This is a genomic window from Wolbachia endosymbiont (group A) of Norellia spinipes, from assembly GCF_964273535.1.
In genome coordinates this window covers 461,372-692,057 of the sequence record NZ_OZ187006.1, presented here as the reverse complement: position 1 = coordinate 692,057, position 230,686 = coordinate 461,372, and the positions used below count along the sequence as shown (strand labels likewise).

Below are 230,686 nucleotides of genomic sequence, written 5' to 3'. Positions count from 1 at the left end.
TATTAAATAAGACGTTACTTAAGTTTATGCTAGATTCTCCGCTAACTTTGACAGCCATTCTTATATTTTTCATTTTTACGTTGTCATTCTTTTTTATAAGAAAGATATTTGGGTCAACAAACAAGAAGATAATAAAATCCTTTAGGAAAATTGTTCAGCAAATAAATGCATTAGAAACAGAAATGCAGAGCTTATCTGATGAGGAGCTTGCTGGTAAAACTCAAGAATTCAAACAGGAATTGAAAAATGGGAAAACGTTAAATGATCTTCTCGTACCTGCATTTGCAGTTGTGCGTGAAGCCTCTCGCAGGTTTCTTAACATGAGGCACTTTGATGTTCAGTTGATTGGTGGAATGGTGCTCCATAACGGCATGATATCAGAAATGAAAACAGGAGAGGGAAAGACACTCGTTGCAACTTTAGCTGCATACCTTAATTCTTTAGAAGGGAAAGGCGTGCACGTCGTAACTGTTAACGACTACCTTGCGAAACGAGACACAGAGTGGATGAGCAAATTATATAATTCTCTTGGGGTTTCTGTTGCGTTTATCACGAATAACTTGACAGACGAAGAGAGAAAAGAGGCTTACAGTGCAGATATCGTGTATTCCACAAATAACGAGCTTGCCTTTGATTACCTGCGAGACAATATGAAATTTTCTCAAGAAGATATGGTTCAGAGAGGCTTTCACTACGGAATAGTTGATGAAGTAGACTCAATACTCATTGATGAAGCTCGCACTCCGCTTATTATTTCTGGCCAGATTGAGGAAAACAATCAGATATATAAGCATATCAATAAAATAGTAACCAAATTAGTTGACTCTGATTATGAGGTGGATGAAAAGGGTAGGGCAGTGTTCCTTACTGAAGATGGTATTTCACGAGTGGAAGAACTACTCAGGTCATACAATCTCATTCCTGAAAATTCCTCGCTCTATGATACTGACAGCATGATAATGACTCATTATATAGACCAAGCATTACGTGCACATAAGCTGTTTACTGCTGATAAAGATTATATAGTAAAGGATGGCAAGGTAGTGATTATTGATGAATTTACTGGGCGTATGATGGAGGGCAGGAGATATTCCGATGGTCTTCATCAGGCACTTGAAGCGAAGGAAAATCTTGAAATTCAGCATGAAAACCAAACTTTAGCATCGGTCACATTTCAGAATTACTTTCGTATGTACAATAAACTTTCCGGAATGACTGGAACAGCAGCAACAGAGGCAGAAGAGTTTCGTGATATATACAGACTAAATGTAGTAAAAATTCCAACCAATGTACCTGTAAAAAGAGTTGATATTGATGATGAAATTTATGGCACAGGAAAAGAAAAATTTAATGCTGTGTTGAAGTTTATAGAAGAATGCCACAAATGCCTTCAACCGGTCCTTGTTGGCACGGTAAGCATCGAAAACTCTGAGAAGCTTTCTGCGCTTTTGCAAAGCCATTCTCTTAAGCATTCAGTATTGAATGCTCGTTATCATGAACAAGAGGCGTACATAATAGCACAAGCTGGAGTGCCAGGTAGTATCACTATAGCAACTAACATGGCAGGACGTGGAACTGATATTCAACTCGGTGGAAACGCTGAAATGATTGCAAAGGTAGAGCTAAAGAAGATAAAAAATGCTGATGAAAGAGAAAAAAAATACCAAGAAATAGTCGAAAGAGTAAAAAAAGATAAGGAAATTGCTATAAAAGCTGGTGGTTTATGCGTGGTTGGAACCGAAAGACATGAAAGCAGGAGAATAGATGATCAATTACGCGGCCGTTCTGGTCGTCAGGGGGATCCTGGACTTTCTAAGTTCTTTTTATCGCTTGAAGATGACCTAATGAGAATATTTGGTTCTGATAGAATGAGAAGCTTTTTACAAAAAGTAGGGTTAAAGAATAACGAAGCTATTCATCATCCATGGATCAATAAGGCACTTGAGAAGGCGCAGAAGAAAGTTGAAGCTAGAAACTATGATGTGCGGAAGTCTTTGCTTAAGTTTGATGACGTAATCAACAACCAACGTAAAGTTATTTTTAAGCAGAGAAACAATATCTTAGGCAACGAAATTAATGATTTACTTGAAGTATATAGCGAAGTAAATGAGAGCATAGTAGAAGGTATAATCCAAAGTGGCTATTATGAGGATTATATTGAAGATATAGTCAAAGAATTCCATACAAAGTATGGAATAACGCTTGATAAAGAAGATTTAGCAAAGTTTTTAAACAAACAAGAAGCTTTGAATTATATAAATGATAAGATACAAGAATTTTTTACTGAGAAAGAAAAATATTTCAACAGTCAGCACACTACAGATTTGTGGAATACGATCGTGAAGCAAATGATGATAATGACACTTGATCATTTATGGAGGGAACACCTTTCAACTTTAGAAAGCTTAAGACAAAGCATAAGCTTACGTGCCATGGGGCAGAAAGATCCACTGAATGAATTTAAACGCGAAGCTTTCTTGATGTTTGAGTCAATGCTTGAAAAATGGAAGGAACTCACCATTCATCGCTTAGCACACTTTAAGTTGGCAGACAACCAAGAGATAGGCAATAGGTTACATTCTGCTAGAAATAGCAGACTTTCCAAAGTCTCAAGAAACGACAAATGTCCTTGCAACTCCGGAAAGAAATACAAGCACTGCCACGGCGCGGTTACTGTGGTAAATTAGTAACTATGGTTGTACAGTTTGTTTATTTCCATCAACATTACTGCAGCTAACCTCACTTAGCTTACTGTTTAATGAATGCTCTGATGACTTATACGCAACCCCATAGGAAATTCCACCAACGATCAGTGCAGATGCCACAGTAATTCCAACTATTGCTAGTGCAGATAATGCAGTAGCGTAAACGAGTCCTAATGGAACTACAACAGCAGATATAACAACCCCAACGGCTCCTGCTTTTGTAGCTTTAGGCCTATGTATACATGATGGGTCTGCACCATAATTTAGCAGAAGTTTTGCCATTTCTGGATATTTACTATGCCAAGCACAACTCAAAGGGGTATATCTATTTTTATTTTGTAGATTGATATTAGCTCCATTTTTTAGTAGAAGTTTCACTGTCTTTATATGCCCGTGCTCAGCAGCATAATGCAAAGGAGTTCTTTCACCTTCATCTTGTAGATTGATATTAGCTCCATTTTTTAGTAGAAGTTTCACTGTCTTTATATGCCCGTGCTCAGCAGCATAATGCAAAGGAGTTCTTTCACCTTCATCTTGTAGATTGATATTAGCTCCATTTTTTAGTAGAAGTTTCACTGTCTTTGTATGCCCGTGTTTGGCAGCATAATGCAAAGGAGTCCCTTTATCTTCATCTTGTGCATTAACGCCTGCTCCTTCTTCTAGCAAAACTTCTACTACTTGTGTATGCCCATGCTGAGCAGAATAATGTAAGGAGGTTTTTTCCCATTCATCTTGTACATTAACATTAGCTCCGTTTTTTGTTAAGTATCTTACTACTTTTTCATAGCCATTTTCAGCTGCTGTAAGTAATAAATTGCACTTGAGTATTATAAACGTGTAATTTATATCAAATTCGCTTTTTTTCCACTCATCATATATAAGTTGATTTTCCTGCTGCAGCTTATCTTTAATTCTATCAATTAAATTTTCCTTACTCAGATCTGGACTACTGTTGACTTCTTGTAGTATTAACCTTAATGTCATTTCCTTCTCCAAGATATAAAATTTTATTATGGCATATGAAGTGGATTATGTCAATGAAGAACTAAGAAACTGGTTCTTCTTTTTTTCTATAGCTTTAGGTTTACCTACAATTTGAAAAACAACAAATTCGTCATTCCGCCGCAGTATCTCTAGATCCCGCTAACACGTAGCGGGATGACGAGTTACTTAACGTCATACCGTGATTTATTCACGGTATCTCAACCGCTAACAAAGCGGGATGACAGCAATCCTACGTCATACCGCCGCGGTATCTCTAGATCCCGCTGCGGTATGACTAGACTTTTTGATTTACTCCCACTCAATGGTTGCTGGTGGTTTAGAAGTTAAGTCATAGACAACTCTATTTACTCCGGAAACGTTATTAACAATTATACTGCCAACATTCTGTAAAAAGTCCCAAAACACTAGCGAATGCTGATCCTTATCTTCAAATGGAAATGCATCAGCCGTCATACCATCGGACGATGTTACAGCCCTTAAAGCACAAACATATCCGTATGTACGACCATCTCCCATGACGCCTACAGTTTTTATTGGTAATAATACAGCAAAAGCTTGCCATATCTTATCGTATAGATCGTAATTTTTCATCGTATTAATATATATTTCATCTACTTCTTGCAATATTCGCACCTTTTCTTCATCGACTTCACTTATAATCCTCACTGCAAGTCCGGGTCCAGGAAATGGATGTTGAAATATTATCTCGTCTGAAAGCCCAATTTCTTTTCCAAGTAGCCTTACCTCATCTTTAAAGAGGTAGCGTAAAGGCTCTACTAGCTTCAGGTTCATCTTTTCTGGCAACCCACCAACATTATGGTGAGACTTAATTGTACTAGTGTTGTCTGAGGCATGCCCTGACTCAACTATATCAGAGTAGATGGTACCTTGCATCAAAAAATCCACATCACCTATTTTTTTTGCTTCTTCTTCAAACACTTCAATGAAAGCGTTACCGATAATTTTTCGCTTTTTTTCTGGATCAGTTATTCCCTTTAACCTACTCAAAAATAAATTTGATTTATCAACGTAGTTTATCGGAATTTCTTTCAACATAGCAATGGTCTGGTTCTTGCGTAACAACCCAGTATCGATAAAAATACAGTTCAATTGTTTTCCTATAGCTTTATGTGTGAGAGCCGCTGCAACACTTGAATCAACCCCACCACTTACTGCAGCGATTACTTTTTTCTCTCCTACTACATTTTTGATTTTTTCCTTCTGCTTTTCAATAAACGATTTCATTGTCCAGTCTCTCTCGCAATTTGCAATATCCAAGAAGTTAGAGAGCAATTTACTGCCATTTGTTGTGGGCCTCACTTCAGGATGGAACTGAGTACAGTAAATCTTCCGCTGTTCGTTGACAATTATTGCAATTGTTTGATTTATCACACCTGATGCGATAACAGTAAATCCCTGTGGTATAGTATCAACACTGTCCGCATGGTTCATTAATACATCCACTTCAGAATTAACATCCCAGGTATCCTTTATAATGGGGGATTCTTTTAGTATCTTGATTTTAGTTCTGCCAAACTCCTGTTTGAAACTCTCTTTTACTTTTGCTCCAAAATAATGACAAATGAGTTGCTGTCCATAGCATATTCCAAGTATAGGAACGTTTGTTGCCTTATTAAGTTTTATAATTTCATGTACTACTCTACTTGTTTCAGAACAATCATCATTTACAGATTGTGGTCCTCCAGAGAGAATAAACCCATTGAATTTTGATATTGTTTCAAAACTGATGTTGCTTGGAAATATTTCGCAATACACACCCATTTCCCTGACTTGTCTTGCGATAAGCTGTGTAAATTGTGAACCAAAATCAATAATGGCAATTGCTGACAATTTGCTCCTCCATATTATTTAAAAGTGATATCTGATAATAAAGAAAATAAAGAAGTAAGTAAACTAAGACCTCTTAAAAGCTTTGATGTATGACTTAAACGTTAGCTATGATTTATTTTGAGTTGATAGAAACTTTGCACGGCGGTGACTCAGAGTCCTCAGTTTTTCTTTGGGGTCAAGGCATACTTTAAAAAAATCCCAACCGTTGCAACTTTTACCGGTAATTCTTGTGCCAGCCGTAGAAGGAGCACTATATTCTTCCCCATTGTAAATAAACTTTCCCTCATTACTGACTGTAACTTCATACATTTTCTTTTTATATTCTCCAACAAGTGTTCTACCTATAAAAAGAGCTTTAATAACTTTTTGATTTTGCGTTAAGCCATCATCATCAACTTGCACAATTTCTTTAGGTTTATCTATTTTGAGCTCATTTAGTGGCTCATTACCCACCATATTGTTTAATACTTTATTTATTATATATGTTACTGCCTCATCTTTGACTTCTTCTACCCTTTTGTCTACATATTTTTCTACTTCACTACGCACATGCCTTTTCAAACTTTCAAGCAAATCCTGTAAGTCGAGTAAAGTTAATTCAGATGTTTCCATAAAAACCCCCAGTTTTATTATCACGTATCAATAATACATCTAGTATACTTAAAATATCTTTAAGAAAGGCGACTCTGACCCTCAGGTAGCTAATGTTAACTACCGATATCGTACGTGAACCAAAATCAATGATGGCAATTGCTGACAACTTACCCCTCCATATTATTTAAAGCAATATCTGATAATAAAGAAAATCATGGGGCAAGTAAACTATAGCTAAAGTGGCTTAGGTTTACCTACAATTTGAAAAACAACAAATTCGTTATTCCGCTACTTGTTAGCGCCGCGGCGGTATGACGTAGGGAAACCTTCTTGGGTTAGCTATATCTGTTTTGCCACTCTGCTGAACGGATACTTTGAAAGTAGATCTATTATAGAATTGATATGAGCCTTATTTTACCTTAATCGTTTATAACCTTTGGCACTACGAAATACCCATGCTCAGGTTTTGTATTGGACAATATCTCTTCTTTAATGTTTTGAGAATTTATAACATCATCGCGTACATGAATGTCCTTGTCTATACTGCCATAACGCATAGGAGAAACACCTTCAGTATTAACTTGTAATAAAGTATCATGTATCCAATCCAGCATTGTCAGTTCTTTGGAGTAGTGATCAATCTCGTCATTTGATAACTTAATCCTTACAAGCTGTGCAATTTTAAGCATTTCTTCCTTGGTAATTGTTATTTTTCTCTTATTTGCAAATTCTATTAGTGAAGTAATAACGTCTTCTGTTGACTTAGCTGGCATCTTTACCTCCTTGGATGAAGTGAGTTAAAATATCTACGACCGAAACAACTTCTATTTTACCAGTTTTTTCAAGTTTGTGAAGTATAGTATCCGTAATCACTAATTTATCTAAAGAAGAGGAAGAAATTTTTTCAACTGCACTTCCTGAAAGCACGCCATGTGTGATGCATGAAATTACGGACTTTGCTCCGCAATTTTTTAAAGCAAGGGCTGCATTACACAATGTTCCACCAGAGTCAACTATATCATCAACAATGACACAATTTTTATTCGCAACTTCTCCTATTATGTTCATTACTTGAGATGTGACTGCTTTCTCCCTATATTTATCTACTATAATAATCTTATCACTTAACCCTATCTTGTACTTTTCCTCTAAAGTCTTTGCAAAAGCACGTGCTCTGCCAATTGCTCCAACATCAGGTGCAACAATTGCCAAATTTTCCGTGTGTATACAGTCAACAAATGCTTCAAAGCAGTTCAAATTAGTTATCGGTACATCAAAGAATCCTTCAATTTGACTTGAGTGCAAATCAATCACTGCAACACTACTTGCACCTGCAGTTTGAATAAGATTTGCAACTAATTTGGCATTTAAAGCAGATTGCATATCATTGTTCTTGATAATTCTATCTTGTCTGCTATATCCATAATAAGGAATAATTACTACTATCCTTTTGGCTCCTAATCTATTTACTGCATCAATTATAAGCAGAAGCTCCATAAGGTTATCATTCACAGGGGGAGAAAGAGATTGTACTATGTATACTTCTTGATTATATAGATCATTTGCTACTTCTACATTTACCTCGCCATCGGTAAACTTTGATATCCAAGCAGAGGATGGTTGAACATCTAGCCGGTTAACTACTGATTCCCCTAATTCTTTACTAGCATTACCTATTATTATCTTCATAATATACCAATTGAGCTTGTAAGATTATACAGAAATTATGAAATAATTGAAATGTAAATTTCTTTATCTAGCATTCTTGTCGGCAAATTAGGTACCTCTTGTACAATGACCTGTCATTTTCACGCATTGTTTCAATATACAGACCCAAATTGAAACAACTATACAAAATCCTGCTTATGTTTCAAGATAAATGACTTTAATGAAATATAATTTACCTTACCACTTCGTTTTGATTCTCCAGTTCAACATAGGATAAATTACTCATACATTCTCCTAGTATTTCCTCCTTTTTATCATTATCTAGTCCACTGCTAAACCCCTGACACTTTTTCTCAAGAGCTAAGCGTGTAGCTATCTTACTGTTTCAGACGATAATTCCGGCAACTCATTACGAATCTTTTCCTGCTCTTCCTCAGAGAAATTGCCAAGGTTTTCCCTGGCCATTTCAGAAAATTTTTGAGTAATCGTTTCTTTTATCATTCCACCAACTTCCTGTTTATTTAGTGTAATAACTACCGATGGATGCAAGCCAGATAAAGACTCAACCATTTTATTGTATGTTCCACCTGAAGTAAGTAAAATAGCGAGGTTTAAATGGCATTAAGATCAAAATTATTGGATGAAAAAGTGGTTCACTAATAATGAGAATTGGTATTAGCTATAGAAAACTTGTATAGATTTTTTCTACTTCTGTGATATCATAAGCCTGTAATGATAAAATAAGCAAATATGGATAAGTCAGCGTATGAGATCATAGAACATGAGTATGATGTGGTAGTAGTGGGTGCAGGTGGAGCAGGGCTCAGAGCAACGCTTGGGATGGCTGCAACTAATTTTTCAGTTGCCTGCATTTCTAAAATTTTCCCTACACGAAGTCATACAGTTGCAGCACAAGGCGGAATTAGTGCAGCTTTAGGTAATATTGGTGAAGACGATTGGCGCTGGCATGCATATGACACAATAAAAGGTTCAGACTGGCTTGGTGATCAAGATGCAATAGAATATATGTGTAAAAACGCTGCTAAAGCTGTTATTGAACTTGAAAATTTTGGCGTACCTTTTTCTCGTACAGAAGATGGCAAAATATACCAGCGCTCTTTTGGTGGAATGACAACTCACTTTGGTAAAGGAAAATCAGCGCAGCGCACTTGTGCAGCGGCAGATAAAACTGGGCACGCAATCCTTCACACTCTATATCAGCAGTGTCTTAAATTCAACGCTGAATTTTTTGTTGAATACTTTGTGATTGATTTAATTATGGATAGCGAAACCGGAGCATGCTGCGGAGTTCTTGCTTGGTCGCTATGCGACGGCACATTACATAGATTTCGCGCACATTCGGTGGTGCTAGCAACAGGTGGATATGGACGTGTTTATTTCTCTGCAACAAGTGCGCATACCTGCACAGGTGATGGTAATGGCATGGTGGTGAGAGCTGGGTTACCACTTGAAGATATGGAATTTGTACAATTTCATCCAACAGGAATATATGGCTCAGGGTGCTTGATGACAGAAGGGTGCCGTGGAGAAGGGGGGTACCTCGTTAATTCTCAGGGCGAAAAGTTTATGGAACGTTACGCACCAAAAGCAAAAGATTTAGCTTCCCGTGATGTGGTAAGTCGTGCAATAACAATTGAAATTAGAGAGGGAAGGGGAGTTGGACCGAAAAAAGATCACATGTATTTAACTATAGCGCATCTTGATCCGGAAGTAATAAAACTCAGATTGCCGGGCATCAGCGAAACCGCAAGAACTTTTGCTGGAGTTGATGTCACTAAAGATCCAATACCTGTTATTCCAACTGTTCACTACAACATGGGCGGCATTCCAACCAATTATCATGGAGAAGTGATCACGCTGAAGCAAGGTAAGGAAGAAGTGGTAGATGGACTATTTGCAATTGGAGAAGCTGCATGTGTCTCTGTGCACGGTGCAAATCGACTTGGTTCTAACTCACTTCTTGATCTTGTGGTTTTTGGTAGAGCTGCAGCGCTCAGAACAAAAGAGAAACTAAAATCCGGTACACCACATAAAAAATTGAGCTCAGATTGTACAGATTGGATAATAGGTAGGTTTAATAAAATGCGATTTGCTTCTGGGAAGCTCAAAGTAGCAAAAATACGCAGCGAAATGCAGAACACTATGCAAAAGTACGCATCAGTGTTCCGTGTTGCTGAAGTTTTAGAAGAAGGTAAAAAAGCTATAAAAAAGGTAGCAAAAATGATGCCTGATGTTTCACTTGAGGATCGCAGTATGATATGGAACAGTGATTTAGTTGAAGCACTGGAGCTTGCTAACATGATCCCACAAGCGGTTATTACCATGGAATGCGCAGCCAATCGAGAGGAGAGTAGAGGTGCTCATGCTCGTGAAGATTTTCCTGAGCGTGATGATAAAAACTGGATGAAACACACCATAGCGTGGCTTGAAGAAAAGAAAGGTCAAATTAACGTAAAAATTGATTATAAAAAAGTGGCTGAAAAAACTCTGAGCGATGAAATTGACTTCATCGCTCCGGAAAAGAGGGTATACTAGTTATATTGTTAACCCATCTGCGGGAGATTTTGTTGATGTATCTTTCTTTTTGGATTTCTTGCACGCTTTGTCTGTCGGTCATTGTCAGTAGAGTTCTTTGTTTTATTAGTTAGTTTTTCAAAACATTTCTTAACACCACTAAACCCTAAAGTGAGAGCAAGACATGTAGCTATAGCAATAGCTGCGAGGAATAAAGCGGCAAGGGCCCCAATGTAACCCTGAGAGACACCATATGCTACAGCTGAAATGAAAATAACCGTTGTTATGGATATTAATGTTTGACGGGTTCTCTTTGCTGGATCTATGTACTTTCCAGCAGCAGATACTGCTTTTCCTGTAGTAGATGCTGTTTTTTCTATAAAAGAACCTGCTTTTTCAATGCCAGACTGACATTTTTTTGAAGCAGTTTTACAGTGGTATTTTTCCTCGAGTTTCTCCTTTAGCTCTCTAACCTTTTTTTGTGCTTCTTGTGTAATTCTTGGATATTCTTTTAAATTAAGTAAAGTTAGATAATACTTTTTAGTATCAAATGTTTGACCTTCCAACTCTAGAGAACAGGGATCAGCGCCCATTTCTAGCAGCATTGCACAAAACTTTGTTGTATTGCTACAACTAACTGTTGAATCAAAAATTGTTCCTTGCTTTAGATATTCAATTTTTTCTTTCCTTGCTTTTGTTTTTAGCACCGCTTGTAGAGGCGTGTCTTCTTTCTGGTTGGTAGCATTCATAGCTTCTCTCAATTTATCTTGAGATATCACTTCTTTTTCTACTAAATTCAAAATCAACTCCAAATATGCAACTTTTTGCTCTCCTTTAAGTAAAGCAATATGATGTAAAGCATTGTTGCCATTTGTGTCTTTCAGGCTAATATCCGCCCCTTTCTGTAGTAACTCCTCAAAAAGTTTTTTATCATTATTTTCAATTGCTGAATGTAATGGATTACTATCTGGAGTATTTATGGTATACCCTATAATTTCTTTAATTTTTGTTTCTGTATTGGTTTTTATTTCTGGTTCTAATTCAGACTTCTTTACTGACTCTGCCAATTTTTCTAAGAAGTTAAGATAATATATTTTTTGTTTTTCGCTTAACTCCTGTAATTCTTCTTTAGACAACTGCAAATCATCAATATTTGCTCCTAATTTGAGCAATTGTATAGCAGATACTATTGTATTGTCGTAGTGTGGTATAAGTTTTTTAAAAGGTGTTAAAGTTTTTCTAGGTGTAGTCTCAAAACTATGTTTTTCTTTTGTTACTTTACTAAGTAACAATGCTTGCAGTGGTGTTTGACCGTTGCCATTTTTATCGTTTACAGCTTTTTCAAGTTGTGCTTTAAGTTGCTCTTTTCCTTCCTCTTTTCCTTCCTCTTTTCCTTCCTTCTTACTCACATCTAGTACTGTATTTAAAAAATCAAACTTTTGTTTTTTCTCTAATTGTGTAACTATTAGGTGTAAAATATTATTTTCCTTTTCATCTTTTGCACTGCTAATATCCTTACAACCTTTCAGATATTCTTAAAATTTCTTGCGATTTCCATTTTTAATTGCTTTGAATATTGGCTGTTCCTCATCAGTATATTGAACATTGCTGTTCGTTATCCCGTTGGTTTTCTCCACTTCTTGGTTTTCATTTGCTGTGTAGGAAATTGGTATACCCGAAATGTGGTCTTTCTCATCAGCAGGATCATCTTCAGCTTCGCTACTGTTGCCGCTTTCGATTCCACTGTCTCCATTGTCAATCGTCATCCCGTTGTCTTTCTCTACTCCTTGCCCTTCACTTATTGTGTTAGCACTACTGATTGAATGCTTCTTACTAGCGTTATGATCATCTTCAGCATCGCTACTGTTGCCGCTTTCGGTTTCACTCTCCATACTCCCTCTACGACCAATTTCATTTTGATCAACGTTATCAGGATGATCTTTTTTGCTGCTCTTGTTAATAGCTTCTGAAATTACTTGTTCTATTTCCTCTTTTTTTGTTGGGTCTAGTTTTTTTGACTGTTTGATTTCTTTTTTCAATGCTGGAAGGAAGTGTTGAGTATAATACTTATAATATTTTTCTTGTTCTTCAGGTGATTCTCCTAATTTGGTTAATACTTCGGTTAATATCTTAGGACTAGCCCCTTCCTTGAACAATCCCTTGCATTTGTTGAGAGTCTTGTCTTTCCCAACTTCTGGGTGTAGGTGTTTGTGCTTTCCTTTTGTTACTTTTTTCGTTATAATGCTCAATAATTCATTGTTGTGTACTAACTCACTAGATGTAGAATTTTCTTTTGTCATACCAAAGCCTCACTAAAAACTAACTATTTGTGTATCTTTGTAGTTGTAAGTGTCAACAATTTGAGATTGAGAACTAACAACTAAAAAGCTAGATTTAAATTTTAAAATGTTGTATATGTAATTGAAATACAGGCAGAAGAGCGTTTCTGCTAGTATCATAGTTAAACCTCACTTCAACGATTATCTACTATTTTAAATGTTTAGTTTTAAGAAAGGATAAATATTGGTATATAGCTAAAGTGAACAGGTGCAAAATGTGCTATACCGCGGCGCTAACGAGTAGCGGAATGACGGCATATCAAATTGTAGCTAGCTATAGAACGTTCCCTACTAGCTTATTTATGAATTGACGTAGTATTGATACATCGCTCATTTTAGTAGCTGGGTTTTCTGTATATTCTGATTGACTTGATGATTTTTGTACCTCTTGCTCTTCTAAATCGTTGGACTTATTTTCTATATCCTTAACAGAGTTATTGCATTGTGTATCATTTTTTGGTGCGTTATCTTGAAGTGTAAGTTGCTTTTCTTCAGTAAACTTTCCTTTAATTTTTCCAAATCCTTCATAAATATTTTCTAAATTTAAGTAAATAAGATAACAAACTCCAATAACTGCTATAATAGATGAGGCAGTTGCAATTGTAATACTTCCTTGAGAAGCGCTGAATATTACCGCACAGGCTAAAGCAGTAAATACAAGCGTTGTCACTACTTTACAAACAACATTATTGACATACTTCACAATATCGCGTGCTTTTAACTTCTTGCCAAAATTGCACTTCAGTTCAGTTCTCATATCATCTGGAATAAGCGCTCTACCAATTGATTTCTCTATTCCTTTTATAATTTTATAATACTCTTTGCTCCATAATCTTTCGGGTAGTATTAACTGCTTTGGGTCAACACCATTTTGCACTAATTTTACACAAAACTTGATCGTGTTATCACGGCTCTTAGGATTGACCAAATTATGTTTATCTTTTGTCGTCTTAGTAATGAGCGCTACTTGTAGTGGTGTGCGTTCTTTTTCGTTAGTGGCGTTTGCAGTTTTACTAAATTTCTCTTTTTCCACCGAATTTAAAATCAACTCTAAACATGTAACTTTTTGTTCTCCTTTGAATGAAGCAATATAGTGCAGAGCATTTTTTTCATCTTTATCTTGCACGGTAATATCTGCACCGTTTTGTAAAAATAACTCTAAGGCTTTATATCTATTTGTTTTTTCAAATTTCTTAAGTGATCGGTTCTCACTCTTCTCTTGTATGCGCTGGAGTACCAGATGGAGCGGTGTTTGCCCTTCTTTTTTATCATTTACAGCTTTTATAAATTGTTCTTTTTGGCTTGCTTCTAGCAATATATGGAGAAGTTTAAGTTTTTGTTTTGTTTCAGGTTTAACAATCAAGTGTAAAGCATTATTATCATCTGTGTCTTTAAGGCTAATATCTGCCCCTTTTTGCAATAGTTCTTTAAAAAGTTCTTTATCATTATTTTTAATTGCTAAATGTAATTGATAATTATCATTACTATCTGGAGTATTTATGGTACGTGGTATAATTTCTTTAATTTTTGCTTCTGTATTGATTTTTATTTCTGGCTTTAATTTAGATTTCTTTCCTTGCTCTGCTAATTTTTCTAAGAAATTACGATAGTATGTCTTTTGCTCTTCTTTTAAGCCTTGTAATTCTTTTGTAGATAATCCTAAATTATCAGAGCTGGCTCCATGCTCTAACAATTTTGTAAGAAACTTAAGTGTGTTATCATTATTTTGGATCGTATGAGACTCATGTTTTTCTTTTGTTATCTTGTTAATTAGTGCCACCTGAAGAGCGTCCTGATTTTCACTATTAATGAGTTGTGCTAAATCTTCCTTGGTGACCGTTTTTATTAGGATACCCAGAAACTTGCATTTCTGTTTCTTTTCGAGCGATGCAATAAGGTGTAAAACATTATTTCCTTTTTCATCTTTTATGCTGCTAATATCCGTACAATCTTTTAGATATTTTCTAAATTTCCTGTTATTTCCATTTTTGATCGCTTTTAGTAATTGAACATTATTATTCGTTATTCCGTTGCTTATTTCTACTTCATGATCATCTTCAACATCGCTACCGTAGCCACTCTCTGTTTCACTGTCCCTACGATCATTTTGGTTGTGGGTAAAACAATATTTGCTATTATAAGTAATTTCTGAAATTGCTTGCTTTACTCGCTCTTTTGTTTCATTTGGTGTTTTTTTCGATCGTTCTATTACTTCATCTAGCACTGGAAGGAAGCATTGGACATAATACCTATAATATTTTTCTTGTTCTCTAAGTGATTCTTCTAATTTAGTTAATACTTCAGAGCTAGCACCTTCCTCAAATAACCTTTTGCACTTCTTGAGGGTTCCATCTTGACCTCTTGGTTTTTCACGCTTGTGTTTTTCTTTTTTTACCTTTCTCTCTATAGTGCCATACAATTGCTCGTCTTTTCTATCCTGCTCTCGCTTTTTATTTTTATCTATGCATTCGTCTAACTTATCTGCATTAGTAGCTAGTGCGCTTAGATCTATACCCATACTAAAACCCCAATATTAAAAGCTATTTAAGTTGTCAGCACTAAACTAACAACCAAGAAGTTTGACTTTTAAATTGAGCTAAACGTTGTATATGTGATCAAAATATAGGTGGAAAGGCAGAAAACTAGTTTCTATTAGAAAATCTGTTATCATAGTCAAATCCTCACTTGAACAGTTGTCTACTATTTTAACCATTTAATCTTAAAAAATAATAAATATAGCTAAAGTGAGTAACTGCAAAACGTGCTACTGGCTAAAATATAGCTAAACTGACTTACGACAATTTGAAAAACCGTCATTCCGCTACTCGTTAGCGCCGCGGCGGTATGACGGTCCGCTACGTGTTAGCGGAATCTATGCTGAGATACCGCGGCGGTATGACGGTTCGCGGCGGTATAGCTATAGGATAAGAAACTATAGCTGCAGATCGATGCTTTTATAAATCTTCCAGACTTGGTTTTTCTTTTAGTTTTTTAAGTCTTTCTTTATTTAGTATGGAGCTTATCTCTTCTACACTTTTATCAATATCATCATTGATTATTACATAATCATATTTATCACGTTTGCTTATCTCTTTTTGAGCTTCGGCTAATCTGCGCTCTATTTCATCCGCACTGTTGCTATTACGCTTTTGCAGGCGTAACCTCAGCTCTTCCATTGAAGGGGGAAGTATAAAAACACTTACAACTTTTTTTCTCATGAGCTTGAATAAGTGAAATGCCCCTTGCCAGTCTATGCTTAGTAAAACGCTTATTCCACTGCTTAAGTTTTGCTCTATAAAATCTCTTGGTATACCATAAAAATTCTCAAAAACTTTGGCGTATTCAAGCATCTGACCAGCTTCGCATAACTCGTGAAATTTTTCTTCGGTAACGAAAAAATAGTCTTTTCCATTTATTTCGCCAGAGCGAGGCTTGCGCGTAGTCGTAGAAACAGACCTAACTAAATTAGTTGATCGCTCAAGTAATTTTTCTGATATAGTAGTTTTTCCAGCTCCAGAAGGAGAGGATAGAACCAATAATATGCCCTCACTTTTTATGGTCATTTTTCTTTGCATTTTTTAACATGGCGCTTTTTGGATCAGAGTTTAAAAAGCTAGAACCTTCTAAATTAGAATTTGATAAGTTGGTGCCAATGAGAGAAGAGTTATCAAAGACAGTATAGCGCAAATCGGTTTTTTCAAGATTTGCCTTATTCAAATTAACGTTTACAAACTTTGCTCTACTCAATGTTGAATTAGAAAAATCAGCATTTTCTAAATTCATATTCTTAAATTCAAAGTAAGAATAATTTACATTAAATTTTTCACCCTGTGATATTTTCTCTTGCAAATCTCCAATTGAAGTTATAGCATTTTCTAACCCTGCAAGTTTTTTCTGCCCTTGATTGTCAATCAAAATTGAATTATCAAACTTGCAATCTGTTAAATGAGCATCAGCAACTGAACTTTTATATATGCTTGAAGAGTGAAAAGACATATCACTAATTGTTGAATTGCTCAAATTGCTAAGAAAAAAGCTAGTTTTCCTAAAGGCATTAGCGTGAAGCAAAGAAGATCTGAAATCGCTTTCAATAAAATTTGAATTAGTTACTTTTAAATTGGACCAGCTCGAATTATCAGCTAATAAATTAAAGAATGTTGAATTTTCTATTTCACTGGAATCAATATTATGGTGAAAAAGTGTACTGTTATAAACTTGAGAGTCTTGGATTTTTATCTTATACATTGAAGTTGTAGAAAGGTCTGAATCTTCTATCTTCGCAAAGGTGAATAGTGAATGGTCAAAAAATGAGCCATTCATGTTAGAATTCGCAACTTTAGTATTATGAAACTTTCCGTGACGAATGTCAGCATTAGAGACATTAACTTGATGCAGTTCACTAAAACTAAAATCAATATTGGATAAATCAGCATCCTGAAGACTTGCTCCAGAAACATATACATGTTTTATCTTGGAACCATTTAGTATAGATTGAACAAAACTTGAATTATCGTCATTCACATAGGAAATTTGTGTGTTGCTTAAATTAGCTTCGTCGAAGTTACTGTTAATTATGATAGAAGAATTAAGGCAGGCATCGGAAAGATTGCTACCTGTAAAGTCTGATTCTTTTAACTCTGCACCATATATGTTAGCATTTTTTAATGAAGAAAATTGTATCTTTAATTTATATGCATCCACTCCAAAGAAACTTGCATTATCAAGGTTATTTTTCTGCATAACAGTATCGTTTATTTCACTATCATTAAAATTTACGTAGCTAACATTCGAGTTTGATAAGTTGGAGAGATTCATTTGCACATTCGAGAAATTAGTATGCAAACCAATTACATTGTGCATACTTACTTTTTTGAGATCGGAACTGATAAAATCAGCATAACTAACATGAGACTGATCAAATACGATATCTGTTAAGTTTGCAGAAACAAATTTTGTAAAACTCAAATTTGTACCTTTTATTTTAATGCCACGTAAATTAGCATTGGAGAAATTAGCACCACGTAAATCAACATCAATGAAAGACACGTCGGATAAATCGGTGTTAGAAAAATCAGCACCAATCAGACTTACTCCATCAAAAACAGATCCACTTAGGTACAATTGGCTAAAATTAGCTCCATTTAAGTTAGAGCCAAAACCTTTCTTAAAATCTTCTGGCACGCCCTCTTTGTGGCACTGCACCAAAAATTCAGCAAAGTCTTTTTTACTGTAAGATACGTATTTTGCATCATGTAGAGCGTTTAAAAAATCACTAATCTGATTTTTTTCATCATTTGTTTCGTTTCCATAACATAAATGACCAACTAAAATTAATATCAAAAATCTAATCATCTTGCTTATCGCACTGCGACTCATTGTTTTCTTTCGTTTTCACAGCCCAATCGTAAATTGCTGAGCTTTCTTTATTGTCTATTTTTCTATCCTCCAAAAGGTGTGGCATCATTTCGGCAATCGCATTTATTATATTGATCTGCTTTTTTTCGATTGCTATATCAATTGGGGATTGAAAATTATTATTAACTACTCTAAGATCAGCGCCTTGTAATAAGAGAAAGCGCACTATGTCTACCTCACCTTGTTTAACTGAATAAATGAGAGGAGTATCACCCAATTTATTTCTAAACCTTAGTATCTCTTGAGTTGTTAATCCAATTTTTTCTAGCTTACTCATTATTCCTCTTAAGCAAGGTAAGTTATTTTTCTTAATACAGTAAAAAAATTGCTTACTGTAATCATCAATAAATACAGTTGTAGGAAGATGCTCATTAAGGCTATCATATTGTCGTTTATATATTGACTTGCTTTGTATATCTTTATGACCCCATTCTTTTATTGCTTCTCTGTTTAGCTTTGTCCATTTTTGTAAATTTTTCTTTTCACTTTGCTCTTCTTCATCTTTTTTAGTTATAGGTTTTACTCTATTGCGGTCCTTAGAATTATTGTTTGTTTCTTTCACTTTTTTTTCTTCAAACTGATTCTCTACTTTTTCTTTTTTTCCCTCTAATAATTGACTCGCATCACTTTTTGAAAGTTCATTATCTTTTATATCAATCTTCTGATCAGCTTGTAGATTTTTTTGCGGGTCAGTTGTATTCTCATTTAAATCAGCACTTAAAGGCAAAGGCTCTGGTTTCAAATCTTTATTCACTTCTTTATTGGCCACATTTGGTAAATTTCGAGCAAATTCGCCTGTACTTTCTTCTAGCTGGTCATTTGGCAAACCTTTATCAATCCTTTCACCTTCACTTATAGTTTTTTCAACCACAGAAGCTTTATTCTCGTTGTGTTGCAGCTTCTCTTTATCGGTTACTCTTTTGCTCTCAGCCTCTTGTGTTTGTTTAGCATCGACGTTGCTTTTCAGCTCATCTTTTTGATTTGTCCTATCTTGCTTCCTTACACCTACATTTTCGTTTTTATGAACTGATTCAATTTTCTTTTCTTCAAATTGCTCTACAGCAAATAGGCTCAGTGATCCAAATACAACAACTAATAATACAAAGTATAAAATACTCTTCATAAATATTCCAAGCATAAGCTTAATTAAGATGATACTATAATCAAATGATTAATCTACAGTAAAAAATGCCTTAGGATTTAATTTATAAAAAAACAATAGATTTTTTGTATCTGTTCAGGGGCATCGCAAATATTGAAGCAAAGTGGTCAGTGCTTACTGTACGAACATTGTGATTTGAGAGCAATCTCCGCTAGGGAGGATGTCATCCCAGTGCCCTGACTACTTGGATCCAGGAATTTTGATTAGAGATTAAGTTGGTGAGTATAAAAGTAGCTAACCTTATGTTAAAACACAATATTTTTGGTGAGGGGTTGTATTAAAAGCTGGATTCCAGTGTCGAGCACTGCCGTCATAAAGGAACCAGTGTCAGCTACTTGCATGACACCCTGACAACCGTCATCCCGCTACTTGTTAGCGGGATCTATGCTAAGAGATACCGCGAATGAATCGCGGTATGACGTAGGACTGCTGTCATTCCAGTCTGGAATCTAGTCTTTACTGGGGAGAAGAAACTCTCCTTCTACAGTGTATCCGTTTAGGAGAGGTATCTGTTCAGATGCATGGCTAATGTACAAATATTGAAACAAAAATTCCAGTGCTCCCTTTCTTGTCATCCCAGTGCCCAGACACTGGGATCCAGAAAACTTAACTTTAAATAAGTGGCTGCATAATAAACTACACATTAAACCTAAAGTGCATTATATCACCATCTTGTACGATATAATCTCTGCCTTCAAAGCGAATTTTTCCTGCGTCTTTGCAAGCTGATTCACTTCCATACTTTATGTAGTCTGCAAAGCTTATAGTTTCTGCTTTTATGAAGCCTTTCTCAAAATCAGTGTGGATTACACCTGCTGCCTTATCAGCTGTTGATCCTATTTTTACTGGCCATGCCCGTGCTTCTTTGGGGCCCACAGTAAAGAAAGTTATCATACTCAGCACTTCATACATAATACGCGCTACCCCATCAAGGCCTGATTCTTGTAAGCCAAATTCTGATAAAAAACTCTGTTTTTCCTCTTCACTATCAAGATTTGCAATATCTGCTTCAAGTTTTGCTGAAATGCAATAAAATTTGCTTTTATTTTCCTCCGCCATTCTCTCTACCTTTCTAGATAATTCATTGCCAGTTATAACATTTGTATCTTCAACATTGCAAACGTACATAACGGGCTTTGTTGTGAGCAATTGAAGCGACTTCATCTCGGCTTCGTCCATGTTTTCCAAACTTCTTGCAGGTTTACCGAGTTTTAAAGTAGCTAATACCTCTTGCATTAATTCAAGTTGTCTCTTTAGCTCTTTATCACCTTGTTTTGCTTTCTTTTCCAATTGAGGAAGCCTTTTTTCTATGCTGTCAATATCAGCTAGGATTAATTCCATTTCCACCACTTCAGCATCTGATATTGGATCTATTTTACTGTGTACATGGCTGATATCGTCATCCGTAAAGCACCTGAGCAGATGCACGATGGCATCAACTTCTCTGATATGGCTTAAAAATTTATTGCCGAGTCCTTCACCTTTGCTTGCGCCCTTTACAAGACCTGCAATATCCACAACTTCTAATTGATTATAAATTATCTTCTCTGAACCGGCAATTGCTGCGATTTGTTTCAAACGCTGATCTTTTATCGAAATCTTGCCTATATTTGGCTCGATTGTGCAAAAAGGATAATTTGCAGCTTCGGCTGCACTTGACTCTGTAAGTGCATTAAATAAGGTTGATTTTCCTATGTTTGGTAACCCAACTATACCACAGTTAAAGCTCATATTTGCTATTTAAAGCCATAATTATTGCACAATTTAAGAATTTCTGCTATACTTAATTAGTTACTTATTTACAGTTTTGTTGGTATGGTAATATATAGCTTAAATTAAGGTAAAAATTATGCTTCAATCTAGGGAACGGAAATTACCAACTAATAGCCAAGTAGTTAAGTATAATACTGCGGGCGATGGCAATTGTTTTTTTCATGCTGTGTTTGGTGATAATAGCTCTGGTCCATATAAAGCTGAAAGAGCGCAAGATATGAGAATGGAATGGCACAAATTTTTAAGTCAGTTTGAGTCATTGGATGATGCAAGTATGCCAGCTCCTTTAAGAGATCATCTAGAAAATGTTTTTAATATGTTTTTAAACAAGCCAGGGGATTTAACTGGTAAGTCTGATAGAATAAAGGAGTTGGTTGAGCAAACAAATAGGAAAATTAAAAATGCTGAAGGTAATGTGAAGAGGTTAGTAAGTAAAGCTGTTAGCAAATTTAATATATCGCATGATCAAGCTATGCGTGATTTAAGAGAATATGCAGAGGCCCTTGGTGAAAATGAGTACGATGTCCAATATAACAGTGAATTTATTACACGCTCATTTCTTGACAAACCTGAACTCTATCAAGCCTATCTAGAAGCAATAGAAAGTAAAAGTTATTTTCCTTTCATTGGAGAAATTAGTATGTTAGCTTCTTTAGCTAACATTGAAATTAATGTCTACTACAAAGATAATAATAGCGAGGAGCAAAAAAAGTTTGAGCCAGATCCACAAATGATAAATAATGATGATCAGTTAAATCAGGTATTTAATCGTGAGAGTTATAAATTAAATGACGAGTTATGGGGTAGTAAAGAGCGAGAAACAATATATCTTGGAGGGAATCATTACTCTAGAGCTGAAATTGTAACTCAAGAATTAATAAGACAGCAGCAAGAGCAAGAAGACTTTCTATTAGCAAAAAAACTTCAGGTAGATGAGATCTTGGAATATTGTAACGTTTCAAAGGATATCTCTGAGAGAGCAAAGGTTGAGAAGAGATTTGATGAGTTATTGGCAGAAAATGCTGATAGAAAAATTGATGTTGTTGTAGGGCAGTGCGTTAGTGATATAAAGCAATACATAGAGCGCTCTGAAGAGCAAGACTCTTTGAACCCATCGTGTGGTATTGAAGAAACAAGGGTGGAAAAAGCATTTCATCATCAGCAACCAATACTTGTAAAGTAAATTTTCATAGCCCTGTATATTTTTATATAGGGCTTTTGCAAGCATTTCATATAATATGAACTTGCAGTACATACTAACCTAAATGCAAGTTGACCATGAAACTAGTTTAATCATCGATGCCATAGAGAAATTTGGTGGTGAGGCTAGGCTTGTCGGCGGGTGTGTGAGAGACTCAATTTTGCAGCGTGATGTCCATGATATTGATCTCGCTACCAATTTGCTTCCTGATCAGGTGATGAAAGCGCTAAAACTCCGTAATATAAAAACTATTCCAACTGGCTTAAAACATGGAACTATAACTGCGATCTTAAATCAGAGGTCTTTTGAAATTACAACATTAAGGCATGATGTGAAATGTGATGGCAGGCATGCGAAAGTAGAATTTACTAATAATTGGCAAGCTGATGCTTCAAGGCGTGACTTTACATTTAACGCTCTATATGCAGATAAGCATGGCCATATATATGATTACTTTGGTGGTATAGAGGACTTAAAGGCGCGAAGGTTAAACTTTATAGGCAACGCTGAAGATAGAATTGAAGAAGACTATCTACGTATTTTAAGAGCATTTCGTTTTCATGCAAAAATATGTGTCGGAGATTTGAGTGATGAAATACTAAGCGTATGCAAAAAGCATTCGCATATGATCCAAAACCTCTCTGGAGAGAGAATAAGAGATGAAATACTTAAATTGCTGGAGTGCAATGATTCTTTTCCAACACTTAAGAGCATGCAAGAATCTGATGTTTTGCAAAAGATTATCCCAAAAGAAGTAAAATGCGAAATTCTGTCTTCGTCACTTCTTTTCGGCACTGATGCACTAGTAAAATTAGCGTTACTCCTTAGGACCACCAAAAATGACAGGCTAAGTCTTGGAGAATATGTAAGCAAATTTTTACGTCTTTCAAACAAGCAAAAGAAAAAGCTGCTATTTTTACTATCCAACGATATCAAAACAGAACTTTCAGAAAAAGAGCAAAAAAAATACATATCTTTATTTGGTAGAGAATTATATTGTGATTTAGTAAAAATTTGTGGTGTTGAGTCTGGAGAAAATGTTGATAAATACATTTCGTTTGCTAATACATTCAATATTCCAAAATTTCCTTTATCTGGCGATGATTTAATAAGTATAGGTCACCAGCCAGGAAAAAGTTTAGGTAGGAGCTTGGAATTGCTAAAACAACATTGGGAAGACAGCTCCTACACTTTAACAAAAGAGGAGCTGGTGCTTTATGCTAAGAGCCTACTCTAACTGCTTTCCAACTGTTCAATGAATGTATGCTTGCAATATTAGTGTGACTCATCGAGGAATTAGGTGTGTATTCTTTTTTAGCTTTTTCTGTTAATTGGTATTCGTTTACTCCTCCTTGAGTTTGATTACACATTTTCTGATCTGGAGATAAAAATTTATCTCTTATACTTGGTGTCAGTTGTAACTCTTGAATCTTATTTGAAAAACATTTCATTTTAGCCTCTGTTAATTTTCCTGTAACAATTTCTTTAAGTAATTCTCCTGAGTCGTTATTATTATTATTCTTGCTATTAAAGCTGTGCAAGATAGAGTCTACAATCTTATTTACCCCTTCTTGTTTGTTAAATTCTAATTTTTTTACACATTTTACAACAGAAGATGACAACTTGGCTTTTAACGTGCCATCTCGTGGTTCTTTACCTACATTTTCTCCAATGTTACAATGTTTGTTGACAACTTCTTTAACCTTGGCTTCTATGATCTCCCTTGCGGATTGTTTTAAATTACTTTCTAATAATTTAAGTAATTCTTTACTTTCAAATTTTCCACTATTTTTATTTGATAGAGATTTTATGGTTTCATCAAGCACGTTATGGCAAAAGTGCTTTTCTTTAAATTCAGGAAAACCTTTTTTTAACTCCTCGTTTTTCCTAGATAAAAAGTCATCAAGATTCTTATCCCTAAAAAGCTTATAGAAAACCTTTGAAACGTTTGACTGAGTTGATTTCATAGAATAATTAGGGAGTGTTAAATAAACTGTGTCAAACCGAAAAAAAAGTAATAAATTGATATAAAAAAATGGAGGTTTGACAATGAGTCAGAAAGTAGTAAACAGAACTACCGGTTTGGTAGATTATAAAGAATTAGAAACAAATATCCTGTCGTCTATACGAGAAGGAAGACCGTTGACAGGAAGAGATGGAGCATTAACACCGTTTATAAAAAAGTTGCTGGAGGTAAGCCTGGAAGGTGAAATAGAAAACCACTTGTCGGCTGAAAGCGAAGAGAATAATCGAAGAAATGGGAGGAATGCAAAGACTTTACGTACAAGCGCAGGGTCATTTGAGCTTTTGACGCCAAGAGATAGGGAAGGAAGTTTCGAACCACAAATAGTCAAAAAAAGGCAAACAAACTTACATCCAGAGCTTGAAACGAAGATTTTGAGCACATTTGCCAGTGGTATGGGCTATAGAGATATAGTGTCACATGTTGAGGAAATTTATGATCACAAAATATCGGTGGCAGAGATATCAAGTATTACTGACAAATTGCTACCAGTAATCAACGAATGGCGTAGTCGCCCGCTGCAGTCTGTATATCCGATAGTTTTCATGGTTTTTTAAAGTCAAAGAGGACGGGCATTGCGTAAGTAAATGCATGTATAACATATTAGGCATAGATCAAAATGGCAAAAAAGAAGTATTAGGTTTTTATTTGGCTGAAAGTGAAGGAGCTAACTTCTGGTTGGGAGTGCTAAATGACCTCAAAGAAAGAGGAGTAGAAGATATCCTTATTGCCTGCGTTGATGGGCTGAAAAGCTTTCCTGCAGCTATAAACAGTGTCTTTCCTAATGCGGAAGTGCAGATGTGTATAGTGCATCAGATACGCAACTCACTGAAGTATGTGGCCAGTAAAGATGCGAAGAGTTTTTTGAGCGATTTAAAGAAGGTATATCAAGCTTCAAGCAAGGAAATTGCCGAGAATTATCTGTTGGAATTGGATGAAAAATGGGGCACAAAGTACCCTATGGTTATAAAATCTTGGCAGAATAATTGGGAAAACTTGTCTGGTTATTTTAAGTATTCTGGTCCAGTTAGGAGGATAATCTACACCACCAATCCCATAGAGGGGCTACATAGGCAAATTAGGAAATTCACTAAGACCAAAGGCTCATTTACCAGCATAAATGCCTTGTATAAGCAGGTATATTGTGCTATAAAGAAGGCAGAGGAAAAGTGGACGATGCCTGTACATGATTGGGCATTAACTATCTCTCAACTTGATGTTTTCTTTCCTGGCAGATTGAAAATTGAGTTGAACTAAAAATGCGGTTTGACACAGTTTATTTAACACTCCCGAAGTAGTTGTAAACCGCATACCTATAGGTAACAACCAAATTCTTATAACTAGAAAATGTACTACTCTCTAGAAACTTAACTCCTCTTGTGTCTGCTAATTTAATAAGGCTTGCTTCATTATTAGCAAACACCCAGCACCAGCCAAGTTTACCTTTAGAATAATGGCTAGTTTCATCAATATGCAAAACTTTGCTTGCTCTCTCTACTTGTTCATATACATCTTAATACATAATTCTCCACAAAAACAATCTTCAGGGAGGAGCTGGATAATTATAAGCTCAGCATTATTGTTTGGCGCTATAGGAGCCACAATGGCTACAATGGGAATTATACCTGAAATTGCTGCTATTGGAGTAATTGCAACTGTTGTGTTGTCAGGAATCGCTGGTACTATAGTAGGTGGTGTAGCGGGATATCTTGTTAATGTGGCAATAAATCAATGCTGTGGAGCATGCAGCTCAGTAGTTCAAGAATAAGACCAATCCGGTAAAGAAGCATTTGTGGGAGTGGAAACCATTTTTTGATTTTTCTTTACTAAGTCTACTAAATATAGTTTAGAGTTGCTTGGTGATTCTGTTCTTGTGAAAATGATTTCTCTACCATTTGGTAGCCATGCCGGAGATTCAATTTTATGCCCTTCTGAAAGTAGACGTTCTTCTTTGCCATCTGGCTTCATAACTCCTATGTAAAATTTTCCTGACTGAATCTTTGTGAAAGCTATCAGATCTCCTTTTGGCGACCAAACAGGCGTAGCATATCTTCCACTTCCAAAACTAATTCTTTTAGGTTTTTTACTTTTGTTAGTAAAATCGATAACATACAGCTGCTGACTCCCACTCATATCGGAACTAAAAACCATATACTTTTGATCTGGAGAAAAAGAGGGAGAAGTGCTTATAGCTGAACCTTTAGTAATTTTTTTTGTCCGTTTACTACTTAAATCCAAAGATAATATATTCGTTTCACCACCCAATGAGTGGGAAATTAAAAGAGATTTACCATCAGGAGAAAATCTTGGTGCAGAAATAACTCCTTCAAATGCGCTGATTATTGATTCAGTGTGGTCTTTTAAATTTTTTAATACTATATAACTTTTACCATTTGCGTATGAGATATAAACAATACCCTTTCCATTTGGTGAGAATCTCGGTGTTGACACAAATCTATCGCCATTTGTTAAGTATTTTATATTACTTCCATCTTGATTCATCACAGCAATTTTACGCACAGATTTGTAGTTGCTATCTTTTTCTTCAGCGATATACGTGATTTTTGTGTTGAAATGCCCTTTCTCACCAATCAATCTATCATGTATCACATCCGAAACGAGGTGACCAATTTTTCTCCAGTCTTTTGCTGGAAAAACAACTGACTGAGTAAGTAATTCTCTTTTTGTAAAAGTGTCAAATAAACGAAATGATAGCTCTAATGCACTACCAGATACTTCGCTTAAACTTACTGTGACTACAGTATCGCTTTTCCAAGATTTAAATTCAGCTTCCGTGCCACGTTTTACATTAAATAAGCCACAATTAGATAAATTTGTTCCTATTACCTTTGCAATATTTTCGCTTAATTCGCTTTCCAGCGCTGTTTTACATGTACATTTAGATACAACAAGACCAATGTTACCAACACTGCTTTTTTTTATATCAACATATAAAGCAGCTTTTGTAAAATAAGGAATAAATAACGAAACAAGCAATATTAATTGAACGAATAACTTCATTCTTTCATTTCATACCTGTTCTATCTGGACTTCAATTATAGGTCTTTTTAGTAAATATTCCTTTAAGATACTCAATATTGAACTTTCAATCTTATTTTTAATTTTTTTTGTTGGCTGCAAACTAAACAACGACTCAACTTTCTTGACAATTTTCTGTATAATAGCTGCATCTTCTAGCACTTCAAAAACACCAGGTACAAATACTTTCGGTTTAGTAAGCAATTTATTTTTCTTGTTTACAACTGCTATTACCACAATAACTCCGGCATCTCTCATTCTTTTACGCATTTTTATAACACTGCTCTCCGGATGACGTAGCAGCATACCATCAATACCAAAGTAGTCAACATCGATTGAATCAACTTTTTCTCCGTTCTCCAAATTAACAATATCACCTGGTGCAATCATTATTGCTTTTGCCACACCGCACTCTTTAGCAAATTTTACATGTGCATGCGTGTGAATATATTCGCCGTGAACTGGAATAGACATCTTCGGTTTTATTAAAGAATACATTTCCTTTAGCTCTTCTCTTGTTGGATGCCCAGAAGCATGAACATGCTCTGTTTTTTCAGTAACAACTTCTGCCCCCATCTCAATAAAGGCATTGAGCATGTTGTGCGCACGAGTTTCATTTCCAGGAATGATTTTTGACGAAAAGATCATGGTATCACCTTGCTGCATTTTAAATGCTTGATGACTCTTATTAGCAAGCCTTGAAGTTGCTGCCAGTGGCTCACCTTGACAACCTGTGCAAAGTAGCACCAGTTTTTCCCTTGGAAAATTTACTGCTTCCTTTGCTTCAAGAAACTGAGGAGAATCAGTTAAATAACCACTATCTTGCGCAACCTTCACTATTCTCCATAAAGATCTACCAAGTAAAACTACTTTTCTATTTAGTGCTTTTGCAGCTTGGCTTATCGTTTCAATTCGTGCCACATTTGAAGCAAATAGCGAAACAGCAACTAATTTTTTAGACCGCTTTATTATGTTATAAATGTTATTATAAATTTCACCTTCTGACTCAGGGTGATGCTTGCTTAATATATTGGTTGAATCGCAAATTGCTGCAAGCAGGTCACCTTTATCGCCAATTTCTTTTAGACGCTCTATATTAGAAGTTAATCCAACAACAGGTTTTGGATCAAATTTCCAGTCTCCGGTATGGAGTGCACTACCCATTTCAGTGCTAATTAATATTGAATTTGCCTCAGGAATTGAATGAGTTATATTTATAAACTCGACGGTAAAAGGACCCAAATTTGTGCTGCCATTTATGTCCACCTCTTTCACAGGTACTGTATCTTCTAATCGAAACTCCTTTAGTTTCTCCCTAAGAAAATTAACCGTAAACTTTGTTGTATATATGGGGCACTGCAACTCTTCCCACAAGTGGGGCACTGCACCGCAGTGGTCCTCATGTGCATGTGTAATTATTATTCCAAGCAAATCTTTTTTTCTTTGAGCAATAAAATCTACATCAGCAATGAGCAGCTCAACACCTGGCATAGTTTCATCTGCAAAACCAACACCAAGGTCGATCATAATCCACTTACCTTGATAATGATATAGGCTAACATTCATCCCGATTCTTCCTACTCCCCCAAGCGGAAGAAATAAAAACTCATTTTTGTTTATATTCATTAAATTTAAATTATTAAAACCTGAGAATAGCAAAACTTCGACCTTAAATAAAGAAATTTATTGCTTTTACATAATTTTAAGGAACTAAGAAGTTTCTGTTGGCTAATAATGTTGATATCAACACTATTGTTAAGTTTTCCATTAATAAGGTCAAAGAATTGCAGGATTAAATGAAAACCCGTAAACAGTTACTCCTTCATGTCATTTAGCAGATTTCTTATTTTTTTTTTACTTTACTAAAAAACCCTTCAGATCGTTGTTGTACATTTGCATTTTCCTCTTCTTCAAACGCTTTTAATAGCTCAATTTGCTTTTTGGTTAAACTTTTTAGATTTAAGGTTTCAACTATTACCTGTACATACAAATCACCGCGAACATGTGAACTCATATGCGGCATACCCTTCTCCTTACAACGTAACTTGGTACCAGTTTGAGTGCTCTCTGGAACTTTTACTTTTGTTTTAGCTCCATCAATTGACTGAACATCAATTTCACCACCAAGCACAGCTAGTGTCATTCTTATAGGTACTTTACAGTGTAAATCTGCCTTATTTCGAGTAAAGATTTTATGGGGAGCTATTTTCACGTATACGTATAAATCTCCACTTTTTCCACCTCTTGCTCCAGCTTCTCCTTTACCACTTATCCTTACCTTAGCTCCTTCTTCTATGCCCTTTGGAATTGAAACGGATATATTTACTTCATCTCTTCTACGTCCACTTCCACCACATTTCTTACATTTATTTTGTATTATTTCTCCTTCCCCATAGCATGTAGTACATGTTCTTTCGATGGTAAAAAAGCCTTGTTGAGTTCTAATCCTACCGCTTCCCTGGCATGTGGGGCACTGAACTGGTTTAATTGCTCCTTCGCTACCTGTGCCTTGGCATGTGTCACATTTTACATTTGTCACATAATGTATAGGCGCTTGTATTCCTTTAAATGCATCTTCTAAGGTAATTTCAAGATCATAACGTAGGTCTGCTCCAGACACTCCTGTTGTGCTCCTCTTTGCTCTTGATCTACTTGCACCACCACCGAATCCTCCACCAAAGAAGTCATTGAATATGTCGCTAAAATCTCCTGCAGAGCTAAAGCCTTGAAACCCACCAGAAGCACCTTCGTGGCCATAACGGTCATAGCTTGCCCTTTTCTCAGAGTCAGATAGAACTTCATATGCAGCTGTTACTTCTTTAAATTTTTCCTCTGCTTCTTGATTGCCAGGATTTCTATCAGGATGATATTTTAACGCTAATTTTTTATACGCTTTTTTTATCTCATCAATACTGGCATTTCTTCCTACTTCCAGCAGATCATAGTAGTCTTTTTTGCTCATATATAATAGTTTAGTGTTTAACCTTTAAAGATAGGTATTGCATATATTAATTTCAAGTGTGACTTCTGTTTCCTATAAAATGTGGTGCACCCTGAGCGACTTGAACGCCCGACCTTTTGATCCGTAGTCAAATGCTCTAATCCAACTGAGCTAAGGGTGCTTTCATAAAGTTAACTTTAGCAGGTTTTGTAGCTTGATTCAATTAATTTGGCTAAAAATAAAACTGTTAATTTTTATCATACGTGAAACCTGCAAAAAATTGCATTTGTTTTCTTAAGAATCATTTTATGGTCAAGCTCACAACTATACGAACATTTGTAGTCAAGGCACTGGGATCTGAAATTGCAATGTTCGTATAGTTGTGGGTTTAGAACCCCTCACAATTCCCAAACTGCTGTTCCGAATTAGAATTATTAAATTCACTATAAGGAGGAGGTGGTCCATAATTCCTAACTGCTTCTTCAGCCTCCTCAATATTGTCTGATTCTTTCTCATGCTTCATATGAAAAGCTAAACCACCAGCAAAACATACGAGAGAATTAACGCCAAGGATAGCTAAACCCCACACTGGTAAGACTGGGTAAACAGCACAAGCTACCTACTTTCAAAACACGTCCCCTCAGATTCTCACTTTGGCATCATTCTACCTTATCTAAAGCCATTTTATACCTTTTTATCCCTTCTGGGGTAATCTTTTTTCAGTTAGCTATAGTAGATCTTTCAGAACAACTAAACGTGACTTGTTCTACTTCCATCTAATACAATGTAACAAAGGGGTATAACTCAGGGCTAGAGGTTATGATTGTAATAAAGATATAAAAAAAACGGATAAGTCAAGCAAAATTACATTTGTAACTTTGCTTGACTATCCATTTATTACCACCTAAAATAGCTAACAAAGCCATCCCGTATGACATTTTATCTATATCTAATCAAGCATATTAATAAGTAAGTAAATTTTAATATAATCTTATTATACTTATAAATATGCTGTATAGAATGAAAGTATGGATGATTTCATAACTGCAAGAAGGAAAGATGATGCTGTAGTATCTGTTTGTCAGGATAATAAGAAAAAAAACGTATTAATTTTAGGGCTCAATCAAGCCGCAAGGAATTTGTTAAAATACGAGGAAGGGAATTTACTTAATAAGCCGTTAATCAATATTTTAAGTGCAAGAGCAGCTGACGACATGAAGAATTATTTAGAGTATACCGAAAATGGACACGATTTACTTGATGTATTACCTAAAGTGATAGGTTTTTCCTTAACTGATGCTAAAGGAGAAGATATAAAGACAAAAGTAAAAGTTTTCCGCACTGCACAATTTGCTAGTAATAAAATAAATTATGAGCTATTGATACATGATATCAGCTTGTCTCATAAATTAGGAATCTTTAGAGATGAATATCTAATGGGTAAAAAATATAAAAACCATGACTTATTCGATATACCAAACAATGAGTCTACTATTCTAGAGTTATACGTTATATTAAATTTTGCCTTTCAACATCAAATTAATGCAGCTATAGGAGTGATTGGCTTAAATAGTAGCTGTAGTGAGACAAATGATGCACTGAAAGTTATCATAGAACATTTTTGTAAAAATTGCCGTAGTGATGATTTTCTAGGGTATATTGATGAGAATAAAGTGCTTTTTGTTTTGATTAACTGCGATGTAAAAAGTACGTCTAAAATAATTAATCGTATACATTCTGCCATTAATAAGCAGTTATTAAAGCGAAAATTACCAAGTGTATCAATAATTTATGGGAATATATCTCAAAAACGGGCAGCAAAATCTACCAGCGGCGCCTTCTGAAAAGTTGTTTTTTATTTATATTGAGTTTAAACTTAAATTTTTATAAAAATTTAAGTTTATTTATGAAGTTAAGGTACTACCTGGTAGCACTGCTTTCATCATTATTTTTGCAGAGTAGTGCTAGCTCTAGAACAATTTTGGATAAGGAAATATTTTATGTAGAACTAGACGGAAAAATAGATTTGAGATTCGGCTACGCCTTCAACAGAGGTTCTTTCAATGCTAAGGCTAAAACTTCAAGTTATTCATACTTGCGCTTTCTTTATTTACAGCAAGTTTATCCAAATACTCAAATGGGGTTTAATGTTAAGGCAGGAGTTTCTGGTATTGCAAACCTAAAAGCGTTAGACATAGAAAAGTTAGACATGAAGGAATGGTATTTCATCATTAAAAATCAGGTGCTTGGATCAGTTGAATATGGTAAAAGAAGTTTAGTTAGTCAGGGCATGTTAATTAACACTTCAAAAATTTATACAGCTGCTGGAGGAGTAAATGGTCATTGGACAAACTATGCAAATTTGCGTGGTAACGAAAACAGAGATAATGGCCCTGGATATGATAAAGACAAGGTATTTTGGGTAAAACCCAACATTTACAGTAATTATAATGGACTCGAACTAGGGTTAAAACAATCATCAATTAACTACATCTCCCCTGAAATCTATAACTTTCAACTCGGGTTCAGTTATGTCCCAGGAAAAAATAACTTACAGTACAGCAATTTAATTGCTGCTGGCCTTTCCTATAAAAATGGCCTATCAGATGATATAAATTTTACTACTGCCTTAACTGGTGAATTTGCAAGAGAAAATTTAACTGATTGCTCAGATGGAACTTCTAAAAATTATGAATGTCGTAATCAATTACTGCACTGGAATTTTGGTTTGAAGCTAAAATTGTTCGATCTTGATTGCATTTTTTCGTATGGTAATGGCGGTAAATCTGGTGAGAAGCGTAATCCTGAAATAAATAATACGTATTATATGAATGCAGGTATTGCTTACCATTCTGATTCTCGCAAATTGAGCTTAACATATTTCAATAGTGGTAGGGATATTGCAGCAAACGAGTTAACATCATATGCTTTAAGCCTTGAATATCCATTTTTTATGGGCACTTCATACTATTTCGATATTGTAAAATTTAGTACCAAAGAGCCTGAAGTAGAAAATAGCAACTCTGGTTATGTGCTCTTGACTGGACTGAAATTAAGTTTTTAATGAGGTTACATTGCCTCCTGTCATCCCAGCACTCTTTTCTGTCATCCAAGTAGCGGATAACATAGAAACGAAAAACTTACTTGACACGTTTTGCCAGCCCCCTTATCATGACGTGTATAACAATGTTACAAAAAATAATATCATAGGGTTCTCTCTACTTTTTCTGGGTAAGATCAGAATTTCCTCTTAAGCCTTTAGCTCCTCAAATACTTCACTTGCTCTATTTAAAACAGAATCAGGAAAACCAGCAAGTTTTGCTACATGTATTCCATATGACTCATCTGCAATGCCTTCAATTACTTCATGTAGAAAGATAACCTCTCCGTTCCACTCTCTTATTTTTACACAAAAACATTTCACGTTCTTCAAGTATTTGCTTACTTTAGTTAATTCATGATAATGAGTTGCAAAAATGGCGCGGCACTTATTTACATTGTGAATATGTTCAATCACCGCCTGAGCAATAGATAAGCCATCATACACTCCTGTGCCCCTACCAATTTCATCAAGTATCACCAAGGAACGATCTGTTGCCTGATTTACTATCGTTGCTGTTTCGATCATCTCTACCATGAAGGTAGAATAACCAGCTGTTATATTATCTGTTGCACCAACCCTGCTAAATATCTTGTCAATCACTCCAATATGCGCACTCTCTGCTGGCACAAATGATCCCATGTGAGCTAAAACTGCAATGAGAGCGTTTTGCCTCAAGAAAGTGCTTTTTCCAGCCATATTAGGACCAGTAATTAGATGTATACCAGCTAAATTGATGCTATTTGCAATGAATTTATCGTTAACTTCAACCACTGGATGTCTTCCATTGCGAATATTGAACTCTTTACTGTCATCGATAATGGGTTTTACGTAATTATTTTGCACTGCAAGCTCCGCAAAAATGGCTCTAATATCAAGTTTTGCCAAAGCATTTGCAGCAAGAGCAATTTTTTCAGATTCTTTAGCGACTTCACTACACAGTTCACTAAAAATTTTCACTTCTAAGCTGATTGCAGCATCACGTGCCGTAAGAATTTTATTTTCTAGTTCTTTCAATTCATTAGTAGTGTAGCGCATGCTATTTGCTAAGCTTTGCCTATGAATAAATATGTCCGAAGTTATTTTGTGATTTGCTGACACTTCAACGTAATAACCAAGTATATTGTTGTGTAATATTTTGAGTGCGGCAATGCCAGTTAGGTCGCGATAAGACTCACGGAGCTTAGTTACCAACTTGTTACTGTTGTTCAATATATAAGATAACTCAGATAATTCTGAGTTGTATTTTGGATTGATAAATCCTCCTTCTTTCACGGAACTGAGGTTATTATCAAGTATAGCGCTGTTTAGAAGCTCGAATAGATCTTTATGATTACCAAGACTTTTATGTATTGTGCTTAGTTCACTCTCGTCTGATTTTACTGTCATTCCAGCGCGTGACGCTGGAATCTGCATCTGGATTTCAGTGTCAGCTACTTGGATGACATATTGTTGTGGGAGAGATCCATTTTCACCTGATTCAATTTTACATAAGAACTCAGACAACTCTAAAGTTTTTTCTAGGCCTATTTTTAATAGGTTCATATCCTTTGGTGAACCACGCCCTAGTATTAAGCGCGATAAAGACCTCTCAATATCTGGAATGTTAGATAATATTTCTCGTATTTTTCTGCGTGGCTCATGATTATTTACAAAAAATTGAGCGGTGCTGAGCCTCAAATTGATTGCCTTGGAGCAAGCAAGTGGTGAAGCGAGCATTTGTTTGAGCAGGCGTCCACCAGAGGCTGTAACTGTGTGATCAATAACTGAAATTAGTGAACCTTTCTTTTCACCAAATTGAGTTGAAAACAACTCAAGATTTCTCCTTGCTGAAGCATCAATAAGCATGAAATTTTGTTGCTTATAGGTTTTTGGGAATTCAAGCCTTGGAATGGAGCCCCTTTGTGTTACTCTGACATATTCAAGCAGTGCACCGCACGCCATGATTTCTACTTTGCTGAAATTTCCTATACTCCCAAGTTCCCTGATTTTATAAAACTCGCATAACGTTCTGTGAGATTTACTATACTCAAAAAAACTCTGTGCGTGTTGTGTAATTGATATTTTATAATTTTTTAAAATCGATCTAATTTTTTCGTCCTCAGTGAATTTTTCAGAAATTAATAATTCTCTTGGTGATATACGCAATAAATCACTATCTAGAGCTTTCAAATTCGTTAAAGTGTGAAAAAATTTTCCCGTTGATAATTCAAGCCAACTAATAGCATATTCGTCATTTTGTTCAACTATGGATGCGAGATAATTATTGCTTTTATCCTCCAGTAGCGAATCTTCTATAATTGTACCTGGAGTTACAACTCGTACTACATCACGTTTTACTATGGATTTATAGCCCCTCTTTTTTGCTTCATCAGCAGTTTCTAATTGGTCACAGATTGCTACTTTGAATCCTAAATCTATTAGCTTGTGTAGGTAAGATTCGCTACTGTGTGCTGGCACTCCACACATTGGTATTTCTTGCCCATTTGAATTGCCCCTCTTGGTTAGCACTATATTCAGCAATTTCGCAGCTTTAATAGCATCATCGAAAAACAACTCATAAAAATCTCCTAGCCTATAAAATAGCAGATGATCCTTGTATTGAGCTTTCAGGTTCAAATATTGCTCCATCACAGGGGTGTTTTTTTCTCTTACGAAGCTCATAATATTTTTTAATATATTGTATTGGTAATAAATTCAATGTTATTATAGATTATATTGCACATGTGAATAACATAAATTTTAGATAGGTGTATAGAGGGGAAAATTTAAAACAATTAAATTTCTTGGATCCAAGTAGTCAGGACACTTGGATGACACCCTCCTTGTATGTATTATAGCTAAAGTGACTTACGACAATTTGAAAAACGACAAATTCGTCATTCCGCTACTAGTTAGCGGAATCTATACCGCGCATAGCTGTACGAACATTCATTTTTGAAGGTAAATTGCACAGCAAATGGTGTCATTCCAGTGCTTGACACTGGAATCCAGCTTCTATGCAACCTCATCAAAAACATTCATTTAGTGTAAGATCAGCTACTTTCCATGCTAGTTTGCTTGTGAACAAGCAAACTTTTCTGGATCCCAGTGTCAAGCACTGGGATGACATCATAGGGGCGCTGGGATGACACCCTCCTTGTGTGTATTATAGCTAAAGTGACTTACGACAATTTGAAAAACGACACATTCGTCATTCCGCTACTAGTTAGCGGAATCTATACCGCGAATGAATCGCGGTATGACGTGTTGCTTGGGTCAGCTATACGTAGGTTGTGGCCCTTCTTTTTGCACCATCAACAGATATTTCAGAGCTAACAGTGCTAATAGTTTTTTCTATCGCTTTAGCCTGTTCATAGTCTTGACTCAAAAAATACATGGCCAGCCCAACAGCTATACTAGCAACAAGAACAGGTGCTATCATTACACCTAGTATCATACCACCAGAAAGACTTACTGCAACACACACACACCAGCTCCAAGTACAACACCAAGAAAACCACCAATTATTACGCCAGGCACCAAACTGCCTATCATAGCGCTTTCTTTTTTCGTATTAGCTTGTTCTTTCATACTTTTAATAAGCACTTTTTTTGTTTCTCCTTGAGCTAAATCTAAAGGAATTTTATTATCCGCGTTTTGTATCAAAGGATTTGCACTATATGTAACAAGAAGGGTGATTATTTCTTCAGTTTTCTTACCTATAACTGCATGATGTAGTAATGTATTTCCCTTTTCATCTTTAAAGTTTATATGAGTACGAAGTTCCTCATCTAGATTTCTTATTGGGTTGTTTTTTGCATATATCCTAGGTTTTATTGCTCTATCTAAGCATTGTATCACTTGTTCTAGTGATTGCTCGCCAGGATTTTGTATAAAATGAAGCAGAATTTCGTGTACTATTGCTTCCTTTGTAGTTTTTTGGTATCGTAAAGCACATGCAAATGTGTCTTTATTAATAGTTATTTCTTTGTTTTGTTTAAGGAAATCTTTTAACTTTCCAACTCTATTTATACTGTGATTTTCGCTAGCAATTATCGATTGTAAAGTTTTTCTGTTATCGTCACCAGTCATGCTATCCTCCTTGATTTGATTGCATTACTCATTAATAAATAATATAATAAATCCTGCTAAAAGTCAAGCAATTAATTAATAAGTTAATATAATTCTCCAAAAGGAGCTCCTTACTTTTTGTTCAGCATGTCCATTGGATCAGACTCTTTAAGCTTGCTGTTTGCTGAATTTATTCATCACAATAGCTACAATGTGCTATCGAAGTTCTCTGTAATCTTAGTTGGTTCTTCTAGAATATTCAAAATATCAGTTGCACAATAAACCCGATCTCTCTTTCCTTGAGAAGTTTGTGAAACGATGCCTAAATCTTCAAGCTTTACGATTGCTCTTTGGGCTGTTGTAAATACGACACCTAAGTTTTCAACCACTTTCCTTATAGTAAAGTAAGGGTTTACAGCGAGATACCTTACAATACCACTCGCAACTCCCTCAGTTTTAGAACTAACTTCAGTTTGCCAATTTGCAATCAAAATGTTAATTCGTTCTGCTCTTGACAATGCATCCAATGATTGCAGTACTACACCATTTAAGAAATAAGAGAACCAATCATGCCACGTGCCTCTGTTGCTTATATTGTAAAGTTGGTCATAATACTCACTTTTTGTAGCTTCAAAAAATGCACTTAAGTATAACAGAGGTAATGGTAATAATTTTCTTTCGATCAGAAGTAATGTTATTAATAAACGTCCAATACGTCCATTGCCGTCCAAGAATGGGTGAATCGCTTTAAATTGATAATGACATAGAGCTATATGTATAAGTGGGGGTAATGTTCTATCATGTAAAAATTTTTCAAAAGAGTCCAAGCAACCCATCAATTCACCTGGCATTGGTGGCACATATTTTGCTGTGTCTATTGTACATCCTGGGCTTCCAATCCAATTTTGCACTCGGCGAAATTCTCCTGGAGTTGCGTGAGAACCTCTTACACCTTGCATAAGTTTTCCGTGAATTTCTTTAACCAACTGAAGCGACAGTGGAAAAGATTGTAAACGTTTTAGTCCATAATCGAGCGCTGATATATAATTGCGTACTTCTTGTAAATCATCGGGATTGCGATCTACATTAGCACCTGCTTCTTGAGCCAAAATTTCACCAAGAGTTGCTTGAGTTCCCTCGATTCTACTTGAAAGAACTGCTTCACGTGCTATAAAGGGTCGTATGAGAAGATGAGGGTTAGGCAATTTAGCTCCTTCCCTGGATAACATACCCAAAATATGATCTGCTCTGGAAAGACTATTAACTAAATCATTGTCCCATTCAAATTTTGGTGGCAAGGGGTTAGGTATAAATGCCTGATAACCAGCGAATACTTTGCCTGATGGTGATCCTTTAATATATATTCATTCAACCTAGTACACTATTTTTATAGTATATATTATTTTCAAATAAAGTCAAAAATGAAAATAAGGCTTTATCTTATTTGCGTGCATGAAAATAAGAAACTCTCTTATTGTCGATTTTGCTCAAAAACAAAAATAGAAGAAGCTGCTGAACTTTATATTAGCAGTTATCCTGTTTTTCTGGAGAGCTGCTATAAAACTTCTGAGTGAAGTCACTTAATTTTTACACATCTATTGTAGAGTAAGAAGAGCCGAATTTGGGACAAAAATGCTAGCTGATGCTTGGACTTTACTGACACTTACACTACTTGAAACTATACTTAGTGTAGACAATTTAATCTTTATTTCTCTAGCAATAGATAAGGTACCAAATGCGCTGAGAGAAAGAGTGCGCCTTATGGGCCTTGGATTAGCGCTATTAATGCGTTTTGTAATACTATTTTTTACATCATCTATATTGTCAATGCAAAAACCTATATTTCACACTGCATCGCTAAATATTTCAGCAAGGGATTTACTTATGATCGCAGGGGGATTATTCCTTATTGTTAAAAGCTCTATGGAGTTATGGGATGACATCTTTGTATGTAAGAAAAATAAAAAGAAAGCAAACGTTAAATCAAAATTTTTTTTAGTTGTGCTACAAATTATATTAATAGATTTAGTTTTTTCAGTTGATTCGATATTAACTGCTATAGCATTAACTTATAACATGATAATAATTGCTACAGCATTTACATTTTCCATGCTAGCAATGCTGTTTTTATCAAGTTATACCGCCCAGTTAATCAAATCTAACCCAGGTTAAAAGTAATTGCTATCTTATTTATTTTACTTGTCGGTGTGTACCTCATACTTCATGGATTTCATATAGAATTACCAAAAGGATATTTGTATTCTTCATTTATGTTTGCACTGCTTGTGGAAGTTATAAGCAAAATAAAGAAAACGTAGTGTGTAGATATAGCCTCACTCAAGCGAGATTTTCCTGTGGATTTAAGGTAATAAGAGGAAGTAGTAATGTTTTTTCGGGGTGAAAGTAACCTCTTGCATACATAAGTTTTTGTGCCATAATGGTTCTTTATTGAAAATAGCGTTGATGGATATCACTACTAGCTTATTAGGGGATATTAGTAATTTAATAGATAGAGCAAAGAATCATCTTGCTACACATTTCAATTCTACTCTAGTATTGTTAAATTGGGAAATTGGCTTCAGAATTGGTCAAGATATCTTAAAGCACAAACGTGCAGACTATGGCAAACGAATCATCTCCCAACTTGCAAAAGAACTTCAGATTAAATATGGACGTGGGTTTGATAGAGCTTCATTGTTTCGGATGGTGCAAATATAGGAATGGGGAGAAATTGATGAAACATGCATCCAGTTTGCCTGAGTGGCAAAAAAATGTTGTTGAGTTCTTATCTAGTCGTAGAAAGTATCGGTTATTTGGATGGGAGTTTGGTCCAATTTTATTTGATGAGTTATATAGGATAAGGGATTATCGCACAGACTATATAAGAGTTGGAGCTTTTTTCACTCCTATAGTTGCTTTTTCTGCTGGGCTTGTTTCATTTGTATCAACACGCAGGGTATATCTTGCTGCAGTAGTAACTTCTAGCCTAATAGTACTAGGGATTATAACTACACTTGCCGTTGACTATCAAATGACAAAAAGAAAGGCTGGGGTGGTAAGCCAAGAGGATTGTGTTAAATTGCTGAAAGCACTAGAGAGAATGCCGCAGTATTGGTGGTGGCCATGGAGTAAACAGATAGAGGATATTACGATCACTGAAGAACAAATAAATAGAGCAGTGAACTACAATGATTACTCGATTGCTTCACGCTTAATCTATTCCTTATTTACTAACGTTGCGTTGCATCAACTTTACGTTGCAAGGCTAAGTTATCTTTATAGTTATCATAAACTTGGAGGGAAAATGGTATTAGGGTTTGATATAACAGGTTCATGTAAAAAATTACTACAAAGCAACAATCTTATTTCTAGTGATGAAAAAGTACCTGAAACTGCACAGGAAGCATATAGGGAAGAAAATAGGTTAGAAGAGGCAAGTAGGATTGATAAATTAGTCAGGACCATATGTAGAGTTGATAACAAAGAATTGAGTTTAAGTCAGGCACTTGATTTATTGCAAAAAAAGTGGATGCCATTTTATCTTGATAAAAGCTTGGGTGGAGTGAGAAAAAAAACAAAGAGTGAAGAGGAACATAACAAATATTTTGAAAGTCTTATTAAACAATTTAGGAACTTATCATTAAAGCACCATCCAGACAAGGGAAAAGTTAAAGATGAAGAAATGCAAAAAATAATTAACCAGACTACAAAAGCTCTGAGGAATATACATTCATACATCATGCAGGATGAGACGTTTATTCTCAATAAAGACTGTTACTTATTGTATGGAATGTATAACCGCATACCATTAAGCACATTAAGTAGTGATGAAAAAGATATATCTAGAGTAGTAAAGGTGTCGTCCATAGATGGAATGTCTGCTTTGTTTGAGTTGAGTCGCTTGGCTGATCAGGAAGAAGAATTTTTGATGAGGGCAAGAAATAGGTACTTAAAAGATGCAAAGGCATCTGTTGAATTCCTTTGTGAAAAGTTGTTGGCAATAAAGAACATAACATATAAAGAAATTGAGTCTTTAAGCAACGTTATAGAAGTAAGATGGAAGGAGTTTGATAGTGCTTATAATGGGTATGTGGAGGAATATTATAAACGTTGGGTAGATTACTTAGAGTCTTTGAATGCTCGTTGTGAAAAATCTGAGTTGCTTGAGGTAATAAAGGAAGCAGTAGAAAAGTTCTTAAAGAGAGCAAGGAACAATATGAAATGCTAGTAGGGCAATCTTATGGCGTGAATCCAGATGAGAATTTTGTACTACCTATGTTAGACTATTTTACTTTGATGGAAGCATAATATAAGTTTGCTACTAAACTACTTAAGGACAAAAAGAATTGCTATAGTCTTCAGGGTTATCGTTTCGACTCAGATGCTCTTGATAAGATAAGTTCCATACTGAAAGAAAGTAAAGATAGCAAGGAAGTTTTGAAAGAAAAAAGCAAAGAAGAGGTAGAGGGTGAATCATCGCATGAAGAGAGAATAGAGAAGAAAAATCAATTATCTTATAAAGATAACATAAAGGAGGATAAGTTATCCTACAGAGAATTACTATTTCATACAAGAGCTATGGTAAATTCCTATGTTAAGAATGATGATAATGAATTAAATGAAGAGGTAAAGAGATCCTATAAGGAATCGAAGGTAGGTAAAGTACCGACTAAAGAAGAAATAGGAAATGTAATAGTATTCATGTTAAAACGCTTAGAGGAATTATTGAGTAATAGATTTCAAAGCAAGAAAACAGCTTTCCAAAGGCAAAGAGAAGAATCTAAGCAATTGAAAGAAGAACGAGAGAAATCAGAAGAAGAATTAAGACAAGCAAAACACAAAGCAGAACTTACTGAGGAGGTAAGTGATCTTTTTACGAAAAGGTTATCTGACTTCAACATGGATAGTAAATTAGGGAAGGCAATATTGAAAGATCAAAGAAAGATTAAACGGAAGATTGTGAAGTGTATTATGGAGTACAACTTTTCTCTAGAGCAGGTGCTAGGTGCAATAATGGAAGGAATAAAGTTTAATGAAGAACGAGTTGTAAGAGAAGGCGCTGTTAGTGATGAATTGATAGAAGTAGTTATAAGAAACTTTTTGACTATTAATGAAATAGTTGAAGAAATGGTAGAGAAGGTAGTAATAGAAGTTGATAACAGTACTGTTTTGCAAGATATGCAGGCGCCAAGCTCTGTATTTAACAATGTAACTAATGAACCAATTGCAGGACCTTCTTGTAGGAGATAAGAGTTTTAAAGTTTGTGAAAAACTTGGATTTGTGGCTATTATTTTGTATGCTCTTTTTATCATAAAAAGTATTACTTTTATAAAAACACAAGTCCCTTTAGCGTCACAAAAAATTTGTTCATTTACTTTTCCAAAAATCACAAAAAAGTACCTACCTTTGTGAGAACAATTTAAATAAAAGCAGCGTTGTGAAAATAAAAACGCAAAATTGTTGCAACAAAGCCAAACAAATTAGTTCATATCTAAATGTGGCAAAAGTAGGTTAATATAGCTGACTTTATAGTATAGTAGAATTATTATATAGAAAAGTTCGAACGTATTGTTTGGTAAAGGAAAGAAACTACAAAACAATTCAAGTAGCAAACTCTTCGATGGAAGTAGAGAATGGGAACCGTAGCCGTCGTTCTATCAATCAACCTTATTTAAAACCACTTTTGTTCCAGATCCGAGGTTGGTTTGTAAACATAATGAGTCGATTATCTTTTCAAAGCGTTTCCAACAAGCAGACTCTATTATCAGCGCCTTTAGTAAATAAAGAATTTGTAAAAGGAATTGACGATAAAACTAAAGTGGTGCCAGACATTAGAAGCATTTCAGCACAATCTGATATAAATGGAAGAATACTATTAGCTGATATGTTGCTGGCCAAGAGAGGTAAAAGACAAATGTATACTTCTTCAGCAGATAAACAGATTTCTTTGCAAGAGGCACAAGGCTATTCATTAAATATCGTAGATAAGTTTGAAGCAGAACTAAAACAAGCAGCTTTTCGTTGTGGTATATCGGTACAACAATTAAAAATTAATTTTCAAGAAGTACAATTAAGTGTACTTAAGAAAGTCATAGCGGGAAACTATCATGAAATCTCAGGTATGCTGTACTCATATGCAGAAAAAGCTTGTCCAGCATTAGAGCAAAAGGAGAAATTCTCAATGTCTTTTAAAGGTAAAATCGAGCAAATGTTGCAGAAAGAAATGATGCCTTTACTGGACAAAGCAAATGTTGATCCTTCATCAGTAAGTACTAATAAAGCTGTAGCTCTATCTGGTCCTAGAACCAATTTAAATAACGTATCAATTACAACTAATTCTACTGAATTGATCAGATAGAGCCTGAGTGAAGGAAGGAGCAGGTGTTTGCATTTTTTGTGGCTACTTGCTCCTACTGTTTCTCTAACTAATGTTGATTGATCAGAAAGTCTGTTTGATTTCGTCAAGGGAAAGTCCGGTGATTTCAGCTATAACATCTATAGAGACAACGGCCTTAAGTGAATTTTTTGCCACTGCTATTTTAGCTTTCATTTCACCTTTTTCTTCGCCGATTAGGATGCCTTTTTCATGTCCGATTTGGATGGCTTCTCTATTTATGAGCTGTATTAGCTGTGGTATTACGTAGCAGGATTTCCTATTATCCAATCTGGTGCTCCTCTGCCATTTTCCCACTTAGCAAATCTCATCTTTTCCTTGAGATAATATCTCCTATAAGCTTCCACAGAACTGCTGCATTTATACTGATCCGGCAGTGCTTGTATAAAAGCTTGCATATCAGTTGATCGAAAAATGAGTAAATCCTTATTACTATCACACCAATTTATTACTTCCTCTGATTTATGCTTTCTTTTGTATCGCCAAGTGTACTCTTTACATAATTCTCTTCCGTACTCTATCAACCAACAAAAATTCCCTTTCGATTGCCTAGCCCACAAAGAACAAGGATGATTGTTGTGAGTCAGTTTATATGGGACTTCTATATTCTGATTTATGATACTGACAAAAGGATTTGGCACTTTCAATGCTGTTGAAAAAACATTACTCAATAATTGAGCAGTTTCTAATGGCATTTTTACTATATGCTTATCACATAACATTTGAGCCGCAATTGCTGGGTTTTCATCTAGTATAAAGATGTTCATCTATACACCCAAAGATAGAATTAGCTTAAGTCTTTGACTTCGTTAACTGTAAGACCAGTAGTTTGAGCTATAATATCAATAGAAACCCCTGCTTTAAGTAGATTCTTTGCAACTGCTATTTTAGCTTTCATTTCACCTTTTTCTTCGCCGATTTGGATGCCCTCTTGTCTACCTTCTTGTCTACCTTCTTGTTTAGCATCATCGAGTTTTTGAGCGAGGACAGCCTGTTCATCAAGAATACGTTTTATTTCCTGTTCGTAGGCAATAAATTCTTTCTCTGACCAATTGAATCTATTTAGCTCTTCATAGGCCTTTTTAATTATTACATCACTACCTATTATTTTTTCCAGCTCTTCTTCACTAGTCTCATCTGCATATTTAAAGAAGTATATCCATTTTTCAACTATATTTTCTAACTGATCTTCTTTTGTTTTCGGAAATTTTGGCAATTCAATAAATATAAAATAAAAATCTTTTAGATCGTGTTCATTAGTGTCTTCATCTCGAATAGTATGCTTTGATTTGTACTCAGATTTATTAGGAAACAGTACACAATCTGCTATAGCAATGAAGATAATTTCCTTAAGGTTATGGTATTGATCGCCCTTATCAGCTTGTCTTGAATAAGCTTTAGCTGCATAGTATTGAGCGCGTTTTTCAAAGCCTTTAGTTTTAGCGACCTGGTTAGGTAAGGAAGTAGTATTACTACTACTCCCTCCCTTAGAAACGCAGCATGCAGGTTTCCCAGCACTGCGCTTGAGCCCCTTATCTAAGTTCTTCTTTTCTCGAACCGGCTTGTCTTTCATGATTCCTCGGAAAACAGCATCTTTAGTGGTGACACTAACAGTAGAGAACCTTCTCTTGAGAAAGAGCTTGCTAACATTCTTGTTCGTTTCACTCTTTTATCAAAATACTTTTTCCATTTTAAGTCAAGTGGATTTGCATCCGCCCTGATTTTAATATGACGTCTAATAGGAATATCGCTTAGTTTGAGTAAGCTCATAAACCTTATTTCCTTTGGTTTGTTCTTGCATACAGAAGTAGCAAAGACCCATTGACGATGATTCGTTACTTTGAAGTAGCGATTCTTTATCCAACGTAACCCTTTACGGGGATGTCTTTTCTTTGCCCATTTCCATAAACTATGCCAAATTTCATTGTCGATCTTACTAAACGCTTTTTTAGCACACACATGACGGTAATAGTTTCCCCATCCTCTTAGTAGAGGATTGAGTGATTTAATTACTACAGCTTGTGAACTACCTATATTTGCTTTTATTAATGCACGCGCTTTTTTAAGAAACCTCTTAACACTTTCCTTCGAAGGCGTAATAATTAATTTCTTGCTGTATCTACGTACATTACAACCGAGAAAATCGAACCCTTTTGAATATGCTCTATCTTTTATCGTGGGTATTCCAAGAGGTCTTCTTTTGCCATTAGATTTACTGATATAAATTCGTTTTAGCGGAGAAGGTTTATACCCTCTTTGTTTTAACTGCTTTATTCCTTGAAATTTAGCATTGTAAGTTGACCATAGTTGACGATCTACACCTGCTGTGTTTTTCCTTGGTTTTCAGTTACTCTTTTAATGGCTAAAGCTTTTCCACTAAAAGAGCGTGTTAAGAGATGTTGTAAAGATTTTACCTTACTCCATCTTCCTTCTTGAACAGCCTTAACAATACGCCTTTGTAGCCTCATAACAACCTTTTGGCATTTCTTCCATGGCAACTGGTTCCATGCTTCGGAGCTGTTGGTAGGTGCACTTACAGTTTTACTTGTAATCATCTGCTTTCCTACCTTAAGTGGTTGACAAAGTTTCTTGTCACGAGGGACCAAATGGAAGTCTGCTCGTTTTCACGCGAATTAATGTTACAAATTCTATCCATTTCGTTACAAAATGGCATTCGCTTTCTCCATTTTCCTTTACCTGCATTTTCATCAGCGTTCCTTGCGGTTTGCTTGCCATATAGGCGGAAATACAGGCTTACCCTGTTCCTTCTGTCATACAACAGTGGGTTAGGTGACTTCTCTATACCGGTGGAGTTATTATTTGCGTACATCTAGAGATGAAAAATGTAACTTATCCACATTACCTTTTGGTCAGAGCTTATCAGCATCTTTAGCTCTTCAATTTTTACGATACTTACGAAGCTTCACTTACGTTCACCATACCACTAGCCTAGCCCTCCAACCACATGATGCTTGTAGTTTATGCTCCTCTTACGATTACGCATCTTCTTTTTCAAGAGGAGGTTCATTGTCCGCATCGCTCGGCACCAACCGGTTACCCGATTCGCACTGATGCGTAGACTCAGATGGCAAAACATCTGGTTTAATAAGTTTTAGAACTCTTTCAGTTTCTTTCTGAAGGAATTCCTCTCCCTTTAAACAATATGACCGAAGACTTTCAGGTCGCACCATCTCGCAAATGTATTGAGCACCTGTAGAATCTCTACAGAGAACATCAACAATACTTTGCTTTTTAGCGGCGATATCAGGGTCTTGAATAGTACTTAAAAACTCTATATCCTGTATTGCATTTTTGCCAGCAAAACCCAGAATATCATTGAGGAAGTGAATGAGGATATCTTTATTCTTTTCAGTACCAAAGATACGGCGAAAGGCGACATCATTCTTTGGATCGAGAAACTTCGAAAGAGCCATAGCAAGGGTACCTAAAAAGCATTAATAATTATACATAATTCTGAAAAAATATTCAACTTCTTTATTTTTAGTTTATTTTTTTAAGTTTTGAATGCGTTGATGAAAAAAATGTCTCCCATAGATGGCTTTAGAATACTACTACGCACCTTAGAGGTCCTTTTTTTGTAGATCTTTTTATAACCCCCTCATAAAGCGCCTAAAAACCCCTGCAAATGAATTCATGAGCTATAAAGAGCTCTAAAAACACTTATTTTTGGTGTAAGAGACTAACCTGGCGATGAAATTAAGTAGTTATGCCCCCAAAATTGAAGTTATACATATAAAGGCCATTCTGAACTGGTCTAAGTGTTTCTTTTATGATGAAAAAGCCATTCTTTCTCAGTTAAAATTTTAACACCTAGTTCTAAAGCTTTTTTATACTTTGACCAGGTTTTTCACCGACAACCAAGAAGTCCGTTTTAGGCGATACATTTGAACTCACAATTGCGCCTAAAGATTCCATTAGTGCTTGCGCTTCATTTCTTTCCATTTTTGAAAGTTTTCCAGTAAAAACTACTGTTTTGCCATTAAAAATGGAATTGCTAGTATTAGCAACCACAGGCAGAATATTTAACTGAGCAGCAAGGTCATTTACCATTTCAATATTATCCTCATCAGAGAAAAATTCCTCCAAGGAAGTTATAGTTTCTTCGCCTATGCCTATTATGCTCATTAATTTATCAGGAGCTTCTCTATCATAAGGTAATTGAGCCATAACTTCATACCAACCATCATAAGATTTGTAATGATTAGCTAGTATTTTTGCTACGTGTGGTCCTACAAGTCTAATTCCCAAAGAAGTTATAAACTTTTCAAGCGTTACAGTTCTTCTGCTGTTGATTGAGTTCAATAAATTAGATATTGATTTTTCACCCCATCCCTCTTGTTCACTTAAGTTGAAATTTTTGAGTTTTTCTTCGAGAGCAAAAATGTCAGATATTTTCCTTATCAAACCAAGGTCATAAAGGAACTCCACTTGGTTACTGCCAAAACCTTTAATGTCAAGAACTTCCACAAAATATTTTAACTTTCCTATTTGCTGTGCTTGGCAACCGTTTTCTCCGGAACATCTAGCTGTAGCTTCATCTTTAAATATATCTACTGCACTTCCGCATTCCGGGCAAGTATCAGGAAATATAAACTTTGGTGTATTCCGAGAACGAGACTTTTTATCCACTTCTACAATGCGGGAAATAACATCTCCAGCTCGTTCTACTACTACGATATCACCTTCCCTTATGTCTTTGCGCTTAATTTCATCTTTATTATACAGATTTACCCTAGTAATGAGAACCCCTCCTATATTTATCGGAACTAATTCAGCGATTGGAGTTAATTGACCTGTTTTGCCTACTTGTACTGATATCTTCTTTATCTTGGTTTTTCCTTGAGTTGCAGGAAGTTTGTGTGCTGTAGATTCACGTGGTGCCTTGTTAGTATTTTCAAGATGTTCTTGCAACTGTAAGTTATTAATTTTATAGACTACCCCGTCGACATCGTAACCTAATTCATGGCGATTATCACAGATTCTGTTATAAAACCCCAGCATTTCGTCCACATTGTTTGCTAAAAATTTATACTCATTAACACAGAATCCTAGCTCTTTTAACTTGTTTAATACTTCAAATTGAGTCTTTTCTGCTCCACCAATTAAAGAATAGGCAAAGTACCTGAGTACTTTCGCCGAAGTATTTATCGAGTACGCATTTTAAATCAGGCTTTGGTTCTTATTTTACAATAATTAACATGATGATAATTAATTATTAAATGGTAAACTACTATATTTATTCTTCAACTTATTATACAATGGATGCACTAGCTGGAGGTTTAACATTACTACCCTCAAGTAAACTTGAAGGCCTATTACAACTAGCTGGAGGTTCAACTAAATTTGAAGGTCTGTTACAGTAATATATGATTGTAGCTGCAACTAGACAACAAGCTCCAACTGCTATTCCTACCATTAGCATTTCCAAGTAAACTGCAATAGCTATCCCTGTAGCAACTCCGGTTATTGCTAACATAGCAGCAGCTATCACAGGCAACTTACTTTTTGCATTTTGTGGAGCAGGGTTGTTTTTGTCTGGATAACTGGGTTGTTTGCTGTTACCTTGAACATTATTTACTTGGTTAGAGTCTTTACTAGCTACTAAAGGTACCCCTGTTGGTATTAGTTTTGGTTGTGTATCTTTTTTACCACTATTCTTATCTAAACTTTTAGGTGCAGCTAGTTGAACAGATGGTGCAGTACCATCTTTATTAATAAATTGTTGAACAGTAGCTTGTAACTGAATTTCACTTGAATCACTATGATTATCATTACTAATAACGGAAGCTGCTACATCATCTCCAACTGATATATCTTGAGCAGTTTGTGCAGCAAGTTCTTCTGATTTCTTGAGAACTATAGGAATTGCTTGTTGAACAGGAATTTGTTTATCCTCACCATCGCTACTGATAATAGAGGTTGATTGATCATTTATAGTAGTGCTACCGACTTCTACATCATCACTTTGAATATTAGAAACAGAATCACTTGGTTGTTGATCATTGCCATGAGTATTATTTTCTTGTTCTAAGGCTGGTGTTTTAACAGTAGAAAAATTAGTAATAGCATTGACAGTTCTACTATTAGATTCACCTCTTGTAAACAAGTCCATAAGTGCTTTTGCTATTTTTTGAAGTCCTCCTTGACTTGCTTTACTAATATCATTAAAACCCAAGGATACGGAACTACCAGTGGAGGTAGAAACTACGACTTGTGATATCCCAGCGTTAAGAAACTTCTGTACTATCTCACTAATATTACCAGCAATAAACTCGACTGAAAGCCCAGTAGCATTCTTTTTATAAAACTTGTTAAGAATTTTAGCACCACCATGAGGAACAACCTGTTGAGTACCCAAAGTTGCAACACGCAAATCTCCTGCATTTCCTGTTTTGGTAATGACATCTCCCATACCGTAACCTGTACTTGCTACAAGCTCTTTTTCATTACTTGGTACAAGTATTTGTTCAGGAATTCCTGGAGTGTTACTGCTACCAGCTTTTTCAGCATTCATTTGCTGATTCTCATCACTCTGCACTGCGATTTGTACATTATTATTGCTATGATCACCTAAAGATGAATTCGTTGAAGAAACTTCAGCTATTGTTAACGTTGAGATAGCTGCGGTAGAAGAAGAACCTCCATTAAGTTTATTACTCTTTTTCTCTTTCTTCATAAGTGCCAAGCTTCCTGGATAGTTATCAATTAAGGTTTTCAATAGCCTCAGACTAATAGTGTCTCCACTGAGATAATAATTACTGTTAACAAAAAAAGCAATATCAGGAACGTTAACTTTTAACCCTTCACCTCTTTCATGTCTAGGTAAAGATGGCATCACAAAAGTTATAAACCCGTCTTCACCAGGTTCAGAATCCTCATAAATTACTACTTTCTGTTCATTACTAGATCCAGAATATTTCATCATTTCAGAAAGTGAAGCATCTTTATGTTTGTTCTTTACTTGTTTAAAATACTGCTCATCACCATTTGAATGGGTATTTGGAATGAGGTAACTTGGTGCAGTGAATACATTATAGAATGCTGTAACAAGGTAAGAAGGATAATAGTATATAGATACACTATTATCAGACTTAAATTGGTCAGGTTCAATATTTATAATAAGATTGCGATATATGTCTAATGAATGGGCATAAGAATCACTAGTTGCCCTTAATTGTTCACCCACGTGCTTATAACCCATAGAACCAGATGGTAATGAAGGTATGAAATCTGATTGATTAACTACTCTAATAGTTTTCTTTCCAAGGCGCTCTTCATAAACCTTAGCAGCAGAAGGGTCAAAAACCCTTGGAGAAGCAAAAGTTGCAACATGCAAATCTTCTGCACCCTCTCTTACACTTAAACATAGAGCAGATATGGTGGCAATGGCACCTCCCATACTATGACCTGTAAGGTTAATTTTAAAATCTTTAATTTCTAACTTTTGATCATTAGCATACCCTCTTAGTATCTCATAAACACTGCCCCAAGAATCCTTAAATAAAGAATAAAAACCTGAGTGGATCTTTCCACCTTCAGGTAAAAGCCCAGGTGCACAAATTAAAGGTATTCTAATATCTGTAATATAGTCAAAGAGATTACGACTACCGCGGTAAACTATAGTTATTTCCTTATCTTTTATAAAAACGTAACCAGCATGTCGATATTGTTTACCATCATTCACGTTATAAAACTGAACAATTTTATATCCTTCTTCCTTAAGTTTAACTGGAACTTTATAAGATCTTTCCTCTAACTCAGAAAACTTTTGACTATTAAGGTTATAATCACTAACATAATAGCCTATCTTAACAAAATTGATGATTTCTAATAACTTCTCTTGGCTAAATCCTGCAATTTCAGTTTTATTTGGTCCTAAAATACCTGGCCTTTGCTCTTCTTGAATATCAGTTATTTCAAATTTATCTTGTTCTAGATTTGAATCATCTTCATTAAGTTCCTCATTAAACTGACCGGCAACATTATTATCTACACTTATAAAAGTATGACAAGCGTTTTGATATCTTTGTTGGATGGTTAAAAACTCCACTCCTGAATTTTCAGCGAGTTTCAATATAAAATTTGTGTACACATTTTGAATAATTGAGGAATGTTTTTCACGTATAACATTATCTAAAATAGTAACTAGACTATTTTGCAAGAAGGTCTGCCTATCTGTATCGCCTGAAAATTTGGAATCATTTTTAATTAAATCTAGTACTTTTATTATAAAATCTGTACTGCCAGTACATGAGGCGGCTTGCAAAACTAGGTCATAAATTTTTTGTTTTTTTTCCTTACGTCCATTACCTGCACTATCAATATTTTTTAGAACCTGGTTTTTAATTTGTTCAATAATTTTCTCATCTGCAAATGCTTCTTTATAGATTTCTTGAATTATTGAACCTTTCTTTTCAATACGTTCTCTGCACAAGTACTCAACAATTGAAACATGCTCCTGGCTTATTACAGTTTCTAAAAAAGTAACAATACACTTTTTTAATAGATCTTTTTTAGCCTGATCATCAATATATCTTTCAAGTGAATCCAGTACTATCTTCATAAAGTCTTTATTTTTAGCGAGAGATGCTGTTTCAAGTACACCATATAAAGAGTCAGGGCTACCTTCTTGCAATACTGCTTTAAGATCTCCTAAGACATCTTCTACAAGAACTGAGTTCAATAAATTCTGCTCTTTTCTTAGCGCTATAATTGAGAAAAAGCCAATCTTGTTGAGCTCGTTAAGTTGTACAACTTGATCTTTTAATTCAATATAAAGGTCAGGAAATCTCTCTATAAAAGCTGCAATATATTTTTGACTGCCAATAAGTAGAGGTAAAAGACTCAAATTTCCTTCAGCAAAAAGTATGTCCTGGTATTTTTCTGCAAGTTTGTCATTAGCTGCAATTGCTAAAAGTACCAGCTCTTTTACTGGATAACTATAATTGCATTTTACTTGATCAAAACTATATTGTGACAGTATATTTGAATATATATGTCGGTGATCGCTTCTCTTTTCTAAGTCCAAGTTAAGTTGATTTAAACAGAAATTTTTGAGATTTTCATTATCTAATTTAACAGGTTGACCATCATAATCTTCAATGCTTCGTACAATCGTATCTAATTCTTTATAATTATTATACTCTATGGCATTATTTAGAATATTTATTATTTTAGCAAAAGTTAAACTTTCAGGAACTACAACAAATAAATCTTCTACTTCAATATCTGAACCTTCAGAATGGTGATGCTCCTTAACTTCAGCTTCCTCTTGATTTACATTAACCCAACTTGAATCTTCAGTTGGCAAACTTGCAGTACTTGATGTTAAAGAATTAGTTTGAATAACCAATATATTACCCCTATTAATATAACTTCTTAAGTATACCACTAAACATTAATTTTGCCAAGCTACATATAAATTCATAAGGTTTTGAGAGTTTTAAGTCTTTTTGTATAGTCTTGGTTGCACTTTTATGCAGCTCAACATAAGTAAATTTGATCTATAGCAACAAACAAATGCTTATTTTAACTTATTTCTGTTGGCGTTTTATAGTAGTAATTGATGTTAAACCGTTCTAAAATTGGTAGCTTGCTCTGAAGAAACACTATAGTTGTTTAAGGTGGGTTTGATATATTTAGAAAAATTATCTATAAGATTAATATTCAATTTATTTATATTGAAATATACGATTTTATAAAATGACTATTTATGGAAGAACATGGTGGAGTAAGAAGTGGCTTCAATGCCTTGGTGGAGTTGACTGCGATAATCGATTACAACGTGGTAGAACCTATGCCAATGATGGGAGAGTCTCTGGTATTAAAATTAATAGTAATGTAATCGTAGCTAAAGTTTATGGTTCGGGTCAATCATATAGAGTTGAAGTTATACTAAGAGAATTCAATGCTTCAGAGAAGCATGCCATTCATCAAATTATAAAAACTTCACCAGCTATATTATCTCGGTTAATAAACAGACGGTTACCGAGCAGCTTACTTGATAAACTCAATGATTCTGGCATTAAGTTGTTTCCCTCAAAATGGAAAGAAATAAAAACAATCAGCTTGTTTGATAAACTCAATAATTTTTACACTAAATTGTTTTCTTTAAAATGGAGAGAAGTAAGAACGATCAATTTGCTTGATAAGCTCAATGATCTTGGTACGAAATTGTTTACTTCAGAGCGGAAAGAAATAAATGCAAGATGCAATTGTCCTGATTGGGCTGTACCTTGTAAGCATATTGCTGCTGTAATTTATCTTATTGCTAAAGAGATTGATAGAAATCCTTTATTGGCTTTTAATATTCGTAATTGTAACTTACTAGCATTCATTGATGATTTTTGGGATGGAAAATTAGGAGATGTTCAAAAAATCTTAACGCTTGATGATGTATTTAAACCATGCGATCAAGCAACTTCCAATCAAGTAATTTTAGATAACATTGACTTATCAACTATTCCTGACCTTGCTAATTGTGTTTGCAGTATTTTGACGAATAATCCGCTTTTTTTTGAGAAAAACTTTTGCCATACCTTGCAAACAGCTTATAAGCATTGGCAAAGATATCCCACAGGAAATCAGTCTTTTACAGAAGAAGAACTGTTTATTGAGAAATGGGTGCATATCGAACATTGGCAAACATTTCAACTATTTATTGATGATCGTTATCAACTGATTCAGGTAAACAATGGTATAAGTAAGTTATTTGCAACCGATAAAAATTTACCAAAAAATGTAGCACAATTTTTAAACGACATTCCTAATTCGTTACTTCACAGGCTTAATCCTGAACTTCGCTTCATGCATATGATTTCACAGTTTGCACATATGCTGATGGAAAAGTCAGCGCTAATACCACAAGTATTACAAAACAAAAGAGAAGAAATTATAATGAGATGGATTCCTGCGTTGTTTAATGAATCAGTTAAGGAAATTCATAGCAAGATATCATCTATTTGTCCGCCTCTATTGGTGCAGTACAAGGGACGTGCTATAGAACCAGAGGAACAGGTAAATGTTGCTACTTCTCTCATCCTTTTAGGATATATAACAAACAATTTTCCTGTATCACTTGATGAATATAAATATGTGAACATCTTTAGACTGTTTTTCACTGGCAAGTATCAAAAGTTTCATGGACTAATCGACAAAGAAAAATCGCAAATAATTAATGTCTGGTTGTCACACCTTTACTTAGCAGGTGAACCATACAAATTTCATTTAATTATACGGGATCATTACGACAGATTTGAACTTGACGTACAGATATCTCTGGACGGTACAGAGCCACCGATGAAATTAGATAAGGCACTTCCTAATCAAAATAAAGAATTAAGACTGAGTATTTTATCTGACCTTGCATTTTTGCTTGAGCATATACCAGAATTAGAAAAATCAATCAACAGTAATCGTACATTATTTCTATACTTAGATCGTTTCTCATCAGTGTTTACAGACACTTTGCCGATATTAAGAACGATTGGCATTGTAGCTGTTTTACCAGAATCCTTGCAAAAAGTCTTCAAACCGCAATTAAGTCTTAACTTGTCTACTAAAGATGAAATAAAAGAAGAAGATGATGATAATCACGAAATCTTCATGATGTTTGAGGACATATTAAAGTTTGATTGGAGAGTAGCAATAGGTGATAAGAAGTTTAGTATTTCAGAGTTTAAGAGGCTACTAAAAAACTCTCGTAAACTTGTGCGTATTATGGATCAGTATGTACTTCTAGATGACAAACAAGTAGGAGGTTTACTAAAGAAACTTGATAAGCTACCTAATTCTCTCAATCGAGCAGAACTCGTGCAAGCTGTTTTAACAGGTGAGTTGGATGAAACTAAAGTAGCATTTGACCAGCAGCTTACAAGCTTGTTTAAAAAACTTAACACTTATACACCTGTAACTACGCCAAACAATCTGACAGCACAATTGCGCCCATATCAAGAACGCGGATTTAGCTGGCTTGTACAGAACATAGAAAGTGGGTTTGGTAGCATAATTGCTGATGATATGGGTCTTGGTAAGACTATACAAGTTATTGCAGCTATTCTATATTGTAAAAATGCAGGATTTTTAAATCGGGATAGAGTTTTGATAGTAGCTCCAACAAGCATATTAAGTAATTGGCAACGAGAGATGGAACGTTTTGCACCAGAATTAAAGCTTTTCATCTATCACGGACAAAATCGAGAATTAGCAAGTGATTATGATGTGGCTCTAACATCTTATGGTATTGCACGTAGCGATAAGAGAGAACTTGACAAAGTTGGATGGTTTTTGCTCGTAATTGATGAAGCACAAAATATTAAGAACCGTGACGCTGACCAAACCAGAGCAATTAAAGCTATAAAAGCAAAATGTAGAATAGCTATGAGTGGTACACCTGTTGAGAATAGACTGCTAGAGTATTGGAGTATTTTTGATTTTACCAATAAATCTTACCTAGGTAGTGCTACCCAGTTTAAGACCAACTTTGCAATACCAATTGAGAAAGAGAGAGATAAATCTTGCCTAGAAAGGTTCATGAAAATAACTAGCCCTTTTATGTTACGTAAACTTAAGAGCGATAAAAGCATTATTCAGGATTTACCAGATAAAATTGAGAGTAATTGTTATTGTTTTCTCACTCCAGAGCAAGCGGCTCTTTACCAAGAAGTTGTTGATGCGAATATGGGAAAAATAGAAAAAAGTGAAGGAATTGAACGTAAGGGACTAATCTTTAAACTTATCAATGCTTTAAAGCAAATTTGTAACCATCCATCACAGTTTGGCAAGAAAAAGCGTGCGAGTATTGAACAATCCGGTAAAATGCAGATGCTTGAGGAAATATTGATTAGTATTGGTGAAGTTGCAGAAAAATCATTGATATTTACTCAATACACTGAAATGGGTGAAATTATATCTAAATTGCTTGAAGAAAGGTTTGAATCAAAAGTGCCATTTTTACATGGAAGACTGTCCCGTAAAGCACGAGACGAAATGGTTAATGACTTTCAAAACTTATTCCAGTCCAACATTCTTATAGTGTCTTTAAAAGCTGGAGGAACAGGACTTAATTTAACAGCAGCAAATCATGTAATACATTATGACTTATGGTGGAACCCAGCAGTGGAAGCACAAGCAACAGATCGGGCCTATCGTATCGGGCAAGAACGTAATGTTATAGTGTACAGGCTACTTTCAACAGGTACATTTGAAGAGCGTATTGATGAGATGATTCAAAGCAAGAAGGAATTGGCAAACCTAACTATAAGTAGTGGCGAGAGTTGGATTACAGAATTTAACAATGACCGGTTAAGAGATTTAGTTAATATAAAAAATGCACTATAATATATCTGAGTTATTTAATGTAAAGAACCAGATAACTACCGCTCAATAGTTCAAAATAGAGACAAAGATCAAAATTTATGTCTCCAACAGAAAAGCTTCTTTTGTAGTAGTCAAAAAAAGCAGAGATATAGGGCTTTCTGAAGGGAGGCTCTTGAAATTAAAACCAAAAAGATACAGTTTTACATAGCCCATTTCAATTGTCTCTACTGCAACCCAATTCTTTAAAACGTTTTAGAGGATTGTTATAGCGTTATTAGTGATTTGGATAGAGAGATAAGCACCTTTATCAAAAACCCATGTAACCTCTTTAAAATCCCGACAAACAGTTATTTCCAAAATGGAAACAACTCAAATAGCGAAGACTTCTGTTGTAAAAAACGTAATTAGCTGCCTTAAAATTATTTTAACTTTTTTTCACATTTTTTGGACGAATTTCTGAGAATTTACGTATATATATTACATGCATATATTTGCTGTCTCTAGATGAAAATTTCCAGTTATGTCAATCCTAACACTCGACCTCGGCAAGCAAACCGGCTGGGCAATTCTTACAGATGGAGTAATCCAAAGTGGCAGTGAGAGTTTTCACTCTAGCCGTTTCAGCGGAGGTGGCATGTGCTTTTTAAGTTTTAGTAATTGGCTTAATTCCTTGAAAGACATTTCTACAGTGTACTTTGAGGAGGTAAGGAGACACCTTGGAACTGATGCTGCGCATTGTTATGGTGGTTTCTTTGCTGTTTTAGCTGCTTGGTGTGAAAAGCATCATATACCTTATCAAGGTGTACCTGTCAAGACGATAAAACGTTTTATCACCGGTAAAGGCAATGCAAGTGTGGCAAAGTAGTGTTAACGGCAGGGGTTGATGTACAAAAAGATCGTTTAGAGGCAGAAATTCTAGCATGGGGAAGAAATCGAGAAAGTTGGTCAATAGACTACCAAGTATTTGAAGGAGATCCGGGAGGAGAAGAAGTATGGGGAAAACTTTCGGAATTATTAAATCATCATTTTATCGGTGAAAATGGTCTTGAATACATGATAAGCATGATGGCGGTAGATGCTGGGTATGCAACACAAGAGGTATACAACTGGGTAAGAGGTCACCAGGGCTCTGGGAGAGTAATGGCAGTGAAAGGGGCAAACAAAGCGCTAGTGCCACTTAGCAGCCCAAGTAGAGTTGATGTAACAGTTAGCGGACAAAAGCTAAAGAGAGGAATGAAGCTGTGGCCAGTTGGGGTATCGATATTAAAGTCAGAGCTTTTTCAGCTACTTAATGTTTTAACAGAAGGGGCGCCGGGGTATTGTCATTTTCCAGAGTATACACCTGAGTATTTTAAACAGCTAACCGCAGAGCAACTAATTACCAAGGTAGTAAAAGGATATACCAAACAAGAGTGGCAAAAGATAAGAGACCGAAATGAAGTACTAGATTGCAGAGTTTACGCAAGAGCTGCGTCTATTGCCCTGGGGATTGATAGATGGCCAGAGAGTAAATGGGAGAGTTTAGTAGGTGAAAAAACTAAAAAGCCTAAAAAGGTAAGAAAGAGTAGATGGCTGGGTGAGAAGAATGTACAGCAGTGAATATTTAGCCCAAGTTGAAGAAGCGATAAAGAAGCTGCAAAGCGGGGAAAGGGTTGTCTCAATTGCATATGGTGACCATGTAGTTCGGTACGGGGAAGTTCAAATAAAGGATTTATTGGAGCTCAGGCAACGAATCAAAGCAGAGTTAAAAGTTGCAGGTGTGAAGCCGAAGAGAAAGATTGTTATTGCAACGAATAAAGGGATCATATAATGATAAAAATCGTTGAAAGGAACACTATGACAAAAATTATAGGAAAAGAATATACAGAATTTTTAGAGCAGTTGAAAGAACATATTGCTATTAGTCGTTATAAGGCAGCAAGAACAGTAAATAAAGAACTGCTACTGCTTTATCATTATATTGGAACGCGGATTCTAGAAAAACAAAAGAGTCAGAGTTGGGGATCTAAAGTAATTGAGCAGTTAAGTAGAGACTTAAAGGCTGAATTCCCGGAAATGAAAGGTTTTAGCACGAGAAACTTGAAATATATGCGTCAATTTGCAGTGGAGTATCAAGATATTGAATTTGGGCAACAACTTGTTGCCCAATTGCCGTGGGGACATAATGTATTTCTAATGGACTTAGTTCAGGACAAAGAAGCGAGGCTATTCTACATAAAAGAAGCTATTGAACATGGCTGGTCACGTAACATTATGGTGATGCAGATAGAGCTTGGTCTACATAAACGTCAAGGGAAAGCTATTACTAACTTTGAAGAAAAATTACCATCTCCACAATCCGATCTAGCACATTACACATTAAAAGATCCATATATTTTTGATTTTTTAAGTATAGGTAAGGATGCTCACGAAAGAGAAGTAGAAAAGGGACTTGTAGGGCATATGGAAAAATTTCTGTTAGAACTCGGTGAGGGATTTGCATTTGTTGGTAGACAATTTCATTTAGATGTTGGTAATAAAGACTTTTATATTGATTTATTATTCTATCATTTAAAGTTACGTTGCTTCATAGTAATTGAACTAAAAGATAAAGATTTTAAACCAGAGTATGCAGGTAAAATGAATTTTTATCTTTCCGCAGTTGACGATTTACTGAAGCACTCGACAGATCAACCTTCTATAGGGTTAATCTTATGTAAATCTAAAGACGATGTACTTGCTAAATATACACTCAAAGACATAAATAAACCAATAGGATTAGCGGAATATCGAATAACTGAAAATCTACCAGAAAACATCAAAACAGCTTTGCCAACAATAGAAGAGTTAGAAGCTGAATTATCGAAAGTTTCAGATAAGGAAAAGTAATGCTACTAAAATCATTCAAGCAATTATTCCGCAAACCACCAAAGTCTAAAGGTTCAGCATGGAGGTTCAGGAAGGAGATTATTGCACTTTCAACCAGATTCAGGAAGTATAAATAGCTTACTTTCCCAAAGCCTTGAACACTTACGCAGTCGGTCTCGTGATATGGTAAGAAAGAACTCCTATGCAGCAAACATAATCGATACGATAGTGAGTAATTGCGTTGGAACAGGAATAAAACCGCAATCAAAAGCTAAAGATGCAGAGTTTCGGAAAAAAGTGCAAGAATTATGGCTGAGATGGACAGATGAACCAACAGGACCAGAGCCTGCGATGATAATGTTTTTCATTTTTACCTCATATGAACCACCTAATGCTAGGCTTACCATAATATGAGATATAATGTAACAGTTTTTTTATTTAGAAATAGACTACTGTGGTGATTGCTGTGCTGCTACAAAACGCTCATATTCTACTTTTGCCATTTTAGTACTGGGTTTAAACGCTTCATATGTAATACGACCAGCTGCAAGTGCTGCTACTGTAACTAAAGCTGCTGCGCCTATTATACGTGGTGCATCTGGTGTAATATTGCCAGTTGTGAAAAGTGTTATTGCTGCTACAGCGCCTAGTAACAGTGTTGAATAACGAACAAAGAGGCCTCCATTGCGTGCTTTTTCAAATTGTGCTAAACACCCATCACCAGACCCAGGTGAAAGCTTACTATTACCCACAAATAAAAACATAGTATTGTATTTACTCAAATAATTTAATTTTATTAACCTGAAAGCTTATTGGATTAAAATTATTAAACTAAGAGTTATAATTTTAGCAACTAAAAGCTGTAAATTGCACCATATAAACAGTTATTTCAAGCAAAAGTTATGCCATTAAGAGCTATGCAACAAACATTTATATTTGTGGGTAATAGTAAGAGGTGAAAGGAGCCATGCACGCCCGTATACATAGCTATATACTGGAGTTTCACTATTTTTATCCTTCACCCAAGGATCTGCACCATTTTGTATGAGAAGCCGTATTATAGATTCACTACCACTAACTGCAGCATAATGTAAAGGAGTACATTCCCAGATATCTTTTGTATGAACATTTGCGCCGTTTTTTATTAGAATCCTTGCTGCTTCTAGCTGATTACTTTCAGCAGCTGCATGTAAAGGAGTATGGCTATGCTTGCCATCAACATCTGCACCACTTTCTATCAGAATTTTTATTATGTTCGTATGGCCATGTTTAGCAGCTACATGCAGTAATGTACCTTGCCAACTAGCAATATTAGTAGTAAATTGGCAGTCTAATGAAAACTTACTTTCTTTCCATACATTATATTCTTCCTTTGCTAATGCTCCTTCAAATCCACTATCTAGTTTGCTTTTCTCTTCTAGTTTTTTCTTTATCTTTTTAACTATATTATTCGAGTTTAAATCTTGATCATTATTTAATACTTCCAGTATTTCATGTAGCGGCTCCATAATCACCCTCTCTCTTTAATTAAATAATACATTATGACTACCCTGTAGAAGAGAGTCAATTAAAAGGCATTTGAGGCAAAACTTTCTACAAATTAAATTATGTAAAAAAATGTTTGCACATTATGTAATTGTTCAATATAAATGGCATTAATTGTCAAGATAAGGTGTTTTATGCAAGCTGCAGAGCAAAAAACAGAACAGCAAATATTATCAAAAGAACTAAGAGAGGATAAAAGGCTACAGTTAACAAATATAACTGAAGAGCAAAAAGCTGCAGCAATAAAGCAACTTGAAACACGAGGGATCATCATCCGCAAGGGAGTGTGGAACGTATGTACAATCCATAGAATATTAAGAAATCAAGCGTACAAAGGAGAAGCGGCATTTGGTAAGTCGAAGGTAGGGCCAATAAGAAAAGCAGTGAGGGCAAGATGGAAAGTGCGCAAAAGGAACTATTCTGTTTATCGTACTGATGAGGAGAATTGGATAAAAATAACAATACCAAGGATAATTGAAGAGGAATTATTCGATATAGTACAAAAACAACTTGATGAAAATAGAAAGAGATCAAGAATACAACGAAGTGGAAGAAGGCACCTATTACAAGGACTAATGGTATGTCAGTGTTGCAAATATGCCTACTATGCAGCAAAAAACGCTAAGGGAGGAAGGAGCTACTATCGTTGTACTGGTACAGATGCAAGCCGTTTTGGCGGGACTAGAGTATGTAGCAACAAATCAATACGCATGGAGATACTAGAACCAGTTATATGGGAAGAAATGAAGAAGGTATTGAAAGACACGGATAAAGTTGCAAAAGAACATCAACTTATGCTTTTAGAACATAAAAATAAGCAACCAAATGATGAGATTGAAAAAGAAATAAGCAAATTAGAACAAGGTATCAAAAGACTAAATTATGTCTATGTTCGAGAACGCATAACTCAGGAGGAATATGATCTAGAAGCTGAGGAAATAGAGAAGAAGTTAAAAGCAATGAGAAACCAGAAGGAAGAGGTGGTTGATGAAAAGGAACTACAGAGGGAAATAGATTTTATCATAAGTAGTATAAAAGTTTTTGCCTCTGTGGTTGAATCAGAACTTGGTCAAGCAGATTGGGAGGCTAAGCTTAATATAATTAGAGCATTAGTCAAACGCGTTGAAATTGATCACGATAATATACATATAGTGTTTCGATTTCAAGAACTTGCCCTGGCGGAAATGCAGAAAAAAAATGTTCAACATTATATCAGGAGTCCAGTATTACGTAATTGGCGTCTTATTTTTAATTTTTTGTACTATGCGCACCTTATGTCTTCACAACATTTCTAGCTATATAAGCTGAAACGCGCTTATAAAGCGTTTAAGACAGTATAGAACGCCAATTTGCAGGATTAGAGAGTGACAACTAGCTAACACGGGATTTCTTTTACCTTTTTTTCTGCTTAGTAAATTTCTTAAACATTTAAACTAAGGTGAGTTGCATTTAAAAGCAGCTGAGTCGCGGTTATTAGACGTTTAAAACATAAAAAAACGCCAATGTTTTTAAATAGATATTAACCGGGGTTTCTTTTGCCTTTCTTTTCATTTGGTAAATTTCTTAAATGTTTATGGTTAAAAGAGCCCAAGAGAGGTGTCATCCAAGTAGCTGACACTGGAATCTAGTCTTTATTATGCAGCCACTTATTTAAAGTTAAGTTTTCTGGATCCAAGTAGTCAGGGCACTGGGATGACATCCTGCTTGGCAAAGATTTCTCTTAAATCACCCCTTTTTTATACCTGAACTCACGTGTTCAACTTTATTTTTTTCCATTTCTCTATAGCTTGGTAATGTAGAATTTTTTACATGTAATCCGATATATGTTGCAACCAAAGCAGCTATAACACCACAAACCACCGCACCAGCCACAGATGGAACCATCACAGCAGCAGCAATGAATAACCCTTTAACAACAACTCCAACAACATCTTTTGTTAATGAGGTATAAAAATTTTCCTTGCTTTCTTTATATTTAGTTTCTTTTTCATTTGGCACAGAAAATTGAGCATCTACGAAGCCGTTAGCTTTATTATCATTATTTGGTGTGGCAGTTTGGTCAGTCCTTGTTGATACAGGCGTTTTATTTTCGTTATTATGATTTAGCTGGCCATTTGGTGTATTTACAGGTCTACTACCAATGTTCCCATTACTGCTGCAAGGTTTTGCTCCGTTTTTTTCTACATTAGGTGTTTCTGGTACAATAAAGTTTAAAAGCACCTGAGTAATTTCTTTTTGTCTATTATTTATAGCCAACTCTACAGCTGCTCGTCTGCTTTCATCATTTACATAACCTAAAAATACCCCAACTTCTTGGACATTACCTTGAACAATAGCAAGACGCAGAGCGTTAAATTTTTCTTCTTCATTAAATTTGCCACTATTCAAAAGTATCTTTACAACGTCAGCTTGTTTTTTTATTGCGGCATGATCTAATAAAGTATAAGCCGTATCTTGAATACCATTGACTTTAATGTCTGAATTTGTGAGCAATCCAACAACCCTTAGGAATATACTGCGATCGCCGGTAATACTAGGCCCTTCTGAACGAACAGCATAATAAAGCAAAGTCCAACCATCCTGGTTTGTTATTTTTATATCTATTTTCTCTTTTTTAAGCTTCTCACCAAATTCCTGAGCAGTTATACTAGGGTTATTAGTTACAATTTCCTTTATCTTGTTGTATGACGTAGCAAATTGACTACCTCTGGAGTTATTAGAATCTGCTGCATTGCTGCCTGCTCCATTTTCTTCTACATCAGGTTCTCTTTCCTCATTTACCTCTGTAGTTATCTGTTCTTGTTGAGGAATCTTGAACCCATTTCTAAGAAAAAGATCCTTAACGCGTGGGTTGTTATGTTCGGTTGCATGTTTTAGAAGTAAGTCTCCTAATAAATTGTCTCCTTCACACTTATCTTGAAAATTAACTTCTTTCCACTTTGGTTCCTTTTGCAAATCTTTAAGACTAGCAATTCCCTTATCATCATATTTTACAATTGTAGCTATCTTTCGATACAACTCTCTAATATCATCATTACTATATGCCATAACTAAACCTACTACTATATGTTAGTTTATTATAGCAACTTTCCCACAACCAGTCAAGACATATTGCAGTTTCAAGTAGCATGATATATATTGAATATAGTTCTTAAAGCAAATGATGGAAGATTTAGCCTATAAATTAGTTAAAGTGACCGAAGCTGCAGCACTTGCTGCATATAAACTAGCAGGCTTCGGCGATGAAAAAAAGGCTGATCAGGTTGCAGTTGATGCAATGCGTACAGTATTAAATTCAATGGAAATAAATGGTACTATCGTAATTGGTGAAGGTGAGAGAGATTCATCACCAATGCTGTATATTGGCGAGAAGGTTGGCACTGGAAATGGTCCTGAAATCGACATTGCTGTTGACCCACTTGAGGGCACCACAATCTGCGCTCACCATAAACAAGGGGCAATGTCCGTTCTTGCTGCAACGAAAAAAGGTAATTTTTTACATGCACCTGATGTTTATATGGAAAAGATAGCAGTAGGAAAAAATCTCCCAGAGGGTGTAGTCTCACTAAAAAATAGCATTGAAAAGAATCTAGACAATTTAGCCAAGGCAAAAGGATGTAAAGTAAATGATCTTACAGTAACTATACTTAATCGTGAAAGACATGATGAATTAATAGTGAAAATCAGGGAGTTAGGAGCAAAAGTTAAACTAATAGATGATGGTGATGTTGCGGCCGTAGTTTCACTAGTAAATGGCAATCACGATATGTATATCGGAATAGGAGGGGCACCAGAAGGGGTGCTTGCGGCTGCAGCGCTGAGTTCAATCGGTGGACAGATGGAGGGAAGATTAATATTTGACACAGATCAGTTAAGAGAAAGAGCAAAAAATTTAAATATTGATGACCCAGAAAAAATCTACACCATAAAAGATATGACAAGAGGTGAATCAGTGTTTATTGCAACTGGAGTAACAAGCGGAGAACTTGTGGATGGAGTTGAATTGAATCATAATACCTATTCAACTAATTCTTTAATAATTCTACCTAACAAGCTGATAAAGGTGCAAGTTATAAGTTAGGTTAATTATTTTTCAATATATGATGTAAGAGTTAAAGGGAGTGTTAAAATGTTAGATTCATTTTCTCAAGAGAAACTAATTGTACAAGAAGTTCCTCAAGGCGGACATAAAAAGAAGGCTGAACCCTTTTCAAAACCTTCTATCTATTGTTTCTTAAACCACTCTGCTGAACGGAGACAGTTTAGGCTGTTATGCCTGGCGGCTTTGTTGGAATAAGTTTTTCAACATTGCTAACAATAAAATTGATTGTATCGTCAGCTACCTTATCGAATTTATCATTTATCTCTTTTCCTATTTTTTCATTTTTAACATATTCGTGTAGAGCTAAAGCAGTTATAGCTGCACATGCTGCAATTAAGCCAGTTTTTGCTATAATGAGCATTGATAATCCTCCTGCAAATATAAATGTTAATCCAATAGCTAGGTTTATAATTTTACTTTGTGTTGTTTGTTGTGCTGCCTGATTCTGATCTACTTTTTCTTTTTCAAGAGCGTTTGATATTGTTTTTGAGAAAATTTTTACCGCGATTGTTGCAATTGCGATCATAGCTAATCCTATGGCTATTTTTGCTAAGAGAAAAAATGATGGGAACACCATCGCAAAGAATAGTAAGCCAGCTCCTACAATTAGTAACTTATTTTTAGGTTGGATTTCATTTGATATAATAAACCTCCATTTCATAACTGCCGGAGTATACCTAATATAAAATACGGAGATAGTCAACATATTTTATGAAAGGGCGCGTTAAAAGTTTTTTTCATGTTGTTCTTCGCCGCCTCGTGGTTAAATTTGGAATTTTAGAAAGAGTTACGTATTATTTGAAATTCTTGTATACTGTTTTGAATCAGTTAAATAGATAATGAAGTGCAGGACGCAGTTTTAATTTTACAAGATGGCAAGTGCTTTTGGGGAAAATCAGTAGGTAAAAAAGGCAAGTGCATAGGTGAGGTCTGTTTTACCACTGGTATGACCGGTTATCAGCATACTATAACTGATCCTTCTTTTGCTGATCAAATTATAACGTTCACTTTTCCTCATATTGGTAACATTGGAATAAACCATAAAGATAATGAAGGAGAGAAAATTTTTGCAAGTGGTGTGGTTATGCGTGAACTTTCTTCTATGTCCCACCCTTCTTCATATATCAGTTTAAATGATTGGTTAGAGAAAAATAACGTGGTTGGGATATCAGGAATTGATACTAGAGCTTTAACGAGACATTTGAGAAAACATGGATCTCAAAGTGGAATGATATGCCCGTCAAGCGAGACGCATGTGTTGGACAAATTGAAGGAATACAAATCTGTAAATGGGATAGAAATAACCAATAAAGTCAGCTTGCATAGTAATTTTAAAAGTGACCTTAATGCAAAATATAGGGTTGTAATCGTTGATTTTGGCGTAAAAATCAGTATAGTTTCACGCTTAATAGAACTTGGTTGTACAGTTGAATTAATCAGACCAAGCACAGGTTTTGCTCAAAAAGTGTTGAGTATGAATCCAGATGGTATAGTGCTTTCAAATGGTCCTGGTGATCCGCAAGAAATAGGAGAAAGTGTAGTTTCAGAGATAGACATTATTATAAAATCTAAAATACCAATTTTTGGCATATGCATGGGTCATCAATTACTTGCGATTACTTTGGGAGCAAAGACCATCAAGATGGATATTGGTCACCGAGGGAGTAACCATCCAGTTTATGATGTAATTAGTGGAAAAGTTGAGATCACTAGCCAAAACCATGGTTTCGTTGTTGATTCAGCTTCTCTTCCAAGTAATGTTGAAATTACTCACATTTCTCTATTTGATAATAGTGTAGAGGGGATAATGATGAAGGATTACTTAGTCTTTTCTGTGCAATATCATCCAGAAGAAGCGCCAGGTACGCATGATTCGCATTATTTATTTAGACGTTTTATTGGCAATATTGTGTTGTATAAAATGAAATCTGCATGATTTTAATCAGGGTAGGTTTTATTGCTTGATTTTTTAATTTTAGGCGTTTAGTATTAAATACAATAAAAGCTTGAGTTAAGGTACTAAAATAGCGTTCTCTTAACAAATTTTTGTGGAGGAGTGACCGAGTGGTTAAAGGTAACAGACTGTAAATCTGTCCGCATTGCGTACGTAGGTTCGAATCCTACCTCCTCCATTGTGCGGGTATAGCTCAATGGTAGAGCTCTAGCCTTCCAAGCTAGTGACGTGGGTTCGATTCCCACTATCCGCTCTTTTTTTTGTTGTATTTTTATAAAATCAACATATTATTTATTGATGTATTTGTATTTTAGGTAGAAAAGTTTAAATTATGACAGCAGTAGTGGAAGCATTTGGAAAGCCGCATGTAAATGTGGGAACAATAGGACATGTGGATCATGGGAAGACAACGTTAACAGCGGCGATAACAAAGCATTATGGAAATTTTGTAGCGTACGATCAGATAGATAAGGCGCCAGAAGAAAGGAAAAGGGGGATAACGATAGCAACAGCGCATGTTGAGTATCAGACGGAAAAAAGGCATTATGCACACGTTGATTGTCCTGGACATGCTGACTATGTAAAGAACATGATAGTAGGTGCAGCACAGATGGATGCGGCGATATTGGTAGTGTCGGGGGTTGATGGGCCAATGCCACAAACGAGAGAGCATATATTGCTAGCGAAGCAGGTAGGTGTTGGATATATCGTGGTGTATATAAATAAAGCTGATGTTGCTGATGCTGATATGATAGATTTGGTAGAAATGGAAGTGAGGGAATTGCTGAATAAATACGGATTTCCAGGGGATGAAGTGCCTGTGGTAGTGGGGTCTGCATTGAAAGCGCTGGAGGATGACAGTAGCGAATATGGAAAGAAATCAATAGATAAATTGATGGAAAAGTTAGATGAGTATGTGGCAGTTCCACCAAGGCCTGTGGATTTACCATTTTTATTGCCAATCGAGGATGTATTTTCGATATCGGGGCGAGGAACGGTGGTAACAGGAAGGATAGAGAAGGGAGAGATAAAGACGGGAGAAGAGATAGAGATAATAGGTCTGAAAGCGACGCAAAAGACGATATGCACAGGTGTAGAAATGTTTAAGAAGTTGCTGGATAAGGGGAGTGCAGGACTCAATGTAGGAATATTGTTAAGAGGAACAAAAAGAGAAGAAGTGGAGAGAGGGCAAGTATTAGCAAAACCGGGGACGATAACGCCGCATAGAAAGTTTAGGGCGGAGGTTTATATATTAAAGAAAGAGGAAGGAGGAAGGCATACACCATTTTTTGCGAATTACCAGCCACAGTTTTATTTAAGGACAACGGATGTAACTGGGAGCATAAAATTGCTAGATGGGAAGGAGATGGTAATGCCAGGAGATAATGTGAGTGTAGAAGTAGAATTGCAAGTACCGATAGCAATGGATAAGGGATTGCGTTTTGCGATAAGAGAAGGCGGTAGAACTGTTGGTTCTGGTGTTGTTTCTGAAATTTTGGAGTGAGAGTAGTAACTAAGATGAAGCAAGATATATATATTAACATTAAGGCTTTCGATTGTTCTTTATTGGAGGAGTGTGTTCGAAAATTTGTTGATGAATTAAAGCGGTCCAATGCAAAATTATCTGGTCCGATTGCGTTGCCAAGAAAAGATTCTAAATTTATTGTTAATAGATCTCCTCACGTTGATAAAAAATCTCGTGAACAGTTTGAAATGAGAACTTCTAGGCGTTTGATTGTTTTACATGATCTTACTCCTACTATGATGCAGATGCTTACAGGTTTATCTTTTTCTGCTGGCGTAGAAGTGGATTTAAAAGTCAAGGAAGTTAAGGTTTAGGAGAAGGAAATGAAGAGAATAAATTCGCTGAGGAGAATTGGTTTACTAATGATGAATATTGGTCATACTGCTATGTATTCTGACAATAGTCGCATGGCTGTAACTTTATTGCATCTCAGCGAAACTTATATTGTTGATATAAAAGGACAAGATAAATGTGGCTATAATTCAGTCATTTTAGGCACAGGAGATTTTAAAAATATAGCAAAACCTCAGTTGGAATATTTAAAGAAAAAGGGTATAAATAATAAATGTAAGTTATACGAAAGTAGATTAAATGACCTGTCGGGAATAGAATGTGGTAAAAAAGTGGGAATCAATCATTTTGTGGTTGGTCAATATCTTGATATTACGGGTTATTCTATAGGTAAAGGATTTGCTGGTGTGATGAAGCGGCATAACTTCAGTGGGCTTAGGGCATCTCATGGTGTTTCTATTGCTCACAGATCACAAGGTTCCACTGGTCAATGTCAGGATCCTGGTAGAGTATTCAAAGGAAAGAAAATGGCTGGTCATTTAGGTAACAGCAGAATAACTGCACAAAATATGAAGATATTATCCATTGATCATGAAAATAGTATAATTGCTGTGAAGGGTAATAATGTTCCTGGGTTTAAAAATTCCTATGTTTTTGTAAGAGATGCAGTTAAAAAATCTTTACATAAAGATGTTCCTTTTCCGGTAGGTTTACTGTTAGATGTAAATGATGATGCTAGTAATTTGGTAAGTTAGTTATGGAATGTAATTTAGTTAATCTATCTAATAATAATGTAGGTACTGCTCAGCTCAATCCTTTGATATTTTCTGCTAAGCAAAAATTGAGTATTTTGCATGATATAGTGAGATGGCAATTAGCGAAGAGAAGAGCTGGTACTCATAAAACAAAAGGTATCAGTGATGTCTCTGGTACAACAGCTAAACCTTATGGTCAAAAACGTACCGGTAGGGCAAGACAAGGGAGCTTGCGATCTCCTCAATTTAGAGGTGGTGGGATTATTTTCGGCCCTGTTGTGAGGAGTCATACTTATTCTCTTAATAAGAAGGTACGCAAATTTGGTTTAAAAATTGCTTTATCTCTAAAGTATTTAAATAATCAAGTGATTATTCTGGATAATTTAAATATTGATGTGAAGAAAACGTCTGAAATGTGTAAATGTATTAAAAATTTTAAATTTTCTTCCTTTTTGATAGTTGGTGATTATGGAGATGATTTGTTGCGTGCTGTTAGAAACTTGCATTATGTAGACTTAATCAAACCTATTGGGTTAAATGTCTTTGATATATTGAATCACGAATGCGTGATGTTGACAAAGGATACTTTAAAGCATCTTGAAGGTAGATTGTTATGATCAAATATAATAATATAATAAAATCTCCTATAATTACAGAAAAGGCCTCTTTTTTGAGGGAGAAGTTTAATAAATATTCTTTGTATGTTTTTGTAAATGTAAATAAGCGTCAAATAAAGTTGGCAATAGAGTCTCTATTTGATGTTAAAATTTCTTCTATAAATGTTGTTAGAATTAAGCCTAAATATAGGCGTTTCAGGGGTGTGATTGGTTGTGAAAAACAGAAAAAGAAAGTTTATTTTTCTTTGATAGATGGTCAAAAATTAGATATAATGAGCGTTTAATATGGGTATGAAATTTTTTAATCCTGTTACTCCGTCTTCTCGTGGGACTGTGTTAGTAAGTAAAGTTGGTTTATCAAAAGATGAGCCAGAAAAGTCTCTTACATCCGGTAAAAAGTCCAGTGGTGGAAGAAATAATTATGGTAGAATTACAACTCGTCATAGGGGTGGTGGTCACAAAAAGAAGTATAGAGTTATAGATTTTAAGCGTAATAGAAGTGGTCAGGGTATAGTTGAAAAAATAGAGTATGATCCAAATAGAAGTGGGTTTTTAGCGTTAATATCATATAAGGAAGATGATATTAAGTCTTATATATTAGCTCCTCAAGGTATGAAGCCTGGTGATATTGTTACAGCTGGAAATGATGCTGATATTTTGCCAGGTAATTGTTTGCTACTCAAGTATATACCTGTTGGTTCTTTCGTTCATAATGTTGAGCTGAAGCCAGGTAATGGTGCTGCGATTGCTAGAGCTGCTGGTTGTTATGCGCAAATTGTTGGTCGTGATGGCCAATATGTTTTATTACGACTCAGGTCTGGTCAAATTAGGTTGATTTTATCTTCTTGCAAGGCTACTATTGGTGTAGTATCTAACCCTGACCATAAGAATAGAAAGCTGGGTAAAGCTGGAAGAAGTAGGTGGCTTGGAATTAGACCTACTGTGCGTGGGGTTGCAATGAATCCGGTTGACCATCCTCATGGAGGTGGGGAAGGAAAAACCTCTGGTGGTCGTCATCCTGTTACTCCTTGGGGTGTTGCAACAAAAGGAAAGAAAACTCGGAGGAAAAATAAATCTAGTGATAAGTATATAAAACAATTGAAAGGTTAGTTTATGAGTAGATCTACGTGGAAGCCTCCTTTTTGTCATCCTTCTATATTAAAGTCGGTGAATAATGCTTTAAACAAGGGGTTTGTTAACATGGCTATAAAAGTTCATTCCAGGGCTTCTGTAATTCTTCCTAATTGTTTAGGTTTAAAGTTTGCTGTTTATAATGGTAAGGATTACATTCCTGTTAATGTTAATGATCAGAATATGATAGGTCATAAGTTTGGTGAATTTTCGCCCACTCGTAAATTTACTGGGCATAGTGGTGATAAAAAGGCGACAAGAAGGTAATTGATATGAAAAACAGAGATGTAATAGTTAAAGCTGGTTCTAGGGTTTTAAAATCAACTCCTCGTAAATTGAATTTGGTTGCTGGTTTAGTACGTAATAAAAAAGTTTCTTTTGCCACTGTGCAATTAAGATTTTGTGAAAAGAAAGCTGCGGGTCTTATAAGGAAGGTATTAAATTCTGCGATTGCTAATGCTCAATATAATTATGGATTGGATATCGATAATTTATATATAAAAGAAATTTCAATAGGTAAGTCTCTTACTTTGCGTAGGGTATGTCCAAAAGCTATGGGTAGAGCTAATAGAGTTAGTAAACGTTATAGTAATATAACTGTAAAATTGGGAGAAATTATATGATTCATAAAAATAGAAAATTAATAAGGAAAGTGCAAAAGTATGGGAAACGTTAATCCTAAAGGATTTAGGTTAAAAATAATTAATACTTGGTCATCTGTTTGGTATGCTGAGAAGGGTTATAAACAAGGGTTGCATCAAGATTTATCTATTCGCAGTTATATAAATGAATCTTTTAAGCATGCTGGTGTTTCTAAAGTAATTATAGAGCATACAATCGATTTGGTGTCTGTAATAATACATTCTTCTAGACCTGGAGTGATAATAGGTAAGAAAGGCTCAGATATTGAGAAGATAAAGCAAAAAATAGCTGAAAAAGTAAAAAATAATGTGGAAGTGAATGTAGTAGGAGTTAAAAGGTCTGAAATAGATGCAGTTTTAATATCAAGCAGCATTGCACAACAGTTAGAAAAAAGGGTTTCATTTAGAAGAGCGATGAAAAAAGCTATTCAAAGTTGTTTGAGGATGGGTGCTAGAGGTATTAAAGTAAGTTGTTCTGGGCGCCTTGGCGGAGCTGAGATAGCTCGTACTGAATGGTATAAAGAAGGTCGTTTGCCTTTACACACTTTACGTGCTAATATAGATTATGCTTTTTGTGAAGCAAAAACTATATATGGTATTATAGGAGTTAAGGTTTGGGTTTATATTGGTAATTAAGGTATATTGAGATGTTTGTTCCCAAAAAGAGTAAATATAAGAAGGTATTTAAGGGGCGAATTAAGGGTAATACAAAAGGTGGTAGCACATTATCTTTTGGAGATTATGGCTTAAAAGCTGTAGAAGCAGGTAGGATTCAGTCTAAGCATATTGAAACTGCAAGGCGTGTAATATCTAGAACATTAAAACGCTCTGGTAAAGTGTGGATAAGAATTTTTCCTGATACCCCTGTTAGTAAAAAGCCGGCAGATGTACGTATGGGTAAGGGAAAAGGTAGTGTTGAATTTTGGGTGTTTAAAGCTAAGCCCGGTAGAATGTTGTTTGAGATTAGCAGTGATGTTCCCATGCATTTAGCAAGATTGGCGCTTGAAAAGGCAACCGCTAAGCTTCCTATGAAGTGTAAATTTGTATCTAATCATAATTAAATGGAGTTGCAATGGATATAGCTGACATTGAATCGAGGTCTTCACAAGAATTGCATGAAATTCTTGTAAATTTGAGAAAAGAGTTTGTTAATTTGGTTTTTCAAAAGAAGTTGGGGCAGTGCAACAATATTTCGCGTTTTAGCTTAATAAGAAAGAGCATAGCTCGTATTCTAACTACATTAAATAAAAGAAGAAGAGAGGAAAAGAATGCCTAAAAAGGTTTTTTGTGGTACTGTAACTAAGGCTAAGTGTGATAAGACTGTAAAGGTTTCGGTATTACAAGTGTATAAGGATCAGCTGTATAAAAAGGTTATAAAAAAATACAAGAAGTATACAGCACATGATGAGAATAATAGTTGTAAAGAAGGGGACAAGGTTTTAATACAAGAACACAAGCCTATTTCTACTACTAAAAAATGGGTTGTTGTTAATAGCTCACATTGAATAGGATATTTATATGATTCAAAAAAATACATTGTTGGAAGTAGCTGATAATTCTGGTGCGCGTGCAGTGCTTTGTATTGGTTTATTGGGTGGTAGAAAGTCTGCATCTATAGGTGACACAGTTATTGTATCTACTAAATCTATTACTCCAAGAGGGAAGGTTGAGAAGGGAAAAGTATATAGAGCAGTTGTGGTGAGGGTGAAAAGCCCTATTAGAAAATCTGATGGTTCTGTAATTCGTTTTTCTAGCAATGCTGTAGTTTTGATTAACGATCAAGGTGAACCACTTGGCACTCGGGTATTTGGTCCGGTAAAAAAGTTATCATCTGGTTCTTTTATGAAGATAATGTCATTAGCTGTTGAGGTTTTATAATGAGTGCTAAAATAAAAAGTGGTGACGACGTTATAGTTTTAACTGGTAGAGATAAGGGAAAAATTGGTAAAGTGATTAAAGTTGTGGCATGTGATGCTAAAAAGAAAGTAATTGTTTCTGGGGTAAATGTACATAAGAGACACACTAAACCAAAAGCTGGTAGTAGTGGTGGTATATTAAATAAAGAGTTAGCTATTGATATATCCAACGTTGCAACATTAGACCCTAAATATAAAACTCCAACTAGAGTGGGGTTTAAGGTTATAGGCGGTAGAAAAGTGCGTTTTGCAAAAGTTTCTGGAGAAGTGATAGATTAGGTTGATATGTTTAAAGAATTGTATAAAGATAGCATAGTAAAGTCCTTAAAGGATAAGTTTAATTACGGCAATATCATGCAAGTGCCTAAACTTGTCAAGGTGTGTATCAATATGGGCGTTGGAGATGCTGCTACAGATAGTAAAGCAATAAATGAACCACTTGATAGCCTATATTTGATTGCTGGGCAGAAGCCTTTATCAACTTTTGCAAAAAAATCTATTTCTGGCTTCAAGATCAGAAAAGGTGCTACAGTAGGTTGCAAAGTAACTTTGCGTAGAGATAAAATGTATGAGTTTTTAGAAAGATTGATATATATTGCTTTGCCAAGGGAAAAAGATTTTAGAGGATTTAGTGTGAAGCAATTTGACGGTAATGGTAATTTTTCCTTTGGTATAAAGGAACATATCTCGTTTTTAGAAATAGACTATGATAAAATAAGTAAAATTAGAGGTATGGATATTAATATTATAACAAGTGCAGTTAGTGATAAGGAAGCAAAGGAATTATTACTGGCTCTTAAATTTCCTTTTTTTGATTAATTGAGAGGAGAAATATATGGCAAAAAAATCTATGATAGAAAGAAATCTTCGCAGAATAAAGCTGTGCGATCAATATAAAGAAAAAAGAGAGAAATTGAAATCTATAATAAATAATAAGAATTTGTCTATTGTAGAAAGGTTTACAGCTCAAAATAAATTAATTAAAAAATTGCCTAGAAATTCTTCTAAAACCAAAATTAGAAATAGGTGTGCTTTAACTGGGAGACCAAGAGGAGTATATAGAAAATTTGGTTTATGTAGAATTGTTTTGCGTGATTTATGTTCTTTTGGGCAAGTTCCAGGAGTTACAAAGTCTAGTTGGTAAATATAATATAAGGAGTATATTGTGGCGTTATCTGATAGTATTGGTGATTTTTTAACAAGGATACGTAATGCTCAATTGGCAATGCATAGAACAACAAGAGTGTTGTTTTCTAAAGTGAATTCTTCTATACTGAAGATTTTAAAAGATGAAGGGTATATCCTTGATTATGAAAAGCAAGTTGTAGATAATTTACCTTCTTTCATTGTAAAATTGAAGTATTATGAGAAGTCACCTGTAATTAGTGACATAGTTAGGGTGTCAAAGCCTGGTTGTCGTTGTTATTCTAAGTATAAGGACATTTCTAAAGCATATAATGGTCTTGGTATTTTTATTATATCGACACCCAAAGGAGTGATGACTGATTATAATGCACATAAGTTAAAGGTTGGTGGAGAAGTTTTGTGTCGTGTGTTTTAAATAATAGGAGAAATTCATGTCTCGTATAGGTGCTGCTCCTATCAATATTCCTGCTGGTATTTCAGTTGAATATAATAATGGTAGGATGTTAATAAAGAGTGCTAAGGCTGAAAAAGAGCTTAGCTTAATCAGTGATGTTGTGTGCCGGATTGTTGATAATCAGCTACTCCTTTCTGTGGATCAAGATAAAGATGATTATGATGAAATAAAGCCTATGTGGGGCACTTATAGGAGTAATATTAATAATATTATTAACGGCATGGTTGATGGTTTTTCTGTTAATCTTGAGATTAATGGTGTTGGATATAAGGCAGAGTGTGATGGTAAGTATTTGACTTTGTATCTTGGTTATAGCCATAATGTTAAATATAAAGTGCCTAAAGATGTTGAGATTAAGTGCATAAAGCCAACTCACTTAGTAGTTAGTGGTATGGATAAGCAAAAAGTCTATATGGTGGCATCTGATATATGCAGGATTAGGAAGTACGATCCTTATAAAGGTAAGGGTATTGTAATAAAGGGTAAATTTATGTTGCGTAAAGTTGTAAGTAAAAAGAAGTAATTAAGATGAGAAGGTTATATAATTTTTTAAGTAACTATGAAAAAAGGAAGTTGCGTAATAGAGCGAAGCTTGACAAGAGCGCTGAACGTTTGCGTATATCCATATTTAAATCTAATAGGCATTTTTATGTCCAGTTAATTAATGATGTAAAAGGAGTAACTCTCACTTCAGCTTCTACTTTCGATGCTAAAATTAAGGATGTATGTAAAGGAAAAGTCAATGCTGAAACTATAAAACAGGTTTCTTCTTTAATGATTGAGCGCTTATCTGGTCTGAAATTAGAACAAAAGCTAGTATTTGATCGTGGAGCGTATAAATATACAGGATTAGTTTCTCAATTTGCTGAGGCTTTAAGAAGTTCTGGATTTGAGTTTTAGAAGGTTTTGAATATGGCTATAAAGAATTTACAAAATAATAATGATTTATCAGAGCTTTTAGTTTCGGTACGAAGAGTAACAACGGTTACCAAAGGTGGCAGAAGATTTTCATTTTCAATTTTGGTTGTTGTTGGTGATGGGAAGGGTAGGGTAGGATGTGGAATAGGTAAGCACGCAGAAGTTGCTGAAGCAAGAGTCAAAGCTGTAAATGCTGCAAAGAAATCGATGATTAGAGTGTACTTGCGTGAAGGTAGAACTTTGCATCATGATATTAAAGCTAAATTTTGTTCTGGTGAGATAGTTTTAAGAACCGCAAGAGCCGGAACAGGTATTATTGCTGGTGGAGCGATTAGATCAGTTTTTGAGGTGTTAGGTATAAAGGATGTGGTAGCTAAATCCACTAGATCAAATAATCCTCATAATGTTATATGTGCGGTATTTAAGGCTTTTGATAGTATGTTATCTCCTCGTCAGGTAGCAAGCAAAAGAGGCAAAAAGATTAGCGAGATAGTTGGAAACAGGTAAAGTATGAATAATGCTGTAAAATTAAACTCTATATTTACTAAGTTATCTAAGAAAAAGAAGCCTAAGTTGCTGGGTAGAGGTATCGGTTGTGGTAAAGGTAAAACATCCGGTAGAGGGCATAAAGGGCAAAAGGCTAGAAGTGGAGTTTCCATAAATGGTTTTGAGGGTGGACAACAGTCTATATATACTCGTTTGCCTAAAAGAGGTTTTAAGCCTATACGTAGGAACATATATTCTATAATTAATGTTGGCGATATACAGCGCTTAATGGAAGCTAAAAAAATAGTGAAAGACTCTGTTATAGATAAGGAGAGGCTGTATAGATTAGGTTTTATAAAGTCTATTAAGGATAAAATTAAACTTCTTAATAAAGGTAAGTTGAGCGAAAAATTTGTGTTTCATGTTGATTTTGCGTCAGAAGCTGCAAAAAAATCTGTAGCTTCAGTTGGTGGTAGTGTGGAAATACTATCGTAAATCATGGGCAATAAATCCGCATTTAATAGCTTGGATCCTACGTTGTTATATAAAGGCGATTTATTAAAACGTATATTTTTTACGCTAATAGCTTTAATTTGCTATCGCTTGGGTACTTATGTGCCTATTCCTGGAATTAATCTTGATGTAATTAATGATATATTTCCCAAAGAGGGCTCAGGTGTTTTTGGAGTATTTAATTTATTTTCTGGTGGTGCATTGGCTAGAATGACAATTCTAGCATTGAATGTTATGCCATATATAATGGCTTCTATCATTATTCAGTTGCTTTCTTCTGCGATTAAAGGAATGAAGGAAGTTAAGAATGATGGAGAGTCAGGCCGTAGAAAGATGAATTCTTATATACGCTACCTGACCATAGTAATTTGTGTATTTCAATCAATTCCAATTTTGGTTGGATTGGAAGGGATGAATAGGGAAGGGGTATTGGTTGTAATCGAACCTGGTGTTATGTTTCGTACAATAGGTGTTTTCAGCCTTTTAGGTGGAACTATGCTTTTAATATGGCTTGGTGAACGAATCAGTGCTAGCGGTATAGGCAATGGTATCTCATTAATCATTTTCACGGGCATAATATCAGAGTTACACAGCGCTTTGTCATCTCTGTTAACATTAAATAAAAACGGTAGCGTATCGTTATTTATTATCCTTTTTGTTTTGGTATTGTTTTTTTTGCTGCTAGTCTTAGTCATTTTTGTAGAGTCTTCTTATAGAAAAGTTATTGTTCAACATCCTAAAAAGCAATTTAAAAGATTACATAATGACGATTTTACTTATATTCCATTGAAGATTAATTTATCTGGTGTAGTACCAACCATTTTTGCTAATGCAATTTTATTGACACCTATTTCAATTGCAAATTTCTATAAGGGGCACGCTTTTTCTGATTTTATTTTAAATTACTTTATGGCAAATAAAGTAGTATATATTGTAGCCTATTTGGTGCTGATAGTATTTTTTAATTTTTTCTATACCAATTTTATATTTAATCCAGAGGAAAACGCAGATTTTCTTAAAAAAAATGGTGGTTTTATACCTGGTAGAAGGCCTGGGAAACATACTTCTGATTACCTTCAAGATATAGTTTTTAAGTTGACATTCATTGGCTCTGCGTATTTGTTAGTCATATGTACTGTACCTGAAGTTATGAGATATTATTATGATATACCATTTATTTTTGGTGGGACGAGTCTACTGATTATAGTGAACGTTATTACTGATACTATTATGCAAATACAATCTTATATTTTTTCGAATAGGTACGATAGCTGGATAAAGAAATATGAGTCTAAAACGAGGAAAGTAAGATGATCATTACGATTTTTGGTCCTCCAGGTTCTGGTAAAGGTACTCAGTCAAGCTTGTTAATAGCAAAATATAATTTAAAATTAATTTCAGTGGGGGATTTATTAAGGAATATTATATCTAATGGCAGTGAGTTAGGTAAAAAAATAAAGGGTACCGTGGAATCTGGTAATTTAATTCAAGATGAAATTATATGTGGATTATTGCATGACCAGCTTGCATTAATGGATGATAATTGCTTATTAGATGGTTTTCCGAGAAATTTAAACCAGGCTCATTTTTTGACTCAAGTTTTGCAAGAAAAATATAATAGGGATGTTGATATTGTAATTGAACTGCAGCTTGACGATAATATTGCAATCGATAGATTAAAAAATCGTCTCGCGTGTTTGGACTGTAAAAGCATATATAGTGTATCTTCTTTTAAGAGTACTACTTGTGCTAAATGTAAAAGTACGAGGTTAGAGAAAAGAATTGATGATGCTGATATGTCTGCAATTAATAAGAGAATAAGTGAATATCACCTTCAAATGAAAGGTTTACGCGAGTATTATAAAGGCAAATTATTAACAATTGACGCTAATTTGAGTGTTGATGAGGTAACGCAAGAGATTGAAAGTAAAATTTCTTGTAATTTGGTTTGACTCTGAGTTGTTTTATGGTATAAATTAAGAGTTGTTATTAATAAAGTATCGAGGTACCAGTGGCACGTATTGCAGGCATAAATATTCCAGTGAGGAAATGTGTTCCTTTTGCATTAACTTATATATATGGTATAGGTATTGCTACTGCGAATGTAATTTGTCACGCTTGTGAAGTTGATAAGCGCAAACGTGTTTCAGAATTACGAGATGAAGATATAGAAAAGATCAGCAGTTTCATTAGACAAAATTATGTTATAGAAGGTGAGCTCAGAAAAGAAGTGGCTATGAACATAAAATCTTTAGTGGAAATGGGATGCTATAGAGGAGTGAGACATAGAAAAGGTTTACCTGTGAGAGGGCAAAGGACTCATACTAATGCTAAGACTCGTAAAGGTAGATCTCGGTTGCCTATTGCTGGGAAAAAATAAAATTTATTATTATTGTGAGTTTTAATGAAAAAAGTCAAAACGGTTGGTAAGAGTACAAAGGAGTTTATTACTGGTGTTGTTCATATTCGTGCAACTTTTAATAATACTTTTGTAAATGTAACTGATGTTCATGGTAATACGCTATGTCAAACTTCTGTGGGTGCATGTGGTTTTTCAGGTTCGAGAAAATCCACACCTTATGCTGCAGGTAAGGCTGCGGAGGCTGCTGCGAAGAATGCAATGGAGAGATTTGGTATGAAGGTTGTCTCTGTAATAATTCGTGGTCCTGGCTTTGGTACCGAAGCTGCGGTTAAAGCACTTCAGAGCTGTGGGTTGACTGTGACTTCAATTGCAGATAAAACCGCAATTCCTCATAATGGATGCAGGTTAAGAAAAAAAAGAAGAGTATAGGATATTTGAAAAGGTTGTTTTATGTATTATAATAATAATGTTTCTCTCTGTAGCAATTTAGATAAATTGATTAAACCTAGTTCAGTTAAGGTAATATCAGATGATTCAAGTGAAAAAGGTGATATAGTCCTAGAACCGTTGGAAAGTGGTTTTGCTTTAACATTAGGTAATGCATTAAGACGTGTAATGTTATCTTCTCTTAAAGGTAGTGCTGTTTATGGAATAAAAATTGAAGGTATAACTCATGAGTTTACTTCAATTCAAGGGGTAAGAGAAGACGTAACTGATATAGTATTAAATATGGGCATGTTGAGTTGTAAATTAAATGGTGCTTCTAATAAATGCTTAAATTTAAACGCTAAAGGGCCTTGCCAGGTATTAGCTGGGATGATAGAAACTGATGATCAATGCTCTATTGTTAATAAAGATTTGTTAATATGTACGCTGGGGCAAAATGTAGAGCTTAACATGACCATATATGTGGCTAGCGGAAAAGGTTATCTTCCTGTAACTAAGTATAAAGAAAATGAACTTTTGAAGCTTATGAGTGAACAGGATTTAATTGGTTTTATTCCAGTTAATGCTTTGTATAGCCCTGTCAACAGGGTTTCGTACAGGGTAGAGAATAGTCGTGTTGGCCAAGTGACTGATAAGGATAAGCTGATATTGTCAATTGAAACTGATGGTACAATCTCTCCAAGTCAAGCTGTTGACTCTGCTGCAAGAATATTACAGGAGCAACTTCAGCCCTTTATTAGTTCTGATGTAAGTTATAAAAAATCGCAGGTTTCTTCGTCTAGTGGTGCTAAAGATTTGGGTTATGACCCTGTCTTATTGCGTAAGGTAGATGAAATGGAATTATCTGTCAGGTCTCATAACTGTCTGAAAAACGAAAACATCACTTATATAGGTGATCTTGTGCAAAAGACAGAAGGTGAAATGTTAAGAACTGCTAATTTTGGCAGGAAGTCTTTGAATGAGATTAAGGCAGTTTTGGCTAATTTTGGCTTGTCTTTGGGTATGAATGTGCTAAACTGGCCGCCTAAGGATATAGATGAGTTGGCTAAACAACATACTGATGAAGATTAGGTGATATATGAAACATGGAATAAAAAAACGTAAACTATCTCGTTGCACTGAACATAGATTATCGACGTTAAAGAATCTATCTATCTCATTAATTAACCATGAGCAGATTGTAACTACTTTACCAAAAGCTAAGGAACTTCGTCCATATGTCGAAAAGTTTATTACAATTGCTAAGAATAAGAATACTTTACATGGTAGAAGACTTTTGCTTTCACGCCTTCATAATAGTAAGTTAGCAGTTGATAAGTTATTAAACGTCTTAGCCAGCCGTTATCAAGATCGTAAAGGTGGGTATTCTAGAATAATAAAATTTAGCACTCGAAAGGGTGATTGCGCTTCAATGGCAGTGATAGAACTGGTTAATAGGGATATTGCAGCAAGAGGTAAGGTTTATAGTAAAAATAGAGAAGGAGGCAAAGTAGTTACACAAAGTTAATTATTATCATAATTGTTCTTCTTATGGTAAGTAGGTTACGCTACTTTGTAGGTTACTTTGGCGAATTGTTAGTTTTGGCATATTTAAAGCTGAAATGGTATAATGTTATAAAACGCCGTTACCGTTGTAAGTTCGGTGAAATTGACTTAATTGTATCTAAAAAAAAGGAGCTGATTTTTATAGAAGTTAAAACAAGTTTACTTGGAAAAGAAATACCGATATCTCATCTTCAATGTCAGTCTATTATAAATTCTTCTAAGTATTTCTTAAGTACAAACCTTAGTTTTTTAGATTATTCAGTCAGATATGATTTATGTTTTCTTTCCTTAAAGAGAGGACCTGTTTATATAAAAAATGCTTGGATTGAAGAATGGAAGGTTTGTAGCTGAATTAATTTAGATTTACTGGATTTAATATGAAAAAGACCCAATACAATAATTTAGTTTCATCTTACGCTAGAGTGCTGTTTCATGTCTCAGGAAGCAGGTTAGGTATTATAAGGAAAGAAGTAGAATTTTTATTGGCTTTTTTTAAGGATCAACGTGATGTTTTTGTGTACCTATCTCATCCTATGATTTCTTTTGCACACAAAAAAGAAGTGATGCTTTCTATAAATGAGCACTTGAGTGAAAATTTAGTAAAATTTATTATGGTTATATTTGCAAACAAACGCTCTAGTTTATTGATCCTTATATTAGAAAAATTCTTAAGTCTTGCAAAAGAAAATGAAAATGAATTCGAAATTACTATAAAGTCAGCAGAAGCTTTAAAGGAATCTGATATAAAAATAATTACTGAATCTTTGAGCTTTCTTGGTAAAATAATAAAAGTAAGCAATGTGGTTGACCCTTCTATACTAGGTGGCTTCGTAGTTAGGTATGGTTTTAATTTGATCGATGCTTCGCTAAAAAGTTACTTAGATAGGTTAGTTGACTTAAGTAAAATGGAAATATTAAAAGTAAGGAATTTTGTATGAAGAACAGTATGAATGTTTCTGAGATAGCAAGTGTAATAAGGGAAAAAGTTGAGACGTTTGATAATCCTATAAAGCGGGAAAATATAGGTGAAGTAATTTCAGTAACAGATGGTATCGCATTGGTTTATGGGCTGGAAAAAGCAAAATTCGGTGAAAAGGTATTTTTTGCAAGCGGTGTAGAAGGAATAGTTCTTGATTTAGATCATGATACGGCTGGAATAGTTGTGCTTGGTAATGACCGTGATGTGAAAGAAGGGGACGTTGTAAAATGTAGTGGTGATGTTGTGCAGGTGCCTATAGGGCATGAATTGTTAGGGAGAGTTGTAAATGCGTTGGGCCATCCTATAGACGACGGTGGGGAAATTAGAGCCAAAAACAGAATGGATATAGAATCTAAAGCGCCAGGCATTATTGATCGTAAGTCTGTGCATGAGCCACTACAAACAGGAATTAAAATTATAGATTTGCTAATTCCAATAGGTAGAGGGCAGCGTGAATTGATTATTGGCGATAGACAAATTGGTAAAACTACTATTGCGCTTGATACTATTATCAATCAGAAGAAGATTAACGATGAGGTAAACGAAAATCAAAAAATTTACTGTGTTTATGTTGCTATTGGACAAAAAATTTCAACAGTAGCAAAAGTGGTAAATAAGCTGAAAGAAAGCGGAGCATTAGAGTATACAACTGTAGTTGTGGCTAGTGCATCTGACTGTGCGCCTATGCAATTTTTAGCACCTTATGCTGGTTGCACTATTGGGGAATTTTTCCGTGACAATGGAATGCATTGTTTGATTATATATGATGATTTATCTAAGCATGCTGTGGCATATAGGCAGATGTCTTTATTGCTCAGACGTCCTCCTGGTCGTGAAGCTTACCCTGGAGATATATTCTATGTACATTCTCGCTTGCTTGAAAGAGCTGCTAAAATGTCTGATAAAAAAGGGCAGGGGTCTTTAACTGCTTTGCCGATTGTCGAAACTCAAGCTGGTGATGTATCTGCATATGTGCCAACAAATGTTATTTCAATTACCGATGGGCAGATCTTTCTTGAGTCTGAATTATTTTATAAAGGATTTCGACCTGCAGTAAATATAGGTTTGTCAGTTTCACGGGTTGGTTCTGCTGCACAACTAAAGTCTGTGAAGAAAGTTGCTAGTTCTATAAAGCTAAGCTTAGCTCAGTATAGAGAATTAGAAGATTTTGCAAAATTTGGTTCTGATCTTGATGCTAGTGTTCAATTATCCTTGAATAAGGGTAAATATCTTGTCGAGTTATTAAAGCAAAAACAACATTTACCTATGTCAATAGAAGAGCAAGTAGTGCTGATGTATATTTTTTCTAACCTATATAATCAGTTAAGTAAAATACAAATAAGTTACATTAATAAATTTGAACATGATCTTATTAATTATTTTCATACTGTACACCCTGGGGTTTTAAAAAAGTTGTCAAATGACATGAGTGATGATATAAAAGGTGATATTTTTAACATTGTGAGTAATTTCGTTACTCAATTTAATTGCGTTTAGGTGGTGATTATGGCTTCATCCATTATTAATAAATTTCCTATGACGAGGGAAGGTTTTGAGAATATGCAAGCCGAACTTGAAAAATTAAAGGAAGAAAAACCTTCTGTGATACAGGCTATTTCTGATGCTCGTGATCAAGGTGATTTGTCTGAAAATGCAGAGTATCATGCAGCACGGGAAAGGTTAGGTTTTATTGAAGGCCGTATAATGGAGATAGAAAGTAAGCTCTCACATGCGGAAGTAATAGAAGTAAAAAATTTGTCTGGTGATTCAGTAATGTTTGGTGCAACTGTGACATTAAGCATGTTAAGTGATAATAACGGTGAAGTGGAATATGTTTATAAGGTTGTAGGCGAATATGAAGCTGATGTTTCAAAGCAGTTAATATCTACTAGTTCACCACTTGGGAGTGCCTTAATCGGCAAAAAAGTCGGTGAGTATGTGGAAGTGACAGTGCCAAATGGAGAGAAATTGTATAAAATAGTTAAGATTGAATTTAAGTAAATTATTATGGTACAGGCCACTTATGCTTCAATGAGTCTACCCGGTATTTCTTCTGTGGAAGATGTATTAGAGGATGCTCGTTCCGGTAAATTATTCATTTTAGTTGATGATGAAAGTAGAGAGAATGAAGGTGATTTGGTTGTCTTAGCTGAAAAAGTAAAACCAGAACATATGGCTTTTATGGTTAGGTACGGTACAGGGGTTGTGTGCTTAGCAATGACTAAATTTCACATGAAGAGGTTGGGCCTTAATTTCATGGAAAAGAAAAATATTGGTGAAAATCATACCGCATTTACTACATCAATTGATGCACGTTATGGCATTACAACCGGTGTTTCAGCAGAGGATAGAACGAAAACTATACATGCTGCTATCAACAAGGATGGCACTCAGGATGACATCATAACTCCAGGTCATGTTTTTCCTGTAATTGCACATAAAGGTGGGGTGGCACAACGTGCTGGTCATACTGAAGCGAGTGTTGAAATGGCGAAGTTAGTAGGGTTTGATCATTCAGCAGTTATTTGTGAATTAGTGAATGATGATGGCTCTATGATGCGCTTACCTCAGTTACTTAAATTTGCTGAACAACATAAAATTAAGTTAACTACCATCGACAAACTTATCAGTTACGTTAAAAAATTAAACTAGCGTTTATAAATTTGTATAATTTAAGTGTTAAAATATAGAATTCCTATAAATTATACAAGCACAGAATTTCCATGTTTAGAATTGCTAAGTTTTTGACCTTATTGTTCTTTTTTGCATATTATAATAATGCTTACTCTATTAACATTATTAGAGATAGTGAAGTGGAAGCAATAGTGAAAGAGCTAGCGCAACCTTTATTTTTCGCTGCAAACATTGATAGTGACCGAATGAAAGTTTTTATAATTAATGATAATTCGATTAATGCTTTTGTAATTAACAACAACAGTATCTTCATTCATTTAGGACTTTTACAATACTCGGCTAAACCTTATGTCCTGCTTGGTATATTAGCACATGAGATTGCTCACATATCTGCTGGTCATATATTGCAAATGAGTAGTGCTATGGGTTATTTTCAATCGATAGCAATGATTAGTTATATGGTAGGATTAGTTTCTAGTATTATCATTAACCCTCAGGTTGCTGGTGCAATTTTGCTTAGTGGTGTAGCACTCAGTTCAGGGCTATTTTTTAACTATTCTCAAGAGCAAGAAAGTGTAGCAGATAGCTATGCTTTAAGGTACCTTGATGAATCTGGCTATGATAATTCAGGTATGAAAGAGATTTTTGATTATTTTAAAAGTATTGAGCATGAGAACACCGAGGAATATTTCCGCACTCACCCACTTAGTGAGAAACGCATATTTGCTGTACAAAATTATAAGGTCAAAAACAACGTAAAACCAATTTTTGCGGATAAGTTACTAAAGTTTGAGCGTGTGGTTGCAAAGTTAGACTCTTTCTTTGTTCCTATTCATGTGTTATCTAATAAATATGAAAATAATTCTGAGTATGTAAATGCTATAGTTTGCTATAGGCAAGGAAAGATAGAAGAGGCTATTGCTAAAGTTAATTCATTGATTCAAGAGTCACGCAATGACCCATACCTATATGAATTAAAAGCAGAAATGCTATACAAGGCCGGAAATTTAAGTGAAGCAATAAAAATGTATGAGGAATCGCTTAGGTATTTATCTGAGAAAAACAGTTATTTAGTGAAACTTGCATTATCTCATACTTTATTATTACACGGTGATGCAAAAAAGGCGATTTTTTACCTGGAGCAGATTTTGAATGTAGAACCAAATAACGCTTTTGTCTGGAAATATTTAAGCATTGCATATAAATGTGAAGCTGATACGGCAATGCATTATTTTGCCTTGACAAAAAAGGCTTGTATTGAAGGTGATTTAAAGCAATTTACAAAATATGCTGAGCTAGCTGTTAAAACTCTACCAAAAGATAGTCCTTATTTGTTGCAAGTTGAAGATATGAAGCGATTTAATGGATAACAAAAAAGCATTTCTGCACTTTTATGGGTTATTTTCCACACTTTTCCAACATAGCTTTTGCTTCATCACTTACGTTGGGCATAATTTTCGTTATGATAGTTTTAGCGCCAAAAAATACACCACAGAACATGCCTAGAGCAAAGAGGGCTGGCCACGGCATCCTGCCAAATATTGCAAGCAAAGCTGCACCAATTATTACTACCGTCATAAGTGGACCGCCTATTCCCCAAACGTAACCAATAATATTGCATATTACTTTAGTTGTGTCATCCATATCAGGATCAGTGGTAGCTGCATAACCTGAGAAAGAGAAAAGTAATACTACACAAAAAACACTAAAAAATCTTTTTATTATAGAGCTCATTTTCTTGCCTTTAAATAATAAATTAACGCAAACGCAAACCTACACATATTTTTATTTTAAAGTAAAAATTATAATTTGTCTATACATAAGTGTTGCTACATAAATAACCCACCATTAATGTTAAGCACATGCCCTGTTATATATTTTGCTTCATCACTTGCTAAAAATAAGACCCCTGCTGCTATTTCTTCCCCTGTTCCCATTCTTTTCATTGGAATATTATCTAATATTTTTCCCTTTTGTCCTTCATTTAAAACTTCAGTCATTTTAGTATCTATAAACCCAGGAGCAATACAATTTACTGTTATATTACGACTTGCAACTTCTTTTGCTATAGATTTGCTCATAGCTATTATTCCAGCTTTAGACGCTGCATAATTTGCTTGCCCGGCGTTTCCTGTCAGCCCTATTATTGAGGAAATATTTATAATTCTTCCCCAATTATTCTTAATTAGTCTCTTACATGCTTCTCTACTCAGCTTAAATGTAGAGCTCAAGTTAATATCAATTACTTTTTGCCATGCTTCATCTGTCATTCTCAATAATAAACTGTCTCGCGTAATGCCCGCATTGCATATAAGCCCGTCAAAGCCTTCCATCAACTCACTTGCTCTATTTACTAGTTGATTTACTTCCTCAGCATTTGATAAGTCACAAGGGAGTATGTGCATATTTTTTTCATATTGTTTAGCAACTTCTTCGAGCACTTCTTTTTTTGTGCCAGAAATACATAAAGTTGCTCCGGCTTTGTGCATAATTTTTACAATTGCTTGCCCTATTCCGCCTGATGCGCCAGTGATCAGGAACTTTCTACTTTCCAATCTAAACATAATAACTTTATATTATCTTAATTCCTAACAGAATATCGACTGGTTGGCAATAGATTTCTTACATAATATAAGTAACTCAGATATTCACAAAATAAAGGAAAAGTTATAATAAAGTTAAACGTCAAAAAATTTTAAAAACATAGTTGATGCAGGAATTGTTACTAAATAGTTTATTCTGGTGCTCTGCAGTCTAAATGGAATGCCTAAATTATAGATTCTTTGTTTTTGTGTGTTATCTTGAGTTAACACAAATTCACAGTAGTATTATGATAAGTAAGTTAAAAAAGCTTAGCGCTGGATTTTCTTTGACAGGCCTGATTGGCCATAGTGATAATATAAATATGCAAGGAGCAAAAAATAAAAAGAAGAAGTACCCAAAATTTTTGGATAAGACGTTTGCATTGATTGATGCAGTGATAAATTTTATTTTAAAACGCGAAAGTAATAACGTAAATGAAGTTCTGAGAGTAACATGGGGACCACTATTTTTTGGTCTGGTAGTAATACTCATCTTTTTTGGGATAGGTGGTATTTGGTCGGCTATAGCTCCAATTGACGGTGCGGTGCATGCAAGTGGAGAAGTTATTGTATCTTCAAATAGGAAAATAGTTCAACACTTGGGCGGAGGAATAATAAGCAAAATTTTAGTCAAAGAGAGCCAAGCAGTTAAAAAAGATGAGCCTCTAGTTTTGTTGAGTGATGTTAACGAGAAGGCGAATTTAAGTATTATCAAAGAGAAGCTCTTATCATTTTTAGCAACAGAAGCAAGGCTTATTGCAATCAGAGGAGATTTAGACACGCTCGAGTTTCCTGATGAGGTTAAAAAATTATCTCACGATGAACTTGTAAATAAAGCGATAAAGAATCAAGTAAAGTTGTTCAACTCTCAGAGAAAGAGCATATTGGGAAAAACAGACATACTGCAACAACGTATAAAGCAGTTAAATGATGAATTAGCTGGGCTAAACTTTCAACTAAATGCAGCTCATAAGCAATATGACTTGATAACTGAGGAGTTGGAAACAAAAAGACAATTACTTGATAGTGGCCATATAAGCAAACCACACATTTTAGCTTTAGAAAAACAGTTTGCTGAAATTGAAGGCAGAGTTGGACATTACCGTTCTGCAATATCTCAAGTGCAGCAAAAAATTGGAGAGAATGAATTAGAAATTATAAACGTGAGAAATGATTCTCAAGAAAGAGCAAACGCTGAACTTAAGGAAGTTAGTACGTCTATTGCAGACTTGAAAGAGAGGCTGATGGTTGCTGAAGATTCATTAGCACGTACAATAATTAAATCCCCTCAAGATGGGATAGTCACAGATATAAGATACCATACTGAAGGTGGTGTTATACAATCTGGAGTTCCAATCATGAGCGTAGTGCCATCGGATGATGACCTAATAATAGATGCTAAAATTCAGACCAGAAACATAGAAGAGGTACTGTCAGCACAAAAGAAAGATAGCAACATAGTCTCTATTGATGGGCTAGAAGGGCTAAAGGTTAAAGTCCGGCTGAGTGCTTACAGTGCACGTCGTTTAAGTTTAATTAGTGGTATAGTAAGCCATATTTCTCCTGATGCTCTTGATGATCCAAGACTAGGGCGTTATTATTCAGTGCGCGTGGTGATACCAAAGTCAGAGCTTGCTCAATTTAAAAATGTATACCTATACCCTGGTATGCCAGCAGAAGTGTACATAGTTACTCAATCCCGTACTCTTTTATCATTCTTGTTTACACCTATAATTGCAACAGTCGATAGGTCTTTTATAGAAAGGTAGCTCTATTTGGCTTCTCTAAAGATTTCGTTTACAGAATCTAGTAACTCAGCTATGCAGAATGAAAAAAGTTTGTATGGTATACAAATATAGTGTGTTTTTTTATAATTATTTTCTATAATGCGTAAATCTTTGGTCCAAGCTGTAAATGCTACCATAGGCATTAAAAGTTAATTAACAAACTGCAATGTATAATAAAATAAAGGAACTTGTAAGATTTTGATCTTGCAAATTATAAACTTGTCATAAAGTTTAATAGTGTCTGTTACTGCTTTTAGGTGTGAGGCTAGAGGGTTATTAGCAGTAACAGACACTATTAAACTTATTATAGAATTTACTTAAAGTAAATACTTAATTTAAAATATTATAATATTTTTCCTTACAATAGATTTATGTAAATGCTTTTTTCCTCAAATTAGTATTGTACTATTATACTTATTGAATGCTAAAAAATTATTAACCATCACTAATCTCTATTTGCATAGTAAGTTTATATATGCTATTATACAGTATATCATTTAGTTTTATAGCAAACAAACAAAAGATATGGTGAAGTTATTTGCACTATTGATAATATTTTACTCAAATATATCTGTTGCCTCTGCTCCTACTTCCTGGCAATTTGGATTTCCTGCTCCTGCAACTGAAGTAATGGAGGCTGTAGTTAGGTCACATTCGTTTGTAATGGTTGTGATGGTTGCAATAATGCTTTTTGTGTGGGCGCTGCTTGCTTATGTAGTATTTCGCTTTCGTAAAAGCAAAGTGGCAAACGTAAGCCAAACTAACCACAATGTCCTTTTAGAAATTGTTTGGTTTGTTATACCAACGATTATTGCTGGTATATTAGCCTTTGAAAACGCTAAATTACTGAAGCTACAGGAAGAAATACCGAAAGCTGATATAACACTGAAAGTTATTGGCCATCAATGGTATTGGAGTTACCAATATCCAGAATATCAAGGTGTGTCATTTGATAGTTATATTAAGGGAAAAGAAGACTTTATCGAAGGAGATTTAAAGCTATTCTCTGTTGATAACAACATCGTTTTACCCATTAATACTAACGTTCGTTTACAAGTTACAGCAGGAGATGTGATACACAGCTGGGGAGTACCGGCTTTCGGTGTAAAAATTGATGCGATACCAGGTAGGCTGAATGAGGCGTGGTTTAATATCAAAAAGTCTGGTGTTTATTACGGGCAGTGCTATGAATTGTGTGGTCAAGGCCATGGATTTATGCCAATTGTTGTTGAAGCAGTAAGCAAAGAAGATTTTAATAAGTGGATTGAAAATAGAAAATTAGTGAGTTAAATTTGGAGTATAGATATGAGTGACATACCAAAGGGCATAAAGCGTTGGTTGTTTTCCACTAATCATAAAGACATAGGGACACTGTACATTATTTTTTCCATATTAGCTGGAATTATTGGTGGATTATTATCGGTGATTATTCGCACTCATCTAATGCACATTAATATACTTAACAATAATTATCAATTATATAACGTAATGGTTACAGGGCATGCGTTGATAATGGTGTTTTTTATGATAATGCCAGCCCTCATGGGAGGATTTGGTAACTGGTTTGTACCTCTCATGATTGGCGCACCAGATATGGCATTTCCTCGTATGAATAATTTAAGTTTTTGGTTATTAGTGTCATCTTTTATTTTGCTCATTCTCTCAGTGTTTATTGGTGAAGGTCCAGGTACAGGTTGGACTTTATATCCACCTTTATCACAGGTAATGTCCCATCCAAGTGCAGGAGTTGACATTGCTATACTTGCACTTCATGTTGCTGGTATGTCGTCAATTGTTGGGGCGATCAACTTTATAGTTACTATATTTAACATGCGCACAAAAGGAATGTCATTAACTAAGATGCCACTGTTTGTTTGGTCTGTCTTGCTAACAGCATTTATGTTGATTGTTGCCTTACCAGTGCTTGCCGGTGCTATAACTATGCTTCTTACTGATCGCAATGTTGGTACTTCCTTTTTTGATCCTGCCGGTGGCGGAGATCCTGTGTTATTTCAACATCTATTTTGGTTTTTTGGTCATCCAGAAGTTTACGTAATTATTTTTCCTGCATTTGGCATCATAAGTCAGGTTGTATCAACTTTTTCTCACAGACCTGTATTTGGTTACATAGGGATGGTTTATGCTATGATAGGTATAGCAGTATTTGGCTTTATGGTGTGGGCTCATCATATGTTCACTGTTGGGCTTAGTGCTGACGCTGCTGCATTTTTTAGCACTACCACAATTTTTATCGGTGTTATAACTGGTGTAAAAGTCTTTAGCTGGATTGCAACTATGTGGGGTGGAGCAATTGAGTTTAAGACCCCTATGCTATTTGCACTAGGTTTTATTTTCATGTTTGTTGGCGGTGGCATAACGGGAATAATTCTTTCTCATGGTGGAATAGATAAGCTTCTGCATGATACCTACTATGTTGTTGCTCACTTCCATTATGTCATGTCACTTGCTGCATTATTTGGAGCTTTTGCTGGCTTTTATTATTGGATTGGTAAAATGTCGGGTAAACAATATAATGAGCGCTTAGGTCAAATCCACTTTTGGCTTACTTTTATTAGTACCAATATCACTTTTTTACCTCAACATTTCTTAGGATTAGCTGGCATGCCAAGGCGTATACCTGATTATCCTGATGCGTTTATTCCTTGGAATTATATATCCTCAATTGGCTCATATATGTCCTTTGTTTCAGTTATGTTTTTTGTGTTTATAGTTATACATCTCTTTAAATGGGGAAAAAAAGCTGGAGATAATCCTTGGGAAGGTGACACCTTGGAATGGACAGTATCTTCACCACCGCCTTTTCATACTTTCGAAAAGCCACCAGTGGTAAAATAGAATGTACACAAGTGTTTTGCTAAATGTTGAATCAACAATACTGGATTTTTGGCGTTTGCTGAAGCCAAGGATAATGTATCTTGTGGTATTTACTGCAGTTGCTGGTATGGTTACTACACCAGGTAGTATGCACCCTTTTCTAGCACTAATATCTCTTATATGTGTTGCTCTTGGCTCAGGATCTGCAGGTGCTATAAATATGTGGTATGACAGAGACATAGATCTGCTCATGGAAAGGACAAAAAACCGCCCTATACCCTCAGGAAGAATTCTTGCAGAAAGTGCGCTTGAATTTGGTATAACTCTTGGAATATTGTCAGTATTTATCATGGCAATAGCAGTAAACTATATTTCTGCTGCTTTGCTTGCAGTTAGCATATTATTTTACGTTTTCGTATATACAATTTGGCTAAAAAGGCGTACTCCACAGAATATCGTTATCGGTGGTGCAGCAGGTGCTTTTCCTCCAATGATTGGCTGGGCAGCTGTGACTAATTCTGTCAGTTGGGAAAGTTTCATTTTATTTTTAGTAATTTTTATGTGGACTCCACCACACTTTTGGGCCCTATCTTTAAATAAGTCTGAAGACTATGCAAGAGCATCGATTCCTATGTTCAATATTGTTTATGGTCCGGAAAAAACAAGAAAATATATATTAATTTATAGTGTGTTGCTGGTATTAACCAGCTTGCTTCCAGCTCTATTTTTGAAAAAGGCTTTACTTTATCTAAGCATGGCAATTTTTGCAGGTTGCATCTTTATTTGGTACGCTATATCAATTCTCAGATTCAAGAACCACAACTCACAGAAACAAATGTTTTCTTATTCAATTTCTTATCTATTTTCCCTATTCGCCAGTATTATTTTTTGTTCTATTGATTTATTTTAGTTATGAAAGAACGGCAGAAGCATAAAAACTATTTTTTACTTTTCCTTTTGGTAATGCTCGTTGTCACACTTTTTTTTGTTTCTATAATAAAATTTAAAGGTGCAGCTTAAACTACCTTTAGAAATTGTGCTTTCATAAAAGCAACTATATACTTTGTTAACCGATATAAACAAAGATGAGTAAGAAAGAAGTGACAATATACACGGATGGGGCGTGTTCTGGTAATCCTGGAGCGGGAGGATGGGCAGCTATCATATTATTTCAAGATTATAGAAAAGACATTTATGGTAGAGAAGAAAATACCACAAACAATAAAATGGAGTTAACAGCGGTGATCAATGGGCTAAAAGTATTGAAATTTTCTTGTAATATTAATTTATATACGGATAGTCTTTATATTAAGCATGGCATAACAGAGTGGATAAATAAGTGGAAAATGAATGGCTGGAAAACAAGTAATAAAAAATCAGTAAAAAATATGGAATTGTGGAAAGAGCTAGACAACGTTGCTTCACAACACGAAATTGATTGGAAGTGGGTTAAAGCACACAGTGGCAATAAATATAATGAGGAGGCTGATATTTTAGCAAGAAAAGCAATAATCGATGCTTAAAAAAATTACTATATTATTTTCCGTAGCTTTATTGTTCATATTGTGCTTCTTTATTTTTTTAAAGCCTTTAGAAATCAATATTAATTATATTAATTTTTATGTTAAACATAAAATATCAAAAATATTTGTTGGCTCAAGCGTTAATATGGAGAATACCTCAGTTGTTTGGCAGAAAGATGGCAAAGATCCGTATTTAGTCATTACAGATTTGGCAATAGCAAACCCTAATTTTACTATAAAAGTTCCTGAGCTTTTTGTACATTTTAAGTTAAGTTCCTTATTTAAAGCTAGCACAAATCTCTCTCAGGTTTCAGCTGATAATGTGCATGTATGTATCAAGAGAGAAGAAACTAATGTTAATCCGCAAAACTCATTAGACCTTTTGGATAATCATTATTTAAATAGTAACCGCCTTCCTTCGGTGTCATTCCAGCGCGTGACGCTGGAATCTAGAAAAAAAGAAACAAGTAGTCAAGCTACTTGGATGACAAGGACGAGTGCTGGAATGACAAGGACGAGTGCTGGAATGACAGGGAAGAATTTCAAGATGACAGAAAGCAGTGCAAAAAATCTATTAAAAACAATAAGGGAATTTTTTTTTGACTTAAATGCGGATTCAAAAATTGAATTTACTAACATCGCTATTGATAAAAGCACAGAAGATGAATTTTTTATTGATAAATTATATATAGGGAAGGGGGAAGATTTTAATGTTTTAGATATTCATGTGAATACAAAAGATGGAAAGGGATTTTTGGATGATTTATCAATTACAATAAAAAATCGCAACAATTTGCTAAATGTATACGGGACATTTTATAATCTAAAATTGGGACTATTGAGCGAGTTTTCTACATTAGTTAAAAGCTACAATTTGGACAAAAATATAGGATTCAAAGGAAGCTTCTCAGTGAAAATTAATAAAAAGGATGAAATTGTAGATGGAAATATATACGTATTGAATACAGAAAATTATTTGAACAAAAATTTGGCCTTAACTAATGTAAATATAAATTTAACATATAGTGATGGAATTATTAGTGTAAAAAACTTCCATTTTAAGTTAAATGACACGTATCTCTCTTTAATAGGCAAGATGAACTTTAGTACAAGTCATGCTTTGCTTAGAATTAATATTAGCAAGTTTGCTGCAAAGGATTTATGTACTTATGTACCAGATGGTGTAGTGAATAGTAAATTTAGAAGCTGGTATTGTGATAATATTAATGGGGATGTTTTAAATACCATTGTAAGTTTCAATGGCAAAATTAACAATTTGGTTGATGACGATCTGTCAGACATTGTAATTGTTGCTGATATAGAAAATGGTAGCGTAAAATTTGATGAAGATTTTGAGCAAGTAAAGGAATTAAAGGGTGATTTGATCATCAAGAATAACGATCTCAAAATTACTGCAAATAGCGCTAAGTTTCAGAATTTCACTATTAATGGTGGTGATATTGAAATAAAATCTCTCAATAAGGAAAATTCAGTTCTAACCATTAATGGCCAAGCTGTAAGTGATGCGTATGGTTTATATGAGCCTATAAGATTTAAGCTGGATGATGTGGTGAAGGTTGAAAGGGATAAAGTAAGTGGAATGGCAAAATCTGTATTTAATTTTCGCATTTTTAATCTAAATGATGATGACAAAAAAGTAGACTTCTCAGCAAATTTTCATTTTGAAATTGATAATTTGGCCGTCTATAATGCAAGTCTTGGTAAATATGACATTAAGCTTAGTTTTGGCAGTGACTTTATAGATTTAAATGGTAGTGGTATGGTGAATAACACACAGCTATTATTTGACCTGAAAAGTAGCAATAGGAATGAAAGTTTTGCCTGGAATTTGACCGGAGATTTACCCGCTCAAATACTTGATTTTGATGAAAATATAGGTGGCTATGTCAATACAAATATAGAATCGGTGATAAATCAAGATAAGACGGGACATGTTAATGGTAATATGGATTTATCAGAGCTTGAATCACGTTCAAGTTATTTTGGGTGGAAAAATCGTTTTGAAGATCACAATAAAGTTTTGTTCTCTGTAAAATTAAAAGGTGCCGATGAATTGTTAGTAGACAAATTAGATGTTATAGGAAATGACCTAGATATAAAATTCAGCGGAAGAGTAGGAAATGGAAATTTATATTTAAATTCTAGTAGTTTTAAATTGCCTGATAATGATTTTAGTATAGAAATTGAATCAGGCAAGGAAAAAAATGCCATAACTATTTATGGTGAGAAAATCAATTTGAGTGATATTTTAGGCTTGCTTGGCAAAAACAATAATGGATTAAACAAAGATATAGAAATTAGTATGAATGTTGACAATGTAATTATGAAAGAAGGCGTCGTTATCAAAAATGCTAAGCTGAATGTAACCTGTACTAAAGGTAATTGCAATGGAAGTCAATTTACAGGACAGTTTCTAGAAGATAGCAGCAACATACTAGCGGAATACAGTGGAATAGGGCTCGAAATATATGCGGATAATGCAGGTATACTTTCGCGTTCCTTAGGCATTAGTAAATCAGTCAAAAATGGTAAACTTTCTCTTTATCTATCTCCTCAAAGAGAAAATGAAGAACATTATGGCATGTTATCTATTAGTAATTTTTATATCAAAGATGCTCCACTACTCACTACTTTATTATCGATGTCTTCGCTTCCTGGTATTGTAAATGCTATAAAGGATGAAGGTGTATACTTTTATAAATGTAATGTACCTTTCTCATACAAAGATGGCTCTGTCGAAATTGAAGAATCTTGGCTTGAAGGGGCGGAATTAGGCATTAGCACTAGCGGTAAGCTCGACATTAGAAATTATAAATTCCAAGTTGAAGGACAGGTAATACCAGCATATTCAATTAATAAATCTTTGTTAAAAATTCCTATAATTGGGAAACTTCTTACTGGCGGGAAAAGTAGGGGAATCGTTTCAATAGACTATAAAGCAAGTGGTGATGACAAAAACAATAACGTATCTGTTGATCTTATCTCTTCGCTAACTCCAAACCTATTAAAGAGGTTATTGGGAGTGTTTGATCGCATTATGACAAAAACTAACGAAGCTGTCATCGGTGGCTTAAAAGGTGGTGTGAAAAAGAAATTTGGTTCGACATGACCAAAAGGGAAGTTGTTTAACAAAATTATGGACAAAAATGCAAGAATTTCGGAATGATCCACCTGGTTTTTTATCTAATTATTTAAGCAATACCACTCTCTTTCTGGAAACTTGATTATGATAAAGTAAAAGTTATTTCTTTACAAAATTATAGACAAAAAATGCAAGAATTTCCGAATTATCCACCTAGTTTTTTATCTAGTTGTTTAAGTTCCCTTTATCGCCTCCCATATCTGCAAAGTTATAAATACAACTAGAAGGGTAGGGGATAAAAGTTCGTTATTTCACTATATTAGGTCATCATGTTGGTGATAATCTGAGTAATTGCCTACGTAATTTTCGTCAGCATCGTGATTAACATCAGGTTTAAGCAAAGAAAGATTATCATCGGATTGTTCTTCTGATAAGTTAAGCAAAGAAAGATTGTTATCAGATTGTTCTTCCTCTTTAGACCCAAATAACCATGAAAAGAATGATGAGATAGAATCAATAACGGATTTAATTGCTGGAAAAATATTGGATAAGAAATGGGAGTGTTAAATAAACTGTGTCAAACCGAAAAAAAAGTAATAAATTGATATAAAAAAATGGAGGTTTGACAATGAGTCAGAAAGTAGTAAACAGAACTACCGGTTTGGTAGATTATAAAGAATTAGAAACAAATATCCTGTCGTCTATACGAGAAGGAAGACCGTTGACAGGGAGAAATGGAGCATTAACACCGTTTATAAAAAAGTTGCTGGAGGTAAGCCTGGAAGGTGAAATAGAAAACCACTTGTCGGCTGAAAGCGAAGAGAATAATCGAAGAAATGGGAGGAATGCAAAGACTTTACGTACAAGCGCAGGGTCATTTGAGCTTTTGACGCCAAGAGATAGGGAAGGAAGTTTCGAACCACAAATAGTCAAAAAAAGGCAAACAAACTTACATCCAGAGCTTGAAACGAAGATTTTGAGCACATTTGCCAGTGGTATGGGCTATAGAGATATAGTGTCACATGTTGAGGAAATTTATGATCACAAAATATCGGCGGCAGAGATATCAAGTATTACTGACAAATTGCTACCAGTAATCAACGAATGGCGTAGTCGCCCGCTGCAGTCTGTATATCCGATAGTTTTCATGGTTTTTTAAAGTCAAAGAGGACGGGCATTGCGTAAGTAAATGCATGTATAACATATTAGGCATAGATCAAAATGGCAAAAAAGAAGTATTAGGTTTTTATTTGGCTGAAAGTGAAGGAGCTAACTTCTGGTTGGGAGTGCTAAATGACCTCAAAGAAAGAGGAGTAGAAGATATCCTTATTGCCTGCGTTGATGGGCTGAAAAGCTTTCCTGCAGCTATAAACAGTGTCTTTCCTAATGCGGAAGTGCAGATGTGTATAGTGCATCAGATACGCAACTCACTGAAGTATGTGGCCAGTAAAGATGCGAAGAGTTTTTTGAGCGATTTAAAGAAGGTATATCAAGCTTCAAGCAAGGAAATTGCCGAGAATTATCTGTTGGAATTGGATGAAAAATGGGGCACAAAGTACCCTATGGTTATAAAATCTTGGCAGAATAATTGGGAAAACTTGTCTGGTTATTTTAAGTATTCTGGTCCAGTTAGGAGGATAATCTACACCACCAATCCCATAGAGGGGCTACATAGGCAAATTAGGAAATTCACTAAGACCAAAGGCTCATTTACCAGCATAAATGCCTTGTATAAGCAGGTATATTGTGCTATAAAGAAGGCAGAGGAAAAGTGGACGATGCCTGTACATGATTGGGCATTAACTATCTCTCAACTTGATGTTTTCTTTCCTGGCAGATTGAAAATTGAGTTGAACTAAAAATGCGGTTTGACACAGTTTATTTAACACTCCCAATAATTAAGTGATTTTTTAGTAGATGCTGGCTTTAAGCTTATTATACTTGATCCTTGAGCTTTTGTCTGTTCTTGTGTATCTTTCTCTGTTAACTTCCCATTTTGTTGTTCATCTTCAGCTGTTGAATTTTCAACTTGCTGTATTTTCAACTCGTAATTTTCTCCAAGTGTGTCTGTATGCGCTTTAACAGATGACATTGCAACACTTCTTACTTTTTCTAATTCTACATTCAGATGTTCAACTTGCTCTTGTAACTTTTTATTATCCCCTTGTGAAGACTCTAATTTTCTCTCCAATTCTGCCTTTAGTCTTTCTATTTCTTCAGCTTTATTTCCTTCTAAGATCTGCTTTTCTTCTTCAGTAGCGTTTAGCTGACTGATTAAAATTTTTAATTTATCTTCTAAGTCAACTTTTTTTCCCTGTAGTTGTTGCTCTTGATTATTTAGTGGTAGTTGCTGCGCTAACAATTCCATCACGCTCAAAGAAGTTTTATTTAAGGTATCACCTATTCCAGCTAACTCCCATTCTTTACTTCCTTCTAAGATCTGCACTTGTTCTTGCAACCTAGCAATCTCATTTTCTGAGCTCTTTTTCTCTACTTCAGCAGTTCTTAATTGACTTCCCAAGCTCTCTAATTTGCGTTCTAACTCACGCTGACTTTCCTCATGCATTTTGCGTTCTTCTTTCATAGCTTTTAACTGCTCCTCTTTTTCACTATTTAAAGCATTAATTCTGTCTTTTAATTCAACATCTTTCTTTCTTGCTTCAATTCTGTTTCTTTTTGCTGTAGACAATTTATCTTCTCCAATTGTTCTGTTGACTCCTTCTCTTTTACAGATAAATTTTCCTTGAGTTTTGTTACTTGCGCTTGCAAATCTTCATTGTCTTTCTTAACAGCCTCATTTATATCTTTATTTTTATCGATAAGTGATTTAATGAAAGCTTCTTGCTCTCTTATTCTTTTCTCTTGATCAGATATAGTGCGCTGTTGTTCGTTATTTTTAGCATCCATTTCCTTTTTATCTTCATCTAATCTTTCATTTAACCGCATTAAACTATTTATTTTCGTGTCTTTTTCTTTCACCTCTACCAACTCTTCTTTGCATTCTGCAAGTTTAGATTCCAAATCCTCATTTTCCTTTTTTAAGAAGGCATTTTGTAAACGCTCAAGTTCTAGTTCCTGACTTACACCTTCCTCCTCTATGCTTACTTCTTCCATACTATCGTATTCTTCATCAATGAATTCATCATTTACTATAGTATCAAAACAACTCTCATCAGTGAACTCACTATTTTCTTCAGTTTGAACCTCTCCATCCTTACTTATTACTTCACTCTGGCTCCCTTTTTCTGCAACCTCAGGTTTTAAGTCAGCTCCAATATTTTTATCCGTTGTTTCAACACATTCGGTCTGCATTGTCGTATCTTGAAATGTTACTTTATTAGATAGAATATTTTCCGCCCATTTGTTCCATTTCTTTGGTAGTATTCGTCCAATCGTTTTTAAGTACAACCAAGCAAATACAGTAGACCAACTGTATTTTTTTTCCTTTCGTTTAACATTAATTTCATAATTAACCGTATTGTTAGTATTTAGCATAAAATTACCTTATTTTTTAACTTCGATTTACAGAAAATTTTAACAGTAGTAAAGTTATATATATTAGTATAAATGTTAAATAAATACTAACGCAGGTATCAAATTATGGTAAAGTCTTTGCCCGCCTAATACACTTTAAGCAGAAATGTATAGCTCTTCTCATAATAGTCAGAATAAAAAAGCAGAATCAACAGCTTGACGGAAAGACTTAAAAATAGGGATATTTTTTCTAGCTCTATTCTTTATAGCAAACCAATTATGCTCAATTTCGTTAAAGTCTGGAGAATATGGAGGAAGATAAAGAATTTCAGCACCAACTCCTCTAGCAAGATTATCTATTTTTTTAGATTTATGGAATGTAGCGTTATCAAGAATTACAGTTTGGCCAGACCTTAAAATTGGAGTTAAAAACTGCTCAAACCAAGCCTCGAAAACATCCTTATTGCAGTATCCTTCAAAGGTCAATGGAGCAATGATCTTCCTTTTATTTAGAGCTGCAATCATACTGACACGCTGAGTTTTTTTACCTGATTTTAATGAATGAAACCTCTCTCCTTTTCTGCAATATCCGTATGGGTAGTCTTCTGTATTATCTATTCCAGATTCATCAATATATACAAGATTTTCATGACGTTTTGTTGCTATAACCTTTAAAAATTGAGCCATATCTTAACTTGTTTGGATTATTATGAGAAGAGCTATACATGTCTGTAAGTACAGCATTTGCTTTTTCTATCGCTCTTGCTAACATTTCCTGTTCATTGTTCTGATTTTTCACATTGATTACCTGAGCAGCTAAGTTTGCAGGAAAAGTGACCAAACTGACTTCCCATAATTCCACTTGTTTTAACACTCTAGCTCCGCTTTTATGATCAACATCATACTCTATAGGTATATAGCCGATGGAAAGTCCATTGATTACTCCAGTTTTGAGCATTAAGTACGCTTCCTTTGCTTTTTGGATGCCCAAAAGTAAGTGTGCGGTTATATACAGGCCAACATCATTTTCGCAAATATCTATAATATTACCTATAGGTTCACCTGGATTGTGCTGCCAAAGGAGTTTTATTTTATTTCTGTTTAAATTTTCCTTAAATGCTCCGGGTAAGATCAGGTCATTTTGTTTATCAACTATATTAAAAACGCTAGCATAACCAGAAAATACAACGTTTTCTCCTATGCTTTTTATTGACAATGGTGAATAGAGAAATTTCTTATTCATAAAGCCTCCTGTAGTATTGGGAATTTTGTTTGCACAATGCACTGCAATGTCAAATCTATTATATGCAGTTCTCTAAAAAGGGGAAGCACTTTTCTTAGTTACTAAAAACGCTAACTGGAATCCAGATTGGACACTGGGTTATAAAAGTATAGCTTCTACGTCATACCGCCGCGGTATCTCTAGATCCCGCTAACAAGCAGCGGGATAACGAGATGCCACCACGAACCGTCATACTGCCGCGGTATCTCTAGATCCCGCTAACAAGCAGCGGGATGACGATTGTCAGGGTAGCTGTCATCCCAGTGCCTCTCTATAATGTCATCCCAGTGCCTCTCTATAATGTCATCCCAGTGCGTGACACTGGGATCTCATTTTACTTTATGACGGTGTCATCCTAATACCTTCCCCTGTCATCCAAGTAGCTAACACTGGGATCTCATTTTACTTTATGATGATGTTATGAAAGTAGCTGACACTGGGATCCAGAAGACTTAATTTCAACCAAATAATAAAGGCTAGATTCCAGACTGGAATGACATCATAGGGGCACTGGGATGACAGCAGTCCTACGTCATACCGCGATTCATTCGCGGTATCTCTTAACATAGATCCCGCTAACAAGTAGCGGGATGACACCTCTCTTGGGCTCTTTTAGCTACAAACGTTAAGAAATTTACCAAACGAAAAAAAAGGCAAAAGAAGCCCTAGTCATTGTCTATTTTCTGTATTGGCGTTTTTTAAGTCTTAAACACTGCAATTTAGCTGCTTTTAAGTGCAACTAACCTTAACTAAAATGTTTAAGAAATTTACTAAGCAAAAAAAAAGGCAAAAGAAACCCCGTGGTAATTAGTGTTCACTCTCTAATCCTGCAAATTGGCGTACTATACTGTCTTAAACGACTTATAAGCGCGTTTCAGCTTGTGTGGGTAAAAACCCAGAAATGTTGTGAAGACATAAGGTGCACATAGTGCAAAAAATTAAAAATAAGACGCCAACTACGTTGTTTTCTTGCTGTTTAATCTGCACAGATGAAGATAACTAAATACCTTCACTATCATGATAAGGGGGCTGGCGGAGTTTGTAAAGCAATTTTTTAGCCCTGTCTCCTTGCTATAATGTTCATATCGATAGAAAAGCAAAAGAATAGAATGAAATATCAAGTGATATCCTCTATAATTAAATTTTTTGAATGAAGAGATGACGATTCGTGTAGGAATTAATGGTCTGGGTAGAATAGGCAGAGGCGTATTGCGTGCTATTTTCGAAATAGAAGAATATAGCAAACAAATAGAAGTTGTAGCTGTGAATGGATCGCTCAGTGCAAAGCAGCATGCACATTTGATTAAATATGATTCTGTTCATGGCAAATTCAGTGGTGATATTGACTTTAATGAGTCTCAAAATTGGCTATCTATAAATGGCAGAAAATTTTCTTTATATAGAGAACGGAGCCCTGAAAATATTCCTTGGAATGTTGATGTAATACTTGAATGTACTGGTGCATTTAACAAGCGTGAAGAAGCAATAAGGCACAATGCAGAGAAAGTGATTGTCTCTGCTCCAGTTCCAAATGCTGATGTAACTATAGTTTATGGTGTGAATAATGATATGCTCAAAAAAGAGCATAAAGTAATATCAGCAGGTTCTTGCACTACAAATTGCCTTGCTCCGATTGTGAAAGTCCTACACTCTAATCTAGGTATAAAAAGTGGCTTTATGACTACTATACATGCCTATACGAATGATCAAAATGTTCTTGATGGCAATCATAGAGACTTATGCAGAGCAAGGGCTTGCGGATTATCTATGGTGCCAACTACAACCGGGGCAGCAAAAACAATCGGTTCTGTAATTCCTGAATTAAAGGGAAAGCTAGATGGCACTGCCGTCAGAGTTCCAGTTAGCAATGTTTCTATGGTTGATTTTAAATTTACGACTGATAAGAAAGCGACCGTTAAAGAAATAAATGAAATGTTTAAGGATGCAGCTCTCTCCTCTACGTCATTCCAGCGCGTGACGCTGGAATCTAATTTCTGGATCCCAGTGTCAGCTACTCGGATGACATCAGAGGGTACTAGGATGACAGAGGGTTCTCCAATGTCAAATGTACTTTCTATATGCACGGAACCTTTAGTTTCAATAGACTTTGTGCATAACCCTTATAGCGCAATTGTGGATTCAACTGGTACATATGTTACAGGCGACATCTGTAGAGTTGCAGCGTGGTATGACAATGAGTGGGCTTTTTCGCTGAGAATGTTAGACATAGCATTATTGAGCCATAGTAAAGTATGAATGGAAACCCAAACAAATATGCTTCATTTTGTGAGCACTTTGCGGAACTCAGAAAAAGAGTTATCTTTTGCTTTCTATTTTTTTGCGTTACTTTTGGTTTTTGTTACTACTTTAAGGAAAATATATACCGTTTTTTACTTGCACCTTTAATAGAAGCAACAAAAGATAGCGAAGGTTTTTCTTTAATTTACACAGACTTAACAGAGGCATTTTTTGTGTATCTTAGAGTCGCAATAATGAGCGCACTTTTGTTTTCTTTTCCTGTGTTTGCATGGCAATTCTATATGTTCTTAGCACCTGGGTTATATAAAAGTGAAAGGGCAGTGTTGTTGCCATACTTAATTGCAACCCCGGTTTTATTTGTAACGGGAGCTACTGTAGTCTATTACTACATATTTCCTTTAGCCTGGAAGTTTTTTATCAACTTCGAACACAGTGGTAAATCCTTCGATATACCGATAGAGTTTATGCCATCAGTTAGCGAATATTTAGACCTCGTTCTCCAATTTATGTTTGCATTTGGCACTGCATTTCAAATTCCAGTAATACTCACATTGATGGTGAGAGTAGGGTTACTCACTACACAAAGTTTGTCAAATAAACGCAGAATCGCGATAGTGGTAATTTTTATTATCGCTGCAATCTTAACTCCACCTGATGTATTAAGCCAAGTAGGGCTTGCAATACCAATGCTGATTCTATATGAATTGTCCATTTTGATATGTAGGTATATTGAGAAGAAGGCAAAGGTTTGAATAAATATGTATTTGTAACGTTCTTTTTCGAGCACAAGCACCTTTCTCTTGTTTGAGTGTGTGTGATAATTCCTAATAAGACTTTTTGTATTTGATTTTTTACATAAAACATGCAATAATTAAACTTAGTAGACTTATGGGAGTAATTGCATGTTTGGTTTAACAGAAGAACAAAGGAAATTATATGATCGGTTACAGAACGCAATAAAAGATCATGGTAACGTTGCTGAAATTCTACAAGGAGTTTCAAAAGATGATTTACTAGCAGTTCTTAGTGCTCGTGGTACAACCATAGAGTTCAAAAATGGTGAAAGATATACTAAAAAACTATTTTACTATAGTAGAGTTATTAAGAATCAAGAAGGCTTGAAAGTTATTTCTGATGAGATGACAAAGAAAGATATATCACTTGATGAAATATTAAATGCTGAGATTATAAATATTGAATTCCCCAACGTTGTAAAATTTGATGGGACGCCGCCTGAAGACAAGCAAATGCTTTTTGATGAACTTGGGGATTTTGTCGAGAGTTTTGTCGAGAGTTTTGTCGAGAGTTTTGCCAAGGGTTTTGCCAAGGGTTTTGCCAAAGGTTTTAATGATAAAATGAAAGAGAAACATGAGATAGAAACTAAACAAGTAACTAATAAAGCAATAGGAATTGGTATCACTTGTGGTGTTATAGCTGCATTGGCAGTCGGTGTTGGATGTGGTGTTGCCGGTGTTCAATTATCAGTATTAGCTATAGTTGGCATAGCTGTAGCTGCTGCGCTGGCAGTCGGGATTGTTGCTGGCGTTATTACATATGCAGTATTAAAACCTAGTGGTAGACTAGAAGAAGCTCACGCACAAGAAGAAAAAGAAAAGGTACCTGCTTAGAAATTCGCCATATAGTTAAGTTAAAAACAGTAGAAGGAAGAAGCCTTCTTCCTTGTCTTTTACCGAAATACCAATTTTCTTATTTAAGCATATATTGAGGTTATTCACGGCATTGTGAATAACTTGGTTGATAACCCAGTGGAATACATAGTTTACGCGTTATGAGTACTTTGGAGATCTATAATAAGTATGATCTCCAAATACTAATATATAATACTTAAAGAGATACTTTAACACTTTCTCTTAAGTACTAATCTGGAGGTTCGACAAGTTGCTGTTTAAAAGGTTGGGAAGTAGTTTTATTAGCATTGAAAATTACATAATGTATATTATGGAAAATAAAATCACATAATATAGCGAACTATAGCTAACCTAAGAAAGGTTTTCCTACGTCATACCGCCGCGGTATCTCTCAGCCGCTAACAAGTAGCGGGATGACGAGCTTATCGTCATCCCGCCGCGAACCTTCATACCGCGATTCATTCGCGGTATCTCGGCATAGATTCCGCTAACTAGTAGCGGGATGACGAATTTGTCGTTTTTCAAATTGTCGGTAAATCTAAGTCAGTTTAGCTATATAAAACATAGTATAAAAAGAGCTATTTCAGCAAAATTTTAAACAAATAAAGTTCATTAGCTTCACAATTGGCACTTTATGAGAAAAGTACATTTGATATACAGATTTAAAATACAAGTTAACGAATTATTATGATTTTTACCAAGATAATAATATAGTAAGGTTTGGTAGTGAGGTATCAAAATGGGAAAATACACTAACGCATGGTTTTATAAGAAAGATAATCACGATTGTGCAAACGATGGTACTTGCGGGCAATCTATAACGGATTTTAGGATTGGTGATTCTAAAATTTCTTTCCACGATAACCATGGAAGAACGATTGCACAAATACCTAAGTTGCCTAACGGAAACTCTTTTACATACTATAATAATTTATATAAAACTGCACAATCAAGAAACTTTGGTGAGAATACAAAATACGTAGGAGTACAAGATGTGCTGCCTAATCAATTTAATTTTGAATACGGAAAGTTGAATTTCGTAATACATTATGACAATGTATCGCAACAAGAACAGGAGCAAATGAAGCTCGATATTAAAAATGCTTATGAAGCATATAAAGCAAAGTTTTGTATTGCTAGTAATATTCAAGTTACTGTGCATACCTATATTTTTAATAATGGAGATGATTATAGGAGATATGGCACTTTGGTTCCTGGGTTTTCACGGAGTCAATCTTCGCTCAATATTTCTGGTGGGATGACGAACGGAGAAAGCGTATTGCTCTATAAAGACGCTTATACGGACAACGTTTTAGCCCATGAATTCGGTCATGTGTTTCAATTTAAGCTTTCCGAAGCAAAAGTAGAGGAGTTAGACCGTATAAATAATCAGCTGATGGCAAATGCAATTGGACTTGAAGTAGAAGAAAAAAATTATAAAGCTATTTGCAAGCAGATGGGTGTAGATGAATATAAAGACCATGGATCGATGTTTCAATTTAAATATAAAGATACAACTGGTAGTATATACCTCAAGGATCTTTCAGAAGAAGAGAAATTTCAAATTATACAACGTGTCAAGAATTCTGGACTAGATGAATATGAAGACCGTGGATCGATGTTTCAATTTAAATATAAAGGTACACTTTATAAATATCACAAGAACCTTTCAGAAGAAGAAAAATTTAAAGCTATACAAAATGTCAAGAATATTCATGAACTAGTAGATGAATATAAAGACCATGGATCGATGTTTAGTTTTAAATACAAAGGCACCACTTATAACGTAAAATGCGAGTACTTTTCAGAAAAAGAAAAACTTCAATTTATCAAAGACATTAAGAACTCTCATGAATCGCTCATTAGTGAATGTGATGGATTAAATGAGGGGCCATTAAGTCAGAATGCAACTGTAGTAATTTCTATTGATGAAAATAAGGAGATAAGTCGAATGTATTTTCATAATCCAGACAAGAATATGTCCGAATGGTTAGATAAGACAGTTATAAGCAGAAGTAAGTCTGAAGAAGATGTGGATGACACAGATCCAAAACCAGGAAAAGAGCCTGAACCAGAATCAGGAAAAGAATCCAAAGAGGATATAAGCAGAAGTAAACCTGAACAAGAGGTGGAAAAATCAAATGAAGTAGAGCAAAGTAATGTAGATGTAGAAGAGGAAAAAAGTAACCAGCAAGACACTCAGCAACCCAGTAATTTCTTAGGGAGTGTTAAATAAACTGTGTCAAACCGCATTTTTAGTTCAACTCAATTTTCAATCTGCCAGGAAAGAAAACATCAAGTTGAGAGATAGTTAATGCCCAATCATGTACAGGCATCGTCCACTTTTCCTCTGCCTTCTTTATAGCACAATATACCTGCTTATACAAGGCATTTATGCTGGTAAATGAGCCTTTGGTCTTAGTGAATTTCCTAATTTGCCTATGTAGCCCCTCTATGGGATTGGTGGTGTAGATTATCCTCCTAACTGGACCAGAATACTTAAAATAACCAGACAAGTTTTCCCAATTATTCTGCCAAGATTTTATAACCATAGGGTACTTTGTGCCCCATTTTTCATCCAATTCCAACAGATAATTCTCGGCAATTTCCTTGCTTGAAGCTTGATATACCTTCTTTAAATCGCTCAAAAAACTCTTCGCATCTTTACTGGCCACATACTTCAGTGAGTTGCGTATCTGATGCACTATACACATCTGCACTTCCGCATTAGGAAAGACACTGTTTATAGCTGCAGGAAAGCTTTTCAGCCCATCAACGCAGGCAATAAGGATATCTTCTACTCCTCTTTCTTTGAGGTCATTTAGCACTCCCAACCAGAAGTTAGCTCCTTCACTTTCAGCCAAATAAAAACCTAATACTTCTTTTTTGCCATTTTGATCTATGCCTAATATGTTATACATGCATTTACTTACGCAATGCCCGTCCTCTTTGACTTTAAAAAACCATGAAAACTATCGGATATACAGACTGCAGCGGGCGACTACGCCATTCGTTGATTACTGGTAGCAATTTGTCAGTAATACTTGATATCTCTGCCGCCGATATTTTGTGATCATAAATTTCCTCAACATGTGACACTATATCTCTATAGCCCATACCACTGGCAAATGTGCTCAAAATCTTCGTTTCAAGCTCTGGATGTAAGTTTGTTTGCCTTTTTTTGACTATTTGTGGTTCGAAACTTCCTTCCCTATCTCTTGGCGTCAAAAGCTCAAATGACCCTGCGCTTGTACGTAAAGTCTTTGCATTCCTCCCATTTCTTCGATTATTCTCTTCGCTTTCAGCCGACAAGTGGTTTTCTATTTCACCTTCCAGGCTTACCTCCAGCAACTTTTTTATAAACGGTGTTAATGCTCCATTTCTCCCTGTCAACGGTCTTCCTTCTCGTATAGACGACAGGATATTTGTTTCTAATTCTTTATAATCTACCAAACCGGTAGTTCTGTTTACTACTTTCTGACTCATTGTCAAACCTCCATTTTTTTATATCAATTTATTACTTTTTTTTCGGTTTGACACAGTTTATTTAACACTCCCACTACTTCAGTGACGAAAAAAGACAGATTTGTTGGGCACACTTGTTAAGGGATTTCGAAAGGGTATCTACCCACTTTAAATGGTGCTATATTGGGCCTTAACTTGACGCGTATGGTTTATTTAACACTCCCGGTTAAAATAATTACTTAGCAAACAATAGGTTTCATGTAATGGTAACCCTATAACGGAAGAGTAGGAGCCGCGTAAGAACAATACGAACATCCCAGCTAGGCCTTGTATATTGCATCCCCCTGCCCTATTTTTCCACTCTTCTGATGCTAAATAATACTTAATTTCTTGTTCACTGAGACGTTTAAATTTCACTATTGTAACCACAGTTCTAATATGTTGTTTAGATTGATCGGGAGTTAATAGACACACACTGGTATATACTCTATGCCTTCTTCCTGATAACAAGCGGATGCATTTTTCTGCTTGCTCAACGTTTTCAGCTTTAAGCAATATCCTTCTACCACAAGCAACAACTGTATCAACACCAAGCACAAAGTAATTTGGATTTGAACTTTGTATTTTCTCAGCTTTACTTTTTGCCATACGGATTGAGTAATCCTTCGGAAGTTCCTTTTTTAAAGGGGCTTCATCTATGTCTGCTGGCAAAATTAAACCTGGCTCAATATTTATTTGTTTTAGTAAAGCTATACGCCTTTTCGATGATGAAGCAAGAATAAGATTATTTAGAGATCGTTCTGTCACTTGTACCTTTAAGCCTTCTAATGATCCGACCTTTTTTCGCATTCCTATCGTAAATGCTCATCTCAACTAACACCCTATCCCCGATAATGATGCGTATTTTACTTCTTCTCACTTTCCCTGATACATGACAGATAATCTCATGTTCATTATCCAGTTTCACTCTAAATTCTGCTGCAGGTAGTAAAGCAGTTACTGCCCCTTCCACTTCAAAAATTGTTTTCGATTTCTCGTCTTTTATCATATGTTATATTATAATTTAATAATCTTTTTCAGTCTACTATAGATTTTAAATTATTATCAACACAAAAGACTTTTTGCACCCCACTTAAGTATTTCTCTTGCAACTTAACCCCAACCATCTTCACAATAATGCGAGAGGAAGGTGAGCTACCTACCTACGTTTCTACTCCTTGCCTGTGCTCTGATAGGACTTACGGACCCTAGGACTAGAACTGAACTACAAGGATGATTATCACAATTCTCCTCATTGCTATCATATGCGCTATCATTGTCCCCTTCCTGTGGAACATAAGACTTATTATCAGATTCACTATCAAAGCTTAAAGATCTGGATAACTCTATCTTCTTTCGTGGAACATTATCAGGCTCACTAGAAATGTCTCCTGTTAGAGTATAAAATTGATTGTTGAAGCCTTTTTGTTTATCAGCAAACGTTTCTTCACTTAACTCTTCTACTTGACCACGGAAAAACTCTTTTTCTTTTTTACTGTTTTGTAATTTTTTCATCAGACCTTCAATATCCAAAACTTTACCTGCAATGATGTCGCTCAATGCATCAAGGTTCTCTTCCAATTCCTTAATCTCATCTTCATGCTCTTTTTCCAACCCTTGCATTTGACATTTTAAATTGCTTATAAACTGCTCCTTTTCCTCCATTATTTGTGCTTCTTGGTCTATCTCTTTTTCACGTTCTTTTAATTTTTCTTCTAATTCCTTCTTTTCTGTATTAACAACTTTCAGCTTGTCCTCTAGCTTTCTTTTTTCTTCATGCACACTTTTAAATTCTTCCTCATTCCTCTTCAGGTTTTCTTTAAGCTGCGTTAACTCCTTGCGCATTGCATCTATTTCTGCCTTTGATCCTCGCTCCTTTTTTTCAAGTTTATCTTGTAAATCGCTAGTCCATTTTTTTAATGTTTCAATTCTTTGCCCAGCTTCTGCAAGTTTCTGATTCACTTCTTTTTTTTCTGCTTCAGCACTTTTTAACTTATTGATTAATTCTTGGGTTACCTCTTCCGAGCATGATAATTTTTTTTGCAGATCTAATACTTGTTCTGAAAGCTGTTCTTGGTTTCCATCCATCTTCTTATTCAAGTGTTCTAAATAGTTAAACTTGTCCTCTAAATCAGATTTTCCTTCCTGCACATGATATAGTTCTTCTTGCGATTTCTTTAATTCACTTTTTAACTCCTCCTTTTTTGCATTAGCAACTCCCAGCTCTTGCCTTAGCTTTCCTTTTTCTTCACATACACTTTCAAGTTCTTGTGCTTTCCCTTGTAGCTCTGCTAACGCACTTGCTAACTTTTTATCTTTTTGTGCCAGTTCAGTTTGCAATTCTGTGTTTTTTTGCTCTTGCTCAATTTCTACAGGTCTCTGATCCGATACATAATGCTCATCACCAAGTCCACTATCAACGCTTGAAAATCTGCGTAATTTTTTCTTCTCTGGTGTAACATTAACGTTATCTTCATCTTCAGTGAGTTTAAGTATAAGCATTGTATCTCCTGGAAATTCCTCGTACTCGTTTTCTGGAATGTCGAATTCTGGTCTCTCTTCTCCAAGTTTATCTTGTAAATCGCTATTCTGCCTCTCTTTTACAATTGTTTGATTATCTTCTGCTTGGGTTGTTTCTAGTTTCTCCTGTAGTTGCTGATTTTCTTGTGTTAATTCATGGTGCTTTTTATTTATCACTTGCAACTCTGCTTCTTCTTGCTTCAATTCAACGTTTTCTTCGGACAGCATCTGATTATTTAAAATCAATTCATCCATTTGTTGTGAAGCAACTTCTGGTTGAGTTTCAGTGTGCTGTAAATTGACTTCTGTTTGAATTAATGCATTGCTATTAATAGAAGGAGAAGAAGGAAGGCTATTGTCATCATCAACTTTAGGGTCTGGACCTTTCGATTCCCCCCCTGGTTCCTTATCTTGATAGGCCACTATAGATTCATTTTGAAAATTATTATTAGCAGTAGGTACAACATCAGCAGCCTTACCCTTTTCTAGTGATTTCATTACAGCATCATGTAAGACGAGGCCTTGAATATATAATTCATCATTTTGCTTTATTAATTCTAGGATCTCCTCCGATGACACAAAATCTTCACCATCAAATTTTAGTACTTCAGTTATGCCGCTACTACTCACATTCATAATCATGGTACACATTCTGGATCCATTCTCTACAGGCCAAGTGCTTGTCATTTCATAATATGCGCCTTCTTTAAATTCATAATATCTTTTCTTATCTTCTTGATGAGCGTATATTTCATGTTTTTTATTGCAATAGATATTCAGTTCTTTAATATCTTTCTCTTGCTGTAAAATGTCACTAATCCTTGTTGGCTCACTTCTATTGTAATTAATAAGGTTAACATTCAAAACTCTATGAGCGTTATCAGTTTCTGTGTAATAAGCTTGAAGCTCTACGTCTTTCCTCTCAAAATATTTACTTGCAGCTTTTTTTCCCTGCTCTGCCAACTTTATGCATTTATTTATATCTTCCTTAAAGCTCTTATTAGCAGACTCTGTTACTGCTTTATCTATGTACGTTTGTTTAAAATCTCTATCGTTTATTAGGTCATAAAAACTCCACTCATCCCTATAAGCTTTTGTATAGCAGTGAAGTCACTTTCTTCTTTTAAAAGTACTAAGAAGCCTACCTTGTCTTCTAGATCTTTTAGTTTAAAACCTGTTATTATCTTCTCTAATTGAGAATCAAATTCTTTATTGGCAAAATTTTCAGCAAGATTATTTAAATTTCTTAATTCTTTGCATAATTTATCATTTTCTGCAATTGAGCGGCAGAACTTTATTGTAGCAGAGTCCTTAGTGGAAGGATTTTCTTTTTCCACTTCATTGATACGGTTCTTGAGAGATATAAAAGGTAGTGTAAACCGTGATGAATAACATAATTTTTCTTTTTCTTCTCCATACAACACCAGTAGGCGATGTATTGCATACCAGGTACATGATGCTGCCCTTATAACTGATTCAACATCATAATTCTCTGACTGATCACTTGTTTTTCCTGCCTCTGCTGTTTTGTCTCCCTTAGTCAAACCTCCAATCATCACACACCTCCTTTAACTATATTTACATTATACCAATTAACATATATTCAAAAAAATCAAACTGTATAACCACGTTCTACACTAACTTTTATTATTAACTTAATTGTGTTGAAAATAACTGCAAGTGTTAAACTTAAGCTTTTGTCTTTCATTATGCACTACTCACTATAAGTTTACAATAATATCTTATATAATAGACTTAGTATTTTGAGTTATGCAAGTATTTTTTTTATTGGATAAAAGTTAAAAGACGTTTTCAGAAATCTTTAAGCTTAATAACATCCTCTCTTTTTGGACTAGTTGAAATTAGATGAATTGGTACACCTATTAATTTTTCTAACTTGTCTATATATTTCATTAAATTGATAGGCAATGCTTCAATCGACCTTTTACCTTGAGTATTTTCTTTCCAGCCAGGAAACTCTTCATATATTGGCTCTAATTCCTCCTGTATTGAATGCGATGCGGGTAAATAATCATACATTTTCCCGCTATACTTGTAACCAGTGCATATTTTAATTGTATCAAAAGAATCAAGCACATCTAATTTGGTTAATACAATGCTTGAAACTCCAGAAAGTTGCACAGCCTGGCGCACTAAAACTGCGTCAAACCATCCGCAGCGCCTTCTTCTATTGCTCACTGTTCCAAGCTCCTTGCCTATAGTAAATAAGCTATCTCCAATCTCGTTCTTTTGCTCAGTAGGGAATGGACCATTGCCCACTCTTGTTGTATAAGCTTTTACCACACCAATAATGTAAGCATTGGAGGCTAATCCTGAGCCTGTTATTGCTTGCGACGCTACAGTATTACTTGAAGTAACAAAAGGGTAAGTTCCGTGGTCGATATCTAAAAATGTGCCTTGGGCGCCTTCAAATATTATTTTCTTACCTTCTTTCACAAAGTCATTTAATATCCTCCACACAGGTTTTTTATATGAAAGAATTTTTTTTGAAATCCCTTGAATTTCTTTTAATATTTCTTCTTTTTTAACCACCTGGTAGTTAAGGCCTTTTCTGATAGCATTGTGGTAATTCAGAAGAGTATCCACTCTTTTATTGAGCTCATCTGCGTTTTCTAAATCACAAAGGCGTATAGCTCTCCTTCCAACTTTATCTTCATAACATGGCCCTATCCCTTTGTTTGTTGTACCAATTTTGTGATTTCCGTTTAAATCTTCAAATAGCTTTTCCTTGTCCTTATGTACGCTAAGTATTAATGGACAGCTCTCGGATACCATCAAGTTGTTATAGTTTACGTCCACTCCTTTAACTTTCAATGACTCTATTTCTGAGATTAGAGCATGTGAATCAAGAGCAACACCGTTTCCTATGATGGATATTTTGCCCGTTCTCAAAACAGCAGAGGGCAGTAAATTTAATTTATAAACCTCATCATCTATTACTATAGTGTGCCCTGCATTATTTCCTCCCTGAAATCTCACAACTACATCTGCATTCCCAGAAAGATAATCTACTATTTTACCCTTGCCTTCGTCACCCCATTGCAGACCAACAATTACAATGTTATTCATCATTATTTTCTAAATTAATACATAAATATTAATGCAGTACGCTACAAATGGAAAGAGAAATCTGCGCCTTTCCTGCACCTCTTAAATAAAGAAATATACTGTCGATTTTCTTAATATATTACCAAACTATTCATCATTATATGATATAACTTACAGCATATTTACAGTAAGGTGTTATTTATGAAAGAGGCAAAAGGAAAAAATAATAAGAGTCCAGTAGTTAGATTAAAGGCCACAGCTAAAGAGTTCAATTTTAGTAAATTAAGAGCAGGTCAAGATAATGAATTAGCAAATTCTGGTGAAACAATGTTCTTAGATTTTCAAAGGATGAATTTTATTATTAACGGAAAAGAAATAGATAAAAATCTTATTATTGCATTTAAGGAAGGAGCTAAGCACCACAAAAGCGAACTTTTTAATAGTGATGATATATATAATGACGAAATATTTAACAAAAAAGGAACAAGAGAAATAGATACGGATCATGGCAAAGCTTTTGTTGCTTCAGTACTCGAAGATATTGAGAAAGAGCTTGTAAGTAATGCATTGGGTGAGCTATGGAAAAATCACTGTGAAAATCCCAAAACTGCCAATCATCAAAAAACCGATTCATATAAGAAAGAATTTGAAGAATTTTACAATGCTGGCCAACATCTATTACCAACAGAGAAAGATGAAAACAAAGACTACCGTTCCTTTGCAAAAGAAGTTTTCAAAAAAATGTTTAGATACGCTGGAGCAGAAGTTCCAAGTAATGCTATTTTAGAAGAGCTAGTCACCAATTGTAATCAAGCAGGGTATGAGGCTGCTCCATTTATACAAACCCAACTTGCACTTGGACAGTCGTTCATAGTAGAAAATCCTAAAAAAGTAATAAATATTGATTGTGCTAACCAAAATAATGTAAGAATTAGATCTGACATGAGGCTACCAATACTCTCTGTTAAAAATCAAGTTATGCATGGTGATAAGATATGTGATCTGTCTAACTCATTAGAATTTACACTTGAGTCTCAAGATGGTAAAGACTTTGTAACATACAGAGATGGTAAATTGTCACTTGCTATTCCTAAAGAGTTAAAAAATTATAAAGATAATGGCAAGAGCTTGTTTGACATTATTAAAGAATATTTTCAGAAATTCTGTGCAAAATTAGGATTTAAACCTGAGACAAAAATACAAATAGAGCATAGCTTAGGTACTCAAAGTAACTATTTAGATGGTACAATATCTGCTACAGGATCGGATGCAAATAAAGAGTTTATCAATCTTTTAAGCAAAAATCTCAGAGGGAGGTTATTGGAATCAGGAGTTGCTTTAGGAAATGAAGATGTTGATGGTATTGTTGAAGTCAGAGTATCTACAGTTATGGATCTGTTGAGTAATTATGCTAAATTGGAAGATAATAAAGAAAACAGAGAGTTATTAACAAGTGAAGTAGCAGATAATTTAGGGCTTTCCACTCAAGATAAAATAGCATCAGAAGTATTGAAAGAGTTTGATGATGAAATAATAAAGTTAATGCATACAGAAGGTATAAAGAATAACATAGGTCAACATATAATGGAATTAGGATCTTTACCTTCTTTGATAAAAGGTCAGGTTAATCATAATCAAGTGCAGTCTGTTGTAAATACTTTTATTAAGTTAATTATTGAAGGGAAAAGCGAAGTATACAAAGAAAAAAATGCAATTAATGCAATTGATGCAATTTATCAGAAGGTAGATAAGGCAATTGTTGAGCAAGAAAAAAGAGCAACCAACAAACAAGATATAGAAAATGATAAATGGACAGATAGAATCAAAAAACAGAAATTATCTGTGGAATCACATGAACATTTACTTTAAAGATACTGGTAGGCTCCTTGAATATTTTAGAGTTCATGGTTGCAACGGTTGCTATTTTACAATGCACCTAATCGTAAAAACTACGTGCCGTTGCATCATATGTTTCAAGAACGTTGGTAAAATGTTCAAGTTGATCTCGATTCAATACCTGATCTATTCTAGTTAGTTGGTCATTGCTGCTTTTAAAATTAGTTAGATCACATAACATAGCACGTTCTTCAGTTTCAGCAGGCAAGTATTTAAAGTGACCAAAGATATTTTACCTAATTTTCTCTAGCATATTTACCTGTATACTTACAAAGCTACCTAATACCGCATACTGATTTCTCTCTTTATTTTGTACAAATTAATTAAGTGAAGTGAGTATAGTATCCACACTACTAAAAAAAATGTGGCACAAAACATAAACATTACAATGAGTGGCAACAGCAAAGAACTTTCTATTGCTACTCCACCTCTTCTCAAAATGCTTGCTGGCTGATGGAGAGTAGACCATAAATTCACAGAAAATTTTACTACGGGAATATTTATAGCACTAAAAATGGCAAATACTGCTGCTGATTTTTCTGCCCTCGCTTCATTATCAAAAGCGCTCCACAATGAAAGGTAGCCAACATATAGGAAAAATAAAATTAGCATTGAAGTAAGCCTTGCATCCCATACCCACCAAGTGCCCCAGGTTCCTTTTCCCCAGATGCTACCTGTGATTAAGCATATTGCAGAAAAGACTGTCCCTGCAGGAGCAGCAGCATGTGCCAAGACACTAGCAATGCTATTGTTCCACACCAATGAAATGAAACTAAGTGATGCAATGAGTCCATATATTCCAAGAGCAAGCCATGCAGAAGGCACATGAATGTACATAATTCGTACAATTTCTCCTTGTTTATAATCTTCTGGGGAGAAGAATAACGCTAAAAACATTCCAATTAAAAAACATGCGAAACAAATAACCCCAAGCCAAGGTAGTGCTTTTTTAGAAAAAGAAGTGAAATTTGTAGGCTTTAATAAAAACATTCGTTTTGAGAATAATTGCGTTAAGAATTTACCAATTAGTTTGAGTTTTATCAACAGGATAGTTTTTCTGCATTGACATAGATTAACAAATTAGCACAATTTCAGTAGCCGATTGCTTGCTATTATTTTTAGTATAACACTATATAAAACATGACCCTTAAAAAGCTTAATTTACACTTAGTATCAGATTCAAGTGGTGAAACTGTTATATCAGTTGCAAAATCAGCTCTGAAACACTTTCGTTCTGTAGAAACAATCGAATATGTTTGGTCTTTTGTGAAAGGAGAAGAGCAGATTGACAAAATTCTGGAGGAAATTAATAGGAAAAGTGATGAGCATAATTTTGTTATATGCACTATTACTGATGATGAGCTAAGAAAATATCTAAAAGATAACTGTATAAAGTTGAAAATTCCCTATAGAGCAATATTATCACATATTATTAGAGAAATTTCGTCCTATCTTGAAATTGAAAAAGACGAAAAGCTTGACTTGCATACTGAGATAAATAACGAATATTTTCAGCGCATTGAGGCAATAAACTACACTATTAATCATGATGATGGGCAAAATATTCAAGATATTGATAAAGCAGATATAATTTTGGTTGGAGTTTCACGTACATCAAAATCTCCCACCAGTACGTATTTAGCTTATCGAGGCTATAAGGTTGCAAATATTCCTTTTGTTAGTGGAGTACCCTTTTATGTCGACTTGGCAAAATTAAAAAATAAACTAACGATAGGGGTAACAATAGACGTAAGTAGGCTAATAGAAATACGCAAAAATAGACTTACTTCAATTAACAACGAAGATAATAATATATATGCTAATCCTAGAAAAGTAGAAAAGGAAATTAAAGAAGCAGAGGAACTATTTAAGCAGAATAACTGGCCAATTATTGATGTCACGCAAAAGTCAATCGAAGAAGTATCAGCAACAATTATACAGTATTTTAATAAAATGTGAAAAATTTATCAATTGACTAACTCTCTGTAAGTGATCATAATGTAAGGTAATTTAATTCTTACTATAGATATGAAAGTCAAAGGGTCGCTAAAATCTCATCGTAACAGAGATAAAAATTGTAAAGTTGTGAAAAGGGGTGGTAAGATTTACATTATAAACAAGGTAAAGCCAAGGTGTAAAGCGCGTCAAGGTTCTTAGCTTTTTGTTCACCTTTTCATGTTATACATTTCTTGTATGTGAAAGTACGGTGTTTATACCTAAAAAGAAGCAAAAGTTATTGTGTTTAAGCGCAGCCTTATTCATTTCTTCTCTTACATTATATTTTAGCATTAGCACAATTACAGGTAAACGTGGCTTATTGACGTTAATCGACTTAAAAAAAGAGATTGAGTACAATAAGCTTTTGCTAAAGGATGTCTCTTCTGAAAAGGAAAAGTTGGACAATAAAGTATTTGGCTTATATGAAAAAAGCTTAGATTTAGATCTGCTTGATGAGCAAGCAAAAAATGCTTTAGGTTATGTGAACCCTAATGAACTTATGGTTGTTCTTGACGTGGAATAGCAGTAGACTTCTTGCGTTACCTCCTGTCATTCAAGCCCCTTTCTTGTCATCCCAGTGCCCCTATGATGTCATTCCAGTGCTTGACACTGGAATGACATCATTATAGAGTGAACCAGTGTCAGCTACTTTCATGACACCATTCTTTTTTCTGGATTCCAGTGCCAGTTACTTTCATGACACCATCATAAAGTGAAACTAGATTCCAGCGTCACGCGCTGGAATGACAAAAAAGAGTAGGTTTTTTATGTGATTATGCAAGAAGCTAGTGTAAATTTAAGTTTTATCTACCGCTTGATCAAAAAAGAATAAGTTTAGTAAAAAATAATGATATTATTAGTGGAACATAAAATAGTCCCACTGCAGTACTAATTAGAAGCAACAGAGTAGCTTTATCTGGTTGATAATTCAAAATATTAGCAAGTATTATACTGGACCCAGAAACTGGAATAATAGCCAGCAACATCAGTGCTTTATATATACTCTCGTCGTATACACCTATAACATGTTTGTCTAGAAGGACAATTCCTAAAACAAACAGTGGCCAGAATACGTACTTTGCTGTAATAGTGATCAAAGCAAGCTTCCAATCTACTTTAAAGCTTGTAATATTTGCAATGCTCACTCCAAGTAGCATCATCCCTAATGTGACAAATGTACTTCTAATATTCATCATAACATCTGTTAAAAAAGTAGGTATTTGTATATCATATATACTTAAAAAGAAGCCCAGAACCATCGCATAAAGCGAAGGAAGTTTGAACAACTTTAATATGCATTCTTTTGCGGTATAAATACCATTTGCAGCTATGTAAAATCCTAAGCTATTTTCAAACAACGCCATTCCTATATAACAAACAACATATACAGATACTGAATCTTCATCAAACAAAGCCATGGCAATCGGCAGGCCAAAATACCCCATACTTGTGCTGCCCGAGCTAAACGCTAATATGTTTCTCGTGTTATCCTTAAATAAAAAAGAAGAAAGATAATACACTGATAAGGACATAGTGCTACCTATAAACCATATCAAAATCGGCAGAGAAATTACTTTTAAATTAACTTCTGTATGAGAGACTCCATATAAAATCACTATTGGATTAGCTATATAAAAGAGTATTTGAGATATAGTGTTTCTGTCAATTTTAAGACATTTTCCTGATAAATAACCAATAAATATTGTAATATAAATAGGTAATATTTTTAGGAAAAGAGTAAGGAACATACTAGCCTATTGTGATGCTTTTGACTGATAAAGTGATATTAGATCTTAAGGTATTATAAAAGTAAACAAAATTTATTTTCCAATTTATCCAGTTCATAGTTAATTAAAAAAGATTCACTTAGTGTCAAAATTTGTTTTTACATAAGACTTAAGAATGACATTTTTATGATAAAATTATGTTAAGTTTCTATAAAGCTCCTTGCATATTTTTGAATAATGATGAAAAATTAAACTGCTTGTGGTAATTTAGACGGACTGTTGAAAAAGTAAGAGGAAATAAGTAAAGTTAGGACAGAGAGTAAGGGCTTTAACATAGTTGTCATATTTTTCTTTAATTAACCCTAGTGTCCAATTTACCCACCATAGCTTCACATGAGGTGTTTCTAACCATTTTAATAACAGTAAAAAATGTTCTTCTTTCAACGCTTTAAATGTGATATTTTTATTCATTAATTAAAAATTTCAAATGTTACTACCCTTTCTATTAATCCTGTCTCTAATTGCTAAGTTCATTGAAATTGACATTTCCGTACCTAGTTTTCCTGATATGGTGCACTATTTTAACGTATCAGAAGGCACAATTCAATTAACTATTGCTTATAATTTCCTAGGCTTTTGCATAGGAGGGTTGTTTTTTGGTCCATTGTCTGAATGCTATGGCAGAAGAAGGATTATGATCATAGGTAACACTTTGTTATTAATCGGCGCTGTTGGTTGTGTTTTTGCACCGTCGATTTTTTGGCTTTTAATTTCTCGCTTTGTTCAGGGCATTGGTGTTAGCACATCTGTAGTTGTGTTTGTGTGCAATCGTTGCAGACAGCTACAAAGGCGACGAAGCGGTGAAATTTATTGGAATCATGAATTCTGTTCTTACAGTTGTCATGGCAATTGCGCCAGTGTTAGGCAGTTTCATTAATGAAATTGTAGGATGGCGTGGTAATTATGCAACTGTTGCAATACTTTGTTTGATCTCTTGGGTTTTGCTGCTTTTTCTGTTACCAGAAACAAAAAAGGATCGCGATGCTTTCAGTTTGAAAAAAATAATGAAAGATTACAGAAAACTACTATCTAGTCCGAGGTTTGTTACGTTGTCTTTAATGTCAAGCCTCTTTTCTGCTGCGTATATGTCATTCATTACTTGTGGACCTTTTTTGTATATGGAGACTTTTGGTTTATCTAGCACTATTTATGCACTACATCAAGGTGCAATAGTTGGGTGCTTCTCACTCATTAGTCTATTTGCTGGCAAAATCTTACAGAAACTTGGAGCAATATGGTGTGTAATTTCTGGTACGAGCGTGGGTGCTATTGGGTCTCTATTGCTTGTAATATTCAGTATAATTGTACCCCACTCTTTCTACTTAGTAACACTGTCTATGATTATTTTTTCTATCGGTTGTGCAATTTGCCAGCCAGTGATTTTTAATGCATCAATAAATGTTTTCCCTGAAATTAAAGGCACAGCTTCTTCTTCAGTCTCGTTCATTAGAGCTTTTATCATGGCTATTTTTATCGGCTTAACAAGCTACGTTTACAACGGTCAAGCAATTAGTGTAGCTGTTCTTGTTCTATCCGCGATAGTACTAGAACTTGTTTTTACTGCCTGTTTATTGTTTTTAAAAGATCCGGTATAATTAATGATCTTTTTACAGATGTGAGCGATTAACTTTCCCCGGCCAATCTTTCTGCTTCATTACGTGAAATTAATGCCTCAATAAATTCATCTAGTTCACCTTCTTTTATAATCTGCTCTAGCCGATGTGAAGTTAGATTAATTCTGTGGTCTGTTATTCTTGATTGTGGAAAATTATATGTTCTTATGCGCTCGGAACGATCACCAGAGCCAATCTGACTTTTTCTCATTTTTGACCTTTCCATTTCTTTTTTTTGTCTTTCAATTTCGTATAGCCTTGCCCTCAATACTTTAAGCGCTTTAGCTTTATTTTTGTGCTGCGATTTTTCATCTTGCTGTATTACAATTATCCCTGTTGGCAAGTGGGTGACCCTTACTGCGCTGTCAGTTGTATTCACTGATTGCCCTCCAGGACCACTGGATCTATAAACATCTATTCGTAAGTCTTTTTCTTCTATTTTAAAGTCAACTTCTTCTACTTCAGGTAATATCGCAACAGTAGCGGCAGAGGTATGTAACCTTCCTGAGGATTCAGTTTCTGGCACTCTCTGTACTCTGTGTGCTCCTGATTCAAATTTCAACCTTGCAAAAACTTCTGTTCCATTAATGAGTGCAGAAGCTTCCTTATAGCCACCTATACCTGTATTAGAAATGCTTATTGGCTCGAACTTCCAATTTCTTCTTTCTGCATATTTTTGATACATACGAAATAACATTGCTGCAAATAATGCTGCTTCTTCTCCTCCTGTACCTGCTCTGATTTCCAATATTGCATTTCTTAAGTCATCTTCATCTTTAGGCAATAATGCTAACTTTAGTTTTGCTTTTACTTTTGGTAATAATACCTTGTGCTTTTCGAAAAATTCTTCTTTTGCTAACTCTTTTATATCACCTTCGCTGTTTTCATCTTTCATTATTTCCTCTAAGTCTGAAATTTCCTCTTTCAGCGTGTTATATTCATCAATTATCTTGATTATTGGCCTGAGCTCAGAGTATTCCTTTGAAAGAGTAATGAATTCTTTTTGACTTAAATTGGCAGGGTTTTCCAAGTTCCTTTCTATATCACTAAATTTTTTCTTTAAGTCTTGTAAATTATTCTCTATATTCATATAGCACAGATCTAGTATTTTAACTAAGTAATATATACTGAAATAAAAAATTTCTTATATCAAGCAATAACACTATAATATATCTACTACCTTCTACTTGAATATAATGGCAAGACAGATAACATCAAGCTGCAATTTCATATTTGGAGCTTCGGACATGAAATCATTACCAGATGAGTCGGCTCCAGAGATTGCGTTTGCTGGTAGATCAAATGTAGGAAAATCCAGTCTGATCAACTTACTGATAAACAGCAAAAAAGCTGCCAGAGTTTCCTCTAAACCTGGATGTACTAGACAAATAAATTTTTACTCTATGTACAATGATAAATTCAGACTTGTTGACCTACCAGGGTATGGTTATTCTCATGCAGGTAAGGAGGAAATTATACAATATTTAAACTTAATTGAGTATTATCTAATTCAAAGAAAAAATCTAAGAAGAGTGTTTGTGTTGATAGATAGCAAGGTAGGATTAAAAGAAATAGACAAAGACTTCATTTATTGGTTAATATATAATAATATTAACTTTAACGTTGTGCTAACAAAAATAGATAAAGTGAGTCAAAAAAGCCTAGATGCCATTCTAGAAGATACTCAAAAATGGATTAATAATGAGAATGTGTCAATTCATCAAATAAGCATCCGTATTAAGCATAAAATAACCAAGGTAAGAGATGAGTTTTTCAAGTTTACAAGATAAAAAAATGAAGAGTAGTGAATTTTTAAAGGGTGAAGTATCATTTGAACAAAAAGCAGAAATATTACTTGAAGTGTTATCTAACATACCTAGCTTTGTGGGTGAAACTTTTGTCATTAAATGTGGCAGCGTAACGATCTCAGATGAAACACTATTCTATACTTTTGTGCATAATGTTGTCTTATTAAAGCAGCTTGGTATAAATCCGGTGATAGTTCATGACGGAGAATATGAAATTAACTCAGTGTTAAAAATGCTGGGTATGGACAGTAAGTTTGTGAATGGTATCAGACTTACAGACAAAGACACTATAAAAATCATTGAAATGGCACTGTGTGGTTCAGTTAATAAAAAAATTGTTCAGCATATAAATTCTGCTGGTGGTTCAGCTATTGGATTATGTGGAAAAGACGGCAACTTAATAAAAGCTGAAAAGATAAGCGCTACGCTTAAGGAAGACAGATCAAATAACATCGAAAAAATACTAGACATGGGATTCATCGGTAGGCCCACTGAAATCAATCCTGATATATTATTTTTTATTGAAGAATCAGATTTTATACCAGTTATTGCACCAATTGGTCATGGAAAAAATGGGGAAACATATCATATTGATGCCGATAGCACTGCAAGCACAATTGCAATTGCAGTTTCTGCATCTAAAATGATAACCTTTAGCGATACAGGTGAAGAAATAGATAAAATTGGTGGCAGGAAGATATCTGTTAAAAATTTAAATGCATCGATTGATTGTGGCAAAATTCAAGGAGAAAAATTTATTAGAAGGCTTATGGCATATACTAAAATGGTAGAGGAATGTGCTGGAGTTGTTCACATAGTTGATGGTAGAATACCTAACATTATGCTTGATTTATTTACTGAGAATAATTCAAGCATATCAATTGTGAGTGATTTATAACTAGACAACTACACGAATAGACTTCTTGCATAACCATATGACGAACTTTTCTTGGGAATAGAAACGAAAAAACTTACTTGACAAACTCCGCCGGCCCCCTTATTATGACAATAAGGGTATTTATGACTCAAAACTTGTTTTTGACCTGCAGGCTCAATGACAAAATTCAGTAAAAAACTTAGGGTATTTTTTGACGGATTACATAAAATTATAGCGGCTGCATGTCTTTTAAATTTTTTCTACATTCAGCCAAAACGCGCTTAAACTAAGCGTCAGCACATTATTACAGCGCCACTTACAGTAATATAGAGTCAAAACTCGCACCACGGGAGTTCTTTGCCTTTTTTTTCATTTGGTAAATTTCTTAATGTTTGTAGCTAAAAGAGCCAAAGAGAGGTGTCATCCCGCTGCTTGTTAGCGGGATCTATGTTAAGAGATACCGCGAATGAATCGCGGTATGACGTAGGAATGAATCGCGGTATGACGTAGGACTGCTGTCATCCCAGTGCCCAGACACTGGGATGACAAAAAAGGGGCTACTCGGATGACAAAGAAATAGGCACTGGGATGACAAAAAAGGGGCTACTCGGATGACAAAGAAATAGGCACTGGGATGATGAGAAAGGAGTACTGGGATGACACCTACGCACGCTCACTTTGTCATTCCAGCGTGTGACCAGAAAAAACATAGACCCCAAGTGTCAGCTACTTGAACAACATCACTTTGCTTAAAAATTGCAACGTTTGTACACGGTATGACGTTAGCTATTGTGCTACACCTTTCCCCTTTCCCCTGAAACTAAAATCTATATACTTAACTTTAGAAACTTCAAAATACGATGCGATCTAATATTAGAGAGTTATTTTGCTATATAAAGCCTAATCTATCTTATTTCATCATAGCTTTTATTGCAGTTTTATTTTCAGCCTTAACGATCCTCCTCTTTGGCAGAGGCTTAAGCAACATAATTGATTCTGGCACAGAGCACGATTTTACTACCAAACTATTAGTTGCAATACTTATAGTTTTAGCCATTTCTCTCACTGCATTTACTCGGTTATATTTCATTGGCATTGGCAGCGAGAAAGTTATCGCAAGAATCAGATATGACTTATATAGCAGTATCACTGACTTGCAACCAAGTTTCTTTGAGAACACAGGCGTACAAGATGTTATCTCAGCACTCATTACTGATACCTCTGTGCTGCAATCAATAATAAATAGCAGCCTACTCACCATATTGCGAAATTTTGTAATATTAATTGGCAGTGTTGCCATGTTATTATATACAAATCTGCACCTAACTGCGTATGCAGCCGCAATAGTACCTATACTACTCATTATCATGACCTCACTTGGAAAAAAAGTGCGTAGCTATGCACGCTTTGCCCAGGATAAATTAAGTGAGCTTGCGTCATTTAGTGAGGAAAACTTTCGATCTATAGTGACTATCAAGTCGTTTGTACTCGAAGAAAATGAAAAAATCCGTTTTCAAGAGTATTTAAACTCAGTATCAAAATCATACGTAAAATTAGTACTCTTGCGTGCTATTTTAGTAACTCTAGTTATCACGTGTGTGATAGGTTCACTAGTTGTTTTGCTCTTTTTTGGTATTAAAGAAGTCTTAAGCAATAATATAACTATTGGAGAACTCTCCTCATTTGTGTTTTATTCAGCGCTTGCGGCAGGAGCTATAAATAATTTGAGCGATAATATCAGTGATTTACAACGAGGTCTTGGAATAGTAGAGCGTTTATTTGAATTTAAAAATATGAAAAGCTCTATAGCAGATGCCAATGATCCTATAAAAATTTGTAGTGTTCAAAAAGGAATTTCGTTTAATGGCGTGACATTTTTTTATGAATCTCAGTCTGATAAGCCAGCGTTAAATAACATATCATTTTCTATAAAGGCAGGTCAAGTAGTATCAATTGTTGGACCATCTGGCAGTGGTAAAAGCACCATTTTAAAACTTCTGCTCCGTTTTCATGATCCAAGCAGAGGCAGCATTACTATCGATGGGCACAATATTAAGTCAATTGCGTTAAATGACCTCAGATTGTTGTTTGGCTTAGTGCCACAAGATAACATAATATTCTCTTGCTCAATAATGGAAAATATACTATATGGCAAACCTGGTGCTGAATATGAAGAAGTGAAGCAAGCAGCTATCAGCGCTTATGCGATGGAATTTATTGATAAGCTGCCTGATAAATTTGATACATTTGTAGGAAAAAGAGGATTAAAACTTTCTGAAGGACAAAAACAACGTATTATAATAGCAAGAGCCATACTCAAAAACCCTCAGGTTTTAATACTGGATGAAGCAACCTCTGCCCTTGATTATAAAAGTGAGAACCTCGTGCAAAAAGCATTAAGCAAGTTAATGCAAAACAGAACAACGATCGTAATTACACACAGACTATCAACTGCACTTAAAACTGACAAGATTATAGTAATTAATCACGGAAAAGTAGAAGAAGTAGGGACTCATGACTCCCTAATAAGTAAAGACGGGTTGTATGCAAAACTGGCGAAGATACAGTGGAATTGAAAGAAAATTTACATCATATCGTTAGTTGATATGCTAGATTTATAATTAAAGTTATTAAATTTTTAATCATTTTAATTTATAATAATCTTATAGTATTTTTTTAAGGATCATTATGACTTATCATTACAGTAATTTACCAAAACTACCATGTACGGGTTATAATTTGCCAGCTTTACCAGCACCAGTATCGAACTGTGCACAAGCTTGTGCAACTGCATACGCACCTTGTGCTACTAATTCGTGCCACAATCATTTTAACTCATATCATAACTATTATGACACATGTTATAATCCTTGTGATGAATTTGGGTTTCTTTATTAGAAGATTGTTTTTAAACAACTCATAAACGCACGTCTAGCTATACGTGCTTCCAAGAGCACATGGTTTCCCATGTGCTTCACATTTTGCTTGAAAATATAATAAACAGGTGCTTACTTGTTATTCACAGTAACCATATATTACAATTTATTTCAGCAACACGACTAATTTGACTACTGACAGCTTCTTCTTGGAATCTTATCATTATTCTACCATAGTAAAACTTTTAACTCTAATATCTGCTACATTAAAGTCGTATTTTGAAATGTACTGTAAGTTTGTATATGCTAATTTTAGCCTCAAAATTATTAAATCATTAACTTTTTTATCCTATAATAATCTAATAGTTATTTTTTAAAGGATTCTTATGAATTATAATTTTTCCTCATCTCCACGTGTTGGTTCATGTATTCCTACGCGCACAGCTTGCACAACTGACCCACGGTACCATCATAATTTTGATCCACATTGTCATAACCACTTTAACCCACATTGCCATGACCACTTTGATCCGTGTTATGATAGACTCGAATTAAATATACAGCTTCCTGATATAAAAATACCTCCTCGTCCTGAGGTAAAATGTCCTGAGGTAAAAATACCTCCTTGTCCTGAGGTAAAATGTCCTGATGTAAAAATACCTCCTTGTCCTGAGGTAAAATGTCCTGAGGTAAAAATACCTCCTTGTCCTGAGTGTCCTGCTTGTCCAGAACCTAAAAAACCAATTGACTTTTCAAAACTTACAATAGCAGTTGACGCAACTTCTGGAGAGATTAAAGATGCCATTACTAAGAAAACTAGTGGCTTAAAATTTGCAGACTGTAAAGAAATTATAGATAAAACTGACAACAACCTTGAAATTGATCCAGACAATCGTCTCAAAGGAGGATGTGATAGCAATTCTGAATGCAAAGCTTGTGTGGATGCGATAAATGCTTCTATAATAGACTCACGCAAAGAACCAGCATTTTTTTCTGAAAAAATGTCAGTACCAGAAGATACTGTTCATATTATATAAAGGCAACCAAGGTGTGTACATTGTTAGTACACACCCCCATTTTATGTTAATTCTTATTTATTAATGGAGCTATTTTATGTTAAAAAACACTTTTCCTTATTCAAATTATAAGCATGCAAGTCATGTACGTCAACTGCCACGTATGTTAAAAATTAATTTACATACAAAGCTAGATGATTGTAAAGACCCTAAGTCCGAGATTGATGATAAGACTAAGAATGAACTGAAAGAAAAGATTAAAAATGAACTAGAGAAAGATCTTAAGTTTGAGATTGATGATAAGACTAAGAATGAACTGAAAGAAAAGATTAAAAATGAACTAGAGAAAGATCTTAAGTTTGAGATTGATGATAAGACTAAGAATGAACTGAAAGAAAAGATTAAAAATGAACTAGAGAAAGATCTTAAGTTTGAGATTGATGATAAGACTAAGAATGAACTGAAAGAAAAGATTAAAAATGAACTAGAGGAAGATCTTAAGTTTGAGATTGATGATAAGACTAAGAATGAACTGAAAGAAAAGATTAAAAATGAACTAGAGGAAGATCTTAATTGTGAGATTGATGATAAGACTAAGGATGAAATAAAAGAAAAGATTAAAAATGAACTAGAGAAAGATCTTAAATTTGAGATTGATGATAAGACTAAGGATGAAATAAAAGAAAAGATTAAAAATGAACTAGAGGAAGATCTTAATTGTGAGATTGATGATAAGACTAAGGATGAAATAAAAGAAAAGATTAAAAATGAACTAGAGAAAGATCTTAATTGTGAGATTGATGATAAGACTAAGGGTGAATTGATAAAGGAAGTAGAAAAAAAAATAGACAAAGAATTAAAGGTAAAGTTAAATTGTGACATATTAAAAACGTGTAACCTTGAAGAGAAAACTAAAGAAATAATTGATGATGGTGGGTGTAACCGAAAAGGATGTGAAAACAGCAAAAAAGATGGTAACTATATTGACGTAAGTAACGATGGTAAGCTTTATATAAGAGAGGCAATAAATAAATTATACCCTGACTTAAGTGCAGACATTATTGACAAGATTAAAACTAATGATTATTATGTAAAACAATTTGGTATAACGGCAACTGACTGCAATAAGAATGGCATGGAATACCCTTTTATCACTTGGAGAGGAACTATGAATTCATGGTGCGTTACTATTCCTTCGAATAGTACTTGCAAAGAATCTTATAATATACGCCAAGTTGGTAACAAAGATCATTGGCCTGATTGGTATGCATCTTGTAAGAATGACATGTTTTCTGACAATAGTTATTTAGTTAACACAAGAGCATATTACTACCCTGACAGTATTGACAGAGGCAAGCCAGTGGTGGTGCTCTCTCAAAGTCAATCACTGATGATTGCTGACAAGAAAACAGATAGACTTGTAAGAAAAGATGGAACAATAAGTAATAAAACTTTTGATGAATGCAGAGCATTTTTTGATCAGAAGGAAAGAATAACTGATTGTACAGAAGGTGGCAGAGATTGTGAATTGTGCAAAGAAGTAATTTGGGATTCTTCGTAGGTAGTGCCAGTGTTTTTTATATAAATGATATTTTGAACAGGGAATGGTATAAGCTTATACGATTTTGATACATGTGCCATTAAAGAAAAGACTGCAAGATTAGGCTTTTGCATAACCATATGAAAAACCAATAGCCCATTCTTCTTTGTCATTCCAGCGTTACGCATTGGAATGACAGGGCTATAGGTGTCATCCAAGTAGCTGACACGGAGCAACACGTCATACCACCGCGGCCGCTAACGGGTAGCGGAATGACAGTTCTTCAAATTGTCGGTAAACCTAAGTCACTTTAGCTATAGATTACATCAGATAACCCTTCAACTCCTTCCATTTATCCACTATACTGCTACAAGTCTTATAGCTTTTTAGTTAATGAACATTTTCAAACAGGTTTCCTCTCTAATTTCCAGCAAATTAAATGAGTTGAAGCAAAGGGGTGTCATAAATACAAGTGCGGCAAATTTTATTGTAGAGCCTCCAAGCAATAGAGCGCATGGAGATATTTACACAAACGTTGCCATGGTGCTTGCAAAGCATGAAAAGAGGAATTCAGTTGAGATTGCAGGGATCTTAGCAAGAGAATTTAAACCTTTTGATGAAGTTGCAAAAGTGGAAATAGCAGGCCCTGGTTTCATCAACATGCACTTAAAAATAGAAGTATGGCATGGAATTTTAAAACAAATAAATGAGCTAAAAACAGAGTTTGGCACCCTAGATATAGGGAACAATCAGGCCATCAATGTTGAATTTGTATCGGCAAATCCAACTGGTCCACTGCATATTGGTCATGCAAGAGGAGCAGTATTTGGTGACGTTTTGGCAAATTTATTGAAAAAAGTTGGTTATAAAGTTACTAAGGAATACTATATTAATGATGCTGGAGCGCAGATAGATACACTAATAAAGTCAGTATATTTGCGGTATAAGGAAGCTCTGGGAGAAAAAATCAGCATTGAAAAAGGTTTATACCCAGGTGAATATTTAAAACCGATAGGGAATGGGCTGGCCAAAAAATATGGCAAGGAGCTTCTAGAAAAGCAAGATAATCAGGTGATTAGGGAATATACTTTAAGTTCTATCTTAGAAATCATAAAGGAAGACATGAACTTACTTGGGGTAAGTCATGATGTTTTTACTTCAGAGTATGAGCTACAAAAAAGTGGCAAAATTGAAGAGAGTATAAAGATATTGTCTGACAAGGGTTTGGTGCATGAAGGGTACCTGGAGAAACCAAAAGGCAAAGAAAGTGAAAACTGGACTTCCAGAAAAGAAATGTTATTTCGCTCTACAAAATTTGGTGATGACGTTGACCGCGCATTGAAGAAAGAGGACGGCAGTTGGACTTATTTTGCCTCAGATATCGCTTACCATTTTGATAAGATATCACGTGGTTTTAATAATATGATAGTAGCAGTCGGTAGTGATCATAGTGGTTATATCAAAAGGCTAAAAGCAGTTGTCTCTGCACTAAGTGATGATCAAGCAAAAATAGAGGTAAAACTGCATAATATTGTGAATTTTTTCGAGAATGGCAAACCTGTTAAGATGTCCAAAAGATCAGGAAACTTCCTCACAGCAAGAGATGTAGTGGAAGAAGTTGGCAGGGACATAACTCGTTTTATAATGTTAACACGCAAGAATGATATGGTCTTGGACTTTGATTTTGCTAAAGTTAAAGAACAGTCAAAAGACAACCCTATTTTTTACGTGCAATATGCGCATGCTCGTGCTCATTCGTTAATGCGTAATGCTCCAAAAGAGCTCCCAACAGCAGACCCTTCACTTTTAAAGACAGATGGGGAGCTCTTCCTCATAAAAACCTTAGCAAAGTGGCCAAATGTGATAGAAACAGCGGCAAGGCTTTATGAGCCACACAGAATTACTTTCTACTTACTTGAAGTTGCAGAAGCGTTTCACGTTTTATGGGGGTATGGCAAGAGTGATTTAAACATGCGGTTCATACTGGAAGACAACTTAAACCTCACCGCTGCAAGAATGTTCCTTGTACAAGCCTTAGCACACGTCATCGCTTCTGGACTTTCTATCTTCAATATAGAGCCTTTGGAAGAAATGAGTTGATTTTTTTGCCATAATACATGATAATTAAAATATTATTGAAGTAGGGGTAAAATTATGACAATGAACTATGAGCAGTGGAAAAGAATGTTAAGCGCAGTTGATAAGGAGGAAGGCTTAAGTAAAGACAACGTAATTGACAAAATAAAAGAGGAATTAAAGAAATATCCAGAAGAATATAAGAAATGGGAAGAAGCTGGTTTTGATGTAGATTACCTATTTGAAATTGAAGATGATACATTAGATGATACATTAATAGCATATGATCGATTTATGTTATTGCATTCAGCTGCTAAAAATGGTCATGCAGATGTAGTAAATGCTCTAATACAAAACGGAGCAAATGTTAATGCAGAAGATAATTTTAAAAGTACTCCTCTATATGATGCTGCTAACAAAGGTTATATAGAGATAGTAAATGCTCTAATACAAAACGGAGCAAATGTTAATGCAGAAGATAATTTTAAAAGTACTCCTCTACATAATGCTGCTAGAAATGGTCATATAGATACAGTAAAAGTTCTAATAGCAAAAAGAGCAGATGTTAATGCAAAAGATATAGATGGATACACTCCTTTACATTTGGCTGCTAGAAATGGTCATGTAGACACAGTGAAAGTTCTAATAGCAAAAGGAACAGATGTTAATGCAGAAGATAATTTTAAAAGTACTCCTCTACATAATGCTGCTAGAAATGGTCATATAGATACAGTAAAAGTTCTAATAGCAAAAAGAGCAGATGTTAATGCAAAAGATATAGATGGATACACTCCTTTACATTTGGCTGCTAGAAATGGTCATGTAGACACAGTGAAAGTTCTAATAGCAAAAGGAACAGATGTTAATGCAAAAGATCAAGATGGATGGACTCCTTTACATTTGGCTGCTTACAAGTGTCATATAGATATAGTAAAAGTTCTATTAAAAAAAGGAGCAGATCTTTTATTAAAGAATAATTCTGGAAAAACTCCAAGAGATTTAGCTAGAACTGGTGATATAAAGAAGCTTCTGGAAGAAGAAGAAAAACAGCTAAAAAAACTAAACGAAGAAAAAAACGATTTACCGCAAGATAAGGATGATAATAAGGATACAACACCTCTTCTGGAAGAAACAGAAAAAAAACAACCTACATCAGCGATTAAAAAAGGTGTTTTTGCAGGTGGTGCAGTCGCAGTATTAGGCACTGCTGTAGCAGTGGCACTTTTTGTAACCGGAACGGTTGCAGTTGAGTTAATACCTATAGTAACAGCAGTGGTTGCAATTGCAGCAGCAGCACTAACAGTTGGTGGTATCACATATATGATGTTAAAACCTAGTACTAAAGTAGAAGAAGTGAAAGAAGAACAAGGCCCACCAAATGAGCAGAAAATATATGCAGGGTATTTTATGTAATCCTATTGCTTGACAATATGGTCTAATTGTTATCTAGATTCCAGTGTCACGCGTTAGAATAACAAGTGGAGTGTCTGTAGGTGTCATTCTAGTCTGGAATCCAGTTTTCTTTACAAATTCACCAAAAGTGCTTCATTCTATAACGCAAAACCCATACTCACCAAACCCAATGCATTACTTGCAATTAAGTTTCCTGGATCCCAGTGTCTGGGCACTGGGATGACAAGAAAGAGGCTACTTGGATGACACCCTGACAAACTTCATCCCGCTACGTGTTAGCGGGATCTAGAGATACCGTGACGGTATGACGTAGGACTGCTGTCATCCCGCTATGTGTTAGCGCCACGCACAACTGTACGAACGTTGTAGTTTGGGCCACCAGTGGGCAGTGCCCAGACACTGGTTCTATGCAACTTAATTAAAAACGTTTGTTTTAGCGTAAGACAACTACCTTTAGCTGATCAGCTCAGTTATAAGCAAAATTTCTGGATTCCAGACTGGAATGACACCATTTGCTGTCTTCAAAAATGAATGTTTGTACAGCTATGCATAACTCTTTCAGATTTCATAATATCTCTTGCCACTCATCTGAACAGATACCCATTTTGGAGGGATACCAATAATAGTTGTGAGCGGGTGACCACTAGTCCACAAGCATAACACGCTCACGAAACTTTAATGCGATAGCTTGATTTCTACTGAAAGACAGCATTATGCCAAGTGCAATGCTCGAAGATAAAAGAGAAGAACCACCATAGCTAAGTAGTGGCAGGGTTATGCCGGTGGTGGGAAAAACACTCAATGTTACCCCTGTGTTTATTATGAATTGTGTGATGAATTGAATTGAGATACCAAGAATCACCAATAGATTGAATAATTCATTTTCTCTATATGCAACGTAAAGCAAGCGGGCGGAAATGATGCCAAATAACATCAATGTGGCTAAGCACGTAATCAAACCAAATTCTTCTGCTAAAACAGAAAACACAAAATCTGTATGACAATCAGGAAGAGAGGTTTTTACGCTACCTTCACCAGGTCCAACTCCAGTTAATTGACCTCTTTTGAATGCTTCTAATGATTTTGTGACTTGAAAGTTATCGCGTTGCGTAAAAAAGACAAAATTGTAAATCCTTTGCTTTATATGTGGAAGGCATAAGTAAGCTATTGTAGTTCCAGTTGTGGCCATTCCTATTATGCATAGAAAGTATAAAAGTGGTATACATGCAATAAACATTTGACCAATAAAAGAATATGTTAAAAGCATGGACATACTGAAATCAGGTTGCAAAAGTAACAACACAAAAACTAACAGAAATATTATGATTGATATGTGCATTTTAAACTTCATTCCGCTGGCTAAGATACTAGCTATAACAACAGAAAAAAATGGCCTTACGAACTCAGATGGTTGAACTGAAATTTTGACAATATGTAACCATCGTTTCGCACCTTTTACCTCTATACCAAGTATTATCGCAACTGCCACTAAAATAGTAAATAAAATGAAACCTGCGAATGAGAGGTTAAGTATAGTTCTTGTGTTGAGAAAAGAAAATGTCACCAGGGTAATTAGTGACAGGACTATATAAATTGTATGGCGCCGTATAAAATAATCTTGTGGTAAAGAAAGACGCTGCGCAATTACAGGGCTTGCTGAATAAACAAGAATGAAGCTTATAGTGAGCAAAAAAAACACTGGAAGGATGAGATAATAATCCAGCGTTCTATACCAGAATTTAATATTCATTTTGTTCCAATGTGTAATGCCACTATTCCATAGCTCATATTATGAAACTCAACATTCTTAAAGCCTACCTCTTCAATTTCCATTTTAAAATCAGCCTGAGTTGGAAACTCTCTAATGCTCTTCACTAAATATTCATAAGAACTCCTGTCTTTAGCAACTATGCTGCCAATTTTAGGAATTACTTTAAATGAATATAAGTCATAAAGTTTGGTAAATATCTCATTTTGATAGTGCATAGGGGCAAATTCTAAGCAGATAAATTTTCCATGTGGTTTTAATACCCTGTGCGCCTCATTTAAAGCCTTCTTGCGGTCAGAAACATTTCGAATGCCAAAAGCTATTGTGCAATAATCAAATTCGGAGTCTTCAAATGGTAAACTTTCTGCATTCGCACATACCCAATCAAAATTAATTTGGTTTGAATTTATAGCTTTATCACGTCCTCTGCTTAGCATATTTTGATTTATGTCACATACTGTAACCTTAGCACTTGGCTCTTTTCTTACTATTCTTATTGCTATATCTCCAGTTCCTCCAGCAATATCTAAAATCTTAGAGTTTTTTGTAAAATGCACACTATTTACCATCTTATCTTTCCATAATCTGTGCATTCCGAGGCTCATTATATCATTCATGGTGTCGTAGCGACTTGCCACGGAATCGAATACCTCTTTAACTAATTGTGATTTCTTCTCGATTTTTATAGTAGACATTACGTAAAGTCGCTCAACTCCTTTATAATTAGTAAAAATTAATTTGAATTAACACAAATGTCAACGACAGGCCTTGAGCCTGTTGAAATCTTCTTCAGCGTGGTATGATGACCGAGTTAGTGGGCTTGATGCAACCACTAAGAAACCTTTGGAGTAAGCAACGTATTTATAATGCTCAAATTCCTCTGGGGTAACATACCTATCAAGTTTTGCATGTTTTGGAGTTGGTTGTAGATATTGACCAATTGTAATAAAATCAACCTCAGCACTGCGCAAATCGTCCATAACCTGAAGTATTTCCTCTTTTGTTTCTCCAAGACCAACCATAAGCCCTGACTTTGTGAAAACTTTAGGATTAATCTGCTTTACCATCTTCAACAAATATAGTGAATGAAAATAGCGAGCTCGTGGTCTTATTTTTGCATACAATCTCGGCACTGTTTCAATATTATGGTTATAGACATCAGGTGATGCAACAGCAATTGCTTCAAATGCTCCTTTCTTATTTAAAAAATCAGGAGTTAAAATCTCTATTGTTGTTTCTGAAGTTATCTTTCTAATTTCTTCTATGCACTGTATAAACTGATTTGCGCCACCATCTGGTAAATCATCACGATCAACAGAGGTAATGACAACATGTTTTAAGTTTAACTTTTTTATCGCTTTTGCTAAATTTTCTGGCTCATGAGGGTCTAGTTTATCAGGAATGCCAGTTGCAACGTTGCAAAATGCACAAGCACGAGTACAAACAGAACCAAGAATCATCACAGTAGCATGACGTTTATTCCAACATTCACCAATATTTGGACATGCAGCTTCTTCACATACCGTATGTAAGTTATGCAGTTTAACGATGTTTAAAGTTTCATTGAATACTTCACCGGTCGGAGCTTTTGCTCTGAGCCATTGAGGTTTGCTATGCATCTGAAACGGCTAACTCTACCTCTTGCTTTACTAAAACTTTTTTCAACCTTCTTTTTATCTTCTGCGCTTTTTCACTTAGTTTAATCGTTCTTGTGTTGAGCAAAAAAGCATCTAAATCACCTTTGTAATCTATAGTTCTCAAAGTTCTTGTTGCCACACGAAATCTAAACTTTTTATTCAATATATCACTTGTCAACGTAACCTTATGTAAATTTAAAAGAAAGGTACGCTTTGTTTTACGATTCGAATGTGATACCTTATTACCAAAAGATTTTTTTCTATTTGTTAATTCACAAACTCTACTCACTTCAATATACCAAATTATTCTATGTACTTAGATTACCTTATATAGTCAAATAGTCAATACTCTCTTGCTTAATTTTTATACCATATACTGCTTTGTAGCCAAAAAATATCGTAATTTTTTCTATTATAAGAGAAATCATATGCTGAATTTCTAATGCTTTACTGCCATTTGTTACTACTAGATGCAATACACCAGAATTTACATTCTGTGCATATGAGATCTTTTTCGGTTTTGTACACTCTGCTATTTCTTTCCCTACTATATTTCGCCAGTTTAAAATCAGACGTATTTCATTTTTGCTAATCTTATTTTTCATGCATTTTAATGCGTAATTTTCAATTATAGACTTTAATTTTTTTGGACCGCTACGTTTGAGCATTTTTCTGTTTTGTTTCTAGTATAACTAAATAAGTAAGGTTTACTACTACATTGGATTTCCTCAGTGCCAAATCCAAGTAGCTAACACTGGGATGACAACCTTCTAACTACTTTACAAACCTCTAGCCTCACACCGTAAAAAGCAGTATTTTTATGTAAAATTTATCTCAACGTAGCACTTGTCAGGCAAGTCGTAATCACGTTCCATCCAAAAATTTTTGTGCTGCCATCTTTGCCTCATAATTAACCTTCTAGCTGTTTTAATTGTAATTAGTTAAATTATTATTAACCTGAGTGAATTTTAAATTAGATTTAAAAAGTACAGTATTGTCTAAAATGAATGATATACGGTGTCCGAATTTTAGACTCCTTCTTTTTTGTTGTCATCCCAGTACTTGATACTGGGATCCATTTTTCTTTTTTTTCTGGATTCCAGCGTCACGCGCTAACTTTTAATAGCGATAGTTATTTCTTATTTGTTAAGATCTTTCCTCAATCCAAGCTGCTTGAATGGCTTCGAGTATTTTCTCGTTACAGCGTTTTTCATCATCATCAAATTCCTCTAAACTCAAGACCTTTTTTTTAAGCTCAGTGAATCTGATATTAATTATATTCTCATCTGGAAATTTTTCCTCTAGAGCTTCTACAATATCTTCTATATCAAGCCATTTCATACTTTTTTGTATTTATCTGCTAAGTTAAATTGGTGCCCATGGGGAGACTTGAACTCCCAAGGTCGCAAAACCCACGGATTTTAAGTCCGCTGCGTCTACCGATTCCGCCACACGGGCTTTTTTTTATCTATCTAGAGTAAAACTCTACTACTAAATTGACTTCCATGTCTGCTGAATAAGGAACCTCAGAATATTGAGGTGACCTCAAATACTTCACTGAATGCTCTTTACTATCTGTCTCTAAATAATCCGGAGCCTTGCGCTCTTGTTTTTGTTCAGCCTCTACTACTACAGGGATTTTTGCTGCCCTTTCTCTTATTTTTATTATATCACCTGGTTTCACTCGATAACTCGATATGTTGACCACCTTATCATTAACTGTAACGTGCTTATGAGATATGAGCTGCTTCGCTGCATAAATTGTTGGCACAAGACCAGAGTGGTATAAAACAGAACTGAGCCTTGATTCTAAAATACCGATAAAATTATCAGCCGTATAACCCCTTCTGTTATAAGCATCTAAAAATGTACGTCTGAGCTGCTTACTTGAAATCGCATAGTAAAACTTAAATTTCTTATGCGCAGCAAACTGCTTACCAAAGTCGGATAACTTCTTGAATCCAAGAATACCATGTTGACCTGGAGGGTATTTCCTTTTGTTTACTGGGTCTTTAGCTCTACCCCATAAATTTACACCAAGTCTACGGCTAATCCTATACTTTCTAGTGATAACAGTTGTCATATAAAAACTCTCACGATTTAACTTTAGATTATTAAGGATTTTAGCATTCAGTGTCAACTTGTTTTTGCTGATATAATCTTTTATACTTCATTTTTAAGTTTTTCTATTAACACATGAATCATTCACATTTGGAATCTATGGCAAACGCCATTCGTTTTTTATCAATTGATGCAGTACAAAAAGCAAACTCTGGACACCCAGGTATGCCACTTGGCATGGCAGATGTTGCAACTGTTTTGTTTGCTAAATATCTGAATCATAATCCTGATGATTCTAAATGGTTCAATAGAGATCGCTTTGTTTTATCAAACGGTCATGGGTCAATGTTACTATACTCAATATTATATTTGACAGGTTATACTAGCATAGATGAGCTAAAAAACTTTAGGCAAATGGGATCCAAGACCCCAGGTCATCCAGAGTTTGGCTTGACTTCCGGGGTAGAGGCAACAACAGGCCCGCTCGGTCAGGGGTTTGCCGCTGCTGTTGGCATGGCACTTGCTGAATCAATCCTTAAAAAGCAATTCAGAATCAATCACTACACTTACGTAATGCTAGGGGATGGCTGTCTTATGGAAGGAATAAGCCATGAAGCAGCATCACTTGCTGGGCATCTTAAATTGAATAAATTAATAGCCCTTTTTGATGATAATGATATCTCTATAGATGGCGCTACTTGCCTTTCCTGCTCTGATGATGTAGAGAAACGCTTCTTAGCGTATGGATGGAATGTTGACAAAATTGATGGCCATGATTTTGATGCCATATCCCTTGCAATAGAGCAAGCAAAAAAGTCTGATAAACCTACAATGATCTGCTGCAAAACTATTATCGGAAAATTTTCAAGCCGTGCTGGCACATCCTCTGCTCACAGTGGTGCTTTTTCGGAGGAAGACATCAAACAGATGAGAGAGAAATTAAACTGGAATTACGAGCCATTCCATGTGCCAGAAGATGTGAAAAACGCCTGGAAGAAAACTGTTGAGAGAGCAAGGCAAAATTACAATTCATTGTCATTCCAGCATGTGACCAGTGAAGAAGAAAAAGAATGGATCCCAGTGTCAAGCACTGGGATGACAGAAGAGAATGCTGGGATGAAAGGATATCATGCAGAACTTCAAAGGCGACTAGATGAGCGTCTGCCAGATAACAGCAATTCGGTGTCATTCCAGTGCTTGACACTGGAATCCAGTGAAAATAAAGAACTTCAAAGACGGCTAGATAAACGTCTACCAGACAATATCGATAATGTTTTGGCTAACTTGAAGAAACAAATACACGAGACAATGCCAAACGAAGCTACACGTTCTTCTTTCGGCATGGTAATGGAACTTTTAACACAACATATGCCGGAATTAATCGGCGGTTCTGCTGATCTTACTGGGTCAAATTGCACTAAATATAAGCACATGCAGGTAATAGATAGTAATAATTATAGTGGTTCTTATGTCCACTATGGAGTGAGAGAACACGCTATGGCAGCATGTATGAATGGTATGGCACTTCACGGCGCGATTCTTCCTTATGGTGGCACTTTTTTGGTATTTTCCGACTACTGTCGTCCTGCTATACGTCTTTCAGCTTTGATGAAACAGCAGGTTATCTATGTGATGACTCATGACTCAATTGGAGTGGGAGAAGATGGCCCAACTCACCAACCAATAGAGCATTTAGCCTCTCTTCGTGCTATACCAAATCTATATGTTTTTAGGCCAGCCGATGCAGTTGAAACTCTAGAGTGTGTTAGCATTGCACTCGAAAAAAAAGAATCACCTGCACTGTTTGCGCTCTCAAGGCAAAACGTAAGTTACATGCGCAAATTCTATTTTGATATCGATCAATCTGCTAATCTATCGAAGTTTGGTGCATATGTTTTGTGTGAATGTTCAAAAGAATTAAAAGTGACAATATTTGCTACGGGGTCCGAGGTTGAAATTGCAGTTGAAGCAAGGGAGAAATTGCAGGAAAAGGGTATAGGTACAAGGGTTGTTTCTATGCCATGCTGGAGACTTTTTGATGAGCAAAGTGATGAATATAAAGCGGCAATATTAAATAATGACAGCATCAAAGTTGCAATTGAAGCTGGAAGTGAAATGGGTTGGCATAAATATATAGGTTCAAACGGTATATTTATTGGCATGAAAAGCTTTGGAGAATCAGCACCTTATAAAACACTTTATGAGCATTTTAATATCAGCGCTGATCACGTAGTAAAATGTGTGTGTGAATTTTATCATTCCACTGTATATATTCAATAGAAACCACTTGACAAACTCTGCCAGCCCCTTTATCATGAAACTGAAGGTATTCAGTTATCTTCATCTGTGCAGATTAAACAGCAAGAAAACAACGTAGTTGGCGTCTTATTTTTAATTTTTTGCACTATGTGCACCTTATGTCTTCACAACATTTCTAGGTTTTTACCTACACAAGCTGAAACGCGCTTATAAGTCGTTTAAGACAGTATAGTACGCCAATTTGCAGGATTAGAGAGTGACAACTAGCTAACAAAGGATTTCTTTGCCTTTTTTTCTGCTTAGTAAATTTCTTAAACATTTAAACAAAGGTGAGTTGCATTTAAAAGCAGCTAAATTGCAGTGTTTAAGACTTAAAAAACGCCAATACTGAAAGTAGACAATGACTAGGGCTTCTTTTGCCTTTTTTTCGTTTGGTAAATTTCTTAACGTTTGTAGCTAAAGTAACTTAGGTTCACCGACAACCGTCATCCCGCTACTTGTTAGCGGGATCTATGCTAAGAGATACCGCGGCGGTATGACGTAGGACTGCTGTCATTCCAGTGCCAGCTACTTTCATGACATCATCATAAAGTAAAATGAGATCCCAGTGTCACGCACTGGGATGACAGGAGAAGGTACTGGGATCTAGCCTTTATTATTTGGTTGAAATTAAGTCTTCTGGATCCCAATGTCAGCTACTTTCATGACATCATCATAAAGTAAAATGAGATCCCAGTGTCACGCACTGGGATGACAGGAGAAGGTACTGGGATGACACCGTCATAAAGGAACCAGTGCCTGGGCACTGCCCTCTTGGATGGAAACCAGTGTCAGCTACTTGGATGCATCCCACCATGTCATTCCAGCGCGTGACGCTGGAATCTAGTAAACCTTTAGCTATATTATGTCATGGTCTCCTGAACTATTCGGTGGTTCTAACACAACTGGTTGGTCAGATTCAGATGATGATTGTATTGGCTCATCAGACCCAAACAACCATGAAAAAACCCCACCAAAAAATGATGCAATTAATGAAAAAGGCTTCATAAGTATACTAAACAAACTACCAAAAAAAGAGCTCGGCTGTTCTTCTGTTTGTGCAGGTTCTATGGGAGCAATAGGCTGTGCACTTCCGGTTGCTACATCAGTTCCTTTTTCTGCACTGGTGGCGGGTTGTCCTCCATTATTTTGTGTAGGTCCTGTAGGTTGACTACCGTTGCTTACACCAGTTCCTTTTTCTGCAATGTCTGATTCTGATTTAGCATCACCTTCTTGCTTTTCTTTCTTTTCTGTACCAGCATCTTCTTCTTGAACCCCTTTACTATCCGTCGATGGCTCATCAATTAAACCAGCATCAGGGCTTTCTGCGGCTTTTTGAAATAGAGTTTTTATTTCTTCGTTAGTAGTTAAATCGAAAGGAGTTTTTTCATCTTTATCTTTTACATTAATATTTGCTCCTGCTTTTATTAGAGCGTCTACTACCTCTTTGTTGTTATTTCGAGCAGCAAAATGTAAAGGAGTCTCTTCTTTATCATTTTGTGCATTAACATTTGCCCCTTTATCCAATAGGGCTTTTACTACATCTTTTTCGCCATTTCCAGCAGCAAAATGTAAAGGAGTCCATCCACCCTTATTTTATGCATTAACATTGATCCCATTTACTTTCAGTAGGGCTTCTACTACCTCTTTATAGCCATTGAAAACGGCAAAATGTAAAGGAGTCCATCCATACTTATTTTGTGCATCAACATTTGCCCCTTCATCCAATAGGGCTTTTACTACATCTTTATAGCCATTTAGAGCAGCAAAATGTAAAGGAGTCCGTCCACCCTTATTTTGTGCATTAACATTGATCCCATTTACTTTCAGTAGGGCTGCTACTACCTCTTGATGGCCATTGAAAACGGCAAAATGTAAAGGAGTCCATCCACCCTTATTTTGTGCATTAACATTGATCCCATTTACTTTCAGTAGGGCTTCTACTACCTCTTTGTCATTCTTTTCAACAGCCAAATGTAAAGGAGTATTTTCAGAATCATCTGTTGCATTAACCTGTGCTTTTCCTTCTTTACCCAACAGATTTTTTACATCATCAATATTACCGTTTTCAGCAGCCTTAAGCAGTTTATCATTGGCCTTTTTTACGCTTTGCAATAGATCTTGTATTCCTTCATCAGTGGCTAAATTGGAAGGAGTCTTTCCTTCATCATTTTGTGCATTAACATTTGCCCCTTCATCCAATAGGGCTTTTACTACATCTTTTTTGCCATATTCAGCAGCCCAATGTAAAGGAGTACATCCACTATTATTTTTTGCATTAACATTTGCCCCTTTATCCAATAGGGCTTTTACTACATCTTTTTCGCCATTTAGAGCAGACCAATGTAAAGGAGTATTTCCAAAATTATCTGTTACTATATCTTCATTTACATCACTCATCCCACACCTCCTGTAAAATTATATTATCACGGCAAAGCCGTTAATAATCTATGACCTTTATGTTCCTGGATCACGCAAATAATGCCCATGTTTTTCAGTATATTTGAGCAGGCTGTACATAAGAATTGCAATTGTAGAGCATATTATTGTTAATAGTAAATTTGGTAAAATGCCATAGCGAAAAAATTTTCCTACTATATATATTCCTATAGCCCCAAACATCATATTGCAGAATGAGAGGACTGCACTACCAAGCCCTATACCTTTGATCGTTTCTAAAGCAGAAGTTACGTTATTGCTGATTACTAATGCAAGCCCAATATTGGCTGGAATCCAGGCAACTTGAAGAATTAATATATTTAACTTGTCCGCGAAATAAAAATATACCAATAAACTATCAGATATTATCGGTAACACCAAACCTATTATTAGCATTTTGCTAACCCCTACTTTTGGTACATACCTTCTATTAATTAAAGTTCCAATTATGTAAAATATGACTATGATCGATATGAGGTAGCCAAAATACTGTACTTCAATGCCCATTGATTCAAATATGAACGGGTAGTTAGCAACATATGCCCAAAGCCACATGAAAGTTAATCCATGAATGGCTGAAAACCCAAGGAAACGATAATTTCTAAATATTGATATGTATTGCTTGAAGATATTAGTAGTTATGTTAGTTATACTGGTTTCATTTTTATTCACAATGAGTGTTTCTTGTAACTTAAAGTAAATAAAAATAAGCATAGCAATTGCCGCAAGTGATATAATAAAAAACAAAAATTTCCAACTATACCCATGTGAAATTATATAACCGCCCACCACTGGAGCTATTCCAGGTGAGAGTGCCACTACCATATTTAACTTTGAAATTACTCTCGAGTATTCACTACCCGAGTACATATCCCTTATTGCTGCATACCCAACAACACCTGCAACACCTGCCCCTGCTCCTTGTATGAAGCGAATTAGTATCAAGAGCGCAATACTGTCGGCTATATAACACATGATACTTGCTAAAGTAAAAATTGTCATACCAATCAGCATCATTGGACGCCTACCATAATGGTCCGATAATGGACCATAAATTAATCCAGATACTGCAAATCCAACTAGATTCAAGCTAATTGTAAGCTGCACTACACTGCCTTCTACTTTAAAATAATTGGCAATGCTTGGTAGTGCAACTGAGTATAGGTCAGTTGCCATATCGACAATTGCTACAGACAATATCATAATAAGAGAGATGATATTTTGCGAAAGAGCTGTTTTCACTTAATGATTTACTGGATTAAATATACTTGATTATAATATATTTTTTTCATTAGTATAAGTACAATGTTACATAGTAAACGATGTCATTCGAGTAGCGGACACTGTCCTCCTTTGTCATCCCAGTGCCTTGACTACTTGGATCCAGGAATTTTATTAAGTTGGTAAGCATAAAAGTAGCCGTTTTATACAACGTTTTGATGATTATGAAAAAGCTGGATTCCAGACTGGAATGACACCCTCCTAGTGGATTCAAATCACAATGTTCGTACAGTTATGTGCTTTGACACTGGAATCTTAAGCTAAAATCATAAAAAGCCTAAATTTCAATATTTTATCTTCAATTATTCAGGTTTAAGTTTAAATACTGAGCATCAATTGTTCAGGACCTTTGCTTCCGTGTTATCCAACGAATCACCATAAGTCACTGCTTTGAGGTAAAATTTTCTCCCTGATTGCACTTCAAAAGAAATTATTGAATCATCAAGTAAGGTAAATTTCTCACCTCCTGTATGCTCATACTCTTTAGTACCTTCTTGCCCTCTAATTAGGTTGCTAAGCTTATATTTATTTTTATCTATGAGTTTAGTACTCTGGAATTTCACTATCTCTTTTCCGATTAATGCTGAATTTGAATCGATAATTCCTAGCAGCTTACCAAAACGTAATACTATTACAAGCCCCTCATCGGTAGATTCCATTACATATCCGTAAGTAGACTGTTTATTTGTGCTTGCGATAGGCTTATAATCCTTATCGTTGTACGAAATAAAGAGCGTTGCTCCCTTCCAATTCCTTTCCTCACCAATTAAAGTAAAGCTTGCAATATTACCTTTAACATGCGGTAAATCTATCATTTCTACGATGGTTTTGCTGATATGAGAAGGAGGGTATTCCTTCAGCATAAGAGACCTTGTTGAAGGAAAAGAAAGCTTATATATGGAGCTGTCATAACCAACACCACTTACTTGAATGGACATGCTTTCAAATTTTGTTTTTATAATTCTCACCGTATGCTTTTTCTCACCGTCTAAAATCGTTATGACATCACTTGGCGCAAGCCACGCATATTTTATCGGCAGCTTGAAATTGTATATATTTCTCTCTTGCCACGAAGAATAAAGTAAAACCTCAGCTATATTTTGCGCCTCTCCCTCCTCCATAATGAGCGGTATTTCAACTGTTGCAGCAGTGCCTTGCTTTGGCAACTCAGCATATTTAACATCAATTGGATAGCCAAAATTGCGATTAAAATAAACGACGTTAACTTTATTGTTTAAATCCAGTTGACTAATATTAACAAGTTTTGAATTGTTACTGAAAACCGTTTCACCAATTGGCATTACAGTTGTAACTCCCCTGCCCTTTTGGACAAATTTCAGTTTAGAGCCCTGCTCAACCACATCAAAAAAATAGCAACTTTGCAGCATTTTAATAATTGAACGTACGGGTTGCTGGTCATTTATTACATATCCAGACAATAACCCTTTGACGCCACCTGTATCGAACTGATTGCTTTTTAAACCTGTTTTTTGTAACAGATCCAATAAAACATCGGAAATATTAAGCTGTGAAAGCTTTCCCTGAATCCAATGTCCTGTCTGCCAATTATGGCAGTCAGTCCACACATCACACAAATTGGGAAAGTAAGGAAATGGCCTTGCATCCCATGCCCAGAGAAACATTTTTTCTACCATTTCTGAGCTTTGCCACTTCTTTAGCGTTCCTTCAATTGCAATTTTTTGTGAAAGAAAGCTCACCTCTCCGTTTGAATATCGTGGATATTTGCTCTCTATGCTGCCTTTGTCAACAAACACATTTGGCTCATTAGTGCAGCCGTTCATACTGGGAAATCCATATTCAGTAAACCATATTTTTTTCATTTTTGGTTGCCATTTTGTTTTACTACCACCGGGGTTTATGTGAGTTTCACTCCACCATTTCTCTATATTTTTCCACGCATACCTGCTGTCGTTATACTTTACTTTTTCAGGCTCACTTTTTGAGTAATCATAGAAATAATCATACCCCACTCCACTGCTCCAACCACCCATTACATCTTCCGCAGAATAGCCAAAAGGAGGCTCTGGACCATCAGTCAGTGGAAAATAAGCATCTATGCCAACAACGTCGATGTACTGTGAAGACCACAGTTCATCCATATTATACCAACCATCATATGAGTGGTATTCGCTCCAATCCGCAGCGTAAGTTACTGTTACTTCTTTTCCAAGATCAAGTTTTATCTGCTTTGCAAGCTTAACTAGCTCTGCCACTGCAGGGTAATTACCTTTTTCATCTCTGATTTTGGTAAGTTCAACAAATTCAGAACCAATGATAAACCCTTCCACTTTAGTTTGTTTGGCAATGCTTGCATAATGCTCTATAAATTTGTTGTACTGATTCTTAAAAAAATCACTTATATCCCCAGGAGTCCCGCTCAATCTTCCTCGCCACTCTTTGTTCTTTGTATCAAGTAAGGGCATCGGATAGAGCATCACCTTGTAGCCTCTGCTGTGTAGCTCTTCTATATATCTTATTAGCTCTGAATCACTAACTGTGCCACCATATCTTGGGTTTCCATTATCGTCTTTTGAAATTAGCTGAGCATCATCTCTGGTACTACTTCCTACTTGCCAATCATCAGGTAATATTGCGGAATCATCTTGAAATTCAACTGCAGGGTATATTTTACAATCTTTAATGTTCACAGATCATTCACAAACCAATTGACTACTACCGATACCCACTCAACATTTGGTAAATCTCCCTTTAATTGATCCAAAGAAAGCACTGCATCGCTCTTTTTAGTGTGGTTGTTATGATTTACCCTTTGTGCCAGCCCATATGGGATATATTGGTTGCTGCTTATTTTCTCTTGCGCGATTTTCTTCTGTATTTTTGTATCATATACAAACTCTCCTGAGCCTGGTATTATATTGATATTCTGAATATTTTCTACTACTGAAAATCCGCTAGGCTTTAATATAGTCTGCACTTCAAATGTGAATACCGGAACGCGGTTATTATAGTCTGCTAAAGGAAAATTCTTGATGACTATGTAAGATATTCCCCTATAAGCCGGCACACCTTCGATTGACGACATAAATGGATCAGGATTTTGGTCTTCTGTACCGCGGTAAAAAGTATAATCTATTTCATCAAAGCTAAGTAATGTTGTATCTGCCCAGATTCTGTTTAATTTTTCTACTTTCCCCTTGCAGATCGCAATTGCAAGCGTTGCATAGTAATTATACTCAACATTCATACCTCTTCCAATTTTGCTTTTGGTGGTTATCGCCTCTTCTTTTATTGGCTGTGACCAAATAATGTTCCCTGCAATGCGAGCAGTGCCATAGATAATTGGTATCGTCCTTCCATAGGTTGAGGTTTGAACTTGCAGATTTTTTAGTCTCGCACCATGCGTTACTTTCTGCTCAGCATCAAGGCTAAACATCGCACCATCAAGCTGCGCACCAAGAAGAGCACCGAGTTCTGAGCCGATAATCTGGCCAATTGGACCAAAAATGCTGCCTGCTTGACCAAAAATTGATGATAAAACTATTGTAGACATGATAATCCTCCTTTTTGTTTCTATAGTTAATGTAGGCTCTACGTCATGCCGCCACGAACCGTCATACCGCGATTCATTCGCGGTATCTCTTAGCATAGATTCCGCTAACTAGTAGCGGGATGACGAGCTTATCGTTATGCCGCCGCGAACCGTCATACCGCGATTCATTCGCGGTATAGATTCCACTAACTAGTAGCGGAATGACGAATTTGTCGTTTTACAGCCACTTGGATGACAATTTGCCACTAAATAGTAGGAAATTCAATAGCTTAAAATGAATAGTTGAAGTTTTTAATTAAGAAAAGCACATGAGTAAATCGTGTAGCTATAATTATTGTAAGCAACAATGAAAAAGTGCGGAAGTAGAAATTTGAGTTGACAAAATAAGAAAAAATATAGTATATTAAAAATATTGATACTAACTTAAACTAATTATGCCAACAGTAGTAAATACACCAGACAACATACAAAGACCGTCAAAATTAAAAAAAGCAAAAGAAATTCTGCTAGCTCCTGTAAGGTGGCTAATCACAGGTTTATTTGTAGTACTTTTTATAATATTTTTTATTCCTCCCCTGGTGTTTTTCTTAATCGCCAAGGTATTGAGTAAGCTATATCTTTTTGCAGGAGGCAAAAGAACTGAAGCATTTATGGAGGCAGCATGTATCCCACAAACAACGCATGATACTAATGTAAATGATGCAATTAATATTAACGTTCAAAAGCTAAAAGAAAACTATGGCGAGCCTGATGTTGATGATAAGTTTATAGAGGAAATAGAAGGATTTATTGATCAGTTAGAGTGCATAGCAAATGGCACACAAAAAGCTGCAGATAAAGATCAACTTAGAGAAGATGAGAAAAAACATGCACTTGAGTGCTTGGAGCGTATAAAAAATAACCCTGATACACATAGTGGAAGCGGGTTAACATTGAAGCAAGTTTTAAATTTAGCTTGGAAGGCTTGCAACGATCAAACTAGAGCAAATGCTGATCATAATATAGATATTAATACCCGCATATCACAGAGAAAATATCAACTGGTTAAACATTTAGTAGAATCGCAAACAGAATACGGAGTGCGTGGTGGTCGTGGTTCAAGTGCATGTTTTACTGGTACCTTCAACAGTATTGTCTCTTCCTTGTACATTTTTGAAGAGTTTTCCTTCTTGCAAAAAGCAGATAAGAATACTATAAAGCAGGAATTTGAAAATGAGCTGCAAAAAAAGGGAGAAGAACTATTTAATCAGCTTTCCAATGATAAAGAAAAAAAAGAAGTTGCAGAAGCTTTAAGTAATCCTTCTACAAATTTCTTTTCAAGCTATGTAGAGTTATTTAAAAACCACTCTGCACGTGCAGTTTTAGGTGATAAAGAATGCGACAAATTAGTTAAAACTTATCTTAGTAATCTTCAGTACAATAGCACAATATCTTGCTTTACCTAAAGTAATCACTTTACCAGCGGCAAAGTGATACCATGCTGATTCATATATTTTCCTTTCATATCATCATATGATTTTTCACACTCACTTTCGCCGCTTAAAAATACGAATTGGCATGCGCCTTCATTAGCGTAAATTTTTGCAGGAAGTGGGGTGGTGTTTGAGAATTCGAGTGTGACATGACCTTCCCATCCAGGTTCTAAGGGAGTAACGTTTACTATAATTCCACACCTTGCGTAAGTTGATTTACCAACACAAATGACCAGTACATTTCTTGGTATACGAAAATATTCCACTGTGCTTGCAAGCACAAAGCTATTTGGTGGAATTATGCATACGTCTGTTTCTTTATCTATAAAACTATTCTCAGAGAAATTTTTAGGGTCCACGATGGCTGAATTAACGTTAGTAAAAATTTTAAATTTATTATCCACTCTTGCATCATACCCATAAGACGATAGTCCGAAAGATATAACACCTTTGCTGCTTTTGTGATCCACAAAAGGCTCTATCATTCCAAAATTTTCAGCTTTTTCTCTGATCCATTTATCTGGCATAACTGCCATAATTGCCCCTTAAAGTTGTGTAATACTTACAATAATATAAAATAAAATTTAAATGTAAACTGTAGCTTTTGTCATGCAAGTAGCTTGTATCAAATCACAATGTTCATACAATTATGCGCATGACGCTGGGATGACAATGGATTATTAACTAACAAATTGTACATGGTAAATGATGTCATTCCAGTCTGGAATCCAGAAAACTTAACTTTATACCAGGTAATAAGAACTGGATCCCAGTGTCTGGGCACTGGGATGACATCCTCCTAGTGGAAATTGCTCTCAAATCACAATGTTCGTACAGTAAGCTGCTTGCAGACACCATTGTTACAATGTTCATGCAATTGAAATAGCGGTCAATTGGATTAGCTATAGGTCAATCACAAGAGAAAATTAAAGCTTTTCAGTTTGATTTTTTATTACAATAATTAGATTTATGTTCTTAACTAAAAATAATGCTTAGAAACTTTCTCCTGATTTTTGTATTCGTATTATTCACGCCGCTGTCAAATGCTGATGCCAGGAAATACATCAGAATTGTTGGATCTTCAACCGTTTTTCCTTTTATCTCATTTGTAGCCGAGGAGTTCAATCGTGTATTCTCTTTTAAGACTCCAGTTGTGGAATCGATAGGAAGTGGATCAGGGTTCAAAATGTTTTGCTCAGGAATAGGGGAAGACACGCCAGACATCACCACTTCATCTCGCCCTATGAAGGAAGTAGAAAGAGAACTATGTAAAAGAAATAAAATTAATGAAGTGATAGAGATCATCATTGGCTATGATGGAATTGTCATTGCAAATTCAAATCAAAGCCATAGATTTGATTTCACAAAAAAGGACTTATTTGAAACTTTATCTGCATATTCTCAAGAAAATGATAAATTAGTAAAAAATAATAAGAAGTTTTGGTCTGATGTAAATCAAGCCTTACCAAAAACAGAAATTGAAATTTATGGTCCACATCAAAATACAGGCACATACGAAACTTTGGTTAATTCTATTATGTTCAATCAATATTCATGCATGAACTCGAGAATTTTCAAAGAGAATTATAAAGATCAGGAAGAAAGAAAGAAAGCATGTGGTAATATAAGGGATGACGGAAGGTATATAGAAGTTGGAATTAATGAAAACATAATAATACAAAAATTGAAAAGTAACAAGAACGCTTTAGGGATATTTAGTTTTAGCTTTTTAATGAGGAATCAAGATAAAATACAAGGGAGCACAATTGCAGGAATTGAGCCAACTTACGAAAATATATCATCGGGAAAATATATATTAGCAAGACCTCTATACCTTTATATAAAGAAAGAACACCTGGATACTGTTGATGGATTAAGAGAATTCATAAAAGAAATTATAGATTCGATCGGCATTGAAGATGGGTACCTATCTAGGCTTGGTCTAATCCCACTTTCAAGTGAATATATAAAGAAAGCTTCAGCAAAGGTTTATGATATAACGTGACGGCAACACTTCCTTCTCCTGTCATCCAAGCAGCCTCCTTTTTTTGTCATCCCAGTGCGTGACACTGGGATCCAGACTTTAATTATTATACTCGTAAATAAGTGTAATAGATAATGGTCCTGGTGAGAAAAAAGTTCACCTCAAATGCAGTATTTTTGTTGAAATAGCTCAACTGGATGCCAGTGTCACGCACTGGCATGACACCATTTGTTGTAAACTCACTTTTATGGTTATCTTTTTATACTACCTTGTCTACCTTATTTTGTCGCTTTCCTGAACGGATACATATTCTTTGTCTAGCGTAGTCAGACCCCAGCGCAGCGCGCTGGGATGACAATGGATTACTAATTAGGCAGTTCTTGTTTTGTTGCAACACTGAGAAAGATCTGGGTCCGAGCTTTTCGTATTTGGGCTTTCTGATTTCTCACAAAACTTAGCAATACCAGCACCCATTAATATAACTGCTGCCAAAACTGTTAAAGCCAGTGCAACTACAGGATATGCTAGCACATAGGCTGCAACAGCACCAGCTACGCATAGTCCAGTAACACCTAGAGCAATCTTCCCTTTGTGTTCACTCCAGAAGTTTGTATCGTTCTTTTCTGGGGTTTTGTTATCTGCTTCATTTGTTAATTCAGGGTTTGCGGTGTTAATTACTGGGTTTTGACCTAGATCAGTGTCATCTATACAAGCATTAAGTTCATCATTCTCAAACAGATCATGATTGATTTCTTGTGAAAATCGAGTCGCATACTCTTTATCCCATGCTATCTGATCATCAGCCTTGGCATTATCTAGTGTATCTTTACTAAGTTTTTCCTCAAATTTTTGAATCAAATCTTGAAAGCATTGCTCACCTACTCCAGGTATTTTAGCAAAACGTTTTTGTGCCTTTACAAGTTTACTCATTACATAGTTATTTCCACGGTGCTCATACCCAAGGAGCTGTGGAGAAGCAGCATTAAACATTAATTCAAAGATTTCTTTTATCTTTTCCACATCTTCTTGGTTCAATTCTTTACTATATTTAACTTCCAGAGGATAAACTAAAAAGGCATCTACGTCTCCATCAACCCAATATACTATTCAATCTAAAACACTTTGTACATTTTCACCACAATTCTCTAATGCTGCTTCAACTTGATTAACATTAAGACTTTTTATTGCATCTCTTAGTATTGAACTAAGATCCATTACCCTCTTGTGCTCTTCCATTTCTTGAATAACTGTTTCAAGAGCAGGTATGTCACTAAGGACAGTTTCTCTTAGAGAGTTTTCAAAACTCTCTATTGCATGATCACACACAGAATCACGAATTTTTTGATTAGTTTTCTGCCAAATTAGTTCAATGATCTTTACGCTTTTTTCAAATTTTTCTTTATCTTCAACTATATCGTTAAGGCGAGTAATAGCAAAATATAAAATGATATCTTTTTCACTAGTCGGAGCTCCCTCGTGTCTCAAAGCTGCTTGTATATCATCATTTTCATTACTGTTGAATATTTCCTGGACCATTTTAAGGTTGTTCTCGCTGATTACTGTAATTAATGAAGTTTGAATTTTTTGTTGTATGTCAGTTAATTCAGTCATATTTTACCTCTATTTTCTATAAAGTTTAATTATCATATATATTTACAAGTAAGTCAAGTATATTGTTAATAACTGTTAATAAAGGCCAACAAAATGCTTGACGTTAGAGTAGCTTTTATGGCTTTGTATAGCGAGGAAATAACTCTATGAAAAATCATCAACGTTTACAAACTTTACGTTCAATTGTATTTATTGTGGGAATATTCCTATTGTTATTTAGCTTAGCAATGCTTATTCCTGCTATTACTAATAAATGTCTCAGCTACGAATGGAAAAATTTTCTCGCTGGATTCATAATTACCTGCACATCTGGCGTAATTTTTATTTTACTCGGTAAATTAAATGGCATGCCGGCAATTTTTGCAATTACTAGTTGCACCTGGATTGCCTTGTCTTTGTTTGCAGCTATTCCTTTCTATTTTGACAATCTGAGCTATGTTGATGCATTATTTGAAACGATATCTGGCATCACAACCACAGGGGCAACTATATTTAATGATATTGAAAAACAATCTCCAGGAATACTGCTATGGAGAGCAATGCTACATGGCATGGGGGGTTTTGGTGTAATCACTTTAGGAATTGCAGTTTTTCCTATGTTTAAGATTCTCAGCCTAAATAATTTACTTTATTCTGAATATTCAGATGCTACAAAAAGGAAGTTGCCGAACACGCGAAGCGTAGTAATTCATATTACAGCAATATATTATGGCCTAATTTTGTTATGTATATTTTCCTATTATCTGGCTGTCATGCCACTATTTGACGCAATATGTCACGGAATGTCCGCTGTATCAACTGGTGGATTTGCTAACTATAATGATTCTATAGGGCACTACAATAACCCTATGTTAGAAGTCATAACGATCATTTTTATGATTTTGGGTTCTCTGCCTTTTTTTAGCTATTTAAAAATCATAAGACGGTTAGACATTTGCTATGATGAACAGGTCTCTTACTTTGTTAAGATAGCTATTGTTTCATCTTTATTTGCTTGTTTTTGGTTGTATCAAAATGTTGATTTAGGAGTGTCATTATCATTTAGATACAGCACGTTTACCATCACCTCTTTAATTACGTCAACTGGTTATGCAATCTGTAATCATATAGATTGGAGCTTCATTTCAGTCTTAGCTTTTTTTCTAACCTTTGTTGGTGGATGTAGTGGTTCTTCAAGTGGTGGCATCAAAATCTTTCGTTTGATCATTTTTCTAAAGTCTATAGGAAATCACTTTCGCCTTTTATTAAACCCAGGTGCAGGTAATAGGGTAAAATTCAACGGAAAAACCCTGGAGAATGATGAAGTTCACTCTGTCTTTATATTTTTTGCAATTTTCATGTTAACGTTTACCATTTCATCAATAGTGATGTCTTACTTAAGCAATGCAGACTTTATAACTAGCATCAGTTCAGTCTCTGCAACGCTTACAAATTCTGGCCCGGGATTTAGTAATTTAATAGGCCCTTCAGGTAACTATTCTTCTTTCAGTAATGAAGTAAAATTATTTTTGTCGTTTTTGATGCTGCTTGGTAGACTTGAAATATTGCCAATCTATTTTTGTATAGGTAATTTATTCTTATTTAATAGAAAGAAATAGTTGGTAAAGTTGTGAAACTTGATATTATAGCTAAACTGACTTACGACAATTTGAAAAACCGTCATTCCGCTACTTGTTAGCAGAATCTATACCGCGAATAAATCTACAGATGTACGAACATTGTCTATCAGGAGGGTGTCATCCCAGTGCCCAGACACTGGGATCCAGGAATTTTATTAAGTTGGTAAGCATAAAAGTAGCCATTTTATGTAAAAATACAACATTTTGATGATTATGAAAAGGCTAGATTCCAGTGTCAAGCACTGGAATGACACCATTCGCTGTACAGTTTACCTTTAAAAATGAATGTTCGTACAGCTATGGAATAAATCGCGGTATAGCTATAGATAGTATCAGCTGTTTAATAAAAAGATCGTAGCTAAACCAAGAAACATAAGAGCTGAGAGAATATCAGTTGTTGCCGATGTTAGGATTGAAGAAGAAACTGCAGGGTCAGACTTTAAACGGTGAAGCATTATAGGAATGAAAGTTCCGATGAACGTTGCAATAATTGACATCATAATCATGGAGACCACAAAAATCATCTCCACTTTGAAATTGTGAAATCTTATTGCTAATACTACGAGTGAAATGGTAGATAAAATTACCCCGTTTATAAGACCTATTAAAAATTCTTTCATCAGTACTCTTTTTGCATTTTGCTCAGTTAGATATTTTGTTGCGATTGCCCGGATGGTTAGCGTTACTGTTTGGGATCCTGCATTTCCGCTCATTGATGCAATTATCGGCATGATTATTGGCAGTACTATAAAACTTTTTATTACATCATCGAAAAAGCCAACTACTATGGAACACATTGTTGCAGCTAAGAGGTTAAACAGTAACCAAGGTAGCCTTTTAATTATAGTTTTATGTATAGGGGCATTTATATCGGCTTTAGAAGATACACCGCTTATTTTGAGTACATCCTCTTCTGTTTCTTGTTGAACAACTTTTATCACATCTTCAATTAAGATCACACCAATAATTTTACCATTCTTATTTACTACCGGAGCCGATAATAGAGAGTAATCTTTAAATATTCTTGCTACTTCCTCTTGGTCTACTCCAGTTTTAATGATTTTTATGTCATGATCCATTATCTCTTTTATTATTGTGTCTCCTGAGTGAGATATTACCTTATTTAAATTAACACTGCCTATAGGCTCTAATTTTGAGTTGATAATGAATATCTGGTGAAATCTTTCTGGTATTTTTTTATAGTTGCGCAAGAATTCCATTAGCTGATTTATCGTCCAATAATATGGAGCTATAACCATATTTTTATGTATCAACCTTCCTGCACTTTCTTCTGGGTATGATAACAACTCCTCTACTAATTTTTGAGTTGCATTGGGTAAGTAGTTAAGTATGTTTTCTATAGACTTTCTATCCAAATCTTTCACTATGGTTACTATATCTTCTACATCAAGGAGCATTAGTAACTTTGCTGTATTTTCTATTCCCAATGTTTCTATGATCTCTCTTTGTAAATCTGGCACTACATGCACTAGGGCATCACTTAACAAATGTTGATCGAGGATATTAACTAATTTCTCCCTGTGATCACTGATTGAAGTAGATAAAAAATAAGCTAACTGAACGCTATCTATCGTTTTTACAATATTACAAACATTTTCTAGCTCCTCGTTATCAAGTGACTCTATTAAGTCATCAATAGCCTTTTTGTCTAAACCATAATGAAAACTTATTTTAATATTCATTACTTTACCTTATTTTTTAATAAATATACACACTTGATTTCCTTAAACATTAAAGTATAATGAAATTATTTTGAATTAACTATCATATGGTTAAATTTCTATTTTGTTTGCTGTTATTGTTAGTAATAGTAAATATATTAAAATCTAAAGTATAATGAAAACTTATTCAGAAATTTTCGAATACTTTCAAGGCTTAAATAAAAGTATTTCTCTTATCAGGAGGTGTCTTTGACATAGAAAAATTAAAGTTGCGTCTTGAAGAGCTGGATTCCCAAGCGTCGAATGATAATCTGTGGCAAGACAATCAAAAGGCACAAGAAATTTTAAAAGAACGTTCTAAAATTAAGCATGACGTAGAGTTGTTTTTAAAGTTGGAAAGCGATTACAACGATGCCATTAGCTTAATGAAGTCTGCTATTGATGAGAATGATGAAGAATTTTTCTCTGAAGTTGAAAGTGAATTAGCTAAGCTAGAGAAATTAATCAAACTTAAAGAGACAGAATCCTTATTTACTGGTGAAGCAGATAACAATAACTGCTTTTTAGAAATCCACTCAGGAGCTGGTGGAACAGAGAGCAATGATTGGGCTGAAATGCTGATGCGCATGTATGTAAGATGGGCAGAAATTTATCACAACTTTAAAGTTGAAGTTGTAGAAAAATTAGAAGGAGAGTCGGTTGGTATAAAGTCTGCAATGATAAAAATCGTTGGAGAAAAAGCTTATGGGTGGGCAAAAAGTGAAAGTGGAATTCACAGGCTGGTTAGAATATCGCCGTTTGATGCAAATGGTAAACGTCATACCAGTTTTGCAAGTGTAGGAGTAACTCCAGTGATAGAAGATTCAATTGATATTGCTGTGGATGAAAAGGATCTAAAGATCGACACCTACCGTGCTTCCGGAGCAGGCGGTCAGCACGTGAACAAGACTGAAAGTGCGGTACGCATTACGCATATTCCAACTGGTGTTGTAGTTCAATGCCAAAATGGTCGTTCTCAACACAGAAATAAGGATGAGGCGTTAAAATTACTTAAAGGACGTTTGTACCAAATTGAACTGGAAAAAAAAGAACAAAAGATGGCTGAAGAATATGGTAAAAAATGCGATATAGGCTGGGGCAATCAGATCAGATCGTACGTTATGCATCCATATCAAATGGTGAAGGATTTAAGAACTGGACATGAAGTGGGTAATATAAATTCTGTTTTTGATGGTAATATAGATTGTTTCATAGTTAGTGTGCTTACTAAGCAAAATTAGGTAGGGTTAACTTTCTTGTCATAATATATGATAATTAAAATATTGTTAAAGTAGGAGTAAAGTTATGACAATTGAACACGAGCAGTGGGAAAGAATGCTAAGTGCAATTGATGCTGACAAAAATTTAAGTAAAGATAACGTAATTGGGAAGATAAAAGAGAAATTATCACAATATTCAGATGAATATAAAGAGTGGGAAGGAGCTGGTTTTGGTGTAAACCACTTATTTGCAGTAGAATATGGATTATTGCATTTAGCTATCCACAATAATTTAGAAAATGTGGTGAATGCTCTATTGGGAGTAGAAGGAATCAATGCTAATGCAAAAAATGGATATGGAGACACTCCTTTATGTAAGGCTGCTCGCCGTGGCTGCACTAAAACAATAAGAGCTCTAATAGACAACGGAGCAGATGTTAATGAAAAAGATAATCATGAATGTACTCCTTTGCATTTGGCTTGTGAAAATGGTCAAACAGAAGTAGTAAATCTCCTATTGAAAAGAGAAGATATAGATGTTAATGCAATAAGTAAAGATGGGTATACTCCTTTACATTTGGCTACTGAAAAAGGTTACATAGAGATAGTAAAAACTCTAATAGAAGGAGAAGGAGATGTCAAAGCGGTAGATAAATATAGGAATACTCCTTTACATTTGGCTGCTAAAAAAGGTCGCATAGAGATAGTAAAAACTCTAATAGAAGCAAGGAGCAAATGTTGATGCAATAGATAGAGATGGACGCACTTCCTTACATTTGGCTATTCAATATGGTTGTAAAGAAACAGTAAAAACTCTAATAGGAGCAGGAGCAAATGTTAATGCAGCAGATGAAGATAAACGCACTCCCTTGCATATAGCTACTCAATTTTGCCGTAAAGAGATAGTAAAAATTCTAGTAGAAGCAAGAGCAAATGTTAATGCAGCAGATAAATATGGATGTACTCCTTTACATTTTGCTGAAGATGCAGAGACAGTAAAAACTCTAATAGGAGCGGGAGCAAATGTTAACGCATTAGATAAAGATAAACGCACTCCCTTGCATAATGCCAAGAATGAAGAGACAGCAAAAGCTCTAATAGGAGCAGGAGCAAAGGTTAATGCAGTAGATAAAGATAAATGCACTCCCTTACATATGGCTGCTCGACGTGGTTGCAAAGAGGTAATTGAGACTTTAATAGGCAAAAGAGCAGATCTTTTGTCAAAGAATAATGATAATAAAATTCCGAGCGATTTTGACAAAAATCATTATATAGTTCGGCATGTGAATTTTCTTTTATCTGAAGAAAGAATGAAACGACATGACCAACAGGGTAAAATATCTCTTGTTGCTTTCAGTTTAACAATATTGTTTGGTACTGCTATAACGATAACACTTTTTGCAATTGGAACAATTACAGCTGGGCTATATCCTGTAATAGGAGCAGTAGTTACAGTTGTAGCAGCAGCATTAGCGGTAGCTTATACTACAGTTAGAATGTTAGAACCTAGTACTAAAATGGATGAAACGAAAGAAGCGCAAAACGTAAATGGGAATGTGCAGGAAGTATTTCCTTAATATAATTCCAATTGTGGGATCTCTTATTCCATTTTATCAACAGTTTGTTTTGCAGTATCAAACAATTTTAATCCTATAATCCCGAATGTAACTAAAATAAAGCATATTACTTCGAATAAATTAACTGGTTCATTAAATAGGTAAACTCCAAGTATCGAAGCTCCTATAGCACCTACTCCAGTCCAAATTGCATAGCATACTCCGATAGGTATAGAACGTATAGCGAGCGAAAGTAAATACGTACTAAGAGCCATGGAGAGTATGCTAATTATTGATGGTACGAGATGAGTAAATCCACAACTATGCTTAAGTGTTATGACCCAGAACACTTCAATTAGTGACGATAAGAGTAAATATATCCAATTCATGCATAAATTTTTAGGTTTAAATAGAGAGCTTTAGCCCTATGGTTCCTATTACAATTAAAATGATACATAAAACTTGAGATAAATTAATATTCTCTGTGAAAGCGGTTGCACCAATTATAGTTATTCCAATTGTGCATATTCCAGAGGAAACTGCATAGCATACTCTAATAGGTAGAAAGCATGCTGCAAGAGATAAAAAGTAAATGCTAATGATCATAATTACCAATGTTGCAATCGAAGGCACAACTTTAGTAAAACTGTTACTAAACTTTAACGTTACAGCCCACAGTATCTCTAGGATACTAGACAGCAACAAATATAACCAGCACATTTTCGTAACATTTCAATCTTGTATTGTAACAGAAATTGTTAGTTAAAACTACACTAAAGTGCAATAGATCTCTCTTTCGAAATTGCTTTGAAAGCCAATATATTAAACTTAAAATAACATTCTAAAAAACTTTTCTACGAAATTTAATTCCTGTACGTCATTTGCTGCATAAAGAGGCGTAGTTTGTTGCTCAACACCTGGTATTTCTACAAAAACTTTGCCCACTTCTTGACCTTTTTTAATGGGTGCAGGTATCATATCTTTATATTCAATACGCACCTTAATTTGGTCATGCAATTTGCGGTTGTAAGTTATGGTAACATCGTTTGCAACTGTAATAGGCACTTTTTTATCTTTTCCATAGAGAACATTTACTTCCTCAACTACACTGTCTTTAGCAAATATTTTCTTAGTATTAAAATGTTTTAAGGAGTATTGTATCAGTCTTTTTGCTTCTTCTATTCGCTCTTTCTCAGTGTTTAAACCATTTATGACAGCAAAAATTCTCCTATCATTTCGTTTTGCAGATGCTACAATGCCATAACCACCAGCATTTGTATAACCGGTTTTTAAACCGTCAACCCCAATGTCGTGAAAAAGTAGAAGATTTTTATTCTTTTGTGCAATTTCGTTATATGTCAAATATTGTTCAGAAAATAAATCGTAATATTCAGGAAAATCAGTGAAAATCCTTTTTGCCAGCATTACCAAGTCTTTTGCGCTCATAAAATGATCTCCATCTGGCCACCCGCTTGAGTTGACAAAATGACTGTCATTCAGGTTCAAATTTTGTGCAACCTCATTCATTTCAGCCACAAAATTCTCTTCTGATCCTGCAATACCCTCGGCTAGTGTTATGCAGGCATCATTACCTGAGACTATTGTAATTCCTTCGAGTAATTCCCTCACCGTAACGGATTGACCTTCTTTCAAAAACATAGAAGAGCCTTTTCTTTCCCACGCTTTTCTGCTTACTCGAAATTTATCCTCCATGTGTATTATTCCAGCTTTTAGATAATCGAAGGCTATATATAAAGTCATTAGCTTGCTCATTGAAGATGGGGCCATTTTTTCATCAGAATTATGGTCAAAAATGAATGAATCTGAAGCTAAATCTAAGACTACTGCTTGCTTTGCTTTGGTTCTAAACTGGTATGAGTATGAAGAAAAAGGAAGTATAAAAACTAATAGCAAAATTACCAATCTGCTTAACATATCTATAATTTTAAATTTACAGTGCACTAATTAATAGTATAATTTTACAGGGGCATTTCAATAGATCTCTTGCATAAAACTTGCTTGACAAACTCCGCCAGCCCCCTTATTATGATAGTGAAGGTATTCAGTTATCTTCATCTGTGCAGATTAAACAGCAAGAAAACAACGTAGTTGGCGTCTTATTTTTAATTTTTTGCACTATGTGCACCTTATGTCTTCACAACATTTCTGGGTTTTTACCTATATAAGCTGAAACGCGCTTATAAGTCGTTTAAGACAGTATAGTACGCCAATTTGCAGGATTAGAGAGTGACAACTAGCTAACACGGGGTTTCTTTTGCCTTTTTTTCTGCTTAGTAAATTTCTTAAACATTTAAACAAAGGTGAGTTGCATTTAAAAGCAGCTAAATTGCAGTGTTTAAGACTTAAAAAACGCCAATACTGAAAGTAGACAATGACTAGGGCTTCTTTTGCCTTTTTTTTCGTTTGGTAAATTTCTTAAATATTTATGGCTAAACGACAACCGTCATCCCGCTACGTGTTAGCGGGATCTCTTGTTAGCGGCTGAGATACCGCGAATGAATCGCGGTATGACGGTTAAGTATCCCGCTACGTGTTAGCGGCTAAGAGATACCGCGGCGGTATGACGGTGTAGATAGTAATTCGTCATCCCGCTACGTGTTAGCGGGATCTATGCTAAGAGATACCGCGGCGGTATGACGGTCTGCGGCGATATGACGGTTCGCAGTGGCATGACGATAACTTCGTCATCCCGCTGCTTGTTAGCGGGATCTATGCTAAGAGATACCGCGGCGGTATGACGGTCTGCGGCGATATGACGGTTCGCGGTGGCATGACGATAACTTCGTCATCCCGCTACGTGTTAGCGGGATCTATGCTAAGAGATACCGCGGCGGTATGACGGTCTGCGGCGATATGACGGTTCGCGGTGGCATGACGATAACTTCGTCATCCCGCTGCTTGTTAGCGGGATCTATGCTAAGAGATACCGCGAATGAATTGCGGTATGACGTAGAGCTCGCGTCAGCTACTTTGATGACACAATTTACTGTCTTTAAAAATGAATGTTCTTACAATTGTGCGTCATGCGCTTTATTAAATATTTTACTTAAAAATCTAACTTCTTATTATACAAGAGATAAGCAATTCACTAATGATGAAAAATTACGAAAAGGGGCATAGAAAGCGCCTAAGAGAGAAAATTATTTTAGATAATGGACAATCATTACTTGATTATGAAGTTTTAGAGCACATTTTATATTCAGCATACAGTAGAATTGATGTAAAGCCGATAGCAAAGAGTTTGATAGAAAATTTTGGCAGTTTGAATAAAGTTTTTAATGCTGACCTGGAAGCACTGCAAAATGTTGATGGTGTCAGCAATGCAGCAATATCTGCCATCTTTTGTGTGAAACAAGCCTTTGTTCGTTCTGCAAGAGAAGAAATAAAAGACCTGCCTATAATCGATAACTGGGAAAAATTGCTTGATTATTTAAGAATAAGCATAGGAAGCCTCAATAAGGAAAATTTTCGCGTCATCTATATGAATAAAAAGTATCGTCTAATAGCGGAAGACCTGCAAAACGTTGGTACAGTAGATCAAACTCCTCTTTATGTCAGAGAGATCATCAAGCGCGCACTTTTGATTGGTTCAACATCCATTGTAATATCTCACAATCATCCAAGCGGAGATACACAACCTTCAAATAGCGATATATCTCTCACTAGGCAACTAGCAGAAGCTTACCAAAGTATAGGAATAGAATTAATAGACCACATTATTATTACATTCAGTAGCTATTTTAGTTTCAAGGAAAATAGGTTGTTGTGAAAGCTTTTATAGCTACAGTAACTTAGATTTACCGACAATCGTCATTCCGCTACGTGTTAGCGGCTAAGAGATACCGTGGCGGGATGACGGTTCGCGGCGGCATGACGATAAGCTCGTCATCCCGCTACGTGTTAGCGGCGCGGCGGGATGACGGTAAGTTTTATTGTGGCACGATGGTGTAGTATAATGTTGGTAAACCTCAGTTACTTTAGCTATAAACGATTAAGATGAAGTTATCATATATCTATATACTTACAAATAAAGCTAATAGCACATTATATATTGGTGTAACTGCAAATTTGATCAAGAGGATTTGGGAACACAAAAACAAAATTGTTTCAGGTTTTACATCAAGATATAATGTAAATAAACTTGTATATTTTGAAGAGTTTGAAGATATAAGTTTAGCTATTGCAAGAGAAAGGCGCCTGAAAGAATGGCCAAGGCAGTGGAAAATTAATTTGATCAATCAAAAGAATCCTAGCTGGGTTGACTTATATTACTTAGCTTTAAGATAGCTATGCTGAGATCCCGCTAACACGTAGCGGTATGACGAGAAAGGAGTAGCGGTATGACGGGAAAGGAGTAGCGGGATGACGAGAAAGGAGCAGCAGGATAACGGTTAAGTAATTCGTCATTCCGCTACGTGTTAGCGGATGAGATACCGCGAATGAATCGCGGTATGACGGTTTGCGGTGGTATGACAGTTAAGTAATTCGTCATCCCGCTACTTGTTAGCGGGATCTATCCGCAGCGGTATGACGTAGGACTGCTGTCATCCCGCTGCTTGTTAGCTGATGAGATACCGCGAATGAATCGCGGTATGACGGTTCGTGGTGGCATGACGAGAAAGGAGTGGCGGTATGACGGTTCGCGGCGGCATGACGATAAGCCTCGTCATCCCGCTGCTTGTTAGCTGATGAGATACCGCGAATGAATCGCGGTATGACGGTTCGTGGTGGCATGACGAGAAAGGAGTGGTGGCATGACGGTTCGCGGCGGCATGACAGTTAATTAATTCGTCATCCCGCTACTTGTTAGCGGGATCTAGAGATACCGCGAATGAATCGCGGTATGACGGTTAAGTAAGGGATCTATGCTAAGAGATACCGCGGGGTATGACGTAGTAGCTATTTCTTGTAATCAAGTTTCGTTAAAGGTCAGATTGAATGGTTAAATCTTCCACCCAAATAACCACACACTCTACTTGCTTGTTTGGATATATTTCTTGTACTAAGGTTTTATAGGTCAGCATTTGCTTTTTTATTTCATTTAATAAGGAAACAGAAACGTTACGGTGTGATTTGTAGTCAATTATGATCGCTTTATCTTGCGTTATGCATAGCCTATCTAGTCGTACTAATACTGGTTCGCCATCGATTATTCCACTCAGTGTAATCTCTGATTTGCCTTCTAAGTCAAACAAATAGCCATATTTTTCATTAAAGGCCAATATTTTACTGTAAATTTCATCCTTATCTTCACTGGTGTTTATATTGTCAAGATATTTTCTGACCCAGTTTTTTCTCCTTTCTTTTTCTATCTTGGGCATATATTGTAATATGCTGTGGATTATTAAGCCTCTTGTATAACCATCTGTCATCCAAGTAGCTGATGCTGATTTTCCTTCTTTTTTACTGGATCCCAGTGTCAAGCACTGGGATGACAGGGGAGGACGCTGGGATGACAAGGAAGGATGTTGGAATGACGAAAGAGGGCGCTGGAATGACATTGATAGGTTTGGCGGAAGGGAAATGACTGGAACGTCAAAATAATCACGTTTTTTATAAATGTAAGGGTAGTTTGCGTTCACACATAGCACTTCAACTTTTTCTTTAAATATTGGCTGTAAGTATGCTTGTTTCTTTTCATATGGTTCTCCATACTGAGTGATTAGATCATACCAAGAGCCCTTTTGCACTGGCTCTTTACTTAAGATGTATAACTCATCTTCAGCACGTGTGAGTGCTACGTATAATAAACGCAAATATTCGTTATAATCCTCTAGTTTTTTCTCTCTTTTTACTTGATCACAATAAGCGTTATTGTTTTTTCCACACCAAAATGGCACTTCCGTTCCATCAAAGATAATGCTTTCACTGTTTCTTGGCACTGTGTTTGTATCAACCAAAAATACTATGGGAGCTTGCAGACCTTTTGATTTGTGAATTGTCATTATTCGCACAGCATTGCGTTCTGATTGCATATCATTCTTAATCTCCGGGTTATTCTCCTTGATCCACTGAACAAACGCTTGAAGAGATGGGTTTTCAAATTGCAACACAAGGTTCATAAATTCGTCTAGAACCTCGAAGCACTCAAGACCTAGCCTTGCAGCAAATTTCTTCTTACCTGTACGCAATATATGTGTAAATAGTGCAAGAGGAGACTCTATGCGAGATAAGTTAATGAGATAGTTTAATTCACTATAGATAACCACAGAATAATCGAGAATTCTTTCCCATAGTGAATGCTCTTTACGGTCATATGCAATGTTAAATAAATCATCCTCGGTAAAATTGAATAACGGTGATTTTAAAGCATTTGCAAGAGCTAAATCATTTGCCTGGAGGAGTAAAAATTCGGCCAAAGCTATTAAGTCCTGCACGGCTATATAGTCCATAATTCTAAAATAATCTCGGCCTACAACTGGCACGTTTGCTTTTTTAAGTTCGCTTATTATGTAATCAACTAACACGTTTCGTTGCCGTACCAGAATCACAATGTCCCTTGGCTCTATATGGCGATCTTTAGCGACTAAAATCCGCCCTTCGTTTAACCAATTGTGAATTCTGTTGGCTATTGTTTGAGCAAGTAATCGATCTGTTATTATATAATTTTCCCTGCATGTCAGAGGAATTTGTAAAGCTCGCTGTTCTTTCTCTTTATACTTTGGTAACGCTGGCCAAACTTCAATATATCCTTGGTCATTCTCTCTATGTGGAACATGTTTTATTTCATTATCAACAAAAGATATTTCTGCGCGGAAGTTATTAAATATTCTATCTACAAGCATTAAAACTTCTGGAGTTGAACGAAATGACTTTTCAAGTTGGCATGATATCCAATCTCTGCCACCAGTTTTCGTATGAAAGTATTGTTGCATGTAGTTGAATAGATGGGGATTTGCTCCTTGAAATCTGTATATGGATTGTTTTACGTCACCAACTACAAATAAGGTTCGCTTTTCATCATTACCGGCAAAAAATTCATCGCAGAGATTTGTTATAATTTTCCATTGGCTGATGCTATTGTCTTGTGCCTCGTCAACAAGGATGTGATCTATTTTTTGATCCAAGTTAAACAATATCCAATCTTTGTAGTTTGGATTGCTGAGAAGATTTGTTGCTAAGCCAATTATATCATTGTAGTCAAGCAGTGCGTTTTTTGATTTTTCGCTACTGTATAGATCAACATATACTTTAAATATACCAAGTAAGCTACTGGTTCTCTTGAATACTTGATAAGAGTTCATGTCTTTTATATGAGTAAACACTACATTCTGAACGCTCTCTATTATTTGCTCTGCATCTCTAAATTTTTCCAAAGTACTTTTTGTTGCAATGGATGATATGCTCTTTTTTTCGTGCGATTCTGATTTGAGAAATACCTTGGCTAGGTTTTCTATTTTGGTGTCATTCCAGCGCGTGACGCTGGAATCTACACTTCTTTTCTTCTGGATCCCAGTGTCAAGCACTGGGATGACAGTAGAATAAAGTATTTCACTATAACTCTGATCTCTTTTACTGCCTTCACTTAATATCTCGGCTAATCTTTTTATGTGCTCAGTCGTTTCACTCTGTAAGTCATGAATTTCATCTGGAGCACTGAGTTTATCTTTGATATATTCTGAATCATTTTCTGATATCGATCTTTTTATACATAAAGTATAAAGCAAATCGCGTAGCTTATTTTCATCAAATTCAGCCGCAATAAGATTGATATCATCCTGCACAGTTTCGTTATGAAGCACTTTATTGAATATGATGGAATGTAATTCTTTACATTCACTCAGCGTACAATTTGGGGCGATGCCAGCTTCTATGGGAAAGTTGGAAATTAGTTTGTAACAGAAAGCGTGTATGGTTTGTATAGTTAGACCAAGATTTTCCAATTCAGAGAAAAGCCTTCTTGCTCTTGTTAAATAATCTTTATTTTTTCTGGATCCCAGTGTCACGCACTGGGATGACAAGTAGGGGTGCTGGGATGACAAATAGGGGTGCTGGGATGACGTCGAAGGGTGAGCTACTGGATTTTCACTTAAATCGTGATTATGTGGTGCTATCACCTCAGCATCATTCTCCGTTATTTCTGCGTCATCCCCTGTCATCCAAGTAGCTGACACTGGGATCCAGGTTTCTTTTTTTCTGATTTGCAATAGGTCTAGTTGTTCCAGATCCATTATTAATTCACTTTCTGAGCATATTGCCCACTTACTGAGTATGCTGTGAATGCGATTCTCCATCTCGTTTGCTGCAGCGTTGGTGAACGTTAAGCAGAGAATATTTCTTTTGTTTTCTAATAAAAGTCTCAATACTCTGTCTATTAAGATTTTTGTTTTGCCTGTACCAGCGGACGCATTTACCCATACAGAGAAATTGGGATTTATGGCATTTGATCTCATCAGAAGTGCGAAAACCTTATAGAAGTTGACTAAAATAGCATTATACATATAATGTAAAAATAATCTTAGTGAAGATATATAATGAAAAGTTTTTGTGTAAAGGCGCCTGCAAAAATCAATCTTTTTTTGCATGTTGTAGACAAAAAAGAAACAGGGTATCACTTGATTGAAGGTTTATTTGTCTTTGCTAATCTCTCTAATTTTTTGGAAATAAAAGTAGGTGAGAAGGATTCTAGATACGATAACTCTACAGTTGAATTTGTAAATTCCGAACTTAGAATTAATAACAGGTACAACACCGTAATGAGAGCAGTTAATCTATTGCTTAGATATGCTCCTGCGCGAACTAAAGTCATTGTAAAGGTTGTGAAAAATATACCAATTGCTGCGGGTTTGGGCAGTGGCTCCTCAGATGCTGGAGCTGTGGTACGCATACTAGGGAAGCTGTGGAAGATTGATAGGACGATTTTAAATGAAATAGCTTTAAGCGTTGGTGCTGATGTTCCTGCGAGTATAGATAGCAAGCCAGTTTTTGTTAGAGGTATTGGTGAAGAGTTGTGTCCCATAAAAAAATTCTCTCTACCCACAAATATAGTACTGGTGAAGCCGAAAAAAAAGTTTTTGAGCACACTAGAGGTATTTTCCAAACATGAAGGAGAATTTTCTGAGCCAATTAAATGGAGCGATGACGCTGAAAAGGATTTGTTGAAGTTTCTTAAAGAGACGAGAAACGATCTTCAAGAAATAGCAATAAGCCTTGTACCTGAAATTCAGGATGTGATATCAACACTTGAGTCACAAGAAGGCTCTATACTTTCTCGCATGTCAGGCAGTGGTGTATCATGCTTTGGAATATTCGATAGTGAGGAAAATGCAAAAGCTGCTGCAGTTAATATCAGAGAAAAGCAACCAGAATGGTGGGTATGTGACACTCAATTAATAGTTTGACTTTATGCCCTTAATTTCCGAGAATAAAAATCTTATAAATGGTTACAGGGAAGGAAAATTTTTGGTGAATAATAGAGAATATTGCGGCTCAATTATAGTTTTTCCTGAAAAGGTGATTAAATTGAAAGAAAGTGATATAAATAGCAAGGAACATTTTAAATCTTTTTTAACAGAGGAAATAGAAATTTTGATAATAGGTACTGGTAAAACACGCAATATACCAAGTTCTTCAGTGAAGTCCTATCTTATGGAACAAAAAGGTTTAAATTTTGAATTTATGACAACCGGTGCAGCATGCAGAACCCATAACGTTTTAATATCCGAAGATAGATTTGTTGTCAGTTATCTAATAGCCATATAGCATGCTTGAAATGTTTACCCAGGACTTTTTCATCAATAGTCTAGTTGCAGTAGTCGTAATTAGCCTAGTAACAGGCGCTTTAGGATCGTTTATGATATGGCAAAGGTTATCTTATCTTGGTGATAGTTTGTCCCATTCTTCGTTGCTTGGTGTTGCACTTGCTTTAATCTTTAAGATTAGCCCATCGCTTAGCATAATGCTCATTGCAATTACATTTGCTATACTACTTTCTCTTAATTTTAACAGATTATATTCTGCTGATACGATATTGAACATTGTTACCAATGTAGTTTTATCATCGAGTTTAATACTTATGTCTTTTCTTCCATCGGGCAATAATAGTATTATTAGCTCACTGTTTGGTGATATATTAACGCTCGATCAAAGTGATATAATATTGATTTTTTTAATCTCTGTAATAGTTACTTTGATATTAATATTTAGATGGCGTTATTGGTTAATGATTTCAATTAATCAAGATTTAGCAGTAGTTGAGAAGATTAATGTTAATTTTGTTAGACTAGAATTTTTAATCACTCTTGCTATATTTATAGCAATTGCTGCCCAATTAATAGGAATATTACTCATTGCTGCATTTTTGCTAATACCAGCAGCATCTGCAAGGCTCATTTCGAAAACTCCAATGCAGATGATTATTGTTGCAACAGTTTTTTCTGTGATTTCTGGGATATCAGGTCTGATGTTATCTGCAAGTTTTGATTTGTTAACTGGACCTGCAATTATACTTGTTGCAGCCGTATATTTAATTATCGCTTATTTTATAAGGTTAGTATTAAGCAGGTTGGCTTGATTTTAGTCTCGAATGTTAATAATTTTGTAATATACTCATTATAAAACATCACTATCTTAGCACAAAATAGTCTTTGCTATATTATTGTTTATGTGCTAATGATAAGCTGTTAATTTTATGGAGTAAGCAATATGAGCGAAGAAGGATTTTTTTCCAAATATATATCTCAACCTGTGAAAAAATTTTATAATTATATTACAGGAAAAACAGAAGAGTCGGATAATGTGCAGAGTACGGCAGATGATGTGCACAATATTGCGCAAGAAAACTCAGAGTCTTTGGATACTCATGTACAATCAAATGAGAATGATATCATATAGATGGCATGAGGGTCATACCATCCAAAGTTAAAAAATTCCTAGAGAAACCTGATGCTTTAAGTGGTGTGTTAATTCATGGAAGTGATAACAGTAGGGTTGGTTTTTATGTACAAGAAATAATTGCCAATTTGGATGAGTATTCAGTTCAGGTGATGGATTTTGCAATAGTGAATAAGTCACCCGGTTTACTGTTTTCTGAATTGGCAAACATTTCGATGTTTACCAGCAAAAAATTAATTAAGCTGATAAATGTGAGTGGAGGTATATCCAAAGAGTTAAAAAACGTATTGGATTATAACGCAAGTGGTCACTATGTAATGATGGTAGCAAGTGATCTTCCATATAATTCTGCGACTAAAAGTTATATGGAGAGTTCAAAAATTTTTGGTGTGATTGCTTGCTATAAGGACAGCAACAGCAATCTTTATGACATTATATCAAGTTACTTAAAACAAAATGATATAAAATGCACAAATGAGATAATCTACCATTTGCAATCTTACTTTAATCATAGCAAGCTGCCTATATGTTCAGAACTTGAGAAGTTAGTTTTGTACTTAGGGGATAGAAAAGACCTAAAACTTACTGATATAGAATTATGCTTTTCAACTTCCGGCAACGACTATGCTACACTTGATGATCTATGCTCTGCCATAGCAAGTAAAGATATGTCGCGCTTCATTAGAATTTCTGATGCATTGATATCGCAAGAAAATTTTTCACCGATAGCGCTAATTCGCATTATATCAAATTATTTCCTACGCCTTGAAAACGTTTTGCTGTCAGTGCAAGGTGGAATGAGTGAGCAGGCTGCGATTGATCAGCTAAGCCCTCCATTGTTTTTTAAACAATTGCAGAGCTTTAAATCTCATTTGAAAAGTTTGCAACTTTCAGAACTTAAAAAGATTTTGGAAGAATTGATAAGCTTAGAAGTTACCTGTAAAAAAACTGATTTAGATCATAAAATGATTTTTCAGCAGGTGATTTGTCATATTACAAATACAATTACTTGCTATAGCTAACAAAAATAAGGTGTAACCAGACTGCATTCTGTGATTTTTAGCAAAACATGATCTTTCATTTGAGCTTTCTTCAATTTAAAATAAATACAGAAAATTGCTGCCTATAGCTAAACTGACTTAGATTTACCGACAATTTGAAAAACCGTCATTCCGCTACTAGTTAGCGCCGCGGCGCTATGACGGTTCGCGGCGGCATCCTCGTCATCCCGCTACTTGTTAGCGGGATCTGTGCTAAGAGATACCGCGGCAGCATAGCTATAGCTATCTTCAAAAATATGGTTGAATAATTGTTAATAATAGTGTATAATTATTAATATTTTCAAGCATTTTTGCCATGGCTCTTTCAAAATTTCTCGATCCTCGCAATGATTTGTGTTTCAAAAAAATCTTTGGAACGGAAAAAAATAAGAATATCCTGATCCACTTTTTGAACGATATTTTAGGGTTTACTGAGATAAATGCAATACAAGAAGTTGAGTTTCTTAGCACTATTATGGATCCCGAAGTTGCCTCTGATAAACAAAGTATTGTTGATGTTCTCTGCAAGGATTCTCACGGAAATAGATATATAGCAGAAATGCAGCTTGCTAGAGACAAGGGCTTCGAAAAACGCGCTCAATTATATGCCGCTAAAGCCTACTCAAGACAATTAGATAAATCTGGCAACTACATTGATTTAAAGAAAGTCTTCTTTATTGCTATATCAAATTGTAACTTACTTCCTGAAGAAGTTGATTATATTTCTACTCACAATATACGTGATATAAAAACTAACGGCCATTACTTAAAAGATTTTCAATTTATCTTTATAGAATTGCCCAAATTTTCAAAAAGTAAAGTAGAGCAGTTAGAAAGTATAGTAGAAAGGTGGTGTTTCTTTTTTAAATACGCAGAAGAAACAACAGAAGAGGACTTAAAAGAGATAGCAGAAAAAGCGCCAATAATAAAGCTAGCATATGATGAATTAGACAAGTTTCGTTGGAACGAAAAAGATTTAGTAGCTTACGAAGAAAGAATAATGGATCTACGGAAAGAAGAAGCCATTCTTGAATACAGACTTGATCTTGCTGAAGAGAAAGGTATACAAAAAGGTATAGAGAAAGGGAAAATTGAAGGGAAAATTGAAGGGAAAATTGAAGTCGCAAAAGCAATGCTGGCTAATAATGTTGATGTCAACACTATTGTCAAGTTTACTGGCCTTTCTATTAGTGAGATTGAAGAATTAAGTGGAAATCTGTGAACGGTTACACTTGGAAAACCTTTGTGGCATAATTTAAGTGGGCAGCGTAGTCTACGATTACCGCATAATTTACTATATAGATATTCCAGAACATATAGACTTCAATTGAACACAGAAAAGATTCTTATCAAAGTTAATTACCCTTATTGTCAATAACTATTAGCTACAGACCAGTTCTTGTTAAGTTACAGTAAAGAAATGAGTCATATATAGCTAAACTGACTTAGATTTACCGACAATTTGAAAAACCGTCATTCCGCTACTAGTTAGCGCCGCGGCGGTATGACGTGTTGCTTGGGTCAGCTATAGCTAAAGTAACTTAGGTTCACCGACAATCGTCATTCCGCTACTAGTTAGCGGAATCTATCCGCAACGGCATGACGTGTTGCTTGGGTCAGCTATAGAATATAGATCAGAAGTGACAGAGCTTAAAAAAAGGCATAACATTCTTAATAAACGTAAAAAGCTTTATGAAAATCAGAGTTGGAGTAATAGGCTGCTTAGGCAGAATGGGCAAGAAAATACTCAATGAATTAATTACAAATGCCGAAGTGGAAATAGCAGGTGCTGTTGCCCGTTCAGGCAGTAAGTACATAGATTCAGATATTGGACCAATTATAGCCAATCTAGGAATCAAGGTTACAAGTTCTATTAGTGGCATATTTGAGTTATCCGACGTTGTAATAGATTTTACAACTAAAGAATGTATGTTAGACTGCCTTAAAGCAGCTGTAAAATTTAAAACACCGCTGGTTAGTGGCACAACTGGAATAGAAGGTGTCGATTTGAAAGAATATGCTGCTGAAGTTCCAATATTATGGTCAGCAAATATGAGTGTTGGGGTTAATGTGTTGCTGAAATTGGTAAAAAAAGCTGCTGAGCTTTTAGGTAATGAATATGACGTTGAGATTTGGGAAATGCATCATAACTTAAAAAAGGATTCACCATCTGGAACAGCTATAGAACTTGGCAAAACAATTGCTAACGCTTCAAAAGTGGATTTTCAGTCCAATCAATATTTACATAGTGGTTCAAACATAAGAAAAAAGGGGGGAATAGGTTTTGCAGTATCTCGTGGAGGTGGAGTAATAGGAGATCACAGCGTGATGTTTGTTAATTCTGATGAACGGATAGAACTAAACCACAAAGCAATTGATCGCACAACATTTGCTAGAGGAGCTGTTCAAGCAGCAGTATGGCTATATGAAAATAAAAGAGAAATTCCGGGGCTCTATTCAATGCAGGATGTGATATGAGCAATACACGTGCCTCTGTTAAAGATTTAAATCTCTGGTATGGCTCTAAGCAAGTTTTATTCGATATAAATTTGAATATTTATAAAAGAAAAGTTACTACTTTTATCGGACCATCCGGGTGCGGTAAATCAACATTTTTGCGTTGTTTTAATCATATGAATGACTATGTACCTGGATGCAAAACTGTTGGTGAATTAGATATCGATGGGCTGGGTGATATATATTCACGCGATATGGATGTTGTGCTACTCAGAGCAAAAGTTGGCATGGTATTTCAAAAGCCAAATCCTTTTCCAAAATCAATATATGACAATGTTGCTTATGGGCCAAAACTGCATGGTATGGTGAAGGATAAGCAAAAATTGAATGAGATGGTGGAAAATAGTTTAACTAAAGTTGGCTTATGGGAAGAATTAAAAGACAGATTGCAAGATAGTGCACTCGATTTATCCGGTGGCCAACAACAGAGGCTATGCATCGCTCGCGCAATTGTAGTGAAGCCAACTATTTTATTAATGGATGAACCGTGCTCCGCTCTTGATCCAATGGCAACCAATGCAATCGAAAATCTTATACAAGAGCTGAAATTAAGGTTTACTATAATTATGGTAACTCATTCAATGAAGCAAGCTAAAAAGTTATCTGATAGTGTAATTTTCTTTCATAATGGCAGAATTGTTGAGTCTGGAAGCACTCAAGAAATATTCGAAAATGCTCAATCTCCCTTAACAAAGGAGTATATCCTGGATCATTAGGTTTCTGTCATCAAAGTAGCTTGGCTACTTTAAAAAATGTATCCGTATGCCGTATTTGTCATTCAGCATGGTAGCGGTTGGATCATTCAAAAAATACCACTTCATTCTTTTTGCTTCTAACTTTTCTATTTTTTACTGTAAATTTTTGCAGAGTTCTCTCACATTTACTCTCTGATTACCTTTTTGTCTTGCTTTGTTTATCTGTTTTAACGCTCCACTAAACGGATACCCAATTGTTCAACACTGTCTATTTCAATTTGTAAAGTGTCCTTTATAAACTTATCAGCCTGGTCTGTACTCATAAAAACTGTATGTTTATTGGGCATTAATTTTTCTATAGTGGCTCTATCTTTTTCGTCATATGTATATTTAAGAAGCTCATCAATTTCTTTGTCCTTCAGATGAGATGTGCAATTATAGCTATGCTTTTTGAGATCCAGAAATTTAGCAAAGCTATTACAATCGTTCTCATGGTGAAAGGTTACATTTATACCTACTATTTCGTCCGTTTCTTGCAACTTTCCATCTTTAGCTATCTGTGCCTTAGCAAGCGCAACTGTAGGTTTATGGCCATAATTTGCTCCAATAATCCTTCTTATTGAGTGTTCTATTGCCATTTTTTGCACTTTGGGATTTTCATCGAACTCTTTCAAAAAATTAAGGTGTAAGTTAATATATTCAGAGTATTTCAACCTGTGTTTTTTATGTATAGTTGGTTTGCAGGGCAGTTCATTTGTAGGTGACTTATAGCTTGCAAGAAGCAACTTTTGTTCATACTGTTCATTATATTCTTTTACCCCTTTAAAATGTCTTTCATATTGAGTCAATCCATCTTTTCCTTTTTTCTCCATCCTTTTCAAGAATTCCTCTGCTGGCTCTTGTTTAGCTGGAATAATTTTGCGTATAAACGGAATTTGTTTTTGCAAGCCAACCCAATATGGTAAGCAGACAACTTTTGCATCTTTCGAAAATAGACCTTCTAATTTTTTCACTGCATTGTATAAGTTTGCTGATTCTGGTTTATAATGCCCACTATTATTGTCTATATAAGTTATTTTACCATTTACCACTTTTATTAAACCAGAACATAAAACTGGCCTACCACCTGCAAGAGTTGAATGACGATAAGCCCACTCGTTTTTATTAACATTAATATGTTCATGAGTTACCAATCTGCCATCAAGCGTGATCACATAAGCTACACAACCTTTTTTACCCTTACTAATTTTATCAGTTGTATCATATAGCTTGCCTTCTAAGTCGTATAACCTTAGTTCCCCATCTTCCTCACCAATAAATTTGCTTTGATCAAACTGTTCATCAGAGTTAAAATACTTAACCTTTGTATTAGTTCTAGGAATTTTTCTTCCTTTAACTCCAACTTCTGAAAATAAATTATAGCGTGGAAAAAAATATGTAAATTTACTTTCTATCCAGTGTAAAATTCTGTTTATAATACCAAAAACTTTTTTGTTACCTAAATCAATAGAGAGTTGCTGTTCTTTTGGTACTGTTTTATGATTGGACTTTGTACCAGATTTGCCAAATTCTTTGGCAGCATATTTAAACTTTTCTAGTAAATATTCCTTACGCTCTTTTGATACTGACATTTTTACCTCACCAACTATTATTTTATTTTATATTATCTTAGACAAAAAGTCAACTTTTTCCTTAATATATTAATAAATAGCTATTTCATTTGCAGCATTGAGCACAATACTATTTGTTTGTGGAGCAGAAGAACTTCCATGTTAGCGCAGGAAAACGCCTATGGTCTGGCTCTTGAATAGTTATGTAAGAAGTCTAATCCACTTTCAGTTCCTCAGTATGTAAATTGCGTGGTAAAGATTCTAATTCCTTTGCAGCACTTAAACTTTTATTTTTTGCATGTATACCAAGCTTATTGAATTCTCGGGCAGCAGGAAACACCCTTGCTTCAAGCGAACCAGCAGTTTTATTATAATGATCGACAGCACTTTTTAAGCTCCTGCGCAAATTATCAAAGTTTTCGCCCATTGTGCAAATGCGCTCATATAAAATATGACCTAGTTCACTGATTTTCTTTGCATTTTCAGCTATCATCTCTTGCTTCCATCCATATGCTATTGCTCTCAGCAATGCAATTAGAGTGATCGGTGTTGCAATGATCACTTTTTTTTCCACTCCAATCTCTATCAAAGCAGGCTCATATTCCAGTGCTGCGCTAAAAACCCCCTCCCCTGTTAAGAAAAGCACCACAAGTTCTGGCGTATTTTCAAATTGATTCCAATACTCTTTTTTACCCAAGTCATTTATGTGTTTTTTTATTGCCAGGGAATGATTCTTTAATTTCTCCTTTTGTATTTGCAAATCATTTTGTGATATAGCATCCATGTAAGAATCAAGCGGCACTTTAGCATCTATTATTATTTGCTTTCCAGATGGCATTTTGATTATTAAATCAGGACGCAATAAATTATCCTCGTTTTTATCAACCACTGACGGCTGAGTAAAAAAATCGCAATATTCAATCATTCCCGCCATTTCTACCACTCTCTTTAACTGCATTTCACCCCATTTTCCTCTAATGTGGGGCTTTCTCAAGGCATTAGCAAGGCTAGAAGTTTGGTTCATCAGCGCTCCAATTTGCTCCTTTAAACCTTCATAGGCCCCTACCCTCTCCTTTTCTAGCTCACGTATTTCGTTATCGAATTTTTCTAATTTTTCTTTTATTGGCGTTACAACTTCGTTGATCGTTGCTTGTCTTTTTTTGAAATCGCTTTCTGTTTCTTTTAATTTACTATCGATTACTTCCTTTGCTAAGTTCAGAAAATTATTGTTATTTGTCTGCAAAGCATCAAGAGAGAGCGCTTTAAAAGTGTTTGTTAATCTCTCCTCTGCTTTTGTTAGTAACTCTATTTCCTTTTTCTTTTCCTCACGTTCTTTTTGCAGAGTTACTTCAAGCTCTGCTCTTTTGACCCTTAAATCAACTATTTCTTCATTCTTTGTAAGTAAAGTTTGCTTTGTTTCTTGAAGCTCACGCTCTAATTTACATAAATTATCCTCAAGGTTTGCTTTCTTTTCGCTCAGTTTTTTTACAATAATGTAGAAAAATAGTAATAGAGAGACAACCAGAGCTATAGAATTGAAAAGCATCAGAATAAAAAAACTGCGTTTACAATTCTATATGATTTTTGTGTGTATAGCTATAAGTAACAACGTCATACCGCACACAACTGTACGAATGTCTAGTTTAGTTATAAAATGTATATAAAATATTAACCGCTGATGTCATCCCAGTGCGTGACACTGGGATCCAAATTTTTTAGACTGGATCTTATGGTCAAGCCCACAGATGTATGAACATTGTCTACCAGGAGGGTGTCATCCCAGTGCTTGACACTGGGATCCAGGAATTTTATTAAGTTGGTAAGCATAAAAGTAGCCGTTTTATGTTAAAATACAACGTTTTGATGATTATGAAAAGGCTGGATTCCAGACTGGAATGACAAGAAGAGGGCATGGGATGACAGGAGCGGAGCTATACAAAAAGAAGTAAAACGGCTCTAAAGATGATGCTATAGAAGTTTTTAGTACTTGCTCGCAACTTTCAACAATTTAATAGCACTGGTGTTTACAACCTCTCCGCCGACACGCTTAGTGACAAAAAACCTCACATAAGGTTTATTCGTATAAGGGTCTCGTAATATTCTCATTCCTCTGTTATCTACAATCTTATAAGCTTGTTTGAAATCTGCCATCGCAATTACCGGTAGCTGATTGTTTGGCACCGGTGGCATATCGGCAGATTGATATACTGGTATTCCCATTAAGGTATCTGGAGCTTCAAGCGACAAACTTGGTTGCCAAAGATATTGACCTGTTTGAGCTTTTAGTAGCCTAACATTCTTCAACGTACTCCTGTTCATCAAAAATGATGCATTTTTGGAATAATATTCATCCAGAGAGTAATACAATATCATTATTGAATCGCTATCCAATTTTTCAGTTTTAACTTGCTCTATTTTATTGTAGCCCTTTCCATCATCATAAGCTAAAATTCCTTTGGGTTGAAAAGTGCCATCACCCTTAATGAAGGCTTCGTTTTCTTTCTTACTAAAAGTCTCGGCAATCTTTTCCACCAGCCAACTCTCAACATCGACAAACGCATCATCGAGTAACTTTTGTGATATCTGTGGTTGAGCATATAACTCGTAAGTCGTGATAGAAATCTTTTGGATTTTAGGCGTGTCCGTATCTTTTGCAAAATCATACTTAGATTTATTGCCACCGTCCTCATCATCTACTGTTTCACTGCTCCAACCTGCACCGGCACGGTCAAAATCTTCTATAATGTAATCCAATGTTTCAGTAGAGATTCTTTGACTGGAGCATATTTGTCGCATTGGGGACGAATCAGTTACGCGCTTGTTTATGCGTTTTACAATATGCGGAGTAACTAGATACCCTCCGATATCATTATCATCTCCACTGAGGGTTTTGTGTGATAAACCGCTTTCCATTCCCTTGCGGATATAATCAGAAAAATATTTATCACTTGTGCTAAAATCTGTATTTACTTCTGGACGTTGAGCTGCAGTTTCGATCAAGTCTAAACGCTCTTTGCAACTATCAATGGCATTATTTACCTTGCATAGCTGCTCAATCGTTGCAGAATCAGCACGCCCTTTGCTCTCAATTTCTTTTAATTTGCAATCATTTATTAATTTAAATTGCTCCCATGATGAAGCGAGTTCATTGATACGGTGAGCGATATCGGTAAGTGACATAATAGCCTCCTTTGAAAATAAAATTAGAATGGAAATAAGGTAATAGGAATGGCACCCATAGATGTTTCCCACAGTTGTACGAATATTGCAATATGGTACATAGTAAACGATGTCATTCCAGTGTCTGGGCACATAACTGTACGAACATTGTAGTTTGGGAGCAATTCCCTACCAGTGGGGTGTCATCCCAGTGCCCAGACACTGGGATCCAGCTTCTATGCAACTTAATTAAAAACGTTTGTTTTAGCGTAAGACAACTACCTTTAGCTCATCAGCTCAGTTATAAGCAAAATTTCTGGATTCCAGACTGGAATGACATCATCTGTTGTGCAATTTATCTTCAAAAATGAATATTCGTACAGTTATGTGCCCAGACACTGGCATGACATCATTTGTTTATCTGTTGAAAATGTAAATCGGAAAATAGCGTGGCACTTTGTACCACGCTTAGTGATGTAAGCTTAATCCAGTAATTAAATTAAGCGAGGTAAAACAAAAGACAACAACAATATATAATGTTCGTTTTTTTATGTCAAGCACTTTTTTTATCTGCTTCAAACTTTTTTTTATCTGCTTCGATTAGATAAGGGATTTCAATATTAATTCTGCACTACTTGCAGTTTTTGTAATGGGTCTGCCAATGACGATATAATCAGCTCCTAAATTTATTGCTTCTCTTGGTGTTGCTGTTCTTTTTTGGTCGTCATGACCTGGATCTATACGAATTCCTGGAGTAATAATTTTAAAGTCTTCACCGCATTCTCGGCACACTTCTTGAGCTTCTAGTGCAGAACAGACTATTCCATGGAGTCCAATCTTTTTTGCAAGCTTTGCAAGCAAAATTACCTGTGATTTTACCTCTCTTGCTACTCCAAGCTCGTTTAAATCCTCATTGCTCATACTAGTTAGCACTGTCACTCCAATCAGCTTTATTTTTGTGCCTTGCACCACACTTAGCGCTTCTTCAAGCATTTTTGTTCCGCCACTGATGTGCAGAGTTAACATTTCAACACTTAGAACTTTTATTACTTCAACTGTTTTAGCCACAGTGCTCGGAATATCATACAATTTCAGATCTAAAAAAATTGGTACATTGCATTTTGCAACTTCTTGCACTCCAGAGAGACCATGAGCAGCAAAAAATTCTAATCCCAGCTTTACCATGCCAACTTTACCACGCAGAGCATTAGCTAGAGAAATAGCCTTATTTAAGTCTTGTGTATCCAGTGCGCATATTATTGGGTTCATTATCTTGCATAATTTTTTTTATAATAAAGCTAATTATTATGTTTTGCAAATACCTTCACTCTGATTACGTTCATAAGATTCTGTCAATAGTGAATTTGGCAATTTGATCGGGGTGGATGAGCGACTGTTATATCCAGAATCTTCCTCGGATCCATATCCAGGATCTCCTGCATGTAAAGGAACAGATGTTTCGTCTGGCGATGATGCATATACAAGATCTTCCAGCGAAGAAGAAGGCGTTTTGTCTGGCAAAAGCCGTGCAAATTCTTCTTGTAACGCAAACTTTAATATTTGAATCGTATTTAATATTGCTTTTCCATCATTATTTCTTATAGGTTCTTCTATATTGTCTGTTACGCATCTTATCAACAGCTGCACAAAATTCACTTGTTTTTCTTTCTCTTTCAAAAAATCTTCTATTTGACTGTCTCGTTCTAAAAGTGAATTTCTTAAACTTTTCACTTCGTTATTACAATCTTTTCTTATCCCATCTAACTCAAAAGATTGATTTTTAATTAAATCATCTGCTTTATATAGCTCTTCAAATTTCCTTTTTAATTCTTGAGATAAGTTTTTATTTTTCTGATTAATTTCTTTAAATTTACATTGTAATTCATCTAATTCTACACAAAGTTCTTCTTGTCTTTTATGTAATTCTTCTTTTTTTTCACATAATATATGTTTTTCCTTACACAATTTTTCTATTTCCTTACACAATTCCTCTTTTTCTTTAGATAATTTTTCTATTTCCTTATATAATTCTTCATTTTTTAATTCTGCATGTTTATTATTGTCTATTTTCCTTTTCAATTCCGTCATGCGTTTTTCTTTTTCAGCTAGATTACCTTCTTTTTCTTGTAACTGTTCACGTAAACGCGAGATTTTAAGATGCAATTCTTCTTCTCGTGCAACAGGCTTATCTATTTCCTCTTTTGTTTTGTCCAATTCATTGTCTATTTCAAACGTACGATTCTTTGCTGTTTCTAATCTTTTCTCTAAAGATTTTTTTTCTTCAAGAAGAGATTCTCTCTCAACTTCTGACTCATTTACTTTCTGATCCAATTTTTTTGCTCTCTTGTCTAAATTTTGCTTTTCTCGAGTTAATTCATGTTTTAATTTTTCCACTTCTTTGTTTGCAGCTTTTTCAGCTTCCTTTCCTAGAGTTATTTTATTTTCTAACTCTTGCTCTTTCTGAGCGAATTTACTTCTCTCAACCTCTATTTTTTTATTATTACTAATCATTTTATACGAAAGTGCAAGCACCAAAACAGATAATGCAGCTAAAGCAAGAATTAGAGGAAGAGGCACATTAGAAGTTACAGTAAGCGCTAAAGATGTAAGTAACGTAAGAGTAGCTAAGGAACTAGCTACAAAATAAAATGTGTTAGCTTTGTTAAACAAATTGCTCATTACTCCCCTCCCCTCATGAACAAAACTTCAGCAGTCTTGTATATATTTATTAAAATTCTCTTATCTGTGGAGGTCCCTGCACTTACATCGTTAAGGTGTGATAGGAATTATTTGTTGCATCTCTAAAAGCGATAAATTAGGGCTGCCGGTACTTGTATTAGGATTTTCGTGATTTAGTTGCTCTGAATTTTCTTTATTCTCATCCTCATCTTCCTTTTTAGGAGATAGAGATTTTCTAGAATATCTTCTTGGTGTGGATGTGCGAGGAGAAAGTGGTTTCGGGAAAGTTAGTCCATTAGCAAGCTTATTTTCACCTGTTCCTTCAAATTCTGATGAATGTTTACTACTCAGATCCTTTATCATTTCCAGTGAATTAGTGGGAGTGTTAAATAAACTGTGTCAAACCGAAAAAAAAGTAATAAATTGATATAAAAAAATGGAGGTTTGACAATGAGTCAGAAAGTAGTAAACAGAACTACCGGTTTGGTAGATTATAAAGAATTAGAAACAAATATCCTGTCGTCTATACGAGAAGGAAGACCGTTGACAGGGAGAAATGGAGCATTAACACCGTTTATAAAAAAGTTGCTGGAGGTAAGCCTGGAAGGTGAAATAGAAAACCACTTGTCGGCTGAAAGCGAAGAGAATAATCGAAGAAATGGGAGGAATGCAAAGACTTTACGTACAAGCGCAGGGTCATTTGAGCTTTTGACGCCAAGAGATAGGGAAGGAAGTTTCGAACCACAAATAGTCAAAAAAAGGCAAACAAACTTACATCCAGAGCTTGAAACGAAGATTTTGAGCACATTTGCCAGTGGTATGGGCTATAGAGATATAGTGTCACATGTTGAGGAAATTTATGATCACAAAATATCGGCGGCAGAGATATCAAGTATTACTGACAAATTGCTACCAGTAATCAACGAATGGCGTAGTCGCCCGCTGCAGTCTGTATATCCGATAGTTTTCATGGTTTTTTAAAGTCAAAGAGGACGGGCATTGCGTAAGTAAATGCATGTATAACATATTAGGCATAGATCAAAATGGCAAAAAAGAAGTATTAGGTTTTTATTTGGCTGAAAGTGAAGGAGCTAACTTCTGGTTGGGAGTGCTAAATGACCTCAAAGAAAGAGGAGTAGAAGATATCCTTATTGCCTGCGTTGATGGGCTGAAAAGCTTTCCTGCAGCTATAAACAGTGTCTTTCCTAATGCGGAAGTGCAGATGTGTATAGTGCATCAGATACGCAACTCACTGAAGTATGTGGCCAGTAAAGATGCGAAGAGTTTTTTGAGCGATTTAAAGAAGGTATATCAAGCTTCAAGCAAGGAAATTGCCGAGAATTATCTGTTGGAATTGGATGAAAAATGGGGCACAAAGTACCCTATGGTTATAAAATCTTGGCAGAATAATTGGGAAAACTTGTCTGGTTATTTTAAGTATTCTGGTCCAGTTAGGAGGATAATCTACACCACCAATCCCATAGAGGGGCTACATAGGCAAATTAGGAAATTCACTAAGACCAAAGGCTCATTTACCAGCATAAATGCCTTGTATAAGCAGGTATATTGTGCTATAAAGAAGGCAGAGGAAAAGTGGACGATGCCTGTACATGATTGGGCATTAACTATCTCTCAACTTGATGTTTTCTTTCCTGGCAGATTGAAAATTAAGTTGAACTAAAAATGCGGTTTGACACAGTTTATTTAACACTCCCGTCCCATTCTTTATCCCTGTTTTTTTTGTATTATTGGTCATATCACGCAATTTTTGAGAATTATTTAATAGATCAAATAGTACCTCTGTTAGATTTTTTTTTGCTTCACTATTCTGCTCAACTATTACAGCTGCTCCCGAATCTTCAATATATTTTGCGTTATAAAATTGGTGATTATCTTTTGAGTCAGGGTAAGGAATGTATATAGCAGCGCGCCTAGCAAGAGTGATCTCTGCTATTGAAGTTGCTCCTGCTCTGCTAATTACCAAGTGAGCATTGGCCAATCTATTTTCCATATCATCAAAAAATTCACTCAATTCACAATCGATCTTTTCACTTTTGTATAGACTCTTGACCTTGTTTACATTTTTCTTCGTACATTGCTGCGTCACTCTAATTTTCTTTTTCATTTTAATAGGCAAATTACAAATTACGCTGCTTACTACATCATCAAAAAAATTTGCACCTTGGCTACCTGCTATGACTAATATGTTTAGGACTTTCTCAGTGCTAGAATGGCTCTGTGCTTTTATATCAATAAAATTTCCTGTAAAAATACATTTATTACCTTCTGTATATTTAGTCTCCGGAAAGCTGGTTGCAATTAATTTTGCACTCTTAAAAAAGAATCTATTTACTCTTCCTAAAACTGTATTTTGTTCATGTAAAATTATAGGTATAGAAAGAACCCTTGCTGCAAGAAGAGTTGGAAAAGAAGCATAGCTACCAAAACCAATTACTAATCTTGGCTTCAATTTTCTGATTTTATATATTGCTAGCACACAACTATACATTAATAAAAGAAAAAATTTAAATTTGTTGCCGCTTGGTCTACGTAATGGTAAAATATAGCTTTCTATGTCGATATTTTTATTTGTTTTTTTATCAGTGAATAATATGCAATTGTATCCTTGTGTCTTTAGTGCTTTTGCTAAGGCTATGGCCGGAAAGATATGCCCACCTGTGCCACCTGTTGCTAAAATAATATCCATCTGTAAATAACAAATTAACACTAGATTGTTAACTGTTATTTAATAATTTGCACGTAGAATTTTATTAAGCTTTATGATAGTTGAGTTAAAAATGCCTAAAAGTAATAGTAAAAAAGAACCTAATGAGAAAAATAAACCTCAAGAACAAAGAGAAGGCAGAAGCGGAGGTTTTTTAGAACTGCTAAAAAATATAATAAAAATTCTTTTCAATTCGGTTGTTGACCTACCTGAGCACGAGCAGCATAATAAAATGAAAAGCACTAATCTACAACAAGGTTTGGATACTAAAGGAAAAGGCCCAGAAGATCTTCATCCAAAGGCAAAGCTTAAAGTTAAAGAAGCAGCTAAGGGATTGAAAGAAGAGTTACAGAATTCTGATGCTGGTGGTAATCAATCTATTGAAACTAAAGTGCCTAATCAAACTACTACCCAAGACATTGACAACTCTAAAACGATGGAACGTTAGTTCAACTATTTAACGACTCATCATCTGCAGCAAGCACTGATTCGTGTATCATCTCTGAAATGGTTGGATGAGGAAAAATCGTAGATTTTATGTCGAAGTCTGTTCCTTCTAGTTGCTTTGCAAGAGCAAAATTGCTAATTAACTCCGTTACTTCTGCACCTATCATGTGGCTACCCAGAAGTTCGCCTGTCTTTTTGTCTATAATTGTTTTCACTAACCCTTCAGTTTCACTGAGTGCAATAGACTTACCATTAAAGTTAGAGTGAAATTTTCCTATTTTTACATCATACCCACCTCTTATTGCCTGTTCCTCAGTAAGGCCGATGCTCGCTATTTGTGGATGAGAATAAGTGCAATTTGGTATGCATTCTTTTTTTAACGCATGAGCACTTTTACCAGCAATCTTTTCAACGCAGATCACAGCTTCATGGCTCGCTTTATGTGCTAAACATGGTGGGCCAGCTACATCACCTATTGCATACACATTTGATTCACTAGTTTCATACCATTCATTCATTTCAATAAAACCAGAAGGGCTTAATTTAATTTTTGTATTTTCTAAACCTATATTTTCAATATTTGCTTGAATTCCAACCGCAACAATCACCCTATCAAATTCTTTGCTCTCGCCACTACTTAGTAGCACTTGAGCAGAGTCTTTACTTTTAGTAAGAGCTTTTACGCTACTGTTTGTATATATTTTTATCCCCTGTTTTGTGAATATTTCTTCTGCTAGGCCTGAAATGTCTTTATCTTCCAGCGGCAAAATAGTGCTCTTTATCTCTATGATTGTTACATCAACCCCCAAAGTACTATAAAAACTTGCAAATTCTATTCCAATTGCACCAGACCCTATGATTAGTAGTGATTTTGGTAATCTCTCTGGAGTCATAGCGTGCTGCGCATTCCATATTAAATCTCCATCTGCCTCTATTCCAGGCAGATTCCGTGCTCTCACGCCTGTTGCTAAAATGATATGTTTGGAAACAATTTCTTGTTCTTCCTTATCGCCAGCAACTTTTATAGTACTATTGCCTGCAAGTTTACCAAAGCCTTGATGAACTTTGATGTTATTTTTTTTCATCAAATATGCAACACCGCTTGACAATTTATCAACAACGTTTCTTGAGTATTTCACTATTGATTGTATATCAAAACTCGCTCCCTTTACTTCTATACCAAACTCTTTTGATCTTTTTATTAGCCTATAAACCTCAGATGCTCTAAGTAGTGATTTTGTTGGTATACATCCCCAATTTAAGCATATACCGCCTAAATTTTTTTCTTTTTCTACAATTGCAGTTTTAAACCCAAGCTGTGCCGCCCTAATTGCTGCTATATAACCACCAGGACCGCTACCTATAACCGTAATATCATACTCATTCATCAGTTTTCTTCGTATTCAAAAAGATTATATATAACAGATGGAACCCGTATGATCAATATTCAGGTAGCTGACAACATAGAAACGAAAAAACTTGCTTGACAAACTCCGCCAGCCCCCTTATCATGACAATAAGGGTATTTATGACTCAAAACTTGTTTTTGACCTGCAGGCTCAATGACAAAATTCAGTAAAAAACTCAGGTATTTATTGGCGGATTACATAAAATTATAGCGGCTGCATGTCTTTTTTATTTTTTCTACATTCAGCCAAATCGCGCTTATTTTAAGCGTTAGAACATTATTACAGCGCCACTTACAGTAATATAGAGTCAAAACTCGCACCACGGGGCTTCTTTTGCCTTTTTTTCCATTTGGTAAATTTCTTAATGTTTATAGCTAAAGTAACTTAAGAGACCGAAAATGGTGTCATTCCAGCGCGTGACGCTGGAATCTAGTCTTTATTATGCAGCCACTTATTTAAAGTTAAGTTTTCTGGATCCAAGTAGTCAAGCTACTCGGATGACACCTTGACAATCGTCATCCTGCTACGTGTTAGCGGATGAGATACCGCGAATGAATCGCTGTATGACGTAGGATTGCTGTCATCCCGCTGCTTGTTAGCGGGATCTATGTGAGATACCGCGGCGGTATGACGGTTCGCGGTGGCATGACGATAACCTCGTCATCCCGCTACGTGTTAGCGGATGAGATACCACGAATGAATCGCGGTATGACGTAGAAGCTATACTTTTATACTCACCAACTCAGTATCCAATCTGGATCCAAGTGTCAGCTACTTGAATGACACAGTTTTTGCTTAAACCCGTAACGTTCGTACATTTTGCTAAAAGTTCAAATATCAACATCATGCACGTTGAGTGCATTACTATTAATAAAATCACGGCGTGGTTCAACTATATCACCCATTAATATTGAAAATATGGAATCAGCTTCTTCACAATCTCTTATTTCAACCTTCAATAAAGTTCTAGCCTCAGGATTTAACGTAGTATCCCATAGCTGATCAGCATTCATTTCACCAAGACCTTTAAATCTCTGCAGAGTTAAACCTTTTTTACCATAGTCCATTATTATTTTTGCAAGCGTACTTGGAGAAGTGATTTTTATTTCAGTTTCTTGTGACTTTAAAAATGAATCACCATTAAATAAATTACTTATACCATCAAGCAAACTTAATATGTTTTGCATATCTTTGCCTTCAAGCATACTAAGTGCAAATATATATTTGTCTGCCAATCCTTGAAATAATTTAGAGATGTGAATTTCTTTTTCTTCATCCTTTATTTCTACTTCCCAAGTATATTCACTGTACATTAATTTTAAATACTTTAATATCTCATCAGCCGATGATAGAGCATTCTTTTTGCTTAAAATTAGCAATGACTCTAAGAGATTTTGTGGTATTTCTCTATCATAATTTTTGCTAATATTAGAAATGCTAACGCATTTATTCAAAATAAGGCGCAAGTCGTTAAATTCTGTAGCTGTACCACTTAGTGTTAATCTTTTAACTGCTGAGTTTATTATATACTCTTCAAAAGTTTCGTCATCTTTAATATAAGTGTCTTTAGCATTCTTTGTAACTTTATAAAGGGGTGGCTGTGCTATGTATAAGTAGCCTTTTTCAATAACTTCACGCATATGTCTAAAAAAGAAAGTTAGAATCAAAGTTCTTATATGTGAACCATCAACATCTGCATCTGTCATGATGATAATTTTATGATATCTAGCTTTTTCAATATTGAAGTGTTCACTCCCTATTCCAGCACCAATTGCAGTAATTAAAGAGCCTATTTCTGCAGATGAAAAAATACGATCTAAACTTACACGTTCTACGTTTAGAATTTTTCCTCTTAAGGCAAGCACTGCTTGTGTTTTACGATTACGCCCCTGCTTTGCAGTACCACCTGCTGAATTACCCTCTACTATAAATAATTCCGATAACTCAGGGGCTTTTTCCTGGCAATCAGCAAGCTTTCCTGGCAGAGTTGCAATATCAATATTGTTTTTGCTTTTAACTAACTCTCGTGCTTTTCTTGCGGCTTCTCTTCCTTTTGCTGATCTGATTGCTCTTTCTACTATACTTGCTGCCAATTTGGGATCAGTTTCAAGGATTGTGCTCAATTTATCAGAAACTATGCTCTCCACAACTGTACGCGCTTCAGAACTAACTAGTTTATCTTTTGTTTGTGAAGAAAACTTAGGATCAGGCATCTTGAGAGATAAAACACAAGTTAAACCTTCTCTAACGTCCTCTCCAGTTAAATTTACTTTTGCTTTCTTTAAAAACCCTTCATTAGTTGCATAGTTATTGATACATCTAGTTAGTGCAGATCTAAATCCTGCCAAATGCGTACCACCATCTCGTTGCCTTATATTATTCGTGAAGCATAACATATGTTCATAGTAGGAATCATTCCATTCCATCGATATTTCCAAGCTGATGCCAAGATCTTCTGCATCTCCTTTCATACTGGCAATTTTAGTTACATGTGTCTTATTCTTATCTAAGTACCGCACAAAATTCGCTGTACCAAAATTGTCTTTAGATTGATTGCTCTGATTGAAATGAGATTCTGTATATGGTTCATTGCGCAGATCACGTAAAGTAATGTCGATATTTGAATTTAAAAATGCTAATTCTCTTATACGACTTTCAAGCGTTGAGTAACTGAAATTAATGCCATTAAAAGTCTCTGTTGATGGCATGAACATGACTTTAGTTCCTCTTTTGTTTGTATTTTCGTTGACTACCTTTAAAGGTTCAATAGACTCACCATCTTCAAAGCGCATAAAGTGTTCTTTCTTATTGCGCCAAATAGTTAATTCCAACCAGCTTGATAATGCATTCACAACTGAGATTCCAACACCATGTAATCCCCCAGAAACTTTATAGGTATTACTGTCAAATTTACCACCAGCATGGAGTTGAGTCATTATTACCTCTGCTGCTGATATTCCTTCTTCTTCATGAAGGTCAGTTGGAATGCCACGACCATTATCAGTTACAGATACTGAACCATCTTTATTTATGCTAACTTCAATTTTATCACAATATCCAGCTAAAGATTCATCTATTGCATTGTCAACAACCTCATATACCATGTGGTGCAAGCCAGATCCATCGTCAGTGTCACCAATGTACATACCTGGACGTTTCCTTACAGCATCAAGACCCCTTAAGATTTTTATTGCATCGGCATTATAACTATTTTCCATTAGATTGCTTCGTTTATGAATGTTAATTAATATTACATCCAGATATACTAGTTAGCAACATTTTTAAACTGATAACCCATGTTAAAAGCACAACTTTACGAATGCTTATTTTTGAAGACAGCAAATAGTGTCATTCCAATGCGTCTTCCATAACTGTACGAACATTCATTTTTGAAGGTAAATTGCACAACAGATGATGTCATTCCTGTCTGGAATCCAGAAATTTTGCTTATAACTGAGCTGATGAGCTAAAGGTAGTTGTCTTACGCTAAAACAAACGTTTTTAATTAAGTTGCATAGAAGCTGGATCCCAGTGTCTGGGCACTGGGATGACACCTCACTGGTGGGAATTGCTCCCAAACTACAACGTTCGTACAGTTGTGTATGTCTTCCCATGGAGATTGCTCTCAAATCATAATGCTCATGCAGTTGCGTGCTCGACTAATTAACAGAAAAATCTATAATTCAGTTTACGTATTTCCTTATCTCAGCCAAAATCTTATCAGATTGACTTTCGTCTGAATTTAAATCAGCTGCAAAGTGTGTAACATATTTTCCTCCAGGGCCAATAAGATATATTATCGAAGAATGGTTGATTTCTTCTTCTCCGTCTACTTTGCTTGCATATACTTTATATTTCGCAACTACTTCGTCTATTTTTTCTCTTTCACCAGTTAACATTTGTATTCTATGGTCAAATTGCTGCTGAAATTCTTTAAGTCTTTCCGTGCTATCGCGCTCAGGATCAACTGTGATGAAGAATGTTTGTAGCTTGTTGTTAGTTTTCTCATCTAACTTTGCAAGTGTTTCTGAAATTATCCCAAGGTTCATAGGACAAATTCTTTTACATGAGGAAAATCCAAAGAAAATCATCATGTATTTATCTTTAAAATCACTACTGCGCAGAATCTGTCCGTCCTGATTAATTAAAGAAAAATCTCCGCCTATCTTAACTTCCGCGTTGTGAATCGCTGCCGGGGCAAATATGCCTTTTTTAGTGAAATAACAATAACCTAAAAAAACAACTGCTAATGCTGCTAGCACATTAGATAACAATCTTATAAACCTTACCATTAGAATGCTCTCAGTAAAATCAAATTGTATCTTTATTGGTTAACCTATTCAATATATTTATCCCAAAGTGTATTGTTAATTTTGTCTAACAGTTTCTTATGTTCATCAATTTCTTCACTATTTGGTGAATGTTCTCTGGGAGTTAGATTACGCACTTTATGCTGAACGAATGTAGAGTTACTGTCCTGATTGCATTCATTATCAAACAGAAAGGTTTGTAACCCTCCTGTAAGTTCAACATATACCTTTGCAAGCAATTGAGCATCAACTAGTGCTCCGTGCAATTCTCTATTCTCTAGCGATATATCAAAACGCTTACATAATGCATTCAAAGAAGCAGGTGATCCTACGAATTTTTTCCTCGCAAGAGGTAATGTATCTAGCACTCTATCTGAGGAAATTAACCCAGCATTCAGCTTGCTTAACTCCATGTTAAGGAACTTAACATCGAATTCAGCGTTGTGAATTACCAAAATATCATTAGATATAAAGTCAAGAAATTCAAGTGCAACATCTGAGAATAATGGTTTATCTTCTAAAAATTCTTCACTAATACCGTGAATCTTAAACGAGTGATAAGGTATATCTCTTTCTGGGTTAAGGTACCGATGGAGTACTTTACCTGTTGGAATACGATTAATTAATTCCACACACCCTATTTCAATAATTCGATGACCAGATCCAGTGTCAAGACCTGTCGTTTCAGTGTCAAGTACTATTTCGCGCAGCTTGCTTTCCATGGTTAACTCTAAATAAAACTAATCTTACTTGTCATTTGTCTTATCGTTATTTGTCTTTTTATAGTTAATAGAAACAAGCAACCAGCTTGGGTCTGATGAATTAACATTTTTTTTGAATTGCCATACATCCTCAACTTTATTAATGGTGGATGTGCTACCTGATATTATATTTTCTGAGCTATCTTTAATAAAGTTAATTTGCTCTGAAAGGAAATATACTGCAATAAACACTGTGTTTTTTACTAGCTTTATTTCTAAAATCTTTTGTGAAACGATAGAAACAATTATAGACTCGTGCACCTCTTTACGATGTTTAATCTTCTCTGCAAAATTATCATATAAGTCTTTATCGAGAAGTGGTTTTAACTGAGACAAATTTCCTTGATTGAAATACTTTATTATTAATTCAAAAGCTATGCTTGAACCTTCTATAAAGTGGGAAATAGAAAAATCTTTGTTTTTTTTTAATATTTGTTCATAAGTAACTTTTATTGAATTTTCATCGTTGCTATCAATGTAACCCTCAATGTTTTCTACTACATCTTCTTTACTTCGGCTTACATCCAACACACTAGTTAGCTTTTTTAGATTGAGATTGGCTGACCTTCCTAAAGAATTATACAAACGTGAAAAAATGAACGCCGCTAATAAAGTATATATTACAAGCTCTATCATAGTAACTCAACTCCTTGGCATATAAAGTATCCGAACATTATTAATTATTAATGAAAATATGTTTTTCATATCAACTTATAATCAGGTTTGCTATTCGTTTGTAAATGAATATATTATATAAGAAAGTATTAAATATCTCAACTTAATTAAAGGAGACGTAAGAAATGCCACAACAAAAAATGAGAATTCACGGTCAATATGTTAAAGATCTATCGTTTGAGAATCCGAATTCGCCATTCCTTTCTTCAAATAAAGCTCCCGATATTAATGTAATGGTTAATATCAATTCAGCGAAATTAGAAGGAATGGAAAACAAAGAAGGAGTAAATGAAGAAAAATCTTTCCATGAAATTACTTTACATATAGAAGTCAGAGCAACGATAAAAGATGAAGGTATAAAAGATGGCGTAGCTTTCATTTGTGAGACAAAATATTGTGGCATTTTTTCAATAGAAAATTTTAAAGAGTTGAGTGAGGAAGAGGTAAGACAAGCTTTGTTTATTGGCGGACCTACTTTTCTTTTCCCTTTTGCAAGAGAAATAATTGCAAGAGTTACAAGTAGTGGTGGATTTCCCCCACTAATGCTAGATCCCATAGATTTTGAAACTATGTACGAGCAGCAAAGTCAACAACAAAGAAGTAACGGTAGTAATTCCAATTTTAACTAATATGATGTAACCTGATGAATAATTCTTTAAACGCAAAAACGACTTTAAACATTGACGGGAAGTCATACAACTATTTTAGCCTAAATAGTGCTAGTGAATTTTTAGGAATAGATGTAACTAAATTGCCCTGCTCACTTAAGGTTCTGCTTGAAAATTTATTGCGCAATGAAGATGGAGTAAACGTAAAGCTGGATGATATAAAAATACTAGCAAGTTGCGTTAATAAACACGCTAATCATGAAATTAGCTACAAGCCAGCAAGGGTGTTGATGCAAGATTTTACAGGGGTTCCTGCTGTCGTCGATTTAGCTTCTATGCGGAGTTATGTCAAGAAAAATGGAGGCGATCCAAGCAGCATAAATCCGTCTGTGCCCGTTGATCTTGTGATCGACCATTCTGTTCAAGTAGATAGTTATGGAAGTGTTTCCGCATTCAGTAAGAATGTTGAGCTAGAAGTAAAAAGAAATTTGGAGAGATATCAATTCTTAAAGTGGGGAGAATCATCCTTCACAAATTTTAGAGTAGTACCGCCAGGTACTGGAATTTGCCACCAAGTGAATCTTGAGTATTTAGCGCAAGTTGTATGTAATAAGGATGGGGTTTTGTATCCTGATACTTTGGTTGGTACGGATAGCCATACTACGATGGTTAACGGGTTATCAGTCCTTGGTTGGGGTGTTGGAGGCATAGAAGCTGAGTCTGTGATGCTTGGTCAACCAATTAGTATGGTGATTCCAGAAGTAGTTGGATTTAAATTAATTGGCAGACTGCCGGAAGGAGTAACTGCGACTGATTTAGTGCTGACGGTTACCAATATCCTAAGAACAAAGGGTGTTGTTGGTACGTTTGTAGAATTTTATGGTGATGGTTTAGATTATTTATCTTTGGCAGATAGGGCAACTATAGCAAACATGGCCCCAGAGTATGGCGCAACTTGTGGATTTTTTCCAATTGATCAGAAAACGCTAGATTATTTAAGCTTAACCGGAAGGCCAGAAAAGCTAGTTGAGGCTTATGCGAAAGAGCAAGGATTGTGGCGTGGCAATAATGAGTTAGCATTTTTTGACATACTAGAGCTTGATTTATCAAGCGTGAAGCCAGTAATGGCTGGTCCCAAAAGACCACAAGATAAGGTTTTTCTTTCACAAGTGGCAGAGTCTTTTTCTAAATCATTTTCAGTTAACGAATTAAAGGAAAGTGATAAGCTTCAAGATGGAAGTGTAGTTATTGCAGCAATAACAAGCTGCACTAACACCTCAAATCCAAGTGTAATGATTGCTGCAGGTCTTGTAGCTCGTAATGCAATTAAACTTGGATTAAAATCAAAGCCTTGGGTTAAAACTTCTCTTGCTCCAGGGTCACAAGTTGTAACAGAATATTTAGAAAAGTCTGGATTGCAGGTAGATCTAAATGCTTTGGGTTTTAATCTAGTTGGATATGGTTGCACAACTTGCATTGGGAATTCTGGTCCACTTAATAAAGATATAGAAGATGGCATTAAAAACAAAAATTTAACTGTTGCTGCAGTTTTATCCGGTAATCGTAACTTTGAAGGAAGAATTCATCCGTTAGTCAAAGCTAATTACTTGGCATCTCCTCCACTTGTTGTTGCATATGCACTTGCTGGTACTGTGCAAACTGATTTGACAAAAGATTCAATATGCAAAGATAAGAATGGAAATGATGTCTATCTCAAAGATATATGGCCAACAAACAATGAAATCGAAGATTGTGTTAAAAATGTGGTAACACGTGAGATGTTTATACAAAAGTATAAGGATGTTTTTTCTGGTGATGAACATTGGCGAAAGATAAAGTGTGAAAAAAGTGAAATCTATAATTGGGATGCAAACAGCACTTACATACAAGATCCGCCCTATTTTGATAATTTATCACCTAAAAATAATAAAGATAAAACAATCGATATAAAAGGTGCACAAATATTGGCAATATTTGGCGATAGCGTAACCACTGATCACATTTCCCCTGCTGGAAATATTGCCTCAAGTAGTCCTGCAGGTATATATTTAAAAAATCTTGGAATTGAGCCACAGGACTTTAATTCGTATGGGTCTCGTCGTGGTAACCACAATGTAATGATGCGTGGGACTTTTGCTAACATTAGAATAAAAAATGAAATGGTAAGCATCGAAGGCGGCTATACAAAATATATTCCTTCTCAAGAAACTATGTCGATTTTTGATGCAGCAATGCGCTACAAGGAAACTCTCATCATTGTGGCAGGAAAGGAGTATGGCACAGGTTCAAGTAGGGATTGGGCAGCAAAAGGTACTTTATTGTTGGGGATTAAAGTTGTAATTGCAGAAAGCTTTGAGCGTATACATAGGTCCAACTTGGTCGGCATGGGTGTTCTTCCACTTATATTCCAAAATGGAATAACCAGAAAGATATTTGATGGTAGTGAGGTAATAAGCATAAAAGGTGAAATAGTGCCAGGTGGAAATCTAGAATGTATCATCAAAAGAAAGGATAATTCAAAGCAATCAATTCAACTCAAATGCTGTGTACAAACCGCAACTGAGATTAAATACTTAATGCATGGCGGAGTGTTAAGCTACATACTTGCACAATCCTTTTAAAGTTATTGCATGGACTTCTTTTAGCCAGCCCTGATCCCTTTATAAATAACAATTTGCTCTGTGCAAAGTTATGATATAATTTTACCTTACATATAGTAAAGGTGTTTTATAAATAATTATGATTACCTCTATACAAGAACCTAACGAATTGAGAAAACGTTTACAAGGATTTTATCGTGCTGATGAGAAAAGTTATGTACGCCGCCTTATAGAAAAAACAGAGCTTTCAGCTGATTCAAAAAGTAGAATTTATAATATTGCAAAACAAGTTATTGAAAAAATCAAACACAATAAATTAAGTATTGTAGATTCCTTTATGCAGCAATACTCGCTTTCCAATGATGAAGGAATAGCATTGATGTGCCTTGCTGAATCGCTACTTAGAATACCAGATGATTATACAATAGACGAAATAATCAAAGATAAAATTGCCAATCAGGAATGGAATAAATATTTAGGGCACTCTTCTTCGTTGTTTGTCAATGCTTCCACATGGAGCTTGATGATAGGTAGCAGTATATTGAGAGATAATGAAGGCGATTCGAAGTTCTATTACGCAATTTCTAAGTTACTTAAGAATTTAGGAGAACCGATCATTCGCAAAGCAGTAAAACAAGCAATGTCTATGCTTGGTAATCATTTTGTTGTTGGAGAAACCACAGAAGAAGCTTTAAGGTATGCAAAACTAGATGACAATAGTAAGTTTTTATACTCTTTTGATATGCTTGGCGAAGCTGCTCACACAGCTGAAGATGCAGAAGAGTATTTTAATTCATACATGCACTCAATAAAAGCTATAGGTGAATCCACTGAAATAAATGATTGTTTTAAATCGCATGGAATTTCAATCAAATTGTCTGCGTTACATCCACGTTATGAATTTGGTCAATTCGATAATATAGCTGAAGAGTTGAGAGCTAAACTGCTAGAGCTTTGTCATGAAGCAAAAAAATACAACATTTCATTATGCATAGATGCAGAAGAAACAGAAAGGCTTGAAATGTCCTTAATCTTGTTTGAACAATTACGGCTTGATGAATCACTTTCTGAGTGGGAAGGGCTTGGCTTGGCTGTACAAGCATATCAAAAACGTGCTTTATCTGTTCTTGACTTTGTAGAGGATGTTGCTATTCGATCAAATCATAAAATTATGGTCAGACTTGTAAAAGGTGCATATTGGGATTCAGAAATCAAGCGTACGCAAGAATTGGGATTAAATGATTACTCAGTATTTACAAGAAAAAGCTATACTGACGTATCTTACCTCGCGTGCGCACAGAAACTTTTGAGTAAACCAAACAGCTTTTACCCATGCTTTGGAACTCATAACGCCTATACTTTTGCTTCTATCATGGAACTTGCTGATAAAAACCACCCTGGATTTGAATTTCAACGCTTACATGGAATGGCAAAAGACTTATATGATTATGCAATGTCAGAGCTTGCAACAAATGTTAGCTGTCGTGTCTACGCACCCGTTGGGGAACATAGTGACTTGTTGCCTTATCTTATAAGATGCCTTCTTGAAAATGGAGCTAATAGTTCATTTGTTAATCAAATAAATGATTCTAACGTTAAAATTGATGAGTTAATTTCAGATCCACTGGAAAAAGCTATAAATTTTAATTATGAACCTCATCCAGGCATTCCGTTACCACAAGATATTTTGGGACCAGAAAGAAAAAATTCTTTGGGAATGGATATTAGTGACTCGGTGATAGTCTCACAATTTGCAGATGATATAAAGAGCTTTAGTGAAAAAAAATGGCAAGTTGGGCCGATAATTGACGGACAGTCACTTTTTGATGATGCCAAATTTACTGAAGTGGTGAATCCTGCACATTTAGAAAATGTAATTGAAGAAGTGTCAAATACAACAAGTGCTCAAGTTTTAAACGCTCTTGAAATAGCACATAATGCTTTTACTGAATGGCAGAATGTTTCAGCAGAAAAGCGCGCTAAATGCCTTGAAAAAGCTGCAGATTTGCTTGAAGAAAGGATGAAAGAGTTGATTTACATTCTGATCGTAGAAGCAGGAAAAATTTTATCTGATGCAATAGCGGAAGTAAGAGAGGCAGTGGATTTCTTACGTTACTACGCAACGATAGCAAAAAATGAACTGAGCGACTGGAAAAAATTGCCAGGTCCAACGGGTGAAGATAACTTCATCTTTTTTGAAGGCAGAGGAGTTTTCCTGTGTATATCACCATGGAATTTTCCACTTGCTATCTTCATTGGGCAGGTTTCAGCTGCACTTGCAGCAGGTAATGCGGTGCTGGCAAAACCGGCAGAGCAAACGCCGATTATTGCCTACGAAGCTGTTAAGATACTACATGAAGCTGGGATACCAAAAAATGTGTTACACCTCATTCCTGGGGATGGTGGATATTTAGGCAAAATATTAGTTCCAGACAATAGAATTGCTGGAGTAGCTTTTACTGGCTCAACACAAACTGCTCAAATAATTAATAAAATGCTTGCGGATAGGGATGGTCCTATTGTACCGCTTATTGCTGAAACAGGAGGGCTCAATGCTATGATTGTTGATAGCTCCGCTCTCTTAGAGCAAGTGACTACAGATGTTGTACTTTCTGCGTTTCGCAGTGCCGGCCAACGCTGTTCTGCACTTAGAGTGCTGTTTATTCAAGAGGACATAGCAGAGAAGCAGATAAAAATGATATGTGGTGCAGCGCAAGAACTCAAGATTGGTGACCCAATACAACTTAGTACTGATATTGGTCCAATAATTGACAAAGCATCTATCGATATGCTAACTCAACATACGCAAAAAATGTCAGAGGACGAAGATTCAAATCTGTTATTTAAAGTACCCATGGATACAAATTCTCATAATGGTTATTTCTTTCCTCCATATATTTATGAGATACAAAAAATTTCGCAATTAAAGCAAGAAGTATTTGGTCCTATTTTGCATATCATACGTTTTAACAAGTCACAATTAAATGAAGTTATAAGTGATATAAACAATACAGGATATGGGCTTACATTTTCTTTGCAGAGCCGTATACAAAATCAGATCGATTTAATAAGCAAAAAAATATCAGTTGGAAATGTCTACATCAACCGTAACCAGATAGGTGCAGCAGTTGGGATACAACCATTTGGTGGTAGAGGACTATCTGGCACTGGGCCAAAAGCTGGTGGTCCTCATTATTTACAGCGTTTTTCTACAGAAAAAGTTGTAAGTGTTAACACTACAGCATTCGGTGGTAACACTACACTTATGTGTTTGGATTAATTTGCGGGCCCTAATTTTTCTCCTATCTTACCCCTAAACTAGACGTTCGTGCAGACAGCGCTAAAATCAGAAAAGGACCAGTTCATGCACTAGACTTCTTGCATAACCTAAACTAAGCAGAAAAAAGGTGTCATCCGAGTAGGCCCTTCGGTTTCATCTCAGTGCCTCTATGATGTCATCCCAGTGCCCTGACTACTTGGATCCAGGAAAAAGAATGATGTCATGAAAGTAGCCCCTATGATGTCATTCCAGTGCTCCTTTCTCGTCATCCCAGTAGCCTCCTTTTTTTGTCATCCCAATACCCCCCTCTTGTCATCCCAGTGCCCAGACACTGGGATCTCATTTTACTTTATGATAATGTCATGAAAGTAGCCTCCTTCTTGTATCTTGTCAAAAGCATCTAATGTTTTAAGCTTAAGCATTAGGTGGAGAAGGGAGGAACTCTGTGCTTCTTCTTAGATATAAAATCTGTAGAGGAGATAAGAATTCCCTTCTCAAAAGTATAGGCTGGAAGGTATCGTAGAAAGACCTGAATGGTTCTAATTCTGTATTCACAAGACTAGCCTTACTTTTCATTTTTAATGGTAACGTATGGGGTTATATATGATCAACAACTTTTTGGGCATAGATATATCAAAAGATCGCTTTGATGTTTTTCTCTCATTTATAAGCAAAAAAGGAAAGCGTGAAACTAGAAAAAGAAGCTTTAAGAACGATGGTTTCAAAGTCTACTGAATTTTCTACACAAACATAATGTAGAAAAAGTAAAAACCTGCATGGAATCTACTGGTTGTTATAGCGAAGCACTGGCTGAATTTCTACACAATGCTGGACATTTTGTAAGTGTTGTAAATCCTTATTGCATAAAATCTTATGCAAGGAGTAAGCTGATACGACAAAAGAATGATCAGACCGATGCAGAAGTTATTGCTGATTATTGCCAAAGACAGGAACCTTCTAGTTGGACACCACCTTCTCCTGAAATGAAAAAATTAAAACATCTTTATCGTTGCTCAGTTGCGTTAAAAGATGAGTTAACATTAGTAAATAACCACTTAGAAAAAAAAGAGAGACTGCCTAAAGAAGTTGCAAATGCTTGGGAAGACCTTGCAATGAATATAGCTCAAAAAATAGAAACAATAAAAAACTCCGTACGTGAACTATTAAATCAACACAAAGAATTGTTGGAAAATTTTCAACTTCTATTGACTATTCCAGGCATAGGAGAAGAATCAGCAATAGCTATTTTAGCTGAAGTTTCTGATATAGAGGTTTTTAGAGATGCCAGGCAATTGGCAGCATATACAGGAGTTATACCACGAAATATGACGTCAGGTTCCTCTGTATATGCCAAACCCAGATTAAGTAAATCCGGTTCACAAACATTACGTAAGGCACTTTTCTTTCCTGCCATAGTAGCTAAGAATCACAATCCTATCATTATGAGCTTTTGCCAAAGATTAAAGGAAAAGGGTAAGCATAATATGGCCATCGTTGGTGCTGCAATGCATAAGCTACTCCATATCATTTTCGGTATTCTGACATCCAAAAGTGCTTTTGATCCTAACCATATCAAAAACTACAGGGCTAGGAGGTTGACTGAAGGTTTAGTACTTTAAAATCAAAAATGCTTCCTATCTATCTTATGTAAAGTGGTATCTTACACAAATTTATTGAATGTTGTTGGTTAGTGGATATGTTGATAAGTAAACTTCATCTGTTTTGTGCGTATAAAACTAATTTACTTATCAACATATCCACTAACTATAATCTGTGTACTGTTACACAATTGGAAGTATTTTTTGATTTTATGATGCAACTTGGGAAATTTTTATAATTTTTTTGTTGACTAACAAGACGGTATCTCCTGTCATCCAGCCCTTCCATCCAAGACGGTGTCATTCCAGTGCCCAGACACTGGAATGGCTTTGTTGCATCGCTAGCTATGATGGATTAAAGATAAAAAAAGATGGAGAATATCAGTAGCTTATTATTCTGGTATTTATAACAAGAACGGTCAGTGAATACCTAAATTTGAGTAAAAGAAATTTCACTACCACTCACTAATCCGGCTAAAATTCAAGAATTTCAATGCTTTAGCTATTTTCAATAGAATTAAGTTTATTAATATAAATAATAAATTACTATTCTTAAATTTGATCAGATTGATTGCAAAAAAACAAGATTTTCAATAGGTTGCTTATAATCCTAGCTATAGTTAGCCTTTCATAAGTAGCGATGCAACAAAGCCCACTGGAATCCAGAAAACTTAACTTTATACCAGGTAATAAGAACTGGATCCCAGTGTCTGGGCACTGGGATGACAAGAGAAGGTACTGGAATGACGGTTGTCGTTTAGCTATAAACATTAAGAAATTTACCAAATGAAAAAAAAGGCAAAAGAAGCCCCGTGGTTGGCTAATTACTTACATTATACTTTCAAGTATGGCGTTTTTTTATTCTAAACGCTTAATAACCGCGATTCAGCTGCTTTTAAACCGCAACTAATCTAAATTATAAACGTTAAGAAATTTACTAAACAGAAAAAAAGGCAAAAGAAACCCTAGGGTAGCTAGTTATTCACTATCCATTTTTTAAGTTGGCGTTTTTTGATGTTTTAAATGCTTTATAAGCGTATTTCAGCTTGTGTAGGTAAAAACCTAGAAATTTGATAAAGACATAAGGTGCACATAGTGCAAAAAATTAAACATGAGACGCCAAATACGTTGAGTTTTTTTGTCATTTAATCTGTACAGAGAAGATAAATAAATAGCTTCATTTTCGTGATAAGGGGGCTGGCGAAGCTTGTAAAGTAATTTTTTCGTTTCTATTCCCAATAAAAGTTTGTTATATGGTTATGCAAGAAGTCTATTGTGAATGAAATGAATGTGAAAAATATCTTATTAGCGTTTTTAGTACAAACGGTATTCAGTTTGCCGCTATTTGCAGCTGATCCTGTTTTGCTCAACTGCATTGAAACTCCAGAAATATATGACCTTGATGCAAGGCCAAAAAATTTTAGCTCTTCAAACAATTTAAGAAGGAAAGCTGGTTCTCCAAATAGTGCAATAGGAGAATTAATACACATAGTGGGTAGAATTACTGATATAAACTGTTTACCAATACAAAATGCTGTAGTTTCTATATGGCACGCGAATTCACGCGGCGTGAACCATTACGATGAGAATATAGAGGATAATCAACTCGATCCGAATTTTGCTGGATCAGGAAGGTTTGTAGTGAATAATCTTGGCTATTATAATTTTATTACGATAGCACCTGGTAAAATTGGTAAGAGAGCTCCACATATTAACTTTCTAGTTCAACATCCAGATTTTCCAGAATTCACAACGCAAATGTTTTTTGCTGACCATAATTGCGATAATTGTGCTGATCCTGTTCTTGGAGATTTTGTTAGTAATGGGCTTGCAAGCCTTCTCATAACACCATTTACTTACAGTGATCAGGTCATAAAAACCTATACGTTTAACATTACCTTGGGTGGATATAATAAGTTCTCTAATAAAAGATAAAAACCCTTGCATGTAAGGTAGTCCATAGTAAACTTGAATGTTATTGTACTTAGGATGTATATGAAAAATATCTTACTGATGTTTTTGCTATGTTTTATGTACAGTTTACAATTATTTGCAACGGAGATGCCAGCAATGAAAATAACAATTTCTAAAATTTCGCCCGATTTTAAAACAATAGTAATGGGTTTATTTGAGGACAACGAAACCGTAAATGATGGCGGAGTTTTGCAAGGAAAACAGATCATAGATAATATAAAGCAATTTAGCGATTTTAATGGAAGCTTTGGTGAATTTTCTTCTACCATTTTACCAGAAGGAAAAAACGTTGTAGTTGTTGGACTTGGTAAGAAGGATGAATGGAATGAAAATAAAGAATTAAATATTGGTGGTAAAATATATTGTGAGCTAAGCAGATTAAAAATTAAGAAAGCAGCGATTTTAATCGAAGGTAGTGCAGCAAATGTTGCATATGGTGCGTTTCTGCGTAGTTTTAAGTTTGATAAGTATAAAACTAAAAAGGATGAGAAAATTACAGAGGTAGAGGAAATTACCGTATTAGTAAAAGATGAGCAATTAAGTAATGCTGAAAGATCATTTGAGCACTTAAGGCAAGAAGGTGAGAGTATATTCCTTGCGCGCTCTTTTATAACAGAGCCTCCTAACATTCTATATCCAGAATCCTATGCTGATCATATAAAAAAAGAGCTTACTAAGCTTGGTCTTGAAATCGAAGTGCTTGATAAAAAGCAGATGGAAGAGAAAAAAATGGGAGCCTTGCTTGGAGTCGCACAAGGAAGTAGTAAAGAACCAAAATTAGTAGTGATAAAATGGAATGGGGCTTCTAAAGAACAAAAGCCAATAGCTTTTGTTGGTAAAGGTATAACGTTTGACACTGGTGGAGTATCACTCAAACCTTCACGTGGTATGGAGTCGATGAAATATGACATGGCAGGCTCTGCTGCTGTAGTTGGGGTGATGCATGCTTTAGCAGGACGAAAAGCAAAATTAAATGCAATCGGCGTGGTTGCACTTGCAGAGAATGCAGTGGGTGGTAATGCTCAAAGGCCGAGTGATGTAGTAACTTCAATGTCTGGACAGACGATAGAAGTGTTGAACACCGATGCAGAAGGAAGGCTCATACTTGCAGATGCTTTATGGTATACGCAAGACAGATTCTCACCAAAATTTATGATTGATCTTGCAACTTTAACTGGTGCTATAGTGGTTGCACTTGGAAATAACGAATATGCTGGTCTTTTTTCAAATAATGATGAATTAGCAAACCGTCTGATTGATGCAGGAAATGAAGTAAGTGAGAAGTTATGGCGTTTTCCTATGAATGAAACTTATGACAAAATTATTGATTCACCGATTGCTGATGTTCAAAACATCGCTCCTGCAGGCTCTGGTGGAGATAGCATAATGGCTGCACAGTTTTTACAGCGTTTTGTGAATGAAACTTGCTGGGCACATTTAGATATCGCAGGCACTGCTTGGTACGAAAAAGGTACTGACATTTGTCCAAGAGGAGCAGTAGGTTTTGGTGTAAGGTTACTTAATAAGTTGGTTAAAAAGTACTACGAAGCCAATGATTAAAGGTCTTTATACTGGATTTATGGCTTGACTCACAGCTACATGAACGTTTATTTTCGAGGCGCAGCAAATGAAAGTAGCTGATGCATATTTCTTTTTTTCTGGTCAAGCACTGGAATGATATCAAGGAGTAACTTTTTATTTAAACAATGATTATAATAAGAGATCTATTGAAATTTTAAAGTTATTAAATATTGACGCTATATACTTAAGTGTTAAAATAGAATGAAAAGTTTTTAGGAGTTTATATGGCAGTAGGTGGGAAAGCAAAGACAGCTAGTAAAAATAACCCTACTCAGCGTAAGAAGGCCGAGCAAAAAATGTATAAAGATAAACCGGTAAAACCTGTTAGATATATAGATCGTGACTCGCGCATGAATTATATGTCTGCTCAATATGATAACGGCAATCTGGTTGAAGATGAGGTAAGCGGCAATCCTATAAAGTGGGAAGCTGTATAATAGTTGTGGTTAAAGTTACTATTAATTCTAAGGAATGTGAAGTAGAGCATGGGCTCACTATAATTCAAGCTTGTGAAGTCGTGGGCGTTGAAATTCCACGTTTTTGCTATCATGAGCGTTTAGCAATTGCTGGTAACTGCAGAATGTGTTTGGTTGAAGTTGAGGGTGGGCCTCCAAAACCAGTAGCCTCTTGTGCAATGCCAGTTGCAGAAGGGATGGTTATTCACACTGATACCCCTAAGGTTAAAAAAGCACGTGAAGGTGTGCTTGAGTTTTTGCTAATTAACCACCCGCTTGATTGCCCAATTTGCGATCAAGGTGGTGAATGCGATTTGCAAGATATCACGATGGCTTATGGGAAAGGAACCAGCAGACTTGATGAGCATAAGAGGGCTGTGCCAAAAAAACACTTCGGACCACTGATTGAGACTGCGATGAATCGATGCATTCATTGCACTCGGTGTGTTAGATTTTTGTCTGATGTTGCAGGTACAAATGAACTTGGAGGAATCGGAAGGGGAGAAAATGTAGAGATTAGCACTTACATAAAAAGGCATATTAGTTCTGAATTATCTGGAAATATCATAGATCTCTGCCCGGTAGGGGCTTTAACTTCAAAGCCTTACTCCTTTACAGCGCGTCCATGGGAGCTATCACATTGTGAGACTATAGATGTGCTAGATGCTGTGGGAAGTAGCATTAGAGTTGATTATCGTGGCCTGGAAGTTATGCGAATATTACCAAGACTGAGCGAAGAGGTAAATGAAGAATGGATATCAGATAAAACCCGCTTTGCCTATGATGGACTAAAAGTTCAGCGTCTTGATCAACCTTATGTAAAAAAAGATGGTAAATTAGCCCCAGTTGATTGGAATGAAGCATTAACTATTGCTGCAAAGAAATTAAAGAATACAAAATCAAATAAAATAGCTGCAATTGCAGGTGATTTAGCAGATTGTGAGTCTATGCTTCTACTCAAAGAAGTGATGCAGAAGCTCGGCTCGGGGAATATAGACTGCAGGCAAGATGGTGCAAAGCTTATACCAAGTAATCGCGGATCTTATGTGTTCAATACCACTACCCAGGGTATAGAGAATGCAGATTTGTGTCTGCTTATAAATACAAATCCAAGGATAGAAGCACCGATCATTAATGTAAGATTGAGAAAGAGATATTTACAGGGCAACTTTCCTATTGCAAGTGTTGGTCCTAACATTGAATATTTGTATCATGTTGAGAAATTGGGCGATAATCCTGATATTTTGAGTGAAATAGCAAATGGAAATCATAAATTCTGTGAGCTGCTGGTAGCCGCCCAAAACCCTATGCTGATCATTGGTCAAGATGCATTAATAAGAGATGATTCTGAATCAATTCTAATTCTAGCTGGCAAAATTGCAGAAAAATTTAACATGATCAGAGATGATTGGAATGGCTTTAATGTGCTGCATAAAGCTGCAGCAAGAGTCGGTGGTCTGGACGTTGAGTTTGTTCCTGAAAAAGGTGGAAAAGACACTAATCAGATACTGGAAAATGCAGAAAGTGGTGACATAGAAGTGGTTTATCTTCTTGGTGCAGATGAAATTGATACATCAAAATTAGAAAATACATTTGTAATTTATCAAGGTCATCACGGTGATAAGGGTGCACATGTGGCAGATGTTATCTTGCCTGGTGCTGCATATACAGAAAAATATGCAACTTATGTAAACACTGAAGGTCGAGTGCAAAGAACAAATTTAGCTGTATTCCCACCTGGTGAAGCAAAGGAGGATTGGTTAATTATTAAAAATCTTTCACAATATTTAGACCTTTCTTTACCGTATGATAGTTTATTTGATGTGAGAAAAAAATTAGATACTATCGGTCCACAGTTTAGAAATGCCGATCAAGTGGTAAAAAACACATGGGTGCCAATTAGCAATGATGGGATAAGCTTAAGTAATACACCTTTCACTTTAAAGGAGTGTAATTTTTATATGACGGATTCAATAAGTCGCGCTTCAAAAATAATGGCAGATTGTACTAAAGCTTTTTATGAACACGCTAGTTAATATTTTATTTATTTTAGTACCGCTACTACTTTCAGTTGCGTACTTGGTATACTTTGAGCGTAAGGTTATTGGTGCAATTCAACTGAGACACGGCCCAAGTGTAGTTGGACCTTTTGGGCTATTGCAGCCATTTGCAGATGCTATTAAGCTACTGATTAAAGAGCCGATAATACCATTTAGAGCGAGCACCATACTGTTCATTATGGCTCCAATGCTTACCTTTATCTTGGCATTAATTGCCTGGGCAGTTATACCGTTTGGTGCTGAAGTAATTGTAGAAAATGGCCAGCAAGTAGTGATTCCTAAGGTTATAGCAAATATTAATGTTGGAGTGCTTTATGTGCTAGCTATATCGTCGCTGGGAGTATACGGCGTAATTATTGCAGGCTGGTCAAGCAATTCTAATTATGCATTTCTTGGCGCTATACGGTCGGCTGCTCAGATGATTTCATATGAAGTTTCAATAGGCTTAATAGTTGCTACAGTTGTTGTTACAACTGGTACGTTGAACCTTGGAGAGATGGTGGTAGCGAAACACAACATGCCATTTTGGGTTGATTTGCTACTAATGCCTATAGGAATAATATTTTTTATTTCTTTGCTTGCAGAAACTAATCGTCACCCATTTGATTTACCAGAAGCTGAAGCAGAGCTTGTCTCTGGATATAACGTTGAATATTCATCCATGCCTTTTGCCCTCTTTTTTCTTGGAGAATATGCAAATATGATTCTAGCAAGTGCTATGATGACGATATTCTTTCTAGGAGGATGGTATCCGCCGCTGGAGTTCAGTTTACTTTACAAAATTCCAGGTTTGATTTGGTTCGTTTTGAAGATAGTTATACTTTTGTTCGTATTTATTTGGATTAGAGCAACAATACCTCGTTATCGATATGATCAGCTAATGCGTCTTGGTTGGAAAGTGTTTCTGCCAATATCGGTGCTTTGGGTGGTACTCATTTCAGGAGTGTTGCTCTTTACTGGGAATTTACCTGGGTCCAATGTTTAATTTTCCAAATACAAGATTAAGGCGCAGGCGCTCGAGCAAATGGGTTCGCAATTTAACAAGTGAAAATAGTCTATCAGTAAATGATCTGGTTCTTCCTCTGTTTGTTCACGACAGAAAAGAAACAACTGAACCAATTTCTGGCTTACCAGGCGTAAAGTGTTATTCAATAGATGGATTAGTGTCTATAGTTAAGGAAGCTAAAGATTTAGGAATTAATGCTGTTGCAATTTTTCCTGTAGTTGATAGTAAACTAAAATCTGAAAACGCTGAGGGAGCATATAATTCTGACAACTTAATCTGCAAAGCAATCCGTGCTGTAAAATTAAAGGTACCTGAAATTGGTATTATTGCAGACGTTGCACTGGATACATACACTATTCATGGCCATGACGGCATTTTAAAAGATAATCAGATGGATGTAGAAAACGATGAAACTATATCAGTACTGTGTAAGCAAGCACTTGCTTTAGCGAAGGCAGGATGTGATATAGTTGCTCCTTCTGATATGATGGATGGTAGAATAGGAAGAATCAGAAAATCATTAGATGATAATAACTTTCAAGACGTATTAATATTATCTTATGCGGTGAAATATTGCTCTAGCTTCTATGCTCCATTCAGGCAAGTCGTTGGTTCATGTGGGCTATCACATTCTATAGACAAAAGTGGTTATCAAATGGATTATAAAAATGCGCACGAAGCAATGTGCGAAATTGAAATGGATATAAATGAAGGTGCAGATTTTATTATGATTAAACCAGGTATGCCATATTTGGATATTATCAAAACAGCAAGTGATAAGTTTAATTTTCCGATTTTTGCTTACCAAGTAAGCGGTGAGTACGCAATGATAAAAGCTGCTGCAAATAATGGCTGGCTAGATTATGACAAGGTGATTTATGAATCTTTGATTGGTTTCAAACGTGCGGGTGCAAGTGCAATATTCACTTACGCTGCACTTGATGTTGCAAAAAATTTGGTATCCGTTTAGCAGTGTGGCTAAAAGGCACGTCTGTGCAAACATTATGATTTAGAAAAATCCAAGTAGCATGAAAATGCAAAACCTACTTGACAAACTCCGCCAGCCCCCTTATCATGACGTCCAGTACAATGTTGCAAATTAAAAATCTCTCCATCCTGTGCTGGTTCTTCGATTCTAAACGCCACTTCTACCTGGTCATAACCAATCTGAATTCGTTCTACTAATGCTTTAATGATGCCACGCTTAGTTTGCCAATCTAGCTGTTCCAAATTAGATTTTACACTGGAATAAAGACTCTTTATACTGTTGATGATAAGGTTCATTCCCTTCTCTATTGCTTTTTGATCAACTACCTTTTTCTTCTCTTCTTCTATCCCTCTTAAGCGTTCCCTCATTCTTTTCATCGTCTGTTTAAATTCTTCCTCACTTATATATCCTTTATCTCCTACATTTTCTTGACTATAATAGTCTTCCATTAACTTTTCGATGCCTTGTTTTATTTGATTTTCCCTTCTTGCAAGCTTCTTATCTGATGATTCATCATTTTTATTTTCTGCAATTCTACGGTGATACTCATTTTTTATTATCTCTGGGTTTTTTAGTAAATTTTTCACCTTTTCCCATATAGCTGTTTCTAACATATCTGTACGGACCAATTTATTAGTACACTTCTCCCTACCATCAGTAATACGTATAGTACTACTACAGCGATAATAGCTAAACTTTTTTCCCTCAACTCCACATTGTGCACCACTATACGCATATCCACAGTTTTGACACACAACTAGACCTTATAATAGATATTTCTTTTTTCCTCCCTCTCTCTGCATCCTTGCTCTTTTTCTATTTTCATCCAGTTACTTTTGTACTTTATTAAATAACCCTTCATCAACTATTTTTGGTACTGGTATATAAATCCAGCTGTCCTCATCTGTGCGACAGATAGAAACCTTTTGTTTATTTCTTTCTCTTTTTTCAACCCTCTTTAATTTACCAAACGCTGCTTGTCCTTTATATGCTGGATTTCTTAACACCTTCCAAATTATTATTGGACACCACACCTTCTTTCCAGTTCTTGTTCTAATTGACTTATCTCTTAGTCTACGTATCACTTCCCTTATACTTATTCTCTCTTGCCCTACCCACATGAATATCTGCTTTACTATTTTTGCTTCCTCTTCATTTATTTCAAACTTTGTCTTTTCTCTATCTACATGCTTTATACGATTATAACCAAAAGGTGCAATGCCAATTACACTTACACAGCCTTTTTTTGCTCTATGGAGTTTTCCCCTACGACTACGTTCCATAATCTTTGTACACTCATATTCTGCCACTAATCCTTGCATTCCCAATAACAATTTAGACTCTGGATTATTTTCAGTCTTATGATTTAAGAATATTACTTCTACTCCTGCTTTTTCAAATTCATCAAGTAATATCATTTGATGTGCAGATTTTCTTGATAGTCGGTCAGGTGAATGAATATAAATTTTATCAATTTGATCTTCTCCTACTTTATCACGTAATGCATCTAAACCTTCACGTTCTAAACTCCACCCACTAAGCCCATCATCCTTAAATTCATACTCATTCAATAACTCATGCTTATCTGCAGCAATTCTATGCTTGAGCTCGGCAATTTGACTCTCTATTGTATTGTTCTGCGCTTGACTCTTCGATGAAACTCTTGCATATAAGGCCACTGTTATCATTTTTCTTTATCTCCTTTTCATTGTTTCTTTTTACCGCATACCTTAGTAACAGCTCATAGGCGTCTGCTAGATGTTGTTCCGCTAATTCATCTGGCTCGTATCGGCAAGTTAATGTTCTTTTTCTCATAGTTTCTCCTGCAAATGTTTTTGTAGTGCAAGGAGCCTTACCACTCCTTTTTTCCATCAATCCATTTACTCTTATGAAAAAGACCAACTTTTATCAGCTACAGCCTTCAAATTTGGTCTAGCCCTTCCTTTACCAACTGCTGTTGCGCTTTCTGATACGACTCTTATTTTTTTAACAAACTTTCCATTTTCTCTGTTTCTTTCTTTAATACCTCGGCTATTTCTTTGCTATTTTTCGCATAATCCATCGCTGTTATTCCAAATTTATCTGCTTGCTCTATTTCAGCCCCTGCTTTTACTAGCTCCTCCACTATTTCTTTTTCTCCTACCATACATGCAAGATGCAGCGGAGTGCATTTATTGCCATACTCTTCAGCATTTACATTCCCTCCTGATTTTATCAATTCTCTAACTGTTTCTAGACGTTTCTCCGTTATCGCTAGATGCAGTGCTGTATGTCCTCTTACATCTGCTGCATTCACATCTACTCCTTTTTCGATTAATAACCTCACTGTTTTTACCTCTACTGCATAATGTAGAGCTGTTCTTCCTTTTTCGTCTCTTTCATAAATATTTTTAAACGAGTTCTCTAATAGTGACTCCTCTTTTTTACCCAGCTTTACCATAACTTACCCCACCTTTTCTTTAAACCTAAGCCTTCCTTTTTACCACCTCATCTATCATTGCATTCACTTGGCTGATTATCTTGCTTGCTAAATTTTGACATTCTTTCTTTATTAGCGATTTGTCTCTCTTCCTTATTTCTCCTATCTCTATTATTTTTAGCTCCGGCATGTAGCTTCCATTCAACATGTCTGCTATTTCTCCCACTAGCCCCTCTATTCCATAGCACGTCAGTTCTCTACTTTTTGTTACTCCTCCTTTTTCTCTTAAAAATTTACTTGCCTTTTCACTCTCTTTGCTATCACATAGACAATACTTTTCACTTTCCCAGATATAGTACATTGGTGTTGCACCATATTTATTCAGTTGATTAACTTCAGCTCCGGCCTTTACTAGCTCTTTTATTATTTCAACTCCTGCTCCTCCTATTTTGCACGCAGAGTGCAGTGGCGTACATCCAGTGACATATTGAGTGGCATTTACTTCTGCTCCCGATCTTAGCAGCACTTTTATATTTTCTAAGCTTTTCGCAAATACTGCACAGTATAGTGGTGTATAACCATTTTTATCTCTTGCATTGATCTCTGCTCCTTTATTTATTAATAACCTTACTGTTTTGTAATCAGAGATTTCTACTGCTTGGTGCAATATCGTCTCTCCTTCTTCATTTCTTTTATTAATATCTTTAAATCCGTTACTTGATACTTCTTTAAAAAACTTACTCTTGCTAAAACTGTTCGGTAGAAGCTGTAGCTTTACTCCTCTCGTTTGAGTTTTATTACTACAACTCCCCCTAAAGAACCGTGCTTGCAGATTTCCCGCACACGGCTCATCAATATTAGTTTTCACAGTCGTCCCTCTTATGCATATAAAGAAAAATGTATTTTTGGCTTTGGTAATGGATTTACTTCTACGTAGTGTACAAACTGTTCCCAGGTCATACTCTTTTTCTGACTACGCCGATTTATCCATTTAAATGCTAGCTTTCTTACTGATGTGTAAAATTGTTTCAAACACCAATAATTTCCGCTAATACCAAAGTAGTTATAGTGTCCTGTTAATTTAGCCTTCAGTACTTGCCACCAATCTTTAAGTCGAATACCTCCGCGGACTATTTTCAACCACTCCTTGATTTCTTTTAGTTTTCTGGCTAGATTTAACTTTGAGGTTTTATGTCCCATTATTAATCTACCACGACGACTTTTTGCACCATAGTTCGTAAACCCCAGAAAATTGAAACTTTCCGTCCTTCGTTTCTCTCTTATCGCTTGTTGCCACTCCCTCTTGCCAAACTTTACTACTCTGGTCTTGTTTTCAGATACTTCCAACCCAAATTTATTTAGCCTTTGTTTCAGTAATTCCAGAAATTCTTCCGCGTCTACCTTACTTTCGCAACAAACCACAAAATCGTCGCAAAACCTTATTAGTTGTATATATCCTCTGGATCTTGGTTTAAATTTCTTTTCTATCCATAAATCCAACACATAATGTAAGTATATATTTGCTAATACAGGACTTACTATACCACCTTGGGGTGTACCTTGTTTTGTTGCTTCATAATTTCCAGCTTCGACTATCCCTGCCTTGAGAAACCGCTTTACTAACCACCGCAAATTTGGGTCAGTTATTCGTTCCCTTAGACATCTCATTAGCCATTTATGCTGTATATTATCGTAGAACTTCTTGATATCCACTTCTACAATGTAGTTTATTGGCTTGTACATAACTGCTTTATCTAGTGCATTTACCGCTTGATGACAGTTTCTTCCAGGTCGAAATCCATATGAGCTGTCCAGAAAGTTTGCCTCGTAAATATTTTCTAGTATCTTCTTCAGCATAATCTGTACTAATTTATCCTCGGTCGATGGTATTCCGAGTCCGCGTTTCTCTTTACTTCCAGCTTTCGGTATATATACCCTCTTTACTGGTTGTGGTTGATATTGCTTCCTCTTCATACTTTCTACTAGCACTTCGAGTTTCTCATTCAGATTTTCTCCGTATGATTCCACTGTTATCTGGTCTACTCCACAAGCCTTGTTACGCTTCAGTTCTTTATAACATCTCGCAAGATTCTCTGTATTTATCAGATGGACTAACGATGTGAATTTTAGTCGCTTATCTTGCTTTGCTCTTACTGCTATCTGGTTTAGTTTATTTTGCATGTTATTCCAACCTCCGTTGTATTGGCCTAGCAATCCCTATTCCAGTTACTATATTGCTGATCGCTTCCCCTTGTACGTGGCTTTCCCACATTCTGAGTACTATCAATCAGTCCGACTTCCCCTGCATCTTCCGCTAGTTCTTGCCTTTGTTGACTTGTTCCAGCGTACCTTTGTAGGAATGCATAGGATCTCCCAAGTTCACTTGAAGTCCATTTCAATACATGGCACGGTCTCAGATCCCGATAGAGTGAGTGATAACTTGCCTTTACGTTATCCTTCATGCTGTCTTCCATGGCCATGAAAATGTCGACCTCTATGTCTTCAGGTATTTCGGAACTCAATCCCTTCACTTTCGTTGTACCCTGCATTGTCCATCCCACTAGCTCTATTACACTCGTTACCTCATGCAACATAGTGGTCTGTTCCAAACTGTTGGCTAGACTTTGTTTGTGTTGGATTTTCACCAACTGTTCTCCAAGCACTTCTTGGCGCACCATTTCATACCTCACAAAATTAGCTTTTCTAGCGCCAGACAAATTTCTTATATTTACCTGCCGCTATTCAAGTCATGTCCGTTTTAGCATAAGAAAGCAAGTCTTTTTCTTTTTATTTCATACACTTTTACCTATTATTAATATAATATATGAGGATCTAAATATAAGTACTTAGCTTATTATACATATTACTTGACTATTTTTCCAACTTCTGTGCAAATGTCGATGTTCGTGCCACTTCAGTACTCCTGGATAAAATACTAAAATGTGCTTTTCTAATTCGTGTATTGAGTCTTTTTGCTCTGAATCCAAATCATTTTTATAGTAAACGTTGTGTTCTGCTAAAACATATTTTCTGACCTTCTGATCTGTATAATTTTCTAATTTGTAACGATGGATAATGCTGAATCTTTCTAAAATTGGCTTGTGTTTTAAACTCCAATGTTGCCCTGAAAGTTTATCGCTTCCCAATACAAATTTATTCCCTCTTTCCTCTACACTACTTACTGGAAAACATGCGTTTATTTCTCCTAAGCTCCAACTGTCCGATAATATAACTTGCGCTTTCGCAAACTTTATTTCTGGTAATAAACTTTGTGGTAATGGATATAGTGCTTTTAAATTGTACCACTGATGACTCCTTTCATAGATGCCTTTGTAATCCTTTGTGTGAGGCTCTGTTTCTCCAAGTACTGCTACATCTAATCGATATATGTCATTACTAAATGTTTGTTCATAATGCTCTCTTAAATAGTTGTCTACAATCTCTACTAACGGACCTCTAGAACTGAAAAAATTTATTCTTCCAAACGATAACACTGGTCCATCTTTTTCAACTTTTCTACCTGAATAGTCTGATAATAAGCTGCCGAATATACTTTCATCTAATATAAACCTATCAACGTTATACAGGAGCAGACGTAAATGCTGAGGAATATGGAAATAAATGCATACCTCTACACCTTGCGTGCATGGTAGGTGAAAAAGAAATAGTGGAGGAGCTGGTAAAAGCTGGAGGAGAAATAGAGCAAGCGGATAAATTTGGAATGATAGCGATGGATTATGCTAAAAATAGCAAAAAGATAACCGAGGTATTAAAGAAAGAAACAGACAGAATTGAAAAGTTATTTGAACAGCAAAGTGGGAAATCTTCTATGAGAGGCTAAAAGCATGGAGAAAGAAATAGAAAAGAAGGTAATGAATTTAGAGAAAAAAGCGTTGGTAGAGTTGAGTAGAGTATCTGGCAGATCGGCTAGAAAGGGGAAAGAGAATAAGTAGCGACAAATTACCAGTAGAAGGGACAGAATTAATACTAGAGAGAGGGGAAGAGACTCATACAGTAATGGTAACAGATAAGGGTTTAATCTACCGAGAAGAATTTTTCACATCATTATCAGCAGTAGCCGGGAAAATAATGGGAATGAGCTACAACGGACCTTTATTATTCGGTATGCGTGATAAAAATGAAAATTGAAGAGAATAAAATGCTAAAAGAAGTAAGGTGTGCGATATATACAAGAAAATCAAATGAGGATGGGCTAGAACAAAAGTTTAACAGTCTTGATGCGCAGCGAGTAGCATGTGAAAAGTACATAAAGAGCAGAGAAGGCTGGGTAGCATTGGCAAAAAGGTACGATGATGGAGGATATTCAGGGAAAAACTTAGAAAGACCAGCGATAAAGGAGTTGTTTGAAGATGTAAAAAAAGGAGAAGTAGATTGTGTGGTAGTATATACGCTAGATAGGCTCTCGAGAGAAACAAAAGACAGCATCGAAGTAACGTCATTTTTTAGAAGGCATAGAGTAAATTTTGTAGCAGTAACGCAGATATTTGACAATAATACGCCAATGGGAAAGTTTGTACAAACAGTGTTATCAGGAGCAGCACAACTAGAAAGAGAAATGATAGTAGAGAGAGTAAAAAATAAAATAGCAACATCAAAAGAACAAGGACTATGGATGGGTGGAACTTTGCCGCTTGGGTATGATGTAAAAGATAAAGAATTAATAATAAATGAGAAAGAAGCAAAGTTGGTAAAACATATATTTGAGAGGTATATAGAGCTAAAGTCAATGGCAGAGTTGGCAAGAGAGTTAAATAGCCAAGGGTACCGTACGAAATCAGATATCTTTAAAAAGGCCACGGTAAGGAGGATAGTAACAAATCCAATATATATGGGAAAGATAAGACATTATGAGAAAGAGTATGAGGGAAAGCATGAAGCTCTAATAAAAGAGGAAAAATGGCAAAAAGCACAAGAATTGATAAAGAATCAGCCATATAGAAAAGCAAAATATGAAGAAGCTCTGCTAAAGGGAATAATTAAGTGCAAGAGCTGTGGTGTAAATATGACACTGACATATGCAAAAAAAGAGAATAAGAGATATCGATACTACGTATGTAATAACAACTTAAGGGGAAAGAATTGTGAATCAGTAAATCGAACAATAGTAGCAGGAGAAGTAGAAAAAGAAGTGATGAGAAAAGCGGAGCAGATATATGAAAATTGGAGAGAAAAGACCGAAGAAAAATGGGAAAATTTAAATTTTGGAAAGCAGAAAGAAGTAGTGAAAAAGTTAATAAAAGGAGTAATGATAAAAGAAGATGGAATAGAGGTGAGTTTAGAGGATAAGGTGGAATTTATACCAATAAAAAAGAAAGGAAAGAAATGCACAGTAATTGAGCCAGAAGGTAAAACAAACAATGCACTACTGAAAGCAGTGGTAAGGGCTCATCTGTGGAAACGTCAACTGGAGGCAGGAAAATATGCAAGTGTGAAGGAACTGAGCGTTAAAATTAATATAGGTACAAGAAGGGTACAACAAATTTTAAGGTTAAATTATTTAGCTCCGAAGATTAAAGAAGATATAGTAAATGGGAGACAGCCAAGAGATTTGAAATTAGTTGATTTGAGAGAAATACCGATGCTGTGGAGTGAGCAATTGGAGAAATTTTATGGTCTTGATTGCATTGTTTAACAAGAGGAGATGAAAACATCGAAAATAATAGGAAAAGCTGTTGCAAAAAAAACTTAAGGATTTATAAGGAAACCACTATTGCAAAATATGAAGGACTTCTAATGCACCAGCAGATGTTGAAGAGGTTAAAAATAGTCTTGATGTAAACCAGTGTGACAAAAACTGACATTAAATTATATGAGTATATTAATATAAATAGTAAAGATTTTTAATTTACATATGAAACCAGAGCAAATTATTGAGCAAGAGTCAAACTCACATAACAATCCTTTTCTGCTGAAATAGAACCATGTTTTTATAGTGAAGGAAATCCGTATATACGAAAAATCATCAAATCAACCAATTGCGGCTGGTGTTGTTGGTGCGTTATTATTGGTGAGCTGTGTTGCGTTTTATGTTTTATTTCGCAGTGGCAGTATGTGGTGTATGGATTTTGCGTTGTATAATGCTACAAAGCCGAATACTAAACTTGAGTAGGTCTATTATCCAGCCTTCTTTGAATCCTGCACAGTTGAGAAAATCCATAATCATCAAGTAAAACTTTTAAATTAGGTAATTTCTTCTCATTTGAGCTTATAGAGCATACTTTTTTAACCATGAGCATGATTATTGCTCCGGACAGGAGGTTCCACATTTTCCAGATAGCCATGACTGTCTACTTTCAATTCATTTCCTAAGTTGTGCTCTATTTTTGTTGCAAACGTAAATCCTAATATTTTGCAAAATTTTTCGAAATATTCTCTTATAATATCAAATAAACTCTTATCGCCATCTTGATAGTTTTTTAACTCCTCAGGAACATCAAGTAATAACTTACCGTCTCTATATATTAGACCCTCTTTACCATTCTGAGATTCAAGTGTAAATTCCATTGAAAATGATATATCACATATTTTTTTCTCAGAAAAATCTAGAAGCTTTACAGGTGCTTTGGGGATTTTACACTCAACTTTTACAGAATTTGGATTTTTGCAGTCAATGTACACTTTTCTCTCAACACCACTATTGACATTCATAAATAATTTATGTTTCTCGTAAAGTTCCATCATAAATGGTCCATATATATGTTCATATCCTGCTTGATTGCAATTAGTAGCTAACTCTTCTAGAATATGATCATTTGGAGCTTCTGCTCTAGAATGTTGAAACATCTCCTTAAAAACCTCTTTTGCAAATGAACGATAATTCTTTTCTCCATTTTTATTATTTTTAACCAAGCTAATATGTTTTTTATATAATCGGTCAACAAAATCCCTATCTATATTCTCTCCGTTAATGATGAAATCCATTCTATTAATGTCTTTATATGCTTGCTCACCAGAATTTGCGCTTTTATTATCTTTAGCTCTTAATTTATTAAAACCAAATTCTTTAATTTTAGCCTTTAATGTATAGCTCTTCTCATAATAATCCAAACAAGTTAAGATATGGATTTATGGTAGTGGGGTTTGTATGCCAGCAGCGTATAGTTACGATTTAAGGAAAAAAGCAATGGAGGCATTGGATGAAGGAGAAAGTAGAGCAACTGTTGCAGAGAGATTTAAAATTGGAAAAACGACTCTATATGAGTGGCAGAAAAGGCGTAAGGAAACGGGAGATTTTCAGTCAAAAAAGCCTGGAAGCGTAGGATATAACCATAAAATTACTGACTGGAATGTTTTTACCAAATTTGCAAAAAACCATGGTGGCAAAACTCAGTCAGAGATGGCTAAACTCTGGGGTAATATCAGTCGACAAACGATTCACCGCGCACTTAAAAATATTGGATTTACAAGAAAAAAAGACCTACGGATATAAAGAAAGAAATGAAGGAAAGCGAGCTCAATTTTTAAAGGTTATAGCAACAAAACGTCATGAAAATCTTGTATATATTGATGAATCTGGAATAGATAATACAGAAGACTACCCATACGGATATTGCAGAAAAGGAGAGAGGTTTCATTCATTAAAATCAGGTAAAAAAACTCAGCGTGTCAGTATGATTGCAGCTCTAAATAAAAGGAAGATCATTGCTCCATTGACCTTTGAAGGATACTGCAATAAGGATGTTTTCGAGGCTTGGTTTGAGCAGTTTTTAACTCCAATTTTAAGGTCTGGCCAAACTGTAATTCTTGATAACGCTACATTCCATAAATCTAAAAAAATAGATAATCTTGCTAGAGGAGTTGGTGCTGAAATTCTTTATCTTCCTCCATATTCTCCAGACTTTAACGAAATTGAGCATAATTGGTTTGCTATAAAGAATAGAGCTAGAAAAAATATCCCTATTTTTAAGTCTTTCCGTCAAGCTGTTGATTCTGCTTTTTTATTCTGACTATTATGAGAAGAGCTATAACTATTGGATTTGCTTCTGTCATACTTCCCCCTTACTAAAGCCTTCAAAATTAATTATACTATAGGAATTGTTAATAGATTATTGACGATATATAAGTGTAACGATGGCTTTGTACTACCTGTATAATAAATACGCTAAGGCAAAAATTTAGCTGTAGAAAGAATAATGCAACTTTATCGCATTTCATTTTACTATAACTTGACTATAAGAAAAAATCTTATTTTGATTACTACGAGTAGTTCTATAAACCAAATTAATTGTAAAAAAGAGCGAGTGATTTGTGTAGAGCTTAAGATAATTCGTTTCTTAGATTGCTAATTATCTTAGTTAATATTTAATACCTTCTACCTAGCAATTTCTTCCCTCGAATTAGAAACCCTTCTTAATTCTTCACGTTCTGCCCATTTGTTGTTAGACTCGCTTATTACTTCAGGACGCATTAATCCACCAGATCTTTCAAAATATCCCTGTTCAATAGCATCGTAGACCCAGTAGTTACCAAGCTTGCAATCATTGCCTAACTCTTCTTCGCGATCTTTGAATTTTTCTAATATTTCTTCTCTATTACTCACTTCTACTATAATTTTGCTTTTATTCTGTATGTCAGGATACAGCCTAACGTCTACATTTCCCAAACTAGTATAGAAAGTTAATACTATACTGCTGCCTTCTGTAAGATCTGTATAATTCCTTATGCCATCTTCAGTTTTAATTTCTACTTCACTTTTACCGATCTTTACTATATTTCTTCCACACTTTACATCCCCATCTGTTAGACCTAAATCCCTTGCCCCATCTGTTATCTTTATAATGTCTATTTTACTATCTTTAGAATATTCTAAGTAAAAAACGGAGTTGTCTACTCTTGCATCTTTTAGCTCGCTATTGGTTGCACTTTTTGCGATTTCAATAAACTTATGAGAATTGCTAATATAATCTCTATAAGCTTTTTTTAGGTTAGTTTTATGCTCTTTAAATTCTGATGTCAGTGTGTTAGCATCAACTGTATTACCAAACACTGCCCCTTTTGATACTAATTGACATATTATATTACTAGCAACTTTAGGATTTTTTTCTAATTCACTGATTTTTTTCATCACATAATCGGTAAAAGTGTACTCATTACCTGAAAAGAAATCTTGTGAAAGAGAATAGTTTAATCGTACACCAGACTTTATAGCATCGTTTACAATCTTTTCAAGTTCAGCCATATTTTGAGCTTGAAACACCTTATCAGAAAACTTATTTAACTTCTCCTTTTGATTTGAAGTTAAATTAACGAGTAATTTACTGGCCTGTCCTTCCTTTTGCTGAAGATAAATATTTATACCATAATCTAATGCTCCTGCTTCTAAAAATATCTTTCTTAACTCTTGAATAAGACCTTCATTGTCCCAAGAAAAACGATCAACATACGAAAACACTTTTGATTCACCCATTCCTTGCCGAATATTTAGCACCACTTTTAGGTCTGAATCTCTTTTATGCTTACTTAAAAAGTCCTTTAAATTTTTAGTGCAATCTGAATCGAGTACAAGTAAGTCATACAATTCCTTATTCATCTTTTTCTGTTTATCAGTTAAAAATAATTCTTCTATATTATAGCAGAGCTTATTAGTTGCTATTTGTTGTGGAGTTCTTCCCTTTCTACTTGTTATATTAGGGTTAGCTCCTTTCAAGAGAAGAGAGTTTGCATTATTGTAATGACCTTTGGCAGCAGCAAGGTATAATGGTGTTTTTCCTTTATTATCTTGTATGTTAGGATCTGCACCTGCTTCTAAGAGTAAATCTATAGCTTGATTTCCTGTGCGACGAAATCCACCAATATTTGCTCCTGCAATCGCATGCAATACTGTTGATTGAGATTCTCCTCTTCTTAGGTTAAGAATTACTTTTAAATCTTTATTGTTTTTATTATCATGTAAAAATCCTTCAAGGGGCTCAGTATTATCAAATGAACCACAGTTAGAAGCTAAACATTTTAGAGCACTAAGTAACTTTTTGTTTAAAATTTTTTGACTTGGTGTAAGATCGTGATCTAGAGCAAACCAAACACAAATCTGTTCACTTAATCCAAGTTTGCTATCTATCAAAGACGGTGGTTCATTATAGTTTCTAACTGATGGTAAATCTCCTGAGTACCACATATCATTCATCAGTTCATTTAATAAATGCTCTTTAGATGATAAATGTTCTATAATGGATTCATATTCAAAATCAGATGGTTCTGGTTTGGATTTTGGTTTTAGTAGATTGATGATAGATTTTACTATCCCAGTAGACTCACCCATACTTACCCCTTAAGCTAAGATACATAATATATTGTATGCGATATGTAACATTAAGTCAATAACCATAATCTTTTTACTACTCACGTCGTTAAGCTTTTGTTAAGTTTTTATGGTGAGTAACAATGGAGTATATAGAGAGGTTAAAAGTTGCTTATGACTGTAAATTTGAGCTAATTTTACTATAGATGAACATAGTTAAGACCTATATTTGATATCACTATTATAAGAGCATGATGGATTATGCTTTAAAGGAGTGGAAAAACTGCTGAAGATTATACAGTAACCTGCGGAGCCACTTCAGCAGAATAAACAAACACATGCCAGTATTAGTAGAGAATTACTTATAAGTCAACTAACTTTTTCAAAAATATTTTAGCAAGAACATCAGTGTTGTGAAAAAAAGTTCAAAACCTTCCAGCCTTGGTAACTATTTACACAATACATACTTTTAGCTCTTAGCTATCTAAGGAATTCACTGGAGATTGATTACTATAAATGTAATTCATATTATGCTTAGTAATAAATGTATCGGAAAACGAACTTTTAACAGCACTCCATGTACTCGTATCAGGATCATTTTGTTTTCCTTCTATAACTTTGTCACAAAACTTCCCGATAGCATAACCTACTTAAGATGACTATTTCTTAAGACTAGATCACTGATTAACTGCTCGAGATAGACCTGCTTGTTGAACATAAGGTTGTTGGAGACTACCTGGCTGTTGACCAAAAGCAACCACAGAACTATGTCTTACATCTACCTCTACAAACTCATTACCAATTTTTATAAGGGAACCTTCATCTGTTGCACCTTTATTAAAAACAGCATATATCAGTTTCACTTTGCCAGCATCAGTAATTACCTTATACGCTTCACCTTCTTTATATCTTTTCAACTGATCCTTAGCATCTTTTTCTTTTTTATCCAATTCTCCTTTCTTAGCAAATTTTAGCTCTATTCCAACTGGGGGGTATTCTTTTTTTTGATCAGTAGCATTTATAACCAACATAACATCCAACTTCTCTCCACCACCTATTTGAAATTCAGTAATAACTTTTATATTATCTTCTCCGTAGCTACTAAATAAACCATGCAATACAGCTTGAAATGTAGCCTCATTGCTTATTAATGATTTGAAAGGATGTAGTATATGAGAAATTTCTTCAAATAGTTTTTTGTAATCATCATATTTACCAGATTCTATAGCTTTGCTCAAAGCTGCTTTAAATTTTTTATTTTCCACAATTCGAGTAAAATTACCTTGTAAAATTTCTTTACCTCTTTTGTATTTGTCCAATGAGTCATACGTATTTACTGTAATTCCCTTATTCTTATTACAGTACTGATCAAATGGATTCTTATTACTAGGTGTACTGTATAAGTTACAGGTTATTTCTTGTATCTTTATGTCATTGACGTTTTGAATTCCCCTAATATTTTCAATAGGAATTCCTTTATTATCTGGCACTCTCAATGCAAATTCTTTTTTTCATTTATGTTGAGTATAAGCACCTTCTTACCTAAAGTTAGCACTATAGTTGTAACACAATCCTCAATACTTTCTTTTGCTGCTTCTGGGCGTTTCTGTGATCCAGTAACCATTTTATCATTTTGATCATAAATAAAAATATGTTTACCTAACTTTTCACGCTTAATAATATTAGAAATAAGTACTAGCTGACCTAAGATCATTCTGCTGACATAATTAATATTATCACTTCCACCATTGCTCCAAACAATTCCATAGTAAAGATACTCTAGCTGTGTTCTTATCACCTCAGCATTCGCTGCTTCAGCGCCAAGTAACTTTTCTATTACAGAATTACCTTCTCGACTAAGAAAATTTTCTACATCAATTTTAACATTTTCGTGATGAACCATGTCAAAATTTAATCCTACACAAATAGCTTCATTAGCTATAGTAATCATTCTTATAGAGTTAGAAAAAGAGCCCTTAACATAATCTTCTGCTTGCTTCAATGCTTTTATCACTGTACTTATCTCACCAGTACCTGCTTTAAGCTCAATAATAATAGGAATAGAGCTTAGCGACTTATCAGAACCGCGCACAAGTAAAATAATGTCTGCGTAACCTTTTCCAGCAAATAATTCGAGATAAAGTTTTAGGTGAAAACGATACTTAAAATTTATCAAAAACCCAGCTAAAAACCCATGATGACTTGATTCTTTACCGCTAAATAGAGTTTCTTTTTCATATTTCTTATAGACATTTGTAATATAATTAAACATTCTTCTAGCGTTCTTTTTTACTTCTTCGAAATCTTGATTACTCAATTTTGAAATTAAGCTCTCTAGGTCTTGTTGGTCACGATCTTTTTCTATTTCTGTAAAACCTTTTTGTGAATAATCAGTCTTTTTACTAAAAGCTGGATCAACATTTCCGTACTTTACTTCTTTTCCTGTAATTGTTATTTCATGCTCTTCTTTTTCTAGTTTATCAAACTCTGCTCCCATTTTCCATTTCTGTGCTATTTTTTCTAACTCTCCTTGAGAGAACTTTAGATGCATGTTACCATCAACTTGATCAGACACCGTTATACACTTAAGTCCCTCATTAGTTAATATAGCTATTTTTAAAGTTCTATTATCATCAAAACGAAAATGAAGTTTTTTGATACCAATTTTAGTAGCAAGTTCTGTGTCTAATACAGTAGCAAACATACCAAAAAAGAAACTAGGGAAAAAGCCTGGCTTTCCAACTGAATGCAAAAAAGAAGGAGATTGATTGATAAACGATTGGAACCTTTTGTGAAAATCTAGGAACTCGTCTTTTGATTTATTTCTCATCAACAGAAGCTGTACCAACTCAAGCGGCTTGACATTACTTGGCATATTACTCTCCTATTTGCTATGGCCTAAAGATTTTATATTATATGGGGTATCAGTCGTACTGAGACTTGACTGTGGCAAAGTATCACCAGCTTCACGCAAAATTGATTCTTTAGAAGCTTCTTGAGCTAATTTAGAAAACACTTGTTCTCCTAATTGCAATTTTTTACCCCCATGAAATAACTGAATTTTACTTAATACAGAATCTTTAACCTTTATCATCTCTTCACCACTCATTTCTTTTACGTGCTTTAATATCTTCCCTAATATTTCTTCTTTACTTACCCCTTGTCTACTTGGATCCACAATTAAATTTGCTATTGTATATGTAACTGAATAGTCTACAAAAATAGAGGAAATAGATTGCTCCCCGCGGTCTTGAGTTTTTAATTTTATTATACGTTCCCAAACATTCATCATACATTTTTTTGTTTCTTCAGACAGATCTGGATTCTTCAGTACTTGATCTGATAATGAAGATAAAAAAGTTGTGTAACGTTCACATTCAATCTGACTACACAATCGGCTTAATTCCATAAAAGAATCAAAGTAATACTGACCTACTAGCACATTCAACACTGCATAATAAGTATTTTCCTTATAATCTCTATTTAGTAATTTTTTCTTTTGTTCATCATCCATTTTAGACAGGCAAAACTCTATGGTGTCTACTTCTTTGTAACCCTTTACTGCAGATAAAGCTGCTTCAATTAACAAATTATTTTTATCTTGACTAGAAATACTGGAATCATTGTGCAATTTCTTATAGAAGAACTCTATACCTTCTTCCCAGTTTTTATTAGAATTTATCTGTATGGATTTTTGCAAACCTTCAACTGATTTATATTCGTTTAGTTTTCCAATCTGCTTATCAATAAGAAAAGACCAGAAAGCTTCTATAGGGCTAGTTTCTTCGATATTTTCCAATAATTCTCTTCTCAGATCATCATCAGATCCATCCTCTTCGAAGGCACTTCTCTTAAATCTCATAAATACTTGTTCAAACAATCCAGGAATCTTATCTTCTAGACAATATTTACATGCCAAGTAATATCTATCTGTAAGATCAAGTGGATTTTCTTTTCCATTTTTATTTTTTTCTTCAGTTAGCCTTTCACCAACAGCTTTATTTTTTAATTTTATTCCATCCCAACAAGAATTATCAGAGAATATATCAGAGAAAAATTTTAATTTTCCCTCATCAAAATCTTCAATTAATTGAATATAAACCCTCAACCATCTTTCTACTCTAAGATGTTTTCTTGCTTTAACTTGATTATCGTCGCCTTTAATACCACCTTTTAATATATCAAGTATTTTATTGTAATTGTGATCCAAACCAGATTCCATACCCGCAACTCCATTTTGTATTTTAATATAAACTTTAGTCTAGTAAATTATCGTTGCCAAGCCAATCTTTTTCTCCAAACCTTACCACTGCACAACAGGAAATTTCTTGAGAGCCAAGTATGATATTTTCATTCTAATAATTAATTATTATAAAACATTTTTATTTACGAAAAAATAGACCTTGTTGTAACTAAAGAAACGTCTATTTTAGTGCTGCAAAAATTTGAATTATTGACTCTTCCTAAGATTGCAAAAAAGGTCGTATATTTGTGAGAACACGTTGCGTAAAAATAAGGTTATAAAAATAGAAGATTTAAATTATTTCCATAAGCTTGAGCAAATTAGTTCGTATGTAGATATGGATAAAATGGGCTAATATGGCTAGTTTTAGCGTATAATGAAATCACTATATTAAAAAGTTCGTATGTATCGTTTGGTAGACCACGCGATTCCAAGAAAAAATCTTCTCACGCTAGCTGATTTTTGTTGCTGGAAATGGTTGCATCATTTAAATTTATTAATGTTATACACTACCAAATTAATAGTTGCTCATTTAAGAACCTCCTTCAACTTTACCCAACTCGACACATATACTTTTTGAAACATTGCTGCAAGTAGAAAAAAACAGGTTACCCACCTTAACTTCTTTAAATTTGCTCACAATCTTTACTTGATGCATAAGGTTTTTGTTACACTCCTTTCATCTACCGATTACCTCTACTTACCGCCTTTACCTTTGCTAAGGTCAGAAACACGACTAGCTTCAGGACCTTCTAAACTCGACTGTGGCAGGTCACCAAAATTACTGGAATCACTAACACCAAGCGATATAGGTGCTTCTACTAATCCATACCCTCCTCCTACTCTGTGATATCCTAATTCTAGATAAGTACGTAGTAATGGATCAATTTGTTCTCTATTTTGAATGTATGCTTGCAATTGCACATCTTGAAATCCCGGATCATTCCTGAATAATTGTGAAATGCCCACTCTTATGTTCTGAAAGTAATTTCTATCTCTGTTTGGGTGGCCTCTTCCAAGAAAATCGCGTATTATATTTATGATATTCTGCACTTGCCCAACAGGATTTTCGTTTAGAACTCGATTAATATCACTAGCATTTTCTAATGCCCATAAACCACAATTCCAACCATCTGTTTGCTGACTAACAGAAACATTATTAATCCTGATATTATTTCCTAAGTTATTTTGAATGATATCAGTAATACCACCTGGAACAGCAGTAGCAGTTGAATCAGCATAGTACCCAACATAGTTCCCATTTTGACGTTCAATCACTAGTGTAACCCAATGAGTATTATTTAAAGTAATGATTAAAGTTAAACGCTGTTGTTCTTCATTTTCCCTAAATTGATTTAATACTCTAACAATGTGCTCGTTACCGTCATTCCTTGCCAAATTAGCTACTTCAAAAGTGTGATTACCTTCAGTACGAAGCTGATATCGCAATCTTCCAGCGTGAGCTATATCAATTTGTTGAAGCCAGTAATCATAATGTTCATTTCTCGTCGCAAATTCTAGTGTAAGTAGATCATTTACTTCTATCCCTTGATTTCCAAGAATATCTCTTATTTGTCTTCTTATCTCTTGTGCTGTAGGAATGGAATTATCACCTCCCCTTATTCTTGACTTTAATGTTTCTATTACCTGTGCTCTAGTACCTTGCAAGTAACTAAATGGAACGTGCAGATTATCATCTATATCAAGCAAAAAAATAGAGTTCTGTCCTGGTTTTCTTTCCGTGTAAAAGCGCCTGAAATTTTCACGAGTCTGATCTGATAATAGACCCTCTGGTGGATTTTCATCAATAACACTTTCAGGTCCCACTAATCCTCTAGTACTGCGGTCAAGCCTATGTATATATAGTTCTTGTGGAATAGATATAAGATCTTCTACTCTCTGTGCACCTGCATTAAATACAGCAGAAGATAAAACCACCTCATTTCCAGGAGTAATAGGCAAATATCCCCTTTGCTTGTTCATAAGTTCTTTTATTCGATCTTTTGCGTTATTCTCCTTTTGTGCTACTTCTTCTGCATTATCAGCAAATCCTAATACATATACAATCGGGTGAGTATCTGGAGCATTCTCCGTAGATTGTCTTAATAATAAAAGGTCTAATCTCTGTTCTGTAATTCTTGTGAGCATTACCCTTTCTCCTTCTTCTTCCTGCCTCCTTTTCAAACTATATGTTTGACCAATTTTATACATAGCAAGCACTTTATCAGGATCGTCACTAGCATAAAATGTACCATGTAGTATAGAACGAAACTTATCCTCACTATTAACATTTATTGCATCCCTAAGTGGCATCAATGCTCCAGAGATCTCTTGAAATAATCCTCTATGCTGACCTACATTTTTCCAGCCATCATTCATAACCCTTTCTGAAATACCATGTACATTTTCAGCATTAGGTACTTGTACAAGATCACCATCAAGAAAATTATTTGCATTATTATTTTGATAATCGTGATATAAACCAAGGTCATTTGGTTGATCAATATCTAGCTCAAATTGGTCATTAAGTGTGCATGAAACTTCCCATACATGAACATTATTTCCATTAATATTAAGATTTTCTAAATTGATTGCTCCTTGTTGTTGTGCATCGTGAGCTCTAATATGGAGTATAACTATATCAGAACCTTCAGCATGAAAGACCATAGTCAATGCGCGCTTTCTTAAATTGGGGTCACCATGTATAAATGTGTGCTTTATTATATGTACTTCATCTTCCTCTACACCTTCTAGTTGTAAAGGGTGTATATCAAAAGCACTACTTCCAAAAGTAAAACCAGTTATACAATCAAATACTCTGTTATAATTATCTGCATTTCTTGGTATTTCACCAGGAAGATGTTGAAGCAAGAAATCTCTAATATTCTCTCCAACCTCTTCATCTTCTATATACTCAAACAATCTTTGTACTAAAGGAAATCTATCCTGTTGAAGCCCTACTGTATCAACACTAAAAGGATCTAGATTTAAATTAAAATTTAATCCAACACAAACAGTATGCTCTGATGTGGTATGAATAGGTATAAATGAAGAATTGTGTAACCTTCCAGCATAGCCTATGGCACAGTTTAATGCAACATCTGACGGTGTGTCAAATATAGCAAGATTAATAACAATAGGAATATTTTCTCTTTCTGCTTGATGAAGTACAAGAAAAGCAACATGTGAGTTTCTAGGAGATAAGTCAAGATCGATGCCTATTGTGTAGCGATGACTAAAATTTGCTAAAAAACCTAATAAAAACCCGTGACTCTCAAATTTTTGACTGCGATTTTCAATATTATTTTCTAGCGCTTGTCTGCAATTATCATAGATGTCAGTGATGTATGGCAAAACTTCCCTGTGCATTCTACGTTCTACATTTTGTCTTTGGTTATTTGCTAGTATTCCCATAAAGTTGTCAATCCTTTGTTGACCTTGTGCTACCTGTGCAAACTTGACTGATCTATCAAGTTGTCTGAGCTGATTGTAATTGAGTTGTCTTCCTTTTATTTCCTGAATTGTCAATCCGTGATCTCCTAAGAGTTGTCTAAGAAGACTAATCTCAGATGCTGAATACTTGGCAAATTTATCTCTATCTCTAAAATCCTTTTCACGAATCACCTCGAATACTGTTGCAATTGCCTCTCCCTGACTCTTGCCCTTTCCATGCATGCATACTTTGTATTGCTCAAAATTTAAGTCTTCTTCCCTTAAATTTGGATTTTGCCGTCTAATCTCTCGCACTAGAGCATTTCTCTCCCTTGTACTGAACCTCAACCCATCACTATTAGGACGATCAGAAATACTGTAGCATCTGACAACTTGCTGTCCGTCACGATAAACAGCGACTTTTAGATTTCCTGTATTTCTATTTCTACCACCTGTATCAATACCATGATTATCAAAACGAAAATACACTCTCTCATTTTCATTTAAGATATTAGCATCATGTGCAGTAGAAAACATACTAAAAAAGAATACAGGAAGGAAACGACCTGCACTCACATGATACAAGAAAGATGGACATTGATCTAAAAAAGATTCAAATCCTTGTCTGAATCCTTCAAGATCTCCATCCACCAAACTCCTAATAAATCCATC

At 35.3% G+C, this 230,686-nt stretch carries 205 protein-coding genes, 4 tRNA genes and 16 pseudogenes (1 of these 225 only partly in view); 117 read left to right on the top strand and 108 right to left on the bottom strand.

Translation table 11 applies throughout. The features are described 5' to 3' along the window. Positions 1–26: 26 nt before the first annotated feature. Positions 27–2,687, top strand: coding sequence for a preprotein translocase subunit SecA (gene secA, locus ACFZP3_RS03430; protein WP_386086849.1), 2,661 nt, complete (start codon positions 27–29; stop codon positions 2,685–2,687). Between the two features lie 3 nt (positions 2,688–2,690). On the opposite strand, the gene ACFZP3_RS03425 is transcribed toward secA, so the two are convergent. The 6 genes from ACFZP3_RS03425 to ACFZP3_RS03400 form a co-directional block, all read right to left on the bottom strand. Continuing rightward, a complete protein-coding gene (locus ACFZP3_RS03425; protein WP_386086848.1) occupies positions 2,691–3,689 on the bottom strand; it encodes an ankyrin repeat domain-containing protein in 999 nt (332 codons plus the stop codon). 309 nt (positions 3,690–3,998) lie between these two features. Beyond that, positions 3,999–5,561, bottom strand: coding sequence for a glutamine-hydrolyzing GMP synthase (guaA, locus tag ACFZP3_RS03420; RefSeq protein ID WP_386086847.1), 1,563 nt, complete (start codon positions 5,559–5,561; stop codon positions 3,999–4,001). Positions 5,562–5,666: 105 nt separating this feature from the next. Then, a complete protein-coding gene (locus tag ACFZP3_RS03415; RefSeq protein ID WP_253309401.1) occupies positions 5,667–6,173 on the bottom strand; it encodes a DUF2924 domain-containing protein in 507 nt (168 codons plus the stop codon). 401 nt (positions 6,174–6,574) lie between these two features. Beyond that, a complete protein-coding gene (gatC, locus tag ACFZP3_RS03410) occupies positions 6,575–6,928 on the bottom strand; it encodes an Asp-tRNA(Asn)/Glu-tRNA(Gln) amidotransferase subunit GatC (protein ID WP_065094978.1) in 354 nt (117 codons plus the stop codon). Next, complete coding sequence (locus ACFZP3_RS03405; protein ID WP_386086846.1) at positions 6,918–7,844, bottom strand: ribose-phosphate diphosphokinase; 927 nt, start codon at positions 7,842–7,844, stop codon at positions 6,918–6,920. The genes gatC and ACFZP3_RS03405 overlap by 11 nt, the downstream gene beginning before the upstream one ends. 351 nt (positions 7,845–8,195) lie before the next feature. Beyond that, a complete protein-coding gene (locus ACFZP3_RS03400) occupies positions 8,196–8,393 on the bottom strand; it encodes a hypothetical protein (RefSeq protein ID WP_264688305.1) in 198 nt (65 codons plus the stop codon). A 180-nt stretch (positions 8,394–8,573) separates the two neighbouring features. On the opposite strand from ACFZP3_RS03400, the gene sdhA reads away from it, so the two are divergent. Then, a complete protein-coding gene (gene sdhA, locus ACFZP3_RS03395; protein WP_386086845.1) occupies positions 8,574–10,379 on the top strand; it encodes a succinate dehydrogenase flavoprotein subunit in 1,806 nt (601 codons plus the stop codon). 8 nt (positions 10,380–10,387) lie between these two features. Here the strand turns inward: sdhA and ACFZP3_RS03390 are convergent, their stop codons facing one another. The 8 genes from ACFZP3_RS03390 to ychF form a co-directional block, all read right to left on the bottom strand. Continuing rightward, the gene (locus ACFZP3_RS03390) at positions 10,388–11,767 is read right to left on the bottom strand and encodes an ankyrin repeat domain-containing protein (protein ID WP_386086844.1); all 1,380 of its coding nucleotides are present in this window, start codon (positions 11,765–11,767) and stop codon (positions 10,388–10,390) included. 126 nt (positions 11,768–11,893) lie between these two features. Continuing rightward, positions 11,894–12,658 (bottom strand): hypothetical protein, encoded by a 765-nt coding sequence (locus ACFZP3_RS03385; protein WP_386086843.1) that lies wholly within the window; start codon positions 12,656–12,658, stop codon positions 11,894–11,896. Positions 12,659–12,971: 313 nt separating this feature from the next. Beyond that, positions 12,972–15,215: an ankyrin repeat domain-containing protein gene (locus ACFZP3_RS03380; protein WP_386086842.1), complete on the bottom strand. Its 2,244-nt coding sequence runs from the start codon at positions 15,213–15,215 to the stop codon at positions 12,972–12,974. A 436-nt stretch (positions 15,216–15,651) separates the two neighbouring features. Further along, on the bottom strand, positions 15,652–16,260 hold the full coding sequence (gene gmk / locus ACFZP3_RS03375) for a guanylate kinase (protein WP_253308926.1): 609 nt from the start codon (positions 16,258–16,260) through the stop codon (positions 15,652–15,654). Then, on the bottom strand, positions 16,244–18,049 hold the full coding sequence (locus ACFZP3_RS03370; RefSeq protein ID WP_386087111.1) for a pentapeptide repeat-containing protein: 1,806 nt from the start codon (positions 18,047–18,049) through the stop codon (positions 16,244–16,246). The genes gmk and ACFZP3_RS03370 overlap by 17 nt, the downstream gene beginning before the upstream one ends. Beyond that, positions 18,042–19,235 (bottom strand): ankyrin repeat domain-containing protein, encoded by a 1,194-nt coding sequence (locus ACFZP3_RS03365; protein ID WP_386086841.1) that lies wholly within the window; start codon positions 19,233–19,235, stop codon positions 18,042–18,044. Before ACFZP3_RS03365 ends, ACFZP3_RS03370 begins: the two co-directional genes overlap by 8 nt. Before the next feature lie 488 nt (positions 19,236–19,723). Then, entirely contained in the window at positions 19,724–19,918 is a 195-nt protein-coding gene (locus ACFZP3_RS08615) for a hypothetical protein (protein ID WP_410542145.1), read from the bottom strand. Next, entirely contained in the window at positions 19,911–21,005 is a 1,095-nt protein-coding gene (gene ychF / locus ACFZP3_RS03360) for a redox-regulated ATPase YchF (protein WP_253308924.1), read from the bottom strand. Before ychF ends, ACFZP3_RS08615 begins: the two co-directional genes overlap by 8 nt. 118 nt (positions 21,006–21,123) lie before the next feature. Between ychF and ACFZP3_RS03355 the strand changes: the two genes are divergently transcribed. Together ACFZP3_RS03355 and ACFZP3_RS03350 are read left to right on the top strand one after the other, a co-directional pair. Next, positions 21,124–22,230 carry a hypothetical protein gene (locus ACFZP3_RS03355; protein ID WP_265016414.1) on the top strand — a complete coding sequence of 369 codons (1,107 nt, stop codon included), beginning with the start codon at positions 21,124–21,126 and terminating at the stop codon, positions 22,228–22,230. 82 nt (positions 22,231–22,312) lie between these two features. Further along, entirely contained in the window at positions 22,313–23,485 is a 1,173-nt protein-coding gene (locus tag ACFZP3_RS03350; protein ID WP_386086840.1) for a CCA tRNA nucleotidyltransferase, read from the top strand. Here ACFZP3_RS03350 and ACFZP3_RS03345 read toward each other — a convergent pair. Further along, a complete protein-coding gene (locus tag ACFZP3_RS03345) occupies positions 23,469–24,215 on the bottom strand; it encodes a hypothetical protein (protein ID WP_309166719.1) in 747 nt (248 codons plus the stop codon). The genes ACFZP3_RS03350 and ACFZP3_RS03345 overlap by 17 nt on opposite strands. A gap of 82 nt (positions 24,216–24,297) precedes the next feature. On the opposite strand from ACFZP3_RS03345, the pseudogene ACFZP3_RS03340 reads away from it, so the two are divergent. Next, a pseudogene (locus ACFZP3_RS03340) lies at positions 24,298–25,528 on the top strand (IS256-like element ISWpi15 family transposase). A 34-nt stretch (positions 25,529–25,562) separates the two neighbouring features. On the opposite strand, the pseudogene ACFZP3_RS03335 reads toward ACFZP3_RS03340, so the two are convergent. After that, positions 25,563–25,781 (bottom strand): annotated as a pseudogene (locus ACFZP3_RS03335) (IS66 family transposase); the annotation flags it as partial. Between ACFZP3_RS03335 and ACFZP3_RS03330 the strand changes: the two are divergent. Beyond that, positions 25,743–26,039 (top strand): hypothetical protein, encoded by a 297-nt coding sequence (locus ACFZP3_RS03330; RefSeq protein ID WP_386086839.1) that lies wholly within the window; start codon positions 25,743–25,745, stop codon positions 26,037–26,039. The pseudogene ACFZP3_RS03335 and the gene ACFZP3_RS03330 overlap by 39 nt on opposite strands. Here the strand turns inward: ACFZP3_RS03330 and ACFZP3_RS03325 are convergent. From ACFZP3_RS03325 to ACFZP3_RS03305, 5 genes are all read right to left on the bottom strand, one after another. Then, a complete protein-coding gene (locus ACFZP3_RS03325; RefSeq protein WP_386086838.1) occupies positions 26,030–27,292 on the bottom strand; it encodes a protein TolB in 1,263 nt (420 codons plus the stop codon). The genes ACFZP3_RS03330 and ACFZP3_RS03325 overlap by 10 nt on opposite strands. A 9-nt stretch (positions 27,293–27,301) precedes the next feature. Continuing rightward, the gene (locus ACFZP3_RS03320; RefSeq protein WP_386086837.1) at positions 27,302–28,936 is read right to left on the bottom strand and encodes a ribonuclease J; all 1,635 of its coding nucleotides are present in this window, start codon (positions 28,934–28,936) and stop codon (positions 27,302–27,304) included. Between the two features lie 217 nt (positions 28,937–29,153). Next, entirely contained in the window at positions 29,154–30,272 is a 1,119-nt protein-coding gene (dnaJ, locus tag ACFZP3_RS03315; RefSeq protein ID WP_264732332.1) for a molecular chaperone DnaJ, read from the bottom strand. 82 nt (positions 30,273–30,354) lie between these two features. Beyond that, positions 30,355–30,432, bottom strand: a tRNA-Arg gene (locus tag ACFZP3_RS03310). A 207-nt stretch (positions 30,433–30,639) separates the two neighbouring features. Further along, positions 30,640–30,774: a hypothetical protein gene (locus ACFZP3_RS03305; RefSeq protein ID WP_265016358.1), complete on the bottom strand. Its 135-nt coding sequence runs from the start codon at positions 30,772–30,774 to the stop codon at positions 30,640–30,642. Between the two features lie 505 nt (positions 30,775–31,279). Between ACFZP3_RS03305 and ACFZP3_RS03300 the strand changes: the two genes are divergently transcribed. Both ACFZP3_RS03300 and ACFZP3_RS03295 read left to right on the top strand, forming a co-directional pair. Beyond that, positions 31,280–32,095 carry a hypothetical protein gene (locus tag ACFZP3_RS03300; RefSeq protein ID WP_386086836.1) on the top strand — a complete coding sequence of 272 codons (816 nt, stop codon included), beginning with the start codon at positions 31,280–31,282 and terminating at the stop codon, positions 32,093–32,095. Between the two features lie 62 nt (positions 32,096–32,157). Next, positions 32,158–33,315, top strand: coding sequence for a porin (locus tag ACFZP3_RS03295; RefSeq protein WP_386086835.1), 1,158 nt, complete (start codon positions 32,158–32,160; stop codon positions 33,313–33,315). Between the two features lie 186 nt (positions 33,316–33,501). Here ACFZP3_RS03295 and mutS read toward each other — a convergent pair whose 3' ends face one another. From mutS to ACFZP3_RS03275, 4 genes are all read right to left on the bottom strand, one after another. Beyond that, a complete protein-coding gene (mutS, locus tag ACFZP3_RS03290; RefSeq protein ID WP_386086834.1) occupies positions 33,502–36,015 on the bottom strand; it encodes a DNA mismatch repair protein MutS in 2,514 nt (837 codons plus the stop codon). Positions 36,016–36,613: 598 nt separating this feature from the next. Then, a complete protein-coding gene (locus ACFZP3_RS03285) occupies positions 36,614–36,820 on the bottom strand; it encodes a hypothetical protein (RefSeq protein WP_386086833.1) in 207 nt (68 codons plus the stop codon). Continuing rightward, positions 36,805–37,425: an ankyrin repeat domain-containing protein gene (locus ACFZP3_RS03280; protein ID WP_386086832.1), complete on the bottom strand. Its 621-nt coding sequence runs from the start codon at positions 37,423–37,425 to the stop codon at positions 36,805–36,807. Before ACFZP3_RS03280 ends, ACFZP3_RS03285 begins: the two co-directional genes overlap by 16 nt. A gap of 185 nt (positions 37,426–37,610) precedes the next feature. Beyond that, on the bottom strand, positions 37,611–38,702 hold the full coding sequence (locus ACFZP3_RS03275) for a Fic family protein (RefSeq protein ID WP_265016360.1): 1,092 nt from the start codon (positions 38,700–38,702) through the stop codon (positions 37,611–37,613). A 334-nt stretch (positions 38,703–39,036) separates the two neighbouring features. Here ACFZP3_RS03275 and ACFZP3_RS03270 point away from each other — a divergent pair. From ACFZP3_RS03270 to ACFZP3_RS03250, 5 genes and pseudogenes are all read left to right on the top strand, one after another. Then, positions 39,037–39,722, top strand: a pseudogene (locus tag ACFZP3_RS03270) (TerC family protein). 145 nt (positions 39,723–39,867) lie between these two features. Beyond that, complete coding sequence (locus tag ACFZP3_RS03265; protein WP_264688114.1) at positions 39,868–40,122, top strand: DUF1016 N-terminal domain-containing protein; 255 nt, start codon at positions 39,868–39,870, stop codon at positions 40,120–40,122. Between the two features lie 16 nt (positions 40,123–40,138). Continuing rightward, a complete protein-coding gene (locus ACFZP3_RS03260; protein ID WP_386086831.1) occupies positions 40,139–41,632 on the top strand; it encodes a J domain-containing protein in 1,494 nt (497 codons plus the stop codon). Positions 41,633–41,841: 209 nt separating this feature from the next. Then, positions 41,842–42,654, top strand: coding sequence for a hypothetical protein (locus ACFZP3_RS03255; protein WP_386086830.1), 813 nt, complete (start codon positions 41,842–41,844; stop codon positions 42,652–42,654). Between the two features lie 371 nt (positions 42,655–43,025). After that, entirely contained in the window at positions 43,026–43,763 is a 738-nt protein-coding gene (locus tag ACFZP3_RS03250; protein WP_264688116.1) for a latrotoxin-related protein, read from the top strand. An 81-nt stretch (positions 43,764–43,844) separates the two neighbouring features. Here the strand turns inward: ACFZP3_RS03250 and ACFZP3_RS03245 are convergent, their stop codons facing one another. The 9 genes and pseudogenes from ACFZP3_RS03245 to ACFZP3_RS03205 form a co-directional block, all read right to left on the bottom strand. Beyond that, a complete protein-coding gene (locus ACFZP3_RS03245; protein ID WP_253309107.1) occupies positions 43,845–44,069 on the bottom strand; it encodes a hypothetical protein in 225 nt (74 codons plus the stop codon). Then, complete coding sequence (locus ACFZP3_RS03240) at positions 44,042–44,566, bottom strand: pyrimidine dimer DNA glycosylase/endonuclease V (RefSeq protein WP_253309106.1); 525 nt, start codon at positions 44,564–44,566, stop codon at positions 44,042–44,044. Before ACFZP3_RS03240 ends, ACFZP3_RS03245 begins: the two co-directional genes overlap by 28 nt. A gap of 20 nt (positions 44,567–44,586) precedes the next feature. After that, positions 44,587–45,372 (bottom strand): Rpn family recombination-promoting nuclease/putative transposase, encoded by a 786-nt coding sequence (locus ACFZP3_RS03235; RefSeq protein ID WP_386086829.1) that lies wholly within the window; start codon positions 45,370–45,372, stop codon positions 44,587–44,589. Beyond that, complete coding sequence (locus ACFZP3_RS03230) at positions 45,369–45,833, bottom strand: group II intron maturase-specific domain-containing protein (protein ID WP_265016795.1); 465 nt, start codon at positions 45,831–45,833, stop codon at positions 45,369–45,371. Before ACFZP3_RS03230 ends, ACFZP3_RS03235 begins: the two co-directional genes overlap by 4 nt. A gap of 281 nt (positions 45,834–46,114) precedes the next feature. Continuing rightward, a complete protein-coding gene (locus ACFZP3_RS03225) occupies positions 46,115–46,354 on the bottom strand; it encodes a reverse transcriptase N-terminal domain-containing protein (protein ID WP_253309103.1) in 240 nt (79 codons plus the stop codon). Positions 46,355–46,362: 8 nt separating this feature from the next. Beyond that, complete coding sequence (locus tag ACFZP3_RS03220; protein WP_265017506.1) at positions 46,363–46,629, bottom strand: hypothetical protein; 267 nt, start codon at positions 46,627–46,629, stop codon at positions 46,363–46,365. Between the two features lie 358 nt (positions 46,630–46,987). Next, a pseudogene (locus ACFZP3_RS03215) lies at positions 46,988–47,233 on the bottom strand (PD-(D/E)XK nuclease family transposase); the annotation flags it as partial. Between the two features lie 403 nt (positions 47,234–47,636). Continuing rightward, a complete protein-coding gene (ligA, locus tag ACFZP3_RS03210; RefSeq protein ID WP_386087110.1) occupies positions 47,637–48,968 on the bottom strand; it encodes an NAD-dependent DNA ligase LigA in 1,332 nt (443 codons plus the stop codon). A 103-nt stretch (positions 48,969–49,071) separates the two neighbouring features. Beyond that, positions 49,072–53,172: a lipase family protein gene (locus ACFZP3_RS03205; protein WP_386086828.1), complete on the bottom strand. Its 4,101-nt coding sequence runs from the start codon at positions 53,170–53,172 to the stop codon at positions 49,072–49,074. A gap of 350 nt (positions 53,173–53,522) precedes the next feature. Here ACFZP3_RS03205 and ACFZP3_RS03200 point away from each other — a divergent pair, with 350 nt between their 5' ends. The 6 genes and pseudogenes from ACFZP3_RS03200 to ACFZP3_RS03175 all read left to right on the top strand — a co-directional run. Further along, complete coding sequence (locus ACFZP3_RS03200) at positions 53,523–57,158, top strand: SNF2-related protein (RefSeq protein ID WP_386086827.1); 3,636 nt, start codon at positions 53,523–53,525, stop codon at positions 57,156–57,158. A gap of 499 nt (positions 57,159–57,657) precedes the next feature. After that, positions 57,658–57,990 (top strand): annotated as a pseudogene (locus ACFZP3_RS03195) (Holliday junction resolvase); the annotation flags it as partial. Positions 57,991–57,995: 5 nt separating this feature from the next. Then, positions 57,996–58,736, top strand: a pseudogene (locus ACFZP3_RS03190) (terminase gpA endonuclease subunit); the annotation flags it as partial. Next, complete coding sequence (locus ACFZP3_RS03185; RefSeq protein WP_253309098.1) at positions 58,723–58,947, top strand: gpW family protein; 225 nt, start codon at positions 58,723–58,725, stop codon at positions 58,945–58,947. The pseudogene ACFZP3_RS03190 and the gene ACFZP3_RS03185, both read left to right, overlap by 14 nt. Positions 58,948–58,973: 26 nt before the next feature. After that, a complete protein-coding gene (locus ACFZP3_RS03180; protein ID WP_386086826.1) occupies positions 58,974–60,005 on the top strand; it encodes a YhcG family protein in 1,032 nt (343 codons plus the stop codon). Further along, positions 60,005–60,314: pseudogene (locus ACFZP3_RS03175) on the top strand (phage portal protein); the annotation flags it as partial. The gene ACFZP3_RS03180 and the pseudogene ACFZP3_RS03175, both read left to right, overlap by 1 nt. Before the next feature lie 119 nt (positions 60,315–60,433). Here ACFZP3_RS03175 and ACFZP3_RS03170 read toward each other — a convergent pair. Next, positions 60,434–60,766 carry a hypothetical protein gene (locus ACFZP3_RS03170; protein ID WP_253309096.1) on the bottom strand — a complete coding sequence of 111 codons (333 nt, stop codon included), beginning with the start codon at positions 60,764–60,766 and terminating at the stop codon, positions 60,434–60,436. 126 nt (positions 60,767–60,892) lie between these two features. Beyond that, entirely contained in the window at positions 60,893–61,492 is a 600-nt protein-coding gene (locus ACFZP3_RS03165; protein WP_264688273.1) for an ankyrin repeat domain-containing protein, read from the bottom strand. Positions 61,493–61,741: 249 nt separating this feature from the next. On the opposite strand from ACFZP3_RS03165, the pseudogene ACFZP3_RS08610 reads away from it, so the two are divergent. Both ACFZP3_RS08610 and ACFZP3_RS03160 read left to right on the top strand, forming a co-directional pair. Then, positions 61,742–62,038: pseudogene (locus ACFZP3_RS08610) on the top strand (recombinase family protein); the annotation flags it as partial. Continuing rightward, complete coding sequence (locus ACFZP3_RS03160) at positions 62,024–62,824, top strand: recombinase zinc beta ribbon domain-containing protein (RefSeq protein WP_410542147.1); 801 nt, start codon at positions 62,024–62,026, stop codon at positions 62,822–62,824. The pseudogene ACFZP3_RS08610 and the gene ACFZP3_RS03160, both read left to right, overlap by 15 nt. A gap of 430 nt (positions 62,825–63,254) precedes the next feature. On the opposite strand, the gene ACFZP3_RS03155 is transcribed toward ACFZP3_RS03160, so the two are convergent. Then, complete coding sequence (locus ACFZP3_RS03155; protein ID WP_386086824.1) at positions 63,255–64,577, bottom strand: ankyrin repeat domain-containing protein; 1,323 nt, start codon at positions 64,575–64,577, stop codon at positions 63,255–63,257. Positions 64,578–64,692: 115 nt separating this feature from the next. Between ACFZP3_RS03155 and glpX the strand changes: the two genes are divergently transcribed. Further along, positions 64,693–65,610, top strand: coding sequence for a class II fructose-bisphosphatase (glpX, locus tag ACFZP3_RS03150; protein ID WP_386087109.1), 918 nt, complete (start codon positions 64,693–64,695; stop codon positions 65,608–65,610). A 181-nt stretch (positions 65,611–65,791) separates the two neighbouring features. On the opposite strand, the gene ACFZP3_RS03145 is transcribed toward glpX, so the two are convergent. Further along, entirely contained in the window at positions 65,792–66,292 is a 501-nt protein-coding gene (locus ACFZP3_RS03145) for a hypothetical protein (protein ID WP_253309092.1), read from the bottom strand. A gap of 183 nt (positions 66,293–66,475) precedes the next feature. Between ACFZP3_RS03145 and carA the strand changes: the two genes are divergently transcribed. From carA to ACFZP3_RS02965, 36 genes are all read left to right on the top strand, one after another. Further along, complete coding sequence (carA, locus tag ACFZP3_RS03140; protein WP_253309091.1) at positions 66,476–67,567, top strand: glutamine-hydrolyzing carbamoyl-phosphate synthase small subunit; 1,092 nt, start codon at positions 66,476–66,478, stop codon at positions 67,565–67,567. Between the two features lie 114 nt (positions 67,568–67,681). Continuing rightward, positions 67,682–67,763, top strand: a tRNA-Tyr gene (locus ACFZP3_RS03135). Positions 67,764–67,767: 4 nt separating this feature from the next. Beyond that, a tRNA-Gly gene (locus ACFZP3_RS03130) sits at positions 67,768–67,838 on the top strand. Between the two features lie 78 nt (positions 67,839–67,916). Beyond that, positions 67,917–69,089, top strand: coding sequence for an elongation factor Tu (tuf, locus tag ACFZP3_RS03125; protein ID WP_264329094.1), 1,173 nt, complete (start codon positions 67,917–67,919; stop codon positions 69,087–69,089). A 14-nt stretch (positions 69,090–69,103) separates the two neighbouring features. Then, positions 69,104–69,424, top strand: a complete 321-nt coding sequence (gene rpsJ / locus ACFZP3_RS03120; RefSeq protein ID WP_096616846.1) for a 30S ribosomal protein S10 — start codon at positions 69,104–69,106, stop codon at positions 69,422–69,424. 9 nt (positions 69,425–69,433) lie between these two features. Beyond that, a complete protein-coding gene (gene rplC, locus ACFZP3_RS03115) occupies positions 69,434–70,156 on the top strand; it encodes a 50S ribosomal protein L3 (RefSeq protein ID WP_253309090.1) in 723 nt (240 codons plus the stop codon). Positions 70,157–70,158: 2 nt separating this feature from the next. Beyond that, on the top strand, positions 70,159–70,773 hold the full coding sequence (rplD, locus tag ACFZP3_RS03110; protein WP_064124641.1) for a 50S ribosomal protein L4: 615 nt from the start codon (positions 70,159–70,161) through the stop codon (positions 70,771–70,773). Next, positions 70,770–71,057 carry a 50S ribosomal protein L23 gene (locus ACFZP3_RS03105; RefSeq protein ID WP_064124642.1) on the top strand — a complete coding sequence of 96 codons (288 nt, stop codon included), beginning with the start codon at positions 70,770–70,772 and terminating at the stop codon, positions 71,055–71,057. The genes rplD and ACFZP3_RS03105 overlap by 4 nt, the downstream gene beginning before the upstream one ends. Before the next feature lies 1 nt (position 71,058). Beyond that, on the top strand, positions 71,059–71,883 hold the full coding sequence (gene rplB, locus ACFZP3_RS03100; RefSeq protein WP_253309089.1) for a 50S ribosomal protein L2: 825 nt from the start codon (positions 71,059–71,061) through the stop codon (positions 71,881–71,883). A 3-nt stretch (positions 71,884–71,886) separates the two neighbouring features. Further along, positions 71,887–72,171 (top strand): 30S ribosomal protein S19, encoded by a 285-nt coding sequence (gene rpsS / locus ACFZP3_RS03095; protein WP_386086823.1) that lies wholly within the window; start codon positions 71,887–71,889, stop codon positions 72,169–72,171. A gap of 5 nt (positions 72,172–72,176) precedes the next feature. Continuing rightward, a complete protein-coding gene (gene rplV, locus ACFZP3_RS03090; RefSeq protein ID WP_096616838.1) occupies positions 72,177–72,527 on the top strand; it encodes a 50S ribosomal protein L22 in 351 nt (116 codons plus the stop codon). A gap of 39 nt (positions 72,528–72,566) precedes the next feature. Then, a complete protein-coding gene (rpsC, locus tag ACFZP3_RS03085; protein ID WP_386086822.1) occupies positions 72,567–73,181 on the top strand; it encodes a 30S ribosomal protein S3 in 615 nt (204 codons plus the stop codon). 11 nt (positions 73,182–73,192) lie between these two features. Further along, positions 73,193–73,606: a 50S ribosomal protein L16 gene (gene rplP, locus ACFZP3_RS03080; RefSeq protein ID WP_250294844.1), complete on the top strand. Its 414-nt coding sequence runs from the start codon at positions 73,193–73,195 to the stop codon at positions 73,604–73,606. An 11-nt stretch (positions 73,607–73,617) separates the two neighbouring features. Then, entirely contained in the window at positions 73,618–73,821 is a 204-nt protein-coding gene (gene rpmC / locus ACFZP3_RS03075) for a 50S ribosomal protein L29 (RefSeq protein ID WP_006279350.1), read from the top strand. After that, entirely contained in the window at positions 73,814–74,050 is a 237-nt protein-coding gene (gene rpsQ, locus ACFZP3_RS03070) for a 30S ribosomal protein S17 (RefSeq protein ID WP_264732192.1), read from the top strand. The genes rpmC and rpsQ overlap by 8 nt, the downstream gene beginning before the upstream one ends. Before the next feature lie 13 nt (positions 74,051–74,063). Next, positions 74,064–74,423: a 50S ribosomal protein L14 gene (gene rplN, locus ACFZP3_RS03065; protein WP_006279348.1), complete on the top strand. Its 360-nt coding sequence runs from the start codon at positions 74,064–74,066 to the stop codon at positions 74,421–74,423. Further along, positions 74,423–74,740, top strand: a complete 318-nt coding sequence (rplX, locus tag ACFZP3_RS03060) for a 50S ribosomal protein L24 (protein WP_373457552.1) — start codon at positions 74,423–74,425, stop codon at positions 74,738–74,740. The genes rplN and rplX overlap by 1 nt, the downstream gene beginning before the upstream one ends. 6 nt (positions 74,741–74,746) lie before the next feature. Continuing rightward, the gene (gene rplE / locus ACFZP3_RS03055) at positions 74,747–75,280 is read left to right on the top strand and encodes a 50S ribosomal protein L5 (RefSeq protein ID WP_010962750.1); all 534 of its coding nucleotides are present in this window, start codon (positions 74,747–74,749) and stop codon (positions 75,278–75,280) included. 16 nt (positions 75,281–75,296) lie between these two features. Beyond that, complete coding sequence (rpsN, locus tag ACFZP3_RS03050; protein ID WP_064124653.1) at positions 75,297–75,605, top strand: 30S ribosomal protein S14; 309 nt, start codon at positions 75,297–75,299, stop codon at positions 75,603–75,605. A 21-nt stretch (positions 75,606–75,626) separates the two neighbouring features. Then, positions 75,627–76,022, top strand: a complete 396-nt coding sequence (gene rpsH, locus ACFZP3_RS03045) for a 30S ribosomal protein S8 (protein ID WP_064124654.1) — start codon at positions 75,627–75,629, stop codon at positions 76,020–76,022. 16 nt (positions 76,023–76,038) lie between these two features. Further along, positions 76,039–76,584, top strand: coding sequence for a 50S ribosomal protein L6 (rplF, locus tag ACFZP3_RS03040; RefSeq protein ID WP_253309084.1), 546 nt, complete (start codon positions 76,039–76,041; stop codon positions 76,582–76,584). Between the two features lie 5 nt (positions 76,585–76,589). After that, positions 76,590–76,961 carry a 50S ribosomal protein L18 gene (gene rplR, locus ACFZP3_RS03035; RefSeq protein WP_386086821.1) on the top strand — a complete coding sequence of 124 codons (372 nt, stop codon included), beginning with the start codon at positions 76,590–76,592 and terminating at the stop codon, positions 76,959–76,961. Between the two features lie 12 nt (positions 76,962–76,973). Further along, complete coding sequence (gene rpsE, locus ACFZP3_RS03030; RefSeq protein ID WP_253309082.1) at positions 76,974–77,486, top strand: 30S ribosomal protein S5; 513 nt, start codon at positions 76,974–76,976, stop codon at positions 77,484–77,486. A 3-nt stretch (positions 77,487–77,489) separates the two neighbouring features. Beyond that, the gene (gene rplO, locus ACFZP3_RS03025; RefSeq protein ID WP_096616812.1) at positions 77,490–77,960 is read left to right on the top strand and encodes a 50S ribosomal protein L15; all 471 of its coding nucleotides are present in this window, start codon (positions 77,490–77,492) and stop codon (positions 77,958–77,960) included. Positions 77,961–77,963: 3 nt separating this feature from the next. Continuing rightward, entirely contained in the window at positions 77,964–79,292 is a 1,329-nt protein-coding gene (secY, locus tag ACFZP3_RS03020) for a preprotein translocase subunit SecY (RefSeq protein ID WP_386086820.1), read from the top strand. Further along, positions 79,289–79,930 carry an adenylate kinase family protein gene (locus ACFZP3_RS03015; protein ID WP_253309080.1) on the top strand — a complete coding sequence of 214 codons (642 nt, stop codon included), beginning with the start codon at positions 79,289–79,291 and terminating at the stop codon, positions 79,928–79,930. Before secY ends, ACFZP3_RS03015 begins: the two co-directional genes overlap by 4 nt. A 59-nt stretch (positions 79,931–79,989) precedes the next feature. After that, positions 79,990–80,358: a 30S ribosomal protein S13 gene (rpsM, locus tag ACFZP3_RS03010; protein ID WP_007550179.1), complete on the top strand. Its 369-nt coding sequence runs from the start codon at positions 79,990–79,992 to the stop codon at positions 80,356–80,358. Between the two features lie 24 nt (positions 80,359–80,382). Further along, positions 80,383–80,769 (top strand): 30S ribosomal protein S11, encoded by a 387-nt coding sequence (gene rpsK, locus ACFZP3_RS03005; protein WP_264732204.1) that lies wholly within the window; start codon positions 80,383–80,385, stop codon positions 80,767–80,769. Between the two features lie 21 nt (positions 80,770–80,790). Beyond that, positions 80,791–81,858 carry a DNA-directed RNA polymerase subunit alpha gene (locus tag ACFZP3_RS03000; protein WP_253309078.1) on the top strand — a complete coding sequence of 356 codons (1,068 nt, stop codon included), beginning with the start codon at positions 80,791–80,793 and terminating at the stop codon, positions 81,856–81,858. A 7-nt stretch (positions 81,859–81,865) separates the two neighbouring features. Next, positions 81,866–82,294, top strand: a complete 429-nt coding sequence (gene rplQ / locus ACFZP3_RS02995) for a 50S ribosomal protein L17 (protein ID WP_253309077.1) — start codon at positions 81,866–81,868, stop codon at positions 82,292–82,294. A 23-nt stretch (positions 82,295–82,317) separates the two neighbouring features. Next, entirely contained in the window at positions 82,318–82,683 is a 366-nt protein-coding gene (locus ACFZP3_RS02990; RefSeq protein ID WP_253309076.1) for a YraN family protein, read from the top strand. 26 nt (positions 82,684–82,709) lie between these two features. After that, the gene (gene atpH / locus ACFZP3_RS02985; RefSeq protein ID WP_253309075.1) at positions 82,710–83,270 is read left to right on the top strand and encodes an ATP synthase F1 subunit delta; all 561 of its coding nucleotides are present in this window, start codon (positions 82,710–82,712) and stop codon (positions 83,268–83,270) included. Further along, positions 83,267–84,808, top strand: coding sequence for a F0F1 ATP synthase subunit alpha (atpA, locus tag ACFZP3_RS02980; protein WP_253309074.1), 1,542 nt, complete (start codon positions 83,267–83,269; stop codon positions 84,806–84,808). Before atpH ends, atpA begins: the two co-directional genes overlap by 4 nt. A gap of 9 nt (positions 84,809–84,817) precedes the next feature. Further along, positions 84,818–85,312 carry a transcription elongation factor GreA gene (greA, locus tag ACFZP3_RS02975; protein WP_007549342.1) on the top strand — a complete coding sequence of 165 codons (495 nt, stop codon included), beginning with the start codon at positions 84,818–84,820 and terminating at the stop codon, positions 85,310–85,312. Positions 85,313–85,318: 6 nt separating this feature from the next. Further along, the gene (gene ribB, locus ACFZP3_RS02970) at positions 85,319–85,963 is read left to right on the top strand and encodes a 3,4-dihydroxy-2-butanone-4-phosphate synthase (protein WP_182182755.1); all 645 of its coding nucleotides are present in this window, start codon (positions 85,319–85,321) and stop codon (positions 85,961–85,963) included. 71 nt (positions 85,964–86,034) lie between these two features. Then, the gene (locus ACFZP3_RS02965; RefSeq protein WP_264688286.1) at positions 86,035–87,315 is read left to right on the top strand and encodes a M48 family metalloprotease; all 1,281 of its coding nucleotides are present in this window, start codon (positions 86,035–86,037) and stop codon (positions 87,313–87,315) included. Positions 87,316–87,343: 28 nt separating this feature from the next. On the opposite strand, the gene ACFZP3_RS02960 is transcribed toward ACFZP3_RS02965, so the two are convergent. Then, complete coding sequence (locus tag ACFZP3_RS02960) at positions 87,344–87,679, bottom strand: TrbC/VirB2 family protein (RefSeq protein ID WP_253309072.1); 336 nt, start codon at positions 87,677–87,679, stop codon at positions 87,344–87,346. A gap of 95 nt (positions 87,680–87,774) precedes the next feature. Further along, positions 87,775–88,509, bottom strand: a complete 735-nt coding sequence (gene fabG, locus ACFZP3_RS02955; protein ID WP_253309071.1) for a 3-oxoacyl-[acyl-carrier-protein] reductase — start codon at positions 88,507–88,509, stop codon at positions 87,775–87,777. A 266-nt stretch (positions 88,510–88,775) separates the two neighbouring features. On the opposite strand from fabG, the gene ACFZP3_RS02950 reads away from it, so the two are divergent. The 6 genes from ACFZP3_RS02950 (at position 88,776) to ACFZP3_RS02925 (ending at position 97,802) form a co-directional block, all read left to right on the top strand. Beyond that, entirely contained in the window at positions 88,776–90,296 is a 1,521-nt protein-coding gene (locus ACFZP3_RS02950; protein WP_253309070.1) for an HlyD family type I secretion periplasmic adaptor subunit, read from the top strand. Between the two features lie 543 nt (positions 90,297–90,839). Further along, a complete protein-coding gene (coxB, locus tag ACFZP3_RS02945) occupies positions 90,840–91,604 on the top strand; it encodes a cytochrome c oxidase subunit II (RefSeq protein ID WP_264732220.1) in 765 nt (254 codons plus the stop codon). Positions 91,605–91,619: 15 nt separating this feature from the next. Then, complete coding sequence (ctaD, locus tag ACFZP3_RS02940) at positions 91,620–93,170, top strand: cytochrome c oxidase subunit I (RefSeq protein WP_386086819.1); 1,551 nt, start codon at positions 91,620–91,622, stop codon at positions 93,168–93,170. A gap of 1 nt (position 93,171) precedes the next feature. Next, complete coding sequence (locus ACFZP3_RS02935; RefSeq protein ID WP_386086818.1) at positions 93,172–94,059, top strand: heme o synthase; 888 nt, start codon at positions 93,172–93,174, stop codon at positions 94,057–94,059. Positions 94,060–94,234: 175 nt separating this feature from the next. Then, positions 94,235–94,672: a ribonuclease HI gene (gene rnhA / locus ACFZP3_RS02930; RefSeq protein ID WP_253309066.1), complete on the top strand. Its 438-nt coding sequence runs from the start codon at positions 94,235–94,237 to the stop codon at positions 94,670–94,672. Then, positions 94,665–97,802, top strand: a complete 3,138-nt coding sequence (locus ACFZP3_RS02925; RefSeq protein ID WP_386086817.1) for an AsmA-like C-terminal domain-containing protein — start codon at positions 94,665–94,667, stop codon at positions 97,800–97,802. Before rnhA ends, ACFZP3_RS02925 begins: the two co-directional genes overlap by 8 nt. Positions 97,803–98,089: 287 nt before the next feature. On the opposite strand, the gene ACFZP3_RS02920 is transcribed toward ACFZP3_RS02925, so the two are convergent. Further along, positions 98,090–98,218 (bottom strand): hypothetical protein, encoded by a 129-nt coding sequence (locus ACFZP3_RS02920; RefSeq protein ID WP_264688292.1) that lies wholly within the window; start codon positions 98,216–98,218, stop codon positions 98,090–98,092. A 185-nt stretch (positions 98,219–98,403) separates the two neighbouring features. Here ACFZP3_RS02920 and ACFZP3_RS02915 point away from each other — a divergent pair. Further along, positions 98,404–99,634, top strand: a pseudogene (locus tag ACFZP3_RS02915) (IS256-like element ISWpi15 family transposase). A gap of 23 nt (positions 99,635–99,657) precedes the next feature. Here the strand turns inward: ACFZP3_RS02915 and ACFZP3_RS02910 are convergent. The 4 genes and pseudogenes from ACFZP3_RS02910 to ACFZP3_RS02895 all read right to left on the bottom strand — a co-directional run bounded on the left by ACFZP3_RS02910 (position 99,658) and on the right by ACFZP3_RS02895 (position 102,492). Then, entirely contained in the window at positions 99,658–100,464 is an 807-nt protein-coding gene (locus ACFZP3_RS02910; RefSeq protein WP_386086816.1) for a hypothetical protein, read from the bottom strand. After that, a complete protein-coding gene (locus ACFZP3_RS02905) occupies positions 100,410–101,270 on the bottom strand; it encodes a hypothetical protein (protein ID WP_386086815.1) in 861 nt (286 codons plus the stop codon). Before ACFZP3_RS02905 ends, ACFZP3_RS02910 begins: the two co-directional genes overlap by 55 nt. A 168-nt stretch (positions 101,271–101,438) precedes the next feature. Beyond that, a pseudogene (locus tag ACFZP3_RS02900) lies at positions 101,439–101,933 on the bottom strand (IS630 family transposase); the annotation flags it as partial. After that, positions 101,896–102,492: an HK97 family phage prohead protease gene (locus ACFZP3_RS02895; RefSeq protein ID WP_386086814.1), complete on the bottom strand. Its 597-nt coding sequence runs from the start codon at positions 102,490–102,492 to the stop codon at positions 101,896–101,898. The gene ACFZP3_RS02895 and the pseudogene ACFZP3_RS02900, both read right to left, overlap by 38 nt. Before the next feature lie 272 nt (positions 102,493–102,764). Between ACFZP3_RS02895 and ACFZP3_RS02890 the strand changes: the two genes are divergently transcribed. Beyond that, positions 102,765–102,890, top strand: coding sequence for a hypothetical protein (locus tag ACFZP3_RS02890; protein ID WP_386086813.1), 126 nt, complete (start codon positions 102,765–102,767; stop codon positions 102,888–102,890). Between the two features lie 43 nt (positions 102,891–102,933). Here the strand turns inward: ACFZP3_RS02890 and ACFZP3_RS02885 are convergent, their stop codons facing one another. Then, entirely contained in the window at positions 102,934–103,098 is a 165-nt protein-coding gene (locus tag ACFZP3_RS02885; RefSeq protein ID WP_264688295.1) for a hypothetical protein, read from the bottom strand. A 591-nt stretch (positions 103,099–103,689) separates the two neighbouring features. Here ACFZP3_RS02885 and ACFZP3_RS02880 point away from each other — a divergent pair. The 4 genes from ACFZP3_RS02880 to ACFZP3_RS02865 all read left to right on the top strand — a co-directional run bounded on the left by ACFZP3_RS02880 (position 103,690) and on the right by ACFZP3_RS02865 (position 108,675). Next, positions 103,690–104,787, top strand: coding sequence for a type I glyceraldehyde-3-phosphate dehydrogenase (locus ACFZP3_RS02880; RefSeq protein ID WP_386086812.1), 1,098 nt, complete (start codon positions 103,690–103,692; stop codon positions 104,785–104,787). Beyond that, complete coding sequence (tatC, locus tag ACFZP3_RS02875; protein WP_253309061.1) at positions 104,784–105,542, top strand: twin-arginine translocase subunit TatC; 759 nt, start codon at positions 104,784–104,786, stop codon at positions 105,540–105,542. The genes ACFZP3_RS02880 and tatC overlap by 4 nt, the downstream gene beginning before the upstream one ends. Before the next feature lie 150 nt (positions 105,543–105,692). Continuing rightward, positions 105,693–106,418: a hypothetical protein gene (locus ACFZP3_RS02870; RefSeq protein ID WP_353281450.1), complete on the top strand. Its 726-nt coding sequence runs from the start codon at positions 105,693–105,695 to the stop codon at positions 106,416–106,418. 760 nt (positions 106,419–107,178) lie between these two features. Further along, complete coding sequence (locus tag ACFZP3_RS02865) at positions 107,179–108,675, top strand: hypothetical protein (protein WP_386086811.1); 1,497 nt, start codon at positions 107,179–107,181, stop codon at positions 108,673–108,675. A gap of 19 nt (positions 108,676–108,694) precedes the next feature. Here ACFZP3_RS02865 and ACFZP3_RS02860 read toward each other — a convergent pair. The 6 genes and pseudogenes from ACFZP3_RS02860 to ACFZP3_RS02835 all read right to left on the bottom strand — a co-directional run bounded on the left by ACFZP3_RS02860 (position 108,695) and on the right by ACFZP3_RS02835 (position 115,553). Beyond that, positions 108,695–109,925: pseudogene (locus ACFZP3_RS02860) on the bottom strand (IS256-like element ISWpi15 family transposase). 192 nt (positions 109,926–110,117) lie between these two features. Continuing rightward, a complete protein-coding gene (locus ACFZP3_RS02855; protein ID WP_064125248.1) occupies positions 110,118–110,711 on the bottom strand; it encodes a Maf family nucleotide pyrophosphatase in 594 nt (197 codons plus the stop codon). Further along, positions 110,689–110,952 (bottom strand): translation initiation factor IF-1, encoded by a 264-nt coding sequence (gene infA / locus ACFZP3_RS02850; protein ID WP_164224845.1) that lies wholly within the window; start codon positions 110,950–110,952, stop codon positions 110,689–110,691. The genes ACFZP3_RS02855 and infA overlap by 23 nt, the downstream gene beginning before the upstream one ends. Before the next feature lie 146 nt (positions 110,953–111,098). Beyond that, complete coding sequence (locus tag ACFZP3_RS02845; RefSeq protein WP_386086810.1) at positions 111,099–113,426, bottom strand: hypothetical protein; 2,328 nt, start codon at positions 113,424–113,426, stop codon at positions 111,099–111,101. 95 nt (positions 113,427–113,521) lie between these two features. Further along, a complete protein-coding gene (locus tag ACFZP3_RS02840) occupies positions 113,522–114,022 on the bottom strand; it encodes a hypothetical protein (RefSeq protein ID WP_386086809.1) in 501 nt (166 codons plus the stop codon). A 253-nt stretch (positions 114,023–114,275) separates the two neighbouring features. Beyond that, positions 114,276–115,553, bottom strand: coding sequence for an adenylosuccinate synthase (locus tag ACFZP3_RS02835; protein WP_386087108.1), 1,278 nt, complete (start codon positions 115,551–115,553; stop codon positions 114,276–114,278). A 180-nt stretch (positions 115,554–115,733) separates the two neighbouring features. Here ACFZP3_RS02835 and ACFZP3_RS02830 point away from each other — a divergent pair, with 180 nt between their 5' ends. Continuing rightward, complete coding sequence (locus ACFZP3_RS02830; RefSeq protein WP_386086808.1) at positions 115,734–117,401, top strand: hypothetical protein; 1,668 nt, start codon at positions 115,734–115,736, stop codon at positions 117,399–117,401. Positions 117,402–117,468: 67 nt separating this feature from the next. On the opposite strand, the gene ACFZP3_RS02825 is transcribed toward ACFZP3_RS02830, so the two are convergent. Together ACFZP3_RS02825 and ccmC are read right to left on the bottom strand one after the other, a co-directional pair. Beyond that, positions 117,469–117,609 carry a hypothetical protein gene (locus tag ACFZP3_RS02825; RefSeq protein ID WP_253309257.1) on the bottom strand — a complete coding sequence of 47 codons (141 nt, stop codon included), beginning with the start codon at positions 117,607–117,609 and terminating at the stop codon, positions 117,469–117,471. 98 nt (positions 117,610–117,707) lie between these two features. Then, positions 117,708–118,418 (bottom strand): heme ABC transporter permease CcmC, encoded by a 711-nt coding sequence (gene ccmC, locus ACFZP3_RS02820; RefSeq protein ID WP_253309953.1) that lies wholly within the window; start codon positions 118,416–118,418, stop codon positions 117,708–117,710. A 150-nt stretch (positions 118,419–118,568) separates the two neighbouring features. On the opposite strand from ccmC, the gene ACFZP3_RS02815 reads away from it, so the two are divergent. The 3 genes from ACFZP3_RS02815 to ACFZP3_RS02805 all read left to right on the top strand — a co-directional run bounded on the left by ACFZP3_RS02815 (position 118,569) and on the right by ACFZP3_RS02805 (position 119,949). Continuing rightward, positions 118,569–119,387, top strand: coding sequence for a pyruvate, water dikinase regulatory protein (locus ACFZP3_RS02815; protein ID WP_253309258.1), 819 nt, complete (start codon positions 118,569–118,571; stop codon positions 119,385–119,387). 69 nt (positions 119,388–119,456) lie between these two features. Further along, positions 119,457–119,585 (top strand): type B 50S ribosomal protein L36, encoded by a 129-nt coding sequence (ykgO, locus tag ACFZP3_RS02810; RefSeq protein ID WP_006279631.1) that lies wholly within the window; start codon positions 119,457–119,459, stop codon positions 119,583–119,585. A gap of 49 nt (positions 119,586–119,634) precedes the next feature. After that, entirely contained in the window at positions 119,635–119,949 is a 315-nt protein-coding gene (locus ACFZP3_RS02805) for an FtsB family cell division protein (protein ID WP_253309259.1), read from the top strand. A 295-nt stretch (positions 119,950–120,244) separates the two neighbouring features. Here ACFZP3_RS02805 and ACFZP3_RS02800 read toward each other — a convergent pair whose 3' ends face one another. After that, positions 120,245–121,174: an AEC family transporter gene (locus ACFZP3_RS02800; protein WP_253309260.1), complete on the bottom strand. Its 930-nt coding sequence runs from the start codon at positions 121,172–121,174 to the stop codon at positions 120,245–120,247. Positions 121,175–121,640: 466 nt separating this feature from the next. Here ACFZP3_RS02800 and ACFZP3_RS02795 point away from each other — a divergent pair, with 466 nt between their 5' ends. Beyond that, the gene (locus tag ACFZP3_RS02795) at positions 121,641–122,090 is read left to right on the top strand and encodes an MFS transporter (protein WP_386086807.1); all 450 of its coding nucleotides are present in this window, start codon (positions 121,641–121,643) and stop codon (positions 122,088–122,090) included. Continuing rightward, positions 121,972–122,808 carry an MFS transporter gene (locus ACFZP3_RS02790; protein WP_386086806.1) on the top strand — a complete coding sequence of 279 codons (837 nt, stop codon included), beginning with the start codon at positions 121,972–121,974 and terminating at the stop codon, positions 122,806–122,808. The genes ACFZP3_RS02795 and ACFZP3_RS02790 overlap by 119 nt, the downstream gene beginning before the upstream one ends. A 28-nt stretch (positions 122,809–122,836) precedes the next feature. On the opposite strand, the gene prfA is transcribed toward ACFZP3_RS02790, so the two are convergent. Continuing rightward, a complete protein-coding gene (gene prfA / locus ACFZP3_RS02785) occupies positions 122,837–123,916 on the bottom strand; it encodes a peptide chain release factor 1 (RefSeq protein WP_386086805.1) in 1,080 nt (359 codons plus the stop codon). Between the two features lie 103 nt (positions 123,917–124,019). Between prfA and yihA the strand changes: the two genes are divergently transcribed. The 7 genes from yihA to ACFZP3_RS02750 all read left to right on the top strand — a co-directional run bounded on the left by yihA (position 124,020) and on the right by ACFZP3_RS02750 (position 134,432). Further along, the gene (gene yihA, locus ACFZP3_RS02780; protein WP_373457554.1) at positions 124,020–124,616 is read left to right on the top strand and encodes a ribosome biogenesis GTP-binding protein YihA/YsxC; all 597 of its coding nucleotides are present in this window, start codon (positions 124,020–124,022) and stop codon (positions 124,614–124,616) included. A gap of 4 nt (positions 124,617–124,620) precedes the next feature. Then, positions 124,621–125,532: an acetylglutamate kinase gene (gene argB, locus ACFZP3_RS02775; protein WP_253308952.1), complete on the top strand. Its 912-nt coding sequence runs from the start codon at positions 124,621–124,623 to the stop codon at positions 125,530–125,532. Positions 125,533–126,371: 839 nt separating this feature from the next. Continuing rightward, positions 126,372–128,087, top strand: a complete 1,716-nt coding sequence (locus ACFZP3_RS02770) for an ABC transporter ATP-binding protein (RefSeq protein ID WP_386086804.1) — start codon at positions 126,372–126,374, stop codon at positions 128,085–128,087. A 686-nt stretch (positions 128,088–128,773) separates the two neighbouring features. Further along, positions 128,774–129,424: a hypothetical protein gene (locus ACFZP3_RS02765; RefSeq protein ID WP_386086803.1), complete on the top strand. Its 651-nt coding sequence runs from the start codon at positions 128,774–128,776 to the stop codon at positions 129,422–129,424. Positions 129,425–129,500: 76 nt separating this feature from the next. Next, on the top strand, positions 129,501–130,964 hold the full coding sequence (locus ACFZP3_RS02760; protein ID WP_386086802.1) for a hypothetical protein: 1,464 nt from the start codon (positions 129,501–129,503) through the stop codon (positions 130,962–130,964). 372 nt (positions 130,965–131,336) lie between these two features. Continuing rightward, on the top strand, positions 131,337–133,043 hold the full coding sequence (gene argS / locus ACFZP3_RS02755) for an arginine--tRNA ligase (RefSeq protein ID WP_253308947.1): 1,707 nt from the start codon (positions 131,337–131,339) through the stop codon (positions 133,041–133,043). Between the two features lie 54 nt (positions 133,044–133,097). Beyond that, positions 133,098–134,432: an ankyrin repeat domain-containing protein gene (locus ACFZP3_RS02750; protein WP_386086801.1), complete on the top strand. Its 1,335-nt coding sequence runs from the start codon at positions 133,098–133,100 to the stop codon at positions 134,430–134,432. Positions 134,433–135,075: 643 nt separating this feature from the next. Here the strand turns inward: ACFZP3_RS02750 and ACFZP3_RS02740 are convergent. From ACFZP3_RS02740 to rpsD, 8 genes are all read right to left on the bottom strand, one after another. Then, the gene (locus ACFZP3_RS02740; RefSeq protein ID WP_253308944.1) at positions 135,076–136,182 is read right to left on the bottom strand and encodes an FtsW/RodA/SpoVE family cell cycle protein; all 1,107 of its coding nucleotides are present in this window, start codon (positions 136,180–136,182) and stop codon (positions 135,076–135,078) included. Further along, positions 136,179–136,895, bottom strand: coding sequence for a bifunctional demethylmenaquinone methyltransferase/2-methoxy-6-polyprenyl-1,4-benzoquinol methylase UbiE (ubiE, locus tag ACFZP3_RS02735; protein ID WP_253308943.1), 717 nt, complete (start codon positions 136,893–136,895; stop codon positions 136,179–136,181). The genes ACFZP3_RS02740 and ubiE overlap by 4 nt, the downstream gene beginning before the upstream one ends. Before the next feature lie 60 nt (positions 136,896–136,955). Continuing rightward, on the bottom strand, positions 136,956–137,819 hold the full coding sequence (lipA, locus tag ACFZP3_RS02730) for a lipoyl synthase (protein WP_264732375.1): 864 nt from the start codon (positions 137,817–137,819) through the stop codon (positions 136,956–136,958). Continuing rightward, a complete protein-coding gene (gene rpmB / locus ACFZP3_RS02725) occupies positions 137,812–138,126 on the bottom strand; it encodes a 50S ribosomal protein L28 (RefSeq protein WP_006279619.1) in 315 nt (104 codons plus the stop codon). The genes lipA and rpmB overlap by 8 nt, the downstream gene beginning before the upstream one ends. A gap of 37 nt (positions 138,127–138,163) precedes the next feature. Continuing rightward, positions 138,164–138,505: a DUF721 domain-containing protein gene (locus ACFZP3_RS02720; RefSeq protein WP_182182927.1), complete on the bottom strand. Its 342-nt coding sequence runs from the start codon at positions 138,503–138,505 to the stop codon at positions 138,164–138,166. A gap of 478 nt (positions 138,506–138,983) precedes the next feature. Then, positions 138,984–139,178: a Fe-S cluster assembly protein IscX gene (iscX, locus tag ACFZP3_RS02715; protein WP_253308941.1), complete on the bottom strand. Its 195-nt coding sequence runs from the start codon at positions 139,176–139,178 to the stop codon at positions 138,984–138,986. 30 nt (positions 139,179–139,208) lie between these two features. After that, positions 139,209–139,295 (bottom strand) — tRNA-Leu (locus tag ACFZP3_RS02710). Positions 139,296–139,305: 10 nt separating this feature from the next. Then, positions 139,306–139,920 carry a 30S ribosomal protein S4 gene (gene rpsD / locus ACFZP3_RS02705; RefSeq protein ID WP_265016347.1) on the bottom strand — a complete coding sequence of 205 codons (615 nt, stop codon included), beginning with the start codon at positions 139,918–139,920 and terminating at the stop codon, positions 139,306–139,308. A 113-nt stretch (positions 139,921–140,033) separates the two neighbouring features. Here rpsD and ACFZP3_RS02700 point away from each other — a divergent pair, with 113 nt between their 5' ends. Then, complete coding sequence (locus tag ACFZP3_RS02700) at positions 140,034–142,178, top strand: transketolase family protein (protein ID WP_386086800.1); 2,145 nt, start codon at positions 140,034–140,036, stop codon at positions 142,176–142,178. Positions 142,179–142,869: 691 nt separating this feature from the next. Here ACFZP3_RS02700 and ACFZP3_RS02695 read toward each other — a convergent pair. The 6 genes and pseudogenes from ACFZP3_RS02695 to ACFZP3_RS02670 all read right to left on the bottom strand — a co-directional run bounded on the left by ACFZP3_RS02695 (position 142,870) and on the right by ACFZP3_RS02670 (position 149,544). After that, positions 142,870–143,010, bottom strand: a complete 141-nt coding sequence (locus ACFZP3_RS02695) for a hypothetical protein (protein WP_309166327.1) — start codon at positions 143,008–143,010, stop codon at positions 142,870–142,872. A gap of 44 nt (positions 143,011–143,054) precedes the next feature. Then, positions 143,055–143,774: pseudogene (locus ACFZP3_RS02690) on the bottom strand (ankyrin repeat domain-containing protein); the annotation flags it as partial. A gap of 18 nt (positions 143,775–143,792) precedes the next feature. Continuing rightward, positions 143,793–144,596 (bottom strand): ankyrin repeat domain-containing protein, encoded by an 804-nt coding sequence (locus tag ACFZP3_RS02685; RefSeq protein WP_386086799.1) that lies wholly within the window; start codon positions 144,594–144,596, stop codon positions 143,793–143,795. 57 nt (positions 144,597–144,653) lie between these two features. Further along, positions 144,654–145,838 carry a multidrug effflux MFS transporter gene (locus ACFZP3_RS02680; RefSeq protein ID WP_253309931.1) on the bottom strand — a complete coding sequence of 395 codons (1,185 nt, stop codon included), beginning with the start codon at positions 145,836–145,838 and terminating at the stop codon, positions 144,654–144,656. A 410-nt stretch (positions 145,839–146,248) separates the two neighbouring features. Then, a complete protein-coding gene (locus ACFZP3_RS02675) occupies positions 146,249–148,585 on the bottom strand; it encodes a glycoside hydrolase TIM-barrel-like domain-containing protein (RefSeq protein ID WP_386086798.1) in 2,337 nt (778 codons plus the stop codon). Beyond that, entirely contained in the window at positions 148,582–149,544 is a 963-nt protein-coding gene (locus ACFZP3_RS02670; protein ID WP_386086797.1) for a hypothetical protein, read from the bottom strand. Before ACFZP3_RS02670 ends, ACFZP3_RS02675 begins: the two co-directional genes overlap by 4 nt. A 338-nt stretch (positions 149,545–149,882) precedes the next feature. On the opposite strand from ACFZP3_RS02670, the gene ACFZP3_RS02665 reads away from it, so the two are divergent. Beyond that, positions 149,883–150,893 (top strand): hypothetical protein, encoded by a 1,011-nt coding sequence (locus ACFZP3_RS02665; RefSeq protein WP_386086796.1) that lies wholly within the window; start codon positions 149,883–149,885, stop codon positions 150,891–150,893. Between the two features lie 5 nt (positions 150,894–150,898). Here the strand turns inward: ACFZP3_RS02665 and dcd are convergent, their stop codons facing one another. After that, entirely contained in the window at positions 150,899–151,456 is a 558-nt protein-coding gene (gene dcd, locus ACFZP3_RS02660; RefSeq protein ID WP_064125494.1) for a dCTP deaminase, read from the bottom strand. 175 nt (positions 151,457–151,631) lie between these two features. Continuing rightward, positions 151,632–151,793 (bottom strand): hypothetical protein, encoded by a 162-nt coding sequence (locus tag ACFZP3_RS02655; protein ID WP_386086795.1) that lies wholly within the window; start codon positions 151,791–151,793, stop codon positions 151,632–151,634. Positions 151,794–151,908: 115 nt separating this feature from the next. Here ACFZP3_RS02655 and ACFZP3_RS02650 point away from each other — a divergent pair, with 115 nt between their 5' ends. Then, complete coding sequence (locus tag ACFZP3_RS02650) at positions 151,909–152,925, top strand: substrate-binding domain-containing protein (RefSeq protein ID WP_253308933.1); 1,017 nt, start codon at positions 151,909–151,911, stop codon at positions 152,923–152,925. 348 nt (positions 152,926–153,273) lie between these two features. Here ACFZP3_RS02650 and ACFZP3_RS02645 read toward each other — a convergent pair whose 3' ends face one another. Continuing rightward, entirely contained in the window at positions 153,274–153,939 is a 666-nt protein-coding gene (locus ACFZP3_RS02645) for a hypothetical protein (protein WP_353270767.1), read from the bottom strand. Positions 153,940–154,011: 72 nt separating this feature from the next. Continuing rightward, a complete protein-coding gene (locus ACFZP3_RS02640; protein WP_386086794.1) occupies positions 154,012–154,515 on the bottom strand; it encodes a hypothetical protein in 504 nt (167 codons plus the stop codon). A gap of 146 nt (positions 154,516–154,661) precedes the next feature. On the opposite strand from ACFZP3_RS02640, the gene ACFZP3_RS02635 reads away from it, so the two are divergent. After that, complete coding sequence (locus ACFZP3_RS02635; protein WP_386086793.1) at positions 154,662–156,113, top strand: TrkH family potassium uptake protein; 1,452 nt, start codon at positions 154,662–154,664, stop codon at positions 156,111–156,113. Positions 156,114–156,466: 353 nt separating this feature from the next. Here the strand turns inward: ACFZP3_RS02635 and mgtE are convergent, their stop codons facing one another. Beyond that, on the bottom strand, positions 156,467–157,837 hold the full coding sequence (mgtE, locus tag ACFZP3_RS02625; RefSeq protein ID WP_386086792.1) for a magnesium transporter: 1,371 nt from the start codon (positions 157,835–157,837) through the stop codon (positions 156,467–156,469). 154 nt (positions 157,838–157,991) lie between these two features. Between mgtE and prfB the strand changes: the two genes are divergently transcribed. The 3 genes from prfB to ACFZP3_RS02610 all read left to right on the top strand — a co-directional run bounded on the left by prfB (position 157,992) and on the right by ACFZP3_RS02610 (position 160,652). Beyond that, positions 157,992–159,096, top strand: a protein-coding gene (gene prfB, locus ACFZP3_RS02620) for a peptide chain release factor 2 (protein ID WP_253308929.1) whose coding sequence is annotated in 2 segments (ribosomal slippage) — positions 157,992–158,066 and positions 158,068–159,096 — 1,104 coding nt in all. Because the reading frame shifts where the segments join, the coding sequence is not laid out codon by codon here. 64 nt (positions 159,097–159,160) lie between these two features. After that, positions 159,161–159,817, top strand: coding sequence for an ankyrin repeat domain-containing protein (locus tag ACFZP3_RS02615; RefSeq protein WP_386086791.1), 657 nt, complete (start codon positions 159,161–159,163; stop codon positions 159,815–159,817). A gap of 4 nt (positions 159,818–159,821) precedes the next feature. Further along, complete coding sequence (locus tag ACFZP3_RS02610) at positions 159,822–160,652, top strand: ankyrin repeat domain-containing protein (protein ID WP_386087107.1); 831 nt, start codon at positions 159,822–159,824, stop codon at positions 160,650–160,652. A gap of 23 nt (positions 160,653–160,675) precedes the next feature. Here ACFZP3_RS02610 and ACFZP3_RS02605 read toward each other — a convergent pair whose 3' ends face one another. From ACFZP3_RS02605 to ACFZP3_RS02595, 3 genes are all read right to left on the bottom strand, one after another. Further along, positions 160,676–161,020, bottom strand: coding sequence for a DMT family transporter (locus tag ACFZP3_RS02605; protein WP_264732404.1), 345 nt, complete (start codon positions 161,018–161,020; stop codon positions 160,676–160,678). Positions 161,021–161,036: 16 nt separating this feature from the next. Then, entirely contained in the window at positions 161,037–161,351 is a 315-nt protein-coding gene (locus ACFZP3_RS02600) for a DMT family transporter (RefSeq protein ID WP_064124961.1), read from the bottom strand. A 108-nt stretch (positions 161,352–161,459) separates the two neighbouring features. Then, positions 161,460–162,566, bottom strand: coding sequence for a D-alanyl-D-alanine carboxypeptidase family protein (locus ACFZP3_RS02595; protein ID WP_386086790.1), 1,107 nt, complete (start codon positions 162,564–162,566; stop codon positions 161,460–161,462). A 1,180-nt stretch (positions 162,567–163,746) separates the two neighbouring features. Between ACFZP3_RS02595 and radC the strand changes: the two genes are divergently transcribed. Both radC and ACFZP3_RS02585 read left to right on the top strand, forming a co-directional pair. After that, positions 163,747–164,421 carry a RadC family protein gene (gene radC / locus ACFZP3_RS02590; RefSeq protein ID WP_386087106.1) on the top strand — a complete coding sequence of 225 codons (675 nt, stop codon included), beginning with the start codon at positions 163,747–163,749 and terminating at the stop codon, positions 164,419–164,421. 227 nt (positions 164,422–164,648) lie between these two features. Then, the gene (locus ACFZP3_RS02585) at positions 164,649–164,939 is read left to right on the top strand and encodes a GIY-YIG nuclease family protein (protein WP_007549156.1); all 291 of its coding nucleotides are present in this window, start codon (positions 164,649–164,651) and stop codon (positions 164,937–164,939) included. Positions 164,940–165,574: 635 nt separating this feature from the next. Here ACFZP3_RS02585 and ACFZP3_RS02580 read toward each other — a convergent pair. Further along, positions 165,575–169,045 (bottom strand): UvrD-helicase domain-containing protein, encoded by a 3,471-nt coding sequence (locus ACFZP3_RS02580; protein ID WP_386087105.1) that lies wholly within the window; start codon positions 169,043–169,045, stop codon positions 165,575–165,577. Positions 169,046–169,126: 81 nt separating this feature from the next. Here ACFZP3_RS02580 and ACFZP3_RS02575 point away from each other — a divergent pair, with 81 nt between their 5' ends. The 8 genes from ACFZP3_RS02575 (at position 169,127) to pstB (ending at position 175,758) form a co-directional block, all read left to right on the top strand. Then, positions 169,127–169,993 carry a 4-(cytidine 5'-diphospho)-2-C-methyl-D-erythritol kinase gene (locus ACFZP3_RS02575; RefSeq protein ID WP_253307339.1) on the top strand — a complete coding sequence of 289 codons (867 nt, stop codon included), beginning with the start codon at positions 169,127–169,129 and terminating at the stop codon, positions 169,991–169,993. 4 nt (positions 169,994–169,997) lie between these two features. Further along, positions 169,998–170,354 (top strand): Mth938-like domain-containing protein, encoded by a 357-nt coding sequence (locus ACFZP3_RS02570; RefSeq protein ID WP_253307338.1) that lies wholly within the window; start codon positions 169,998–170,000, stop codon positions 170,352–170,354. 1 nt (position 170,355) lies between these two features. Beyond that, positions 170,356–171,165: a metal ABC transporter permease gene (locus tag ACFZP3_RS02565; protein WP_253307337.1), complete on the top strand. Its 810-nt coding sequence runs from the start codon at positions 170,356–170,358 to the stop codon at positions 171,163–171,165. Between the two features lie 131 nt (positions 171,166–171,296). Further along, entirely contained in the window at positions 171,297–171,485 is a 189-nt protein-coding gene (locus tag ACFZP3_RS02560; RefSeq protein WP_096618007.1) for a hypothetical protein, read from the top strand. Between the two features lie 5 nt (positions 171,486–171,490). Further along, the gene (holA, locus tag ACFZP3_RS02555; RefSeq protein ID WP_386086789.1) at positions 171,491–172,507 is read left to right on the top strand and encodes a DNA polymerase III subunit delta; all 1,017 of its coding nucleotides are present in this window, start codon (positions 171,491–171,493) and stop codon (positions 172,505–172,507) included. Positions 172,508–172,841: 334 nt separating this feature from the next. Then, positions 172,842–173,747 carry an Rpn family recombination-promoting nuclease/putative transposase gene (locus ACFZP3_RS02550; RefSeq protein ID WP_265016657.1) on the top strand — a complete coding sequence of 302 codons (906 nt, stop codon included), beginning with the start codon at positions 172,842–172,844 and terminating at the stop codon, positions 173,745–173,747. Positions 173,748–174,217: 470 nt separating this feature from the next. Further along, on the top strand, positions 174,218–175,003 hold the full coding sequence (gene dapB / locus ACFZP3_RS02545) for a 4-hydroxy-tetrahydrodipicolinate reductase (protein ID WP_253307334.1): 786 nt from the start codon (positions 174,218–174,220) through the stop codon (positions 175,001–175,003). After that, on the top strand, positions 175,000–175,758 hold the full coding sequence (pstB, locus tag ACFZP3_RS02540; protein WP_386086788.1) for a phosphate ABC transporter ATP-binding protein PstB: 759 nt from the start codon (positions 175,000–175,002) through the stop codon (positions 175,756–175,758). Before dapB ends, pstB begins: the two co-directional genes overlap by 4 nt. A 206-nt stretch (positions 175,759–175,964) precedes the next feature. Here pstB and ACFZP3_RS02535 read toward each other — a convergent pair whose 3' ends face one another. The 3 genes from ACFZP3_RS02535 to ACFZP3_RS02525 all read right to left on the bottom strand — a co-directional run bounded on the left by ACFZP3_RS02535 (position 175,965) and on the right by ACFZP3_RS02525 (position 180,527). After that, positions 175,965–177,368, bottom strand: a complete 1,404-nt coding sequence (locus ACFZP3_RS02535; protein WP_265017649.1) for a hypothetical protein — start codon at positions 177,366–177,368, stop codon at positions 175,965–175,967. Between the two features lie 193 nt (positions 177,369–177,561). Then, positions 177,562–178,893, bottom strand: coding sequence for a DNA recombination protein RmuC (rmuC, locus tag ACFZP3_RS02530; protein ID WP_386086787.1), 1,332 nt, complete (start codon positions 178,891–178,893; stop codon positions 177,562–177,564). Between the two features lie 434 nt (positions 178,894–179,327). Next, positions 179,328–180,527, bottom strand: a complete 1,200-nt coding sequence (locus ACFZP3_RS02525; RefSeq protein WP_386086786.1) for a phage major capsid protein — start codon at positions 180,525–180,527, stop codon at positions 179,328–179,330. Positions 180,528–180,619: 92 nt separating this feature from the next. Between ACFZP3_RS02525 and ACFZP3_RS08605 the strand changes: the two genes are divergently transcribed. Further along, positions 180,620–180,877, top strand: coding sequence for a hypothetical protein (locus tag ACFZP3_RS08605; RefSeq protein ID WP_264688133.1), 258 nt, complete (start codon positions 180,620–180,622; stop codon positions 180,875–180,877). A gap of 229 nt (positions 180,878–181,106) precedes the next feature. Here ACFZP3_RS08605 and pyrF read toward each other — a convergent pair whose 3' ends face one another. The 3 genes from pyrF to ACFZP3_RS02505 form a co-directional block, all read right to left on the bottom strand. Further along, a complete protein-coding gene (gene pyrF / locus ACFZP3_RS02515; protein ID WP_386086785.1) occupies positions 181,107–181,775 on the bottom strand; it encodes an orotidine-5'-phosphate decarboxylase in 669 nt (222 codons plus the stop codon). Positions 181,776–181,811: 36 nt separating this feature from the next. Continuing rightward, complete coding sequence (locus ACFZP3_RS02510) at positions 181,812–183,185, bottom strand: hypothetical protein (protein WP_386086784.1); 1,374 nt, start codon at positions 183,183–183,185, stop codon at positions 181,812–181,814. 90 nt (positions 183,186–183,275) lie between these two features. Beyond that, positions 183,276–183,548, bottom strand: a complete 273-nt coding sequence (locus tag ACFZP3_RS02505) for a hypothetical protein (RefSeq protein ID WP_253307327.1) — start codon at positions 183,546–183,548, stop codon at positions 183,276–183,278. Between the two features lie 87 nt (positions 183,549–183,635). Between ACFZP3_RS02505 and ACFZP3_RS02500 the strand changes: the two are divergent. After that, positions 183,636–184,866 (top strand): annotated as a pseudogene (locus ACFZP3_RS02500) (IS256-like element ISWpi15 family transposase). Here the strand turns inward: ACFZP3_RS02500 and murG are convergent. Then, the gene (gene murG / locus ACFZP3_RS02495; protein WP_253309512.1) at positions 184,807–185,892 is read right to left on the bottom strand and encodes an undecaprenyldiphospho-muramoylpentapeptide beta-N-acetylglucosaminyltransferase; all 1,086 of its coding nucleotides are present in this window, start codon (positions 185,890–185,892) and stop codon (positions 184,807–184,809) included. The pseudogene ACFZP3_RS02500 and the gene murG overlap by 60 nt on opposite strands. Positions 185,893–185,965: 73 nt before the next feature. Between murG and ACFZP3_RS02490 the strand changes: the two genes are divergently transcribed. After that, positions 185,966–186,358, top strand: a complete 393-nt coding sequence (locus ACFZP3_RS02490; RefSeq protein WP_264688321.1) for a hypothetical protein — start codon at positions 185,966–185,968, stop codon at positions 186,356–186,358. A 1-nt stretch (position 186,359) separates the two neighbouring features. On the opposite strand, the gene lpdA is transcribed toward ACFZP3_RS02490, so the two are convergent. From lpdA to ACFZP3_RS02460, 6 genes are all read right to left on the bottom strand, one after another. After that, positions 186,360–187,745, bottom strand: a complete 1,386-nt coding sequence (gene lpdA / locus ACFZP3_RS02485) for a dihydrolipoyl dehydrogenase (RefSeq protein ID WP_264736150.1) — start codon at positions 187,743–187,745, stop codon at positions 186,360–186,362. A gap of 851 nt (positions 187,746–188,596) precedes the next feature. After that, positions 188,597–190,984, bottom strand: a complete 2,388-nt coding sequence (gene gyrB, locus ACFZP3_RS02480) for a DNA topoisomerase (ATP-hydrolyzing) subunit B (protein WP_386086783.1) — start codon at positions 190,982–190,984, stop codon at positions 188,597–188,599. Positions 190,985–191,149: 165 nt separating this feature from the next. Then, the gene (locus ACFZP3_RS02475) at positions 191,150–191,380 is read right to left on the bottom strand and encodes a hypothetical protein (protein WP_264688326.1); all 231 of its coding nucleotides are present in this window, start codon (positions 191,378–191,380) and stop codon (positions 191,150–191,152) included. 69 nt (positions 191,381–191,449) lie between these two features. Beyond that, complete coding sequence (locus ACFZP3_RS02470; RefSeq protein WP_253309508.1) at positions 191,450–192,058, bottom strand: SCO family protein; 609 nt, start codon at positions 192,056–192,058, stop codon at positions 191,450–191,452. A gap of 44 nt (positions 192,059–192,102) precedes the next feature. Then, positions 192,103–192,798, bottom strand: a complete 696-nt coding sequence (gene dnaQ, locus ACFZP3_RS02465; protein WP_253309507.1) for a DNA polymerase III subunit epsilon — start codon at positions 192,796–192,798, stop codon at positions 192,103–192,105. 24 nt (positions 192,799–192,822) lie between these two features. Then, the gene (locus ACFZP3_RS02460; RefSeq protein WP_264688327.1) at positions 192,823–193,473 is read right to left on the bottom strand and encodes a Tim44/TimA family putative adaptor protein; all 651 of its coding nucleotides are present in this window, start codon (positions 193,471–193,473) and stop codon (positions 192,823–192,825) included. 164 nt (positions 193,474–193,637) lie between these two features. Between ACFZP3_RS02460 and secB the strand changes: the two genes are divergently transcribed. From secB to ACFZP3_RS02440, 4 genes and pseudogenes are all read left to right on the top strand, one after another. Then, positions 193,638–194,141 carry a protein-export chaperone SecB gene (secB, locus tag ACFZP3_RS02455; RefSeq protein ID WP_253309505.1) on the top strand — a complete coding sequence of 168 codons (504 nt, stop codon included), beginning with the start codon at positions 193,638–193,640 and terminating at the stop codon, positions 194,139–194,141. Between the two features lie 14 nt (positions 194,142–194,155). Beyond that, complete coding sequence (acnA, locus tag ACFZP3_RS02450; RefSeq protein ID WP_386086782.1) at positions 194,156–196,741, top strand: aconitate hydratase AcnA; 2,586 nt, start codon at positions 194,156–194,158, stop codon at positions 196,739–196,741. Positions 196,742–196,859: 118 nt separating this feature from the next. Further along, the gene (gene putA / locus ACFZP3_RS02445) at positions 196,860–200,000 is read left to right on the top strand and encodes a bifunctional proline dehydrogenase/L-glutamate gamma-semialdehyde dehydrogenase PutA (RefSeq protein ID WP_386086781.1); all 3,141 of its coding nucleotides are present in this window, start codon (positions 196,860–196,862) and stop codon (positions 199,998–200,000) included. Between the two features lie 603 nt (positions 200,001–200,603). Beyond that, positions 200,604–201,619 (top strand): annotated as a pseudogene (locus ACFZP3_RS02440) (IS110 family transposase). Positions 201,620–202,150: 531 nt separating this feature from the next. Here ACFZP3_RS02440 and ACFZP3_RS02435 read toward each other — a convergent pair. Further along, a complete protein-coding gene (locus ACFZP3_RS02435; protein WP_309166896.1) occupies positions 202,151–202,369 on the bottom strand; it encodes a hypothetical protein in 219 nt (72 codons plus the stop codon). A gap of 513 nt (positions 202,370–202,882) precedes the next feature. On the opposite strand from ACFZP3_RS02435, the gene ACFZP3_RS02430 reads away from it, so the two are divergent. The 6 genes from ACFZP3_RS02430 (at position 202,883) to hemB (ending at position 209,644) form a co-directional block, all read left to right on the top strand. Next, positions 202,883–203,533: a protocatechuate 3,4-dioxygenase gene (locus ACFZP3_RS02430; RefSeq protein WP_386087104.1), complete on the top strand. Its 651-nt coding sequence runs from the start codon at positions 202,883–202,885 to the stop codon at positions 203,531–203,533. Between the two features lie 96 nt (positions 203,534–203,629). Continuing rightward, positions 203,630–205,132, top strand: a complete 1,503-nt coding sequence (locus ACFZP3_RS02425) for a leucyl aminopeptidase (RefSeq protein ID WP_386086780.1) — start codon at positions 203,630–203,632, stop codon at positions 205,130–205,132. A 245-nt stretch (positions 205,133–205,377) separates the two neighbouring features. After that, the gene (locus ACFZP3_RS02420; RefSeq protein ID WP_006015760.1) at positions 205,378–205,590 is read left to right on the top strand and encodes a hypothetical protein; all 213 of its coding nucleotides are present in this window, start codon (positions 205,378–205,380) and stop codon (positions 205,588–205,590) included. A gap of 5 nt (positions 205,591–205,595) precedes the next feature. Continuing rightward, on the top strand, positions 205,596–207,644 hold the full coding sequence (gene nuoG, locus ACFZP3_RS02415) for an NADH-quinone oxidoreductase subunit NuoG (protein WP_265016757.1): 2,049 nt from the start codon (positions 205,596–205,598) through the stop codon (positions 207,642–207,644). Beyond that, entirely contained in the window at positions 207,628–208,653 is a 1,026-nt protein-coding gene (nuoH, locus tag ACFZP3_RS02410) for an NADH-quinone oxidoreductase subunit NuoH (RefSeq protein ID WP_264687804.1), read from the top strand. The genes nuoG and nuoH overlap by 17 nt, the downstream gene beginning before the upstream one ends. Then, a complete protein-coding gene (gene hemB / locus ACFZP3_RS02405; RefSeq protein ID WP_386086779.1) occupies positions 208,646–209,644 on the top strand; it encodes a porphobilinogen synthase in 999 nt (332 codons plus the stop codon). Before nuoH ends, hemB begins: the two co-directional genes overlap by 8 nt. A 32-nt stretch (positions 209,645–209,676) precedes the next feature. Here hemB and ACFZP3_RS02400 read toward each other — a convergent pair whose 3' ends face one another. The 8 genes and pseudogenes from ACFZP3_RS02400 to ACFZP3_RS02365 all read right to left on the bottom strand — a co-directional run. Next, positions 209,677–210,417: a zinc ribbon domain-containing protein gene (locus ACFZP3_RS02400; RefSeq protein ID WP_386086778.1), complete on the bottom strand. Its 741-nt coding sequence runs from the start codon at positions 210,415–210,417 to the stop codon at positions 209,677–209,679. A 75-nt stretch (positions 210,418–210,492) separates the two neighbouring features. Further along, on the bottom strand, positions 210,493–211,350 hold the full coding sequence (locus tag ACFZP3_RS02395; protein WP_386086777.1) for a recombinase family protein: 858 nt from the start codon (positions 211,348–211,350) through the stop codon (positions 210,493–210,495). Continuing rightward, positions 211,259–211,534, bottom strand: coding sequence for a hypothetical protein (locus tag ACFZP3_RS02390; protein WP_017532679.1), 276 nt, complete (start codon positions 211,532–211,534; stop codon positions 211,259–211,261). Before ACFZP3_RS02390 ends, ACFZP3_RS02395 begins: the two co-directional genes overlap by 92 nt. A 106-nt stretch (positions 211,535–211,640) precedes the next feature. Next, complete coding sequence (locus ACFZP3_RS02385; protein WP_182182953.1) at positions 211,641–212,102, bottom strand: ankyrin repeat domain-containing protein; 462 nt, start codon at positions 212,100–212,102, stop codon at positions 211,641–211,643. 25 nt (positions 212,103–212,127) lie between these two features. Further along, a complete protein-coding gene (locus ACFZP3_RS02380) occupies positions 212,128–212,781 on the bottom strand; it encodes an ankyrin repeat domain-containing protein (protein WP_386087103.1) in 654 nt (217 codons plus the stop codon). Between the two features lie 179 nt (positions 212,782–212,960). After that, complete coding sequence (gene ltrA, locus ACFZP3_RS02375) at positions 212,961–214,262, bottom strand: group II intron reverse transcriptase/maturase (protein ID WP_386086776.1); 1,302 nt, start codon at positions 214,260–214,262, stop codon at positions 212,961–212,963. A gap of 26 nt (positions 214,263–214,288) precedes the next feature. After that, positions 214,289–214,759: a hypothetical protein gene (locus ACFZP3_RS02370; RefSeq protein WP_386086775.1), complete on the bottom strand. Its 471-nt coding sequence runs from the start codon at positions 214,757–214,759 to the stop codon at positions 214,289–214,291. 168 nt (positions 214,760–214,927) lie between these two features. Continuing rightward, positions 214,928–215,665, bottom strand: a pseudogene (locus ACFZP3_RS02365) (phage tail protein); the annotation flags it as partial. On the opposite strand from ACFZP3_RS02365, the pseudogene ACFZP3_RS02360 reads away from it, so the two are divergent. From ACFZP3_RS02360 to ACFZP3_RS02350, 3 genes and pseudogenes are all read left to right on the top strand, one after another. Then, positions 215,665–215,922, top strand: a pseudogene (locus ACFZP3_RS02360) (ankyrin repeat domain-containing protein); the annotation flags it as partial. The pseudogenes ACFZP3_RS02365 and ACFZP3_RS02360 overlap by 1 nt on opposite strands. A 74-nt stretch (positions 215,923–215,996) precedes the next feature. Next, positions 215,997–216,230: a DUF2924 domain-containing protein gene (locus ACFZP3_RS02355; protein ID WP_386087102.1), complete on the top strand. Its 234-nt coding sequence runs from the start codon at positions 215,997–215,999 to the stop codon at positions 216,228–216,230. A gap of 10 nt (positions 216,231–216,240) precedes the next feature. Then, positions 216,241–217,734, top strand: coding sequence for a recombinase family protein (locus ACFZP3_RS02350; RefSeq protein ID WP_386087101.1), 1,494 nt, complete (start codon positions 216,241–216,243; stop codon positions 217,732–217,734). Positions 217,735–218,197: 463 nt separating this feature from the next. Here ACFZP3_RS02350 and ACFZP3_RS02345 read toward each other — a convergent pair whose 3' ends face one another. Next, complete coding sequence (locus ACFZP3_RS02345) at positions 218,198–218,332, bottom strand: hypothetical protein (protein ID WP_019236507.1); 135 nt, start codon at positions 218,330–218,332, stop codon at positions 218,198–218,200. Continuing rightward, a complete protein-coding gene (locus ACFZP3_RS02340; protein ID WP_386086774.1) occupies positions 218,325–219,149 on the bottom strand; it encodes a hypothetical protein in 825 nt (274 codons plus the stop codon). Before ACFZP3_RS02340 ends, ACFZP3_RS02345 begins: the two co-directional genes overlap by 8 nt. Before the next feature lie 37 nt (positions 219,150–219,186). Here ACFZP3_RS02340 and ACFZP3_RS02335 point away from each other — a divergent pair. After that, a protein-coding gene (locus tag ACFZP3_RS02335) for an IS630 family transposase (RefSeq protein WP_386086489.1) occupies positions 219,187–220,048 on the top strand; the annotation gives its coding sequence in 2 pieces (ribosomal slippage) (positions 219,187–219,512 and positions 219,511–220,048; 864 coding nt in all). Positions 220,049–220,413: 365 nt separating this feature from the next. Here the strand turns inward: ACFZP3_RS02335 and ACFZP3_RS02330 are convergent. From ACFZP3_RS02330 to ACFZP3_RS02310, 5 genes are all read right to left on the bottom strand, one after another. Further along, positions 220,414–222,360: an ankyrin repeat domain-containing protein gene (locus ACFZP3_RS02330; protein WP_386086773.1), complete on the bottom strand. Its 1,947-nt coding sequence runs from the start codon at positions 222,358–222,360 to the stop codon at positions 220,414–220,416. Between the two features lie 656 nt (positions 222,361–223,016). Beyond that, positions 223,017–223,829 (bottom strand): hypothetical protein, encoded by an 813-nt coding sequence (locus tag ACFZP3_RS02325; RefSeq protein ID WP_386086772.1) that lies wholly within the window; start codon positions 223,827–223,829, stop codon positions 223,017–223,019. Positions 223,830–223,831: 2 nt separating this feature from the next. Continuing rightward, a complete protein-coding gene (locus ACFZP3_RS02320; RefSeq protein WP_386086771.1) occupies positions 223,832–225,214 on the bottom strand; it encodes a hypothetical protein in 1,383 nt (460 codons plus the stop codon). A 9-nt stretch (positions 225,215–225,223) separates the two neighbouring features. After that, positions 225,224–226,561, bottom strand: a complete 1,338-nt coding sequence (locus ACFZP3_RS02315) for a hypothetical protein (RefSeq protein ID WP_386086770.1) — start codon at positions 226,559–226,561, stop codon at positions 225,224–225,226. 717 nt (positions 226,562–227,278) lie between these two features. Then, on the bottom strand, positions 227,279–230,686 hold the 3' portion of the coding sequence (locus ACFZP3_RS02310; protein WP_386086769.1) for a cytoplasmic incompatibility factor CifB. Its footprint extends 12 nt past the window's final position; 3,408 of the gene's 3,420 nt are visible here — the last part of the coding sequence; its start codon lies off the right edge, out of view — the gene reads right to left on this strand; the stop codon is at positions 227,279–227,281.

Coding starts and splice junctions, on each gene's coding strand:
- secA (WP_386086849.1), top strand. CDS start 27: ATGCTAGATTCTCCGCTAACTTTGACAGCCATTCTTATATTTTTCATT.
- ACFZP3_RS03425 (WP_386086848.1), bottom strand. CDS start 3,689: ATGACATTAAGGTTAATACTACAAGAAGTCAACAGTAGTCCAGATCTG.
- ACFZP3_RS03415 (WP_253309401.1), bottom strand. CDS start 6,173: ATGGAAACATCTGAATTAACTTTACTCGACTTACAGGATTTGCTTGAA.
- gatC (WP_065094978.1), bottom strand. CDS start 6,928: ATGCCAGCTAAGTCAACAGAAGACGTTATTACTTCACTAATAGAATTT.
- ACFZP3_RS03405 (WP_386086846.1), bottom strand. CDS start 7,844: ATGAAGATAATAATAGGTAATGCTAGTAAAGAATTAGGGGAATCAGTA.
- ACFZP3_RS03400 (WP_264688305.1), bottom strand. CDS start 8,393: ATGGTTGAGTCTTTATCTGGCTTGCATCCATCGGTAGTTATTACACTA.
- sdhA (WP_386086845.1), top strand. CDS start 8,574: ATGGATAAGTCAGCGTATGAGATCATAGAACATGAGTATGATGTGGTA.
- ACFZP3_RS03385 (WP_386086843.1), bottom strand. CDS start 12,658: ATGACAAAAGAAAATTCTACATCTAGTGAGTTAGTACACAACAATGAA.
- ACFZP3_RS03380 (WP_386086842.1), bottom strand. CDS start 15,215: ATGGGTATAGATCTAAGCGCACTAGCTACTAATGCAGATAAGTTAGAC.
- gmk (WP_253308926.1), bottom strand. CDS start 16,260: ATGACCATAAAAAGTGAGGGCATATTATTGGTTCTATCCTCTCCTTCT.
- ACFZP3_RS03370 (WP_386087111.1), bottom strand. CDS start 18,049: ATGATTAGATTTTTGATATTAATTTTAGTTGGTCATTTATGTTATGGA.
- ACFZP3_RS03365 (WP_386086841.1), bottom strand. CDS start 19,235: ATGAAGAGTATTTTATACTTTGTATTATTAGTTGTTGTATTTGGATCA.
- ACFZP3_RS08615 (WP_410542145.1), bottom strand. CDS start 19,918: ATGTGTAGTTTATTATGCAGCCACTTATTTAAAGTTAAGTTTTCTGGA.
- ychF (WP_253308924.1), bottom strand. CDS start 21,005: ATGAGCTTTAACTGTGGTATAGTTGGGTTACCAAACATAGGAAAATCA.
- ACFZP3_RS03355 (WP_265016414.1), top strand. CDS start 21,124: ATGCTTCAATCTAGGGAACGGAAATTACCAACTAATAGCCAAGTAGTT.
- ACFZP3_RS03350 (WP_386086840.1), top strand. CDS start 22,313: ATGCAAGTTGACCATGAAACTAGTTTAATCATCGATGCCATAGAGAAA.
- ACFZP3_RS03345 (WP_309166719.1), bottom strand. CDS start 24,215: ATGAAATCAACTCAGTCAAACGTTTCAAAGGTTTTCTATAAGCTTTTT.
- ACFZP3_RS03330 (WP_386086839.1), top strand. CDS start 25,743: ATGCAAAACTTTGCTTGCTCTCTCTACTTGTTCATATACATCTTAATA.
- ACFZP3_RS03325 (WP_386086838.1), bottom strand. CDS start 27,292: ATGAAGTTATTCGTTCAATTAATATTGCTTGTTTCGTTATTTATTCCT.
- ACFZP3_RS03320 (WP_386086837.1), bottom strand. CDS start 28,936: ATGAATATAAACAAAAATGAGTTTTTATTTCTTCCGCTTGGGGGAGTA.
- dnaJ (WP_264732332.1), bottom strand. CDS start 30,272: ATGAGCAAAAAAGACTACTATGATCTGCTGGAAGTAGGAAGAAATGCC.
- ACFZP3_RS03305 (WP_265016358.1), bottom strand. CDS start 30,774: ATGAAGCATGAGAAAGAATCAGACAATATTGAGGAGGCTGAAGAAGCA.
- ACFZP3_RS03300 (WP_386086836.1), top strand. CDS start 31,280: ATGGATGATTTCATAACTGCAAGAAGGAAAGATGATGCTGTAGTATCT.
- ACFZP3_RS03295 (WP_386086835.1), top strand. CDS start 32,158: ATGAAGTTAAGGTACTACCTGGTAGCACTGCTTTCATCATTATTTTTG.
- mutS (WP_386086834.1), bottom strand. CDS start 36,015: ATGAGCTTCGTAAGAGAAAAAAACACCCCTGTGATGGAGCAATATTTG.
- ACFZP3_RS03280 (WP_386086832.1), bottom strand. CDS start 37,425: ATGACTGGTGACGATAACAGAAAAACTTTACAATCGATAATTGCTAGC.
- ACFZP3_RS03265 (WP_264688114.1), top strand. CDS start 39,868: ATGGATATCACTACTAGCTTATTAGGGGATATTAGTAATTTAATAGAT.
- ACFZP3_RS03260 (WP_386086831.1), top strand. CDS start 40,139: ATGAAACATGCATCCAGTTTGCCTGAGTGGCAAAAAAATGTTGTTGAG.
- ACFZP3_RS03250 (WP_264688116.1), top strand. CDS start 43,026: ATGGAAGTAGAGAATGGGAACCGTAGCCGTCGTTCTATCAATCAACCT.
- ACFZP3_RS03240 (WP_253309106.1), bottom strand. CDS start 44,566: ATGAACATCTTTATACTAGATGAAAACCCAGCAATTGCGGCTCAAATG.
- ACFZP3_RS03235 (WP_386086829.1), bottom strand. CDS start 45,372: ATGAAAGACAAGCCGGTTCGAGAAAAGAAGAACTTAGATAAGGGGCTC.
- ACFZP3_RS03225 (WP_253309103.1), bottom strand. CDS start 46,354: ATGATTACAAGTAAAACTGTAAGTGCACCTACCAACAGCTCCGAAGCA.
- ACFZP3_RS03220 (WP_265017506.1), bottom strand. CDS start 46,629: ATGTACGCAAATAATAACTCCACCGGTATAGAGAAGTCACCTAACCCA.
- ACFZP3_RS03200 (WP_386086827.1), top strand. CDS start 53,523: ATGACTATTTATGGAAGAACATGGTGGAGTAAGAAGTGGCTTCAATGC.
- ACFZP3_RS03185 (WP_253309098.1), top strand. CDS start 58,723: ATGTACAGCAGTGAATATTTAGCCCAAGTTGAAGAAGCGATAAAGAAG.
- ACFZP3_RS03180 (WP_386086826.1), top strand. CDS start 58,974: ATGACAAAAATTATAGGAAAAGAATATACAGAATTTTTAGAGCAGTTG.
- ACFZP3_RS03165 (WP_264688273.1), bottom strand. CDS start 61,492: ATGGAGCCGCTACATGAAATACTGGAAGTATTAAATAATGATCAAGAT.
- ACFZP3_RS03155 (WP_386086824.1), bottom strand. CDS start 64,577: ATGGCATATAGTAATGATGATATTAGAGAGTTGTATCGAAAGATAGCT.
- glpX (WP_386087109.1), top strand. CDS start 64,693: ATGGAAGATTTAGCCTATAAATTAGTTAAAGTGACCGAAGCTGCAGCA.
- ACFZP3_RS03145 (WP_253309092.1), bottom strand. CDS start 66,292: ATGAAATGGAGGTTTATTATATCAAATGAAATCCAACCTAAAAATAAG.
- tuf (WP_264329094.1), top strand. CDS start 67,917: ATGACAGCAGTAGTGGAAGCATTTGGAAAGCCGCATGTAAATGTGGGA.
- rpsJ (WP_096616846.1), top strand. CDS start 69,104: ATGAAGCAAGATATATATATTAACATTAAGGCTTTCGATTGTTCTTTA.
- rplC (WP_253309090.1), top strand. CDS start 69,434: ATGAAGAGAATAAATTCGCTGAGGAGAATTGGTTTACTAATGATGAAT.
- rplD (WP_064124641.1), top strand. CDS start 70,159: ATGGAATGTAATTTAGTTAATCTATCTAATAATAATGTAGGTACTGCT.
- ACFZP3_RS03105 (WP_064124642.1), top strand. CDS start 70,770: ATGATCAAATATAATAATATAATAAAATCTCCTATAATTACAGAAAAG.
- rplB (WP_253309089.1), top strand. CDS start 71,059: ATGGGTATGAAATTTTTTAATCCTGTTACTCCGTCTTCTCGTGGGACT.
- rpsS (WP_386086823.1), top strand. CDS start 71,887: ATGAGTAGATCTACGTGGAAGCCTCCTTTTTGTCATCCTTCTATATTA.
- rplV (WP_096616838.1), top strand. CDS start 72,177: ATGAAAAACAGAGATGTAATAGTTAAAGCTGGTTCTAGGGTTTTAAAA.
- rpsC (WP_386086822.1), top strand. CDS start 72,567: ATGGGAAACGTTAATCCTAAAGGATTTAGGTTAAAAATAATTAATACT.
- rplP (WP_250294844.1), top strand. CDS start 73,193: ATGTTTGTTCCCAAAAAGAGTAAATATAAGAAGGTATTTAAGGGGCGA.
- rpmC (WP_006279350.1), top strand. CDS start 73,618: ATGGATATAGCTGACATTGAATCGAGGTCTTCACAAGAATTGCATGAA.
- rpsQ (WP_264732192.1), top strand. CDS start 73,814: ATGCCTAAAAAGGTTTTTTGTGGTACTGTAACTAAGGCTAAGTGTGAT.
- rplN (WP_006279348.1), top strand. CDS start 74,064: ATGATTCAAAAAAATACATTGTTGGAAGTAGCTGATAATTCTGGTGCG.
- rplX (WP_373457552.1), top strand. CDS start 74,423: ATGAGTGCTAAAATAAAAAGTGGTGACGACGTTATAGTTTTAACTGGT.
- rplE (WP_010962750.1), top strand. CDS start 74,747: ATGTTTAAAGAATTGTATAAAGATAGCATAGTAAAGTCCTTAAAGGAT.
- rpsN (WP_064124653.1), top strand. CDS start 75,297: ATGGCAAAAAAATCTATGATAGAAAGAAATCTTCGCAGAATAAAGCTG.
- rplF (WP_253309084.1), top strand. CDS start 76,039: ATGTCTCGTATAGGTGCTGCTCCTATCAATATTCCTGCTGGTATTTCA.
- rplR (WP_386086821.1), top strand. CDS start 76,590: ATGAGAAGGTTATATAATTTTTTAAGTAACTATGAAAAAAGGAAGTTG.
- rpsE (WP_253309082.1), top strand. CDS start 76,974: ATGGCTATAAAGAATTTACAAAATAATAATGATTTATCAGAGCTTTTA.
- rplO (WP_096616812.1), top strand. CDS start 77,490: ATGAATAATGCTGTAAAATTAAACTCTATATTTACTAAGTTATCTAAG.
- secY (WP_386086820.1), top strand. CDS start 77,964: ATGGGCAATAAATCCGCATTTAATAGCTTGGATCCTACGTTGTTATAT.
- ACFZP3_RS03015 (WP_253309080.1), top strand. CDS start 79,289: ATGATCATTACGATTTTTGGTCCTCCAGGTTCTGGTAAAGGTACTCAG.
- rpsK (WP_264732204.1), top strand. CDS start 80,383: ATGAAAAAAGTCAAAACGGTTGGTAAGAGTACAAAGGAGTTTATTACT.
- ACFZP3_RS03000 (WP_253309078.1), top strand. CDS start 80,791: ATGTATTATAATAATAATGTTTCTCTCTGTAGCAATTTAGATAAATTG.
- rplQ (WP_253309077.1), top strand. CDS start 81,866: ATGAAACATGGAATAAAAAAACGTAAACTATCTCGTTGCACTGAACAT.
- ACFZP3_RS02990 (WP_253309076.1), top strand. CDS start 82,318: ATGGTAAGTAGGTTACGCTACTTTGTAGGTTACTTTGGCGAATTGTTA.
- atpH (WP_253309075.1), top strand. CDS start 82,710: ATGAAAAAGACCCAATACAATAATTTAGTTTCATCTTACGCTAGAGTG.
- atpA (WP_253309074.1), top strand. CDS start 83,267: ATGAAGAACAGTATGAATGTTTCTGAGATAGCAAGTGTAATAAGGGAA.
- greA (WP_007549342.1), top strand. CDS start 84,818: ATGGCTTCATCCATTATTAATAAATTTCCTATGACGAGGGAAGGTTTT.
- ribB (WP_182182755.1), top strand. CDS start 85,319: ATGGTACAGGCCACTTATGCTTCAATGAGTCTACCCGGTATTTCTTCT.
- ACFZP3_RS02965 (WP_264688286.1), top strand. CDS start 86,035: ATGTTTAGAATTGCTAAGTTTTTGACCTTATTGTTCTTTTTTGCATAT.
- ACFZP3_RS02960 (WP_253309072.1), bottom strand. CDS start 87,679: ATGAGCTCTATAATAAAAAGATTTTTTAGTGTTTTTTGTGTAGTATTA.
- fabG (WP_253309071.1), bottom strand. CDS start 88,509: ATGTTTAGATTGGAAAGTAGAAAGTTCCTGATCACTGGCGCATCAGGC.
- ACFZP3_RS02950 (WP_253309070.1), top strand. CDS start 88,776: ATGATAAGTAAGTTAAAAAAGCTTAGCGCTGGATTTTCTTTGACAGGC.
- coxB (WP_264732220.1), top strand. CDS start 90,840: ATGGTGAAGTTATTTGCACTATTGATAATATTTTACTCAAATATATCT.
- ctaD (WP_386086819.1), top strand. CDS start 91,620: ATGAGTGACATACCAAAGGGCATAAAGCGTTGGTTGTTTTCCACTAAT.
- ACFZP3_RS02935 (WP_386086818.1), top strand. CDS start 93,172: ATGTACACAAGTGTTTTGCTAAATGTTGAATCAACAATACTGGATTTT.
- rnhA (WP_253309066.1), top strand. CDS start 94,235: ATGAGTAAGAAAGAAGTGACAATATACACGGATGGGGCGTGTTCTGGT.
- ACFZP3_RS02925 (WP_386086817.1), top strand. CDS start 94,665: ATGCTTAAAAAAATTACTATATTATTTTCCGTAGCTTTATTGTTCATA.
- ACFZP3_RS02905 (WP_386086815.1), bottom strand. CDS start 101,270: ATGCTAAATACTAACAATACGGTTAATTATGAAATTAATGTTAAACGA.
- ACFZP3_RS02895 (WP_386086814.1), bottom strand. CDS start 102,492: ATGAATAAGAAATTTCTCTATTCACCATTGTCAATAAAAAGCATAGGA.
- ACFZP3_RS02890 (WP_386086813.1), top strand. CDS start 102,765: ATGACGATTGTCAGGGTAGCTGTCATCCCAGTGCCTCTCTATAATGTC.
- ACFZP3_RS02885 (WP_264688295.1), bottom strand. CDS start 103,098: ATGTTAAGAGATACCGCGAATGAATCGCGGTATGACGTAGGACTGCTG.
- ACFZP3_RS02880 (WP_386086812.1), top strand. CDS start 103,690: ATGACGATTCGTGTAGGAATTAATGGTCTGGGTAGAATAGGCAGAGGC.
- tatC (WP_253309061.1), top strand. CDS start 104,784: ATGAATGGAAACCCAAACAAATATGCTTCATTTTGTGAGCACTTTGCG.
- ACFZP3_RS02870 (WP_353281450.1), top strand. CDS start 105,693: ATGTTTGGTTTAACAGAAGAACAAAGGAAATTATATGATCGGTTACAG.
- ACFZP3_RS02865 (WP_386086811.1), top strand. CDS start 107,179: ATGGGAAAATACACTAACGCATGGTTTTATAAGAAAGATAATCACGAT.
- infA (WP_164224845.1), bottom strand. CDS start 110,952: ATGATAAAAGACGAGAAATCGAAAACAATTTTTGAAGTGGAAGGGGCA.
- ACFZP3_RS02835 (WP_386087108.1), bottom strand. CDS start 115,553: ATGAATAACATTGTAATTGTTGGTCTGCAATGGGGTGACGAAGGCAAG.
- ACFZP3_RS02830 (WP_386086808.1), top strand. CDS start 115,734: ATGAAAGAGGCAAAAGGAAAAAATAATAAGAGTCCAGTAGTTAGATTA.
- ACFZP3_RS02825 (WP_253309257.1), bottom strand. CDS start 117,609: ATGTTATGTGATCTAACTAATTTTAAAAGCAGCAATGACCAACTAACT.
- ccmC (WP_253309953.1), bottom strand. CDS start 118,418: ATGTTTTTATTAAAGCCTACAAATTTCACTTCTTTTTCTAAAAAAGCA.
- ACFZP3_RS02815 (WP_253309258.1), top strand. CDS start 118,569: ATGACCCTTAAAAAGCTTAATTTACACTTAGTATCAGATTCAAGTGGT.
- ykgO (WP_006279631.1), top strand. CDS start 119,457: ATGAAAGTCAAAGGGTCGCTAAAATCTCATCGTAACAGAGATAAAAAT.
- ACFZP3_RS02800 (WP_253309260.1), bottom strand. CDS start 121,174: ATGTTCCTTACTCTTTTCCTAAAAATATTACCTATTTATATTACAATA.
- ACFZP3_RS02795 (WP_386086807.1), top strand. CDS start 121,641: ATGTTACTACCCTTTCTATTAATCCTGTCTCTAATTGCTAAGTTCATT.
- prfA (WP_386086805.1), bottom strand. CDS start 123,916: ATGAATATAGAGAATAATTTACAAGACTTAAAGAAAAAATTTAGTGAT.
- argB (WP_253308952.1), top strand. CDS start 124,621: ATGAAGAGTAGTGAATTTTTAAAGGGTGAAGTATCATTTGAACAAAAA.
- ACFZP3_RS02770 (WP_386086804.1), top strand. CDS start 126,372: ATGCGATCTAATATTAGAGAGTTATTTTGCTATATAAAGCCTAATCTA.
- ACFZP3_RS02765 (WP_386086803.1), top strand. CDS start 128,774: ATGAATTATAATTTTTCCTCATCTCCACGTGTTGGTTCATGTATTCCT.
- ACFZP3_RS02760 (WP_386086802.1), top strand. CDS start 129,501: ATGTTAAAAAACACTTTTCCTTATTCAAATTATAAGCATGCAAGTCAT.
- argS (WP_253308947.1), top strand. CDS start 131,337: ATGAACATTTTCAAACAGGTTTCCTCTCTAATTTCCAGCAAATTAAAT.
- ACFZP3_RS02750 (WP_386086801.1), top strand. CDS start 133,098: ATGACAATGAACTATGAGCAGTGGAAAAGAATGTTAAGCGCAGTTGAT.
- ACFZP3_RS02740 (WP_253308944.1), bottom strand. CDS start 136,182: ATGAATATTAAATTCTGGTATAGAACGCTGGATTATTATCTCATCCTT.
- ubiE (WP_253308943.1), bottom strand. CDS start 136,895: ATGTCTACTATAAAAATCGAGAAGAAATCACAATTAGTTAAAGAGGTA.
- lipA (WP_264732375.1), bottom strand. CDS start 137,819: ATGCATAGCAAACCTCAATGGCTCAGAGCAAAAGCTCCGACCGGTGAA.
- ACFZP3_RS02720 (WP_182182927.1), bottom strand. CDS start 138,505: ATGCTCAAACGTAGCGGTCCAAAAAAATTAAAGTCTATAATTGAAAAT.
- iscX (WP_253308941.1), bottom strand. CDS start 139,178: ATGAAATGGCTTGATATAGAAGATATTGTAGAAGCTCTAGAGGAAAAA.
- rpsD (WP_265016347.1), bottom strand. CDS start 139,920: ATGACAACTGTTATCACTAGAAAGTATAGGATTAGCCGTAGACTTGGT.
- ACFZP3_RS02700 (WP_386086800.1), top strand. CDS start 140,034: ATGAATCATTCACATTTGGAATCTATGGCAAACGCCATTCGTTTTTTA.
- ACFZP3_RS02685 (WP_386086799.1), bottom strand. CDS start 144,596: ATGAGTGATGTAAATGAAGATATAGTAACAGATAATTTTGGAAATACT.
- ACFZP3_RS02680 (WP_253309931.1), bottom strand. CDS start 145,838: ATGATATTGTCTGTAGCAATTGTCGATATGGCAACTGACCTATACTCA.
- ACFZP3_RS02670 (WP_386086797.1), bottom strand. CDS start 149,544: ATGCTAAGAGATACCGCGAATGAATCGCGGTATGACGGTTCGTGGCGG.
- ACFZP3_RS02665 (WP_386086796.1), top strand. CDS start 149,883: ATGCCAACAGTAGTAAATACACCAGACAACATACAAAGACCGTCAAAA.
- dcd (WP_064125494.1), bottom strand. CDS start 151,456: ATGGCAGTTATGCCAGATAAATGGATCAGAGAAAAAGCTGAAAATTTT.
- ACFZP3_RS02655 (WP_386086795.1), bottom strand. CDS start 151,793: ATGAACATTGTAACAATGGTGTCTGCAAGCAGCTTACTGTACGAACAT.
- ACFZP3_RS02650 (WP_253308933.1), top strand. CDS start 151,909: ATGCTTAGAAACTTTCTCCTGATTTTTGTATTCGTATTATTCACGCCG.
- ACFZP3_RS02640 (WP_386086794.1), bottom strand. CDS start 154,515: ATGACTGAATTAACTGACATACAACAAAAAATTCAAACTTCATTAATT.
- ACFZP3_RS02635 (WP_386086793.1), top strand. CDS start 154,662: ATGAAAAATCATCAACGTTTACAAACTTTACGTTCAATTGTATTTATT.
- mgtE (WP_386086792.1), bottom strand. CDS start 157,837: ATGAATATTAAAATAAGTTTTCATTATGGTTTAGACAAAAAGGCTATT.
- ACFZP3_RS02615 (WP_386086791.1), top strand. CDS start 159,161: ATGACAATTGAACACGAGCAGTGGGAAAGAATGCTAAGTGCAATTGAT.
- ACFZP3_RS02605 (WP_264732404.1), bottom strand. CDS start 161,020: ATGAATTGGATATATTTACTCTTATCGTCACTAATTGAAGTGTTCTGG.
- ACFZP3_RS02600 (WP_064124961.1), bottom strand. CDS start 161,351: ATGTGCTGGTTATATTTGTTGCTGTCTAGTATCCTAGAGATACTGTGG.
- ACFZP3_RS02595 (WP_386086790.1), bottom strand. CDS start 162,566: ATGTTAAGCAGATTGGTAATTTTGCTATTAGTTTTTATACTTCCTTTT.
- radC (WP_386087106.1), top strand. CDS start 163,747: ATGAAAAATTACGAAAAGGGGCATAGAAAGCGCCTAAGAGAGAAAATT.
- ACFZP3_RS02585 (WP_007549156.1), top strand. CDS start 164,649: ATGAAGTTATCATATATCTATATACTTACAAATAAAGCTAATAGCACA.
- ACFZP3_RS02580 (WP_386087105.1), bottom strand. CDS start 169,045: ATGAGATCAAATGCCATAAATCCCAATTTCTCTGTATGGGTAAATGCG.
- ACFZP3_RS02575 (WP_253307339.1), top strand. CDS start 169,127: ATGAAAAGTTTTTGTGTAAAGGCGCCTGCAAAAATCAATCTTTTTTTG.
- ACFZP3_RS02570 (WP_253307338.1), top strand. CDS start 169,998: ATGCCCTTAATTTCCGAGAATAAAAATCTTATAAATGGTTACAGGGAA.
- ACFZP3_RS02565 (WP_253307337.1), top strand. CDS start 170,356: ATGCTTGAAATGTTTACCCAGGACTTTTTCATCAATAGTCTAGTTGCA.
- ACFZP3_RS02560 (WP_096618007.1), top strand. CDS start 171,297: ATGAGCGAAGAAGGATTTTTTTCCAAATATATATCTCAACCTGTGAAA.
- holA (WP_386086789.1), top strand. CDS start 171,491: ATGAGGGTCATACCATCCAAAGTTAAAAAATTCCTAGAGAAACCTGAT.
- ACFZP3_RS02550 (WP_265016657.1), top strand. CDS start 172,842: ATGGCTCTTTCAAAATTTCTCGATCCTCGCAATGATTTGTGTTTCAAA.
- dapB (WP_253307334.1), top strand. CDS start 174,218: ATGAAAATCAGAGTTGGAGTAATAGGCTGCTTAGGCAGAATGGGCAAG.
- pstB (WP_386086788.1), top strand. CDS start 175,000: ATGAGCAATACACGTGCCTCTGTTAAAGATTTAAATCTCTGGTATGGC.
- ACFZP3_RS02535 (WP_265017649.1), bottom strand. CDS start 177,368: ATGTCAGTATCAAAAGAGCGTAAGGAATATTTACTAGAAAAGTTTAAA.
- rmuC (WP_386086787.1), bottom strand. CDS start 178,893: ATGCTTTTCAATTCTATAGCTCTGGTTGTCTCTCTATTACTATTTTTC.
- ACFZP3_RS02525 (WP_386086786.1), bottom strand. CDS start 180,527: ATGTCACTTACCGATATCGCTCACCGTATCAATGAACTCGCTTCATCA.
- ACFZP3_RS08605 (WP_264688133.1), top strand. CDS start 180,620: ATGGTACATAGTAAACGATGTCATTCCAGTGTCTGGGCACATAACTGT.
- pyrF (WP_386086785.1), bottom strand. CDS start 181,775: ATGAACCCAATAATATGCGCACTGGATACACAAGACTTAAATAAGGCT.
- ACFZP3_RS02510 (WP_386086784.1), bottom strand. CDS start 183,185: ATGAGCAATTTGTTTAACAAAGCTAACACATTTTATTTTGTAGCTAGT.
- ACFZP3_RS02505 (WP_253307327.1), bottom strand. CDS start 183,548: ATGATAAAGGATCTGAGTAGTAAACATTCATCAGAATTTGAAGGAACA.
- murG (WP_253309512.1), bottom strand. CDS start 185,892: ATGGATATTATTTTAGCAACAGGTGGCACAGGTGGGCATATCTTTCCG.
- ACFZP3_RS02490 (WP_264688321.1), top strand. CDS start 185,966: ATGATAGTTGAGTTAAAAATGCCTAAAAGTAATAGTAAAAAAGAACCT.
- lpdA (WP_264736150.1), bottom strand. CDS start 187,745: ATGAATGAGTATGATATTACGGTTATAGGTAGCGGTCCTGGTGGTTAT.
- gyrB (WP_386086783.1), bottom strand. CDS start 190,984: ATGGAAAATAGTTATAATGCCGATGCAATAAAAATCTTAAGGGGTCTT.
- ACFZP3_RS02475 (WP_264688326.1), bottom strand. CDS start 191,380: ATGGGAAGACATACACAACTGTACGAACGTTGTAGTTTGGGAGCAATT.
- ACFZP3_RS02470 (WP_253309508.1), bottom strand. CDS start 192,058: ATGGTAAGGTTTATAAGATTGTTATCTAATGTGCTAGCAGCATTAGCA.
- dnaQ (WP_253309507.1), bottom strand. CDS start 192,798: ATGGAAAGCAAGCTGCGCGAAATAGTACTTGACACTGAAACGACAGGT.
- ACFZP3_RS02460 (WP_264688327.1), bottom strand. CDS start 193,473: ATGATAGAGCTTGTAATATATACTTTATTAGCGGCGTTCATTTTTTCA.
- secB (WP_253309505.1), top strand. CDS start 193,638: ATGCCACAACAAAAAATGAGAATTCACGGTCAATATGTTAAAGATCTA.
- acnA (WP_386086782.1), top strand. CDS start 194,156: ATGAATAATTCTTTAAACGCAAAAACGACTTTAAACATTGACGGGAAG.
- putA (WP_386086781.1), top strand. CDS start 196,860: ATGATTACCTCTATACAAGAACCTAACGAATTGAGAAAACGTTTACAA.
- ACFZP3_RS02435 (WP_309166896.1), bottom strand. CDS start 202,369: ATGTTTATAGCTAAACGACAACCGTCATTCCAGTACCTTCTCTTGTCA.
- ACFZP3_RS02430 (WP_386087104.1), top strand. CDS start 202,883: ATGAATGTGAAAAATATCTTATTAGCGTTTTTAGTACAAACGGTATTC.
- ACFZP3_RS02425 (WP_386086780.1), top strand. CDS start 203,630: ATGTACAGTTTACAATTATTTGCAACGGAGATGCCAGCAATGAAAATA.
- ACFZP3_RS02420 (WP_006015760.1), top strand. CDS start 205,378: ATGGCAGTAGGTGGGAAAGCAAAGACAGCTAGTAAAAATAACCCTACT.
- nuoH (WP_264687804.1), top strand. CDS start 207,628: ATGAACACGCTAGTTAATATTTTATTTATTTTAGTACCGCTACTACTT.
- hemB (WP_386086779.1), top strand. CDS start 208,646: ATGTTTAATTTTCCAAATACAAGATTAAGGCGCAGGCGCTCGAGCAAA.
- ACFZP3_RS02395 (WP_386086777.1), bottom strand. CDS start 211,350: ATGATAACAGTGGCCTTATATGCAAGAGTTTCATCGAAGAGTCAAGCG.
- ACFZP3_RS02390 (WP_017532679.1), bottom strand. CDS start 211,534: ATGGAAAAAAGGAGTGGTAAGGCTCCTTGCACTACAAAAACATTTGCA.
- ACFZP3_RS02385 (WP_182182953.1), bottom strand. CDS start 212,102: ATGGTAAAGCTGGGTAAAAAAGAGGAGTCACTATTAGAGAACTCGTTT.
- ltrA (WP_386086776.1), bottom strand. CDS start 214,262: ATGCAAAATAAACTAAACCAGATAGCAGTAAGAGCAAAGCAAGATAAG.
- ACFZP3_RS02370 (WP_386086775.1), bottom strand. CDS start 214,759: ATGGTGCGCCAAGAAGTGCTTGGAGAACAGTTGGTGAAAATCCAACAC.
- ACFZP3_RS02350 (WP_386087101.1), top strand. CDS start 216,241: ATGCTAAAAGAAGTAAGGTGTGCGATATATACAAGAAAATCAAATGAG.
- ACFZP3_RS02345 (WP_019236507.1), bottom strand. CDS start 218,332: ATGGTTAAAAAAGTATGCTCTATAAGCTCAAATGAGAAGAAATTACCT.
- ACFZP3_RS02330 (WP_386086773.1), bottom strand. CDS start 222,360: ATGGGTGAGTCTACTGGGATAGTAAAATCTATCATCAATCTACTAAAA.
- ACFZP3_RS02320 (WP_386086771.1), bottom strand. CDS start 225,214: ATGCCAAGTAATGTCAAGCCGCTTGAGTTGGTACAGCTTCTGTTGATG.
- ACFZP3_RS02315 (WP_386086770.1), bottom strand. CDS start 226,561: ATGGAATCTGGTTTGGATCACAATTACAATAAAATACTTGATATATTA.